General features: G+C 72.9%; 193 protein-coding genes, 2 tRNA genes and 1 pseudogene (2 of these 196 only partly in view). 119 read left to right on the top strand and 77 right to left on the bottom strand.

Translation table 11 applies throughout. The features are described from left to right. The 3 genes from EDD28_RS06395 to EDD28_RS06385 form a co-directional block, all read left to right on the top strand. On the top strand, window positions 1-889 hold the 3' portion of the coding sequence (locus tag EDD28_RS06395; RefSeq protein ID WP_123738842.1) for an ABC transporter substrate-binding protein. 401 nt of this gene lie to the left of the window's left edge; the window shows 889 of its 1,290 coding nt (coding positions 402-1,290); its start codon lies beyond the left edge, outside the window; its stop codon occupies window positions 887-889. 119 nt (window positions 890-1,008) lie between these two features. After that, window positions 1,009-2,067 carry a glycoside hydrolase family 76 protein gene (locus EDD28_RS06390; RefSeq protein WP_170169375.1) on the top strand — a complete coding sequence of 353 codons (1,059 nt, stop codon included), beginning with the start codon at window positions 1,009-1,011 and terminating at the stop codon, window positions 2,065-2,067. A 29-nt stretch (window positions 2,068-2,096) separates the two neighbouring features. Then, entirely contained in the window at window positions 2,097-3,209 is a 1,113-nt protein-coding gene (locus EDD28_RS06385; RefSeq protein ID WP_123738840.1) for a GntR family transcriptional regulator, read from the top strand. A 47-nt stretch (window positions 3,210-3,256) separates the two neighbouring features. Here the strand turns inward: EDD28_RS06385 and EDD28_RS06380 are convergent, their stop codons facing one another. Further along, window positions 3,257-4,207, bottom strand: a complete 951-nt coding sequence (locus EDD28_RS06380; protein WP_123738839.1) for a HalX domain-containing protein — start codon at window positions 4,205-4,207, stop codon at window positions 3,257-3,259. Window positions 4,208-4,486: 279 nt separating this feature from the next. Between EDD28_RS06380 and EDD28_RS06375 the strand changes: the two genes are divergently transcribed. Genes EDD28_RS06375 through pknB form a run of 7 tightly spaced genes read left to right on the top strand, consistent with a single transcriptional unit; the run spans window position 4,487 to window position 13,419 of the window. After that, complete coding sequence (locus EDD28_RS06375) at window positions 4,487-5,218, top strand: FHA domain-containing protein (RefSeq protein ID WP_123738838.1); 732 nt, start codon at window positions 4,487-4,489, stop codon at window positions 5,216-5,218. Beyond that, entirely contained in the window at window positions 5,215-5,700 is a 486-nt protein-coding gene (locus EDD28_RS06370) for an FHA domain-containing protein FhaB/FipA (protein WP_123738837.1), read from the top strand. The genes EDD28_RS06375 and EDD28_RS06370 overlap by 4 nt, the downstream gene beginning before the upstream one ends. A 1-nt stretch (window position 5,701) precedes the next feature. Further along, window positions 5,702-7,117, top strand: a complete 1,416-nt coding sequence (locus EDD28_RS06365) for a PP2C family protein-serine/threonine phosphatase (RefSeq protein ID WP_123738836.1) — start codon at window positions 5,702-5,704, stop codon at window positions 7,115-7,117. After that, window positions 7,117-8,592 carry an FtsW/RodA/SpoVE family cell cycle protein gene (locus EDD28_RS06360; RefSeq protein WP_123738835.1) on the top strand — a complete coding sequence of 492 codons (1,476 nt, stop codon included), beginning with the start codon at window positions 7,117-7,119 and terminating at the stop codon, window positions 8,590-8,592. The genes EDD28_RS06365 and EDD28_RS06360 overlap by 1 nt, the downstream gene beginning before the upstream one ends. After that, on the top strand, window positions 8,589-10,088 hold the full coding sequence (locus tag EDD28_RS06355; protein WP_123738834.1) for a peptidoglycan D,D-transpeptidase FtsI family protein: 1,500 nt from the start codon (window positions 8,589-8,591) through the stop codon (window positions 10,086-10,088). Before EDD28_RS06360 ends, EDD28_RS06355 begins: the two co-directional genes overlap by 4 nt. After that, window positions 10,085-11,584, top strand: coding sequence for a serine/threonine-protein kinase (locus EDD28_RS06350; RefSeq protein ID WP_123738833.1), 1,500 nt, complete (start codon window positions 10,085-10,087; stop codon window positions 11,582-11,584). The genes EDD28_RS06355 and EDD28_RS06350 overlap by 4 nt, the downstream gene beginning before the upstream one ends. After that, window positions 11,584-13,419 (top strand): Stk1 family PASTA domain-containing Ser/Thr kinase, encoded by a 1,836-nt coding sequence (gene pknB / locus EDD28_RS06345; protein ID WP_123738832.1) that lies wholly within the window; start codon window positions 11,584-11,586, stop codon window positions 13,417-13,419. The genes EDD28_RS06350 and pknB overlap by 1 nt, the downstream gene beginning before the upstream one ends. 79 nt (window positions 13,420-13,498) lie before the next feature. Here pknB and EDD28_RS06340 read toward each other — a convergent pair whose 3' ends face one another. From EDD28_RS06340 to EDD28_RS06330, 4 genes are read right to left on the bottom strand one after another with little or no spacing between them, the layout of a single operon-like run. Next, window positions 13,499-14,155, bottom strand: a complete 657-nt coding sequence (locus EDD28_RS06340) for an anthranilate synthase component II (protein WP_123738831.1) — start codon at window positions 14,153-14,155, stop codon at window positions 13,499-13,501. Window positions 14,156-14,158: 3 nt separating this feature from the next. Then, on the bottom strand, window positions 14,159-14,314 hold the full coding sequence (locus EDD28_RS17290) for a hypothetical protein (protein WP_170169374.1): 156 nt from the start codon (window positions 14,312-14,314) through the stop codon (window positions 14,159-14,161). A gap of 46 nt (window positions 14,315-14,360) precedes the next feature. Further along, window positions 14,361-15,140 carry a class E sortase gene (locus tag EDD28_RS06335; protein WP_123738830.1) on the bottom strand — a complete coding sequence of 260 codons (780 nt, stop codon included), beginning with the start codon at window positions 15,138-15,140 and terminating at the stop codon, window positions 14,361-14,363. After that, window positions 15,137-15,844 carry a DUF881 domain-containing protein gene (locus EDD28_RS06330; RefSeq protein WP_211339126.1) on the bottom strand — a complete coding sequence of 236 codons (708 nt, stop codon included), beginning with the start codon at window positions 15,842-15,844 and terminating at the stop codon, window positions 15,137-15,139. The genes EDD28_RS06335 and EDD28_RS06330 overlap by 4 nt, the downstream gene beginning before the upstream one ends. A gap of 133 nt (window positions 15,845-15,977) precedes the next feature. Here EDD28_RS06330 and EDD28_RS06325 point away from each other — a divergent pair, with 133 nt between their 5' ends. After that, the gene (locus EDD28_RS06325; RefSeq protein WP_123738828.1) at window positions 15,978-16,229 is read left to right on the top strand and encodes a cell division protein CrgA; all 252 of its coding nucleotides are present in this window, start codon (window positions 15,978-15,980) and stop codon (window positions 16,227-16,229) included. Between the two features lie 156 nt (window positions 16,230-16,385). Here EDD28_RS06325 and EDD28_RS06320 read toward each other — a convergent pair whose 3' ends face one another. Further along, window positions 16,386-17,069, bottom strand: coding sequence for a rhomboid family intramembrane serine protease (locus EDD28_RS06320; protein WP_170169373.1), 684 nt, complete (start codon window positions 17,067-17,069; stop codon window positions 16,386-16,388). Here EDD28_RS06320 and EDD28_RS17285 point away from each other — a divergent pair. Beyond that, a complete protein-coding gene (locus EDD28_RS17285) occupies window positions 17,068-17,244 on the top strand; it encodes a hypothetical protein (protein ID WP_170169372.1) in 177 nt (58 codons plus the stop codon). The genes EDD28_RS06320 and EDD28_RS17285 overlap by 2 nt on opposite strands. 83 nt (window positions 17,245-17,327) lie before the next feature. On the opposite strand, the gene EDD28_RS06315 is transcribed toward EDD28_RS17285, so the two are convergent. Beyond that, the gene (locus tag EDD28_RS06315) at window positions 17,328-17,861 is read right to left on the bottom strand and encodes a peptidylprolyl isomerase (protein WP_123738826.1); all 534 of its coding nucleotides are present in this window, start codon (window positions 17,859-17,861) and stop codon (window positions 17,328-17,330) included. A gap of 149 nt (window positions 17,862-18,010) precedes the next feature. Between EDD28_RS06315 and EDD28_RS17885 the strand changes: the two genes are divergently transcribed. Next, the gene (locus EDD28_RS17885) at window positions 18,011-18,976 is read left to right on the top strand and encodes a hypothetical protein (RefSeq protein ID WP_123738825.1); all 966 of its coding nucleotides are present in this window, start codon (window positions 18,011-18,013) and stop codon (window positions 18,974-18,976) included. Between the two features lie 73 nt (window positions 18,977-19,049). Here EDD28_RS17885 and EDD28_RS18065 read toward each other — a convergent pair whose 3' ends face one another. Beyond that, on the bottom strand, window positions 19,050-21,347 hold the full coding sequence (locus tag EDD28_RS18065) for an excinuclease ABC subunit UvrA (protein ID WP_123738824.1): 2,298 nt from the start codon (window positions 21,345-21,347) through the stop codon (window positions 19,050-19,052). A gap of 277 nt (window positions 21,348-21,624) precedes the next feature. On the opposite strand from EDD28_RS18065, the gene EDD28_RS06300 reads away from it, so the two are divergent. Next, on the top strand, window positions 21,625-23,883 hold the full coding sequence (locus tag EDD28_RS06300; protein WP_123739974.1) for a glycosyltransferase family 2 protein: 2,259 nt from the start codon (window positions 21,625-21,627) through the stop codon (window positions 23,881-23,883). A 26-nt stretch (window positions 23,884-23,909) separates the two neighbouring features. Continuing rightward, the gene (locus EDD28_RS06295; protein WP_123738823.1) at window positions 23,910-25,451 is read left to right on the top strand and encodes a chitinase; all 1,542 of its coding nucleotides are present in this window, start codon (window positions 23,910-23,912) and stop codon (window positions 25,449-25,451) included. 37 nt (window positions 25,452-25,488) lie between these two features. Here the strand turns inward: EDD28_RS06295 and EDD28_RS18060 are convergent, their stop codons facing one another. Then, window positions 25,489-26,028, bottom strand: a complete 540-nt coding sequence (locus EDD28_RS18060) for an EAL domain-containing protein (protein ID WP_170169475.1) — start codon at window positions 26,026-26,028, stop codon at window positions 25,489-25,491. A gap of 346 nt (window positions 26,029-26,374) precedes the next feature. On the opposite strand from EDD28_RS18060, the gene EDD28_RS06285 reads away from it, so the two are divergent. After that, window positions 26,375-27,235 carry a MerR family transcriptional regulator gene (locus tag EDD28_RS06285; RefSeq protein WP_245967944.1) on the top strand — a complete coding sequence of 287 codons (861 nt, stop codon included), beginning with the start codon at window positions 26,375-26,377 and terminating at the stop codon, window positions 27,233-27,235. A gap of 75 nt (window positions 27,236-27,310) precedes the next feature. Further along, complete coding sequence (locus EDD28_RS06280) at window positions 27,311-28,138, top strand: TrmH family RNA methyltransferase (RefSeq protein ID WP_123738821.1); 828 nt, start codon at window positions 27,311-27,313, stop codon at window positions 28,136-28,138. 99 nt (window positions 28,139-28,237) lie between these two features. Here the strand turns inward: EDD28_RS06280 and EDD28_RS06275 are convergent. From EDD28_RS06275 to dnaA, 10 genes are all read right to left on the bottom strand, one after another. Continuing rightward, window positions 28,238-28,313: transfer RNA gene (locus EDD28_RS06275), tRNA-Ala, on the bottom strand. Between the two features lie 51 nt (window positions 28,314-28,364). Continuing rightward, a complete protein-coding gene (locus EDD28_RS17670) occupies window positions 28,365-28,484 on the bottom strand; it encodes a DLW-39 family protein (protein ID WP_211339125.1) in 120 nt (39 codons plus the stop codon). A 27-nt stretch (window positions 28,485-28,511) separates the two neighbouring features. Further along, a tRNA-Ile gene (locus EDD28_RS06270) sits at window positions 28,512-28,585 on the bottom strand. Window positions 28,586-28,691: 106 nt separating this feature from the next. Next, on the bottom strand, window positions 28,692-29,291 hold the full coding sequence (locus EDD28_RS06265; protein WP_123738820.1) for a DUF3566 domain-containing protein: 600 nt from the start codon (window positions 29,289-29,291) through the stop codon (window positions 28,692-28,694). Next, window positions 29,288-31,921, bottom strand: a complete 2,634-nt coding sequence (gene gyrA / locus EDD28_RS06260; RefSeq protein ID WP_123739972.1) for a DNA gyrase subunit A — start codon at window positions 31,919-31,921, stop codon at window positions 29,288-29,290. The genes EDD28_RS06265 and gyrA overlap by 4 nt, the downstream gene beginning before the upstream one ends. A gap of 169 nt (window positions 31,922-32,090) precedes the next feature. Further along, window positions 32,091-34,172, bottom strand: coding sequence for a DNA topoisomerase (ATP-hydrolyzing) subunit B (gene gyrB / locus EDD28_RS06255; RefSeq protein ID WP_123739971.1), 2,082 nt, complete (start codon window positions 34,170-34,172; stop codon window positions 32,091-32,093). 395 nt (window positions 34,173-34,567) lie between these two features. Beyond that, window positions 34,568-35,194, bottom strand: a complete 627-nt coding sequence (locus EDD28_RS06250; RefSeq protein ID WP_245967943.1) for a DciA family protein — start codon at window positions 35,192-35,194, stop codon at window positions 34,568-34,570. Further along, complete coding sequence (gene recF, locus EDD28_RS06245) at window positions 35,184-36,425, bottom strand: DNA replication/repair protein RecF (protein ID WP_123738819.1); 1,242 nt, start codon at window positions 36,423-36,425, stop codon at window positions 35,184-35,186. The genes EDD28_RS06250 and recF overlap by 11 nt, the downstream gene beginning before the upstream one ends. 85 nt (window positions 36,426-36,510) lie before the next feature. Beyond that, complete coding sequence (gene dnaN / locus EDD28_RS06240; protein ID WP_123738818.1) at window positions 36,511-37,641, bottom strand: DNA polymerase III subunit beta; 1,131 nt, start codon at window positions 37,639-37,641, stop codon at window positions 36,511-36,513. Window positions 37,642-38,161: 520 nt separating this feature from the next. Continuing rightward, window positions 38,162-39,709: a chromosomal replication initiator protein DnaA gene (gene dnaA / locus EDD28_RS06235; protein ID WP_123738817.1), complete on the bottom strand. Its 1,548-nt coding sequence runs from the start codon at window positions 39,707-39,709 to the stop codon at window positions 38,162-38,164. A 466-nt stretch (window positions 39,710-40,175) separates the two neighbouring features. Between dnaA and rpmH the strand changes: the two genes are divergently transcribed. From rpmH to EDD28_RS06195, 8 genes are all read left to right on the top strand, one after another. Further along, complete coding sequence (rpmH, locus tag EDD28_RS06230) at window positions 40,176-40,313, top strand: 50S ribosomal protein L34 (RefSeq protein WP_199224450.1); 138 nt, start codon at window positions 40,176-40,178, stop codon at window positions 40,311-40,313. A 14-nt stretch (window positions 40,314-40,327) separates the two neighbouring features. Further along, window positions 40,328-40,750: a ribonuclease P protein component gene (rnpA, locus tag EDD28_RS06225; RefSeq protein WP_123738815.1), complete on the top strand. Its 423-nt coding sequence runs from the start codon at window positions 40,328-40,330 to the stop codon at window positions 40,748-40,750. After that, window positions 40,747-41,118, top strand: coding sequence for a membrane protein insertion efficiency factor YidD (yidD, locus tag EDD28_RS06220; protein WP_123738814.1), 372 nt, complete (start codon window positions 40,747-40,749; stop codon window positions 41,116-41,118). Before rnpA ends, yidD begins: the two co-directional genes overlap by 4 nt. Window positions 41,119-41,223: 105 nt before the next feature. Continuing rightward, on the top strand, window positions 41,224-42,468 hold the full coding sequence (gene yidC, locus EDD28_RS06215) for a membrane protein insertase YidC (RefSeq protein ID WP_123738813.1): 1,245 nt from the start codon (window positions 41,224-41,226) through the stop codon (window positions 42,466-42,468). Between the two features lie 48 nt (window positions 42,469-42,516). Then, a complete protein-coding gene (locus tag EDD28_RS06210; protein ID WP_123738812.1) occupies window positions 42,517-43,089 on the top strand; it encodes a Jag family protein in 573 nt (190 codons plus the stop codon). A gap of 123 nt (window positions 43,090-43,212) precedes the next feature. Continuing rightward, window positions 43,213-43,956, top strand: coding sequence for a 16S rRNA (guanine(527)-N(7))-methyltransferase RsmG (rsmG, locus tag EDD28_RS06205; RefSeq protein ID WP_245967942.1), 744 nt, complete (start codon window positions 43,213-43,215; stop codon window positions 43,954-43,956). Window positions 43,957-46,107: 2,151 nt separating this feature from the next. After that, window positions 46,108-47,085 (top strand): ParA family protein, encoded by a 978-nt coding sequence (locus EDD28_RS06200; protein ID WP_281272546.1) that lies wholly within the window; start codon window positions 46,108-46,110, stop codon window positions 47,083-47,085. Beyond that, window positions 47,082-48,164, top strand: coding sequence for a ParB/RepB/Spo0J family partition protein (locus EDD28_RS06195; protein ID WP_123738810.1), 1,083 nt, complete (start codon window positions 47,082-47,084; stop codon window positions 48,162-48,164). Before EDD28_RS06200 ends, EDD28_RS06195 begins: the two co-directional genes overlap by 4 nt. A gap of 201 nt (window positions 48,165-48,365) precedes the next feature. On the opposite strand, the gene EDD28_RS06190 is transcribed toward EDD28_RS06195, so the two are convergent. From EDD28_RS06190 to EDD28_RS06155, 8 genes are all read right to left on the bottom strand, one after another. Next, window positions 48,366-48,659, bottom strand: a complete 294-nt coding sequence (locus tag EDD28_RS06190) for a hypothetical protein (protein WP_170169371.1) — start codon at window positions 48,657-48,659, stop codon at window positions 48,366-48,368. Between the two features lie 44 nt (window positions 48,660-48,703). After that, window positions 48,704-49,678: a D-alanine--D-alanine ligase family protein gene (locus EDD28_RS06185; protein ID WP_170169370.1), complete on the bottom strand. Its 975-nt coding sequence runs from the start codon at window positions 49,676-49,678 to the stop codon at window positions 48,704-48,706. Window positions 49,679-49,724: 46 nt separating this feature from the next. After that, entirely contained in the window at window positions 49,725-51,083 is a 1,359-nt protein-coding gene (locus EDD28_RS06180) for an aminotransferase-like domain-containing protein (RefSeq protein ID WP_245967941.1), read from the bottom strand. 100 nt (window positions 51,084-51,183) lie between these two features. After that, a complete protein-coding gene (locus EDD28_RS06175; RefSeq protein ID WP_123738808.1) occupies window positions 51,184-51,513 on the bottom strand; it encodes a thioredoxin family protein in 330 nt (109 codons plus the stop codon). Between the two features lie 182 nt (window positions 51,514-51,695). Then, window positions 51,696-52,700 (bottom strand): thioredoxin-disulfide reductase, encoded by a 1,005-nt coding sequence (gene trxB, locus EDD28_RS06170; RefSeq protein ID WP_123738807.1) that lies wholly within the window; start codon window positions 52,698-52,700, stop codon window positions 51,696-51,698. Window positions 52,701-52,764: 64 nt separating this feature from the next. Then, entirely contained in the window at window positions 52,765-56,760 is a 3,996-nt protein-coding gene (locus EDD28_RS06165) for a lipid II flippase MurJ (RefSeq protein ID WP_123738806.1), read from the bottom strand. After that, complete coding sequence (locus EDD28_RS17280; protein ID WP_170169369.1) at window positions 56,757-58,997, bottom strand: DUF6049 family protein; 2,241 nt, start codon at window positions 58,995-58,997, stop codon at window positions 56,757-56,759. Before EDD28_RS17280 ends, EDD28_RS06165 begins: the two co-directional genes overlap by 4 nt. Beyond that, window positions 58,994-59,512: an NUDIX hydrolase gene (locus EDD28_RS06155; protein ID WP_123738805.1), complete on the bottom strand. Its 519-nt coding sequence runs from the start codon at window positions 59,510-59,512 to the stop codon at window positions 58,994-58,996. Before EDD28_RS06155 ends, EDD28_RS17280 begins: the two co-directional genes overlap by 4 nt. A 94-nt stretch (window positions 59,513-59,606) precedes the next feature. Between EDD28_RS06155 and EDD28_RS06150 the strand changes: the two genes are divergently transcribed. After that, entirely contained in the window at window positions 59,607-61,091 is a 1,485-nt protein-coding gene (locus EDD28_RS06150; RefSeq protein WP_123738804.1) for a CCA tRNA nucleotidyltransferase, read from the top strand. A gap of 91 nt (window positions 61,092-61,182) precedes the next feature. Here the strand turns inward: EDD28_RS06150 and EDD28_RS06145 are convergent, their stop codons facing one another. Further along, window positions 61,183-62,178 carry a LacI family DNA-binding transcriptional regulator gene (locus EDD28_RS06145; RefSeq protein WP_123738803.1) on the bottom strand — a complete coding sequence of 332 codons (996 nt, stop codon included), beginning with the start codon at window positions 62,176-62,178 and terminating at the stop codon, window positions 61,183-61,185. Between the two features lie 166 nt (window positions 62,179-62,344). On the opposite strand from EDD28_RS06145, the gene EDD28_RS06135 reads away from it, so the two are divergent. From EDD28_RS06135 to EDD28_RS06115, 5 genes are all read left to right on the top strand, one after another. Further along, window positions 62,345-63,667 (top strand): ABC transporter substrate-binding protein, encoded by a 1,323-nt coding sequence (locus tag EDD28_RS06135; RefSeq protein WP_170169368.1) that lies wholly within the window; start codon window positions 62,345-62,347, stop codon window positions 63,665-63,667. A 4-nt stretch (window positions 63,668-63,671) separates the two neighbouring features. Continuing rightward, a complete protein-coding gene (locus EDD28_RS06130) occupies window positions 63,672-64,619 on the top strand; it encodes a carbohydrate ABC transporter permease (protein WP_123738800.1) in 948 nt (315 codons plus the stop codon). Then, window positions 64,616-65,494, top strand: a complete 879-nt coding sequence (locus tag EDD28_RS06125) for a carbohydrate ABC transporter permease (RefSeq protein WP_123738799.1) — start codon at window positions 64,616-64,618, stop codon at window positions 65,492-65,494. Before EDD28_RS06130 ends, EDD28_RS06125 begins: the two co-directional genes overlap by 4 nt. Then, window positions 65,491-67,452, top strand: coding sequence for a beta-L-arabinofuranosidase domain-containing protein (locus EDD28_RS06120; protein WP_148059563.1), 1,962 nt, complete (start codon window positions 65,491-65,493; stop codon window positions 67,450-67,452). Before EDD28_RS06125 ends, EDD28_RS06120 begins: the two co-directional genes overlap by 4 nt. Before the next feature lie 62 nt (window positions 67,453-67,514). Then, the gene (locus EDD28_RS06115; RefSeq protein ID WP_123738797.1) at window positions 67,515-68,822 is read left to right on the top strand and encodes an MFS transporter; all 1,308 of its coding nucleotides are present in this window, start codon (window positions 67,515-67,517) and stop codon (window positions 68,820-68,822) included. 91 nt (window positions 68,823-68,913) lie between these two features. Here the strand turns inward: EDD28_RS06115 and EDD28_RS06110 are convergent, their stop codons facing one another. Further along, complete coding sequence (locus tag EDD28_RS06110; RefSeq protein ID WP_123738796.1) at window positions 68,914-69,999, bottom strand: inositol-3-phosphate synthase; 1,086 nt, start codon at window positions 69,997-69,999, stop codon at window positions 68,914-68,916. A gap of 41 nt (window positions 70,000-70,040) precedes the next feature. Continuing rightward, window positions 70,041-70,757, bottom strand: coding sequence for a PadR family transcriptional regulator (locus EDD28_RS06105; protein ID WP_123738795.1), 717 nt, complete (start codon window positions 70,755-70,757; stop codon window positions 70,041-70,043). A 1,115-nt stretch (window positions 70,758-71,872) separates the two neighbouring features. Here EDD28_RS06105 and EDD28_RS06100 point away from each other — a divergent pair. From EDD28_RS06100 to EDD28_RS06075, 6 genes are all read left to right on the top strand, one after another. After that, on the top strand, window positions 71,873-74,095 hold the full coding sequence (locus tag EDD28_RS06100; RefSeq protein WP_245967940.1) for a transglycosylase domain-containing protein: 2,223 nt from the start codon (window positions 71,873-71,875) through the stop codon (window positions 74,093-74,095). 176 nt (window positions 74,096-74,271) lie between these two features. Next, entirely contained in the window at window positions 74,272-74,559 is a 288-nt protein-coding gene (rpsF, locus tag EDD28_RS06095; RefSeq protein WP_123738793.1) for a 30S ribosomal protein S6, read from the top strand. A gap of 226 nt (window positions 74,560-74,785) precedes the next feature. After that, window positions 74,786-75,340, top strand: a complete 555-nt coding sequence (locus EDD28_RS06090; RefSeq protein WP_123738792.1) for a single-stranded DNA-binding protein — start codon at window positions 74,786-74,788, stop codon at window positions 75,338-75,340. Window positions 75,341-75,399: 59 nt separating this feature from the next. After that, on the top strand, window positions 75,400-75,639 hold the full coding sequence (gene rpsR, locus EDD28_RS06085) for a 30S ribosomal protein S18 (RefSeq protein WP_123738791.1): 240 nt from the start codon (window positions 75,400-75,402) through the stop codon (window positions 75,637-75,639). An 18-nt stretch (window positions 75,640-75,657) separates the two neighbouring features. Then, window positions 75,658-76,110 (top strand): 50S ribosomal protein L9, encoded by a 453-nt coding sequence (gene rplI, locus EDD28_RS06080; protein ID WP_123738790.1) that lies wholly within the window; start codon window positions 75,658-75,660, stop codon window positions 76,108-76,110. 272 nt (window positions 76,111-76,382) lie between these two features. Then, window positions 76,383-76,943 (top strand): ribonuclease domain-containing protein, encoded by a 561-nt coding sequence (locus EDD28_RS06075; protein WP_211339124.1) that lies wholly within the window; start codon window positions 76,383-76,385, stop codon window positions 76,941-76,943. Between the two features lie 78 nt (window positions 76,944-77,021). On the opposite strand, the gene EDD28_RS06070 is transcribed toward EDD28_RS06075, so the two are convergent. The 3 genes from EDD28_RS06070 to EDD28_RS06060 form a co-directional block, all read right to left on the bottom strand. After that, a complete protein-coding gene (locus EDD28_RS06070) occupies window positions 77,022-79,562 on the bottom strand; it encodes an ABC transporter permease (RefSeq protein ID WP_123738789.1) in 2,541 nt (846 codons plus the stop codon). Then, the gene (locus EDD28_RS06065) at window positions 79,562-80,440 is read right to left on the bottom strand and encodes an ABC transporter ATP-binding protein (RefSeq protein WP_123738788.1); all 879 of its coding nucleotides are present in this window, start codon (window positions 80,438-80,440) and stop codon (window positions 79,562-79,564) included. Before EDD28_RS06065 ends, EDD28_RS06070 begins: the two co-directional genes overlap by 1 nt. Window positions 80,441-80,752: 312 nt before the next feature. Further along, a complete protein-coding gene (locus tag EDD28_RS06060) occupies window positions 80,753-82,105 on the bottom strand; it encodes an MATE family efflux transporter (protein WP_123738787.1) in 1,353 nt (450 codons plus the stop codon). 466 nt (window positions 82,106-82,571) lie between these two features. On the opposite strand from EDD28_RS06060, the gene dnaB reads away from it, so the two are divergent. Then, a complete protein-coding gene (dnaB, locus tag EDD28_RS06055; RefSeq protein ID WP_123738786.1) occupies window positions 82,572-83,966 on the top strand; it encodes a replicative DNA helicase in 1,395 nt (464 codons plus the stop codon). A 415-nt stretch (window positions 83,967-84,381) separates the two neighbouring features. Here the strand turns inward: dnaB and EDD28_RS06050 are convergent, their stop codons facing one another. The 5 genes from EDD28_RS06050 to EDD28_RS17135 all read right to left on the bottom strand — a co-directional run bounded on the left by EDD28_RS06050 (window position 84,382) and on the right by EDD28_RS17135 (window position 89,505). Further along, window positions 84,382-84,588 carry a hypothetical protein gene (locus tag EDD28_RS06050; RefSeq protein ID WP_123738785.1) on the bottom strand — a complete coding sequence of 69 codons (207 nt, stop codon included), beginning with the start codon at window positions 84,586-84,588 and terminating at the stop codon, window positions 84,382-84,384. Window positions 84,589-84,814: 226 nt separating this feature from the next. Beyond that, window positions 84,815-85,387 (bottom strand): metallophosphoesterase family protein, encoded by a 573-nt coding sequence (locus tag EDD28_RS17665; RefSeq protein ID WP_211339123.1) that lies wholly within the window; start codon window positions 85,385-85,387, stop codon window positions 84,815-84,817. 385 nt (window positions 85,388-85,772) lie between these two features. Then, on the bottom strand, window positions 85,773-87,644 hold the full coding sequence (locus EDD28_RS06040; protein ID WP_148059562.1) for an ATP-binding protein: 1,872 nt from the start codon (window positions 87,642-87,644) through the stop codon (window positions 85,773-85,775). Then, window positions 87,641-88,117, bottom strand: a complete 477-nt coding sequence (locus tag EDD28_RS17140; RefSeq protein WP_148059561.1) for an ABC-three component system middle component 2 — start codon at window positions 88,115-88,117, stop codon at window positions 87,641-87,643. The genes EDD28_RS06040 and EDD28_RS17140 overlap by 4 nt, the downstream gene beginning before the upstream one ends. Further along, window positions 88,114-89,505 carry an ABC-three component system protein gene (locus EDD28_RS17135; protein ID WP_148059560.1) on the bottom strand — a complete coding sequence of 464 codons (1,392 nt, stop codon included), beginning with the start codon at window positions 89,503-89,505 and terminating at the stop codon, window positions 88,114-88,116. Before EDD28_RS17135 ends, EDD28_RS17140 begins: the two co-directional genes overlap by 4 nt. Window positions 89,506-89,923: 418 nt before the next feature. Here EDD28_RS17135 and EDD28_RS06025 point away from each other — a divergent pair, with 418 nt between their 5' ends. Both EDD28_RS06025 and EDD28_RS17275 read left to right on the top strand, forming a co-directional pair. Further along, on the top strand, window positions 89,924-90,370 hold the full coding sequence (locus EDD28_RS06025) for a hypothetical protein (RefSeq protein ID WP_123738781.1): 447 nt from the start codon (window positions 89,924-89,926) through the stop codon (window positions 90,368-90,370). 53 nt (window positions 90,371-90,423) lie between these two features. After that, window positions 90,424-90,663 (top strand): hypothetical protein, encoded by a 240-nt coding sequence (locus EDD28_RS17275; RefSeq protein WP_170169293.1) that lies wholly within the window; start codon window positions 90,424-90,426, stop codon window positions 90,661-90,663. A gap of 98 nt (window positions 90,664-90,761) precedes the next feature. Here the strand turns inward: EDD28_RS17275 and EDD28_RS06020 are convergent, their stop codons facing one another. The 3 genes from EDD28_RS06020 to EDD28_RS06010 all read right to left on the bottom strand — a co-directional run bounded on the left by EDD28_RS06020 (window position 90,762) and on the right by EDD28_RS06010 (window position 93,191). After that, on the bottom strand, window positions 90,762-91,397 hold the full coding sequence (locus EDD28_RS06020; RefSeq protein WP_211339122.1) for a rhomboid family intramembrane serine protease: 636 nt from the start codon (window positions 91,395-91,397) through the stop codon (window positions 90,762-90,764). A gap of 652 nt (window positions 91,398-92,049) precedes the next feature. Next, on the bottom strand, window positions 92,050-92,604 hold the full coding sequence (locus tag EDD28_RS06015; protein ID WP_123738780.1) for a TetR/AcrR family transcriptional regulator: 555 nt from the start codon (window positions 92,602-92,604) through the stop codon (window positions 92,050-92,052). Between the two features lie 5 nt (window positions 92,605-92,609). Continuing rightward, window positions 92,610-93,191: a sugar O-acetyltransferase gene (locus EDD28_RS06010; RefSeq protein WP_211339121.1), complete on the bottom strand. Its 582-nt coding sequence runs from the start codon at window positions 93,189-93,191 to the stop codon at window positions 92,610-92,612. A 40-nt stretch (window positions 93,192-93,231) separates the two neighbouring features. Here EDD28_RS06010 and EDD28_RS06005 point away from each other — a divergent pair, with 40 nt between their 5' ends. The 8 genes from EDD28_RS06005 to EDD28_RS05975 all read left to right on the top strand — a co-directional run bounded on the left by EDD28_RS06005 (window position 93,232) and on the right by EDD28_RS05975 (window position 101,084). Next, window positions 93,232-94,578: an MFS transporter gene (locus EDD28_RS06005; protein ID WP_123738779.1), complete on the top strand. Its 1,347-nt coding sequence runs from the start codon at window positions 93,232-93,234 to the stop codon at window positions 94,576-94,578. Next, complete coding sequence (locus EDD28_RS18055; RefSeq protein ID WP_281272545.1) at window positions 94,575-94,706, top strand: hypothetical protein; 132 nt, start codon at window positions 94,575-94,577, stop codon at window positions 94,704-94,706. Before EDD28_RS06005 ends, EDD28_RS18055 begins: the two co-directional genes overlap by 4 nt. Window positions 94,707-95,117: 411 nt before the next feature. Then, a complete protein-coding gene (locus tag EDD28_RS06000) occupies window positions 95,118-96,149 on the top strand; it encodes a LacI family DNA-binding transcriptional regulator (RefSeq protein ID WP_123738778.1) in 1,032 nt (343 codons plus the stop codon). Between the two features lie 11 nt (window positions 96,150-96,160). Further along, window positions 96,161-97,453 (top strand): extracellular solute-binding protein, encoded by a 1,293-nt coding sequence (locus EDD28_RS05995; protein WP_123738777.1) that lies wholly within the window; start codon window positions 96,161-96,163, stop codon window positions 97,451-97,453. A 3-nt stretch (window positions 97,454-97,456) separates the two neighbouring features. Next, window positions 97,457-98,365 carry a carbohydrate ABC transporter permease gene (locus EDD28_RS05990; RefSeq protein ID WP_123738776.1) on the top strand — a complete coding sequence of 303 codons (909 nt, stop codon included), beginning with the start codon at window positions 97,457-97,459 and terminating at the stop codon, window positions 98,363-98,365. Then, window positions 98,366-99,202, top strand: coding sequence for a carbohydrate ABC transporter permease (locus EDD28_RS05985; RefSeq protein ID WP_123738775.1), 837 nt, complete (start codon window positions 98,366-98,368; stop codon window positions 99,200-99,202). 4 nt (window positions 99,203-99,206) lie between these two features. Then, window positions 99,207-100,187, top strand: coding sequence for a glycoside hydrolase family 130 protein (locus EDD28_RS05980; protein WP_123738774.1), 981 nt, complete (start codon window positions 99,207-99,209; stop codon window positions 100,185-100,187). Window positions 100,188-100,322: 135 nt separating this feature from the next. Continuing rightward, complete coding sequence (locus tag EDD28_RS05975; protein ID WP_123738773.1) at window positions 100,323-101,084, top strand: class I SAM-dependent methyltransferase; 762 nt, start codon at window positions 100,323-100,325, stop codon at window positions 101,082-101,084. A gap of 22 nt (window positions 101,085-101,106) precedes the next feature. On the opposite strand, the gene EDD28_RS05970 is transcribed toward EDD28_RS05975, so the two are convergent. After that, the gene (locus EDD28_RS05970) at window positions 101,107-102,201 is read right to left on the bottom strand and encodes a fatty acid desaturase family protein (protein ID WP_123738772.1); all 1,095 of its coding nucleotides are present in this window, start codon (window positions 102,199-102,201) and stop codon (window positions 101,107-101,109) included. Between the two features lie 372 nt (window positions 102,202-102,573). On the opposite strand from EDD28_RS05970, the gene fdrA reads away from it, so the two are divergent. The 7 genes from fdrA (at window position 102,574) to EDD28_RS05935 (ending at window position 110,149) form a co-directional block, all read left to right on the top strand. Then, complete coding sequence (fdrA, locus tag EDD28_RS05965; protein WP_123738771.1) at window positions 102,574-104,100, top strand: acyl-CoA synthetase FdrA; 1,527 nt, start codon at window positions 102,574-102,576, stop codon at window positions 104,098-104,100. Between the two features lie 16 nt (window positions 104,101-104,116). Then, window positions 104,117-105,538, top strand: a complete 1,422-nt coding sequence (locus EDD28_RS05960) for a YlbE family protein (protein ID WP_123738770.1) — start codon at window positions 104,117-104,119, stop codon at window positions 105,536-105,538. A 17-nt stretch (window positions 105,539-105,555) separates the two neighbouring features. Beyond that, window positions 105,556-106,470: an oxamate carbamoyltransferase subunit AllH family protein gene (locus EDD28_RS05955; RefSeq protein ID WP_123738769.1), complete on the top strand. Its 915-nt coding sequence runs from the start codon at window positions 105,556-105,558 to the stop codon at window positions 106,468-106,470. 13 nt (window positions 106,471-106,483) lie between these two features. Beyond that, the gene (locus tag EDD28_RS05950) at window positions 106,484-107,005 is read left to right on the top strand and encodes a DUF1097 domain-containing protein (protein WP_170169366.1); all 522 of its coding nucleotides are present in this window, start codon (window positions 106,484-106,486) and stop codon (window positions 107,003-107,005) included. Between the two features lie 115 nt (window positions 107,006-107,120). Then, a complete protein-coding gene (locus EDD28_RS05945; RefSeq protein WP_123738767.1) occupies window positions 107,121-108,056 on the top strand; it encodes a carbamate kinase in 936 nt (311 codons plus the stop codon). A gap of 89 nt (window positions 108,057-108,145) precedes the next feature. Further along, window positions 108,146-108,832, top strand: coding sequence for a GntR family transcriptional regulator (locus EDD28_RS05940; protein WP_123738766.1), 687 nt, complete (start codon window positions 108,146-108,148; stop codon window positions 108,830-108,832). A gap of 123 nt (window positions 108,833-108,955) precedes the next feature. Continuing rightward, complete coding sequence (locus EDD28_RS05935) at window positions 108,956-110,149, top strand: amidohydrolase (RefSeq protein WP_123738765.1); 1,194 nt, start codon at window positions 108,956-108,958, stop codon at window positions 110,147-110,149. A gap of 31 nt (window positions 110,150-110,180) precedes the next feature. Here EDD28_RS05935 and EDD28_RS05930 read toward each other — a convergent pair whose 3' ends face one another. The 4 genes from EDD28_RS05930 to EDD28_RS05915 are packed head-to-tail and all read right to left on the bottom strand — an operon-like array spanning window position 110,181 to window position 115,849. Then, on the bottom strand, window positions 110,181-110,810 hold the full coding sequence (locus tag EDD28_RS05930; RefSeq protein ID WP_211339120.1) for a sugar O-acetyltransferase: 630 nt from the start codon (window positions 110,808-110,810) through the stop codon (window positions 110,181-110,183). After that, the gene (gene treZ, locus EDD28_RS05925) at window positions 110,807-112,600 is read right to left on the bottom strand and encodes a malto-oligosyltrehalose trehalohydrolase (protein WP_123739962.1); all 1,794 of its coding nucleotides are present in this window, start codon (window positions 112,598-112,600) and stop codon (window positions 110,807-110,809) included. The genes EDD28_RS05930 and treZ overlap by 4 nt, the downstream gene beginning before the upstream one ends. Then, window positions 112,600-115,113: a malto-oligosyltrehalose synthase gene (gene treY / locus EDD28_RS05920; protein ID WP_123738764.1), complete on the bottom strand. Its 2,514-nt coding sequence runs from the start codon at window positions 115,111-115,113 to the stop codon at window positions 112,600-112,602. The genes treZ and treY overlap by 1 nt, the downstream gene beginning before the upstream one ends. A 43-nt stretch (window positions 115,114-115,156) precedes the next feature. Beyond that, window positions 115,157-115,849: a maleylpyruvate isomerase N-terminal domain-containing protein gene (locus tag EDD28_RS05915; RefSeq protein ID WP_123738763.1), complete on the bottom strand. Its 693-nt coding sequence runs from the start codon at window positions 115,847-115,849 to the stop codon at window positions 115,157-115,159. Window positions 115,850-115,916: 67 nt separating this feature from the next. Here EDD28_RS05915 and EDD28_RS05910 point away from each other — a divergent pair. From EDD28_RS05910 to EDD28_RS05900, 3 genes and pseudogenes are all read left to right on the top strand, one after another. Further along, window positions 115,917-116,069 (top strand): annotated as a pseudogene (locus tag EDD28_RS05910) (DapH/DapD/GlmU-related protein); the annotation flags it as partial. Window positions 116,070-116,129: 60 nt separating this feature from the next. Further along, entirely contained in the window at window positions 116,130-116,978 is an 849-nt protein-coding gene (locus tag EDD28_RS05905) for an aminoglycoside phosphotransferase/kinase family protein (RefSeq protein WP_211339119.1), read from the top strand. Then, window positions 116,971-117,798, top strand: coding sequence for an alpha/beta fold hydrolase (locus tag EDD28_RS05900; RefSeq protein WP_123738762.1), 828 nt, complete (start codon window positions 116,971-116,973; stop codon window positions 117,796-117,798). The genes EDD28_RS05905 and EDD28_RS05900 overlap by 8 nt, the downstream gene beginning before the upstream one ends. 188 nt (window positions 117,799-117,986) lie before the next feature. On the opposite strand, the gene EDD28_RS05895 is transcribed toward EDD28_RS05900, so the two are convergent. Then, the gene (locus tag EDD28_RS05895; protein ID WP_245967938.1) at window positions 117,987-118,697 is read right to left on the bottom strand and encodes a copper homeostasis protein CutC; all 711 of its coding nucleotides are present in this window, start codon (window positions 118,695-118,697) and stop codon (window positions 117,987-117,989) included. A gap of 211 nt (window positions 118,698-118,908) precedes the next feature. Between EDD28_RS05895 and EDD28_RS05890 the strand changes: the two genes are divergently transcribed. Then, entirely contained in the window at window positions 118,909-119,748 is an 840-nt protein-coding gene (locus tag EDD28_RS05890) for a DsbA family protein (protein WP_123738760.1), read from the top strand. A gap of 7 nt (window positions 119,749-119,755) precedes the next feature. After that, the gene (locus tag EDD28_RS05885) at window positions 119,756-120,634 is read left to right on the top strand and encodes a cytochrome c biogenesis CcdA family protein (RefSeq protein ID WP_123738759.1); all 879 of its coding nucleotides are present in this window, start codon (window positions 119,756-119,758) and stop codon (window positions 120,632-120,634) included. Here the strand turns inward: EDD28_RS05885 and EDD28_RS05880 are convergent. Beyond that, on the bottom strand, window positions 120,622-121,041 hold the full coding sequence (locus EDD28_RS05880; protein WP_123738758.1) for an SRPBCC family protein: 420 nt from the start codon (window positions 121,039-121,041) through the stop codon (window positions 120,622-120,624). The two genes, EDD28_RS05885 and EDD28_RS05880, sit on opposite strands and share 13 nt — an antisense overlap. A 138-nt stretch (window positions 121,042-121,179) precedes the next feature. Between EDD28_RS05880 and EDD28_RS05875 the strand changes: the two genes are divergently transcribed. Beyond that, window positions 121,180-121,629 (top strand): DUF4190 domain-containing protein, encoded by a 450-nt coding sequence (locus EDD28_RS05875; RefSeq protein ID WP_123738757.1) that lies wholly within the window; start codon window positions 121,180-121,182, stop codon window positions 121,627-121,629. A gap of 202 nt (window positions 121,630-121,831) precedes the next feature. Here EDD28_RS05875 and EDD28_RS05870 read toward each other — a convergent pair whose 3' ends face one another. From EDD28_RS05870 to EDD28_RS05855, 4 genes are all read right to left on the bottom strand, one after another. Next, window positions 121,832-122,518 carry a hypothetical protein gene (locus EDD28_RS05870; RefSeq protein WP_123738756.1) on the bottom strand — a complete coding sequence of 229 codons (687 nt, stop codon included), beginning with the start codon at window positions 122,516-122,518 and terminating at the stop codon, window positions 121,832-121,834. A gap of 164 nt (window positions 122,519-122,682) precedes the next feature. Further along, window positions 122,683-123,114: a DUF1801 domain-containing protein gene (locus EDD28_RS05865; RefSeq protein WP_123738755.1), complete on the bottom strand. Its 432-nt coding sequence runs from the start codon at window positions 123,112-123,114 to the stop codon at window positions 122,683-122,685. Between the two features lie 34 nt (window positions 123,115-123,148). Continuing rightward, window positions 123,149-123,652 carry a VOC family protein gene (locus EDD28_RS05860; protein ID WP_170169365.1) on the bottom strand — a complete coding sequence of 168 codons (504 nt, stop codon included), beginning with the start codon at window positions 123,650-123,652 and terminating at the stop codon, window positions 123,149-123,151. A gap of 77 nt (window positions 123,653-123,729) precedes the next feature. After that, on the bottom strand, window positions 123,730-124,086 hold the full coding sequence (locus EDD28_RS05855; protein WP_123738754.1) for an iron chaperone: 357 nt from the start codon (window positions 124,084-124,086) through the stop codon (window positions 123,730-123,732). 127 nt (window positions 124,087-124,213) lie between these two features. Between EDD28_RS05855 and EDD28_RS05850 the strand changes: the two genes are divergently transcribed. Next, window positions 124,214-124,690 (top strand): hypothetical protein, encoded by a 477-nt coding sequence (locus EDD28_RS05850; protein ID WP_123738753.1) that lies wholly within the window; start codon window positions 124,214-124,216, stop codon window positions 124,688-124,690. Window positions 124,691-124,778: 88 nt separating this feature from the next. After that, on the top strand, window positions 124,779-126,800 hold the full coding sequence (locus EDD28_RS05845; protein WP_123738752.1) for a heavy metal translocating P-type ATPase: 2,022 nt from the start codon (window positions 124,779-124,781) through the stop codon (window positions 126,798-126,800). 94 nt (window positions 126,801-126,894) lie between these two features. Here EDD28_RS05845 and EDD28_RS05840 read toward each other — a convergent pair whose 3' ends face one another. Next, the gene (locus EDD28_RS05840; protein WP_123738751.1) at window positions 126,895-127,161 is read right to left on the bottom strand and encodes an acylphosphatase; all 267 of its coding nucleotides are present in this window, start codon (window positions 127,159-127,161) and stop codon (window positions 126,895-126,897) included. A gap of 891 nt (window positions 127,162-128,052) precedes the next feature. Between EDD28_RS05840 and nrdH the strand changes: the two genes are divergently transcribed. The 4 genes from nrdH (at window position 128,053) to nrdF (ending at window position 132,170) form a co-directional block, all read left to right on the top strand. Further along, window positions 128,053-128,319 (top strand): glutaredoxin-like protein NrdH, encoded by a 267-nt coding sequence (nrdH, locus tag EDD28_RS05835; RefSeq protein ID WP_123738750.1) that lies wholly within the window; start codon window positions 128,053-128,055, stop codon window positions 128,317-128,319. 157 nt (window positions 128,320-128,476) lie between these two features. Continuing rightward, entirely contained in the window at window positions 128,477-128,893 is a 417-nt protein-coding gene (gene nrdI, locus EDD28_RS05830) for a class Ib ribonucleoside-diphosphate reductase assembly flavoprotein NrdI (protein ID WP_123738749.1), read from the top strand. Window positions 128,894-128,934: 41 nt separating this feature from the next. Next, on the top strand, window positions 128,935-131,040 hold the full coding sequence (gene nrdE / locus EDD28_RS05825) for a class 1b ribonucleoside-diphosphate reductase subunit alpha (protein WP_123738748.1): 2,106 nt from the start codon (window positions 128,935-128,937) through the stop codon (window positions 131,038-131,040). 155 nt (window positions 131,041-131,195) lie between these two features. Next, a complete protein-coding gene (gene nrdF / locus EDD28_RS05820; protein WP_123739960.1) occupies window positions 131,196-132,170 on the top strand; it encodes a class 1b ribonucleoside-diphosphate reductase subunit beta in 975 nt (324 codons plus the stop codon). Between the two features lie 73 nt (window positions 132,171-132,243). On the opposite strand, the gene EDD28_RS05815 is transcribed toward nrdF, so the two are convergent. Further along, the gene (locus EDD28_RS05815) at window positions 132,244-133,044 is read right to left on the bottom strand and encodes a siderophore-interacting protein (protein ID WP_123738747.1); all 801 of its coding nucleotides are present in this window, start codon (window positions 133,042-133,044) and stop codon (window positions 132,244-132,246) included. Between the two features lie 114 nt (window positions 133,045-133,158). On the opposite strand from EDD28_RS05815, the gene EDD28_RS05810 reads away from it, so the two are divergent. The 4 genes from EDD28_RS05810 to EDD28_RS05795 all read left to right on the top strand — a co-directional run bounded on the left by EDD28_RS05810 (window position 133,159) and on the right by EDD28_RS05795 (window position 139,422). Continuing rightward, the gene (locus EDD28_RS05810; RefSeq protein WP_123738746.1) at window positions 133,159-135,027 is read left to right on the top strand and encodes an ABC transporter ATP-binding protein; all 1,869 of its coding nucleotides are present in this window, start codon (window positions 133,159-133,161) and stop codon (window positions 135,025-135,027) included. Then, the gene (locus EDD28_RS05805) at window positions 135,024-136,808 is read left to right on the top strand and encodes an ABC transporter ATP-binding protein (protein WP_123738745.1); all 1,785 of its coding nucleotides are present in this window, start codon (window positions 135,024-135,026) and stop codon (window positions 136,806-136,808) included. Before EDD28_RS05810 ends, EDD28_RS05805 begins: the two co-directional genes overlap by 4 nt. Further along, window positions 136,801-137,538 (top strand): TetR/AcrR family transcriptional regulator, encoded by a 738-nt coding sequence (locus EDD28_RS05800; RefSeq protein WP_123739959.1) that lies wholly within the window; start codon window positions 136,801-136,803, stop codon window positions 137,536-137,538. The genes EDD28_RS05805 and EDD28_RS05800 overlap by 8 nt, the downstream gene beginning before the upstream one ends. A gap of 87 nt (window positions 137,539-137,625) precedes the next feature. Further along, window positions 137,626-139,422: a glycoside hydrolase family 2 protein gene (locus tag EDD28_RS05795; RefSeq protein WP_123738744.1), complete on the top strand. Its 1,797-nt coding sequence runs from the start codon at window positions 137,626-137,628 to the stop codon at window positions 139,420-139,422. Window positions 139,423-139,445: 23 nt separating this feature from the next. Here the strand turns inward: EDD28_RS05795 and EDD28_RS05790 are convergent, their stop codons facing one another. Next, entirely contained in the window at window positions 139,446-140,504 is a 1,059-nt protein-coding gene (locus EDD28_RS05790; protein WP_123738743.1) for a LacI family DNA-binding transcriptional regulator, read from the bottom strand. A gap of 220 nt (window positions 140,505-140,724) precedes the next feature. Between EDD28_RS05790 and EDD28_RS05785 the strand changes: the two genes are divergently transcribed. The 10 genes from EDD28_RS05785 (at window position 140,725) to EDD28_RS05740 (ending at window position 154,667) form a co-directional block, all read left to right on the top strand. Beyond that, complete coding sequence (locus EDD28_RS05785; protein ID WP_123738742.1) at window positions 140,725-142,041, top strand: ABC transporter substrate-binding protein; 1,317 nt, start codon at window positions 140,725-140,727, stop codon at window positions 142,039-142,041. Between the two features lie 5 nt (window positions 142,042-142,046). Next, complete coding sequence (locus tag EDD28_RS05780) at window positions 142,047-143,039, top strand: carbohydrate ABC transporter permease (protein ID WP_123738741.1); 993 nt, start codon at window positions 142,047-142,049, stop codon at window positions 143,037-143,039. Further along, window positions 143,036-143,875, top strand: coding sequence for a carbohydrate ABC transporter permease (locus EDD28_RS05775; protein ID WP_211339118.1), 840 nt, complete (start codon window positions 143,036-143,038; stop codon window positions 143,873-143,875). The genes EDD28_RS05780 and EDD28_RS05775 overlap by 4 nt, the downstream gene beginning before the upstream one ends. Before the next feature lie 149 nt (window positions 143,876-144,024). After that, on the top strand, window positions 144,025-145,845 hold the full coding sequence (locus tag EDD28_RS05770) for a glycoside hydrolase family 2 protein (protein ID WP_123738740.1): 1,821 nt from the start codon (window positions 144,025-144,027) through the stop codon (window positions 145,843-145,845). A gap of 201 nt (window positions 145,846-146,046) precedes the next feature. Continuing rightward, a complete protein-coding gene (locus EDD28_RS05765) occupies window positions 146,047-147,270 on the top strand; it encodes an ROK family protein (RefSeq protein ID WP_170169364.1) in 1,224 nt (407 codons plus the stop codon). A 180-nt stretch (window positions 147,271-147,450) separates the two neighbouring features. Next, window positions 147,451-148,848: an extracellular solute-binding protein gene (locus EDD28_RS05760; protein WP_123738738.1), complete on the top strand. Its 1,398-nt coding sequence runs from the start codon at window positions 147,451-147,453 to the stop codon at window positions 148,846-148,848. 3 nt (window positions 148,849-148,851) lie between these two features. Beyond that, a complete protein-coding gene (locus EDD28_RS05755) occupies window positions 148,852-149,793 on the top strand; it encodes a carbohydrate ABC transporter permease (RefSeq protein WP_123738737.1) in 942 nt (313 codons plus the stop codon). Next, the gene (locus tag EDD28_RS05750) at window positions 149,793-150,644 is read left to right on the top strand and encodes a carbohydrate ABC transporter permease (RefSeq protein ID WP_123738736.1); all 852 of its coding nucleotides are present in this window, start codon (window positions 149,793-149,795) and stop codon (window positions 150,642-150,644) included. Before EDD28_RS05755 ends, EDD28_RS05750 begins: the two co-directional genes overlap by 1 nt. Before the next feature lie 76 nt (window positions 150,645-150,720). Then, entirely contained in the window at window positions 150,721-153,777 is a 3,057-nt protein-coding gene (locus EDD28_RS05745) for an alpha-mannosidase (RefSeq protein WP_123738735.1), read from the top strand. Between the two features lie 188 nt (window positions 153,778-153,965). Beyond that, window positions 153,966-154,667, top strand: a complete 702-nt coding sequence (locus EDD28_RS05740) for a hypothetical protein (RefSeq protein WP_123738734.1) — start codon at window positions 153,966-153,968, stop codon at window positions 154,665-154,667. 48 nt (window positions 154,668-154,715) lie between these two features. Here the strand turns inward: EDD28_RS05740 and EDD28_RS05735 are convergent, their stop codons facing one another. The 5 genes from EDD28_RS05735 to EDD28_RS05710 form a co-directional block, all read right to left on the bottom strand. Continuing rightward, window positions 154,716-155,798: an LLM class F420-dependent oxidoreductase gene (locus EDD28_RS05735; RefSeq protein ID WP_123738733.1), complete on the bottom strand. Its 1,083-nt coding sequence runs from the start codon at window positions 155,796-155,798 to the stop codon at window positions 154,716-154,718. A gap of 116 nt (window positions 155,799-155,914) precedes the next feature. Further along, window positions 155,915-157,567: a fucose isomerase gene (locus tag EDD28_RS05730; RefSeq protein ID WP_123738732.1), complete on the bottom strand. Its 1,653-nt coding sequence runs from the start codon at window positions 157,565-157,567 to the stop codon at window positions 155,915-155,917. After that, the gene (locus tag EDD28_RS05725; protein ID WP_123738731.1) at window positions 157,564-160,131 is read right to left on the bottom strand and encodes a GH116 family glycosyl-hydrolase; all 2,568 of its coding nucleotides are present in this window, start codon (window positions 160,129-160,131) and stop codon (window positions 157,564-157,566) included. The genes EDD28_RS05730 and EDD28_RS05725 overlap by 4 nt, the downstream gene beginning before the upstream one ends. Beyond that, window positions 160,128-161,675, bottom strand: a complete 1,548-nt coding sequence (locus tag EDD28_RS05720; RefSeq protein WP_123738730.1) for an FGGY-family carbohydrate kinase — start codon at window positions 161,673-161,675, stop codon at window positions 160,128-160,130. The genes EDD28_RS05725 and EDD28_RS05720 overlap by 4 nt, the downstream gene beginning before the upstream one ends. A 395-nt stretch (window positions 161,676-162,070) precedes the next feature. Then, entirely contained in the window at window positions 162,071-163,057 is a 987-nt protein-coding gene (locus EDD28_RS05710; protein WP_123738728.1) for a LacI family DNA-binding transcriptional regulator, read from the bottom strand. A 165-nt stretch (window positions 163,058-163,222) separates the two neighbouring features. Between EDD28_RS05710 and EDD28_RS05705 the strand changes: the two genes are divergently transcribed. The 11 genes from EDD28_RS05705 (at window position 163,223) to EDD28_RS05655 (ending at window position 177,846) form a co-directional block, all read left to right on the top strand. Continuing rightward, a complete protein-coding gene (locus EDD28_RS05705) occupies window positions 163,223-164,365 on the top strand; it encodes a glycoside hydrolase family 172 protein (RefSeq protein WP_123738727.1) in 1,143 nt (380 codons plus the stop codon). Window positions 164,366-164,384: 19 nt separating this feature from the next. After that, on the top strand, window positions 164,385-164,984 hold the full coding sequence (locus tag EDD28_RS05700) for a DEAD/DEAH box helicase family protein (protein ID WP_123738726.1): 600 nt from the start codon (window positions 164,385-164,387) through the stop codon (window positions 164,982-164,984). Then, window positions 164,981-166,087 (top strand): DUF4185 domain-containing protein, encoded by a 1,107-nt coding sequence (locus EDD28_RS05695; protein WP_123738725.1) that lies wholly within the window; start codon window positions 164,981-164,983, stop codon window positions 166,085-166,087. The genes EDD28_RS05700 and EDD28_RS05695 overlap by 4 nt, the downstream gene beginning before the upstream one ends. Continuing rightward, on the top strand, window positions 166,084-167,727 hold the full coding sequence (locus EDD28_RS05690; protein WP_123738724.1) for a glycoside hydrolase family 183 protein: 1,644 nt from the start codon (window positions 166,084-166,086) through the stop codon (window positions 167,725-167,727). The genes EDD28_RS05695 and EDD28_RS05690 overlap by 4 nt, the downstream gene beginning before the upstream one ends. Beyond that, on the top strand, window positions 167,724-168,881 hold the full coding sequence (locus EDD28_RS05685) for a glycoside hydrolase family 183 protein (protein ID WP_123738723.1): 1,158 nt from the start codon (window positions 167,724-167,726) through the stop codon (window positions 168,879-168,881). The genes EDD28_RS05690 and EDD28_RS05685 overlap by 4 nt, the downstream gene beginning before the upstream one ends. Window positions 168,882-168,891: 10 nt before the next feature. After that, a complete protein-coding gene (locus tag EDD28_RS05680; RefSeq protein WP_123738722.1) occupies window positions 168,892-170,016 on the top strand; it encodes a Gfo/Idh/MocA family protein in 1,125 nt (374 codons plus the stop codon). Between the two features lie 1,018 nt (window positions 170,017-171,034). Further along, the gene (locus EDD28_RS05675) at window positions 171,035-172,426 is read left to right on the top strand and encodes an ABC transporter substrate-binding protein (protein ID WP_123738721.1); all 1,392 of its coding nucleotides are present in this window, start codon (window positions 171,035-171,037) and stop codon (window positions 172,424-172,426) included. 113 nt (window positions 172,427-172,539) lie between these two features. Next, window positions 172,540-173,478, top strand: coding sequence for a carbohydrate ABC transporter permease (locus tag EDD28_RS05670; protein WP_123738720.1), 939 nt, complete (start codon window positions 172,540-172,542; stop codon window positions 173,476-173,478). Beyond that, on the top strand, window positions 173,478-174,386 hold the full coding sequence (locus EDD28_RS05665; protein ID WP_123738719.1) for a carbohydrate ABC transporter permease: 909 nt from the start codon (window positions 173,478-173,480) through the stop codon (window positions 174,384-174,386). The genes EDD28_RS05670 and EDD28_RS05665 overlap by 1 nt, the downstream gene beginning before the upstream one ends. A 260-nt stretch (window positions 174,387-174,646) precedes the next feature. Beyond that, the gene (locus tag EDD28_RS05660) at window positions 174,647-176,776 is read left to right on the top strand and encodes a glycoside hydrolase family 183 protein (RefSeq protein ID WP_123738718.1); all 2,130 of its coding nucleotides are present in this window, start codon (window positions 174,647-174,649) and stop codon (window positions 176,774-176,776) included. A 125-nt stretch (window positions 176,777-176,901) separates the two neighbouring features. Further along, window positions 176,902-177,846, top strand: a complete 945-nt coding sequence (locus tag EDD28_RS05655) for an aldo/keto reductase (protein WP_123738717.1) — start codon at window positions 176,902-176,904, stop codon at window positions 177,844-177,846. Between the two features lie 116 nt (window positions 177,847-177,962). Here the strand turns inward: EDD28_RS05655 and EDD28_RS05650 are convergent, their stop codons facing one another. Continuing rightward, a complete protein-coding gene (locus EDD28_RS05650; protein WP_123738716.1) occupies window positions 177,963-178,883 on the bottom strand; it encodes an LLM class F420-dependent oxidoreductase in 921 nt (306 codons plus the stop codon). Between the two features lie 212 nt (window positions 178,884-179,095). On the opposite strand from EDD28_RS05650, the gene EDD28_RS05645 reads away from it, so the two are divergent. Beyond that, window positions 179,096-180,406, top strand: a complete 1,311-nt coding sequence (locus EDD28_RS05645; protein ID WP_123738715.1) for a polysaccharide deacetylase family protein — start codon at window positions 179,096-179,098, stop codon at window positions 180,404-180,406. Window positions 180,407-180,449: 43 nt separating this feature from the next. Continuing rightward, window positions 180,450-180,953: a low molecular weight protein-tyrosine-phosphatase gene (locus tag EDD28_RS05640; RefSeq protein ID WP_245967937.1), complete on the top strand. Its 504-nt coding sequence runs from the start codon at window positions 180,450-180,452 to the stop codon at window positions 180,951-180,953. A gap of 37 nt (window positions 180,954-180,990) precedes the next feature. On the opposite strand, the gene EDD28_RS05635 is transcribed toward EDD28_RS05640, so the two are convergent. Further along, window positions 180,991-181,593 carry a DNA-3-methyladenine glycosylase I gene (locus EDD28_RS05635; protein WP_123738714.1) on the bottom strand — a complete coding sequence of 201 codons (603 nt, stop codon included), beginning with the start codon at window positions 181,591-181,593 and terminating at the stop codon, window positions 180,991-180,993. Window positions 181,594-181,670: 77 nt separating this feature from the next. Here EDD28_RS05635 and EDD28_RS05630 point away from each other — a divergent pair, with 77 nt between their 5' ends. Further along, entirely contained in the window at window positions 181,671-182,360 is a 690-nt protein-coding gene (locus EDD28_RS05630; RefSeq protein ID WP_123738713.1) for a pentapeptide repeat-containing protein, read from the top strand. A gap of 100 nt (window positions 182,361-182,460) precedes the next feature. On the opposite strand, the gene EDD28_RS05625 is transcribed toward EDD28_RS05630, so the two are convergent. Further along, on the bottom strand, window positions 182,461-186,735 hold the full coding sequence (locus tag EDD28_RS05625) for an HtaA domain-containing protein (protein ID WP_123738712.1): 4,275 nt from the start codon (window positions 186,733-186,735) through the stop codon (window positions 182,461-182,463). A gap of 214 nt (window positions 186,736-186,949) precedes the next feature. Between EDD28_RS05625 and EDD28_RS05620 the strand changes: the two genes are divergently transcribed. The 5 genes from EDD28_RS05620 to EDD28_RS05600 all read left to right on the top strand — a co-directional run bounded on the left by EDD28_RS05620 (window position 186,950) and on the right by EDD28_RS05600 (window position 191,899). Then, window positions 186,950-188,086, top strand: coding sequence for a heme/hemin ABC transporter substrate-binding protein (locus EDD28_RS05620; protein ID WP_245967936.1), 1,137 nt, complete (start codon window positions 186,950-186,952; stop codon window positions 188,084-188,086). Continuing rightward, on the top strand, window positions 188,083-189,159 hold the full coding sequence (locus EDD28_RS05615) for a FecCD family ABC transporter permease (RefSeq protein ID WP_123738710.1): 1,077 nt from the start codon (window positions 188,083-188,085) through the stop codon (window positions 189,157-189,159). The genes EDD28_RS05620 and EDD28_RS05615 overlap by 4 nt, the downstream gene beginning before the upstream one ends. Further along, window positions 189,156-190,037 (top strand): heme ABC transporter ATP-binding protein, encoded by an 882-nt coding sequence (locus EDD28_RS05610; RefSeq protein WP_123738709.1) that lies wholly within the window; start codon window positions 189,156-189,158, stop codon window positions 190,035-190,037. Before EDD28_RS05615 ends, EDD28_RS05610 begins: the two co-directional genes overlap by 4 nt. Next, on the top strand, window positions 190,034-190,945 hold the full coding sequence (locus EDD28_RS05605) for a hypothetical protein (RefSeq protein WP_123738708.1): 912 nt from the start codon (window positions 190,034-190,036) through the stop codon (window positions 190,943-190,945). Before EDD28_RS05610 ends, EDD28_RS05605 begins: the two co-directional genes overlap by 4 nt. A 243-nt stretch (window positions 190,946-191,188) precedes the next feature. Beyond that, window positions 191,189-191,899, top strand: a complete 711-nt coding sequence (locus EDD28_RS05600; RefSeq protein WP_123739956.1) for a biliverdin-producing heme oxygenase — start codon at window positions 191,189-191,191, stop codon at window positions 191,897-191,899. 39 nt (window positions 191,900-191,938) lie between these two features. Here the strand turns inward: EDD28_RS05600 and EDD28_RS05595 are convergent, their stop codons facing one another. The 7 genes from EDD28_RS05595 to EDD28_RS05565 all read right to left on the bottom strand — a co-directional run bounded on the left by EDD28_RS05595 (window position 191,939) and on the right by EDD28_RS05565 (window position 198,937). Further along, on the bottom strand, window positions 191,939-193,045 hold the full coding sequence (locus tag EDD28_RS05595) for an LLM class flavin-dependent oxidoreductase (protein WP_123738707.1): 1,107 nt from the start codon (window positions 193,043-193,045) through the stop codon (window positions 191,939-191,941). 64 nt (window positions 193,046-193,109) lie between these two features. After that, window positions 193,110-194,135, bottom strand: coding sequence for an LLM class flavin-dependent oxidoreductase (locus EDD28_RS05590; protein ID WP_123738706.1), 1,026 nt, complete (start codon window positions 194,133-194,135; stop codon window positions 193,110-193,112). A gap of 63 nt (window positions 194,136-194,198) precedes the next feature. After that, window positions 194,199-195,347 carry an LLM class flavin-dependent oxidoreductase gene (locus EDD28_RS05585; protein ID WP_123738705.1) on the bottom strand — a complete coding sequence of 383 codons (1,149 nt, stop codon included), beginning with the start codon at window positions 195,345-195,347 and terminating at the stop codon, window positions 194,199-194,201. After that, window positions 195,344-195,880: a flavin reductase family protein gene (locus EDD28_RS05580; RefSeq protein ID WP_123738704.1), complete on the bottom strand. Its 537-nt coding sequence runs from the start codon at window positions 195,878-195,880 to the stop codon at window positions 195,344-195,346. Before EDD28_RS05580 ends, EDD28_RS05585 begins: the two co-directional genes overlap by 4 nt. Next, entirely contained in the window at window positions 195,877-196,410 is a 534-nt protein-coding gene (locus EDD28_RS05575; RefSeq protein WP_123738703.1) for an NADPH-dependent FMN reductase, read from the bottom strand. Before EDD28_RS05575 ends, EDD28_RS05580 begins: the two co-directional genes overlap by 4 nt. After that, window positions 196,407-197,837, bottom strand: a complete 1,431-nt coding sequence (locus EDD28_RS05570; RefSeq protein ID WP_123738702.1) for an NtaA/DmoA family FMN-dependent monooxygenase — start codon at window positions 197,835-197,837, stop codon at window positions 196,407-196,409. The genes EDD28_RS05575 and EDD28_RS05570 overlap by 4 nt, the downstream gene beginning before the upstream one ends. Then, window positions 197,834-198,937, bottom strand: coding sequence for an LLM class flavin-dependent oxidoreductase (locus tag EDD28_RS05565; RefSeq protein WP_123738701.1), 1,104 nt, complete (start codon window positions 198,935-198,937; stop codon window positions 197,834-197,836). The genes EDD28_RS05570 and EDD28_RS05565 overlap by 4 nt, the downstream gene beginning before the upstream one ends. Window positions 198,938-199,189: 252 nt before the next feature. On the opposite strand from EDD28_RS05565, the gene EDD28_RS05560 reads away from it, so the two are divergent. From EDD28_RS05560 to EDD28_RS05540, 5 genes are all read left to right on the top strand, one after another. Then, on the top strand, window positions 199,190-200,239 hold the full coding sequence (locus tag EDD28_RS05560; protein ID WP_245967935.1) for an ABC transporter permease: 1,050 nt from the start codon (window positions 199,190-199,192) through the stop codon (window positions 200,237-200,239). Next, window positions 200,236-201,213, top strand: a complete 978-nt coding sequence (locus EDD28_RS05555; protein WP_123738699.1) for an ABC transporter permease — start codon at window positions 200,236-200,238, stop codon at window positions 201,211-201,213. Before EDD28_RS05560 ends, EDD28_RS05555 begins: the two co-directional genes overlap by 4 nt. Beyond that, a complete protein-coding gene (locus EDD28_RS05550) occupies window positions 201,210-202,841 on the top strand; it encodes a dipeptide ABC transporter ATP-binding protein (RefSeq protein WP_123738698.1) in 1,632 nt (543 codons plus the stop codon). Before EDD28_RS05555 ends, EDD28_RS05550 begins: the two co-directional genes overlap by 4 nt. A gap of 77 nt (window positions 202,842-202,918) precedes the next feature. Then, the gene (locus EDD28_RS05545) at window positions 202,919-204,634 is read left to right on the top strand and encodes an ABC transporter substrate-binding protein (RefSeq protein WP_170169363.1); all 1,716 of its coding nucleotides are present in this window, start codon (window positions 202,919-202,921) and stop codon (window positions 204,632-204,634) included. Between the two features lies 1 nt (window position 204,635). Continuing rightward, a complete protein-coding gene (locus EDD28_RS05540) occupies window positions 204,636-205,595 on the top strand; it encodes a DUF1684 domain-containing protein (protein WP_123738696.1) in 960 nt (319 codons plus the stop codon). 116 nt (window positions 205,596-205,711) lie between these two features. Here the strand turns inward: EDD28_RS05540 and EDD28_RS05535 are convergent, their stop codons facing one another. Together EDD28_RS05535 and EDD28_RS05530 are read right to left on the bottom strand one after the other, a co-directional pair. Further along, the gene (locus EDD28_RS05535) at window positions 205,712-206,788 is read right to left on the bottom strand and encodes an LLM class flavin-dependent oxidoreductase (protein WP_123738695.1); all 1,077 of its coding nucleotides are present in this window, start codon (window positions 206,786-206,788) and stop codon (window positions 205,712-205,714) included. A 135-nt stretch (window positions 206,789-206,923) separates the two neighbouring features. Continuing rightward, complete coding sequence (locus EDD28_RS05530) at window positions 206,924-207,568, bottom strand: TetR/AcrR family transcriptional regulator (RefSeq protein ID WP_123738694.1); 645 nt, start codon at window positions 207,566-207,568, stop codon at window positions 206,924-206,926. 136 nt (window positions 207,569-207,704) lie between these two features. On the opposite strand from EDD28_RS05530, the gene EDD28_RS05525 reads away from it, so the two are divergent. The 5 genes from EDD28_RS05525 (at window position 207,705) to EDD28_RS05505 (ending at window position 213,761) form a co-directional block, all read left to right on the top strand. After that, window positions 207,705-207,959 (top strand): DUF4235 domain-containing protein, encoded by a 255-nt coding sequence (locus EDD28_RS05525; protein WP_123738693.1) that lies wholly within the window; start codon window positions 207,705-207,707, stop codon window positions 207,957-207,959. A gap of 149 nt (window positions 207,960-208,108) precedes the next feature. Beyond that, window positions 208,109-208,471, top strand: coding sequence for an META domain-containing protein (locus tag EDD28_RS05520; RefSeq protein ID WP_123738692.1), 363 nt, complete (start codon window positions 208,109-208,111; stop codon window positions 208,469-208,471). Between the two features lie 9 nt (window positions 208,472-208,480). After that, complete coding sequence (locus tag EDD28_RS05515; protein ID WP_123738691.1) at window positions 208,481-211,240, top strand: HAD-IC family P-type ATPase; 2,760 nt, start codon at window positions 208,481-208,483, stop codon at window positions 211,238-211,240. 259 nt (window positions 211,241-211,499) lie between these two features. Continuing rightward, window positions 211,500-213,158, top strand: coding sequence for a DHA2 family efflux MFS transporter permease subunit (locus tag EDD28_RS05510; RefSeq protein WP_425469978.1), 1,659 nt, complete (start codon window positions 211,500-211,502; stop codon window positions 213,156-213,158). A 6-nt stretch (window positions 213,159-213,164) separates the two neighbouring features. Beyond that, window positions 213,165-213,761 carry a MarR family winged helix-turn-helix transcriptional regulator gene (locus EDD28_RS05505; RefSeq protein WP_123738689.1) on the top strand — a complete coding sequence of 199 codons (597 nt, stop codon included), beginning with the start codon at window positions 213,165-213,167 and terminating at the stop codon, window positions 213,759-213,761. Between the two features lie 140 nt (window positions 213,762-213,901). Here EDD28_RS05505 and EDD28_RS05500 read toward each other — a convergent pair whose 3' ends face one another. The 3 genes from EDD28_RS05500 to EDD28_RS05490 all read right to left on the bottom strand — a co-directional run bounded on the left by EDD28_RS05500 (window position 213,902) and on the right by EDD28_RS05490 (window position 217,567). Next, complete coding sequence (locus EDD28_RS05500; protein ID WP_123738688.1) at window positions 213,902-215,656, bottom strand: class I SAM-dependent methyltransferase; 1,755 nt, start codon at window positions 215,654-215,656, stop codon at window positions 213,902-213,904. Between the two features lie 74 nt (window positions 215,657-215,730). Then, complete coding sequence (locus EDD28_RS05495; RefSeq protein WP_123738687.1) at window positions 215,731-216,567, bottom strand: TrmH family RNA methyltransferase; 837 nt, start codon at window positions 216,565-216,567, stop codon at window positions 215,731-215,733. A gap of 37 nt (window positions 216,568-216,604) precedes the next feature. Further along, window positions 216,605-217,567 carry a hypothetical protein gene (locus tag EDD28_RS05490; protein WP_123738686.1) on the bottom strand — a complete coding sequence of 321 codons (963 nt, stop codon included), beginning with the start codon at window positions 217,565-217,567 and terminating at the stop codon, window positions 216,605-216,607. Between the two features lie 572 nt (window positions 217,568-218,139). On the opposite strand from EDD28_RS05490, the gene EDD28_RS05485 reads away from it, so the two are divergent. Beyond that, window positions 218,140-219,162, top strand: coding sequence for an LLM class flavin-dependent oxidoreductase (locus EDD28_RS05485; RefSeq protein ID WP_123738685.1), 1,023 nt, complete (start codon window positions 218,140-218,142; stop codon window positions 219,160-219,162). An 81-nt stretch (window positions 219,163-219,243) separates the two neighbouring features. Here the strand turns inward: EDD28_RS05485 and EDD28_RS05480 are convergent, their stop codons facing one another. After that, window positions 219,244-219,750, bottom strand: a complete 507-nt coding sequence (locus tag EDD28_RS05480; protein WP_123738684.1) for a GNAT family N-acetyltransferase — start codon at window positions 219,748-219,750, stop codon at window positions 219,244-219,246. A gap of 294 nt (window positions 219,751-220,044) precedes the next feature. On the opposite strand from EDD28_RS05480, the gene EDD28_RS18050 reads away from it, so the two are divergent. The 8 genes from EDD28_RS18050 to deoC all read left to right on the top strand — a co-directional run bounded on the left by EDD28_RS18050 (window position 220,045) and on the right by deoC (window position 230,065). Then, window positions 220,045-221,409: a GNAT family N-acetyltransferase gene (locus tag EDD28_RS18050; protein WP_123738683.1), complete on the top strand. Its 1,365-nt coding sequence runs from the start codon at window positions 220,045-220,047 to the stop codon at window positions 221,407-221,409. Window positions 221,410-221,515: 106 nt separating this feature from the next. Further along, entirely contained in the window at window positions 221,516-222,511 is a 996-nt protein-coding gene (locus EDD28_RS05470; protein WP_123738682.1) for an AAA family ATPase, read from the top strand. A 14-nt stretch (window positions 222,512-222,525) separates the two neighbouring features. Further along, window positions 222,526-223,878, top strand: a complete 1,353-nt coding sequence (locus EDD28_RS05465; protein ID WP_123738681.1) for a DUF58 domain-containing protein — start codon at window positions 222,526-222,528, stop codon at window positions 223,876-223,878. Window positions 223,879-223,928: 50 nt separating this feature from the next. After that, window positions 223,929-226,307 (top strand): transglutaminase-like domain-containing protein, encoded by a 2,379-nt coding sequence (locus tag EDD28_RS05460; protein ID WP_123738680.1) that lies wholly within the window; start codon window positions 223,929-223,931, stop codon window positions 226,305-226,307. Window positions 226,308-226,392: 85 nt separating this feature from the next. Then, window positions 226,393-227,268, top strand: a complete 876-nt coding sequence (locus EDD28_RS05455) for an aldo/keto reductase (RefSeq protein ID WP_123739955.1) — start codon at window positions 226,393-226,395, stop codon at window positions 227,266-227,268. Window positions 227,269-227,333: 65 nt separating this feature from the next. Then, window positions 227,334-227,906, top strand: coding sequence for an HdeD family acid-resistance protein (locus tag EDD28_RS05450; protein WP_123738679.1), 573 nt, complete (start codon window positions 227,334-227,336; stop codon window positions 227,904-227,906). A gap of 57 nt (window positions 227,907-227,963) precedes the next feature. Beyond that, a complete protein-coding gene (locus EDD28_RS05445) occupies window positions 227,964-229,139 on the top strand; it encodes a GTPase family protein (RefSeq protein WP_123738678.1) in 1,176 nt (391 codons plus the stop codon). A 137-nt stretch (window positions 229,140-229,276) separates the two neighbouring features. Continuing rightward, a complete protein-coding gene (gene deoC / locus EDD28_RS05440) occupies window positions 229,277-230,065 on the top strand; it encodes a deoxyribose-phosphate aldolase (protein ID WP_123738677.1) in 789 nt (262 codons plus the stop codon). A 134-nt stretch (window positions 230,066-230,199) separates the two neighbouring features. Here deoC and EDD28_RS05435 read toward each other — a convergent pair whose 3' ends face one another. Then, window positions 230,200-230,686 carry the 3' portion of a hypothetical protein gene (locus tag EDD28_RS05435; RefSeq protein ID WP_148059557.1) on the bottom strand. 479 nt of this gene lie beyond the right edge of the window, so the window shows 487 of its 966 coding nt (coding positions 480-966); its start codon lies beyond the right edge, outside the window — the gene reads right to left on this strand; its stop codon occupies window positions 230,200-230,202.

Genomic DNA, 230,686 nt, shown 5'->3' with positions numbered 1-230,686 from the left:
CGACGTCGACCTCGACCAGTTCTACGAGCAGGCCCTCAGCGAGATGATCGTGGACGGCGAGACCTACGGCCTCCCGCTCCTCGTCGACAACCGCTCCCTGTTCTACGCGACCGACGCGCTGGCCGAGGCCGGCCTCGAGCCGCCGACGACGTGGGACGAGCTGCGCTCGGTCGCCGAGGCGCTCACGATCCGCAGCGGGAACAGGCTGGAGCGCTCGGGCTTCGCGCTCAACGACCCGGGCCTGTTCAACGTCTGGCTGACCCAGGCGGGCGGCTCGATGTACACCGAGGACGGCTCGGCGACCGCCTTCAACGGCCCCGAGGGCCTCGAGGTGCTCGACTTCTGGAGCTCGCTCCTGGACGCCGGGGTGTACGAGGTCGGCTTCGGCGAGGGCGTCGACGCGTTCGCCGAGGGCATCGTGACGATGAAGTACGACGGCCCGTGGGCCCTCGCCGACCTCGACGCGGCCGACGTCGAGTACGGGATCGTCCCGCCGCCCACCGGCCCGGGCGGGCAGGGCGCTGGGATGGGCGGCTTCGGCCTCGTGATCCCCAACGGCGCGAAGAGCGCCGAGGGCGCGTGGGAGTTCATGAAGTGGTGGACCACCCAGCCCGAGAACGGGGTGGAGTTCGCCAAGATCTCCGGCTGGATCCCGGCCAACATCGAGGCGGCGAACGACCCGTACTTCACGGAGAACGAGTCCTACGCGGCCTTCATCGAGACGATGTCCTTCGCCAAGGTCCGCTCCCGCACGCCGGGCGCCTCCGACGTCGAGGGCAAGGCGCTCATCCCCGCCCTCGAGCGGTTCCTCTCCGGGGAGATCGACGCCGAGACCGCGCTCGCCGACGCGCAGCGCCTCGGCGACCAGATCCTCGCCGACAACCGGTGAGTCCGCGGGTGGGGGGCGCGCGTCGCGCGCTCCCCACCCGCAGCACCGACGCCCCGCAGCCCCCACCCGCGGCCGGCCACCCCGGCCGCCACCGAGTCCCCGCCCCCCGAGAGGTACCCGTGTCCCACCCCACCTGGTCGCAGTACGCCGACCTCGCCCAGCACGGCCTTGAGCACTACTTCGGTGCACCGGCCCCGCAGCTCCTCAACAACACCTACCCGGCCGGGGACAACGAGGTCTTCAACTACTGGTGGCTCGCGCACGCGATCGACGCCCGGCTCGACGCGTACGCGCGCACGGGCGACCCCGCCTGGCTGGACTCCGCCCGCGCGATCGAGGCGAACCTCCGCGAGCGCAACGGCGACCAGCTCTTCAACGACTACTTCGACGACATGCTCTGGTATGCCCTCGCGCTCGTCCGCCTCCACGACGCGAGCGGTGAGCAGCGCTACCTCGACGACGCGCGGGCGATCCACGCGCACGTGCACCGCCACGGCTGGAACGACACCCTCGGCTGGAGCCTCGCCTGGCGCACGCAGCAGCTCGACTACAAGAACACGCCGGCCAACGGGCCGTTCGTCATCCTGTCGGCCCGGCTGTTCGAGCTGGCGCCCGACCCCGAGCTGCTCGGCCTCGCGCAGATGTCGTTCGACTGGCTCACGCGCACGATGGTCGGCCCCGACGGCTTCGTCGAGGACGGGATCAACCGTCTCGGCGACGGCGCCGTCGACCGCCAGTGGCGGTTCAGCTACAACCAGGGGCTCTACATCGGCGCGGCCCTCGCCCTGACCAGCGCGACCTCGCTCGACCTGGTGCCGCTCGCCACCCGGACGGCGCTCGCGGCGCTCGACGCGCTCGCCCCCGACGGGGTCATCGCGCGTGAGGGCTCGGGTGGGGACGAGGGCCTGTTCAAGGGGGTCCTCTACCGCTACCTCGGCCTCCTCATCGACCGGCTCGACGCGGCCGACCCGGACCGCGCGCGGCTCGTCGAGTTCGTCCGCGTCAGCACCGACGCGCTCGTCGCCTCCGCGACCGACCCCACCTCCACCACCCCCGTCCCGCTGCTCGCCTCCGACGACTGGCGGGTCCGCGTCGAGCCCCCCGTGTACTACTCGACCCAGCTCTCCGCCATCATGGCTCTGGAGCTTCGCGCGGCGATCGAGAACGACGCCGCATAGCCGGGGCCGACGAACGTGGGAGGACCGGGGTGAGTCGCACGCTGTACCGAGAGGTGTACGAGGCGCTGCGCTCGTCGATCGAGAGCGGTGAGCTCGCCGTCGGCGAGCGCCTCCCCCGCGACTCCGAGCTGATGGAGCGGTTCGACGTCGGCGCGATCACCGTGAAGCGGGCGCTCACGCTCCTGCGGGACGAGGGCTACCTCTCCCGGCGGCCGCGGCACGGGACGTTCGTCGTCAGCCGCGAGGGTGGCGAGGCGCCGCCCCCGGCCCCGCGGCCGGGCGACCAGCTCATCGGCTGCGTGCTGACCGACTTCGACGACACGTTCGGCACGCGGATGCTCGCCGGGCTCATCGACGCCGCCCAGCCCGACACCAGCCTCGTCGTGCGACGCAGCCTCGGTGACGGCGCGCGGGAGGACACGATGGTCCGCGCCCTGGCCGCGGCCGGGGCGCGGGCGATCATCCTGCAGCCGAGCTCGTCCGAGTTCGTCCCGCCGGCCGTGCTGGAGCTCATCACGCGGGGCTTCCCCGTCGTCATCCTCGACCGCGTGTACGACGGCCTCCCGGTGTCCTCCGTCTGCTCCGACAACGTGACGGCCGGCCGCGTCGCGACGGACTACCTGTTCTCGCTCGGCCACGAGCGGCTGGGCCTCATCAGCTCCGACTCCGAGGTGTCGACGGTCCGCGACCGCCGGGCCGGCTTCGTCGCGGCGCACGCGCACCACCACGTGCCGCACGACCCGGCCAACGAGTTCCGCGCGACGCGCTCGACCGTCCCCGGCAGCTACGCGACGCCCGACGACGACGTGCGCGCGCTCACCGGCTATCTCGCCGAGCGGCGCGACCTGCAGGGCGTCGTCGTCACGGAGTACCACCTCGCCGTGCTCGTCCTCGAGGCCGCGCGGGAGCTCGGCATCCGGATGCCCGAGGACCTCTCGATCGTCTGCTTCGACCACCCCGGCCAGTTCTTCGACCGCGGGCGGTTCGAGTTCACGCACATCGAGCAGGACGAGGCGGCGATGGGCCACACCGCGTTCGAGCTCGCGCTCGACCTCACCCGGGACGGCTCGCGGGTGGAGCGCGTGGCGCTGGACACCCGGCTCGTCGTCGGCGAGTCGACCGCGCCGCGCCGACCGGCCTGAGCGGCCCCGGCGGCACGGCGGCCGAGACGCGCGACCGGACGACGCCGTCAGCCGGCCGGCGGCGCGGTGACCTCGGGTGACGGGCTCGGGGTCTCCGTCGGCGTGGGCGTCGGAGACGGCGTGCCGGTCGCCGCGAGCTGGGCCTCGAGCTCGGCGATCCGGTCGGACAGGTCGGCGAGCTGGGCTGCCAGGTCCGACTGCTCCGGGGACGGCGTCCCGTCCAGCGCGTCGACCCTCGTCCTGAGGTCCGTGTACTCCGTCAGCAGGTCGTCCAGCGTGATCGCCGTCCCGTCGTCCGTCTCGCCGACCGGCACGTCCCCGCTCTCGACGGCGCTGCGCGCGCTCGCCACGGCCTCGTCGATGATCTCCTGCTTCTGCTCGTCCGAGAGCTCATAGACGACCGTCGGCTGGACGTAGGTCGTGTCGCCGGTCGCCTGGGCGACGATCCACGAGGCCGTGATGGTCACGATGGCGATGAGCGCGAACAGCGCGAGGTAGACCGAGTTCGACCGGAACACCCGCTGGAGCCGCTGCATCCGCGGGGACGGCCCGGCCTCGGCGTCCGCGTCCTCCGCCTCGCCGGCCGCCCCCGGGTCGACCGTCGCGGCGTCGTCCGCCACGGGGCCGTCCACCGCGGCGTCGGCGTCGTCCACCCCGGCCTGCGCGACGTCGACGGCCACCTCGCCGACCCCCGTGGCCCGCACCGCGCTGGCGGGCACCCGGATGACGCCCGCGGCCACGCCCGCCCGGGCGAGCCGCTTGGCCGAGTCGGCGGTCGCCTCCGTCGCGGAGGAGATGAACGCGTTGACGACGGCCGTCGCGACCGAGATGAGCCCGACCGCGATGAGCGAGCTGGTCAGCCCCGCGATCCGCGGCGCGATGAGGGCCATCGTGATCGCGGCCAGGCCCGTCGCGACCACCTTCGTCGCGTTCAGCCCCGACCGCCGCCAGGCGCGACGGAACCCGCCGACGCGCCCGTCCGTCGTCCGATCCGTCATCGTCGTCCTCCCCACGTCAGCTCGGGTGCGGGCCGACGGCCACCGCCGCGCTCGACCCGACAACGAGTGTCTCCCAGACTCGCCGCGCCCCGACCGCGACCACGAACCCCCCACAACCTGCCCCCACGCCTCGCCCACGCCGTCCCCGCACCTGCCCCCATCGCGAGACTCCGCGCGGTTACGATGGTCGGCAGCGTCCGGGCTGCACGACCGCAGCGTCGCCGAGGGAAGACCGGGCGTCCTGCCAGCACCGTGTGAACCGTCGAGGAGGGGACCGGCATGGGGGTCATCGACCGCTTCGAGAAGAGTGTCGAGCGCGTGGTCAACTCCGCCTTCGCCAAGGCGTTCCGCTCCGAGGTCAAGCCCGTCGAGATCGCCGCGGCCATCCAGAAGGAGATGGACGAGCGCGCGGCGGCCTTCCGCGGGCGCACGGTGGTGCCGAACACCTTCGAGGTCGAGCTCGGCGACGGCGACCACGAGCGCGTCGTCGAGTGGGGCGAGGACGCCCTCGCGGACGAGATCGCCGCCGCGGCCGCCGACCACGCCCGCGAGCAGGGCTACTCCCTGGTCGGCCCGATCTCGGTCAGCTTCGCCGACCAGCCCGACCTGGAGACGGGCCGGTTCCGCGTCCACTCCTCCACGATCCGCGACGAGGGCTACGCCGCCGCCGTGTCGGCCGGCCAGGCCGCATCGGGCGGCGCCGCCGTCCCGGAGCCGCCGCGCCACCCCGTCATCGACATCGACGGCAAGCGCTACCTCCTCACGGCCACCTCCACCGTCCTCGGCCGCGGGTCCGAGGCGGACATCGTCGTCGACGACACCGGCGTCTCCCGCCGTCACCTCGAGCTCTCGCGCACACCGCACGGCGTCGTCGTCACCGATCTCGGCTCGACGAACGGCACGTTCGTCGAGGGCAACCGGATCACGGCGGCCACGCTCGTCGACGGCAACACCGTGACCCTCGGCCGTACGCGGCTCCTCTTCTACACGGGTGAGAGCGACGCCGGGTGAGCGAGCTCGTCATCACCCTGCTGCGCCTGTCCTTCCTGGCGCTGCTGTGGTTGCTGGTCCTCTCGTGCATCGGGGTCCTGCGCCGCGACATCTTCGGCACCCGCGTCTCCTCCCGCGGCCGGGGTCGCGGTCTCCGCGCCAACGTCAACCCCGTCAACGACGACGCGGCCGCCCCCGGGCGCAGCACGCCCGTGACGCTGAGCGTCCTGGAGGGCCCGCTGGCCGGGACGCAGCTCGGCCTGCACACCTCGAGCGTCCTCATCGGCCGCGCCCCCTCGTGCACCCTCGTGGTGGACGACGACACCGCCTCGGGCCGGCACGCCCGGATCTTCCCGCACGACGGCGGCTGGTACGTCGAGGACCTCGGCTCGACGAACGGCACCTGGGTCGGCGACACCCGCGTCACCGATCCCGTCCCCGTCCCCCTCGGCACCCCGGTACGCGTCGGGCAGACCCTCCTGGAGCTGCGGAGGGGGCGGTGACATGACCCTCACGTTCTCCTACGCGGCGCGCTCCGACGTCGGGCTGCTGCGCAGCGTCAACCAGGACTCCGGCTACGCCGGCCCGCACCTGCTCGTCCTGGCGGACGGCATGGGCGGCCCGGCCGGCGGCGACGTCGCGTCGTCGGTCGCGATCGCGCACCTCGCCCCGCTCGACGGCGACTCGCACGGCGGCGACATGCTCGCCCTCCTGCGCGACGCGGTCGCGCAGTCCCACGCCGAGCTGCGCGAGCGGGCGCAGGACGACCCCGAGCTCGCCGGCCTCGGCACCACGCTCATCGCGGCCCTGCGCTCCGGCAAGCGGCTCGCGCTCGCGCACATCGGCGACTCGCGCGCCTACCTCGTGCGCGACGGCGTCGTCAGCCGGCTCACCGTCGACCACACCTACGTCCAGCACCTCGTCGACCTCGGCCAGCTCACCGAGGAGGAGGCCGAGACGCACAGCCACCGCAGCGTCATCCTGCGCGTCCTCGGCGACCACGACTTCGGCGTCGACCTGGACGAGTCGCTGCGCGAGCTGGTCGCCGGCGACCGCTTCCTCCTGTGCTCCGACGGCGTCTCCTCCTACGTGAGCGCCGAGACGATCGCGCAGACGCTGATCGACGTCGCGGACCCCGGCGCGTGCGCCGACCGGCTCGTCGACCTCGCCCTGCGCGCGGGCGGCCCGGACAACATCACGGCCGTCGTCGCGGACGTCGTCGAGCTCGACGACGTGCCCGACGGCGCGGCCCCCTCGACCGTCCCGCAGGTCGCCGGCGCGGCCGCCGCCCACTGGAAGCAGCGCTCCCGCGGCAGCGACTCCCCCGCTGCCCGCGCCGCGGCACTCACGCCGCCGAAGCCCGAGGAGATCGCGGCGCACGCCGAGCGCTCGGCCGACGAGGAGCGGGACGAGCTCGACCAGCGCCGGGGCCGGCGTCGCCGCCGCTGGGCCTGGGTCGCCTCGTCCGCGGCCGTCCTCCTCCTGCTCGCCGGCGCGTGCTGGGCCGGGCTGCGCTGGACGCAGACCCAGTACTACGTCGCGTCGTCGGGCGAGTACGTCGCCGTCTACCAGGGGATCCCGCAGAGCATCGGACCGATCAGGCTCGGCCACCCGCTGGACACCACCGACATCCTCGTGGCGGACCTGCCCGACTACGCGCAGGAGCGCCTCGCCACGGCGATCACGCCCGGCGACGGCTCGCTCGCGGGCGCGCGCGGCATCGTCGAGTCGCTGCGCGAGCAGCTCCCGGCGCCCCGACCGACGCCCACACCGACACCGACATCGACCCCGAGCCCCGGCTCGTCCGCGAGCTCCGGGTCGACGGGCACGGCGTCGCCCACGGGCACGGCGTCGCCCACGGGCACGGCGTCGCCGACGGGCACCGCCTCACCGGCCCCGAGCCCGGGCGGATCGAGCTGATGGCGACCATCACGCAGGTCACGCCGCGGCGCGGCCGGTGGACCGAGCTCGCCCTCCTCGTGCCGGCGCTCGGCCTCGGCGTCTACGCCTACCTCCAGGTCGGCCTCGGCGTCACCGGCTCGCCCCCGGCGGACCTCGCGACGTTCGCCGCGGTGCTCGGCGGCATCGCGCTCGCCGTCCACCTCGTGCTGCGCTGGCGGGCCCCGTATGCCGACCCGGTCATCCTGCCCGTCGTCATCGCGCTCAACGGCATCGGGCTCGCGATGATCGCGCGCGTCCACCTGGCGCTCCAGATGCGGGCGAGGCCACCCGCGTGGGACCAGGACCCGAGCAAGCAGATGATGTGGATCGCGGTCGGCGCCTTCGCCGCGATCGTCGTCATCGTGTGGCTGCGCGACCACCGGACGCTGCGCCGCTACACGTGGACGGCCCTCGTCCTCGGCGTCGTGCTGCTCCTCATGCCGATGCTCCCCGTCATCGGGCGCGAGATCAACGGGTCCCGGCTGTGGGTCGGCGTCGGCGGCTTCACGCTGCAGCCGGCCGAGCTGGCCAAGATCGCGTTCGCCGTGTTCTTCGCCGGCTACCTCGTGACGCACCGCGACCAGCTCACGCTCGCCGGGACGAAGGTGCTCGGCCTCACGCTGCCCCGCGCGCGCGACCTCGGCCCGGTCCTGCTGGCCTGGGGCATCAGCATCGGCGTGCTGCTCATGCAGAAGGAGCTCGGGACGTCGATCCTCCTGTTCGGCCTGTTCATCGCGATGCTCTACGTCGCGACCGAGCGGCTGAGCTGGGTGATCATCGGCGTCCTGCTGACGATCGGCGGCGTGCTCGTCATCGCCACCCAGGTCGGCTACGTCCAGGCCCGGATCGACGTCTGGCTGCACGCCCTCGAGCCCGCGATCTACCACCGCGACCCCGGCGGCTCCGGGCAGATCGTCTCGGGCCTGTTCGGGATGGCGAACGGCGGCCTCATGGGGACCGGCTGGGGTGAGGGCTTCCCGTACCTCACGTACTCCGCCAACGCCGACATGATCGTCCCCTCGCTCGCGGAGGAGCTCGGGCTGACCGGCGTGCTGGCCGTCCTCATGCTCTACGTCATCCTCGTCCAGCGCGGCCTGCGCGCCGGCCTCGGCGTCCGCGACGGCTTCGGCAAGCTCCTCGCCTCCGGCCTCGCGTTCACGGTCGCGCTGCAGTGCTTCGTCGTGGTCGGCGGCGCCACGCGCGTCATCCCGCTGTCCGGCCTCACGATGCCGTTCCTCGCCGCCGGCGGCTCCTCGCTCCTGGCGAACTGGATCATCCTCGCCCTGCTGCTGCGCGTGTCCGACGCCGCCCGGCGGCCCGGACCCGACGCCGCCATCGGTCCCCTCGTCATCGTCGGACCGGCGAGCGACGCGGTCGAGCCGGCCGCCGCGACCGGACGCGGTCGGGGCACGCGGGGCGGCCAGGGCTCCGGAGCCGCGGGAGCCACGACGTGAACGCCCCGATCCGCCGCGTGAGCGCCGTCGTGCTCGCGATGTTCCTCGTCCTCATGGGCGCTCTCACCTGGATCCAGGTCGGACAGGCGTCCTCGCTCAACGCGAACCCCTGGAACGCCCGCGCGACCTACCGCGAGAACGGCCGGGACCGCGGCCCGATCATCGTCGCGGGCGAGCAGATCGCCTACTCCGTCCCGGTCGACACCCCCTACCGGTTCCAGCGCACCTACCCCGACGGCGAGCTCTACTCCGCCGTCACGGGCTTCTCGTCCGTCACGTTCGGGCGCACGGGCATCGAGGCCGCCGAGAACACCGTGCTCAACGGGACGGCACCGGGGCTGTGGCGCCAGCGGCTCGGCACGCTCATCACGGGCCGCCAGCCGCAGGGCGGCAGCGTCGAGCTCACGATCGACCCCGCGGTCCAGCGCGCGGCGTTCGACGCGCTCGACGGGCGCGAGGGCGCCGTCGTCGCGCTCGACCCGCGCTCCGGCGCGATCCTCGGCCTCGTCTCGACGCCCGGGTTCGACCCGAACCTGCTGGCCTCGCACGACACGGGCGCGGTGCAGGACGCGTGGGACACGCTCACGGCCGACGGCTCCGGCGACCCGATGACCAACCGGGCCATCGCCGGCAACCAGTACGCCCCGGGCTCGACGTTCAAGCTCATCGACGTCGCCGCCGCCCTGTCCGACCCGACGCTGGACCTCGCGCCGGACACCCGGATCGCCGCGCCCGACGAGATCGCGCTGCCCGGGTCGACGGCGACCATCCGCAACCCCGCCGGCGAGACGTGCGACGACGGCGAGACCGCGACGCTCCAGCGCGCGTTCGAGAAGTCGTGCAACACCCCGTTCGTCCAGCTCGCGCTCGACCTGGGCGCCGAGTCGATCGCCGACCAGGCCGAGCAGTTCGGCTGGGGCCGCGACCTCGACATCCCCATGACCGTGACGCCGAGCCGGCTCGGCGACCTCGAGAAGCTGGCGGCGGACAAGGCAGCGCTCGGGCAGACCGCGATCGGGCAGCGCGACGTGCGCGTCACGCCGATGCAGATGGCGATGGTCGCGGCGGCCGTGGCCAACGACGGCACGCTCATGCGGCCCTACCTCGTGGAGACCGAGCGCGACGCGAACCTCGGCGTCGTCGCCCGCACGAGCCCGTCCGTGTTCTCCACGCCCATCACGCCCGACGTCGCCGAGACGATGACGCAGCTCATGGTCGGGGTCGTCGAGAACGGCACCGGGACGCGCGCGGGGATCAGCGGCGTCACCGTGGCCGGGAAGACGGGCACGGCCGAGTCGGGCATCGACGACGGCACGTCCGCCTCGAACCCGCACGCCTGGATGGTCGCGTTCGCGCCGGCCGAGGCGCCGACGGTCGCCGTCGCCGTGCTCGTCATCAACGGCGCGGACCCGTCGGAGGGCGACTACACGGGCGGCCGGCTGGCCGCGCCGATCGCGCGGCAGGTCATCGAGGCGGCCCTCGGGAGCGCGTCGTGACACCACGCGCCGGGGTCGTGGTCGACCGCTGGGAGCTGACGCGGCTCATCGCCATCGGCGGGATGGGCCAGGTGTGGGCAGCCCAGGAGAAGCCCGGCGGCCGCGAGGTCGCGCTCAAGGTGCTGCGACCGGAGTTCGCCGGCGAGCGCCTGTTCCTCGACCGCATCGCGGCCGAGGCCCGCAACTCCCTCGACCTGGTCCACCCGGGGATCGCGCGCACGTACGCGCACGGCGAGATCGACGGGCTCGGCTACATCGTCATGGAGCTGGTGCCGGGCGAGCCGCTCTCGACGATCCTGGCCCGTGAGCGCGTGCTGTCCCGCCGGCTCGTGCTCGACGTCGTCGCGCAGACGGCCGACGCGCTCGCGACGGCGCACGAGGCGGGCGTCGTGCACCGTGACATCAAGCCGGCCAACCTCATCCTCGGGCCCGGCGGACGCGTCGTGCTGACCGACTTCGGTATCTCCCTCGCCGCGAACCAGGCGCCGATGACGGCCGCCGGGATGGTCATGGGGACGGCGCAGTACCTCCCGCCGGAGCAGGCGATGGGCCGCCCGGCGACCGGCGCGGGCGACGTCTACGCGCTCGGGATCATCGCCTACGAGTCCCTCGTCGGCAAGCGCCCCTTCACCGGCCAGACCCAGGTCGACATCGCGTTCGCCCACGTCACCGAGCCGGTACCGCCGCTGCCCGAGACGATCGACGCGCCCGTGCGCGAGCTGGTCGAGCAGATGCTCGAGAAGGAGCCGGCGCGCCGCCCGTCCCACGCGAGCGAGGTGGCGACGCGCGCCCGCGAGCTGGGCGCGGCGATCGCGCCCGACGACGGGTGGGACCCGGCCGAGCCGCGCCGCGCGCGCCGCCGGCGGGGCGGCAGCCACGCGGGCGAGTCCGACGCGCCCGCGATCATCACGCGCCGCCCCCGCCCGCCCAAGCCCCGCGTCCCGCGCCCCGCGCAGCCGGCGGTCCCAGCCGCGGCCCCGCCGTCGACGCCGGCCGTCGGGGCTCCGGCCCGCGCCCCGGAGACCACGACCGTCCCGCGGGTCGCCGCCGCGGCCCCCGCGGCCCCGCCGCCCGTGATCCCACCGGCGCACGACCCCCGCGCGAGCGACGCCTCCGTCGTGCCGACGCCGGACTGGCAGCCGGTCAGGGTCCGTACCCGCGGCGACCTCCCGTCGCCCTCACCCGACGCACGGCGAGCGCAGGACGCAGCCGCGCCGGAGGCCCCGCCGACCACCTCCGCCGGGACGCGAGACGACGGCGAGCGGGCGGTCCGCGTCCCGAGCCCGACCCGCGTCCCGAGCGCCGCCCGCGTCCCGAGCCCGACCCGCGCCCGCCCGGACACCAAGGTTCCAAGCAGCTGGATCGTCGCAGCCCTGATCGTCCTCGCCGCGGCGATCGTGACCCTTGCCATCCTCGTGGCCGGGAATCTGGGACAATCAGCGGCAAGTGCTGGCACCAGCGGTGTAGCGAGCACGTCAATCGGAGGGGTTCAGTAGTGGTCGAGTCGAATGCTCGCGTGCTCGCGGGGCGCTACGAGGTCGGTGAGCTCATCGGCCGCGGCGGGATGGCAGAGGTCCGGATCGGACGGGACAACCGCCTGTCGCGCCGGGTCGCCGTCAAGCTGCTGCGCTCCGACCTCGCCCAGGACTCGACGTTCCAGGCCAGGTTCCGCCGCGAGGCCCAGTCAGCGGCCGCGCTGAACCACCCCGCGATCGTGTCGGTCTACGACACGGGCGAGGACAACCAGGAGCTGCCCGACGGCACGCAGCGGCACATCCCCTTCATCGTCATGGAGTACGTCGAGGGCCACACGGTCCGCGAGCTGCTGCGCGACGGCGCCGCCCTGCCGATCGACGAGGCCGTCGAGATCACCGAGGGCGTGCTGTCCGCGCTGGAGTACTCCCACCACGCCGGGATCGTGCACCGCGACATCAAGCCCGCGAACGTCATGATCACCACGGCGGGCGACGTCAAGGTGATGGACTTCGGCATCGCCCGCGCCGTCGCCGACTCCGCGGCGACGATGACGCAGACGCAGGCCGTCGTCGGGACCGCCCAGTACCTCTCGCCCGAGCAGGCCCGCGGCGAGGTCGTCGACGCGCGCTCGGACGTGTACTCGACCGGCGCGCTGCTGTTCGAGCTGCTGACCGGCCGCCCGCCGTTCATGGGCGACTCGCCCGTGGCCGTCGCCTACCAGCACGTGCGCGAGGAGCCGCCGACGCCGTCGTCGATCGCGTCCGACGTGCCCGAGGAGCTCGACCGGATCGTCCTCAAGGCGCTCGCCAAGGACCGGACGCTGCGCTACCAGAGCGCGGCCGAGTTCCGCGCGGACCTCGAGGCGGCGCAGCGCGGCGGCATCGTCGGCGCCCCGGCCGTCGGCGTCATCGCGGCCGCGACGCGCGCGAACCAGCCGTCGCCGGCCGGCCCGACGCAGGTGCTCCCGGGTCTCGCCGCCGGCTCGACCGCGACGCTCCCGACCACCGGCGAGGAGGACGAGGAGGCGGACAAGCGCGGCAAGGCGTGGATCTGGGTGCTGTCCATCGTCGCCGTCCTGCTGCTCGGCGGCATCGCGTGGGCGATCTGGGGCAACCGCGGCGCCGAGCCGGTGGAACCGCCCTCCTCCCCCTCCCCGTCGCCGACCGAGACCACGCCCGAGGCCGTCGAGATCCCCGACGTCTCCGGCAGGACCGTCGACGAGGCGCGGCGCGAGCTCGAGGCCCTCGGCCTCACGGTGCTCTCCGCGACCGAGTCCGAGGCGTCGGACACGGTGGCCAAGGACCTCGTCATCCGAACCAGCCCGGACAAGGGCCAGATGGTCCAGGAGGGCGAGGAGGTCACGCTCGTCGTCTCCTCCGGCCCGTCCGAGCTGACCGTGCCCAACGTCATCGGGAACACCGAGTCCGAGGCGCTGGAGAAGCTCAAGACCGCCGGCTTCACCGGCAGTCCGGTCATCCGGGTCGTGGACAGCCCCGACCAGCAGGCCGGCCGCGTCGTCTCGATCGACCCCGGTGTCGACTCGATGGCCGCGCCCGACCAGACGTTCTCGATCTCGGTCGCGAGCGGCAACGTGCCGGTCCCGGACCTCACGGGGCTGTCCCGGAGCGAGGCCGAGGACACGCTCAAGGCGAACAAGCTGTTCTTCGACTTCCAGCCCGTCCAGAGCACCAACCCCGAGGGCACCGTCGTGGAGTGGGAGCCGACGGGCACGCAGCCCCAGGGCACGACCGTGACCGTGTACATCGCCACGCCGCCGCCGTCGCCCCCGCCGACCCCGACGGAGACGCCGAGCTCCACGCCGACCGAGTCCGGCGACGGCGAGGGCGACGGCTGATCCTCGCTCGTCCCGAACGAGGAAGGGGCTGGTCGCGGTGTCCGCGACCAGCCCCTTCGTCGTCTCGGGGTGGGGTCCGCTAGAGCGCCGCGAGCGGCGCCATGCCCTCGGACCGGGCGACCGCGTCGCCGTCGCCCGTGACGGCGAGCCAGTTGGCGAGGATCCGGTAGCCGCCCTCGGTCAGCACGGACTCCGGGTGGAACTGCACGCCGTGCAGCGGCAGCTCGCGGTGCGCGAGGCCCATGACGATCGGCTCGGCTGACGCGTCGTCGTCGCGGCCGGCGACCCACGCCGTGACGGCCAGCTCCGCCGGCACGGTCCCGGGAACGACGGCGAGCGAGTGGTAGCGGGTCGCGGTGAACGGCCCGCCGAGCCCGGCCAGGACGCCGTCGCCGTGGTGCGCGACGAGCGAGGTCTTGCCGTGCATCAGCTCGGGAGCGTGGGTCACGGTCGCGCCGAACGCCTCGGCCAGCGCCTGGTGGCCGAGGCAGACGCCGAGCATCGGCGTGCCGGTGCGCGCGCACGCCTCGATGATCGGCATCGAGGCACCGGCCTGCGCCGGCGTTCCCGGCCCGGGCGAGACGAGGACGCCGTCGAACCCGTCGAGATCGGCCTCGGTCCCGGCGATCGCGTCGTTGCGGACGACGACGACGTCGGCGCCGAGCCGCTCGAGGTAGCCGACGATCGTGTAGACGAAGCTGTCGTAGTTGTCGACGACGAGGATGCGGGACGGCACGGTCTACTCCACGGTCTGCTGGTCGAACGGCAGGTACGGCGCGACCCACGGGAAGAACCACAGGAACAGCACCGCGACCACGCCCGCGACCAGGATGAGGGCCTCGACGGCCTTGAGCCAGGCGGGGCCGGGAAGCAGTCGCCAGATCGCTCCGTACATGGGGTCCTTCTCTCGGGGCTCGGGCTGCGCGAGGGGTCAGCGAGGGTCAGGCGGGGGCGCCGGTGACGAGCGACGCGGGGCGGCCGGCGTCGCGGGGCATCCACTCGACGAGCTCGCCGTGGACGATGTAGCGCTCCTTCGTCGAGAAGAGCGGGTGGCACGTCGTGAGCGTGATCATCGCCTTGTCGGGCGCCGCGGTCGGGTCGGTCGGGTTGGGCGCGATGACCTCGATGTCGGAGGGCTTCACGATGTCCCAGCTCGTCACGTGGTAGACGTACCAGTTCTCGGCGGTCTCCACGATGAGCTCGTCGCCCTCCTGGAGCTTGTCGATCGAGTAGAACGGCTTGCCGTGGCTCTGCCGGTGGCCGGCGATGGCGAAGTTGCCGATCTGGCCGGGCATCGCGGTCTTCTCGTAGTGGCCGATGCCGAGCGGGTCGAGGACCGTGGCGCGGTCCGTCCCCTCGGTGATCGGGCGGACGTAGAACGTGTCGCCGGAGCTCCACGCCGGCACCCACAGGCGGGCGAACGTCTCGGCCGTCAGCGGGGCGAGCTCCTCGGCGACCGGGGCGCCGAGCTGGGCCTCACCGGCCGTGTTCGGCGACGTCGGGAGCGTCGCCTCGAACTGCTCGGAGATCTCGGCCTGCGCGTGGTCGCCCATGATGTCCGTCCACCAGAGCTGGTAGACGACGTAGAGCCCGAGCAGCAGCCCGACGGTGATGAGGATCTCGCCGATGATGCCGAGCAGCACCGAGAGCGGCGACTGACGCCTGCGCGGACGCACGTGCCGGATCGGCTCGGCGGGCGGCGGGTCGAGAACGGCGGTCATGGGGTCTCCTCGGCGGGGACGGCGTAGTTCAGGGTACGCGCTCCGGTGTAGGCCGGCAGCGTGAGGTCGGCGACCTTCTCGACGTGCCAGCCGAGATCGAACTGCTCGACGTAGTCCAGGTAGAGCCCGACGGAGGCGTCCTCGTCGATCGCGCGCTCGAGGGCGTCGGCGTCACCGATCGCCTCGACGACGTACGGCGGGGAGTAGGTGCGCCCGTGCAGCAGGAGGACGTTCCCGACGCAGCGGACCGCGGTGGTCGAGACGACGCGCTGACCCTGGATGGTCACGGCCTCGGCGCCACCGCTCCACAGCGCGTTGACCACGCCCTGGAGGTCCTGCTGGTGGACGACGAGGTCGTCGTTGTTCTCGGACGTCGCGGTCGCGGGGGCGTCGTCGAGCGTGACGCGCAGGCCGGGACCCGCGACGGCGACGAGGCCGAGCGCGAGCGCCTCCGCGTCCGTCGGGGGGACGATCTCGACGTCGAGCGACGACTGCAGGGCCGTCACCTCGGCCCGCAGCTCCTCGATCTCGGCGTTGCGGTCCTCGAGCCGCTTCGACTCGGCGGCCACGAGGCCGCGCAGGTCGCGCGGGCTGGAGCTCTCCTGGCCGGCGAAGACCGAGGCGCTCGTGGCGAAGAGGATGCCGGCGACGAACGCGACGGCACCGACGGCGATGGAGCCGCGTCGCAGTCCTCTCGTCGGCACGGCTCCCCCTTCCCAACCGGGTCCGCGACCCGCCTGCCCCTGAGTCGTCGAGTCTACGTGGGCGGCGATACCCTAGGGAGTTGGCCCTCCACACTCGGCTGTGGGGGGTTTTCCCAGATCCCGAGGAGACCTCGTGCCCGAGTCACGCGGCCGCAAGAAGGCCCGCCCCACCACCGCTCGTCCCGCCGTCCGGGTGGAGGACAAGCCGAACCCGAGCTGGTACGTGCCGACGTTCGTCACGCTGCTCGTCGTCGGGCTCGTGTGGGTCGTCGTCACGTACATCTCGGACTCGCGGTTCCCGATCCCCGGGATCCAGCAGTGGAACCTCGCGATCGGCTTCGCGTCGATCTTCGCCGGGTTCATCATGACGATGCGCTGGAGGTAGCCGACGCCCGGCGGGTGGCTCGACCGGCGCTGAGCCGGTCGTCCCGCCCGCGGCACTCGGCTCACCGTTGACCACAGGGTTGTCCCCAGCTGGGGAGAACTACACGCGTGTGATTCTCCCCAGCTGTGGACACAGCCTGTGGATAACTAGCGGCCCCTACGCCAGGGCGTAGACGAGCCAGACGATCGCGACCAGCACGAGCGTGATCGCGCCGCACAGGAGCCACTGCAGGGTCGCCCCGGAGAGGCCCCCCGCGACGCCGGGTCGAGGGCCGGACGGGCCGAGCACCGCCGGGCCGCCGGCCGGACCGCGCGCCGCACCGCCCCGCCGCACGGGGACCCGCGCGAAGACGAGCGCGACGAGCGCCCCCACGACGAGCCCGCCGAGGTGGGCCTGCCAGGCGATGTTGCTGATGACGAACCCGAGCACGACGTTGATCCCGATGATCACGAGGATCGGCTTGGGGTCGCGGCCGAGCCGACGCATGAACACGGCGAACGCCCCGAACAGGCCGAACACGCCGCCCGAGGCGCCGACGACGCCCCCCGCCCCGACGCCGGCGATCGCGAGGTAGGCGACCGAGCCGCCGATGGCGGACAGGCAGTACAGCGTGAGGAACCTGGCCCGCCCGAGCAGCAGCTCGAGCTGCTGACCGATGAGCCACAGCGCGTACATGTTGAACGCGAGGTGCCAGATCCCGCTGTGCAGCAGCGTCGAGGTGAGGAACCGGTAGGGCTCCACCAGGCCGAGCTGCGGCACGAAGACGAGCTGGACCGCGATCCGCTGGTAGACGCCGGCTGCGATCCAGCGCAGCGCCTCGAGCGCGATGCAGATCGCCATGATCGTCATGGTGACGACCGGGGTCGAGCCGCGGCTCACGCCCCCGAAGACGGTGCGCACGACGGGCCGCGCCGACGCCGCGCCGCGGGCGCAGTCGACGCAGTGGAACCCGACCGACGCCGGCCGCTGGCACTCGGGGCAAGCCGGCCGGTCACAGCGCTGGCACCGCGTGTAGGCGACCCGGTCGGGGTGCCGGGGACACGTCGGCGCCTCGGCACCCTGGCTGGGGAGATAGCTCACGCCCGGCTCACTCGCTGCTCACTCGCCGTCGACGATCTCGATCGACTCGATGACGACGTCCTGCCGCGGGCGGTCACCGGGACCGGTCGGCACGCCCTGGATGGCGTCGACGACCTTCCTGCTCGCCTCGTCCGTCACCTTGCCGAAGATCGTGTGCTTGCCCTGGAGGTGCGGCGTGGGGACCGTGGTGATGAAGAACTGCGAGCCGTTGGTCCCGCCGCCCGTCATCGGGTTGCGGCCGGCGTTCGCCATCGCGAGCAGGTACGGCTCGCGGAACGTCAGCTCCGGGTGGATCTCGTCGTCGAAGGTGTAGCCGGGACCACCGCGGCCGGAACCGAGCGGGTCGCCGCCCTGGATCATGAAGTCGGGGATGATCCGGTGGAAGATCGTCCCGTCGTAGAGCGGCTTCGTCGCCTTCTGACCCGTGGTCGGGTCGGTCCACTCCTGAGTTCCGGCGGCGAGGCCGGCAAAGTTGCGGACCGTCTTCGGGGCGTGGTTCGGAAGCAGCTCGACCGTGATGTCGCCGGCGCTGGTGTGAAGGATTGCGTGCATGCGTCGATTCTCGCATCCGTCGGGGGACCACGCACGATGTTGACGTAGTCAACCGCGCAGACAGGTGCACCCTGGTCCAGGGGATGCGAGAATGCAGTTCACGCACGCAAGCCGTACGCAAGCCAAGGCAGAAGCCAAGGGAGCCAATGATGGGACGCAAGGTGCAGGTCGACGCGAACGAGATCCGCGAGCAGATCGCCGAGGCGGGCCGCCAGGCCAAGGTTCTCGCCGAGCAGGGCGTCGACTGGGCGTCGCCCCGGGTCGAGGCCGCCTGGGAGTGGGCGGGTCCTCGACTGGAGCAGGCCTGGCGAGAGGCCGTCAAGGCGGCGAGCCCCAAGGTCGAGTCGGCCGCCGGCAAGGCCGCCGAGCTCACGGACGCCGCGGCCGTCAAGGCCAAGTCGGCGACGGACACGGCGCACGACGCGCTGGTCTCCGTCGTCATCCCCAAGATCGTCGCCGCGATGCAGGAGGCGGCCCGCGCCGCCACCGAGGCGACCGACCAGGCGGCGGCTGCCGCCGGCGCCGGCATCGACAACGCCGCGCAGGCGCTGGAGACCGCGGCCGAGAAGGTCGTCGAGAAGGCGAAGCCGGAGGCGGTCGCCCCCAAGAGCCACACCGTCGGCAAGACCCTCGGCTGGGTCGCCGCCGGGGCCGCGGCCGCCGCCGCCGGATACCTCGTCTGGCGCCGCACGCAGCCGATCGACGACCCGTGGGCCGAGGAGTACTGGGAGGACGTCGAGGACTCCGGCGACGACATCACGCCGGACGAGGCCGTCGAGGCCCTCGTCGACGCGGTCGCCGCCGCCGGTGCCGACGACGACGCCGTGATCGCCGAGGCGGAGGCCGTCGTGGCCGGTGCGAAGGACGCTGCGGCCGAGGGCGCCGACAAGGCCAAGGATGCCGTCGCGGACGGGGTCGAGAAGGCCAAGGACGCGGCCGGTGAGATCGCGGACAAGGCCGGCGAGGCCGCGTCGCACGCGTCCGACGACGTCCAGGCCCTCGTCGAGGACCTGGAGGCCGAGGAGGCCGCGGCCGCCGACGCCGCGAAGCCCGCCCGCAAGCCGCGCGCCCCGCGCAAGGCTGACGACGCGAAGGACGCCGGGGGCGACAGCTAGCCCACCGGCCGACGCCCGGCCGGCGACCCGTGAGCCCCGGCTCGCGGGTCGCCGGACTCCGCCGGACGACCAGCTACCGGTTGCGCCGGCTCGCGATGGCGAGCGCCCGGCCCGTCAGCGACTCCGCGCACCCCATCAGCTCCCGCGGCGTTCCCGCGAACACCAGCCGCCCGCCGTCGGACCCGGCGCCGGGCCCGATGTCGACGACGTGGTCGGCGCGCGCGACGACCCGCAGGTTGTGGTCGACGACGACGAGCGTCGCGCCCGCGTCGACGAGGTCGGCGAACAGCGCGTTGATCCGGTCGACGTCGCCGGGGTGCAGGCCCGTCGTCGGCTCGTCGAGCACGATCCGCTCGCGGGCGAGGTCGGGTGAGGCGGCGAGGTGCCGCGCGAGCAGGAGCCGCTGCTTCTCCCCGCCCGACAGCGTGTCGAGCGACTGACCGACCGGCATGTAGCCCAGCCCCACCCGCTCGAGCCAGCCCATCGCGCCGACGATGGCCGGGTGTCCGTCGAACGCCTCCGCGATCTCGCCGGCGCGCAGCACGAGGACGTCGGCGATCGTGTGCCCGGCCACCCGGGCGGCGAGCGCGCGCGGGTTGAACCGCTTCCCGCCGCACACGTCGCAGGGGGTCGCGACGTCGTCGAGGAACGCCAGCTCCGTGGTGATGTAGCCCTTGCCCCGGCACGCGGGGCACGCGCCCTTGGAGTTGAAGCTGAACCACGCCGGCGCGAGATCCGAGACGGCCGCGAACGCGGCGCGCACCTCGTCGGCGATCCCGAGGATGGACAGCGAGGTCGACCGGACCCCGCCGCGCAGCGGGTCCTGGCCGACGACGACGAAGTCGCGCTGCTGACGGGGCAGCTCGCCCGTCGCGAACGAGCTCTTGCCCGAGCCGGCGACGCCGGTCACGGCCGTGAGCACGCCGAGCGGCACGTCGACGTCGAAGCCCGTGAGGTTGTGCAGCCGCGCGTTCTCGACCCGCACCGACCCGGTGGCGGCGCGGACCGTCTCCGTGACGTCGAGCGGGCGCGCCAGCAGCCGGCCGGTGAGCGTGTCGCTGGCGAGCAGGTCGTCGACGCTGCCCTCGAGCTGGACGAGTCCACCGGCAGCCCCGGCGCCCGGCCCCATGTCGATCACGTGGTCGGCCACCCCGATGACCTGGGGGTGGTGCTCGACGACGAGGACGGTGTTGCCGGCGTCGCGAAGCTGCAGGAGCAGCCCGTTGAGCCGCTGCACGTCGGCGGGGTGCAGACCGGTCGACGGCTCGTCGAAGACGTAGGTCGCGTCGGTGAGCGCGCTGCCGAGGTGGCGGACGATCTTGACGCGCTGGGCCTCGCCGCCCGAGAGGGTCGAGGACTCCCGGTCGAGCGAGAGGTAGCCGAGCCCGACGGAGAGCAGCGCGTCGAGCGTGCGGCGGATGCCCGCGAGCGCCGGCGCGACGCGTGCGTCGTCCATCCCGCCCACGAGGTCGCGCAGCTCCCGCACCGACATGGCCGACCAGTCGACGATGCTGCGCCCGTCGACGAGGCTGGCCCGGGCGGCGGCGTTGAGCCGGGCGCCGTGGCACTCGGGGCAGACCCGCCGCGTCGTGAGCCGGTCGAGCTCCTCGCGCACCGACGCGGAGATCGACGTCGGGTGGTTCTTGACGTAGACGTCGCGCATCCGGGTGACGACGCCGTCGAACCGGGCGGTCTTCGGGAACCGCGGGTCCGGGTCGGGCAGCTTGAGCTGGTCGGCGTAGAGGAAGAGGTCCATCTCCTCGGGGGTGTAGTCCTTGAGCGGCTTCTTCCGGTCGAACAGCCCGCAGTAGGCGAACCTCTTCCACCGGTACACCCCCGGTCGGAACTGGCTGAAGCGGACGGGCCCCTCGTCGATCGAGCGCTCCGGGTCGATGAGCTCCTCGACGTCGATGTCCACGACCGTCCCGAGCCCCTCGCACGCCGGGCACATGCCGGTCGGGTCGTTGAACGAGTACGCGGGGGAGTAGCCGGCCGACGGCTCACCGATCCGGGAGAACACGAGCCGCAGGAACGGTGCGACGTCGGAGGCGGTGGCGACGGTCGAGCGCGAGTTGCCGGTGAACCGGCGCTGGTCGATGAGCGCCGTGAAGGTGAGCCCGGACATGGACTGCACCTCGGGCGCAGGGAGCTGGGGCAGCCGGCTGCGGACGAACGTGGAGTAGGACTCGTTGACGATCCGCTGGGCCTCGGCGGCGATGGTGTCGATGACGAGCGAGGACTTCCCCGACCCCGACACCCCCGTCACGACGGTGAGCGTCTTCTTCGGGACGTCGACGTCGACGTGGCGCAGGTTGTTGGTGCACGCGTCGACGACCCGGATCAGTCCCGCGGCCTCACCTCGAGAGCTCATCGCCCCACTCTCGCGCACCCCGGAGCGATCCGGTAGCACCCCGGCGGCCCCACGCCCACGATCACCCCAGCGCGAGATCAGCCACCGTCGGCCATCAATCGACGCCACCGTTTCCCTGACCGGTGCTGACGCTCCGTGGTAGCGTCTTTTGACCGGGTTGCGGGCTCGGGAGGGGACCGAGGGCGTTGCGCCCGGACGAGGGGCTGGGCGAGTGAGGGAACGCGCTGGGACGCGCGCGCCACGGCGTCAGGTGGGTGCCGAGCGCGGGACCGCGCCGATGGCGATCATGCACGACCGGCCCTCGACCAGGAAGATCGTGCTGGGCAGGGTCGCCATCCTCGTCACGGTCGGCGCGTGGTCGATGTACGTCGTCACGACCGTCATGCGCGAGTTCATCGAGGGCGACGCCCGGACGCTCCGGTTCGTGCTCGAGGCCGTGTCCTACCTGCTCGTCGTCACCTTCCTCACGTTCTCGGCGCTCATGTACCTGACCGCGCGCCAGGGCGCCCTCTACCGGTTCCGGGACCACGTGCGCGTGCCCCGCGGACCGCTGGACCAGCACTTCGCCGGCGACTACGCCCACGCGATCACCGTCCTCGTCCCGTCCTACCGCGAGGAGCCGGACGTCCTGACCAAGACGATGTGGTCGGCGGCGCTCCAGGAGTTCCCGGCCAAGCGGATCGTGCTGCTCGTCGACGACCCGCCCGATCCCGGCGACCCGCGCGACCGGGAGCTGCTCCAGTTCGCCCGCGACCTGCCCGCGCGGATCGCCACCGAGCTGGAGGAGCCCCGCGCCCGGCTCGCCGCCGGGGCCGAGCTGCTGCGCGCCGAGCTGGCGCGCGCCGCCGCGGCCGGTGAGGACCGGGTCGACGCCGCGACGCTCGCCCGCGTCGCCGACGACCACGAGTTCGCCGCCGACTGGCTCGAGGCCAAGGCCGACGCGCACCCGATGACGGACCACATGGACGCGTTCTTCGCCGACCGCGTCCTGGTCGGCCTCGCCGGCGACCTGCGGCTGACCCGGATCGCCCTCGACGGCGCGCTCGACCAGGGCGCATCGCCGCCGCCCGAGCGGGTCCAGCAGCTCCAGGACCGCCTCGTGCGGATCTTCACCGCCGAGCTCACCTCGTTCGAGCGCAAGCGGTACGCCTCCCTCTCGCACGAGGCGAACAAGGCGATGAACCTCAACGCCTACATCGGCCTCATGGGGCGGCGGTGGAGCGTCGAGCGGACGGCCGACGGCGACGTCCTGGTCCCGACCCCCGACGGCGAGCCGTGCGACCTCGACGTGCCGGGGACGGAGTACCTGCTCACGCTCGACGCCGACTCGATGCTGCTGCGGGACTACTGCGTCCGGCTCGTCCACCTCCTGGAGGAGCCGGGCAACGAGCGCGTCGCCGTCGCCCAGACGCCGTACTCCGCCTACCGCGGCGCCCCGAGCCGCATCGAGCGGATCGCCGGCGCGACGACCGACGTCCAGCACATCCTCCACCAGGGCCTCACCTACTACGACGCCACGTTCTGGGTCGGGGCGAACGCCGTCATCCGCCGGCGGGCGCTCGAGGACATCGTGGAGCGGCAGACCGTCGGCGGCTTCGAGGTCGCCACCTACATCCAGGACCGCACCGTCATCGAGGACACCGAGTCGAGCATCGACCTCGGCACGCACGGCTGGCGGCTCGTCAACTACCCCGAGCGGCTCAGCTACAGCGCGACCCCGCCCGACTTCGGCTCGCTCATCGTCCAGCGGCGGCGCTGGGCCGACGGCGGCCTTCTCATCCTGCCCAAGCTGTCGCGCCAGCTCCGCGAGCGCCGCTTCCGCCGCGAGCCGGTCCTGCGCCGGGAGGTCATGCTCCGCGTCAACTACATGGCGTCGATCGCGTGGGCCAGCGTCGGGCTCGTCTTCCTGCTCGCGTATCCCTACGACAGCCGGCTGCTCAGCGCGTGGGTCATCGGGGCCGCCGCGCCCTACTTCCTCTGCATGGCCGCCGACCTGCGCGACAGCGGGCACCGCGCGAGCGACGTGCTGCGGATCTACGGGTTCAACCTCGTGCTGCTCGCCGTCAACCTGGCCGGGACGCTGAAGTCCCTCCAGCAGGCGATGACCAACACGAAGATCCCGTTCGCCCGCACGCCGAAGGTCCGCAGCCGCACGGCCGCGCCGGCCATCTACGTGCTCGTGCCCTACGTCATCGTCGCGTTCTCGGCCGTCACCTTCTACCGCGACCTCACCGCCCACAACTGGGGCAACGCCGCGTTCGCCGCGATCAACGCCGTCCTGTGCGCGTGGGCGATCGTCGCCTACATCGGCATCCGCAGCTCCATCGTCGACGTCGCGCTCGGGATCGTCGGCTGGCTCTACGTCCCGGAGCGGCCGGCGAGGCGACCAGCCGCGCCGTCCGGGGACCGCAGCGCCGCGACGGACGGGGCGCCGCGCCCCGTCGACTGGGAGGGCATCCTCTACCACGGCGACCGGCGGCTCGGCCGGGACGTCGCCCGCAAGAACGACCTGCGCCGACGGGTCAGCCCCCGCTGAGCTGGGGCCACCACTCGAGGACCACCATGTCGAAGCGATTCCCGGGACGCCGGCTCTCCCCCGTCCGGCTCACGATCCTCCTCGCGGTCGTCGCCGCGCTCGCGACGGCCGGCGTCCTCGGCATGCGCACGTGGGAGGACACGCAGCAGGCCGAGCGCAGCCAGCCGTGGTTCGGCGCCTACGTCGACGTGACGGCGACGCCGGTGCACGCGTTCGAGAACCCGACCGGTCCGGCCGACCGGAACGTCGTGCTCGGCTTCGTCGTCGCGGCCGACCCCACGACCTGCGAGGCGAGCTGGGGCACCTTCCACTCGCTGGAGGAGGCGCGCGACGACCTCGACCTCGACCGCCGGATCGCCCGGCTGCGGCAGTCCGGCGGCGACGTCGTCGTCTCCTTCGGCGGCGAGGCCAGCACCGAGCTGGCCCTCGCCTGCCCCACCGTCGACGACCTCGCGGCCCAGTACGGCGCCGTCGTCGAGCGCTACCGGCCGGCGGCGATCGACCTCGACGTCGAGGGTCCGGCGCTCGCCGACGCCGCCTCGCGCACCCGGCGCGCCGAGGCCGTCGCGCGGGTCCAGGAGGAGCACGACGGACCGCTGCCCGTCTGGCTCACGCTTCCCGTCGGCGCCGACGGCCTGACCCCGGACGGCGTCGCGACGGTGCGCGCGTTCCTCGATGCCGGCGTCGTCCTCGCCGGTGTCAACGCGATGACGATGAACCTCACCGGCGCGGCGGCCGCCGCCGACCCGGCCGGCACCGCCGTCCAGGCGCTGCGCGCCACGCACCGCCAGCTCATGGCGATCCTCGCCGACCGGGGCGAGCCGGTGATGGACCGGACGGCCTGGCGGATGGTCGGCGCGACCCCCATGATCGGCCAGAACGACACCCCGACCGAGGTGGTGACGCTCGACGACGCGCGTCGCCTCCACGCCTTCGCCACCGAGGTCCAGCTCGGGCGCGTGTCGATGTGGTCGGCGAACCGGGACCGCACGTGCGCACCCGCGTACGACGACCTGTCCGTCGTGTCCGACTCCTGCAGCGGGGTCGAGCAGGGCGACGAGCGGTTCGCCGACGTCCTCGGCGCGGGGTTCACCGGAGCGCCGGACGGCGGGTCGCCGCAGCCGACCTCGACGCCGACGGTGCACCCCGAGGACCTGACCGACGACCCCGCGACCAGCCCGTACCCCGTCTGGACGGCCGAGGCCTCCTACCCGGCCGACACGCGCGTCGTCTGGCGTCGGAACGTCTACGTCGCCGCGTGGTGGACGCAGGGGGCGCAGCCGGACGACCCGAGCCTCGCCCCGGCGGACAACCCGTGGCGGCTCATCGGCCCGGTGCTGCCGGGGGAGACGCCCCGGCCGCAGCTCCGGCTGCCGGCCGACTTCTACCCGACGTGGGACCCGGCCGCGGTCTACCAGGCCGGCGAGCGCGTCCTGCTCGACGACGTGGCCTACGAGGCGCGGTGGTGGACGCAGGGCGACAGCCCGGCCGCCGGCCAGGCCGACCCGGGCGCCTCGCCGTGGCGGGTCCTCACGCAGGAGGAGATCGCCGCGCTGCTGGGCGGGTGACGCGGCGGCCGCCGGGGCAGACGCCGGCGACGCGACGCTAGGGCAGCCGGGCGAGCAGCCCGTGCGTCGTGAGCCGCTCGGCCATCGCCGCGGCCGGCAGCGCCGTCCCGAACCGGTAGCCCTGCATGTAGCGCACCCCGATCGCACGCAGCAGCTCGCACGTCTCGTCGTCCTCCACGCCCTCGGCGACCATCTCGACGTCGAGCCGGTCCGTGAGCAGCGCGATCGACTCGACGACGAGCTGCGGCTTGCGCTCGACCAGGTCGAGGGTCAGCGTCCGGTCGAGCTTGAGCACGTCCAGCGGATAGCGGACGATCGAGACGAGCGTGGAGGAGTCGCGGCCGAAGTCGTCCAGCGCGATCCGGACCCCGGCGTCGCCGCGCAGTCGCTGCAGCTCGCGGTCGGCGGCGGCGGAGGTCCGGTGGCGTAGTCGGTGTCGTTCGCGCGGGTCACGAGCCGGCCGGCGGGCAGGACGAGACGCTCCCCGGGAAACCGCTCGGACAGGCGCTCGCGTCGTCGCGCCGCGGCGGTGGCCGCGGCCGCGTCGCCGGGACCGAGCGGGGCGCGCTCGCCCCAGCCCCGGGCCAGGAACCGGCGCAGCTCGTCCGAGAACGGCGGCTTCATCCGGCCCGGATCGAGCGACGGGCGCTCAGTCATCGGTCGTTCCCCTCGTGGCGCATCGTGCCGGTGGTCGGAGTCGCTGCTGCCCCGCACGGACCGTGCCCGACCCGGCCGACGACACCGGCGGGGCGAGTCGTCGACCGATCAGCAGGGTATCGCCATCGCTGGCGGTCCTCCCGTCGTCGCGAGGTGGCGGTCAGGCGCCGGTGACCGACCTCGCTCCCGGACGCGACGGCCGGCTGGGATAGTGGGGTGATCCTCGAGACCGACATGAGCAGGCGCGGACAGGGAAGGAGCCGGAGGTGGACGTGAACGTGCCCGAGTCGATGACGCCGTGGCTCCACGTCGGCCCCGCCGGTGAACCTGTCGCGCCCGCCGCGGAGGGACTGACCATCGGCGAGGTTGCGTCGCTCGTCGGGATCAGCGTCAGGACACTGCACCACTGGGACTCGGTCGGCCTGGTCCACGCCCAGGAGCGCACGAGCGCCGGGTACCGCGCCTACTCGGCGCGGGACGTCGCCCGCATCCACCGCGTGCTGGTCTACCAGGAGCTCGGCTTCAGCCTCACGACGATCGCCGCTCTCCTGGACGATCCCACCGTCGACGAGACGGGACAGCTCCGCCGGCAGCTGGACCTGCTCGAAGAACGCATCCTGCGGCTCCGCCGGATGGCCGAGGCCGTGGAGCAGGTGCTTGCTTCCCGCACCGCCGGGGCGGTCCTGACCGCGCAGCAGCAGGCGCAGATCTTCGGGCGGGGCTGGCGCGAGGACTGGGCGGACGAAGCACGTGGGCGCTGGGGTGACTCCGACGAGTGGGCCCAGTTCGAGGAGAACGTGGCCGTGCTGTCCGAGGCCGACCGCCATCGAGTGCGGGAGGACGGCGAGACCCTCTACACCGAGCTGGCCGACGCGAAGCGCACCGGTGTCGCGCCGGGCAGCGAGGCGGCGAACCAGCTCGCCGAGCGGCATCGCGCGATGGTCGGCCAGCTCTTCGCTTGCACCCACTCGATGCAGGTCTGCCTGGGACGCCTCTACGTCCAGGACGAGCGCTTCGCCGCGACCCTCGATGCCCGGGAACCGGGCCTCGCCGACTGGTTGGCCGAGATCATCGACGCGAACGCGCGGCTCCACGGCGTCGATCCCGACGGCGCTGTCTGGGCGTGACGGGGGACCGGCCTGGAGTGACCACACCAGCAGCGACTTGACCCTGACGTCGCGTCAGGCCGCACGCTGGCGTGGATGGTGGCAACGGCGATCGAGGTGGCGGAGCCTGCACGGGAGACGGTGCACGCGATCGATGACACGCGCCACCCGGCCGTGCGACGCGTCGCCGACGTCCTGCGCGCTCGCTCCGGACGACCGCGCGTCTTCCTGATCGACGACACCGAGAACATCGAGCAGGCACTCGCGTGCGGGATCGCGCTGGACAGCCTGTACGTCACCGGAGCGGCGATCGACGGTGGACTCCCGGCGCCCGTCGGCGTCGGCCCGGACGTGCCGCTCCATGTCCTCGACGAGACCGTGACCCGCACGCTGTTCGGTGAGCGGAGGAGCGCCCGCGTGTTCGCCCTCGCGCACGCTCCGCGACCGCCGAGGCTGCGCGACCTCGCCGGCGCCGCGGGCGACGTCGTCGTGCTGGACGGGGTGCGGATCGTCGGCAACATCGGCGCGATCACGCGCACGGCCTGCGCGCTCGGCGCGGCGGGCGTCGTCCTGCTGGACAGCGGGCTCCGCACGACGCTCGACCGTCGTCTCGTCCGTGCCAGCCGCGGCCTGGTGTTCGCGACGCCGGTCGTTCTCGCTCGCCGCGCGGAGTGCATCGACTTCATCCGGCAGGAACGGCTCACGGTTGCGGCTCTCTCGGCCGACGCCGCCGCGCCGCTCAGCACCATCCGTCGGGTCGAGGAACGCCTCGCGCTCGTCCTGGGAGGCGAACGTGACGGGGTGTCACCCGACCTGGCGGCCGTCGCGACCCGTCACTACGCCATCCCGATGACGCCACGGGCGGAGTCGCTCAACGTCTCCGTCGCGGCTGGGATCGCCCTCTACGAACGCGGGCTCGGGTAGCGCGGCTCGGGTGGCGCGGGCTGGCCGACCGCGTCGAGGTCACGGGCACGGAACGAGGCCGCCTCCCTCGTCGGGAAACGGCCTCTGACCTGGGGCTGGTGGTGGAGCCAACGGGACTCGAACCCGTAACCCCCTGCTTGCAAAGCAGGTGCGCTACCAATTGCGCCATGGCCCCCGGTGCCGGTCCGTCGACCTCGACGATCCAGCGGTTCGACCGGACGTCCCGTCAGGAGATCGGGTCGGTCACCTCGCGCCAGAGCTCCCGCTCGGCCTTCTCGGCTGAGAGCTCACGCCACACGAGGTAGCCAAGCCCCGCAACGACGGCGAGTACGAGCAGCTTCTTCATCTCTGCTACCTCCTCGGGGGCGGGGAGTGGGCCTACCGCGACTCGAACGCGGGACCTCTTCCTTATCAGGGAAGCGCTCTAACCGACTGAGCTATAGGCCCGATGCCGTCGGAACTGGTCCTCAGGCGCCGATCGAGGTTACCCCATCCGGGGCCTCGATCCCAACTCGATCCCAAACCACCGCCAGCAGCGGTGACGGGGTGACGCTCAGTCGTCCGTGAGCGTCAGGTGCAGGCCGCCGACGAGCGCGGCCGTGATGTTGTAGAGGAAGGCACCGAGCGTCGCGAGCGCCGTGATGAGCGCGACGTTGACGATCGACACGACCACGGCCATCGACATGATGTTCTTCAGCCGCAGGTACTCCATGATGACGCGGAACTGCTCGATCGCGCCGAGGTCGCTGAGCAGCGACTCGAGGTCCGTGAAGACCCCCATCGAGTCGACGACGTTCCACGCGACGGCCGCGGCGACCACCGTCATGATGCCGAGCGCGACGGAGAGCAGGAAGCCGAGCTTCATGACCGACCACGGGTCGACCCGCGAGACCGACAGTCGCACGCGACGCGGACCGATCGCGGCCGAGGGCTTCGCGGCGGGCCGCGGAGCGGTCCTCGCCTTGCCGGGCTGGCCGGAGCCGCTCGTCGCGGTCGCGCCCGAGGCGGCACCCGTCGCGCCGACCGTCCCGGCCGAGGACCGGACGGCCTCCGACGTCGTGTCGGGAGCGGTCTCGATCACGCCCTCGGCGACGGGAGCCTTCTTCGCGGACAGCCGCACCGGGGTGGTCTTCGCGGACGTCGGGTCGGTCATCGCGTCTCTTCCTCGTGGTCCTCAGCGTGGTCCCGCACGTCGACGATCTCGGCCGGCGGCGCGGACTCGTCAGACGCTACGCCATCGACCTCCGCCACTGCCCCGGCAGCCGCCTCGACGTCGCCACCCTCCACGGAATCCACACCCTCCCCGTCGTCGACGACCTTCTCGCCGAGCGCGACGGAGATGATCCGGTCGTTCTTGTCGGGCTTCGCGAACGTGACGCCCTGGGTGTTGCGCCCGGTCAGGTTCACCTCGTTCACCGCGGCGCGCACCACCTTGCCGCGCTCCATGATGACGAGCACCTGGTCGTCGTCGTCGGTCACGAGCGCGCCGACCAGCCGGCCGCGCGCCTCGACGACGTTCGCCACCTTGATCCCGAGCCCGCCGCGGCCCTGGACGCGGTACTCCTCCAGGAGCGTCCGCTTGGCGAACCCGCCCTCGGTGACGGTGAACAGCGCGGCCCCCGGACGGACGACGTCGAGCGCGAGCAGCTCGTCGTCCTCGCGGAACTTCATGCCGGTGACGCCGGACGTCGCCCGGCCCATCGGCCGCAGCGCGTCGTCGTCGGCCGTGAACCGGATCGACTGGCCGAGCGCGGAGACCAGCAGCACGTCGTCGTCGGCGTTGGCGAGCCGTGCGGCGACCACCTCGTCGACGTCGCCCTCCCCGTCCGTGCGCAGGTTGATGGCGATGAGGCCGCCCGTGCGCGGCGAGTCGTACTCGCCGAGGCGCGTCTTCTTCACCAGGCCGCGCCGGGTGGCGAGCACCAGGTAGTCGGCCGCGTCGTACCCGGAGATCGCGAGCACCTGGGCGATCTCCTCGCCCGGCTGGAACGCGAGCAGGTTCGCGACGTGCTGACCCTTGGCGTCGCGGCCGCCCTCGGGCAGCTCGTACCCCTTCGCCCGGTACACGCGGCCGAGGTTGGTGAAGAACAGGAGCCACGAGTGCGTCGTCGTGACGAAGAAGTGGTCCACGACGTCGTCCCCGCGCAGCTGCGCCCCGCGCACACCCTTGCCGCCGCGGCGCTGGGCCCGGTAGGCGTCGGTCCGCGTGCGCTTGGTGTACCCGCCGCGGGTGATGGTGACGACGATGTCCTCGACCGGGATGAGGTCCTCGATGTTCATCTCGCCGTCGAACGGGAGGATCGTCGTGCGCCGCTCGTCGCCGTACTTGTCGACGATCGACGCGAGCTCCTCGGAGATGACCGTGCGCTGACGCTCGGGCGAGGCGAGGATGTCGTTGAGGTCGGCGATCTCCGTCTCGATCGCCTGGAAGTCGGCGAGGATCTTCGCGCGCTCCAGGGCCGCGAGCCGGCGCAGCTGCATGTCGAGGATCGCCGTGGCCTGGACCTCGTCGATGTCGAGCAGCTCCATGAGGCCGGTCCGCGCGTCCTCGGCCGACGGCGAGTTGCGGATGAGCGTGATGACGTCGTCGAGCGCGTCGAGCGCCTTGAGCAGCCCGCGCAGGATGTGGATCCGCTTCTCGGCCGCCTCGAGCAGGTACCGCGTGCGCCGGACGATGACGTCGACCTGGTGGTCGACCCAGTGCCGGATGAACGCGTCGAGGCTGAGCGTGCGCGGCACGCCGTCGACGAGCGCGAGCATGTTCGCGCCGAACGTCTCCTGGAGCTGCGTGTGCTTGTAGAGGTTGTTGAGCACGACCTTCGCGACGGCGTCGCGCTTGAGGACGATGACGAGGCGCTGGCCCGTGCGGCCGGAGGACTCGTCGCGCAGGTCGGCGATGCCCTGGAGCCGGCCGTCGCGCACGAGCTCGCCGATCTTCGCCGCGAGCCGGTCCGGGTTGACCTGGTAGGGCAGCTCCGTGACGACGAGGCACTGGCGCCCCTGGAGCTCCTCGACCTCGACGACCGCGCGCATCGTGATCGAGCCGCGCCCGGTGCGGTAGGCGTCCTCGATCCCGCGGGTGCCGAGGATGAGCGCCCCGGTCGGGAAGTCCGGCCCCTTGACCCGCTGCATCGACGCGGCCAGCAGCTCGGTGCCGGTCGCGTCCGGGTGCTCGAGGAACCACTGGGCGGCCGAGGCGACCTCGCGCAGGTTGTGCGGCGGGATGTTCGTCGCCATGCCGACCGCGATGCCCGCCGAGCCGTTGACGAGCAGGTTCGGGAACCGCGCGGGCAGGATGAGCGGCTCCTGCGTGCGACCGTCGTAGTTCGGCCCGAACGGCACCGTGTCCTTGTCGATGTCGCGGACCATCTCCAGGGCCAGCGGCGCCATCCGGCACTCGGTGTAGCGCGGCGCCGCCGCGGCGTCGTCGCCGGCCGAGCCGAAGTTGCCCTGCCCCGCGACGAGCGGGTAGCGCAGGGTCCACGGCTGGACGAGGCGGACGAGGGTGTCGTAGATCGCCGAGTCGCCGTGCGGGTGGTAGTTCCCCATGACGTCGCCGACGACGCGCGCGCACTTGGAGAACGCCGAGTCGGGGCGGTACCCGCCGTCGAACATCGCGTAGAGCACGCGACGGTGGACGGGCTTGAGGCCGTCCCGCACGTCCGGCAGCGCCCGACCCACGATGACGGACATCGCGTAGTCGAGGTAGGAGCGCTGCATCTCCTTCTGCAGGTCGACCTGCTCGATGCGGCCGTGGTTGTGCAGGCCGGAGATGTCCTGCATGTCGGGCTGCTCCGGGGTCTGGTCCTCGGGAGGCTGGGTCACTGGTCCACTTCCGATTCTTCGTGGGTGATCGACGACGACGGGGCCGCTGTCCGGTCCGGGCGCCCGGATGGTTCCGGGTCCGGGGGCCTCCTCCGGCGCTGCTGCGCTCGAGGAGGCCGGGCGACGGCTAGATGTCGAGGAACCTCACGTCGCGGGCGTTCTGCTGGATGAAGGTGCGGCGGGACTCGACGTCCTCGCCCATGAGGATGGAGAAGATCTCGTCCGCGGCCGCGGCCTCGCTGATCGTCACCTGCTTGAGGACCCGGGTGTCGGGGTCCATCGTGGTCTCCCACAGCTCGGTGTAGTTCATCTCGCCGAGACCCTTGTACCGCTGGATGCCGCCCTCCTTGGGCAGGCGCAGGCCGGCGGCGCGGCCGGCCTCGAGCATGGCGTCCCGCTCGCGGTCGGAGTACGCGTAGCCGTGCGGCGCGTTCGTCCACTTGAGCTTGTACAGCGGCGGGGCCGCCAGGTAGACGTACCCGTGCTCGACGAGCGGGCGCATGTACCGGAACAGCAGCGTGAGCAGGAGCGTGCAGATGTGCTGGCCGTCGACGTCCGCGTCGGCCATGAGCACGATCTTGTGATAGCGCAGCCGGCCCAGGTCGAAGTCCTCGCCGATCCCCGTCCCGAAGGCGGAGATGAGGGCCTGGACCTCCTGGTTGGCGAGCGCCTTGTCGAGTCGCGCCTTCTCGACGTTGAGGATCTTGCCGCGGATCGGCATGATCGCCTGCGTCTCGGGGTTGCGGCCCTGGCTGGCCGACCCGCCGGCGGAGTCGCCCTCGACGATGAAGATCTCCGAGATCGACGCGTCCTTGCTCGTGCAGTCGCGCAGCTTGCCCGGCATGCCGATGCCCTCGAGGACGCCCTTGCGGCGCGTCGCCTCGCGGGCCTTGCGCGCGGCGATCCGGGCGACCGAGGCCTGGATCGCCTTGCGGACGACCTCCTTGGCCTCGTTCGGGTGCGAGTCGAGCCAGTCGCCGAGCTGCTCGTAGACGACCTTCTGCGTGAAGGTGCGGGCCTCGGTGTTGCCGAGCTTCGTCTTGGTCTGGCCCTCGAACTGGGGCTCCCCGAGCTTGATCGAGATGACCGCCGTGAGGCCCTCGCGGATGTCCTCGCCCGTGAGGTTGTCGTCCTTCTCCTTGAGCAGGCCCTTCTCGCGGGCGTACTTGTTGATGAGGGTGGTGAGCGCCGCGCGGAAGCCCTCCTCGTGCGTGCCGCCCTCGGTCGTGGAGATGGTGTTCGCGTAGGTGTAGATCGACTCCGTGTAGGCCGTCGTCCACTGCATCGCGATCTCGAGCGAGATCAGCTTCGACACGTCCTCGGCCTCGAAGTCGATGACCTCGGGGTTGACCTGCTCGGCCTTCTTGAGCGAGTTGATGTGGTGGACGTAGTCGACCAGGCCGCCGTCGTACTGGAACGTGACCGAGCGGTACCGCGGCCGCGCGGCGTCGGCCGCGTCGCCGCCGGCCGCGTCGGTGTCGCCGACCTCGCCCACGACCTCGTCGCGCTCCTCCTCGGCGCGCTCGTCCGTGAGCGTGATCCGCAGCCCCTTGTTGAGGAACGCGTACTGCTGGAACCGGACGCGCAGCGTCTCGAAGTCGAAGTCCGTCGTCTCGAAGATCGTCGGGTCGGGCCAGAACGTCTGCGACGTGCCCGTCTCCGCCGTCGCCTCGCCGCGCTCGATGCCGCCGAGCGGCTTGCCGCCGTCGGTGAACGTCATCCGCCACGTGTAGCCGTCGCGCTTGACGACCGACTCCACGCGCGAGGAGAGCGCGTTGACGACCGAGATGCCGACGCCGTGCAGGCCGCCCGAGACCGCGTACCCACCGCCGCCGAACTTGCCGCCGGCGTGCAGGATCGTCATGACGACCTCGATGGTCGGCTTGCCCTCGGTCGGGTGGATGGCGACCGGGATCCCACGCCCGTTGTCGACGACGCGGACGCCGCCGTCCGCCAGCAGCGTCACCTCGATGTGGTCGCAGTAGCCGGCGAGCGCCTCGTCGACCGAGTTGTCGACCACCTCGTAGACGAGGTGGTGCAGACCGCGCTCGCCCGTCGAGCCGATGTACATGCCGGGGCGCTTGCGCACGGCCTCGAGTCCCTCGAGGACGGTGATGTTCTGGGCGTCGTAGCCACCGTTCGTCGGCGCCGCGTCGCGCGCCGCAGCTGCGGCCTCGGGGGCGGTCTCGACGGAGGCGTCGGTGGGCACGGCGGTCCCGGGGTCGAGCGTGGGGTCGGTCACGTAGGGTCCTTCCGAACCATCGCGGGCACACGCCGTTGGGCACCGCTGGGTGGCTGAGCCGGACGCATGCGGGGTCCGGCGCTCGCGCGGCCGGCGGGCTCGACCGTCGATCGCCTCAGCGAACACCCGATCGGAACCCCCGTGACACGCCGCATTTCGGCGCCCGGACTCCTACCCTGGATTCTACCCCGGAAACGTCAAAAACAGGCCCTCTGACGCGCGACTGTGGACAACTGTGGGTCCGGAGGTGGGTGGGGTCGATCCAGGCCAGCGCGGGCTGCCCGACGTCCCTCGGCCTCGTGGTCCGTGTCGGCCGGGCTGCGGCCGCTGCGAGGTACGCGTGACGGCCAGATCGGCGCGGGTCAGCCGTAGGTGTCCCGTGGGCCGCGCCCGCGGACCACGCGCAGGCCCTTGACCCAGGAGGGCGCGCCGGGTCCGAGCACGACCACCTCGGCGACGACGCCCTCGCCGACCTCCTCGGCCAGCCGCCGCTCGAGCTGCGGCAGGAGCAGCCGAAGCTGGGTCGCCCACGCCGTCGACGTCGTCCGGACGACGAGCCGGCCGTCCGTGAACGTCTCCGGCGTCGCGTGGTCGGCCACCTCGTCGCCCACGACCTCGCGCCAGCGGCCGATGACCGAGCCGACGGCGACGGGGGCGGTCCAGCCGCGCTCCGCCAGGAGCTTGTCCAGGGTCCCGCCGATCAGCTCGGGGTCACGCCCCCGGGTGCGCGGGAAGCCCGGTCCGGTGCCCGGGACCGAGCGCCGCCGCCGGGCCGGCGTCCCCGGGACCAGCCCCTTGGCCTTCGCCGCGGCGCGCGCGCGGCCGAGCGCCGCCGCCGCCGCGTCGACCTCGCCCGTCGTCGGGTCCGTCGGGAGGGTCGGGGTGGTAGGAGCGCCTGCTCCGTCCGGCGAGCCGGGGCTCCGCCGGGTCGTCGACCGGGTCGGGTCCGTCGGCGTGGCCGCGGCGCCGTCGGGCAGCTCACCGGACACGGGTCACCTCGCCGCCCATGACGTCGAACCGCGCGCCGTCCAGCTCCTCGGGCACGTCCTCGACGACGGCTGCGGTCAGCAGCACCTGCTCCGCGCCGGCGACGAGCGCCGACAGCTTGCGACGACGGCGGGCGTCCAGCTCGGCGAACACGTCGTCGAGCACGAGGATCGGGTCCCCGCCCTCCCAGTCGGGATCGTCGCGGAGCAGGCCGAAGCTCGCGAGGCGCAGCGCGAGCGCGACCGACCACGACTCACCGTGCGACGCGTACCCCTTGACCGGCAGCCCGGCGAGGGTGAGCGTGAGGTCGTCCCGGTGCGGGCCGACCAGGCACAGCCCGCGCTCCAGCTCGCGCGGCCGCAGCCGGATCATCGCCTCGAGCATCCGCGCCTCGACGAGCTCGGGTCGCAGCAGCTCCTCCTCCTCGGCGAGCGCCGACGCGTCGTCCCCGTCCGCGTCGTCGATCGCGTCCTCCGGGCGGACCCGCGACAGGCTCGCCCGGTAGGCGAGCCGCAGCTCGCCCTGCGCGGAGCTGACCTCCTCGTACGCGTCGCCGACCCGGCCCCGCAGCTCACGGACGAGAGCGACACGGGCCGCGACGAGCTGGGAGCCGGCCTCGGCGAGCTGGGCGTCCCAGACGTCGAGGGTCCGCAGCGACGAGCTCGTCTCGCCGGTGTCCGTCGCGTCGGGGTCGGACGAGCCGCGCCGACGGCCGCCGCGGAACGCACCGGCGGACTTCAGGAGCTGGGTGCGCTGACGCAGCACACGCTCGTAGTCCGACCGGACCGCCGCGAGCCGCGGGGAACGCTGGACGACGAGGTCGTCGAGGAACCGGCGGCGGACGTCCGGGTCGCCCTTGACGAGCGCGAGGTCCTCGGGTGCGAAGACGACGCAGCGGACGATGCCGGCCGCGTCACGGATCCGCTGGACGGGCGCCCGGTCGACGCGCGCCTTGTTCGCGCGGCCCGCATTGATCTCGACCTCGACGATCCGCGGCCGGTCGCCGTGGTGAACCCGCGCCCGGACGAGCGCCTTGGTCGCGCCCTGGCGCAGGAGCGGCGCGTCCGACGCCACGCGGTGGCTCGTGAACGACGCGAGGTAGGAGACGGCCTCGACCAGGTTCGTCTTGCCCTGCCCGTTGGGTCCGACGAACGCCGTGATGCCGGGCGGCATCGAGACCACGACCTCCGGGTAGGACCGGAAGTCCGTGAGCGCCAGGTCGGAGACGTACATCGCTGCTGCCAGTGCTGGGTGCGGTCCGGGATCGGGGCGTCAGCCGGGCCGGGCGGTCAGGGGACGGACCCGGCCACGGACGGCCTCAGCCCGCGAACCGGATCGGCTGGATGAGGTAGCGGAACGCGTCGTCCTCGGGAGCCTCGAGCGAGCTCTGGCCCGTGATGACCGACGGCTTCGTGCCGTGCGTGAACGACAGGCGGGTGAACTCCTTGCCCACCACGCCGAGCGCGTCGGTGAGGTAGCCCGGGTTGTACGCGGTGGTCACGGACTCGCCCTCGAGCAGCGCCTCGATGGCCTCCGACGCCTGCGCGTCCTCGCCCTGGCCGGCCTCGAGCACGACCTGGCCCTCGGAGAACTCGAGCCGGATCGGGGTGTTGCGCTCGGCGACGAGCGAGACGCGGCGCGCCGCCTCGACGAGCGCCGAGGTCGCGACGACGGCGTGCGTCGTCGTCGACTCCGGGAAGAGCCGGCGGACGGGCGGGTAGTCGCCGTCCACCAGCAGCGACGTGGTGCGGCGGCCGCCGGCCTCGAAGCCCACGATGTCGGCGCCGGCACCGGTCGGCAGCGAGACGCTGATCGTGCCGGCGCTCGTCAGCGACTTCGCGACCTCGGACAGCGTGCGGGCGCGGACCAGGGCGGTGGCCTGGAGGCCGGGCGTCGCAGGGTTCCACGTGACCTCGCGGACGGCGAGGCGGTAGCGGTCCGTCGCAAGGAACGTGATGGTCTCGCCGTCGACCTCGACGCGGACGCCGGTGAGCAGCGGGAGGGTCTCGTCGCGGCTCGCGGCGACCGTCACCTGGGCGACGGCCTCGGCGAACGCGTGCGCGTCGATCGTGCCGGACGCCGGGGGCATCGCCGGCAGGGCCGGGTAGTCCTCAAGGGGCATCGTCAGGAGCGTGAACCGGCTGGACCCACAGGTGAGCACGGCGCGCGAGCCCTCGACGACGACCTCGACCGGCTTCGACGGGAGCGAGCGGGAGATCTCGGCGAGGAGACGGCCGGAGACGAGCAGCGACCCGGCCTCGCTGACGTCGGCCGCGACCTGGGAGACGGCGGACGTCTCGTAGTCGAAGCTCGACAGCGCGAGCGTGCCCTCGGCGGACGCCTCGATCCGGACGCCGGCGAGCACGGGGATGCTCGGGCGGTTCGGGAGCGTCCGAGCGGTCCACGTCACGGCATCGGCGAGCACGTCGCGGTCGACGGTGAACTTCACGTCTCCACACACCTTTCGTCGGGCTGGTTCCAGGTCGGCGTCCGCACGGCGGTGCCGCCGCCCTGGACCTGCCGGAGCTGATAGCTGGCTCACACACTAGTGCCCGAGCGGCGCGCGCGGGTCGGGGGCGGGCGTCCATGTGGATTGTCGTTCGACTCGTCCCCCGCAGGTCGTCGTCGCGTCGTCCACCGGTGTCGAGGACACGGCGAGACAGCCGGGTCGGGGCGGCGTTGGTGTCCCCAAGAGCATCGAATGACAAGGGTTAGTCGTCGTCATAGGGCGTGTGGATCCTGGGGATGGCCGACGTCGTCGCAGGTGGGGAGGCGTGCCGGGGTGTGGATCATGGGTGGGGAGCGACCGGGGACGACGCCGGGGCGGTCGTGGATCGTCGCGAATTACACGACGTGGAGTCCACGGCGACCCTGTCGTCTGTCCACGGCGAGGGTGACGTTGTCCACGTTTGTCCCCAGGCTTGTCCACACCTGGGGACATCCTCAACGTCTACCTGAGACTTCTCGACTCAGGCTCGACCCTGCTGGCGGATCCGGCTCGTCAGCTCCGTGACCTGGGTGAAGGTCGAGCGGTTCTTCGCCATGAGCTCGCGGATCTTGCGGTCGGCGTGCATGACGGTCGTGTGGTCGCGTCCGCCGAACACCTTCCCGATCGCGGGCAGGGAGAGGTCGGTGAGCTCGCGGCACAGGTACATCGCGATCTGCCGGGCGTTGACGAGGACGCGGGTGCGGTCCGCGCTGCAGAGCGCCTCGAGCGTGACGCCGAAGTAGCCAGCGGTCTGCGCCATGATGACGGCCGGCGTGATCTCGGGGTCGTCGCCCTCGGTGATGAGGTCCTTGAGGACCATCTCGGCGAGCGACAGGTCGACCGGCTGACCGTTGAGGTTGGCGAAGGCCGTGACGCGGATGAGCGCACCCTCGAGCTCACGGATGTTGGTCGAGATCCGCGACGCGATGTAGCTCAGCACGTCGTCGGGGGCGGAGAGCTGCTCGCGGCCGGCCTTCTTGCGCAGGATCGCGATGCGCGTCTCGAGGTCCGGCGGCTGGATGTCCGTGATGAGACCCCACTCGAACCGGCTGCGCATCCGGTCGGCGAACCCGTCGAGGTACTTGGGCGCGACGTCCGACGTGATGACGACCTGCTTCATCGCGTTGTGCAGGGCGTTGAAGGTGTGGAAGAACTCCTCCATCGTCTCCTTCTTGCCCTGCAGGAACTGGATGTCGTCGATGAGGAGAACGTCGACGCTGCGGTAGCGCCGCTGGAACGACTCGGCCTTGTCGTCGCGGATCGAGTTGATGAAGTCGTTGGTGAACTCCTCCGAGTTCACGTAGCGCACCCGGACGCCCGGGTAGAGGCGCTGCGCGTAGTGGCCGATCGCGTGGAGCAGGTGGGTCTTGCCCAGCCCCGAGTCCCCGTAGATGAAGAGCGGGTTGTACGCCTTGGCCGGAGCCTCGGCGACGGCGAACGCCGCGGCGTTCGCGAACCGGTTGCTCGCGCCCGTGACGAAGGTGTCGAACGTGTAGGCGGGGTTGAGCCGCGCCGAGTCGTGGCCGTTCTCCTCCTCCCGGTCCCGGTCGCGGTCGCGGTCCCGCAGGTCGCGCGCGTCCCGTCCGGACCCCCGCCGGTCGCCGCGGTCCCCGCGCACGCCCGACCCGCGGGTGTCGTCGATGCGGTACCGCTCGGTGGCGGCCCGGCGGTGGAGCGGCTCGTGCGGCTCCTCCTCCGGCTGGAGGTCAGCCGACGGCACGTCCTCGACGGCGACGCCGACGGCGGGGTCGTTCTCCTGCAGCGTCGGGTCGACGGTGACGGCGAAGCCCATCGGCCGGCCGAAGGCGGCGGCTAGCGCCGTGCGGATCTCCTCCCGGGCGCGCGTCTCCAGGAAGTCCTTCGTGAAGTCGCTCGGGACGGCGAGGAGCAGCGTGTCGTTGAGCACACCCAGCGGCACCGTGAGGCGCACGAAGGCGAACTGGGAGGGCGAGAGCACCGAGCGGAGCTGCTCGGCGGTCGCGCTCCAGCTCGCGTGGAGGTCGGTCTCGGTCGCGTCGTCGGCCGTCATTGCTCCATTCTCGCCCGACGGTCACGTCCCGTGCACGCCGCCACCCACAGGCTGTGGACAATCGTGTGTATAGGACCTTCGTCCCCTGTCGTTCGGGAGGCCGGATCCGGCCGCGCCTCGGCCCGTGTCGTGTGCCGCGTCGGGTCGACGTGCCGCGGTGGCTCGGGTGTCGTCCGGCGGGTGGGTGCACGGCGGACGACGGCGTGCTCACCCGGCTTCTCGTGGCGGCCGACGCGGTCTGTCACGGGCCTGCGTCGCGGATGGACGTCGGTGCCGTCGAGCACCGAACTTGACCCCGACGGCGGGGGCGCGTACCGTTTCCAGGTCACGCGCCACGCGTCCTTGGACGCTGCCCGGACGCCCCACGCGCTCAGCCGTCGACACGGCCTGCGTCGTGTGCGGTCGCCGGGCTCGATCGAGGCGGCACGTGCCACGAGCAGATCGAATGACCGACCAGGGAGTCACCGTGACCAAGCGGACCTTTCAGCCGAACAACCGGCGTCGTGCCAAGGTGCACGGTTTCCGTCTGCGCATGCGGACCCGCGCCGGCCGCGCCATCCTCGCCGCGCGTCGCCGCAAGGGCCGCACTGAGCTCTCCGCCTGAGCGGCGCTGAGCCGGTGCTGAGCGCTGCGCACCGCATGCGGGAGTCGAGCGACTTCCGCATCGCGATGCGTCACGGACGGCGAGCGGGCACGCCCCACCTCGTGGTTCACCTGGCGCCAGCACCCGGCTCGGACGGTGAGGCGATGGCGACTCCGCCGCCTCGAGCGGCGGACCCGGCAGCAGCGAACCCACCAGTGGCAGCGCCACTGGTGGGTTTTGCCGTCTCCAAGCAGGTTGGGACGGCGGTGACGCGCAACCGGGTGAAGCGTCGTCTGCGGCACCTGGTCCGGGACCGCCTAGACCGGCTTCCCGACGGCACGCGGCTCGTGGTGCGAGCGCTCCCGCCGAGCGCCGGGGCCAGCTCGGCCGAGCTCGCGGTCTCGCTCGACTCCGCGCTCGCGCGCGCGGGACGCCAACGGCCCCGGGGTTCCCGTTGACCGGCGACGAGCGGCGTCCGAGCCCCGCCGCCGCCGCGCTCCTCGGTCTCGTCCGCGGCTACCAGCGCACGATCTCGCCGCTGTTCCCGCCCCGCTGCCGGTTCTACCCGAGCTGCTCGCACTACGCTGTCGACGCCCTGCGCGAGCGGGGTGCCGCGACCGGCACCGTCCTGGCGGCCTACCGACTGCTGCGCTGCAACCCGTTCGCGCGGGGCGGCGTCGACCACGTTCCGTTCCGCGGGGAGCGCTGGGCGAGCTGGGACGGCGTCGTCGACCATCGCAGTCCGCAGGAGAAGGCTGAGACGCGAGCGGCCGCGTCGTCGTTCATCAAGGAGGAGGCGGCGCGCGCAGGACGCACGCGCCACTGACCACCACCCGCGGGCACGCGTCGATTCGAGCGCCGAGACCGCGACCCCGTACCCTCGATCCGGGCCTGGCGCCCGGAATGCCACCGACAAGGAGCCGTGACACCGATGGACTGGTTCGATCCGATTCTCGCCCCCATCATGTGGGTGGTTGCGTGGATCATGGTCCTCGCGCACAACTTCTTCGTGTGGCTCGGGATGCGTCCCGACGGATGGTCGTGGATCCTCTCGATCATCGCGCTCGTGGTGGTCATCCGTGTCATCCTCATCCCGCTGTTCGTCAAGCAGATCAAGGCCTCGCGCGGTCTGCAGATCGTCCAGCCGCAGCTCCAGGCCCTGCAGAAGAAGTACAAGGGCAAGACGGACCCTGCCTCGCGCCAGGCGCAGCAGCAGGAGATGATGGCGATCTACCGGGAGAACGGCACGAACCCGTTCGCCTCGTGCTTGCCGATCCTCGCGCAGTCGCCGATCTTCTTTGCGCTGTTCCGGGTGCTCTACCGGCTGCCGCAGATCGCGAGCGGCGAGGTTCCAGCGATCGGGCCGCTCAACTCCGACCTCGCCGCCGAGGCGGAGAAGTCGCAGCTCTTCGGGGCTCCGCTGTCGTCGTGGTTCCTCATGTCGCCGGACGTGCTTCCGGAGGACGTGAGCCTGCTGACCGTCCGGATCGTGACGGCGATCCTCATCGTGGCGATGTCGCTCACCACCTTCACGACGCAGCGCCAGCTCACGATGAAGAACATGCCGGCGGCGGCGCTCGACAACCCGATGGCGCGCCAGCAGAAGATGATGATGTACATCTTCCCGCTGATCTTCGCGTTCTCCGGCGTGAACTTCCCGATCGGTGTGCTCATCTACTGGACCACGACGAACCTGTGGTCGATGGGGCAGCAGTTCTACGTCATCCGGAACATGCCAGCGCCGGGGTCCGAGGCCGAGAAGAAGTACAACGAGCGGATGGAGCGCAAGGCCGCGCGCCGAGCCGCGCGGGGCGGGATCCTGCCGGGCACGTCGATGGAGGACGCCGGCGTCGAGACGATCACCACCGGTGATGCGACGTCGACGCTCGAGGACTCGGTGGCCGGCGGGCAGCGTCAGCAGCCAACCAGCAAGAAGCGCGCGAAGAAGAAGGGGCTGCCCAAGGCGACGCCGGGAGGCCTCGAGGACACCGCAGCGCGTGCGTCTGGCTCCGAAGCCGGAGACGTCACGGACCTTCCGCACGACGAGGTCGACGTGGTCGAGGTCGTCGATGAGGTCCAGGACGCACCGCCGACTGGTGGCTCGTCCGGTGGCTCGGGCACGCGTCCCGGCTCCAGCTCGAAGCGTTCGAAGAAGTCCCGCGGCCCCAAGGGCTGAGGCGCCAGACCGTTCCCCCAGCAGAGACCTGATCGAGACGGGATAGCCATGAGTGACGAGAACAAGGACGAGACACTCGACGTGACGAGCGACGAGGCGGCAGCGACGCCGTCCGAGCAGTCCGCCGAGAGCACCTCCGACAAGCCGACGCGGCTCGAGGAGGAGGGCGAGATCGCGGCGGACTACCTGGAGGAGCTCCTCGACATCGCGGATCTGGACGGCGACATCGAGCTCGGTGTCGAACACGGCCGTGCCGCGGTGGAGATCGTCTCCGACGATGAGTCGCCGCGCGCACTCCAGGGCCTGGTCGGCCGGGATGGCGAGGTGCTCGACGCGCTGCAGGAGCTGACGCGGCTTGCCGTGCAGGCGCGGACGGGTGAGCGGAGCCGGCTGATGCTCGACGTCGGCGGGTTCCGCGCGACCCAGCGCCGTGAGCTCGTCGCCCTGGCGAACGAGACGGTCGCGCGCGTGCGCTCGACCGGGGAGTCCGTGGCGCTTGCGCCGATGAACCCGTACCAGCGCAAGGTCGTTCACGACGCCGTCGCGGACGCCGGGCTCGTGAGCGACTCCGAGGGCGTGGAGCCGAACCGCCGGGTCGTGGTGCGGCCCGCGCAGGACTGAGCCGTGTCCGAGAGCGTGCCGGAGGCGGGACCCGAAGCGGGTGCTGCTGGCTCCGGAGGTTCCGGAGAGCCGGGTGAGCTCGTCGAGTCGGCGTCTGGTGAGGTGACGGTCGGCTCGGGGTCAGTGGGCGTTGGGTCGACGGACGCCGAGTCGACGGGCGTTGGGTCGACGGACGCCGAGTCGCTCGTCGGTGTGGACCCGTCGGTCGTCCTGACCGATGGGTTGACCGATGGGCTGCCGTCGTTCGTCACGGACGTCGAGCGGAGCCGGGAGGCCCTCGGGGTCGGCTTCCCGCAGTGCGTCCGGTTCGGCGAGCTGCTGGTGGCGCACGGCGAGGAGCGCGGGCTCATCGGGCCGCGGGAGCTGCCTCGGCTGTGGACGCGACACATCGTGAACTCGGCGGCGGTTGCGAGGTACCTGCCCGCGACGGGGCTCGTCGCGGACGTGGGCTCGGGTGCCGGCCTGCCGGGGATCGTGCTCGCGAGCATGCGGCCCGGGCTTGGTTTCCACCTGATCGAGCCGATGGAGCGGCGGTGCGCGTGGCTGCGTGAGGTCGTCGACGCACTGGGCCTCGACAACGTCGAGGTGTATCAGCGTCAGGCTCAGGAGCTGCACGGCTCGCAGCAGTACGTCGCGGTGACGGCGCGGGCCGTGGCCGCGCTCGACAAGCTCCTCCGCTGGACCTGGCCGCTGGTCGAGCCGGGCGGCGCGCTGCTGGCGATGAAGGGCCAGCGTGCGGCCGAGGAGGTGGATGCGGCGTCGGCCGTGCTTCGGAAGCTCAAGGCCGGTTCTGTCGAGGTGCACGAGGTCGACGTGCTGGGCGACGGCGATCTGACCCGCGTGGTCGAGGTTCACAAGAAGGGTTGACATCGCTCACGCGGGTCAAGTTGTTCTTGAAGTGTCCAAATAGGCAACTTCGTTCTCAAAATCACTTTGTGACGGGGTGTGTCTCGACTTGTCATCGGCCGCCGTTTGCCGGTTGGTCCTGACGGGGCCGGCTTCGGACGCGTCTAGGTTTCACGTGAAACAGTAGGCCGGTGCGACTCTAGTTCGCCCTGACGCGCCGGCGGGTCGAGACCACAAGGGCTGGCGTGTGGCCCTCTCGCGTTCAGCGCGAGGTGTTCGCGCCCATGGACTTTGCGTTTCTGGGCGCCGATGAAGCCTGGGTTGAGGAGCCGACGAGCCTCAATCGTTCGCTCCTGCCGCCCTTTCCTTGAGGACCGCCGAACGAGGACGGAACCTCCGCGCCCATGGGCGCCTCCTTACGGCGGCAGTTGTGGACGCCAGACGCGCCTCGCAGCGCGTCCTCGACGTTGAGCAACGGCCAAGTCAGAGCGCATGGCTCACCGGCGTTGCCAAGAGCGTTTCACGTGAAACAGAACGGCCCTCCCCCCGCGTCGGCGCGCAACCGCTACAGATCAGTTCCATGCGCAGGTCGACGTTGACCTGCGGCGGCTCGCGGCGGACTCGGGCTCGAGCTGCGCGGAGGAGCTGAGGTGGCTCGGAGGGCTGGACTACGATTGGCCGCCCCTCCGCCCTACTCGCTTCCCCGCTGCCTGCGGCTACGAGCGGTCATGCCTGCCGGATACTGGTCCATCGGGCTGACATGCGGTGGAGACACCCCAAGGACGGCTCTGTTCGATCTGGGTGTCCACGTTCGACATTCCGATCCTCGGATACTCGAGGTCGGGTCGACGTTGGAGCTCTAGTCCCGTCCAGCGCGATCTCGCGCCGACTCGGTCAGTTCAGCGGAGCCCATGTGTTTCACGTGAAACACTCGACCCCGACCCGCGGTGGCCGATCGGCCACACTCCATGTCCCGTCCCGTCGTCAGGGGAGTCTGCGGGCAGCCGCAGCGTCGGTACGGCGGTCATCGGAGATCGTGGCCATCGCGACTGGATCGGCCGGGAGAGCCAGACTCGTAGGCATCCCCGCCGCTTCGTCGGACGATTCACGAGCGCGAGCGACCGCAGACGAAGCGTCGTCATCACGCGTTGTCGTCACGAGCCGAGAGCCGGCCAAGTCGTCGCGTGACAATCGTCGACGTCCGCTTGCTAGGGCGCACACGTGGCGCAGTGCCCGAAGCAAGTGCGTAAGGGAGGCTCTGGCCCCGCGCCGTCGAGCCCGAGCCGTCGGCACGATTCGGACGAGCAGTCGGCATGAAGGCCTGCGTCGGTCCAGCCTCTCGACTACGCGAAGCGTCGGCCGGTACCTAGCCGTGGCTCCGTCGCTGTTTCACGTGAAACAGCAAGTGCGCCGGATACGACCGGAGGGCGAGCTGGCGTGCTGGCGTGCTGGGAGAAGGCCAACGTTCCGTGCGTGTCATCTGCGGCGACGAGAGCTCTCCCGAGCTGGTCTCCAACGTCTCCGATCCACATGCTCAGCTTTGGGCAGGTATCGAACGGTGCCACGGGTCCTAGACGTGCCTACGTCTTGGCGCAGTCGCCCTGGCGGGGGCCCGTGGACCATACGAGACCGCGAAGGGACCGTCCGGAGCGCGGGGCGAGACCTGGCCGCACGCGCTTCGCTGAACGCAAGGAGCCGGCGAGAGACCGAGAAGTTCGGGTGTTTCACGTGAAACACCCCGCCACGGCAGAGCAGGGTGGTCGGTGGAGCGGCCCGAGGTCGCGCAGGTCGGGGGTCTCTGGACCGGAGGCAGGTGTGGCCACGGCCGCGCTGGCAACTTCGTGCGAGAGGCCGCGAGGCTGCGGCGGTCGGCTCCGAGTCAAGAGCGAGCCGACGTGGCGAAGGCCGGCAGAGAGAAGCCGACGCGCGGCATGGTGGAAGCGTCTGATCGTGAGCCGTGAGCCGTGAGCCGTGAGCCGTGAGCCGTGAGCCGGCGACCAGCGACCAGCGACCAGCGACGACGTACGGCGAACTGCGGCGCGAGCGCGCGGCTGCTATCCACAGTGCGCCGAGATGTCGCGCTATCCACTGTTTCACGTGAAACGGGCGTTGGCGCGCCCGAAGTGTCGGAGCGACAACGTAGGCTTGGCACGACACTCTGGAGGACTCTTCGTGCCGATCTCTGACTCCCTCTCCGACGAGGAACGCAAGGCCGCACAGCTCGGAGCAGTGCCCGACTTCGGCGCGGATACTCCCCTTGCGGCACAGCTAGCGCTCGACACCAAGCGAACCATCACGCTTGCGAACGCAGCATTCGATCGGCCGTTGCAGACCCGCGTCCTGACGGTGGCCAACCAGAAGGGTGGCGTCGGGAAGACCACGACGGCAGTCAACATCGCCGCCGCGATGGCTCGAGGCGGGCTTCACGTGCTCGTGATCGACAACGATCCGCAGGGCAACGCGTCCACGGCCCTTGGCGTCGAGCACGGTGCTGGTGCTCCCTCGACGTACGACGTCTTGATCGGAGCCTCCACGTTCGCCGAGGTCGTTCAGCCCTCCGCGTTCGATCCGAAGCTGATCTGCGCGCCGGCCACGATCGATCTGTCGGGCGCCGAGATCGAGCTCGTGTCGATTGATTCACGTGAAACACGACTTCGGCACGCGCTGCGCGACTACCTGGTCCATCGGGGCCAGCAGGGTCTTCCGCGTCTGGACTACGTCCTGATCGACTGCCCGCCGAGCCTCGGCCTTCTCACCGTCAATGCCTTCACCGCTGCCGGCGAGGTCCTCATCCCGATCCAGTGCGAGTACTACGCACTTGAAGGTCTGAGCCAGCTCCTCAAGAACATCGAGCTGATCCAGGCGCACCTCAACCCCCGCCTCGCGGTGTCGACGATCCTGCTCACCATGAGCGACACCCGCACCAACCTGGCGCGAGAGGTCGCCCAGGAAGTCCGGGACCACTTCCCGGAGCAGACGCTCCGAACGGTCATTCCGCGGTCGATCCGCATCTCCGAGGCACCCAGCTACGGCCAGACCGTCATCGAGTACGACCCCGCGTCCTCCGGGGCCCTCGCGTACGCCGAGGCCGCACGAGAGATCGCCAAGCGGGGAGCGGCAACCACGTCGAACGAGGGAGAGCAGCAGTGAGCGAGAAGCGACGGACCGGGCTGGGCAAGGGGCTTGCCGCCCTCATCCCGCAGACGCCTGGTGCCAGCCGTCCCGTCGACGTGTTCTTCCCCGAGGGCGACACCGTGGCGGACGAGCGGCCGGCCGCGGAGCTCCGCGAGGCCGTCGACACCGAGGACGGTCGGCTCGCCGACACTCATCGCGAGCACCTGGACCCCCACGACGGGGGTGCGTCTTCCCAGGTCAACAGCCGTGACGGGAACGCCAGTACGGACCTGGTCGCTGTTCCGGCGCGGTACGAGGAGGTCCCGCTCGATACCGTCGTCCCGAACCCGAACCAGCCGCGGACCGTCTTCGACGAGGACGACCTCGCCGAGCTGGCCGCCTCGATCCGCGAGGTCGGCGTGCTCCAGCCGATCGTCGTTCGACCCGTGGGCGAGACGTACGAGATCGTCATGGGCGAGCGACGCTGGCGCGCATCTCAGCTCGCCGGCCAGGCCACCGTGCCAGCGATCATCCGGGAGACAGCCGACACGGACCTCCTGCGTGACGCGCTCCTCGAGAACCTGCACCGAGCCCAGCTCAACCCGCTGGAGGAGGCCTCCGCATACCAGCAGCTCCTCGACGACTTCGGCTGCACGCACGAGGAGCTGGCCGCCCGCATCGCCCGCTCTCGGCCGCAGATCTCCAACACCCTGCGGCTGCTCCGCCTACCCGCCGGCGTGCAGCGGCGGGTCGCGGCCGGCGTGCTCTCCGCCGGGCACGCCCGGGCCCTGCTCGGTCTCAGCGACCAGGCCTCGATGGAGCGACTCGCCCAGCGGATCGTTGCCGAGGGCCTCTCGGTCCGGGCCACCGAGGAGATCGTCGCCCTGGGTGATGACGAGCCTCTCCGACCGGAGCTCCGCCGACGCCGCCGCACCGGCGAGAACGACGCCGCGATGCAGGACCTCGGACGTCGACTCTCCGACCGCTGGGACACCCAGGTCAAGGTGGCGCTCGGCCAGCGCAAGGGCCGGATCCAGATCGACTTCGCCAACCTCGAGGACCTCGACCGCATCCTCGACGCCCTGGCTCCCGGGGAGCACGCCGCCGAATCCTAGAGCGAGGACCGGGTCCGGGTCAGCGGACCCGGACCCAGCTCGCGGTCGGACGGCAGGTCGGTCGGCGCGCGGGCAGGACGGACGGTGAGGCGGCCGGCGGTCGGGCAGCCGACGCTCGGACGTCGGCCGCCCGGGTCCGGGCGACCTCGGCTCAGCTCTCAGCCGTCCGCGCGACCCGGCTCGCGCCGGACAGGGCGCGAGCTACGCCCAGACGATCGCGCCCGGCACGCGGCTCTCCGCCGCGCGCCGGGCCTCCTCGACGGTCGGGTAGCCGGCGGAGTCCGGCCAGGTCGGGGTCGACGTCTCGCCCGCGTGGCGGAAGCGGACGTAGTAGAGAAGGCCCGGGGCGTCAGGCTGCCGCGGACGGTCGTCCGGCCCGGCCACGCCGTCGGCGCGATCCAGCTCGAACCAGAAGTCGTGATCCAGGCCGACGATGTCGACGGGGAGCTCCCGGACACCGTCGTACGTCCAGCGGCCTCGCGCGACGATCAGCACCAGAGGACCTCGCCCACGACCCACCACGACCCGCCACAGCCCGCCTACGACTCGCGGGCCGCCGCGTGCTCCGCCAGCGTCCGGTACAGCTCCGGCAGGTCCCAGCCCGCGGCCTCGGCCGCCAGCGGGAACAGCGACGTCTCCGTCATCCCGGGCACCGAGTCCGTCTCGAGGTACCAGCACGTGCCATCGGCGTCGACGATGAGGTCCGTCCGCGACAGGTCGCGCAGCCCGAGCACCCGGTGCGCCGTCACGGCCACCGCCTGCGCCGCCTCCGTCACCTCGGCCGACACGCGCGCCGGCACGAAGAACTCCGTCCGGCCGGTGTTGTAGCGCGCGTCGTAGTCGTAGGCGCCGTCGTCGACGACGATCTCGACGGGCGGCAGCGCCCGCGGCCCGTCCCCGAGGTCGACGACGGACACGGCCAGCTCGACGCCGGTCACGGCCTGCTCGATGAGCGCGACCTCGCCGTAGGAGAAGCACGACACCATCGCCTGGGGCAGCGCGTCGGCCGACTGCACGACGGTGACGCCGAGCGCCGACCCGCCCTTCGCCGGCTTGACCACGAGCGGGAGCCCGAGCCGCGCCACGACACGCTCCAGCACCGCGCGGGCGCCCACCTCGCGGAAGACGGCCTGCGGCAGCGTCGCCGATGCGGGCGTCGCGACCCCGGCCCGGCCGAGGATCGTCTTCGACGTCGGCTTGCTCCACGTGATGCGCGCGCCCGCGGACGTGGTCCCGACGGCGGGCACGCCGAGCAGCTCCAGCAGGTCGCGGATCGAGCCGTCCTCGCCCGTGGAGCCGTGCAGCAGCGGCCAGACCACGTCGGGCCGAAGCTCGTCGATGACGGTGAGCAGCTCGCTGTCGACGTCGTGCACGTGCGCGCCGACCCCGGCGTCCCGCAGCGCGTCGGCGACGCGGGCTCCGGAGCGCAGCGACACGTCCCGCTCGTGCGAGAGGCCGCCGGCCAGGACGAGGACGTCGAGCGAGGGGCGAGCCTCGGCGATAGGGGCGTTCACAGCAGCTCTCCTTGAGCGACGATCGTCATGTCGGACGGTAACCGGCTCAGACCGTGGCCGGTCCGGGACCCTCGGCGCGCGCGCCCACGTCGGCGCTACCACCGCTCGGTCGTCCCGTCCCGAACAGCCCGACCAGCTCGGCCTCGGCGTTGACGACGCCGGCGAGCCGCCGGACGCCCTCGACGATCCGCGATGGCGTCGGGTAGCAGTACGACAGGCGCAGGTACTCCGACCCCGACCCGTCGGCGTAGAACGCGGTCCCGGGCACGTAGGCCACGAGCGCCGTCACCGCGCGGGGCAGCATCTCGCGGGCGTCGAGCCCCTCGGGAAGCCTCACCCAGACGTAGAACCCGCCGTCCGGCACGGTCCAGGTGCACGACGGCAGGTACTCCGTGAGCGCGCCGATCATCGCGTCGCGCCGCTCGGCGTACATCCGCCGGTACTCCTTGACCTGCGCCTGCCAGTCGAACTGGGACAGGTACGTCGAGATCGCGAGCTGCGCCGCGTTCGACGGGCACAGGATCGCCGACTCCGACGCGAGCACGAGCTTCTCCCGCACCGCGTGCGGCGCGAGCGCCCAGCCGATCCGGTACCCCGGCGCGAACGTCTTCGAGAACGACCCGAGGTACACGACGTCGTCGGGGGCCATCGAGGCCATCGCCGGCAGCGGCTCGCCGTCGAAGCCGAGCAGCCCGTACGGGTTGTCCTCGAGGATGAGGACGCCGTGGCGTCGCGCGATCTCGATGATCCGCGGACGCCGCTCCAGCGTCAGCGTGACGCCGCCCGGGTTGTGGAAGTTGGGCACCGTGTAGAGGAACTTCGCCCGGCGCCCCTGCTCGGCGAGCGACGTCAGCACGCGGTCGAGCTCCTCGGGCACGAGACCGTGCTCGTCCATCGCCACGTGCACGACCTCGGCCTCGTAGGCGCGGAAGACGCCGAGCGCGCCGACGTAGGAGGGCGCCTCGGCCACGACGATGTCGCCGGGGTCGAGGAAGATCCGCGAGACGAGGTCGAGCGCCTGCTGCGAGCCGGTCGTCACGACGACGTCGTCCGGGTGCGCGTTGATCCCCTCCATCGCCATCACCTGCGTGATCTGGTCGCGCAGCTCCGGCTCACCCTGCCCGGACCCGTACTGGAGGGCGCGCGTCCCGCGCTCGCGCAGCAGGTCGGCCACGGCATCGGCGTAGTCCGCCATCGGGAGGTCGGCGATGTTGGGCATCCCCCCGGCGAGCGAGACCACCTCGGGCCGGTTCGCGACCGCGAACAGCGCACGGATCTCCGAGGCCTTCATCCCGCGCGTGCGGGCCGAGTACGACCCGAACCAGGGGTCGAGGCGCGTGCCGGCAGCAGCCGCACCCGTGCCGGTCGACTCGGTCTCGGTGGGTGTGGGGTGCTCGGTGCTCACGGAAGGCTCCCGGTGGGTGGTCGGATGGAGGGTTCGGACGCGGGGGTCCGGGACGGAGATCGACGACGGCGACGGCGCGGTGCCGCCGGGGTCGTCGATCTCAGGCGGCGGCGTGGGCCAGCAGGGCGGCGCGGATGTCGGCCTTGGGACGCGGCCCGATCATCTCGGCGACGATCTCGCCGTCGCGCACGATGAGGAGGGTCGGGACCGAGGTGATCTCGAGGTCGTCGGCGATGCCCGGGGCGTCCTCGGCGTTCACCCGGACCACCTTGACGGCGTCCCCGAGCTCCGCGGCCAGCTCGGCCACGATCGTGTCGACGCCGCGGCACTGGCGTGCAAAGGGTGCCCAGACGTCGACGAGGACGATGCCCTCCGCGCGGAGGACCTCCTCCTCGAAGGACTCGTCCGTCACGTCACAGATCGTGCTCACATCCGGCTCCGTAGGTCGCGTTCCTGGGAAGCTCCGGCTCGGCTAGGAGTCCCACGCCGGGCAAGACTACGCCTCTCGGGTGGGGACGACGGTCCGGGCGGCTCGGCTCGGCGTGCCGCCCGGCCTCGACGGAGGCCGGGCGGAAGCTGCGTGATCGCCGCGCGAGGGGGTCGCACGCGGGGCTACAGGACGGCCTCGACCTCGCGGACCTCCTCGGCGGCGGCCTCCGGGTGACCCTGGGTCGCGGCGTCGTCGAGCGCCGCGAGGTACCGCTCGGCGTCCAGCGCGGCGGCGCAGCCCGTGCCGGCGGCCGTGATGGCCTGGCGGTACAGGTGGTCAACGACGTCGCCGGCCGCGAACACGCCCGGCAGGTTCGTCGCCGTCGTGGGGTGCTCGACGATGACGTAGCCGGCGTCGTCGAGGTCGATCTGGCCCTTGAGGAGCTCGGTGCGCGGCAGGTGGCCGATCGCGACGAACAGCCCCGTCGCCGGCAGCTCGCGCTCCTCGCCGGTCCGGACGTCCCGCAGCGTGACGCCGGTGACCTTGTCCTCGCCGTGGATCGCGGCGACCTCGCTGTACCAGGCGAAGGAGATCTTCGGGTCGGCGGTCGCGCGGTCGACCATGATCTTCGACGCGCGCAGCTCGCCGCGGCGGTGCACGACGGTGACCGAGCGCGCGAACCGGGTGAGGAAGGTCGCCTCCTCCATGGCCGAGTCGCCGCCGCCGACCACGACGATGTCCTGGTCGCGGAAGAAGAACCCGTCGCACGTGGCGCACCACGAGACCCCGCGGCCCGACAGGCGCTTCTCGTCGGGCAGCCCGAGCTCCTTGTACGCGGAGCCGGTGGCCAGGATGACGGAGCGCGCCTGGACGGTCTCGCCCTCGGCCGTCGTGATCGTCTTGACGGGGCCGTGCAGCTCGACGCTCTCGACGTCCTCGTACCGGATGTCGGCACCGAACCGGCCGGCCTGCTCCGCCATGTGCTCCATGAGGTCGGGGCCCATGACGCCCGTCGGGAAGCCCGGGAAGTTCTCGACCTCGGTGGTGTTCATGAGCGCGCCGCCGGCCGTGATCGAGCCAGCGAACACGACGGGGGCGAGCCCGGCGCGCGCCGCGTAGATCGCGGCGGTGTAGCCCGAGGGTCCCGAACCGACGATGACGACGTCCTGGACGGTTGGCTCTGCCATGGGGCTCTCCTGGGTGAGGGAAGGTCGGGGACCTGTCGAAGTGGTCTAGTGGCGAGAACGAGGGTCAGACCGGGAACATTCCCGGGCCACCGAGCGGGTCGGCCAGGAGGCCGGCGACGTCCGCCGGACCGGGCAGCGCCGCGGCGTCCGCCGGCTGCTCGCCCTCGGCGGGCTGCTCTCCCTCGGTGCCGTCGCCGGCGCCGTCACCCGTGCCGTCGCCGGTGTCGCCGGAGCCGTCGCCCGTCTCGGTGGTCGCGGGAGTCGGCGTCGACGACGGGGTCGACGCCGGGTCGTCGTCCCCGCGCAGCGGCGCGAGGAGCGAGTTGATCGCGAGGTAGGCGACGTACAGGACGCCGGCCAGCACGAGGACGAGGACGATCGGCGTCGCGTTGATGGTGCCCCAGGTCCGCGTCCGGCCCGTCGGGACCTCGTACGCCTCGGCGTCGCGGCCGGTCTGCGGCCGCGCGGGACGCGCCGGGCCGGCGGGACGCGCGGCGGTCGCTCGCGCCGGGACGGGGCGGGTGCCCGTCGGCGCCCACGTCGGTGACGCCGAGGCGCGCGGCTCCGGCTCCGCGTCGTAGGCCTCCAGGTCGTAGCCGTCCGACTCGTCGAGGTACTCCGGCTCGCCCGGGTAGGGCTCCTGGGCCGCCAGCGCCGCGGCCTCCGCCTCGGCCGCCTCGCGCTCGGCTCGCGCGGCCTCCGCCTCGGCGAGCCGGGCCTCGGCCAGCTCGGCCTGGGCGGCCGCGCGCTCGGCGTCGGCGATCCGACGCCGTTCCGCCTGCTCGGCCGCCTCGACCCGACGCGCCTCGCGGGCGGCGTCGAACAGCTCGCGGCGGCCGGCCCACCACGCGGCCAGGGCCGCGATGCCGGCCTCGGACCGGTGACGGGCGAGACCCGCGCCGTCGGGCGGGCTGGCCGACACGCTCGGGTCGTCGGCCTCGGTGTACGGGCCGTGCTGCTCCGGGTCGACGACGACGCCGAAGTCCGGCGCCTCCTCGAACGACTCCGGGACGGGCAGGCGCCACGACGAGGAGTCGCGGACGGGCGCCGGTGGTCCCTCGAGCTCGACCGGCGGGGAGACCTGCTCCGCGGGGACGATCGCGTCGAGCCGGCGCAGGAACCCGCGCACCCCGGCGACCGCCCCGGCGAGGGACGTCGCGGAGGTGGTCCCCGCGTCGTCGGCCCCGGCCTCGGCCTCGTCGCCAGTTCCGCCGGTCGTCGCGCTCGCACCGGCCTCGGCCTCGTCGGGCAGGCTCACGGGCGGCAGCGCGAGGTCGGTCGACGCGACGGCCTCGCCACCCGTCAGGGCGGCTGCCTCGACGAGCTCGGCCTCGATCGCCCGGTCCTCGGCCAGCTCGTCCTCGGCCAGCTCGTCGGCCCCGGCCGCCTCGTCGTGCTCGGCCGCCTCGTCGTCGGTGTCGAACCGGTCCTGCGCCGCGTCCTCGTCGGTCACCCCGTCCGCGGTCACCCCGTCGTCGTCCGCGTCGTGATCCGCCGCGGCACCGGTGGCGTCCCCGGCCGTCCGCTCGATCGGCGCGAGCAGCGCCGGGTCCGGGGTGACGCGCAGCGCGCCCGGCGCGGGCGGGACGGGGGTCCGCGTGTCGGAGGTGAGGTGGTCGAGCACGTGCTCGAGCGGGGGGACCGCGTGCCACGGGGCGAACGCCACGACGACGTTCGACGACGTGCGCAGGTCGCGCTCGGCCTCGGGTGGCACGGGCTCGCCGGACATGAGCGGGTAGAGCGCGACGACGGCGTCCGCGTCGGCCTGGCTCGCGGCGGAGGAGGACATCGACGTGCCGGACGCCGCAGCCGCGATGCCGACGCCGGTGACGCGGATGCCGCCGTCGTCGGCCAGCGCGATGAACTCGGGGGCGAGCGCGAGGTGGTGGACGCCGCGGCGGCGAGCCGCCTCGAGCGCGCTCGCGACCTCGCCGACGATCGAGCGGGCGACGGGCTCGCTCAGCTCGCCGGCCGCGAGGACGTCGGCGAGCGTCGTGGTCGGGGCGGGCTCGAGCACGACGTACCCGGCGCCCGCGTGCTCGCCGACGCGCAGCACCCGCGGGATGCGCGGGTCGGAGACGAGAGCCGTGCGGCGCGCGCCGTCGAGGATGTCCTCGCCGAGGGGGCCGCCGACGGACAGGATGTCGACGTCGCGCTCGAGGATGGTGTCGCGGCCGCGCCAGGCGCGCACGCCGGACATCGAGCTGGGCAGGGGGTCCTCGACGAGGAACCTGTCGGCCAGCAGCATGCCGCTGGTCACGGTGTCATCGAGCACCCAGGTCTCTCCCGTCAGGTTCTGCGCCGCGCCCCCGCGACCAGCCTCCATCGTACGCAGCCGACCCGTCACGGGTCGCAGGAGACGTGTGAGGATCCCGCGAAGACGGTTGGTCGCAACGGTGATCTCGTTGACCTTGAGCCAGTGCGCGAGGCCGAGGTAGACCGCGGCAACGAGACCGCCTCCGACGACGGTCTCCACCAGCGCCATGAGCAGACCGCCGGGCAGGAAGCCGCGCAGCAGCGTCGTGACGATGAACCCGACGAGGAGGGCGGGGACGGCCGCGACCCCGAGCCGGAAGTAGGTGCTGAAGACGCGGCTGCCGTCGAGATGGACGAGCCGGCGGCGCAGCCCGAGGTACCCGACCAAACCGCCGATCGTGTACGACGCGGCCATCGCGAGGCAGGCCCCGAACACCCAGCCGTTCGGGCGGGTGCCGAACCGGGCCACGAGCGCGCCGACCACGACGATCGCCGCCATCGGCACCTGGATCCAGAACGGCGTCCGCGCGTCCTGGTAGGCGAAGTAGACCCGCTGGACGACGCTCCACAGCGCGAGACCGGGAATGCCGAGCGCCAGCGCCATGACGAGGCCGGCGATCTGGTCGACCGCGGCCGGCTTCTGGTGGCCGAGGGTGACGATCTCGGCGACGGGGTAGGCGAGCGCGAGCAGCGCCGTCGTCGCGAGCACCGTGAAGACGCCGACGGAGCGCACCGAGAGCGACATGGTCGCGCGCACGGCGGCGCGGTCGCGGCTCGCGGCGTGCTCGGACAGTCGGGTGAACATGGCCGTGACCAGGGAGACCACGACGAGCGACTGCGGCAGCATGAAGATCGTGAACGCCAGCCCGTAGGCGTAGACGCCCGCATACGGGATCTTGTCCAGGTCGGACTGGGCGCTCGCGGCCGCCGCGACGTTCGTGATGGCGAGCACGCCGACCTGGCCGACGAGCAGGGCCCCGAAGGTCCAGCCACCCATCGTCCCGGCGCTGCGCAGCCCCTTGAGCCCCCACGCCGGGCGGTAGCGGAAGCCCGAGCGCCACAGCGGGACGAGCAGGATGAGCGCCTGGAGGGCGACGCCGAGCGTGGCCGTGACCCCGAGCAGGAGGATCCGGTCGCGGCCGAAGTCCGCCGGGCTGAGGATCGGCGTCGGCATCGCGCCGAAGATCCGCAGGTAGACGAACAGGCCGGCGAGCGCGACGACGTTGTTGAGGACCGGCGCCCACATGTACGGACCGAACACGTTCTTCGCGTTGAGCACCTGCCCGAGCAGCGTGTACAGCCCGTAGAAGAACACCTGGGGGATGCACCAGTACGCGAAGGCGTAGGCGATCGGCAGCCAGCCGGCGCCGAGCCGGCTCCCGTACATGAGGATGAGCAGCGGCGCCGCGACCGTGAGGACCACCGTGATCGCGAGCAGGCCCGAGCCGCCGACGGTGAGCAGGCGGTTGGTGTAGTCGCGTCCGCCGTCCTTCTCCTTCGCCGCGCGGACGAGCTGCGGCACGAGCACGGCGTTGATGACGCCGCCGGCGATGAGCATGTAGATCGTGTTGGGCAGGTTGTTCGCGAGCGCGAACGAGTCGGTCGCGCCACCCGCGACGCCGAGCGCGACGCCGATGACGGCGGCCCGGACGAAGCCGAGCAGGCGCGAGACGAGCGTCCCGGAGAACATGACGGCGACGGCGCCGCCGAGGCCGCGTCTCGCGGGCGTGGCCGGGTTCGACGTCGCCGACGCCGATGCTGTCGGCGCCGAGGCGTCGGGCGTGGGTCCGGTGGGTGAGCTCACGGGGTTCCCTCCAGCTCCGGGGCCAGCTCGGGATCGGCCGGGTCGGGCGCGTCCGGGGCCACGCCGTCGGCGTTGCGCCGCCCGCGCCGCACGGCGCGGACGAGCCCGACGACGAGCAGGATCCCGAGCGCCGCCGCCGCCGTCCCGACGAAGGCGCCCTCCCACTCGGCGCGCACCTGGACGTCGAACGCGGCGGCGGAGCCGAGCACCGCGCCGCCCGGGCTGCTGACGGTGACGTCCACCCGCGTGCTGCCGTTCGCGATCGCCTCGACGGGGATGCGCACCGACTGGGACATGCCGGGCTCGAGCTGGACGTCCTCGATCGGGTCGACGCGCAGCAGGAGCTGCTCCGGCCGGACCTCGATCCGGGCCGTCACGGGCACCGCGAGGGCGTTGGTCACGGTGACGGGGATGGCGCCGTCGTTCGCGGCGAGGTTGACCCCGCTCGGCACGGTGACGGTCACGGCGTTCGCGACGGAGGCGAGCTCGCCGGCCACGGCCTCCGTCACGGCCGAGCCGTCCTGACCGGCCAGCCGCCAGGCCGTGGAGCCGGTGAGCGTGAGCACGGGGCCGAGCCCCTCCAACCCGGTCCCGTCGGGGAAGGCGCTCGCGAGCGACGCCGCCTCGGCCGCCAGCGCGTCGGCCGCCGCGAGGACGTCCTCGCGGCGGTGCGAGACGGGGTCGTCGTCGGAGAGCACGCCGGACGTCACGAGGCTCGCGGCGTCGACGGTCGCGGTCGCCGGCTGCGCGAGCAGGGCGGGCACGTCGGTGAGCGTCACCCACGGCGCGGAGCCGAGCGCCGCGAGGTGCTGGGTGAGGGCCGTGAGGGCGTCGTGGTCGAGCCGCGTCGCCTCCGCGCGCGAGACGACGGCGAGCAGGTCGACGGGCTCGGACTGCTCGCGCGCGACGACCGCCGTGTAGCCGAGCGTGAGCTGGCGGGCGAGCACGCGGGGCGCGACGCCGTCGACCAGCGCGCCCGAGACGCCGGCGCCGGCGAGGTCGCCGAGGAGGAGGTCGCCGAGCGTGTCGTCGCCGACGATGGCCGGGACGACGGTGCCGTCGGCGGTGTCCGGTGCCCGGCCGCGGGGCTCGTCGTCGGAGCGGTCCGGGACGAGGACGTCGACGCGCGCGGACGTCGCCGGCTCGAGCAGGCCGTCCATCTCCCGCGGGGCGCCCTCGAGCAGGACGCCGGCCGATCCGATCCCCGAGCCCGTCGCGTCGATCGCCGCCAGGGCCTCGGGTGTGACGTTCGGGCCGGCGGGCCAGGCGAGCACGGTCGTCGCGGCGAGCGGCGCGGCGGCGAAGTCGGCCGTCGTGCGTCCGAGGGCCTGCTCCAGCAGCGATCGACCGGCGTCGCCGGCGAGCGGCAGGACCGCGAGGTCCGCGTCGGCCCAGGGCAGGGCGAGCACCGTGCCGGCCGCCGTGGCGTCCGCCGGCGGCAGCACGCGCGCGAGCAGGGGGTCGAGGGCGACGTCGGCGCCCGTGCCGAGGAGCTCGGTCGCCCGCTCGACGGCGCTCGCGGGTGCCAGCTCCTCCGGCGTCGGGGCCCGCTCGGCGACCACCCCGACGGCGTCGTCCAGCACGCCGGCCAGCTCGGTCGCGTCCGGGGTCGCGGGGACGACGGCCGCGAGCTCGAGCGGGGTCGCCGTGAAGTCGTCGGGGTAGAAGACGCCGGTGGTGCGCGCGAGGCCGCTGACGCCGCCGCTGCTCACCGCGACCTCCAGCCCGCGTGCCCCCCAGTTGTCGAACCGGACGGGGAAGTCGAGGTCGGACATCGGGATCTCGAGGACGAGGGTCGTCGTCGCGCCCGGCGCGAGCGTCGCGGTGACGTTCGAGCGCCACTCGGTGCGCGCCCGCGGCGGCGCGTCGGCGTCGAACCAGCGCAGCAGCGCGGCGCGCGTGCGGGGGACCTCCTGCTGGACGCCGATCGTGACACGCGGGTCGACGATCTCGGCCCCCGTGCGGTTGGTGACGTGGAGGGTCAGCCGGAGGGTGTCCGTCGGCAGCACGATCGCGGGCGACTGGTCGGCGATGACGACCTCGAGCTCCGGGGCGGTGCTGGGGGTCGCCGGGGACGACGCGGAGGCGGACGACGACGGCGTCGGGGACGCGGACGGCGACCCCGTCGTCGCGGTGGTCGACGGGGACGCGGATCCGGCTGCGGCGACCTGCGTCGTCGTCAGTCCGATGAGGAGGCCGGCGATCGCGACGACGAGCCCCGCGCGGCGACCGTTCACGAGGGCCCGACGAGCACGTCCCGGGCCATGGCGACGACGCGGCGCTCGTTGGGGTAGGCCAGGCGGCCGGGCAGGACGTCGAGCGGGATCCACGCCACGTCCTCGGCCTCGTGGTCCGGATCGTTCTCGATGGTGAGCTCACCCCCGACCGCGGCGAGCAGGTAGTGGTGGACGACCTTGTGGACGCGGCGGTCGTGGCCGGCGAACCAGTAGTCGATGGTGGCGAGGTGCCGGATCACCTGGCTGTGGATGCCCGTCTCCTCCGCGACCTCGCGCACCGCCGCCTGCTCCGGCGTCTCGCCGTACTCGAGGTGTCCCTTGGGCAGGCACCACTCGAGGCGGCCGGCGCGGTTGCGCCGGGCGATGACCGCGCACAGCGCGATCCCGTCCACGACGTCGACGACGAGGCCGCCGGCGGAGGTCTCGTCGACGACGGGCAGCATCGACCGCGCGGGGCGCTCCGGAGGGGGCGCCGGGCGTGCCGGGAAGCGACGCCGCGGGGTCGGACGGGACATGGGACCACCATAGGCGAGGGGGGTTCGCCCGCCGGTACGCGCCGCGTTGACGGCGCTGGACTCGTCGCGGGGCCCGTCGTGGGAACCTGGTGACATGCCGAGCACCTCCCGTGACGACCTCGCGCGCGCCCGCGCGGCCTCCGAGCGCACCCCGGCGCACCTCATGCGCACGGCGCTGGACGTGTTCGCCGAGGTGGCCGGTGAGCTGGCGGGTCTCGGCGACGCGTTCGTCGCGGCCGGCCACGAGATCGCGCTCGTCGGCGGGCCCGTCCGCGACGCCTTCCTCGGCCGCGCGATCACCGACCTCGACCTCACGACGTCGGCGCGGCCCGAGGAGAGCGAGCGGATCCTCGCCCGCTGGGGCGACGCCACCTGGGACATCGGCCGCGCCTTCGGGACGATCGGCGCGCGCCGCGGCGACGTCGTCGTCGAGGTCACGACGTACCGCAGCGAGACGTACGACCCCGCCTCGCGCAAGCCCGAGGTGGCCTACGGGGACACGCTCGAGGGCGACCTCGTCCGGCGCGACTTCCGCGTCAACGCCATGGCCGTCCGGCTGCCCGACCTCACGTTCGTCGACCCGTGCGGCGGCCTCGCCGACCTCGCGGAGGGGGTGCTGCGGACGCCGTCGACGCCGGAGCGCTCCTTCACCGACGACCCGCTGCGGATGATGCGGGCGGCGCGGTTCTCGGCGCAGCTCGGGTTCGACGTCGCGCCCGAGGTCATGACGGCGATGAGCGCGCTCGCGGACCGGCTCGCGATCGTCTCGGCCGAGCGGGTCCAGGCCGAGCTGGTCAAGACGCTGCTCGCGCCGAACCCCCGCCGCGGGATCGAGCTGCTGGTGGAGACGGGGCTCGCCGCCGTCGTGCTGCCGGAGCTGCCGGCGATGCAGCTCGAGATCGACGAGCACCACCGGCACAAGGACGTCTACGCGCACTCGCTCACCGTGCTCGACCAGGCGATCGACCTCGAGACGGGTCCGGACGGTCCCGTCCCCGGCCCGGACCTCGTGCTGCGGCTCGCGGCGCTGCTGCACGACATCGGCAAGCCGGCGACGCGGCGCAACGAGCCGGGCGGCCGCGTGTCGTTCCACCACCACGAGATCGTCGGCGCGAAGCTCGCGCGCAAGCGGCTCAAGGCGCTCGCGTTCGACAAGGCGACGGTCTCCGACGTGTCCGAGCTCATCGCGCTGCACCTGCGGTTCCACGGGTACGGCGACGCGGGGTGGACCGACTCGGCCGTGCGTCGCTACGTCACCGACGCGGGACCGCTGCTCGAGCGGCTGCACCGCCTCACCCGCGCCGACTGCACGACGCGCAACCGGCGCAAGGCCGACCGCCTCTCGCACGCCTACGACGACCTGGAGGAGCGGATCGCCGCGCTGGCCGAGGCGGAGTCGCTCGCCGCGCTGCGACCAGCGCTCGACGGCCGGGAGATCATGGCCGTCCTCGGCCTCCGGCCGGGGCCGGAGGTCGGCGAGGCCTACCGCTACCTCATGGAGCTGCGGCTGGACGAGGGCGAGCTGTCCCGGGAGGACGCCGAGGCGCGGCTGCGCGCGTGGTGGGCCGAGCGGGGCTGACCCCGGCTGGGGGCTGGCCGGTCACGGCGAGCTGGTCGGGTCGAGCGGGTCGCGCCGAGCGGGTCGCGCCGAGCGGGTCGCGCCGAGCGGGTCACGCCGACTGGCGCGCCACCAGCGAGCAGTCGACGTACTCGATGCCGCCCGGCACGTCGTCGCCCATGATCGTGCGGACGAGCAGCTCGGCGGCTCGGCGACCGACGGCGCGCAGGTTGAGATCGACGGACGTGATCGAGGGGCGCGCGGCCTCGGCGATGACGGTCCAGTTGTCCATCCCGACGACCCCGACCTGGGCCGGCACCGACACCGAGTGGTCGCGCAGGCACTCCAGGACGCCGCGCGCGATCTGGTCGCTCGCGCAGAACACGCCGTCGAACGGTCCGGCGGCCAGGAGCCGCCCGGCTGCCTCGTAGCCCCACCGCTCCGACCACTCCCCGTAGAGCGCATGCCCTCCGGCGAGCCGTGCGCCGGACCCCTCGAGGGCGGCGAGCGCCCCGGCCACGCGGTGCGCGCTGGCCAGGTGGCGGCTCGGCCCCACGACGACGGCGATCGAGCTGCGCCCCGTGCTCACCAGGTGCTCGACGGCCCGGGTGGCTCCCCCGGCGTCGTCCGGCACGACGGAGATGTCGTTCGGGTCGGTCGACGGTGAGAGCGCGTAGACGGTCGGGACGTCGATGAGCGACGTGAGCGAGGCCCTGGCGTCGCTGGAGCGTCCCGTCACGATGATCCCGTCGACCTTGCGGCTGCGCAGCGTCTGGACGTAGTGGCGCTCGCGGATGGGGTCGCCGCGGCTCTCCGCCAGCAGCATCGCGATCTCACCCGCCCCGAAGGTGTCCTCCGCCCCGGTGAGGATCGGGATGGTGAAGCGTCCGTAGGAGTCCGTCGAGAGCACCCCGACGATGAGCGACCGACCGCCGGTCAGCGACTCGCTCGTCCCCTGGTCGAACCCGAGGGCGCGCGCGGCGTCCCGGACGCGCTTGCGGGTGGCGGGGCTGAGCTGGCCCCGGCCGTTGAGCGCCTTCGATGCGGTCCCGACCGAGACCCCGGCCGCCTCGGCGACCTGCGTGAGCGTGACTCGACCACGGAGCATGCGTCGTCCCTCCTCTCGCGAGCGATCCCGCGCTGTCGCGTGATCTTGCCGCATTGCGGCAACGAATGTCCAGCGAAGGACTGTTGACCGGCCCGACTTGGTCGGCTAGCCTCCGGAAATGATCCGGCAAAGTTGCCGTGTCATTTTCCGATCGGAAGGAACGACCATGGCGTCACCCACATCCCGGCGGGTCATCGCAGCTCTCGCGGCTGGACTGCTCCTCTCGGGTCCGCTCGCGGCCTGCTCGAGCGGATCCGACGGCTCGAGCGGATCGACCGGCTCGGGCACCTCGGACGGCGGATCGGGCGGGGAGGTCACCCTGACGGTCTGGGCGCGGGACGGTGACAACTCGATGGAGGACCAGCTCGACGCGTTCGAGAAGGCGCACCCGGGGATCAAGGTTGAGCTGTCGCTCGTGAGCAACGACCAGTACCTGACGAAGTTCGCCAACTCGATCCGGGCCGGCAGCGTGCCCGACCTCATCAACTTCGACATCATCAACGCGCCCCTCCTGGCCACCCAGGGCCAGCTCATGGACATCACGGAGCAGAGCAGGGCGCTGGCGAACTTCGACCAGCTCGCTCCGGCGGGGATCGAGGTCGGCACGATCGACGACGCGATCTACTCCCTGCCCGTCGCGCTGACGGGGTCGCAGATGTTCTGGAACAAGGCGCTGTTCGAGGCGGCCGGTCTCGACCCCGAGACGCCGCCGACGACGCTCGCGGAGGTGAAGGAGTTCGCCGAGAAGATCCAGGCGACGGGCGACGACGTCACCGGCTTCTCCACGATCGGGGGCACCGGCCAGGCCTTCACCGGCTTCCCCTCCGGCTGGGCCGACGGCGCGACGCTCTTCACGGAGCCGGGACCCGACCAGGTCGCGACGTTCGCCGACCCCGCGATGGTCGCCATGGTCGCCTGGTACCAGGACATGTGGAGCTCCGGTCTCATGCAGGTCACGGACGAGCCGAACCAGGACCCCGGCAACGTCGGGTCGCAGAACGCCCTCGCCGGCAAGGTCGGCATCATGTTCACCGGCGCCAACGTCTTCGCCGGCGCCGAGGACCAGTTCGGCTCGGCCCCCGGCATCCCGGGCCACGACGGCACCCTCGCGTCGTTCCTCGGCGGCAACCAGGCGGCCATCCCGCTCGGCTCGAAGCACCCGGAGGAGGCCTGGACGCTCCTCGAGTGGCTCGTCTCCGACGAGGAGGCCGCCCGGATCAACGGCGAGGCCGGCTGGATCGCGCCCGACCTCGCGCTGGCGCAGGAGCTGGCGCAGGACGAGTGGGCCAGCAACCGGGTCGGCTCGCTCGCGGTCGGTGAGCTGCCGGTCTCCATCGCCTACTTCGCCACGATCAACGACCCGAACGGTCCGTGGGCCCAGAACTCCCAGGCCGTGATCTTCCAGGGCGCCGACCCGGAGACCTCGATGACGCAGGCGCAGGAGCAGGCCAACCAGCTGATCCGCGACGCCTACAGCCAGCTGGGCTGACCCGATGGCGATCACCGTTCCGTCGCGGGTCGGCCCGCCGGGCGGGGCGACCGCGCGTGCTCGGAGGGGCGCCCGCCGGCGCTCCTCCGTGCTCGGCTACGCGATGGTCGCGCCCGCCCTGCTCCTGTCGGTCGTCTTCTTCGTCGTGCCGATGGTGCTGCTGGCGGTCATGTCCTTCTACAACTGGCCGCTGCTCGGCGTCGCGCGCCCGATCGGCATCGACAACTACACGCGGGCGTTCCAGGACGAGACCTTCTTCCGCGCCCTGGGGTTCTCCGCGCTGTTCACCGTCGTGCTGGTCCCGCTGTCGATGGCCGTCTCCTACGCGGCAGCCGTCATGGTCCGCGGGACCGGCGCCTTCGTGTCGTTCGTCCGCACGGCGTTCTTCATGCCCGTCGTCATCGGGTTCACGGCGGCCGCGTACATGGCCTCGGTCATGCTCATGTCCGGGACGGGCATCATCAACGTGCTCCTGCGCGCGCTCGGCCTGACGGACGGGCAGACGGCCTGGTTCACCGATGCCGACCGGGCGTTCTGGGCCATCGTCGTCCTGACGATCTGGAAGAGCATGGGCGTGGCGATGATCCTGCTCATGGCCGGGATGCAGGCGGTGCCCGGCGAGGTGACCGACGCGGCGAAGATCGACGGCGCGGGGTGGTGGCGTCGCGAGGGGTCGATCGTCTTCCCGCTCATCCGGCGGCAGTTCGCGCTGTGCCTCGTCCTCGCCCTCTCGGGGACGCTGCTGGTGTTCGACCAGTTCTTCGTCCTCACCAAGGGCGGCCCGAGCGGGGCGACGACCACCGCGGTCATGTACACCTACTCGCAGTCGTTCGTCCGCTACAACCTCGGCTACGGCGCGGCCCTCTCGCTCATCGTGACGGCGATCATCCTCGTCATCGCCCTCGTCCAGCTCCGCGTGCTGCGCGCCGACCGCGCGGAGGAGGCCCGATGACCGCGACGGCCGCCCCGGCCCTGCGCGGCGCGCGGCGTCAGCTCTCCACCGCGACGTACCTCGTCGTCGGGACGGTCCTCGCCCTGCTGTTCCTCGCGCCGGTCCTCTACATCGCCCTGCGCTCGTTCCTGCCGGCCTCGGCCGACGCCGACGGGGTGGGCTGGGCCTCGCTGCAGTCGCTCACCGCGACGAACTACGAGCGCATCTTCGACCCGTCCGTCGGCATCTCGACGTACGTCCGCAACTCCTTCGTCGTCGCGATCAGCGTCGCCCTGCTCGCCGGGCTGGTGTCGGTGCTGGCCGGATACGCGCTCTCGCGCATCCGGTTCCGGTTCTCCGGCGCGATCTTCGTCCTGCTGCTGTGCCCGCTCGTCGTCCCCTACCAGGGCCTGCTGACGCCGCTGTCGATCGTGCTCGGCAGGCTCGGCCTGCTCGACTCCCTCCTCGGCGTCGTGCTCGTGCTCGTGACGCTCCAGCTCCCGTTCTCCGTGTTCGTCATGCGCAACACGCTCGACGGGATCCCGCCGGAGCTGGAGGAGGCCGCGGCCCTCGACGGTGCGGGGACGGCGCGCATGCTCCGGGCGATCATGGTCCCGCTCGCGTGGCCCGGCGTCGTCACCGTCTGCCTGTTCGGCTTCATGGCGGGCTGGAACGACCTCCTCAGCTCGGTCGTGTTCCTGTCCAGCGACGGCAGCTACACGCTCCCGCTCGCGCTCACCAACATCACCACGTCGTTCAAGATCCCGGGCGTCCAGATCGTCGATCCCGGGCTGCTCACCGCCACCGCGTGCGTGGCGACCGTCCCCGTCGTGCTCATCTTCCTCGCGCTCCAGCGCTACTACACCAAGGGCCTCATCGGAGGCTCGATCAAGTGAGGGTCATCATGGACAACACCGATCAGCTGCCAACCCCGGCCGAGCCCGCGGCCGGCGCACCGGTCAGCCGCGCCCCGGCGGCGAGCCTGCTCCCGCTCGGCTCGATCACGCCGACCGGCTGGCTGCTGGACCAGCTCCGCCTCCAGGCCGCCGGCCAGACCGGCCGGCTCGAGGAGATCTGGCCCGACGTCGGCCCGACGAACGCGTGGCGCGGGGGCGTCGGCGGTGAGGACTGGGAGCGGGGACCGTACTACCTCGACGGCCTGGTCCCGCTGGCGCACGTGCTCGGCGACGAGGACCTGATCGAGCGCACCCGACCGTGGGTCGAGTGGATCCTGTCCTCCCAGCGCGAGGACGGCTTCTTCGGGCCGCAGACCAACGACGACTGGTGGCCGCGGATGGTGGCGCTCAAGGTGCTCACGCAGCACGCCGAGGCGACCGGCGACGAGCGCGTCGTGCCCTTCCTGCAGCGGTACTTCCGCCACCAGCTCGAGCACCTGCCGGGACGGCCCCTGCGGTCGTGGGGTCGTGCCCGCGGGGCGGACAACACGCTGTCGGTGTGGTGGCTGCACCACCGGACGGGGGAGGCGTGGCTGCTCGACCTCGTCTCGCTCATCGACTCCCAGACCATCGCGTGGGACGACTACCTCGGTGGCGACCTCATCACCGGGGCCGCGCGGGTGTTCTCCCACCGCACGCACGGCCCGAACGTCGCGATGGGCCTGAAGAAGGGCGCGGTCGACTGGATCCTCGACGGCGACGACGCCCACCGCGGGCGGACCGAGCGCTCCTTCGCCAACCTCGATCGCTGGCACGGCCAGGCGCACGGCTGGTTCTCGGGCGACGAGTGGCTCGGCGGACGGGAGGCGACGGCGGGCATTGAGACCTGCCAGGTCGTCGAGATGATGTTCACCTGCGAGGTCATGGCGGCCACGTACGCCGACGGGGTCCACGGCGACCGGCTGGAGTCGCTCGCCTACAACCTGCTCCCCGCGTCGAACGACCCCCGGATGCTCGGTCACCAGTACCACCAGCAGGCGACCCAGCTCGAGGTGTCGGTCGCGCGGCGGGACTGGACGTTCTCCTCCGACGACGCCGGCATCTTCGGGCTCGAGCCGCACTTCGGCTGCTGCACGGCGAACCTCCACCAGGGGTGGCCCAAGCTCGTCAGCTCGCTGTGGATGCGCTCGCCCCGGGGGCTGCGGGCGGTCGCCTACGCACCCTCGCGGGTCCGCGCCGAGGTGGGCGGGGCCGAGGTGACGCTCGACGTGCGGACGGCCTACCCGTTCGAGGAGACGATCGAGATCGGGGTCGAGGCTCCCGCCGGCCACGAGTTCGACCTCCTGCTCCGCATCCCGGCGTGGGCCGCCGAGTGGGACCTCAGCGTCGACGGCGAGACCGTGGCGGAGGAGCCGGTCGACGGGTACGTCACGTTGCGCCGCGCCTGGGGCCCGTCGTCGACCGTGCGGCTCGTGCTGCCGATGCGACCGCGCGTCGTGCGACGGGAGCGCCAGGCCGCCGCCGTGCACCTCGGGCCGCTGACGATGGTGCACCCCCTCGGCGAGAACTGGATTCCCGTCCCTGGCGCCCCGGGGCTCGGGGAGTGGGAGATCCACCGCCGCTCGTCCTGGAACGTCGCGCTCGACGACGTCGCGGGCGCCGCCGACTGGCCGGTGCACCGGGCGACGGTCCAGGACGTGCCGTGGGGCCTGACCGGACCTCGGCCGGGCCAGGGGTCGCCCGTCGTCGTCGAGGGCCGCTCGGTGCGGGCGACGGAGTGGCGGGCCACGGGGGTGACGCCCGATCCGCCGCCGCCCAGCCCGCTGCTCGAGCGCGGCGCCGACGGCGATCTGCTGCTCGTCCCCTACGGCGTGGCCCGCCTGCGGGTGACCGAGTTCCCCGTCTGCGGGAGCTGGGCCGATCGCGACGACCCCGACGATCCGCAGTACGCCGACTGACGGCGGCGGGACGGTCCACGCGACCGGTCGAATCGTTTCGACCGGTCGCGTAGACTCCGGCCGTGACAGCGCCCGTCCCCACGCGCTCCCGGCCCGGTCCGCCGACCGCGGCCGCCTGGCCGCCCTCGCGCACGCGCCGCCTGCTGCCGCTCGTCCTGGTCAGTCTCCAGCTCCAGATCCCGACCGTCGCGCTCGGCCCCGTGCTCGTCGTCATCGCCTCGCAGGCCGGGCTCAGCCAGGCGCAGGCCGGGGCGCTGACCAGCATCCCGGTGTTCTGCTTCGCCCTGCTCACGCCGGTGGCGCCGGCCCTCATCGGGCGGATCGGGCTCGACCGCAGCCTCGTCATCGCCTCGCTCGCGATCGGGGTCGGCGTCCTCGTCCGCTCCCAGGGCTCGGTGGCCGCGCTCTACGCCGGCTCGGTGCTGCTCGGGGCCGCGATCGCGATCGTCAACATCTCGATCCCGACCTTCGTCACGCGCCACTTCCGCCACCGCGCGCTCCAGCTCACCGGGATCAACACCGCCGCGACCAACATCGGCTCCGCGACGGCCGCGGCCGTCTCCGCGCCGGTGGTCGCGCTGCTCGGCTGGCAGCTCGGCCTCGCCGTGTGGTCGCTGGCGTCGTTCGTCGCCGCCGGGGCCTGGTGGCTCGGCTCGCGCGGCGGTGCCGGTGCGGGAGCCGACCCGCGACCCGTGACGGGAACGGCGGGGGAGCCGGCCGCCGCCCCCTCGCGCTCGGCGTCGTCGGCGCTGCGGATCCCCATGGCGTGGGTGCTCGGTCTCACGTTCGCGATGCACGGCATGTGCTACTTCGCGGTGTCGTCGTGGTTGCCGAGCCTCCTCGGGGAGCGGTCGGGGCTGAGCCCCGGCCTGGCCGGCGCCTGCGTCGCGGTCTTCATGGCGCTCGGGATTCTCGGCCCGCTCGTGCTGCCCGGGCTGCTCCGCCTCCCGGGCGTGAGGCTGTGGATGCTCATGACGGCGACGACGGTCGGCTGGCTCTCGTGCATCGTCGTCCTGGCCGCCCTGCCCGGCTGGTGGGCGGCCGCGGTGCTGCTCGGTGGGCTGGCGCAGGGTGCCTGCTTCACGGTCATCGTGACCTTCGGTGTGCACGTCGCCCGCGACGAGGCGCAGTCCCGCGGGATCCAGGCCGTGCTGCAGACCGTCGGCTTCGCCGGTGCGGCGCTCGGGCCGACGCTCATCGGCGCGGTGCTCGACCGCACGGGTGCCTGGGAACCGGTCCTCGTCCTGCTCGTCGGCGTGGCGAGCGCGCTCGTGGTGTTCGGCGGGGTGGCGAGCCGCCTCCTCGTGCGCTTCGAGACACGCGCGGCCCAGGGGGCCGACGGACCGGTCGCGGGCGGGACCGGCGCGTAGACGACGAACGGCGCCCGCCCGATGACCGTGAGGTCACCGAGCGGGCGCCGTTCGTTCGCCGCGGGCGTCTGCCGTCCGCGGCGTCAGCGACTCACTCGCCGCGGATGAAGGCCTCGACCTTGGCGCGGGCCGTCTCGTCGTCGTACTGCTCCGGCGGCGACTTCATGAAGTAGGAGGACGCCGAGAGGATCGGGCCGCCGATGCCCCGGTCGAGCGCGATCTTGGCAGCGCGGACGGCGTCGATGATGATGCCGGCCGAGTTCGGGGAGTCCCACACCTCGAGCTTGTACTCCAGGTTGAGCGGCACCTCGCCGAACGCGCGACCCTCGAGGCGGACGTAGGCCCACTTGCGGTCGTCCAGCCAGGCGACGTAGTCCGACGGGCCGATGTGGACGTTGCGGTCGTCCTTCTTGCCGGCGAGCGGGCCGTCCTTGATGTTGGACGTCACGGCCTGGGTCTTGGAGACCTTCTTCGACTCGAGGCGGTCGCGCTCGAGCATGTTCTTGAAGTCCATGTTGCCGCCGACGTTGAGCTGGTACGTGCGGTCGAGCACGACGCCACGCTCCTCGAACAGCCGGGCCAGCACGCGGTGCGTGATCGTGGCGCCGACCTGCGACTTGATGTCGTCGCCGACGATCGGCACACCGGCGGCCTCGAACTTGTCGGCCCACTCCTTGGTGCCGGCGATGAAGACCGGGAGGGCGTTGACGAAGCCGACGCCCGCGTCGATCGCGGCCTGCGCGTAGAACTTCGCGGCCTCCTCCGAACCGACGGGCAGGTAGCAGACGAGCACGTCCACCTCGGCGTCACGCAGCACCTGGGCGACGTCGACGGGCTCCGCGTCCGACTCCTCGATCGTCTCGCGGTAGTACTTGCCGAGGCCGTCGAGGGTCGGGCCGCGCTGCACCGTCACACCGAGCGGCGGGACGTCGGCGATCTTGATCGTGTTGTTCTCGCTCGACACGATGGCGGCCGAGATGTCCTGGCCGACCTTCTTGGCGTCGACGTCGAACGCGGCGACGAACTCGAGGTCGCCCACGTGGTACTCGCCGAACTGGACGTGCATGAGACCGGGGACGGAGCCGTTCGGGTCGGCGTCCTTGTAGAACTCGACGCCCTGGACGAGCGAGCTCGCGCAGTTGCCGACGCCCGCGATCGCGACGCGGATGGAACTCATGGGTTCTCCTTCGGAGGGGTGCTGCCGCCGGGTGGCGGCGGTCAACGGTCGGTGCCGCTGGGATCGGTGGATGGGCTGGACGCCGCCGGGCGGACGTCCGTGGTGTCGCGAGCGCCGTGCTGGGCCGCAAAGCCCTGCTGGGCGGGAAGGCCGTGCTGGCCCGGAGGGCCGTGCTGGGCGGGGTGGCCGGGGCCGGCCCCCGTCCGCTCGGCGGCGATGAGGCCGTCGAGCCAGCCGAGCTCGCGCTCGAGGAGGTCGAGCCCGTGTCGCTGCAGCTCGAGCGTGTAGGCGTCCCGGCGCTCGCGGTTCTTCGCCTGCGCCGCCCGGGACGCCTCGCGGCGCTCCAGGACCCGAGCGCGCCGACCCTCGAGGATGCGCAGGCGCGTCGTGTGGTCGGTGACGGCGAACATCGAGAACCGGACGTCGAAGGCGTCGTCGTCCCACGCGGTCGGGTCCCACGCGGCGAGGGACTCCGCGAGGTGCTCCTTCCCCGTCGCCGTCAGCTCGTAGACGATCCGCGAGCGGCGGCCGGCGAGGGCGTGCGGGAGCGCGCCCGGGTCCCCGGCCGAGGTCGACGACGACGTCAGGAGCCCCCGCTCCTCCAGCGCCCGCAGGCGCGGGTAGAGCGAGCCGAAGGACAGCGTGCGGAAGACCCCGAGGGTCGTCATGAGGCTCTTGCGGAGCTCGTACCCGTGCTGCGGCCCGTCCGCGAGCCGTCCGAGGACGGCAAGGTCGAGCACGTCGGCGCGGTTGCGCATGGCACTGCTCCTCTGGCTCGACACGTCGGGAAGATGTATCAAATTGATATATCCGCGGAGCGGGTCCCGTCAAGCGGTTCGGGCGCGGAGTGTGCGAACCCACACGCCGGGTTCGGTGCGCCATGCCCGGCTGAGCGTGGCCTCCGGGGCCACGGCGACGCGGCCATGGTCCCGTGGTGGCCACGGTCGAACCGGGCCGCGCAGGCGTCCCGACGTGGGCGTGGCCACGGCGACCGCGGTCAGACCGCCTGGCACGCTTCACCCGGCGGGGGCACTGGCCGCGGCCTGGTGGCCGGGGCCGACCTCTTGTCCGGGGCCACGGCGCTGGCTGTGGCCACCGTCTAGCCGGGTCGCGCAGGGGTTCCGACCTGGGCGTGGCCACGGCGTCCGCGGTGGCCACGGTCGGACTGTCCGGCGCGCTGCACCCGGTTCGGGTGTGGCCACGGCCGGTGGCCGGGGCCGACCCCTAGTCCGGGGCCACTGCGCTGGCTGTGGCCACCGTCCAGCCGGGTCGAGCGGGGGTTCCGACGTGGGCGTGGCCACGGCGACCGCGGTGGCCACAGCCAGACCGCCTGGCACGCTGCACCCGGTTCGGGTGTGGCCACGGCCGGTGGCCGGGGCCGACCCCTAGTCCGGGTCCACCGCGCTGGCTGTGGCCACCGTCTAGCCGGGTCGAGCGGGGGTTCCGACGTGGGCGTGGCCACGGCGACCGCGGTCAGACCGCCTGGCACGCTTCACCCGGCGGGGGCACTGGCCGCGGCCTGGTGGCCGGTGCCGACCTCTTGTCCGGGGCCACGGCGCTGGCTGTGGCCACCGTCTGGCCGGGTCGAGCGGGGGTTCCGACGTGGGCGTGGCCGCAGCGTCCGCGGCGGCCACCGTCAGACCGTCAATGGTGCTGCACCCGGCTCGGGCGTGGCCACGGCGCCGGAGACGCGGCGCCCCGGCCACCCCCGACCACGGGCAGGCAGCAGCCGTGCGTGAACCGTGTGCCGATTCGGTGAATCCGCCCGCTCGGACCCTCCCGCCGCGTCGCACCGGCCGCGATACTGGGGAGTCTGTGCGCAACGGGGCGCTCCACCGAGCTCCCGCTGCCCCACCGATCGGAGACCCCCACCGTGAGCAAGACCCCCACGAAGGGAACGCGCACGTCCTCGCGCCGACCGTCGCGCAAGCCTCCGCGCAAGCGCGGCTGGAACTACCCGCGTGCCGGCTACGGCCCCGTCCGTCGGTGGCTGCCGGGCTGGCGCTTCCTGCTCGGGACGTTCGTGGCGGGGCTCGCCGTCGCCATCGGCCTGGTCGGCGCCGCCTACCTCACGACGGAGGTCCCCGAACCGGACGACCTCGCGCTCGCGCAGTCCTCGACCGTCTACTTCTCCGACGGCACCACCCCGATCGGCACGCTGAGCGAGGTCAACCGCACGATCGTCGACGCCGGGACGCTGCCGTCCTACGTCGGCGACGCCGTCGTCGCCTCCGAGGACCGCCGGTTCTACTCCAACTCGGGCATCGACCCGGTCGGCATCGCGCGCGCCCTGTGGAGCAACATCCGCGGCGGCCAGCGCCAGGGCGGGTCGACGCTGACCCAGCAGTACGTCGAGAACTACTACCTCGGCCGGACCACGAGCTACGCGGGCAAGGTCAAGGAGGCGATCCTCGCGGTCAAGGTCGAGCAGGAGATGACCAAGCCGGAGATCCTCGGCGCCTACCTCAACACCATCTACTTCGGCCGCGGTGCCTACGGCATCGAGGCAGCAGCCAAGGCGTACTTCGGCAAGCCGGCGAGCGAGCTGACGCTCTCCGAGTCCGCGATGCTCGCCGGGATCATCCCCGCGCCGAGCGCCTGGGACCCGGCGATCTCGCCCGACAAGGCGGAGCAGCGCTGGGGCCGCACGCTCGACTTCATGCTCGACGAGGGCATGATCACGCAGGAGGAGCGGGACGCCCAGGTGTTCCCCGAGGTCCTCCAGCAGCAGCGCTCCGACCGCTACGCCGGCCCCAACGGGTACCTCCTCAACATGGTGGTGCGCGAGCTGACCCAGGGGGTCGGGGGCGAGGAGGCGCCGTTCACGGAGGACGAGCTCAACCGGCTCGGCGTCAGCGTCGTGTCGACGTTCGACGTCGGCCAGCAGGCCGCCGCCGTCGAGACGATCGAGCAGGACCTGCCAGCCGACCACGCCGAGGGCCTCAAGGCGACGCTCGTCTCCATCGACCCGACGACGGGCGGTGTCACGGCGCTCTACGGCGGGACCGACTTCCTCACCGAGGGGCTCAACCGCGCGACGCAGGCCGTCTACCAGGGCGGCTCGACGTTCAAGCCGTTCGCGCTCGTCGCCGCGCTCGAGCAGGGCATGACGCTCGAGCAGACCTACGACTCGCCCGGCACGCTGGAGATCGGCGACTGGAAGGTGAGCAACTTCGACCTGCGCGACAAGGGTGAGATCGACCTCGCGACGGCGACGGGCGGCTCCGTCAACACCTACTACGCGCAGCTCAACCAGGCGATCTCGGAGGGCGGCGAGCCCGGCCAGGCGCTCGTCGACACGGCCGTCGCGGCCGGGCTGCCGGCCGACACCGTCGGGCTCGTCCCGGTGCTCTCGAACGTCCTCGGCAACGCCTCGCCGCACGCGATCGACATGGCCGGGGTGTTCGCGACGTACGCCGCGCAGGGGATCCGGCACCAGACGCACGTCGTGTCCGAGGTCCTGTCCTCCTCCGGCGACCGCCTGTACGCCGGGCCGACGGCCGGTGAGCGCGCGTTCAGCGCGTCGACCATGGCCGACGCGACGTACGCGATGCAGCAGGTGACCGGCCCGGGCGGGACCGCGAGCCAGATCTCCGACCTCGGCCGGCCGGTCGCTGGCAAGACCGGCTCGTCGCAGGACTACCGCTCGGCGTCGTTCGCCGGGTACGTCCCGCAGCTCGTCACCGTCGTCGCGCTCTACCAGCAGGGTCCGGACGGCACCGAGGAGCCGATCACGCCGTTCGGCGGCTACGACCCCGTCGCGGGCGGCTCCGTCCCCGCCAACCTGTGGCTCTCGTACATGCAGCGCGTCTCGGCCGACTGGCCCGTCATGGACTTCCCGCCGCGCTCGACGCCCGTGGCGCCGAGCCACTCGCCGTCGCAGGAGCCGTCGGAGGAGCCGAGCCCGTCCGAGGAGCCCAGCGAGGAGCCGACGCCGACGGAGGAGCCGCCGACCGAGACCCCGACGCCGACGCCGACCCCCACACCGACGCCGACCCCGACGCCGACCCCCAGCCCGACGCCGTCGCCGACCCCGAGTCCCACGCCGACGCCGACCCCGACGGGCGACGGCGAGGACGCCGGCACCGGCGGGTAGCCGGAACGCACAGCGCGTCGTCGGTCGGCTCGTGTCCGGCCGGGAACTCGGCTACGATGGTGCGGTTGTGTGCTCGGGCGCGGACCATCCTGGACCGTCGGCCGGCACCGCGAACGCATCACCCTCCTGTCACGGAGAGCCCGTGACCGTACAGTCCAGAGGAGGTGGGTAGTCATATGCGTCCGTACGAGCTGATGCTGATCCTCGACCCCGAGGTGGACGAGCGCACCGTCGCTCCGTCGCTCGACAAGTTCCTGTCCGTGATCACCACCGGTGGTGGCTCCGTCGACAAGGTCGACATCTGGGGCAAGCGCCGGCTGGCCTACGAGATCAACAAGCGTTCCGAGGGCATCTACGCCGTCGTCAACATGACGGCGACGCCGGAGCTCGCCAAGGAGCTCGACCGCCAGCTCGGCCTCAACGAGGCCGTCATGCGGACGAAGCTCCTGCGCGCCGACGCCTGAGCACCGCCCCCTCGGGGACGGCAGCACGCTGATCTTCCGGCGTCGTCGATCGTCACGGAGCTGACGACGACGACGTCATCCGCCGGCCACGAGCCGGCAGCCGGCCGGCCAGGCCGGCAACCCGGGACACACGGTCCGCCTCGGCGGTCCGGGTCCGACCACCAGGCGGGGCCGCAGGCCCCGTCCCGCACGGGGCTCACGCCCCGGCCCCGACGATGGAGCAGTCATGGCAGGTGAAACCGTCATCACCGTGATCGGCAACCTCACGGCGGACCCCGAGCTGCGGTTCACGCAGTCCGGTGCCGCGGTCGCTGGATTCACGGTCGCCTCGACCCCGCGCACGTTCGACCGCCAGAGCGGCGAGTGGCGCGACGGCGAAGCGCTGTTCCTGCGCTGCTCGGCGTGGCGGGACCTCGCGACGAACGTCGCCGAGTCCCTCACCAAGGGCATGCGCGTCATCGTGCAGGGCCGTCTCACCCAGCGCTCCTACGAGACCCGCGAGGGCGAGAAGCGCACCGTCGTGGAGCTCGAGGTCGACGAGATCGGCCCGTCGCTCCGCTTCGCCACGGCCAAGGTCCAGCGCGCCGCGCGCGGTGGCGGCGGTGGCGGTGGCTTCGGCGGCGGTCAGAGCGGTGGCGGCTCCGGCAGCTCCGGCGGCCAGGGTGGCTACGGCGGTGGCGGTCAGCGCTCCGGTGGCGGCGGGGGCTACGGCTCCGGCGGCGCCTCGAGCGAGGACCCCTGGTCGGCCGGGGACTCGTTCTCCGACGACCCGCCGTTCTGATCCGACCCTCCCGGGTCCTCCCACATCACTGACATTCACGAACTCACGAGGAGCTCATCATGGCGAAGCCCGCACTTCGCAAGCCCAAGAAGAAGGTCTCGCCCCTCAAGGCCGCCAAGGTCGAGGGCACGATCGACTACAAGGACACCGTCCTGCTGCGCAAGTTCATCTCCGACCGCGGCAAGATCCGCGCGCGCCGCGTGACCGGTGTCTCCGTCCAGGACCAGCGCAAGATCGCTCGCGCGGTCAAGAACGCCCGCGAGATGGCGCTGCTCCCCTACTCGAGCTCCGCTCGCTGACCGGAGAGGACGAGAATCATGACGACGAAGCTCATCCTCACGCACGAGGTCACCGGCCTCGGCACCGCCGGTGACGTGGTCGAGGTCAAGGACGGCTACGCCCGCAACTACCTCGTTCCGCGCGGTCTCGGCCAGGTCTGGAGCCGTGGCGCCGAGAAGCAGATCGAGGGCATGCGCGCCTCGCGCGCCAAGAAGGCCCACGCCTCCGTCGAGGCGGCCTCGGCCGTCCGCGACCAGCTCGAGGCCACGCGCTACACGGTGACCGGCCGCGCCGGCGCCGGTGGCCGCCTCTTCGGCACGGTCACGAGCAAGGAGATCGCCGCCTCGGTCAAGGCTGCCGGCGGTCCCGACCTCGACCGTCGCTCGATCGAGGTCAAGCAGCACATCAAGACGCTGGGCACCCACGCGGTGACCGTGCACCTGCACGACGGCGTGACGGCGAAGCTGACCCTCGAGGTCGTCCCCGCCTGACGCTCCCCGCGACACCGGACGCGGGGTCGCGCACCTGATCGAGGTGCGTGGCCCCGCGTTCGTCGTTCCCGGGGCGGATCGCCGGCCCCGTGGCCGGCCGCCGGGCCCGGCGTTGCGGACGGACGGACGCGTCGTGCCGACCCGTCCGCGTCCTGCCCTGCCCCGCGGCCGGCCCGCGCGCTGCCCGTTCGGCTGCCCCGGAGGGCTTCCCGGTCCGGCGACCCCGTGCTTGCCTCGAACGGAACCCACCGGCCACCGAGAGGACGGGAGCCGTGCGCCGAGAGCCGAGCGACATCGAGGGCCAGGGCCAGAGCCGGAGCATCGGCCGGCCGTCACCCGGGGTCCGCGCGGCCGGCCCGAGGGCGTCCCCCGGCGGTCGCGCCGAGCTGCTGGTGCTCCAGCGGGCCGCCGGCAACCGGGCCGTCGTCCGCGGCCTGGCCGAACCGGCCGCCGCGCCGCCGGTCGTCCAGCTCACCCTGTTCCACGAGGGCGGCAAGGGCGTCGTCGTGACGGAGCGCGTGCGCGGCATCGTCCGCTGGGTCCGCAAGGCGAGCGTGCAGCCCGGCGGCTCCCGCCACATCGCGAACATCCAGAACCGCGGCTTCCCCGGGTTCCGCCGGGGGAAGGCCGAGCACGCCGGAGGTCGGCCCTACGACAACAACCCCCAGCCCGATCGACACCGCCTCCCGCTCGACCAGACGTACCAGGAGTGGGACGTCAACCCCGTCGCGCCCGGTGCGGCGCGCGACGCCGAGCGCGTCGTGACCTCGAACACGGGCGTCGCGTACTACTCCAACGACCACTACCGGAACTTCACCAGGCTCCGGGACTAGGACGCGGGGCCGCGCACCGGACAGGTGCACGACCCCGCGTCCGACCCCTCGGATCGGTTCCGATCGGGACGCGTCGGATCAGGACGCCAGGGCCACCACCGGCGGGACGCGGACCGCGCCGCGGGCCGGGAGCACCGAGGCGAGCACACCCGACACCAGCGCCACGAGCACGACGGCGCCGATGGTCGACCACGGCACGACGAGCGGCACCGACGCTCCGGCGACGCCCAGCAGCAGCGAGCTGCCGATCCAGCCGAACGCGAGCCCGAGCACGATCCCGACCAGTGCGCCGACCAGCGCGAGCAGCACGCCCTCGGTCGCCAGCGCCCAGCGGAGCTGGCTCCGGGTCAGGCCGAGCGCCCGGAGCAGCGCGTTCTCCCGGCGCCGCTCGACCACCGACAGCGCCAGGGTGTTCGCCACCCCGATGAGCGCGATGACGACGGCCACCCCGAGCAGCCCGACGACGACGATGAGCAGCGTGTCGATGATCTGCGTGTACCCGGCGCGCTCGACGGCGCCACCGGCGACGATGGGCGCGGGCGCCCCGGCGTCGACCGTGCGCGAGACCACGTCCTCGATCGCCTGGGACACCGCGACCGGGTTGGCGTCCGGCGCCAGCGCGAGCCAGATCGCCGACGTGTCAGCCGTGAGCCCGGTGTGACCCCAGGCCTCGGAGTCGAGCAGCACCGTGAAGTCCGGCAGGCCGCCGAGCAGCCCGGTCGGGACCTCGCTCGCGTCGCCCAGCGTGATGCTCCCGTCCTTCGGGACCACCCAGCCGTCGGCGAAGGCGGCGTACTCGCGCGGCCAGCCGTCGTCGGCCGTGCGGACGACCGAGCCGAGCGAGCCCGGCTCCGCGACGCGCCACACGGCGGCGGAGATCGTGCCCGAGTCCGACGTCACCTCGGCGTTCGTCCCGTCGAGCACGAGCGAGTCCACGACGCCGTCGACCCCCTGGATCCCCGCGATCGTGTCCGCGGTGAGGGTGGTGCCCGTCGGGGCCGTCACGGTGACGTCGACGGCGAGCTGCTCGTCGAGCATCTGGGTGAGCTGGACCCGGGCGGTCGTCGCCCCCGTCGCCATCATCGTGACGAGCGAGACGCCGACGATGAGGGCGGTCGCCGTCGACGTCGTCCGGCCGGGGTTGCGGACGGAGTTCGTCGCGGCGAGCCGCTGCGCCGGTCCGCCGAGCGCGCCGGCGGCGCGACCGAGCAGGCGGATGGCCGCCGGCACGATCGTGATGGCGGCGAGCACGACGCCGATCAGCGTGACGATGCCGCCGAGGACGCCGAGGAGCAGCGCGAGCTCGAACGCCCCGCCGGGGTTCGCCCTCGACCAGGCCATCGCGCCGACCATCGCAGCGATGCCGCCGATCGTCAGCACCCAGCCGGTCACGACGCGGGGCGTCGCCCGTCGTCCGGTGCGGCCCTCGGCCGCCGGCGCGTCGACGGGCCGCAGGGCGGCGAGCGGCGCGACCCGCGTCGCCAGGCGCGCGGCCCCGGACGCCGAGATCACCGTGACGAGCACGCCCGCGACGAGCGGCACGAGGATCGTCCAGCCGTCGACCGGCACGGCGGCCGGCAGCGGCACGCCGTCGTTGACCGCGCGCAGGATGCTGAGCACCGCCTGGCCGAGGCCGAGACCGAGCAGGATGCCGGCGATCGACGCGATGATCCCGAGGACGAGCGCCTCGAGCCGGACCGAGCGGCGCACCTGCCGGGGCGTCGCGCCGACGCAGCGCAGGAGCGCGAGGGTCCTGGTGCGCTGCGCGACGAGCACGGTGAAGGTGTTCGCGATGACGATGCCGGCGACGGCCAGCGCGACGGCGGCGAACGCGAGGATCAGGCCGCGGAAGACCGAGACGCCACCGGTGAACTGCGCCGCCTGGTTGCGGGCGAAGTCCTCGCCGCTCATGAGGGTGACGTCGGGGACGGCCGCGACGATCGCCGCCTCGACCGTCGCGGGGTCCGCGCCGGGGGCGAGGACGAGCGTGGCGCCCTGCCAGGACGACCAGTCGTCCTCGACCTGCCAGGCCTTGAGCAGGTCGCGGCTCGCGAGACCGAGGGGCATGCCGAAGCCGAGCCCCGAGCCGTCGGACGTGAGGCCGGAGACCACGAGCTGCTGGGAGGGACGGACGGTGTCGGCGTCACCCGTCCACGTGCTGGCGAGGATCGTGACGTCGTCGCCGACCCCGACCCCGAACCGCGACGCGACCGATGCGGGCAGCGCGATCTCACCCGTCCCGGCGGGCGCGGCACCCTCGAGGAGGGTCACCTGGCCGAGCCGCTCGTCGGGCGAGACGGGGCTGAACGCGACGGCCGAGGTGAGTCCGCCGGCCGTGACGTCGCGCCAGCTCGACCCGATGGGCTGGACCGCGGCGACGCCGTCGATCCCCTCGATCGCGGCGATCTGGGTGTCGTCGAGGGTCTCGTACGTGGGCGGCTGGACGACGAGGTCGGGATCACCGACGCCGGCGCGGGCGGCGGCCAGCGCGGTCTGCTCGATCGTGGAGGTCGTGACGAACGTGGCGGTGACGAAGCCCGTCCCGAGCGCGATCGCGATGCCGACCGCGACCAGCCGGGCGATGCTCCGGCGCATCTGGGCGACGGTGAGCCGCCACATCAGCGGACCTGCGCCGTCGTCGGGCTGGTGAGGGCAGCCTCGCGCAGCGCGTCGAGGTGCGCCTGGACGGTCTCCGGGGTGGGGCGCCGCAGGTCGCCGGCGATCCGGCCGTCGGCGACGAGGACGACGCGGTCGGCGTAGGCGGCCGCCGCGGAGTCGTGGGTGACCATGACGACGGTCTGGCCGAGCTCGCGCACGCTCGTGCGGAGCAGGTCGAGGACCTCCGCGCCGGAGCGGGAGTCGAGGTTGCCGGTCGGCTCGTCGGCGAACACGACGTCCGGGCGGGTGAGCAGGGCGCGGGCGATGGCGACGCGCTGCTGCTGGCCGCCGGACAGCTCGCTCGGCAGGTGGGTGAGGCGGTCGCGCAGGCCGAGGATCCCGACGAGCTGGTCGAACCACGCGCGGGTGGCGGCGTCGACGCGGCGGCCGGCGAGCTCGAGCGGCAGGAGGATGTTCTGCTCGGCCGTGAACATCGGAAGCAGGTTGAAGGACTGGAACACGAAGCCGATGCGGGCGCGACGCAGCAGCGTGAGGGCGTCGTCGTCGAGCAGGGTGAGGTCGGTGTCGCCGAGGACGACGCGACCGGTGGTCGGGGAGTCGAGGCCAGCGAGCAGGTGCAGGAGGGTCGACTTGCCCGACCCGGAGGCGCCCATGATCGCGGTGAACTCGCCGGAACCGAAGGCGACGTCGGCGTGGTCGAGCGCGCGGACGGCCGCCTCGCCGGTGCCGTAGACCTTGCTGAGGTCGAGGGCGCGGACGGCGGCGGGCGGGGTGCCGGTCGGGCTGACGCCGGCGGCCGGGGCGGTGGCCGCGGTGCCGGTCGGGGAGGTCGCGGTGGGGAGGGCGCCGGGGCGCGGGGGGACGTGAGCGTCGTTCATACCGCCGACGCTACGGATGCCGCCGCCGCGGTGCCGTCGCGCTCAGGTCGCGTCCGTTCGGGGCGGGTCATCCCGTGGTCTGACGGGGGTGTCCGACCGAGCGGGGGAGCCGGCGGGGGTCGCGGGTCGGTGAGCTGGCCGGCGGGTGTCCGCTCTCCGCGGATCGTCACCGGCTCCTCCCCGGGGTGTCGGCCGCGCGATCCGCGCCGTCGCAGGTCAGCGGGAGGCCGGGCGCGGGTGGCCGGAGGTGGTGGGCGCGCAGTTCCGCAGAGAGCGGACGCCCGGAGGTGCGGCGGGGCTGCGTCGACGCGGTCAGCGCACACCGAGGACGAGCCAACGGCTCCCGCGCGAGCGCAGGTACGTTGCGATCCCGCGCGCGAGCATGAACGCGACGGCGAACGCGAGCCACAGCCAGGCGACCGCCGCGGCCTCCTGCCCGGGGCCGCGCGGCGCGTGGCTCCACACGATCCACAGGAACGGCAGGTAGGCGACGAGGCTGGCGACACCGGCCCAGGCCAGGAAGGTGCCGTCGCCGGCGCCGATGAGCACGCCGTCGAGGACGAAGACGACGCCGGCGAGCGGCATCGCGACCGCGATCACGTACAGGCCGGTGGCAGCGGCCGACCGAGCGACGTCGTCCGGCGTGAACAGCGAGGCGAGCGGGTGCGCGAGCAGCGCGAGGACCGCGCCGATGACGAGCCCGGCCCCCGCACCCCAGGTGAGCGTGCGCCGCAGGACCGAGCGGGCCTCGCCCTCGTCCGCGGCGCCGAGCGCGCGACCGACGAGGGCCTGGGCGGCGATCGCGAGCGCGTCGAGCGCGAAGGCGGCGAAGCCCCAGAGCGAGTTGACGACCTGGTGCGCGGCGAGCGGGATCTCCCCGAGGGTCGCGGCGACCGTCACCGTGAGAAGGATCGCGACGCGCAGGGTCAGCGTGCGCAGGAAGAGCGGGAACCCGTCGCGCAGGCCGCCGCCGACGCCGTCGAGCGAGGGTCGGAGCGAGAAGCCGGGGCCGAGGGTGGCCCGGGTCCCGCGGACGACGACGGCGACGAGCCACGCCCCCATGCCGAGCTGGACCAGGGCCGTGCCGGCGCCCGAGCCGCCGATGCCCCAGCCGAAGCCGTAGATGAACAGCGCGTTGAGGCCCGCGTTGACCACGGCGCCGATGCCGGCGACGACGAGGGGCGTGCGGGTGTCGAGGAGCCCGCGCAGGACGCCGGTGGCCGCGAGGACCGCGAGCATGCCGGGCATGCCCGGCAGGGAGGTGCGCAGGTAGGTCACGGCGTGCGCTGCGACCTCCGGCGAGAGGTCGGGACCGCCGAGGAGGCCGATCGCCCAGGGTGCGACGGCGATCCCGACCGCCGCGACGAGGGCGCCGACGCCGAGCGCGAGCCAGATCCCGTCGACACCGGCGCGCAGGGCACGGTCGGGATGACCGGCGCCGATGAGCCGGCCGACGCTCGCCGTCGTGGTGTAGGCGAGGAAGACGAAGAGGCCGACGGCGGTGACGAGGAGCGTCGAGGCGAGGGTCAGCCCGGCCAGCTCGGCCACCCCGAGGTGCCCGACGAGCGCGGAGTCGACGAGGACGAACAGCGGTTCGGCGATGAGTGCGCCGAGGGCGGGGAGCGCGAGGGCGAGGATGCGGCGATCCAGGCTCGGGGTTGACACCCGACAAGGGTGGCACGGGCGTCCGTCGCGGGTCGTCCGCGGTGCCGCGGCGGGCACGCGCGGGCGTGCGACGCGAGGTCGACGACTTGACGATCGCGTCGTCCTGTGGATCGGCGTGTCGCGGGGGCGAGATTTCCCTGGGCGACGGCTGGGAGAGTTGCCCACAGCCGTGATCGCTGCAATCTCAAAGATCGACGTGAGTTATCCACGGCCTGTCCACAGTGCTGGGGATTACGGCGGTGTGTCTTCCACATGGGCAGGCGCGGACTCTCGATGGCCGTACACAGGTTGTCCACAGCCGTCGGGCGAGGCTGGGGAGCGGCGGCGCCCACGCCGTCGTCCGCGACGTGCCCGGGGCGTCCGCTGGGCCTACGGTGACGTGGCCGGTGCGATGGATGTCAGACCCCCGAGGTGTACTGACTCAGGTGAACGACACGCACGGTGATCGACGGCGGGAGGACGAACGGTGACGGCAACGGACGAGGATCTTCGCGCCTTCGGATCGCTGGAGGAGCGCACCCCGCCGCACGACGTGCCAGCGGAGCAGAGCGTGCTCGGCGGCATGATGCTGAGCAAGGACGCGATCGCGGACGTCATCGAGGCCATCCGCGGGAACGACTTCTACCGGCCGCAGCACGAGATGATCTTCGAGGCGATCGTCGACCTGTACGGGCGCGGTCAGCCGACGGACGTCGTCGCCGTGGCCGATGCGCTCGCCAAGACGGGCGAGCTGGGTCGCGCCGGTGGGCACGACTACCTGCACACGCTCATCTCGTCCGTCCCGACCGCCGCGAACGCCGGCTACTACGCGGGGATCGTGCGGGAGCGGGCGGTGCTGCGCAAGCTCGTCGAGGCGGGGACCCGCATCGTCCAGCTCGGGTACGCCTCGGACGGCGGCGCCGTCGACGAGCTGGTGAACTCGGCCCAGAGCGAGATCTACGCCGTGACCGAGCGGCGCACGAGCGAGGACTACCGGCTGCTGCGCGACATCATCACCGGGACGATGGAGGAGATCGAGATCGCCTCCCAGCCCGGCGGGAACACCGCGGGCATCCCGACGGGGTTCGCCGAGCTCGACCGGCTGACGAACGGGTTCCAGCCCGGGCAGATGATCGTCGTGGCCGCGCGACCGGCGATGGGCAAGTCGACGATGGCGCTCGACGTGGTGCGCTCGGCGTCGATCCACCACAAGAAGACGTCGGCCGTCTTCTCCCTGGAGATGAGCGCGAACGAGATCGTGACGCGTCTGCTCGCGGCGGAGGCCGGGGTGCCGCTGTCGAAGCTGCGCCAGGGTCCGATGGAGGACCGCGACTGGAACAAGCTCGCGAACACGATGAGCAAGGTCTCGGACGCGCCGATGTTCATCGACGACTCGCCGAACATGACGCTCATGGAGATCCGGGCGAAGTGCCGCCGGCTCAAGCAGCGGCACAACCTCCAGCTCGTGGTGATCGACTACCTCCAGCTCATGACGAGCGGGAAGCGCGTGGAGTCGCGCCAGCAGGAGGTCTCGGAGTTCTCCCGCGCGATCAAGCTGCTGGCCAAGGAGCTCGAGGTCCCGGTGATCGCGGTGTCCCAGCTCAACCGTGGCGCCGAGCAGCGAACGGACAAGCGGCCCCAGGTGTCCGACCTTCGTGAGTCGGGCTCGATCGAGCAGGACGCCGACATGGTGATCCTGCTCCACCGCGACGAGGTCTACGACCGGGAGACCGAGCGTCAGGGCGAGGCCGACTTCATCGTGGCCAAGAACCGCTCGGGTCCCACGGCCAACATCGTCGTGGCGTTCCAGGGCCACTACACGCGGTTCGTCGACATGCCGTCGGACGGGTCCGTCGGCGGCGGTGGTGGGGGCGGCTGGTAGCCGGTCCGGCCGGGACGACGGCGGCGGCCGCCCGGCCGTGTCGCCACCCGCGCTGTCGACATGCAGCCGAGTTGACCCATGGGACAGGTAGTTAACCTAAATGATCCAGTCGGCTCTCGAACTTAGTTCGAATTCCGCTCGTGATCAAGTGATATTGCCTATTGTTGGCGTATCGTTAACATGACTTTACCGTGCAACAAGTTGATCCAGCGGAGCAGCCTGCGGGGGGATGTGGGCAGATCCCTCGCCGTTACCCACGATGCTTGCGACGGACGGTCGCTCGAGTTTGCTGGGGTGCCCGGGTGGGATGAGGATGCTGCTTGTAGGGAGGACCCTCGCGCCACGAGTGCGCCTAAACGTCACATGGCTGAACCCTCGGTGACTTCCCCGCGTCGTCGCATCGGACGCTTGACCGTCACGCGCTGGAACCCGAACGCCTTATTCGCAGGACTTTAGCGCGGGGGTTCTTGGGCAGGTCGTCGTAGAGGGTGACGAACTCGTCGATGGTGGCGTCGGGGAGGAACTGGCGCTTGTCGCCGAGGGACTTGCGCATCTTCTGGATCATCTCGCGCCCGTCGACGAAGCCGGACAGCGCGACCCCGACCCGGGAGCCGCGCTTCATCTGGAGATCATGTGCTGCAGGAAGCGACCCGTCACTTACCCGTGGGAGGCCGGCGCGGAAGTGGCTCTCGAACCCCTGGCTGTCGGCTGGACTACTTGACGCCCAGACGATTCGCGGCATGGCGCGGTCTGGATCTGGGTCGACTGTATCCGTGGGGTACTCGCGCCGCCTGGGTGCGGCGCCTTCGAGCCTCCGCCGACGGTATGCGTTTTCGGTACAAGGTCCCCTATGTCGAGTACCAGCTCACCGCCCACCTTCTCCTGGCCAGCTCGGCCTGAAGCGTCCGGCCCTTCGGCGTCGTTGTAGGCGCCTCCTCAAGTGCCGCCCGGATCAGCTCGATCTCCTTGTCAAGGCGTTCGCGTTCGCGACCGAACCGCACCCGGCAATCCCTGCTGTGGAAAGGCTTGGCCGCCCGCGACCACCGTCCCACACCACTTGCTCCGAGCAGCCGGGCAGTGCGCAAGGCATGGAGTCCGGTGGGGGTTGTGCCTCCAGCAGCTGGGCGGCGAGGTCGTGAGGCCGTCCTCTCTTCAGCCAGGCCGAGCGCGCGGAGGCGCGGGGCGCTGAAGGGGGGTCTGCGTGTCGTCTCAAGGTCCCCGAGCGCGAGGTCACCAAGGTGAAGCACCACATCGTCGGCGCCGACGACGTCGTTCCACCGAGCCACGAGCTCGGCGTCCATCTCCGCGACCGACGCGAACGGCCGCTCCGCGAGCTCCCCGATCCGAACATGGCCGAAGTGATGGTCTGCGGCGACGTAGGCGATCTCGTCGAGATCGAGACGGACCTGTTGTGGAGACACGGATGCATCGTGCCAGTCCGACAGAAGTTGATCACTAGATCCTTAGCATCCCGGTGCCCCGCAGAGTGCTCGAGGTCCCGACCTCACCGAACGCCAGGTCACACGGACACCGCAACGTCCTTGCCCCCGCCGAGCGCGCTCCCCGGACACCGCATGCAGGACAGCAACGGACGGAAATAGCCGCGCCAGCTCCACGATCCGCAGGTCTTCTCCGTTGCACTGGCGTGTCTCAGTGTGGTCAGTCGATTCGTGGGTCCAGGTCGGCGGGATTGCCGGTCGGTGAACGACGTGGGGCCCACTTCACCACCGGCCGCTCCAACAAGGGCGGCACCGAAGCCGTGAACGGGATCATCCGGCATGCTCCCGGTCGCGACCGCCGACCGAGCTAATCCTCCATCTTGGCTGCCCTCGCGGAGCCCTTGGGCGGAAGGAAGCCGTAGCGTCCGACTCCGATCTCCTTGGTGAAGACAACATCGACTGCATTCGGGCCGAGCGGCTCGGTCGGGTCCAGGTTCTCCATCACGATCACCTGTCCATCGAAACTCGCCTGGATATCGCGGTAGAAGTCAGCGACGATCCCTACAGGAAGCGACTGATCGAGTTGCACCGGTGAGTTGCGGCCGGGCGGGCGATAGGTGACTAGCGGCGAGTCGAGCACGACGAAACCGGGGTGGGCGATGTCGCGATCCAAGCAGTACTGCGCAAGCCCCACAGTGAACGCCGCGTGGAGGACTGCTCGGACCCCCTTCCCATGTGCGGACCGGTACTGATCGTCCGCCAAGATGTCCTGCTCGGCGCGGTCGTACCGGACAGAGGCCGCATCCGGGTACCCCCAGGCACTAAGGCGCTTCGCCAGTTCGGCGGAGAACTCTCGGAGCGCTGTGAGGTTCAGGCCTGCGGAGACGACGGTCGCATCTGTCTGCGTACTATCGATGAGGGCAGCCTTAAGTTGGGTCAGTTCGGCAGCCTGCGAGTACAGAGCGAGCGACCTCTCGAGATCGCTCTTGACCCCGATCAGTTCGCGCAGCTGGGAGTTCCCAGGGCTCAGCTCATCATCGAGCACCCGGAGTCTGACGCCCAGTGCTTCGACTTGGGCAACTGCCTCGCGTCCGGATGCCCGCGCGTGTCCGCCGCGTCGAACCAGTTCCTCCATGGTGAGCGCAAGGTCTGCGCGAAGCGCCCTGGTCTTGGCGATCTCGGCATCGATTGACTCCTCGAACACGGTGCCGTCGACACCGTGAGCATGGTTGTACTGCTGATCAGCGAGCTCCGCACCGCAGAACTGACACTTTCCGGGCGTGAAGAAGCCAAGGAGTACACCAGCCTCCCGAATCGTCGCCAAACGGTTAAGATCCGAGTCGTACTGGTCACTGAGAAGACCAAACCTGCCCTGGAGTGCTCCAACTTCTGAAAGCTCGGTCCTCGCCTCTTGGACAGCCTCCTGTGAGCGACGAAGTTGCTTTACGAGTCCAGATCGTTCCGTGAGGAGGCCCTCCACCGCGGACGTGTGATCGGCGAGGGAGGCATTGAGCCGCGCCAGTTGATCGCGTAACTCACCTTCGTCGGGAGTCTCGACGAGCTTCGCCTCGACGTCGCGCAGCAACTGATCGATCACCTCAATCTTCGCACCAGTCGTCCGCACACCCTCCCGTGCTCCTTGGGTAGCGACGACCGAGGAGTCGTCCTCCGCCTCCAAGAGCAGCTTGAACGCCGAGATCTCCTTCGTCTTCGTCGTGTATTGCCCCGTGATCGCCGGCGGAACTTCGGATTGCATCTTCGTCTCGCCGATGATGCAGAGATGTACGAGATCCCGGAAGCTGAGCGAAACGGTTGCTCCCTGCGCGTTCTTCCGAATCAGTGAGTTGTCGAGATCAAGCTGCTTCAGCAAGAACATCGAGAGATTCGCGTCGCTCTTCGAGTTGTGCTTCGCCGAGAGAGTCTCACCCGGGACTGAGAACGGTCCGCTGCGGACATCGGAGCGGTGGAGCGTGAGAGCGCCACCTGCAACTCCGCGCGTAAGCGTCACGGTCTCACCAGTGGGTAGCTCAACCCCGAGCAGCACAGTGGAGTAGCCGGTTCGCTCGGGTATCTCCTTAAGTGACTTGCCGCCGAGCATGAAGTCGATTGCTTCCACCATGAAGGACTTGCCGGTGTCTGACGGGCCGCGCACGAGAGTGAGCCCGGGACCGAACTCGACCGTCGACAGCGGTACGTTCGGTCCCCAAAGAGTGATGTGTAACAACCTCAGCCGGCTCACCTTGCTTGCTCCCCACCGAGGAAGTTCTCGAACTCTTCTGCCCATCGTCCGGACACTTCACGGATCGCATCTCGGAGTCCGGCGTCTGAAAGCTCTCCGTAGCGGTCGACCGCCCAGGTCGCTCGATCTGCCAAGGCGCGAGCATGGGGCGTCTCCAGCAAGCTAAGGAAGGGATGTGCCCCTTCAGCAGCCGTGAAGTGGATACCGCCGGCTGCGGCACTCATGTCGGCGAGTCCCACTCTTGTTAGCACCTCAAGTCCGAGCGTGAGTTGGTGACGCTTCACTCCAAGCTCGCTGGAGCGGATCGGAACAGGTGGGTGCAGGCTCGGGGGGCCCCCGAGATCCTCGCTGTGCAGCAGACCGTGGTCAAGTAGAACAAGTTGGTTCAAATCCAGGCTCCTCGGGTACGCCTCGGCGAGGAGCGTCAAGGCGCGGATGGCCGTCTCCAAGGGGCCATTGAGAGGGCTGCTCATGGGTCTGCTCTCATCCAAGTTAGGCGGTCCTCGTTAGCGAGCTGGTGACAGATGCCCTTACGGTCATCGGTCCGCGAGATCGTCGTAAGTGCGTGGGCGCTCAAGTCGATCTGGGTAGACGCCTGCAGCACCTGTGTCAGTCGTGTCATCGAAGTGGCGTGATCCGCTTCCGCGATTTCGATCACACCGGAGTGCACGTCGTCTTGCAGTGCCTCGAAGGTGCCCGGAGGCACGGCGTCCCGAGCGTGGAGACGCAGAGACTCGGCAGCGTAGAACGATTCACGCTGCCGCTGAAAATGCGCTGCAAGACGAGGTTCCGTATGCAGCGTGTCGGGCGCGAGACTGCCAGTTGGATTTGCCTCGCGGTACACGTCCATCAGCTGAGCGACGTAGCGCGCCTCGACTTCGCCGATCTCTCTAGGTGCACTGGTAGCCGGCGGCCGAGGCGGCAACGGGCCTCCGAATCGAGCCACGTGGTAGGCCGTCGTCCGGTGAGCGGCGATCGCATCCACCAGTTCCACCGACCTGAACATTGCGAAGTCCGTTGTTTCGGCAAGTGTTCGCACCTGATCGCGCAGTGACGCATCGAGGCTCGCGGCGACCCCCTTGTCGCTACCGAGTTCCTCCAGGAATTTCTGCCGCAGATCTGTCGGCTTGCTCAAGAGGCGGTTTAGGCCGGTGCCGCATCCCTTCGGGGAGAGGAAGGCGTAAACACTCGGCAGGATGTAGTGGCCGTTTACGGTCCCGACAAAGATCTTCAGTATCTCTGGGAAGGCGTCTGACCACCCAAGCAACTTCGCGTAGTGCTTCGCCTGGAAGCAATCCCACTCGCCCTCAAAGCCTCGATCCGTCTTGAACGCCGCCACGTCGGCGCCCTTGTCGTTCGAACCGCCCAGTCGCTTGATTTGGCTGTATGCCTCGCCAACAGCGACAGCCCACTCGCGGATGAAATCCTCCCACTCGTCCGGCGAATAGAAGGTGATGAGCTGCGCCGGAGTTAAGCGCGGCCCAGTGATAGAGGTTGGCGCGCTCGGTACGGGAGGCGCTTCGAGTTCGGTTACTACAGGAGCCGGGTAATGCTGCACTGTTGGCCTTGCGTTCACTGCGTAAACGCCTCCTCCCCACACGCGCGAGACCGGGCGCCCGACAGTTCCGTTAGGCAGCAGCGCCGCTGCCGATGCCGCCCACACTACTAGGAGACACACACGCCCTCTCAGCGGCTCGCGGTGTCCGGCAGTTCTCAGCACAGGTCGGAAGGCTGCGCCTTGCCGCAGGGGTGGATAGCGCTCGGCGGTAGCCTCGTTCTCATCGAAACGGGTGGTGCCGTGGTCGCACTCTGTCACCTCCAGCAGGGGAGCCTCGAGGTCCAGACTGAGCCGCACGCTCATGTCCAAGCGTTCGAGACTCCTCACCTCGACGGCGTGAGCGCCGTGCCGCTGGCGTTCAAGGGCTCCCTACGCAGTAGCGGAGAGATCGCCGAGTAGTCATCGCCGGCGTCTGATGCACCGATCGGTGACGGGCCGCGTGTGCAACTCAGTTGACTCGCCCTCTCCCCGAGACGTCAGCGTGAGTCATGATGACGGCTGACTGAGGGTCATCTCGGCTGCGTGTCGACATGCGCGACCACGCGACCGTGCGGGTCACGTCGTCGGCGAGGATGTCGGGTTCTCCTAGCGGGAGACGAGGCTCTGGTCGTTCCTCCGGCGCGGTCGGTAGTCTGACGACGCCCGTTCGCTCGGGATGGGCTCGCGCACGGAGTGTCACGGGGGTGTCATGGTGTCTCGCCGACGAGGGGTCACTCCTCTGGTGCTCGGAGCCGTCGCGCTGGTCGCCCTGATCGGTCTGCTCCTGCTGCCCGGCATGAGGGTCGCGACGCCCGTCCCGCTCGGCTCGGAGCTGGTGACCGAGGTCGGGAAGGGCGAGTACGCGCTGTACACCTCGCCCGGGTTCCGGTGGGGCGAGGTCGAGTGCGAGGGCACGCTGCCGGACGGCAGCGAGCTTCGCGTCCGTCCGGACATGACGCAGCAGGGTCTCCTGCTTCCGAGGCGCTGGAGCTCCAGCGGATCCTTCGAGCAGACGACCGCGGGGACGATCCACGTCGTCTGCACCGTCGACGGCGCGGTGGCCGACGGCGCGGTCGGCGAGTTCACCGTCGGCCCGTACGTGGGGTTCCTCCACATCGTGGGCTACGTGGTGCTGGGCGCCGCCGGTGTCGTCCTGGTGCTCGTGGGGGCGTTCCGCGCTCGTAGCTGACGTCGACGCAGGTCAACCCCGAACGGGGCTGATGGCGAGGCTTCGAGATCCAGGTGTCGAACGGTGCATACGACCGCTGGCCCGGCTACGCCGTGCCGTCGTCCGGCGGGTTGCGCCCGCCGGACGACGACCGGCGGCGGCCGTTCTGCTCAGTCGCCGAGCTCCCCGCGGCTCAGGCGGCGACGCTTGCCGAGCTTGCGCAGAACGCTCCAGGGCTCGCGGACGGCGCGGCCGTGACGCCGATTCTTGTGGGGCTTGCAGCGCTGGCAGCCCTTGTGCTGCCGATGGGGTGAATGAGCCATGTGCTCTCCGATCCGTGAACCACACCCGCCACGGTGGGCGGGGTGGGAGATCGGTCGGGCTGGTCATGACGCGACCGTAGCGCGGTTCGCTACGCGGTCGTCCGCCCACGACCCGCGCGCCCCACCTGCACCGCGGCCAGCACACCGCCCGCCGCGCCGAACAGGTGCCCTTGCCAGGACACCGCGCTCGATCCGAACGCCGCCACCGCGATCCCGGTCCAGAACATCCCGCCGAGCGTCACGATGAGCACGACCCCGAGCACGATCTGCCACACGTCCCTCGTCATGAACCCGCGGACCACGAGGTAGGCCAGCCACCCGAACACGAGCATCGACGCGCCGATCGTGACCGAGTGCGGCGGTGCCGTGAGCCAGACGCCCAGCCCGCTGACGAACCAGATCACGGCCGTCACGGCTGCGAACCGGCGCGCCCCGTCCAGGGCGACCAGGAAGCCCAGCACCACCACGAGCAGCAAGTTCGAGAACAGGTGCGTCCACGAGCCGTGCAGCACGGGGGCGAACAGCACCCCCCAGAGCCCGTCCCACGTGCGCGGCCGGATCCCGAGGTGCTGCGTCAGCCAGGACGCGCTGAGCCAGTTCACCACCTGCAGCACGACCATGAGACCCGTGAGGACACCGACGCCGAGAAGAGCTCCGCGCACCATGTCGGTGGTCAGTCGTCGCCGACTCGTGGCACCGAGCTGAGAGCGAGAGGCGTCGGGCATGCGGCCAGCCTTCCACACGCGTCGAACGTGCACGGAGTGGGTGCGTTGCCCTCACGTGGGTGTGTCTTTCACACGCACTGGGTCGGAACACACCCGGTCAGTGGGCTCAGACGAAGAACGAGTCGTCGACCTGGACGACGTCGAGCCGTCGCGCGACGACCACGCCCACCCGGTGCTCGATGAGCAGCCGACCGAGCCGATCCCCGTCGATCAGCATCACCCCGGTGCCACCCAGCTCGCGATCGTGTCAGCGTCCGGCCCGAGCCGCGCGGTCGTCACGAGCACGCCGCTGCTCGCCCGTCCTGCGCGCACCCGCGCGACGAACGCCTCGACCTCGTGACCGTCGATGACGAGGTCCCGTGCCTCGCAGCGCGCCCGCAGGTGCAGGCGGCTGGGGCCGAGGGCGTCCTGGTCGATCGTCGCCTCGAACGCGTCCGACCGGGCCGGTGCCGGAGCGCGGGCGTCGGCTGGCAGGTCGAGGGCGTCGGCCGCGGGCTCGCGCGGGCGCCGGCGGGCCGGTCGATCCGTCGGCGAGGAGCTCGAGGATCGGCACCAGGTACTCGTCCCAGACGGGGGGCCACCGACGATGTCGTCGACAGTGGCGGCGGGCTCGTGACGGCCGGACCGCGCCCGGTGCCCCGCCCCGCCCGCCTCAGCCGCGGGCGAGCCGGCGGACGGCCTCGACCACGTCGGCCGCGTCGACCGGATCGCGGTCGAGCGTGCGGTGCACCGAGAGGCCCTCGATCAGGGCGTCGAGCAGCCGCGCGGTGAGCGGGTCGAGGTGCCGCTCGAGCGCCGCTCGGCTCCGGGCCATCCAGCGCTCGGTGATGTCGCGGAAGGCGGGCTCGCGCGCCGCCAGCGTGTAGAGCTCGTACGCAACGACGGCGTCGCCGCCGTGGTCGGGTCCGGACCGCAGGATGGTCTCCGCCACGACGTCCAGCGCCTCGGCGGGTGTCGTGGCGCGGTCGAGGGCGGCGTCGAACGCGTCGGCCGCACGGTCGGCGTACCGCGTGAACGCCTCCCGGAGCACCTGCTCGATCCCGGTGAAGTAGTACGTCATCGACCCCAGCGGCACCCCCGCGGCGGCCGCGATCCTGCGGTGGGACGCCCCGGCAACGCCGGCGGCGGCGATCACCTCCAGCGTCGCCTCGACGATCCGGTCCCGCCGGCCGGGATCGGCCGGTCCGCGCGGGCTGGTCGCGGCCATCGTCGTCAGATCTCCCGGATGACCCGGGCCGGGTTGCCGACGGCGACGACGTTCGCCGGCACGTCGCGCGTCACGACGGAGCCGGCGCCGATCACCGAGTTGTCCCCGATCGTGACGCCGGGGCAGACGATCACGCCGCCGCCGAGCCACACGTTGTCGCCGATCGTGATCGGCTCCGCCGCCTCGAGCTTGTCCCGGCGCGGACCGGGCTCGATCGGGTGGGTCGGGTTGAGGAGCTGGACGTTCGGCCCGATCTGGCAGTCCTCGCCGATCCGGATGTCCACGACGTCGAGGGCGACGAGGTTGTAGTTCACGAACGTGCGCGCGCCGATGTGGATGTTCTCGCCGTAGTCGACGAAGAGCGGCGGCTTGACGAACGCGCCGTCGCCCAGGCTGCCGAGCAGCTCCTCCAGCAGGCCGCGTGCCGCCGCCTCGTCGGCCACGGACGCGCGGCGGTAGGCGTCGGCGAGATGGACGGCCCGCTGGGCGATGCGGTTGCTCTCGGGGTCGGTGCCGCCGATGTAGAGGTCGCCCGCGAGCATGCGCTCCCGCTGGGATCGGGGGTCGTCGGCGAAGGGATCCGTCATGTGTACGACCGTACCAGTCTCGTGTACGATCGTACATCTCATGACTCGCGAGCTCGCCCGGTGGCGCCTGTCCCTGTTCACGCTCAGCTTCGTCGTCGGCATCGGCATGGCCGCGTGGGTCACCCGCACGCCGGCCGTCCGCGACGGGCTCGGTGCCTCGACGGCGACGATGGGCCTCGTCCTGTTCGGGCTGTCCGTCGGCTCGATGGCCGGGGTGCTCGCCGGCGGTCCCCTCGTGCGCCGGGCGGGAACCCGGCGCGTCATCGTGGCCGGCGCGGGGTTCCTCGCCGCCGGGGTCGCCGTCGTGGCGCTCGGCGCGGCTGCCGGCTCGGCCCCGACGGTGTTCGCCGGCCTGGCGCTGTTCGGGATGGGCAGCGGGTCCGGCGAGATCGCCCTCAACATCGACGGGGCCGAGCTCGAGCGTCGCCTGCGCCGTCCGGTCCTGCCGGCGCAGCACGGGTCGTTCAGTCTCGGGACGCTCGTGGGCGCCCTCGTCGGGATCGTCCTCACGGCCGCATCGGTGCCGGTCCCGTGGCACCTGCTCGGCTGCGCCGCCGTGATGGTCGCGCTCGCCGGCTGGGCCGTGCGCGGGCTGCCCGAGGCCTCCCTCGGCCGACGGGCCGTCGCGGGCGACCCGGTCGTGGGCGTCGCGGTCGTCGACGCGACCGTCGATGCGGTGGTCGGGGACCAGCCACCCGGCGCCGCCCGGGATCGCGCGACGCCCGGCGCCGTGCCGGTCCCGGTTCCCGACGGGCGGCCGGTCTGGCGCGACCCCGCCCTCGTGCTGCTCGGCGTCGCCCTCCTCGCGCTCGCGTTCGCCGAGGGGTCGGCCAACGACTGGCTACCGCTCCTCACCGTCGACGGGCTCGGCCTGTCCGAGGCGGGCGGGTCGATGGTGTTCGCCGCGTTCGCCGCCGTCATGACGATCGGCCGCTTCTCCGGGCAGGTCCTCGTGGCGCGGATGGGCAGCCCGCGCGTGCTCGTCGCGAGCGTCGTGACGTCGGCGGTCGGCGTCCTTCTCGTCTCGTACGCACCCCACCCGGCCGTCCTCGTCGGCGGGGTCGCGCTCTGGGGGCTGGGCGCCTCGCTGGGATTCCCGGTCGCGATCTCCGTCGCCGGCGAGGACCCCGACCGGCCGCACGAGCGCGTCAGCGCGGTCGCGACCGCCGGCTACCTCGCGTTCCTCGTCGGTCCGCCCGTCCTCGGCCTGCTGGGGGAGCAGCACGGGCTGCGCACGGCGATCCTGCTCGTGGTCGCCCTCCTGGCGCTGGCCCTCGCGGCGCTCTCGGTCCGCTCCCGACTGCTCGCCTCGGCGCGCCCGACGCCGGTCCCCGCCTCGCTCGACGACGCCCGTCCCGACACCGCACCCGACGACGCCGTGCGATGACCAGCGACGAGCAGCGTCGGCTCATGCTCGCCGGCCTCTCCGGCGCGAGGCGCGACGACCTCGCCCCCGGGCGCGTCCGGGCGCGGGAGCAGGCGGGCCGCACCGACGACCTCACGCGGCACACCTGAGCGAGGCGGGTGCACCGGCCGGACGGCCGCGACGCCCGCGGCCCCGCGCCGCCCGGGGACCTGACCCGCCGCGCCGCCCGGGGACCTGACCCGCCGCGCCGCCCGCGGACCTGACCCGCCGCGCCGCCCGCGGACTGACCCGCCGGGTCGCCCTCGCGTCGGCCCGGGGCGGACACGCCGCCCGCAGCCGCGCCCTCCCGCGCGGCCGCCGCACCGGACCCGCGCCCGGCCCCGCACGGACCTGCGCCGGACCTCCCACGTCGGCTGCACCGGCCGCCGCACCCGACCCGCGCCGGCTCCGTCGCGGCCCCATCTCCGTCGCAGTCCGTCTCACACCGCTCGAATCCACCTCCAACCAAACTCCGTCAAACCGGTTGACCTCCGTTCGCGGACGAACTTACGTTGACGGACATGACCTCCCAGCGGCGCGCGGCAGCCTCTCCGACGATCAGCGACGTCGCTCGCGTCGCCGGCGTCTCCAAGGCCACCGTCTCGCACGCCTACAGCGGGAAGCGGACGATCTCCACCGCCACGAAGGAGCGGGTCTTCGCCGCGGCGCGCGACCTGCACTGGGTGCCGAGCTCGAGCGCCCGGGCGCTCGCCACCCACCGCGCCAACGCCGTCGGCATCGTCCTGGCCCGCCAGCCCGAGATCCTCGCGTCCGACACGTTCTTCCCGGCGTTCATCGCCGGCGTCGAGTCCGTGCTCGCTGAGCAGGAGATCGCCCTCGTCCTGCAGGTGGTCGCGAACCGCACCGCCGAGGAGCGCGCCTACCGCGCGATGGAGCACGGCCGCGCCGACGGCGTCATCGTCCTCGACCTGCACCGCGACGACTGGCGCGTCGAGCTGCTCACCACGCTCCGCCTGCCGGCCGTGCTCCTCGGCGCGTACCCGCACCGCACCCGGTTCTCCTGCGTCCGCACGGACGACGCCTCCCCGGTGCTTGAGCTGATCGCGCACCTGCGCCGGCAGGGCCACCGCCGGATCGCACACGTCGCCGGCCCGCTCGACTACGTGCACTCGCGCGCCCGCGCGCAGGCCTACCTCGCCGGCTCGGGCACCCCCGAGCTGCTGCGCGAGGGCGACTTCAGCGCCGGCAGCGGCCGTCGCGCGACGGCCGAGCTCCTCGCCCTGCCGAAGCGGCCGACCGCCATCCTGTACGCGAACGACACGATGGCGATCGCCGGCTACTCCTACGCCCGCGCGCAGGGTCTCGCGATCCCCGACGACCTCGCCGTCGCCGGGTTCGACGACGATCACCTGTCGGAGCACCTCAGCCCGGCGCTCACCAGCGTCGCCACCGCCCCACGCCGTCGCGGGGAGGTCGCCGCGCGCCGGCTCCTCGCCGACATCGCCGGCGAGGAGCCGCGGTCGATCACCGTCGACTGCAACCAGCTCGTCCTGCGGGAGAGCACCGACGCGCCCGCACGCACCACCGTCTGAAGGAGACACCCATGAGGTTCACACGCACCACCGCCGCCATCGGGGGCGCAGCGCTGCTCGCCGTCGCCGGGCTCGCCGGCTGCACCGGCGACGGTGGCGGCACGGGAGGCAACGGCGGCGACGCCGGCGGCGGCACCGGGCCGATCGACGTCTGGCTGTCCAACAACGAGCACGAGGTGGCCTGGGGCAAGGCCGTCGTCGAGGCCTGGAACGCCGAGCACCCCGACGAGAAGGTCACCGCCCAGGAGATCCCCGCCGGGTCCTCGTCGGAGGAGGCGATCACGGCGGCGATCACCGCCGGCACCGCACCGTGCCTCGTCTACAACATCGCGACCGCCGCCGTCTCCGGCTGGGTGCGCCAGGGCGGCCTCGTCGACCTGTCGACGTTCAGCGACGGCGAGAGCTACATCACCGAGCGCAGCGGCGAGAACGCCGCGGCCTATGAGACCGACGGCGGCTTCTACCAGCTCCCCTGGAAGTCCAACCCCGTCATGGTCATGTACAACAAGACGCTGTTCGAGGCCGCCGGTCTCGACCCGGAGAACCCCGGCATGGAGACCTACGACTCCTTCCTCGCGGGGTCGAAGGCGCTCGTGGACTCGGGCCTGGTGAGCGCCATCTGGCCCTCGCCGACCAACGAGTTCTACCAGCCGTGGTTCGACTTCTACCCGCTCTACCTCGCCGAGACCGGTGGGACGCAGCTCGTCGTCGACGGCGCCAGCACCTTCGACGACGAGCACGGCAAGGCCGTCGCCGACTTCTGGGCGACCGTCTACGCCGAGGGGCTCGCCCCCAAGGAGGCCTCGACGGACGACGCGATGTCCGTTGGCAGCACCGCGATGCAGCTCGCCGGGCCGTGGGCCATCGCCTCCTACGCCGACTCGGTCGACGTCGGGTTCATGCCGGTCCCGACCTCCGACGGCCGGCAGGACGTCGTCACCTTCGCCGACTCCAAGAACGTCTCCATGTTCACCGCGTGCAAGAACCCCGACACGGCGTGGGAGTTCCTCAAGTTCTCGACCAGCGTCGAGGCCGACGGCCAGCTCCTGGAGGCGACGGGGCAGATGCCGCTGCGCACGGACCTGGCGACCACCTACGCCGACTACTTCGAGCAGAACCCCGACTACAGGGCCTTCGCCGACCAGGCGGAGCGCGTGGCCGACGTGCCGAGCATCCCGAACTCGGTCGAGGTGTGGCAGAAGTTCCGCGACCAGTACTCCTCCGGCGTCATCTTCGCGACGCAGTCGGTCGACGACTTCCTGGCGACCGCCGCCTCCGAGATCGACGCGCTCGTCAAGGACTGACCGATGTCCTCCGGTTCGACCCGGCTGCGCGCCTCACGCCCGAGGTGGTGGGGTGCGCAGCCGATCGGGTCGCTCTTCGCCCTGCCGTACCTCGTGTTCGTCGTCGCGATCTTCGCCTACCCGCTCGGGTTCGCCATCTACATCGCGTTCCACGACTACTTCTTCACCGCGCCCGGGGTCGAGGTGGACAAGCCGTTCGTCGGGCTGGCCAACTTCGCCAAGGTGCTCGGCGACCCCCAGGTGCTGGAGTCGTTCAAGAACATCGGCGTCTTCCTCGTCATCAACGTCCCGCTGACCGTCGTCGCCTCGCTCGTCCTCGCGACGGCGCTCGACGCCGGCGTGCGGTGGGCCGCGGCGTTCCGGGTCGCCTTCTACGTCCCGTACCTGACGGCGAGCGTCTCGCTCGTCGGCGTGTGGATGCTCCTGTTCTCCTCGCGCGGCCTCGTCAACACGATCCTCGGGCCGCTCGCGCCCGACCCGTCGTGGCTCATCAACTCGGCCCTCGCGATGCCGACCATCGCCCTGTACGTGACGTGGAAACAGCTCGGCTTCTACATCCTGCTGTACCTCGCGGCGCTGCAGAACGTGCCGCGGGAGCGGCACGAGTCGGCGATGACGGACGGCGCGAACGCTTGGCAGCGGTTCCGGCACATCACCGTGCCCGGGGTGCGGACCGCGACGGCGCTCGTCCTCGTGCTGGCGATCATCACCGGCGCCAACCTGTTCACCGAGCCCTACCTGCTGACGAACGGCGGTGGCCCCGACGGCGCGTCGGTCACCCCCGTCCTGCTGATCTACCAGCAGGGCATCCAGCAGCAGAACCCGGACACGGCCTCGGCGATCGGGCTGCTGCTCGTCATCGTCGTCGGGATGCTGTCGCTCGCCGCCAACCGCGTGTCGAAGGAGAGCTGAATGTCCAGAGGCTCCCGGTTCGGCTGGGTCCGGTACGTCCTGCTCGGCGCGGCCGCGCTCGTGTTCGCGTTCCCGTTCTACTTCATGCTCGTCGGCGCCTTCCAGGAGAACCCGACGAACAGCCCCGACCGGCTGCTGCCGACGTCGGGCTGGACGACGCAGAACTTCACGAACATCGACTCGCGGATCGACCTCGTCGGCTCGCTGCTCAACTCGCTGGTGTTCACGCTCGGTGTGCTGCTCGGCACGGTGGTGTTCGGCCTCCTCGCCGGGTACGCGCTGGCCCGGCTGGACTTCCGCGGTCGCGGCGTCGTCTGGGTGCTCATGCTCCTGGTCCAGATGGTGCCGTTCCAGCTCCTGATGATCCCGCTGTACGTCCAGATCACCCGCGGCTACGGCCTGGGGGACACCTACCTCGGGATGATCCTGCCGTTCGCGATCAACACCACCGCCGTCTTCATCTTCACCCAGTTCTTCCGCGCGCTCCCGCGGGAGATGTTCGAGGCGGCCCGGATCGACGGCGCCGGCGAGCTGGGCATCCTCACCCGGATCGCCGTCCCGCTCGTGCGGCCGGCGCTCGTCACGGTGATCCTCGTGACGTTCATCGGGCCCTGGAACGAGTTCCTCTGGCCCTTCCTCATCACCAAGGACGCCTCGATGCAGCCGCTGGCCGTGTCGCTGGCGAACTACATCTCGAACGTCGCCCAGTCGACAGCCAACCCCAACGGGGCGATCCTCGCGGGCGCGACGACGCTGGCCTTCCCGGTCGTCGTTCTGTTCTGTGTCTTCCAACGCTATTTCAAGGCCGCCGACATCGGTGCCGCCGTGAAGGGATGATCCGATGCACACCATGTTCTCCGGGGCGACGTTCCCGCTGGGTCCGTTCGTTCCGTACGAGGGGAACCCGATCCTGAGGCCCCGCGGCGGGAGCTGGGAGTCGGCGAACCTCTACAACCCGGCGGCGCTGGTCGACGGTGACGAGGTGATCCTGCTCTACCGGGCGCACGCCGACGACATCGTGTCGCACGTCGGGCTCGCGCGGAGCCGGGACGGCCTGCACTTCGAGCGCGAGGAGGAGCCGATCCTCTCCCCGAGCGAGGACTACGAGCTGTTCGGCGTCGAGGACCCGCGGATCGCCCTCATCGACGGCACGTACTACCTCACGTACACCGGGTGGGACCGGCGCAGCGCGCAGCTGTGCCTTGCGACGTCGACGGACCTGCGCACGTGGACCAAGCACGGCCCGCTGTTCGAGGACTTCGACACCTTTGCGACGGTCGACCCACGCGGGTTCAACTGGTCGAAGGCCGGGGTCATCGTCCCGGTCAGGATGCACGGGAAGTGGTGGATGTACTTCGGCGAGGGGGCGATCTACTGGGCCACCAGCGACGACCTCGTCCACTGGACGCCCGGCACGCCGGACACGGAGCCGATGTACTCCCCGACACCGGGCTCGTTCGACGAGGACCTGGTCGAGATCGGGACGTCTCCCGTGCTGACGGACAACGGCCTGCTGCTCATGCTCACCAACGGCGCGACCCGGACCGTCAACCCCGACGGGACGGTCGACGTCGACTACCGCTGCGGCCAGGTGGTCATCGACCCCGACGACCCGACGACCGTGCTCGCCCGGATGCAGGTGCCGTGGCTGGCGCCCCAGACGTTCGAGGACCTCAACGGGCTCGTCTCCAACGTCACGTTCGTCGAGGGCCTGGTGAAGTTCAAGGGGACGTGGTTCGCGTACTACGGCCAGTCGGACACGACGCTCGCCGTCGCGGTCCACGACCCGGCGCAGCCCTGGGGGGCGTCGCTGCGCGACTGAGGCCGACCCGGCCCCTCCTGGCTCCGACATCGGGGTGGATCGCATCGTCTCTCGCGGTGCGATCCACCCCGATGTCGGAGGGGGGCCGGTGGAATCCCCTGGCCGCCGCTCGTCCGGCTCTGCTTGGCTGGGCCGATGAGTCAGCCGAGCATCGACCAGCAGCTCCTGTGGGACGTGGAGACGGCGCGCGCCTACGACACGCCGGGCGAGGGCATGTTCGCGCCGGAGGTGATCGGCCCGACGGTCGCGGCGCTCGCTGACCTGGCCGAGGGCGGCCCGGCCGTCGAGCTCGCCGTCGGGACGGGTCGCGTCGCCATCCCGCTGGTCGAGGCCGGCGTCCCCGTCGTCGGCGTCGAGCTGAGCCACGCGATGATCGCGCGGCTGCGCGAGAAGATCGACGACGAGCGGCTCCCCGTCGTCCAGGGCGACATGACGACGACGCGGGTCGGCGAGGGGTTCGCGCTCGTCTACCTCGTGTTCAACACGATCTCGAACCTGCTCACCCAGGACGAGCAGGTGGCCTGCGTCCGCAACGCGGCGCGGCACCTGCGACCTGGCGGCCGGTTCGTGGTGGAGCTGTGGGTGCCGCAGCTGCGCGCCCTGCCGGCGGGGCACGGAGCGACGGTCGAGGTGAGCGAGCCGGGGTACCTGCTCGTGGACACCTACGACGCGCTGCGCCAGCTCGTCGTCTCCCACCACGTCGGGTTCGACCCCGACCTCGGCGGCGGTCGCGAGGCGCGGATCACGAGGTCCCCGCACCGCTACGCCTGGCCGAGCGAGCTCGACCTCATGGCCCGGCTCGCCGGGCTGGAGCTGGAGCACCGCTGGGCGGACTGGGACCGGAGCACGTTCACCGCCGACTCGCGCAGCCACGTCTCGGTGTACCGGCTGCCGTGAGCCGCGCCCGGGCGAACTCCGGCTACACGCGCCGCAGCGTGTTGAACGTGGGGCAGTCGAACGGGTTGCGCTCGCCGAGGCCCACCCGGTTGAGGTACGCCACGACGATCCGGTAGGACTCGACCAGCGAGACCTCGGTGTACGGCATCTTCAGCTCGGCGCAGTGCGCCCGGACGAGCTTGCTCGCCGCGATGAGGTGCGGGCGCGCCATGCTCGGGAACAGGTGGTGCTCCACCTGGAAGTTGAGGCCGCCCATGAGGACGTTCATCACCCGGCCGCCCCGGATGTTGCGCGAGGTGAGCACCTGCTTGGACAGGAAGTCGAGCTTGCTGCCGGCGGGGATGATCGCCATCCCCTTGTGGTTCGGCGCGAACGCCGCCCCCATGTAGACGCCGAACACCGCGAGCTGCACGCCGAGGAAGGCGAACGCCATGCCGAGCGGCAGGGCCCAGAGCACGAGGCCGAGGTAGATCGCGAGCCGGGCGGCGATCGTCGTGAGCTCGATGACGCGGGTGCGGCCGCTCTCGTTCGCCGCGACGGACCGGATCGACGTCACGTGCAGGTTGAGGCCCTCGAGCGTGAGCAGCGGGAAGAACGCGTAGCCCTGGAACCGGGTGAGCCAGCCGAGGAGCCCCGTGCGCTTCGCCGCGTCCTCCTCGAGGAACAGGATGGTGTCCGGCTCGATGTCCGGGTCCTTGCCCACGTGGTTCGGGTTGGCGTGGTGGCGCGTGTGCTTGCTCATCCACCACGTGTAGGAGATGCCGACGAGGGCGTTCGCCATCAACCGGCCCCAGCGGTCGTTCGTGCGCCCGGAGGCGAACACGACGCGGTGGGCCATCTCGTGGGTGACGAACGCGAACTGCGTGAGGACGACGCCGAGCGCCGCCGCCACGAGGAGCTGGAACCAGGAGTGGCCGAGCAGGACGAACCCGGCGACGAGGCCGGCCAGGCACGCCGTGAGGACGGCGACCAGCCACAGGTAGTAGCCGGTCGCGCGGGCCAGGAGGCCGGCGTCGCGCACCTGCTTCGACAGGGCGGTGTAGGTGCTGACGACGGCGTTGCGCGGCTCGCGGACGGCCGTTCCGCCCGGTGCGGCGATGGGGGTAGCGGTCGGCATGGTCTCCCGGCTTCGCTGGTGATCGACTTGCCAGCCGCCACGGTGAGGATGCGGAGCGAACGCTCCGTCCCGTCCACCGTAGCCCATGACCTACGCAAGCGTAGGTAGGCCGTCCGGGGCTCGCTCGTCGCTGGCTCGCCGCCCTCGCGGCCCGACGTCCGCGTCGCCGCACCCCTCCGACGCCGTCGTACCGCGCCTCTCGGCGTCGAACGACGCCTGTACGGCGGCGCGACGACCCGGGACCTTGGACCTATGGCGTTTGGTATACCAAAATCCCTACACTGATCCGGCGAGCAGGTGACCGGTCCGGTCACGCCGAGCGCGCGCAGACCCCCCTGCGCCTGCGGACCCGCGTCGAAGGAGACAAGAACTATGCACATCAAGGCTGTCGTGAAGGCGAACACGTACGCCGACTCGATGTCCCTCATGGCCCTGTCCACCAAGGTGAACCAGCTCGAGATCGTCGACCAGGCCATGATCGGCATGGGCACGAACCTCAACAAGCAGGTCATCGCGGAGGTCGGGCTCTCGACGCCCGAGGTCGAGGCGGCCACGCCGCGGGACCAGATCATCGTCGTCCAGTGCGCCACCGAGGAGCTCTGCGACGAGGCGCTGGTCACGGTCGAGGAGCTGCGCGCGCTCGGTGTCGCAGCTCCGACCGAGACGACGTACCGCACGTCCCGGCAGGCGTACGAGAACGAGGAGAGCGCATCGCTCGCGATCATCTCGGTCCCGGGCGAGTACGCGGCCGACGAGGCGCGCACCGCGCTCGCGGCCGGCCGCAACGTGCTGATCTTCTCCGACAACGTCACGGTGGACGACGAGCTGGACCTCAAGCGCCGCGCGCACGAGCTGGGCCTGCTCGTCATGGGCCCCGACTGCGGGACGGCGATCATCAACGGCACGGGGCTGTGCTTCGCGAACGTCGTGAACCGGGGACCGGTCGGCGTCGTCGGCGCGTCCGGGACGGGCTCGCAGGAGCTCTCCGTCCGGATCGACGCGCTCGGCTCGGGCGTCAGCCAGCTCATCGGCGTCGGCGGTCGTGACCTGTCCGAGGCCATCGGCGGGATCATGATGCTCGACGGCATGCGGATGCTCGACGCCGACCCCGGCACCGAGGTGATCGTCCTGCTGTCGAAGCCCCCGGCGCCCGCGGTCGCCGCGCGCGTCCTCGCGGCTGCGGCCGAGCTCGCCACCCCCGTCGTCGTCTGCTTCATCGGTGCGGCCGAGCCCGAGGAGCTGCCGTCGAACGTCACGTTCGTCGCCACCACGCGCGACGCGGCCCGCGCCGCCGTCTCCGTCGTGACCGGCGGTGGCGAGCTGCCGCCGGTCGGGCACCTCGAGGTGGACGTCGAGGGCATCCGCGCCGCCCGGCTCCCGGAGCAGACCGACCTGCGCGGGCTGTTCTGCGGCGGGACGGTGTGCGACGAGGTGTTCCAGGCCGTCAAGCGCCGCTACCCCGACACGACCCGCTCGAACGTGGCCAAGGACCAGCGGTTCGCGATCACGCCCGAGTCCCGGTCCGGCCACCTGCTCATCGACCTCGGGGCCGACGAGTACACGCAGGGCCGACCGCACCCGATGATCGACCCGACCATCCGCAACGCCGCGATCCTCGAGCAGGCCGCGGACCCGGCGACCGCCGTCCTGGTGCTCGACGTGGAGCTCGGCTACGGCTCGCACCCGGACCCGGTCGGGGCGCTGCTCCCCGCCCTCGAGCAGGCGCAGGCGGCCGCGCGGGCCGCCGACCGGCCGCTCGAGATCGTCGCGTACGTGCTCGGCACGGACCGCGACCCCCAGAACAAGGCGGCTCAGGTGGCCGCGCTCACGGCCCGCGGGGTCCACGTCGTCGACGACGTGATCGACCTCGCGGACGTGGCCCTCGAGATGATCAGCTGAGAGAAGGTACCCACCCATGTCCAACCAACTGTTCGGTCAGCGGCTCGACGTCGTGAACGTCGGGCTGGCCTCCTTCGCCACCGACGTGGAGGCGCAGGGCGCCGGCGCGGTCCAGGTCGAGTGGACCCCGCCGCGCGAGTACTCCCCGCAGGTGCGGGACGCGCTTGCCCGCCTCCAGGCCCCCGAGGTCGCCGCCCGGGTGAAGGCGGCGAACGACGAGGTCGTCCGGCGCATCATCGACGCGCACCCGGTCCTCGTCGGCTTCGGCCGCGCGCTCGACGTCGTGCCCGGCATGACGCCGAACACGATCCTGCACGCCGGTCCGCCCATCGCGTGGGAGGACATGTGCGGCGCGATGCGCGGCGCCGTGACCGGCGCGATCGTGTTCGAGGGCCTCGCCAAGGACATCGCCGAGGCCGAGGAGGTGGCCGCCAGCGGCGGCGTCGTGTTCTCCCCCTGCCACGAGCACGACTGCGTCGGCTCGATGGCCGGCGTCACGTCCGCCTCGATGTACATGCACGTCGTGGAGAACAAGACGCACGGCAACGTCGCCTACACCAACCTCTCGGAGCAGCTCGCCAAGATCCTCCGGATGGGCGCGAACGACCAGTCGGTGATCGACCGGCTCGTCTGGATGCGCGACGTCATGGGCCCGATGCTGGCCCAGGCGATGGAGCTCGCGGGCGAGATCGACCTGCGCTCGATGCTGGCCCAGGCGCTCCACATGGGCGACGAGGACCACAACCGCAACATCGCCGGGACGGTGCTGCTGTTCCAGGCGCTCGCGCCGCACATGCTCATGACCGACTTCCCGATCGAGGAGAAGAAGAAGGTCTTCGAGTTCATCGCGTCGAGCGACTACTTCTCCGGGCCCACCTGGATGGCGGTCGCGAAGTGCGCGATGGACGCGGCCCACGGCGTCGCGGACTCGACGATCGTCACGACCATGTGCCGCAACGGCACCGAGTTCGGCATCCGGGCGTCCAGCTTCCCGGGCTTCGAGTGGTTCACGGGTCCCGCCCAGCAGGTGCTCGGCCCGATGATGGCCGGCTACAAGCCGGAGGACTCCGGGCTCGACATCGGCGACTCGGCGATCACGGAGACCTACGGCATCGGCGGCTTCGCCATGGCGGCGGCGCCGGCGATCGTCCCGCTGGTCGGCGGCACGGTGGACGAGGCGCTCGCCTACTCCAAGGACATGCTGCACATCACCACGACGACGAACCCGAACCTGACCATCCCGATCCTCAACTTCCGCGGGATCTGCACGGGCATCGACGTGGTCAAGGTGATCGAGACGGGCGAGCTGCCCATCATCAACACCGCCATCGCGCACAAGGAGGCCGGCATCGGGATGATCGGGACCGGCCTGGTCAACCCGCCGTTCGAGGTGTTCGAGAAGGCGATCGTCGCGCTCGCCGACTCGATCGCCGGCTGACCGCGGCGCGTCCGGCGATGACCGTCCACCGTGGCCTGCGCGCCGACGAGGTCTGGCAGCGACCGCTCCGGCTCGGGGCGCGGGCCACGGTGGCGTCGAGCTTTGCCCACGCCGTCAACCTCGAGGTCGACGACGACGTGCTGACGCTGCTCGCCGCCACCGGACGCCGCGCCCCCGGCGTCCTGGTGACCGACGTGCCCCGGCTGCAGCTGCTGGCGCCGGGCGCCGAGGTCGAGATCGCGCGGGGCTGGGTCCGGGCGCCCGGGCTCGACGTCGACGCGCGCGGGGCGAGCACGTTCTCGTGCCGGGTCGCGCCCGCCCCGTCCGGCGCGACCCGGGCGGGCGACCCGGTCACCGCGGACCGGCTGCGGGCGGCGCTCGCGGCCTGCGCGCGACCGGGCTCGTTCCGGCCCGGTCCCGATCCGGGCGCGGGGGAGGTCGCGCTGCACCGGCGGCTCCACGCGGGCGCGGCCGATCTGCGGCGGGCCCTGCGCCCGTGCCTCGATGGCCCCGCCGCGCCCGAGACCCTTCGGCCGGCGGTCGCGGGACTCGTCGGCCTCGGCGTCGGGCTCACCCCCTCGGGCGACGACTACCTCGTCGGGGTCGTCGCGGCGCTGCTCCACCTCCCGTCCGACGGGCGGGAGTCGCCGCTCGCCCCCGTCGTCGCCGCGATCCGGTCGGTCCTCGTCGACGACGGCGCCACCACGCCCGTCAGCCGCGCCTTCCTCCTCGCCGCGTGCGACGCACGACTGCACGAGGACCTGGCGGCCGCGGCCGCCGTGGCGACGGGTGCCGCCGCCGGGTCGTCCGGGCTCGCGGCGACCTTCGCCCGCGCCGCGGCCATCGGCTCGACCTCGGGCACCGATGCCCTGGTCGGGCTCGTGGACGCCCTCACCGTCCTCACCCACACCCCCATCCGACAACCGCTGTGACGTAGGAGTCATCGTGAACAAGAAGCTCGTCGCCGCCGCCGTGGTGACCGGTATCCTCTGCGGCGCCTGGGCCGGGCTCGCCGGCTACGCCAACCTGTCCGTCTGGATCGGCTTCGCCGCCTGCACCGCGTACTTCGCCTGCGGCCGCTCGAGGATGAGCGAGGCGCTGCCCATGACGCTGGCGACGGTGCTCGTCGGCGTCCTCACCGCCTTCCTCATGCTCTGGGGCAGCGCCCCGATCGGCGGGAACGTCGGGACCGGGCTGGCGGTCGGCGTCGTCGTCGGCCTCATCGTCCTCATGGGCGCCGTGAAGTGGCTGGCGTTCGTCCCCGGCATCTTCGTCGGCTGCTACTCGACGTTCGGCTACCTGGCCGTGGTCGAGAACGGCGACTGGACCGGCGCCCACCTGTGGACGCTCCTCGGCTCCCTCGTCGCGGGGGCGCTCCTCGGCCTGGCCTGCGCCGAGCTCGGCCGCCTCGCCGGCGAGCGACTCGTCGGCCCCGAGCCGGTCCTCGAGGAGATCACCGTCCCCTGACCCGTCGGCGCGTCACCGGCGCGCCTTACCACCCCCCACCCGGCGCGTCACCGGCGCGCCCGTCCCCGGCGTGCGTCGAACCGTGCCCGGCCCGCCCCACCGAAAGGACCACCTCATGCGCGTCGTCGTCGCCCTCGGCGGAAACGCCCTCTCCCGACGCGGGGAGCCCATGACCGCCGATCGCCTGCGGATCAACGTCAAGGCCACCTGCCAGACCCTCGCGGAGCTCGCCCGGCAGCACGAGGTCGTGCTCACGCACGGCAACGGCCCGCAGGTCGGCCTGCTCGCCCTGCAGAACCTCGCCTACCGCGACGTCGCCGCCTACCCGCTCGACATCCTCGGCGCGGAGACGCAGGGGATGATCGGCTACGTCGTCCAGCAGGAGCTGAAGAACGCCCTCGGCGGGGACCGGGACGTCGTCGCCGTCCTCACGACGACGGTCGTGGACGAGAACGACGCGGCCTTCCAGCACCCGACCAAGCTCATCGGCCCGACCTACTCGGCCCAGGACGCGGCCGAGGCCGCGGCGGAGTACCGCTGGACCATCGCGCGGGACGGCGGCGCCTTCCGCCGGGTCGTGCCGTCCCCGGACCCGGTCCGGATCGCCCAGGTCGACATCGTCCGGGAGATGCTCGACGCCGGCCACCTCGTCGTCTGCGTCGGGGGCGGTGGCGTGCCCGTGAAGATCGACGACCGGGGACGCGAGACCGGCCTTCAGGCCGTCGTGGACAAGGACCTCGCGAGCGCGGCGCTCGCGGTCGAGCTCGGCGCCGACACGCTCGTGATGCTGACGGACGGCGACTACGTGAGCGAGGCGTGGGGGACGCCGGAGCAGCGGGACATCCTCGAGGCGACGCCCGAGGCCATCGGCCAGCTCGCGTTCGCCGAGGGCTCGATGAAGCCGAAGGTCGACGCCGCGATCCGGGTGGCCGAGCACGGCGGTCGCGCGCTCATCGGTCCGCTCGACCGGCTGACGGAGCTGCTGGAGCGCACGGTCGGGACGGAGATCCGCCAGGGGATCCCCGAGGGCATCCGGTACGTCGCCCCGTGACGGGCTGACCCGGCCGCCGGGGTCGGCCCGGTCGATCCCGGCGGCCGGCCCCGGCGGGCCGGGGGTGATGGCGATACGATCGACCCGCCATGAGTGAGTCGAGCGCCGTGCTGACCCCCGGGGGGCCCGCGCCCGACGCCCCCGACCCCCTGCTGTGGGACCGGGTGACGACCGTCCTGCGGGACTGGATCCTCGACGGGCGCCTCCACCCCGGCGACCGGCTGGTGGAGCGCACGATCGCCGAGGAGCTGGGCGTCTCGCGCCTGCCGGTCCGGGACGCGATCAACATCCTCAAGGGCGAGGGGCTGCTCACCAGCAGGCCGCGCCAGGGCGTCACCGTCCGGCGCATCACGCACCGCGAGGTGGTCGAGATCTTCGAGGTGCGGCTCGCGCTGGAGGTCCTGGCCGCGCGCCTCGCCGCCGCCCGCGCGCGCCCCGAGGACGTCGCCGAGCTGCGCGCGCTCGTCGTCAGCGCGCGGACCTCGCTCGAGGCCGGGGAGACCGTCGCGCTCAACCGCGCGAACAACGCGATCCACGACAAGATCGTCGAGATCGCCGACAACGACGTGCTGAGCACCGTCCTCGCGCCGCTCAAGGGGCGGCTCGGCTGGCTGCTGCGGCAGAACGGCCGGCCGGAGCTCATCCACGCCGAGCACGGCGAGATCTGCGAGGCGATCGCGAGCCACGACGTCGAGCTGGCCGGTGAGCTGGCCGTGCGGCACGTCGAGACGAGCCGCGCCGTCGCGATGGCCGTGCTGAGCGACCTGGCCGGCTGAGTCGTCGGGCCGGCTGAGTCGTCGGGCCGGCTGGCTCGTCGGGCCGGCTGGCTCGTCGGAGCCGCGTGGGTCCGCCCGGACCGGCGGGTTCCCGCGCCGGCGGAGGGTCCCTAGACTCTTGGTATGCCAAATCTCCTGATCGCCGACGTCCGCCCCTGGGGCGGCGAGGCCCGTGACCTCCTGATCGCCGACGGCCGCATCCGCGAGGTCCGCCCGACCGGGACGGACCCCGACGGGGTCGAGGCCCGGATCGACGGCCGCGGGCTGCTCGCCGTGCCCGGGTTCGTCAACGCCCACGCCCACGTCGACAAGTCCTGGTGGGGGATGCCGTGGGTCCCGTTCGGCGGCGACCGCGGCAGCACCCAGGGCCGGATCGCCCACGAGCGGGCGGTCCGCGACGGCCTCGGCATCCCGAGCCTCTCCTCGACCGTCGCCGTGCTGCGCGAGTTCCTGCGGCACGGCACGACGGCGGTGCGCAGCCACGTCGACGTCGACCTGGGTGTCGGGCTGCGGGGGATCGAGACCGTGCGCGAGGCGGTCGCCGAGCTCGGCGGTGCGATCGACGTCGAGATCGTCGCCTTCCCGCAGGACGGGGTGGTGCGCCGCCCGGGCGTCCTCGAGCTGCTCGACCGCGCGGCCGCGGCCGGAGCCGAGCACATCGGCGGTCTCGACCCGGCGTCGATCGACCGCGACCCGGTGGCCCAGCTCGACGGCCTGTTCGAGATCGCCGTCCGCCGCGACGTCGGGATCGACATCCACCTCCACGACGGCGCCGAGCTCGGCGCGTTCCAGCTCGAGCTGATCGCCGAGCGCACCGTCGCGGCCGGCCGCCAGGGCCGCGTCAACATCGCGCACGGCTTCGCGCTCGGCGACCTCGGCCCGGGTCGGCGCGCGGAGCTCGTCGCCCGGGCGGCCGAGGCCGGGCTCACCTGGACGACGGTCGCGCCCGTGCGCACCTCGCCCCTGCCGTGGCGGGAGATGCGGGAGAGCGACGTGGCCGTCGGCCTGGGGACGGACGGCATCCGCGACCTGTGGTCGCCCTACGGCGACGGCGACCTGCTGGCGATCGCGCAGACCTTCGCGCGGCTGCACGGGCTGGTCGACGAGGCCGAGCTGACCTACGCGATGGAGCTCGCGACCCGGCGCGCCGGTCGGTTCGTCGGGCGCCGCGAGCACGACCTCGTGCCCGGGGCCAGGGCCGACCTCGTGCTGCTCGACGCCGAGAACGTCCCCGACGCCGTGGTGCGCCGCCCGGTCCGCGAGCTGGTCGTCGCGGGTGGGCGCGTCGTCGCCGAGCGGGGCGAGGTCCTCGTCTGACGGCCGCGGGCGCCGGGCCGCAGGCGCCGGGCTACCGGAGCGCCAGCAGCTCCTCGGGCGTGACGTCGATCCGGCGGTCGCGCCAGTAGACCTCGCGGTCGCGCTCGTCGATCGGGCGCAGCACGCGGCACGGCGTCCCGAGGGCGACCACGTCGGCCGGGATGTCGTGCGTGACGACGCTCCCCGCCCCGATGACGCTGTTGTCGCCGATCGTGACGCCCGGCATGATCTGGACGCCGGCGCCGACCCAGACGTTCCGCCCGATCCGGACGGGGATGTTGAACTGCGCGCCGGTGATCCGCAGCTCGGGCAGCACGGGGTGGCCCGCCGTCGTGACCGTGACGTTCGGGCCGAACATGACGTGGTCGCCGATGTGGATCTCGCCGTCGTCGACGAGCGTGAGGTTGAAGTTCGCGTACACGTGGTGACCGAGGTGGACGTGCTGCCCGCCCCAGTTCGCGTGCAGCGGCGGCTCGATGTAGCAGCCCTCCCCGACCGACGCGAACATCCGCGTCATCAGCTCGGCGCGGCGCTCGCCCTCGGACGGCCGGGTGGCGTTGAAGTCGTAGAGGGTCTCCAGGGCGGCGGTCTGGCGCTCGACCAGCTCGGCCACGCCGGGGTTGTAGAGGAGACCGGTCCGCATGCGCTCGTCGTTGTTCACGGAGACGATCCTTCCCCAGGACCGACGATCGCGACGTCGTGTCCCGCCAGCCGGAGCGTCCCGTCCGGGGGAACGGTCCTGCCGCCGCCGTCGATCGTGTCCCGCGGCTCCCAGCTCGCGAGCACGGTGGCGCCAGCGGCACCCGCGCCGAGCGGGACGACGCCCGGCTCGTCGTCCGCGTTGACGGCGACGGCGAACGGCCCGCGGCGCAGCACGAACCACCCGGCGTCGGCGTCGTAGGCGACGTCGACGCTCGCGGAGGACCCGTCCCGCAGCTCGGGGTGCGCCCGGCGCAGCTCGATCAGCCGGCGGACCCAGGCCAGGTGCCGCGCGTTGCCCGGGCGCTCGGGCTCGGACCAGTCGAGCCGGCTCGCCTCGAACGTCGCGAGGGCCTGCGGATCGGGCACCTCGACCTCGCCGCCGTAGACCGCCTCCCAGCCGTGACCGCCGAACTCCTCCCGGCGCCCCTCCCGGATCGCCTCGCCGAGGGCCGGGTCGTCCATGTCCGTGAAGTACCGGAACGGCGTGCGCGCCGCCCACTCCTCGCCCATGAACAGCATCGGCGTGAACGGTCCCGTGAGCAGCAGGGTCGCCCCGATCGCCACCAGCCCGGGCGTGAGCGTCGCCGTCGGCCGGTCGCCGAGGCCGCGGTTGCCCACCTGGTCGTGCGTCGAGGTCGAGGCGAGGAAGCGGTGCCGGTCGATCTCGGGCGGCACCGGAGCGCCCCACTCCTGGCCGCGGAACGTCGACCACGACCCGTCGTGGACGAACACGTCCCGGAACGCCTTCGCGAGCGTCACCAGCGACCCGAAGTCGCCGTAGTAGCCGTGCCGCTCGCCGGTGAGGAAGGCGTGGATGGCGTGGTGCACGTCGTCGTCCCACTGCGCCGTCATCCCGAGCCCGCCGTCCGCCACGGGCGTCACCGTCGCGACGTCGTTGACGTCGGACTCGGCGATCAGCCCGAGCGGACGGCCCAGCTCGTCGGCGAGGCGCGCGACGGCGCCCGACAGCTCGGCCAGCAGGTGCGTCGGGCTGGAGTCGCGCAGCTCGTGCGTCGCGTCGAGGCGCAGCGCGTCGACGTGGAAGTCCCGCAGCCAGCGCAGCGCGTTGTCGACGACGTAGGCGCGGACCTCGGCCGAGCCCGCCTGGTCGAGGTTGACGGCGGAGCCCCACGGCGTCTCGTAGGCGTCCGTGAAGTACGGCCCGAACCGGCCGAGGTAGTTCCCCGACGGGCCGAGGTGGTTGTAGACGACGTCGAGCGCGACGGCGAGCCCGCGGGCGTGCGCCGCGTCGACGAACCGCTGGAGCGCCGCCGGTCCGCCGTAGGCGTCGTGCACGGCGTAGGGCGCGACGCCGTCGTACCCCCAGCCGCGCCGGCCGGGGAAGGCGGCCAGCGGCATCAGCTCGACGACGTCGATCCCCGTCCGGACCAGGTGGTCCAGCCGCTCGATCGCGGAGTCGAGCGTCCCGCCGGGCGTGAACGTCCCGACGTGCAGCTCGTACACGACGGCCCCGCGGACGTCCCGCCCGCGCCAGTCGGCGTCGCGCCAGGCGTGCGCGCCGGCGTCGAACGTCCGGGACGGGCCGTGGACCCCGTGCGGCTGGTGCGCCGAGCGCGGGTCGGGGAACGGGCCGGCGCCGTCGACGACGAACGCGTAGTCCGTCCCGGGCGGCAGGCCGGGGGCGTGCTCCCACCAGCCGTCGCGGGCCGCTCGGGTCAGGGGCGTGCGCTCGGCGCCGGTGGCCAGCTCGACGCCGCGCGCGTCCGGGGCCCAGACCGCGACCGGGATCACGGGCGAGTCCCGTCGTCGGTGGCGTCGGCCGCGAGCACGACGGCGGGCGAGTCGCCCAGGAGGTCGGCGAGGCGGGTCGCGCCGCCGTCGTGGAGCCGGTCGGAGACGACGTCGCGCCAGCGCCCGTCGGGCAGCACGACGCTCGCCTCCCCCCAGCCGCCGGCGGCGGCGAGCGCGACGGGCAGGCGCGTCACGACGGTGCACACGCGGGAGTCGCCGTCCAGCGTCCGGGCGAACGCGATCGCGTGCCCCGTCGACGTCGGGAGCGGCACGTACCCCGCGCGCTCCCCGACGAACGTCGCGGGCTCGGCCCGCCGCAGCCGGAGGATCGCGGCGACGAGGCGCTGCTTCTCCTCGCCGAGCGTCGTCGGCCGGGCGCCGGAGTCGAGGCGGCGCAGGCCCTCGCGCAGGTGCTGGACGTCGACGGGCCGGCGGTTGTCGGGGTCGACGAGCGCGACGGTCGTCGTCTCGGTTCCCTGGTAGACGTCCGCGACACCGGGCAGCGTGAGCTGGAGCGCCTTCGTCGCGAGCGTCGCGGTGCGGACGGGCTCGGCGGTCCGCGCGACCCACGCCGTCATCAGCTCGGCCACCTCGGGGGAGGCGACGACGTGCTCCGCGTACGCAACGAGGGCCTGTTCGCCGGCGGCGCTCTGCGCCGTCCAGCTCGTCCACTCCTTCGCCTCGCGGCTGGCCTTGACGAGGTAGGCCGTGAACCGGTCGGCGTCCAGCGGGCCGTCGGGGGTCCACGTGCCGGCGAGCGTCTGCCACAGCAGGTTCTCGGTGCGCCCGTGCAGGAGGTAGGGCCGGGCCTCCTCGGTCGCGTCGCGCAGCGCGTGGACGAGATCGGCCCAGGCGTCGGGGAGCTGGGACAGCACACCGATCCGCGCGCGCACGTCCTCGCCGCGCTTGCTGTCGTGCGTCGAGCCGAGCGTCATCGTCGCCGGGTGGCTGCGCTGGACGGCGCTCGCCCAGGAGTGCAGCTCGTCCGGCGCGACCGCGAACTTCTGCGGCGCCCCGCCGACCTCGGTGAGCGAGGTGAGGTGCGTCCACCGGTAGAACGTCGTGTCCTCGACGCCCTTGGCCATGACGGCGCCGCAGACCTGCTGGAAGCGGACGATGATCTCGGCCCGCCGCTTGTCGTGGGTCCGGCCGGCGCTGCCGACCTCGCGGCCGAGGACGAGGTCGACGACGAGCGCGAGCGTCTCGTCCCGGTCGTCGTCGAGACCGCGGGCGGCGTGCTCGGCCCACTCCTCGACGAGCCGGACGGCCGCGGGGCTCGCCTGCTCGCCCGGCACGACGTAGGCGCGGTAGCGGTCGCACGCGACGACGAGCTCCCGCACGCAGTCCCGGATCGCGGTGAGGGTGTGGTCGCGCAGCCGGACGTCCGCGCGGCACTCCTCGGCCACGAGGTGGGCGAGACGCTCGACCTCGGCCGCGAGCGACGTCGTCGCGATCTCGCGCTTGGACTCCTCGGTGAGGGCCGGCAGGTCGCCGACCGCGTCGCCGGTGAGCTCCGTCATCAGCGCGCCGAGCACCGTCGCCCCCGCCGGGTCGATCTGCGCCTGGCCGACGCGCCAGGCGGCGTCGTACCCGGTCGTCCCGGCGGTGGGCCAGTCGCGCGGCAGCGTCTCGTCCGGCTCGAGGATCTTCTCGACGACGGTCCACGCCCCGCCGGTCGCCTCCTCCAGGTGGCGCAGGTAGCCGCGCGGGTCGGCGAGGCCGTCCGGGTGGTCGATCCGCAGCCCGTCGACGAGGCCCAGCTCCAGCAGCTCGAGCACGAGCGCGTGCGTCGCGCGGAAGACCTCGGGGTCCTCCACGCGCAGCGCCACCAGCGTCCCGACGTCGAAGAAACGCCGGTAGTTCAGCTCCTCGTCGGCGACCTTCCAGTAGGCGAGCCGGTAGTGCTGGCGGTCGAGCAGCTCGGTCAGCGGCAGGTTCTCGGTGCCCTCGCGGATGGGCAGGACGTGGTCGTAGTAGCGCAGCACCTTGCCGGGGGAGGGGGTGTCGGCGGTGGCGCCGGCCGCGTCCGTCGTCACGGCCTCGGGCGGGGCGTCCTCGATCGTCAGCTCGCCGGCGGCCAGCACGGCCCCGATCCGGGTGCCGAGGATCGGCATGAGGACCTGGCCGGCGGAGAAGTCGACGTCGAACCAGGAGGCGTAGGGGGAGTCCTTGCCGAGGCTGAGCCCCGACCACAGCGCCCGGTTGAGGTAGGCGGGGGTCGGCACCGCCATGTGGTTGGGCACGATGTCGAGGACGATGCCGAGGTCGCGCGCCCTGGCCGCGGCGACGAGCCGTTCGAAGCCCTCGCGCCCGCCCATGGCCTCGCTGATCCGGGAGTGGTCGACGACGTCGTAGCCGTGGGTCGAGCCGGGGGCCGCCTGGAGGATCGGCGAGAGGTAGAGGTCGGTGACGCCGAGGTCGGCCAGGTAGTCGACGCGGGCGGCGGCCTCGTCGAACGTCAGGTCCGGGCCGAGCTGGAGGCGGTAGGTGGACACGGGGGTGCGAGCCATGGCACCAGCCTGTCATCCCCCGCCACCGGCTGGTCCCGATCGCTCACGGCCGGGGCTGGTCGTCCTCGCGCGGGCCGAAGACGGCGAGCGCGTCGAGCTCGTCGTCGCTCGGGGTCGGACCGGCCCACTCCCGGACCTGCCGGCGCGAGCGACGCGAGAACAGCGCGCGGACCAGCTCGTAGGCGTCGACCGTGACCTCCGGGCCGCCCGCCCCGTACGTCCGGCCGGCGCAGGCGACGCTCAGGGGGAGGCCGGCGAGCAGGCCGGGGGCCGCCGAGGCGAGCACCGGGCGCCACGTCGGGTCCGGTGGCACCCCGAGACCGAGGGCCTCGTGCAGGTCGGCGAGATGGACCGAGCGGTCCCAGACGACGGCCGGCCGGTCGGTGCCGGCGGCAACGGCGGCGACCGCCGCGCGGGTCGCCGCCAGCTCCTCGATCAGGTCGGCGACGGTCCGGTCGGCCCGCTCGGCCACGTGCCGCGCGGTCCAGGCGGGCCCGGGCGCACCGTCCATCCGCCCCGCGACGACATCGCTCGCGACCCCGGCCGCGTGCGCGAGCACGTCGTGGACGCTCCACCGCGGGGTCGCGGGGACGGCGCTCGCGAGCTGCTCGGGCGTGAGCGACGCGGCGAGGGCGATCGTGGCGTCGAGGCAGGCGTCGTGCACGGCGGCCCAGTCGGGCGCGCCGGAGTGGTCGTCGGCTCGCCCGTCGGGCTGTCGGTCCACCGGCTCGTCCATGCCCCGAGGCTAGGCCCTGCCTCGCCCGCCGTCTCGCGGGGCTCGTCGGCGGGCGTCGGTACGGTGCAGGGTCTGGATCGGCGCCAACGCCACGATCCTGCCGGGCGTGACGATCGGTGACGGCGCCGTCGTGGCGGCCGGGGCCGTCGTCACCCGGGACGTCCCGCCGGACACGGTGGTGGGCGGGGTCCCGGCGCGGGTGCTCCGGCGGGTGCGGTAGCCGGCGGCCTCCCGCCACGAGGGCTCCCGCCCGCGGCGGACCCGCCCGTAGGCTCGTGAGGTGCCAGCGCTTCCCTCCCCGACCGTGCTCGACCGGTTCGCCGTTCCCGACGACGTCGAACGGCTCGACGGTGGGCAGGGCGGTTCCGTCCGCGCCGGCGACCTGGCGCTGAGCCCCGATCGCGATCCCGGGCTGCAGGCGTGGCTCAGCCCGGTCCAGGCGCGGCTGGCCTACGAGATCGACGTCGCGCCCGGGCGGCGACCCCTCCGGCTCGCGATGCCGGTGCCGGCCCGCGACGGCGAGTGGGTGGTCGAGGGCTGGGCCGCGACGCGCTTCGAGCCCGGCGTCGTGGCGTGCCACGACCTCGACGTCCTGCTCGCGACCGGCCGGCTGCTCCACGCGCACCTCGCGTCCGCGGTCCGCGAGCGCCCGCCACTGCCGTCCTCGAGCCGCTGGGACCGCGCGGAGGCGATCGCGTTCGGCGACCCAGCGGGCCTGTCCGCCGCGGTGTCGGCGGCGCGGCCGGGGGCGTCGGCGTCGTTCCTCGCGTCGATCGCCGCGATCGGTGAGCTGCTCGAGCCGGTGGACGCGGGGCGACTCGGCCCGGACCAGCTCGTCCACCGCGACCTCGCCTCGAACGTGCTGCGCGACCCGCGCGGCGTGGCCCTCGTCATCGACCTCAGTCCCGCCTGGCGACCCGTGCTGTGGGCCGAGGCGATCTGCGTGCTCGACTGCGTGCTCTGGCACGGCGCGCCGGACTCGGCGCTCGAGGCGTGGCGGACCGGCCGCGCGCGCCAGGCCATGCTGCGGGCCCTGCTGTTCCGGATGCTCAGCGACGAGCCGCTGCGGGAGGCGCCGTATCAAGGACTCCTCGGCCTTCTGGGCGGTAGCGTCGGACGGGATGGATGACGACGACGCCGCTGGCCTGCCGCTGACGATCCACCCCTTCGGCCGGACCGACGCGGGGGCACCGACGATGGTCCTCCTGCACGGCCTGACGGAGGCCGGGACGACCTGGCCCGACCTGGTCGAGCGCTGGGGCGAGCGATACCGGATGCTCGCCGTCGACCTGCGCGGGCACGGGTCCTCGCCCCGGTTCGCGCGCGCCGAGCTGGCGCGGACGCCGGAGGTCATGCTGGCGGACGTGCTCGGGATCCTTGACGCGCAGCCAGAGCCCGTCGTGCTGGTCGGCCACTCCCTCGGCGGGAACCTCGCCCTGCACGCCGCGCTCGCGCGACCGGACCGGGTCGGCGCCCTGGTGCTGGAGGACCCGGCGTCGCCGTGGCCCGAGGACGCGGACCCGGACTCGGCCCCCGACGTCGTGGCCGAGAACGAGGCGTTCCTCGACTCGATGCTGACGCCGGCGCAGCGCGCCGGGCACGTCGAGCGGATGCTGCGCGAGTCGTCGTGGAGCCGGGCGGAGATCGAGGCGTGGGCGGCCTGCAAGCCGCTGGTCGACCGCCGGTACGTCCGGGAGGGGCTGCGGCTCGTCGCCGGGCCGTGGGAGGCGGCCTTCCAGGCGCTCGCGGTGCCGACGCTGCTCGTGCTGCCCGACCCGGCACCGATGGCGCCGCGCGCCGAGGCGGTGACGAACCACCTGGTCCGCCGGGCCGTCGTCGCGGACGCGGGTCACTGCGTCCGGCGCGACCAGCCCGAGGCGTACGCCGCGGCGGTCGAGGAGTTCCTCGGCGCCCTGCCGGCCCAGCGGCCGGCCGCTCAGCCCCGGTAGATCTCGAGAGGACCCGGCGGGACCGCGCGCCGAGGGCTGAGGCGTCCGCTCTCTGCGGATCGGTACCCGCCGCACGCTTGGCTCCTGGGAGCGGTCGGGCGCTGACCTGCGCCGATGGTGCGGCCCGGACGAGCTGGGCGCGGTGGGATCGCGGTCGATCCGCGGAGAGCGGACGGCCTCCGGGTCGCTCAGCCGGGTGACGCGAGCGCGTCGTTGATCAGGTCGCGCCAGCCGCGCACGAGCGCGGCATCGACCGGGGCGGCGAACGAGCCGTCCGGCCGAGCCGCGCTGCCGATGTGGAACGCCGTGATCCCGGACTGCGCGAGGACCGGCACGTGCTCGGGCCGCAGGCCGCCGCCGGCCAGGATCCGGGAGCGGGCCGGCTCGTCCGTCTCGGCGCGGCGCAGCAGGGCGGTGAGCCCGTCCCCGACGCCACGCGTCGACCCGGCGGTCAGCACCTGGTCGAGCCGCGGCAGGCCGTGCAGCACCGCCCAGGCGCGATCGGGCTCGGGACAGGCGTCGATCGCCCGGTGGAACGTCCACGGCCCGTCGGTCGCCCCGACGATCTCGGTGACGGCGTCGACGTCGACCGCTCCGGTCGCGTCGAGGAAGCCGAGGACGAGGCCGTCGGCGCCCGCCCCGCGGTAGGCGACGGCCAGCCCCCGCAGCCGGGCCAGCTCCTCGCCGTCGGTCCCGAAGCCGGCCCGCGCCCGCACCATGACGCGCAGCGGCAGCCCCGTCGCGGCGGCGATCTCGGCGACCAGCGACGGGTCGGGCGACAGCCCGTCGTCGTCCATCGTGCCGACGACCTCGAGCCGGTCGGCTCCGCCGCGCTCCGCCCGCTCGGCGTCGAGCGCGCTCAGCGCGATGACCTCCAGAAGCCCACGTCCACCCGTCACCGTCCCATCGTGGCGCATCCGGCCCGCGTGCGCCGGGTGTCCGGCCGCGTCGTGGGGGCCGGGGCGTGAGGCACGGCTCCCTCGTTCCGCGGGAGCCGCCGGCGGTGACCGGGCAGAATGGACGGCGACGGCCCCCGACGACACCTCGCGTCGTCATGCCCGCCGTCAGGGCGTCGCGGGACGTCCCCGACCCACGACCCTGGAGCACCGCATGTCGAGCGCACCCGCCCCGAGGCGGACGAGCAGCACCGCGACCTGGCTCGTGCCGGCCGTCGTCGTCCTGGTGGCGGCCATCCTCATCGCGATCGTCGTCGCGCTCCAGGACGGGAAGCCCGACGCCGGCGCGGACTCGGCCGGGCAGTCGGCGCCCGACGCCGCGGCGACCGAGCCCGGCGCCGGTGACCCCGCGGCGGGTGCGCCGACGCCGGACGCCGACGGGGTGAGCCTCGCGGAGGTCGAGCGGCGCGACGAGAACGACGTGCTCGCGCTCGGCCCGGTCGACGCCCCCGTCGTGCTCACGGTCTTCTCCGACTACCAGTGCGGCTACTGCGCGCGGTGGAGCGAGGAGACCTTCCCCGTGGTGCTGCGGTACGTCAACGCCGGCGACCTGCGCATCGAGTGGCGCGACGTCAACATCTTCGGCGCGAACTCCGAGCGCGCGGCCCGCGCGACCTATGCCGCGGCGCTCCAGGGTGCGCTGGTCGAGTACCACGACGCGCTGTTCCCCGGCGGTCACACGCGCTCCGAGGCGGAGCTGAGCGACACCGCGCTCGTGGCGCTCGCGAGCGAGCTCGGCCTCGACGCCGACCGGTTCGCCATCGATCTCAGCTCGCCCGCCGCCGCGACGGAGATCGCGCGCAACGCCGACCTCGGCCTGCGGCTCGGGGCGTACTCGACGCCGACGTTCGTGCTCGCCGGCCAGCCCATCGTCGGGGCCCAGCCGACCGACGTGTTCGTCGCCGCGGTCGAGTCGGCGATCACGGGCGCCACGGGGCGGGCGGCTCAGCAGGCCGACCCGACCGGTCCCGCCGACTCCCTGACCGAGGGCTGAGCGCGTCGTGGACGTCGGTCTCGTCAGCGCCTTCCTCGGGGGCACGCTCGCGCTCCTGAGCCCGTGCGCGGCGCTGCTGCTGCCGGCGTTCTTCGCCGCGACGGTCGGCTCGGGTCCGCGGCTGGCCCTCCACGGGCTCGTCTTCTACGCCGGGCTCCTGGCGGTGCTCGTGCCGCTCGGCGCCGGGGTGGGGGCCGTGGGGGCGTTCTTCGTCACCCATCGCACGACGATCGTCGTCGTCTCCTCGGTGGTCCTCGTCGTGCTGGGCGTGCTGCAGATCCTCGGGCTCGGGTTCGACCCCGCCCGCCTGGTCCCGGGCGGCACCGCCCTGCGCGGTCACGCGGACACCGCGACGGGCCTCGGCAAGTCGTTCCTCCTCGGGGCGGCCAGCGCCGTCGCCGGGTTCTGCGCGGGCCCGATCCTCGGCGCCGTGCTCACGCTGGCCGTGACGCGCGGCGGCAGCCTCGAGGCCGCGGTCATGCTCGCCGTCTACGGGGCAGGCATGGTCCTCCCGCTCCTGCTCATCGCCGCCCTGTGGCGGCGGCTCGGCCCCCGCGGCCAGCGGCTGCTGCGCGGCCGGAGCGTCACGCTGCTGGGTCGCGAGACGCACACCACCTCGATCGTGACGGGCGTGCTCATCGTGGCGGTCGGCGTGCTGTTCTGGACGACCAACGGGCTGGTCGGCGCGCCCGAGCTCCTGCCGCTCGAGACGCAGTACTGGCTGCAGACCGTCGTCGCGCGAGCGTCCGGACCGGTCGTCGACGTCGTCGCCATCCTGGTCGTCGTCGCGGTCGTGCTCGTCCTGTGGGAGCTGCGGCGGCGTCGCCTCGCGCGGGATGCGGCGCGGGACGACGCGGCGCGGGACGACGCGGGTCAGCCGGGGTAGACCGCCTCGAGGCGCTGGATCGAGTCGGCCCAGCGGCGGCTCGCGGCCTGGACGGACTCGCGCGTCGAGCTCTGGACGACGGTGACCCGGGTGGCCTCGCCGCCCTCCAGCGGGGCGAAGGCGACGGTGACGTGCTCGCCGTCGAGCTCCTCGCCCTCGTCGATCCACACCCAGGAGAAGGCGAGGAAGTCCTCCGAGACGTCGAGGAACTCCCCGCGGACCGCCTGGCCGCCCCGCTCGGTGGCGAGGCGGAAGGTGCGGCCGACCTCGGGCTCGAAGTCGTAGGTCGCGTCGGGGTGGTGCGGCCACCACCAGGCGGCGAGGCCCGTGCTCGTCCAGGCGGAGGCGGCGACTGCTGGGTTCGCGGCGAGATCCACGGCGATCTCGGCGATGGCTGCGGTGCTCATGAACCGACGCTAGCCGGGGCGCCGCGGGCTTGTCCCGGGGTTGGCTCGGCAGTTCGGGGCCGGCGCCGTCGCCGATCTGCGACAGGACTGCGACGCGGTCGAGGTCCGTGGCGCGGACCCGATCCGTAGCCTTGTCGCATGACGACGCACCCCGACCCCCAGGACCCGACCACCCGGCTGCCCGTCCCGACCCGGGTGGTGCCCGTCCAGCCGACGCAGGCCTCGACGCCGGCGGCCCCGACGCAGGCCCCCGCGCCCGGTGCGTACGGCACCCCGACGCCCGGCGCGTACGGCACCCCGACAGGCCCGGCCGCCTACCAGGCGCCCGCCTACGCCCCGTACCCCGCCGTCCCGATGGTCCCCCGGACGAACGGCCTCGCCATCGCCTCGCTCATCACGGGCCTCTGCGGCCTGGCGATCGTCCCGGTCATCCTCGGTCACATGGGGCTCGGACAGATCCGCCGCACCGGCGAGAGCGGCACGGCGCTCGCGGTCATCGGTCTCGTCCTCGGCTACGGGATGCTCGCGCTCTACGCGATCCTCGTCGCGGCAGCCGTCGGTGGGGGCATCTGGCTGTTCAGCTCCTGACCCGCGGCACCGTCCACGCCGGGTCGACCGCGCCGGTCGGCCCGGCACAGCCGCGCCCGGCGGCGCGCACCGGGTGGCCCGGTGCAGCCGTGCCGGTCGGCGCGCGGGGTGAGCCCGTGTCGGTCAGCGCCGGGCGAGCACGACGAGCCGGGCCGCACGACGTCGAGTCGTGCGGCCCGGCTCGTTCCGCCGGGGGCTCCGGCTACCGGGTGAGGTAGCTGTCGACGAAGACCAGGTAGGGCACGGCGTCCGTCTGGCACTCGCCCTCGACGGCCGTCGTCTGCACCTCGAGGACGTCGACGCCGTCCGCGAGGATCCGGAACGGCACGCCGTCGTCCGTGGCGTCGACCCGGTAGGCCGAGACCGCTTCGCCGTCGGTCAGGATCACGACCTCGGCGACGAGGCCGTCCGGGACGCCGTCGCGCATCGCGAGCCGCCCGTCGAACGTCGCGTACGCGCCGCCGAGGTCGTACTGGACCACGTCGGTCGTGCCGTCGCAGCCGAGGAACTGGCCGGTGGCGTGGGTCGGCGCGACGCCGCGGACGGTCACGTCGACGACGGCACCGGACTCGCGGCCCGACACCGACGGCACGTCGGAGAGCCAGGTCGCGCCGTCGGGGAGCGTGACGGTGTCGCCGGTGTCGCCGGTGTCGCCGACGGCACCGGCCGTCGAGGACTCCTCCGGCGTGGCGCTCGGCGTCTCGGCGGCGTCGGTCGGTGTCGCGGCGTCGCTCGAGGGGGACGAGGCGGGGTCCGGGGCGGCCGAGGTCTCGCTCGGCGACTGGTCCCCGCCCTCGACCGCAGCGCTGCAGGAGGTCAGCGCGAGCGCGGCGGCGAGCGGAAGGGAGAGGAGGGCGAGGTGGCGGGAAGTCCGGTTCGTCAGGCGCATTCCCCGACGTTAACGAGGGTTCGGCCCGCGGTGAGGAGTTGTCGCAGGATCGAGACGGAGCTTCGCGGGACTGCGGCGGCGCCCGCCCGTCCACAGCTCCGGACCGCCCGACGCCGGACCCCCCACGCCCGCCGTCCCGACCGCTCACCGCGTCGTCCCACCGGCTACTCGGTGCCGCCCTCCCGCGCCCGCTTCGTGTACGTGCCACCGGTGAGACGAGCGAAGGACTCGGCGAGCACGTCCCGCAGGACGTCGAGGTCGAGCGTCGTCAGGTCGGTGAGGTAGAGGCACCCGACGCCGCTCCTGTGCGGGCCGAGCCGATCGAGCCGGTCCGCGTAGTAGCCGAGCCCGTCCGGGAGGTACAGGACGGTCGAGGCCTTGCGCGGGGCGAAGCCGGCGGCGCCGGCGTCCCCCTCCCGCCCGGACTCGTAGCGGTAGTGGTAGTCACCGAACCCGATGATCCCCGCGTTCCACATCTCCGGCTCGAGACCGGTGATCTCGCGCAGCATCGCGAGGAGCGTCTCGGCGTCGCGCCGACGCTTCGCCGGGGCGACGCCGGCGACGAACTCGGCGACGTCCTGACCCGTCTTGTGCATCCGGCTCCCTCTCGTGGTGTGCGGGGTCGACGGCTCAGCCGGCGACGCTGACGCAGAACTCGTTGCCCTCGGGGTCGGCGAGCACGACCCAGCCGTGCGGACCCTGGCGTCCCCGGCTCAGCTCGCGCGCCCCGAGGGCGAGGAGCCGGTCGAGCTCGGCCGGGTCCGGCGGCGTCGCGGGCTCGCCCGCCGCGCGCAGGTCGAGGTGCACCCGGTTCTTCACGGTCTTCGGCTCCGGCACGGGCTGGAACAGGAGGCGCGGCGCGACGTCGAGCCCGTCCGGGTGCCGGATGGCCGCGCCCGCGCGCCACACCAGCGCGCCGTTGTGGACGATCGTGTCCTCCTCGGTCGCGTAGCCCTGCGCGATCATGCTCCGGATGAACGACTCGTCCTGGGGCTCGACCACCCAGCCGAGAGCCTCGGCCCACCAGTCGGCGAGGGCGTGGGGATCGGTCGTGTCGATCGCGACCTGGACGGTGTACGGCGCGGCCGGCCCGCGGTCGCCGGGACGGGGTTCGGGAGAGGTCTCGTTGCTCATGGGCCGATGCTGCCACCGAGCACCGACATCCAACAGGGTGCGAGCCGGGCGGCCGACGGACCGGTCGCTGGGCCCGGTCAGGAACCGCGGATCTGCGCGATCCGCGTGCGCACGATGAGCCGGACGACGTCGTCCGGCAGCGGGTGTCCCGGCTGGAACCGGATCGTCCCCTTGGCGAGCGACGTCTCCGGCACCGCCTCGACCTCCGGGGCCACCTCGCTCACCACCGCCGCCGAGTAGGGGTAGACCCCGACGTGCGCGCGGGCGCGCATGACCGACAGCAGCCCCTTCCCGTCGAGCACGAGCGCCGGCATGCCGTAGCTCGTGCCCTGCGTCGCCTCCGGTGCCGCCTCGCGGGCGACGTCGTACACGTGCCCCACCACGGCCGCGTCGGCGGGGTTCAGCTCGGCCAGGTAGTCGTCGACGGTGCCCATGCGCCGATCATGGCACCGGCCGTCCGTCCCGTCGACGACCGCGCGGCGGCGGGATCCTCCGACGTCCCCGTCGAGCGCCCCTCCGTCACCCTTCCGCTTCACCGCGGTGCGGGCGGAGGATGGGCGCATGGCTGAGAGGAAGGCCGAGAAGGCCGAGAAGACCCCGACGTTCAGCGCGGCCGAGAGGGCGGCGATGAAGGAGTACGCGGCCGAGAAGCGCCGGGCCGCGTCGCGCGAGAAGAAGGAGGCCAAGCTGGCCGCCGACGCGCAGGCGTTCGCTGACGCGGTCGCCGCGCTCCCGGAGCCCGACCGGACGATCGCCGAGCGGTTCGACGCGATCGTGCGGGCCGCGGCCCCCGACCTCCTGCCGCGCACGATGTACGGGATGCCGGCGTTCTCCGACGGGCAGAAGGTGCTGGTCTTCCTGCAGCCGGCCAGCAAGTTCGGCGTGCGCTACGCCACCGTCGGCTTCCAGGACAACGCTGCGCTCGACGACGGGCCGATGTGGGCCACGTCGTACGCCGTCCTCGACATCGACGACGCCGTCGCCGCGCGCCTGGACGAGCTGGTCCGCCGCGCCGTCGCGGGAGCCACCGAAGGCTGACCAACCCTCGGCGCAGGGTCGCCTCAAGTGGGCTCAAGCACGCCTATCCTTCCTGGCGGAGCGTCGAAGAACGAGTGATGCTCATGGCATGACCAGGCTCGTGAACGGGGTTCGTCGCTATCCCCTGCTCGTCGCGACGCTCGCGGTCGGGCTGGTCGTGCTCGCGCTCGCCGTCGCCGACGCGGGGCCGGCGTCGCGCTGGGTCGCGACCGCCTGGGTGGTGGCGATGATCGCGTGGAACGGCGTCGACATGGTGCGCCAGCTGCTGGCCCGTCACGTCGGCCTCGACGTCCTCGCGCTCGTGGCGATGATCGCGACGCTCGCCGTCGGTGAGCACGTCGCCGCGCTCCTCATCGTCCTCATGCTGACCGGAGGCGAGGCCCTGGAGGACTACGCCGAGCGCCGCGCCGCGCGCGAGCTGACCTCGCTGCTGGACCGCTCGCCGCAGGTCGCCCACGTCGTCGTCGATCCCGAGGCGGGCGACGACGGGACGCGCGACGTCCCCGTGGCGGAGGTGGCCGTCGGCGACGTCCTGCTCGTGCGCCCGGCCGAGGTGGTGCCGGTGGACTGCGACCTGCTCTCGCCGGCGGGCGAGCTCGACGAGTCCTCCTTGACGGGCGAGCCGCTCCCGGTGCCGGTGACGGCGGGGGCGGCCGTGCTGTCGGGCTCGGTCAACGGCACGCAGGCGGTGCGCGTGCGTGCGACGCGTGTGGCAGCCGACAGCCAGTACCAGCAGATCGTCGCGCTCGTCGCGCAGGCGCAGTCGTCCAGGGCGCCCGTCGTGCGGCTGGCCGACCGGTTCGCCGTGCCGTTCACCGCGGTCTCGCTCCTCATCGCCGGCGTCGCGTGGTGGGTCTCCGGCGAGCCGACCCGGTTCGCCGAGGTGCTCGTGCTCGCGACGCCCTGCCCGCTGCTCATCGCCGCGCCGGTCGCGTTCCTCGGCGGGCTGTCCCGCAGCGCGCGGCAGGGCGTCATCGTCAAGGGCGGTGCCGTCCTCGAGCGGCTGGCGCGGGTGCGCGCCGTCGCGTTCGACAAGACCGGGACGCTCACGTACGGGCGGCCGGCGCTGGAGGCGGTGGTCCCGGCCGCGCCGCTGGGCGATGACGAGCTGCTGCGGCTCGCGGCCTCGGCCGAGCAGTACTCGACCCACGTGCTCGCGGCGGGCATCCGCGAGGCCGCCGCGCACCGCGGACTGTCGCTCCTCGCGGCCACGGAGGCGCGGGAGGTCGCGACGAACGGCGTGTCGGCGAGGATCGACGGGCGCACCGTCGTCGTCGGCAAGCGCGGGTTCGTCGCCGGCGTCGTGACGGGCGACGTCGAGCCCCCCGTGCTGGCGCCGGGGCAGGTGGCGGCCTACGTGGCCGTCGACGGGCGGTTCGCCGGGGTGCTCGTGCTCGCCGACGACGTGCGGGCCGAGTCCGCCCCCGTCGTCTCCTGGCTGCGCGGGCACGGCGTGGCGAAGGTCGCGATGCTGACGGGTGACGCCGGGGCGACGGCGCGTGCGATCGCCGAGCGCGTCGGGATCACGCAGGTCCACGCCGACCTGCTGCCGGCCGACAAGGTCCGGCTGTGCGCCGAGCTGTCCCCGCGGCCGGTCATGATGGTCGGCGACGGGGTCAACGACGCACCCGTGCTCGCGGCGGCCGACGTCGGCGTCGCGATGGGTGCGCGCGGGGCGACGGCCGCGGGCGAGGCGGCCGACGCCGTCGTCCTCCAGGACGATCTCGGGAAGGTGCCGGTCGCCGTGGCGATCGGTCAGCAGACCGTGCGCGTGGCGCTGACGGCGATCTGGATCGGGATCGGGCTGAGCCTCGGGCTCATGCTCGTGGCCACGACGGGCGCGATCCCGGCGGTGGCCGGGGCGCTCACGCAGGAGCTCGTCGACCTCGCGGCGATCCTCTACGCGCTGCGGGCGCTCGGCGGCGCGCTGCCGGCGTTCCCGCGCGTCGGGGCTGGTGCTGGGGGCTTGGCCGGAGAGGCCGGAGACCCGGCCGGCAGGGCCGGGGGCCGCGTCGGCGGGGCGCCGGGATCGGCTGACGTGCCGGTCGCCGGGGCGCCGGTCGGCTCCGTCGTGGGGACGGGGGCCCGGCCCGGGATGCCGGTGGCGTGAGGCGGCGCTCCGCGCGAGCGGCAGGAGCGACCGGTGGCGGGACCTCCGGGAGGTCGGCCTCGGGGCCCGGGGTCTCGTTCGTGAGACGGGACCGTCAGCGCAGCGCGAACCCGGTGTCGCCGGCCGGCTCGACCTCCTGGACCGCGACGTCGGTGACCCGCGAGAAGCGCGGGCCGACCCGCAGCCAGGCGAGCAGGTCCTCGACGGCGCCGGGCGGTCCCTCGGCCTCGGCCTCGACGGAGCCGTCGTCGAGATTGCAGACCCAGCCGGTCAACCCGAGGGACAGGGCCTCCTGCCGGGTGCCCCAGCGGAAGCCGACACCCTGGACGTGGCCCGTGATGATGACGTGGACGCGTCGCATCACTCCACGATGCCCCATGTCGGGGCGGTCCACCACGGCTTTGGCGGGCGAGGAGGCCCGGTGATCCGGGCAGTCGCTGTGGGCCGGTGGCCGCGGCCGGCCGACCTCCGATACCGGGGTGGACCCGGTCGCGTATGGCGATCGAGTCCACCCCGATGTCGGAGCTCGGCCCGGCAGGGCGACGGTCAGCCCCCGGAGGCCCGGCGATCGGGGCGCTCCCATCGTCGATGTCGGACCTCGGTGGCAGGGTCGTGTCATGAGGACGCAGCGCATCGATCGTGCGGTCGACCACCCGGCCGGCCGCGGGGCGGTCGACCGCGGAACGGGTGACGCCACCGGCGCGACGCGGTGTGCCCGGGCCGGGCGACGCCACCGCCGCGGTGCACCCGCGGTGCACCCGCCGCACGCCCGCTCCGGGGTCGGCCCGGTCGTCGCGACGTGCTCGTCCCGACACCCCCGCGGTGGCGCGACACGCCGGGACGAGATGTCGCCACGCCCGAGCTGCGGACTCGCGAGGAGGCGTCAGCCCGCGTCCGGCGCCGGGGGCGTCCGGAGGCCGTGCACAGGGCATCCCCAGCCCTGTCCACAGCCCGTGGACAAGGCTCCCGCGTCGTCGTCGTTGGGACCGTGCGGATCGCGCGATCGGCCTCCCCGAGCGTCCACATCGGGGGACGACGGGGCGTGCACACCGGTGGACGGAGCCGGCGGAGGCGATTCGGCCGACACGACACGCGACACGACATCTGGGGGTACTGCTACGACTCGACCACTAGGTGTAGTGTTCACAGCCCGGGCCGCTTCACACCCGGACATGAACGACAGCCGTGTAACTACACGGGTGGGGCAGAACTGGTGCGAGGCCGAGGGGCCGAGCGTGACAAGGGGATTCGAGTGAGCATCACCGTCTTCAGCAAGCCGAACTGCGTCCAGTGCTCGGCTACCTACCGGGCGCTGGACAAGCACGGGCTCGAGTACACCGTCGTCGACCTCTCGGAGGACGCCGAGGCGCTCGACACGGTCAAGGCGCTCGGCTACCAGCAGGCACCCGTCGTGTTCGCCGGCGGCGACCACTGGGCCGGTTTCCGCCCGGACAAGATCAAGGCGCTCGTGGCGGCGCAGGCCGAGACCTCCGTGGTCGAGGCGGCCGTCAGCGCCTGACGGGCCCACGGTCGTGCCGGGCGGCGGTCGCAGCCCCCGGCGCGGCTCGGAGCCCGACCGCCCGGGGTCGCACCCCGTCCACCCGGGCGAGCGTGTGTTCAACGGACGACGGAGGGTGCCGGCGCAGGCGCACCGGCTGGGTCGAGGAGGAGGACCGATGGCGCGACTGGTCTACTTCTCCTCGGTCTCCGAGAACACCCACCGCTTCGTGTCCAGGCTCGGACTGCCCGCGCACCGGATCCCGCTGCGCAGGTCCGAGCCCCACCTGAGGGCGGACGAGGAGTTCGTCCTCGTCCTCCCGACCTACGGGTACGGCGCCGAGGGCGGCGCGGTCCCCAAGCAGGTCATCAGCTTCCTCAACGACCCCCACAACCGCGGTCTGCTGCGCGGGGTCATCGCCGCCGGCAACACGAACTTCGGCGAGGCGTTCTGCCTGGCCGGGGACATCGTCGCCGCCAAGTGCGGGGTCCCCTACCTCTACCGCTTCGAGCTTCTCGGAACCGACCAGGACGTCACTCGCGTCCGCGAAGGATTGGCACAGTTTTGGCTACAACGCTCGCAGATCCCGGCCTGACCCCGCACTACGCCGAGCACCACGACCCGCGGTTCGAGGGCATGGACTACCACGCCCTCAACGCGATGCTCAACCTGTACGGGCCGGACGGACGGCTCCAGCTCGACGCCGACCGGGCAGCCGCGCGGCAGTACTTCCTGCAGCACGTGAACCAGAACACCGTGTTCTTCCACAACCTCGACGAGAAGCTGACCTACCTCCAGGAGGAGGGCTACTACGAGCCCGAGGTCCTCGCGCAGTACTCGACCGAGTTCCTCCACCACATCTGGGACTTCGCGTACGGCAAGCGGTTCCGCTTCTCCACGTTCCTCGGCGCGTTCAAGTACTACACGTCGTACACGCTCAAGACGTTCGACGGGAAGCGCTACCTCGAGCGGTTCGAGGACCGCGTCGTCATGGTCGCCCTCACGCTCGCGGCCGGCGAGGAGCAGCTCGCGCTCGACATCGTCGACGAGGTCATCTCCGGCCGGTTCCAGCCGGCGACGCCCACCTTCCTCAACGCCGGCAAGCAGCAGCGCGGCGAGCTCGTCTCGTGCTTCCTCCTGCGCATCGAGGACAACATGGAGTCGATCGCGCGCGGCATCAACTCGGCGCTGCAGCTGTCCAAGCGCGGCGGCGGCGTCGCGCTGCTCCTGTCGAACCTGCGCGAGCACGGCGCCCCGATCAAGAAGATCGAGAACCAGTCCTCCGGCGTCATCCCCGTGATGAAGCTCCTCGAGGACTCCTTCTCCTACGCCAACCAGCTCGGCGCCCGCCAGGGTGCCGGCGCGGTGTACCTCAACGCGCACCACCCGGACATCCTCCGCTTCCTCGACACCAAGCGGGAGAACGCGGACGAGAAGATCCGCATCAAGACGCTGTCCCTCGGCGTCGTCATCCCGGACATCACGTTCGAGCTGGCCAAGAACAACGAGGACATGTACCTGTTCTCGCCGTACGACGTCGAGCGGATCTACGGCGTCCCGTTCTCCGAGATCTCCGTGACGGAGAAGTACCGCGAGATGGTCGACGACGGCCGCATCCACAAGACCAAGATCAAGGCGCGCGAGTTCTTCCAGATCCTCGCCGAGATCCAGTTCGAGTCGGGCTACCCGTACATCGTGTTCGAGGACACGGTGAACGCGGCCAACCCCATCGCCGGCCGCGTCACCATGTCCAACCTGTGCTCGGAGATCCTCCAGGTCTCGACCGCGTCGACCTACAAGGACGACCTCAGCTACGAGCACATCGGGCGGGACATCTCCTGCAACCTCGGCTCGCTCAACATCGCCAAGGCCATGGAGTCGCCGGACTTCGGCCGCACGATCGCGACGTCGATCCGCTCGCTCACCTCCGTGTCCGACCAGACGCACATCACGTCGGTGCCGTCGGTCGAGCGCGGGAACGAGGCGTCCCACTCGATCGGCCTCGGCCAGATGAACCTGCACGGCTACCTCGCCAAGGAGCGCATCCACTACGGCAGCGAGGAGGGCATCGACTTCACGAACATGTACTTCTACACCGTGGCGTTCCACGCCCTGAAGGCCTCCAACGAGCTGGCCATCGAGCGCGGCACGACCTTCGAGGGGTTCGAGGACTCCGACTACGCCAGCGGCGTGTACTTCGACAAGTACACCGAGCGGGCGTGGGAGCCGGCGACCGAGCGCGTGCGCGACCTGTTCGCCGCGGCCGGCATCGCGATCCCGACGCAGGAGGACTGGCGCGAGCTCAAGGCGTCCGTCATGGCCAGCGGCATCTACAACGCCTACCTCCAGGCCGTCCCGCCGACCGGCTCGATCTCCTACATCAACCACTCGACGAGCTCGATCCACCCGATCGTCGCGCCGATCGAGATCCGTAAGGAGGGCAAGATCGGCCGGGTCTACTACCCGGCGCCCTACCTGTCGGACGACAACATGGAGTACTACAAGGACGCGTACGAGATCGGGTTCGAGAAGATCATCGACACCTACGCGGCGGCGACCCAGCACGTCGACCAGGGGCTGTCGCTGACGCTGTTCTTCAAGGACACGGCGACGACGCGCGACGTCAACAAGGCCCAGATCTACGCCTGGCGCAAGGGCATCAAGACGCTGTACTACATCCGCCTGCGCCAGGCGGCCCTCGAGGGGACCGAGGTCGAGGGCTGCGTGTCCTGCACGCTGTAGTGCTGTTCGGGGGAGGGGCGTGGTGGCGACCCTCTGCCCCGCCGCTCGTTCCTCGCGGCTACGCCCACCGCACCGGAGGGTCGCCACCACGCCCCTCCCGTGGGTCGCGTTGCGTGCAGGGCACGGAGCGCTCGATGAGAAAGTTGTGAGTTGTGATCAGTGAGAAGCTCAAGCTGGTGAGCCGGGTTCAGGCCATCAACTGGAACCGGATCGAGGACGAGAAGGACCTCGAGGTCTGGGACCGTCTCGTGGGGAACTTCTGGCTCCCCGAGAAGGTGCCGGTGTCGAACGACATCCCGTCCTGGGGGACCCTCACCGAGGAGGAGAAGGTCCTCACGATGCGGGTGTTCACCGGGCTGACGCTCCTGGACACGATCCAGGGGACGGTCGGCGCGGTCAGCCTCATCCCGGACGCGCTCACGCCGCACGAGGAGGCCGTCTACACGAACATCGCGTTCATGGAGTCGGTCCACGCGAAGAGCTACTCCTCGATCTTCTCGACGCTGTGCTCCACGCGGGAGATCGACGAGGCGTTCCGCTGGTCGGAGGAGAACCCGAACCTCCAGCGCAAGGCCGAGATCGTCATGAGGTACTACCGGGGCGACGAGCCGCTCAAGCGCAAGGTCGCCTCGACGCTGCTGGAGTCGTTCCTGTTCTACTCGGGCTTCTACCTGCCCATGTGGTGGTCCTCGCGGGCGAAGCTCACGAACACGGCCGACGTCATCCGCCTCATCATCCGCGACGAGGCCGTGCACGGGTACTACATCGGCTACAAGTTCCAGAAGGGGCTGGCCCAGGTCTCGCAGGAGAAGCGCGACGAGATCAAGGAGTACACGTACGAGCTGCTCATGGAGCTCTACGAGAACGAGGAGCAGTACACGGAGGACCTCTACGACGGCGTCGGGCTGACCGAGGACGTCAAGATGTTCCTGCGCTACAACGCCAACAAGGCGCTGATGAACCTCGGCTACGACCCGCTGTTCCCCAAGGAGGCGACGCAGGTCAACCCGGCGATCCTCTCGGCGCTCGCGCCGAACGCCGACGAGAACCACGACTTCTTCTCGGGCTCGGGCTCGTCCTACGTCATCGGCAAGGCCGTCTCCACCGAGGACGACGACTGGGACTTCTGAGGTCCCGACCGAGGTCCTGACCCCGCCGGCGGCGTCAGGACCCCGGGACGGCTGAGGCGGCCGCGCGGGCGGGTCAGCCGGCGCGGCCGACCCGCCAGTAGCCGGTGAATGCGATGCGTGCCTTCGGCACGCCGGCCGCGACGAGGTGCCGGCGGCTCTCCGCGACGAGCTGCTGCTCGCCGGCGAGATAGGCGTGCAGCGTCGCCGGGTGCTCCGGCGTCCACGCGCGCACCGCGTCGAGCGCCAGCAGGCCCGGCCGGTCGTGCGGGTCGGCCCGCGCCAGCCAGCGCACCTCGACACCGTCCGGTGCCGCCACGTCCTGCCGGTCCGCCGGGTCGGGGATCTCGATGATCGCCAGTCCGGCGGCCTCGCGCGGCAGGTCCCGCAGGATGCCCGCGACGGCGGGCAGGGCCGACTCGTCTCCGACCAGCAGCACCATGTCGGCGTCCTCGACGGGGTCGAAGCCGCGCCCCTGGTCGATGAGGGCGATCCGCTCGCCCGGCTGGGCGCGCTGGGCCCACGGCCCGGCGATCCCCTCGTCCCCGTGGGCGACGAAGTCGACGTCCAGCTCGCCGACCTCGGGACGATGTGCGCGGACCGTGTAGTTGCGGACCGGTGGTCGCGTCCCCGACCTGGCCGTGAGGTACCGCAGGTACCCGCCGACGCCGAACCCTTCCGGGACCGCCGCGAAGTCGGTCCTCCCGTCGCTGCGGGGCAGGAACAGGCGGAACCAGTGGTCGTAGCCGCGCTGCGGCAGCCGCGCGAGGTCGTCGCCGCTGAAGGTCACCCGCACCATGTGCGGGGTGATCCGCTCGGTGCGCAGGACCGTCGCCGTGTACATGCCGGTGGTCCTGCGGCCGTCGTCGAAACCCATCTCGTGATCCTCCCGGGCGCGGTCGCGGTGCGACCTTATTTCTGAATGACGTTCATCTATGGGTATGGTAAGCCTCGCCTAACGTACCCTTCGACGAGCTGACGGGGAAGATCCATGACCACGACCGATGTCCCCAGGCCCTCGGCACCCGCGGGGGAGCCTCCGGCGGAGCCGGCGAGCGATGCGGCTCCCGGTGCCGACGCCCGAGCCCAGCAGCGCGCCGACGCCCGAGCCCTCAAGGACCTCATGCGTCCCGTGGCGGGGAGCCTGGCCGTCGGCCGGGCGCTCGCCGTGGTGTCGGGGATCCTCGCCGTCGTGCCGTACGTCGCGCTCGTGCGGATCGGCGTCGTCCTGCTCGATGCCGCCCGGGACGAGGTCGCCGTCGACGGCGACGAGGTCGGTCGCTGGCTGGGCATCCTGCTCGGCGCCTTCGTGCTCCGACTGGTCGTCTACTTCGCCGCGCTGCTCGTGACCCACCTGGCGGACATCCGGCTGGGTGACCTCATCCGTCGGCGGATGATCGCCCGGTTCGCCAGGACGCCGCTCGTCTGGTTCACCTCGACCGCGTCCGGACGCGTCCGCAAGGCCCTGCAGGACGACATCGGGACGATCCACCACCTCATCGCGCACCAACCGGTCGACGGGACGATCGCGGTCGTCATGCCCCTGGCCCTGACGGCCTACGCCTTCACCATCGACTGGCGCCTCGGGCTCCTCACGGTGGCGACCGTCCCGCTGTACGCGGCGGCGATGAGCATGAGCATGCGCGGGATGGGCGAGAAGACGGTCCAGATGGACCGCAGGCTGTCGGTCGTCTCGGCGCGGATGGTCGAGTTCGTCACCGGCATCACCGTCGTGAAGGCCTTCGGCCGGGTCGGTCGGGCCCACCGGGCCTACCGGGAGTCGGCGGAGGAGTTCCAGGAGTTCTACTACGACTGGGTGCGCCCGCTCATCCGGGTCAGCTCGCTCGGCACCTCGCTGCTCGCGGTCCCGCTCGTCCTGCTCGTCAACATCGGCGGTGGCGCGGCGCTCGTCCGCCTCGGCGAGGTGACGGCCGCCGACGTGCTCGCCACCTCGCTGATCGCGCTTCTCGTGCCGTACGGGCTCGAGGTGGCGATGAGCTCGATGTGGTCCTCGCAGCTCGCCGGCGCGGCGGCGAGCAGGCTCACCGACCTGGTCGAGACGCCGACCCTGGCCGACAGCGGCCGGCGGGCCCACCCGACGGGCCACGACGTGGTCTTCGACCGCGTCAGCTACTCCTACCGCGAGGGCCCGCGCGGCCAGCTCGCGCTGGAGGACGTCTCGTTCGAGCTGCGGGAGGGCACGGTCACCGCGCTCGTCGGACCGTCGGGCTCCGGCAAGTCGACGGTCGCGACGCTGCTCGCCCGGTTCGACGACCCGGCGTCCGGCGAGGTCCGGCTCGGCGGCGTCCCGGTCGCCGAGATCGACGACCTCTACCGCCACGTCGGCTTCGTCCTGCAGGACCCCCAGCTCCCCTCGATCTCGCTCCGCGCCACCATCGCGCTCGGTCGGCCGGACGCCACCGACGAGGAGATCCGGGAGGCGGCTCGCGTGGCGCGCGTGCTGGAGGAGATCGAGGCGCTGCCGAAGGGGTTCGACACCGTCTACGGCGCCGACAGCGGTCTGTCCGGCGGGCAGGCGCAGCGCATCGCGATCGCGCGCGCCGTCCTCGTCGACGCCCCCGTCCTCGTCCTCGACGAGGCCACCGCCCTCACGGACCCCGAGTCGCAGCACCAGATCCAGCAGGCACTCTCCGACCTGGCGCGCGGCAGGACCGTCCTCCTCATCGCGCACCGGCCGGAGGTGATCGCGGGCGTCGACCAGATCGTCCTGATGGAGCGCGGCCGGGTGCTCGCCGCCGGGACCCACGACGAGCTGCTGTCCGAGCCGGGGTACGCCCGCCTGTGGGCGCGAGCCGCGGCGAACCCCACCACCACCGCCACCGGAGAGGACGAGCGATGAACCTCCCACTGATCGACATCGTGCCGCGGATGAGGCGCATGGTGTCCCGGCCCGAGGCGATCCGGCCCGTCATGGCGATCGCCGCCCTGTGCGGCGTCGTCGAGGGTCTCGCCCTGGCAGCCATGCTCCCCGCGATCAGCTCGCTCGCCTCCGGCGAGCCCGTCTGGGGTCTGGGGGTCGACGGCTGGCTGTGGGTGTTCGCGGCCCTCGCCGTCGTCAGCTTCGCGGTCAACTACTGGCAGAGCCAGCGCGCCTACGGCGTCGCCCTCGACTTCCTCCGCAGCATCCACCGGCTGATCGGCGACCAGGTCGCGCGGCAGCCGCTCGGCTGGTTCGCGCGCCCGCTGGCCGGGCGCCTGTCCCGGATGGTCTCGACGGAGCTGATGCAGGCCGGCGAGATCTACGCCCACATGTTCGGGCCGATGATCTCGCACCTCTCGGCCGCCGTCGTCGTCGTGGTCGCGGCCTGGCTCTGGAGCCCGCTGCTCGGGCTGATCCTGACGCTGGCCGCCCCCGTCTTCGTCGTCATCACGCTGATCTCCACCGCGTTCATGCGCCGCGGCCGGGCCGGTCACGAGCCGGAGGAGGTCAACCTGGCCAACCGCATCGTCGAGTACGCGCAGTGCCAGGGCGCCCTGCGCTCGTGCGGGCGCAGCGACGACTTCGTCCCGCTGCACGACGCCCTCGGGCGCACGCTGCGGGCACAGCGGCGGGCGCAGTGGATCGAGTCGGTCGGCATGCTGCTCAGCGGCATGGTGACCCAGGGCGTGATCGTCGCGCTCATCGCGGTCACGGGGACGCTGGCGGTCACCGGCTCGCTCCAGCCGATCCCGGCGCTCGCCTTCATCGGCCTGGCGCTGCGGTTCACCTCCACCCTCTCGACCATCACCGAGAGCGCGATGAGCCTCGAGTCGCGCCGCCCCCTCCTCGACGCGATCGACGAGGTCCTCACGGCCGCCCCGCTACCCGAGCCCGCGTCGCCCGGCACGCTCAGCGAGCCCGGTTCCATCGCGCTCGACCGCGTCACCTTCGCCTACGCCCCGGGCGGCGAGCCGGTGCTGCGCGACGTGTCGCTGTCCGTGCCCGCCGGGTCGATGGTGGCCCTCGTCGGCCCGTCCGGCAGCGGCAAGACCACGATCGCCCGGCTCGTCAGCCGCTTCTACGACGCCGACGGCGGCACCGTCCGCGTCGGCGGTCTGCCCGTGACGGAGCAGACGGGCGAGCAGCTCATGGCGCAGCTCTCGATGGTCTTCCAGGACGTGTACCTCTTCGACGACAGCCTGGAGGCGAACGTCGCCGTCGGGCGCGAGGACGCGAGCCCCGGGGAGGTCCGCGAGGCCGCCGACCTCGCCGGCGTCACCGAGATCGCCGAGCGGCTGCCGGACGGCTGGGCCTCGCGCGTCGGTGAGGGCGGCCGGGCGCTGTCCGGCGGCGAGCGGCAGCGCGTCGCGATCGCCCGCGCGCTGCTCAAGCGGTCGCCGATCGTGCTGCTCGACGAGGCCACGTCGGCGCTCGACGTCGAGAACGAGGCGAACGTCATCGCGGCCATCGAGCGCCTGCGCGCGCAGGCCACGATCCTCGTCATCGCGCACCGGCTCGACACCATCGCCGCCGCGGACCGGATCGTCGCGCTCGACGACGACGGAACGGTGGAGGCGCAGGGGACGCACGAGGAGCTGCTGGCCGCCGGCGGCACGTACGCGCGATTCTGGGACCGGCTGCACCGGGCGCAGGGGTGGCGCCTCGAGGCGTCGGGGACCAGGATCGACGGTGATGCCTGAGACGACCCCGGACCGCGCGCTGCCGCCGGTGAGCCCGCCGCCGCCCGGCACCGTGCGGCGCTCCCAGCCGACGACGCAGCTCGTGCCGCGCCGGGGGTCCCCGCCCGGCGGCCGGAAGGTCGGCCGGAAGCCGGCGTTCACCGCGGCCGACGTCGTCGCCGCGGCGATCGCCGAGGGCGTCGACCGCTTCACGCTCGCCGCGGTCGCCGACCGGCTCGGCGTCGTCACCCCGGCGATCTACCGGCTCTTCCCCTCCCGGGACGACCTCGTGATCGCGTGCCTCGACGCCGCCGGGGCGACGCTCGCGCTCCCGGAGCCGGGCGCGTCGTGGCGCGAGGTGCTCCGCCTCTGGGCCGACGAGTGCTGGCGTCTGTGCGAGCAGTTCCCGGGCCTGAGCCGGCTCGTCTACTCCTACCCGGCGGCGCCCACCCGGATCGAGCCGGCCCTGCGCGCCTACGCCGAGCACCTCGGCGCGCAGGGGAGGACGCCGGGACAGGTCATGTTCGCGCTCGACTTCATCGGCGACACGGTGTTCGCCTCCCACCTCGGCGTCGAGTCCATGCGCACGGTGCGCGAGGACGGCCGGACCGGGCTGGCGACGGTCCGGGACGCGGTCGGCGACGCCGACGTGATCCTGCGCCCGGAGGAGTCGTGGACCGGGCGTCGCGTCATGGACGCGAAGGTCGAGTTCATCCTCCGCGGGCTCGCGGACGACTGGCCGGAGTTCTGACCGCGCATCGCGGTCCGCGGCATCCTCGGTCGGGATCATTCGCTGCGTCCGCTTTACAGCGCTGAAAGAGTTGACTACGGTCGCCGCATGACCACTGTCGATCATGCCGACGTCCGCGCCAGCCTCCAGGACGGCACGTACCCCCGCCCCCAGCTCCTGCGCGAGAGCTGGGCCGACCTCAGCGGACCGTGGACGTTCGCCTTCGACGACGAGGACGCCGGCCGCGCGGCCGGCTGGCACACCAGCCGCGGCTTCGACCGGACGATCCAGGTGCCGTTCCCGCCCGAGTCGGCCGCGTCCGGCATCGGCGACCCGACCCCCCGCAGCGTCTTCTGGTACCAGCGCGAGGTGACGGCGGACGAGCTGGCCGCCGCGGGCCACGCGCCCGGCCGCCGGCTGCGGCTCAACTTCGGCGCCGTCGACTACCGGTGCGAGGTCTGGGTCGACGGCACGTGCGTCGGCGGGCACGTCGGCGGCCAGACGCCGTTCTCGTTCGACGTCACCGACGCCCTGGCCGACACGGCGACCCACTCGGTCGTCGTGCGGGCGTACGACGACCCGCGCGACGCCGCCCAGCCCCGCGGGAAGCAGGACTGGCAGGACGAGCCGCACGCCATCTGGTACCACCGGACCTCCGGCATCTGGCAGCCCGTGTGGCTCGAGTCGGTCCCGCCCGTCGCCGTCGGCGTCCTGCACTGGACGGTCGACGTGCCGCGGGCGAGCGTCGTCGCGCGGATCGTGCTCGGCGAGCGGCCGAGCGGCGAGACGCCGGTCGAGGTCGAGCTGTCCTTCGACGGCCGACGGATCGCGCGGGTGGCGACCCAGACCACCGAGCCCGAGCTCGAGGTGACCCTCCAGCTCCCGGACGTCGTCAACGGCCAGGGCTACCACGCGATGGTGTGGCACCCGGACCGGCCGAGGCTCGTCGACGCCGTCGTGCGGGTGGGCGACGACGTCGTCGCGTCCTACCTGGGCCTGCGGACGGCCGGCGTCGAGGGCGGCCGGTTCGCGCTCAACGGCGAGCCGTACTACCTGCGCTCGGTGCTCAGCCAGGGCTACTGGCCCGACAGCCACCTGGCGGCGCCCAGCGCGGAGGCGCTGCGCCGCGAGGTCGAGCTGATCAAGGAGCTCGGCTTCAACGCGGCCCGGCTGCACCAGAAGTACGAGGACCCCCGGCTGCTGTTCTGGGCCGACCGCCTGGGCCTGCTGCTCTGGGGCGAGGCGCCGGCCGCGCTCGCGTTCGGACCGACGGCCGTCGAGCGCACGATCGCCGAGTGGCTCCGCGTCGTCGAGCGGGACTACTCCCACCCGTCGATCGTCGCGTGGGTGCCGCTGAACGAGAGCTGGGGCGTCCAGTACATCCGCTACGACCACCGGATGGTCGAGTTCGCCCGCGCCATCACGGCGCTCACGCGCGCGGTCGACGCGACCCGGCCGGTGGTCTGCAACGACGGCTGGGAGCAGGTGGACACCGACGTCGTCGCGATCCACGACTACGAGTGGGACGGCGGCGTCATCGCCGAGCGGTACCGCGACCAGGTCGCGATCGACCACATGCTCGACACCGTCGGGCCGGCGGGCCGGCCGCTCGTGCTCGCGGGCGACGTCACCGGCAAGCCGGTCATGCTCACCGAGTTCGGCGGCGTCTCCTTCGACACCTCGCAGCGGCGGGACGCCTGGGGCTACTCCGTCGCGACCTCGCCCGAGGACTTCGCGACGCGCGTCGGCGCGATCCTGGACGGGGTGCGCGCCAGCCGGGTGCTGGCCGGCTACTGCTACACCCAGCTCACCGACACGCTGCAGGAGACGAACGGGCTGCTCAACGCCGACCGGACGCCGAAGCTGCCCGTCGAGCAGCTCCGCGGCATCATCACCGGGCGGTAGGCGGTCGCGGGGTGGCTGCCGCCCTAGGCCGTGCCCGTGGCGGCACTCGTGCCCGCACCGGCACCCGTGCCGCCACCCCCGCCGGCCGGCGCGCTCTCGCGCGCGACCAGCTCGTACGGCACCACGACGTGCCGCCCGGGCTGGTCGAGGCCGTCGATGCGCTCGGTCAGGAACCCGAGCGCCGTGCCGACCAGCTCGTCGAGGTTCGGTGAGATGGTCGTGAGGCTGGGGTAGGACACCTCCGTCATGAAGATGTCGTCCCAGCCGGTGATCATGATGTCGTCGGGCACCCGCAGGCCGTGCCGCTGGGCCGCGCGCAGCGCCCCGAGCGCCGCCAGGTCGTCGCGGCACGCGATCGCGTCGATCTCGAGGCCGGCGGCGAGCGCGGCGCCGACCTCGCGGACGGCGCCCTCGGCGCCGCCGCCGGTGGCGATGAGCAGCTCCGGGTCCACGGCGATGCCGTGCGCCGCGAGGGCGCGCTCGTAGCCGGCGATCCGCAGCATCGACGTGTCGGAGAGCTCCTCGACCTCGTGGCCGACGAACGCGATGCGGCGCCGGCCGGCCGCGATGAGGTGCTCGGTCACGTCGTGGGCGGCGGCGACGTTGTCGATGCAGACCCGGTCCATCGACGCCGGCGGGGTGCTCTCGCCCAGCAGCACCATCGGGAGGTCGTCGCGCCCCGCGAGCTCCTCCGTCGTCATCCGGCTCGGCTGGAACAGGACGCCGTCGGCGAACCCGGCGTCGAGACGCTGCGCGAGCGCGCGCTCGGCGTCGAGCTGGCTGTTGGTCTCGACGATGAGCACGCGGTACCCGAGCTCCCGCGCGCGGTCGGAGACCAGGCTGGCGAGCCGTGCGAAGTAGGGCTGGGCGAGCCGCGGGATGCCAAGGGCGATGGAGCCCGTCCGTCCCGTCGCGAGCTGACGTCCGACGAGGTTGGGCCGGTAGCCGAGGGCGTCGATCGAGCGCTGGACGCGGGCGCGCATCGCCTCGGAGACGTAGGGCTGGTCGCGCACGACGTTGGAGACGGTCTTCATGGAGACGCCCGCGTGATCGGCGACGTCCTGCAGTCGGACCCGCGCCACCTGTCTCCCTCCTCCGATGACCCGCACACCAGTCTGTCAGACCTCGTCAGGGCGCCGGCGTCGTGAAACAAACAGTGTACTGCAGCGCTAGAACACGGTCCGAGACGACGGAATCTAGCGCTGGAAACATCGTTGACACTCTCTTCCAGCGCTGTAATACTGAATCGCACGTCCGGCTCCGGGGTGGTCCCGCCGCCGGGACGACTTCAAGGGAGAAGGCATGAAGAACCGATTCACGACCGTGGCGGGGATCGCCACGGCCTCAGCGCTCACGATCGCGCTCGCCGCCTGCGGCGGAGGCTCCGGCGGCGGCGGGGCGGCGACGCCCGGCGCCAACCTCGAGGTGTCCGGGGACTCCTACGACGGGCCGAAGGTCGAGCTCCAGCTCTGGAACCCGTTCACCGGCGGCGACGGCCCGTACTTCAACAGCATCGTCGACGAGTTCAACGCCGCCAACGAGAACGTCCAGATCAAGGTCACGTCGATGGACGCCGCCGACATGTACGGCAAGGCGCCGGCCGCCATCCGCTCCAACAAGGGCCCGGACCTCGCGGTCTTCCACGTCCAGAGCATCCCGACCCAGGCGGTCCAGGGCACGCTGCTCGGGCTCGACGCGATCGTGGCGGACCTCGGCCTGACCGAGGACGACTTCGCCCAGGTGGTGTGGCGGGCAGGCGAGGTCAACGGCGTGCGGTACTCGATCCCGTTCGACCAGCACATGCTCGGCCTGTTCTACAACAAGGACCTGTTCGAGAAGGCCGGCCTCGACCCCGAGAAGCCGCCGCACACCCGCGAGGAGTACGACGCGGCGCTCGACGCGCTCAAGGCCGCCGGGATCCAGGGCCACTGGCAGCAGCCGAACGCCGAGTGGCAGTTCCGCGGCCTCATCGCGCAGTTCGGCGGCTCCGAGTTCAACGAGGACGGGACCGAGGCGACCTTCAACTCCCCGGCCGGCGTGGAGGCCCTCACCTGGCTGCGCTCGCTCGTCGAGGACGGCCACAGCCCGGCGAACGTCGACGACGCCGAGAAGGCGTTCATCGCCGGTACCAACGCGATGGGCTTCTTCGGCGAGTGGTTCGCCGGCAACGAGGCGCTCGACGAGCTGAACTGGGGCACCGCCGAGTTCCCCGTCATCGGCGACCAGCCGGCCGTGTGGGGCAGCTCGCACCAGCTCGTCATCACGACGCAGGTCGAGGGCGACACCGACCGCCAGGCGGCTGCGGCCTACGCCGTCAACCAGCTCTCGCAGATGTCGGCGACCTGGGCCAACGCCTACCAGGTGCCGGCCCGCAAGACGGTCCGCGAGAGCGCCGAGGTCCAGGCGGTCACCAACCTCCAGCCGTTCATCGCGCAGCTCGACACGGTGGTGTTCAACCCGAGCGTCCCCGGTCTGGAGAACTCGCTCGACCCGCTCAACCAGGCGATCGTCAAGGTGATCGGCTCGGGTGCCGACCCGCAGCAGGCCCTCGACGAGGCCGTCGAGCTGACGAACAACATCCTCAAGGACAACGCGGCGAAGTACGGCTCCGGGTCCTGACCGCCATGTCCACCGCAACGTCCAACGTCGGCGGCCCCGAGGCTCGACTCGGGGCCGCCCGCCCGGGAGGGCAGGCGAGGCCGGACCACGTCGACCGCCCGGTCCGGCGGTTCGGCTGGTACACGCCGTGGCTGTTCCTCGGGCCGTTCCTCGTCTTCTTCGTCACGTTCGTCATCTACCCGGCGATCAACGGCGTGTGGATCAGCCTCCACAACTACGACTACAACTTCGACTACCGCCCCTGGGTCGGGCTGCAGAACTACATCGACCTGTTCACCCCGGGCTCGCGCGACTTCTCGCTGTGGTGGCAGTCGCTTGGCAACACGGGCGTCTTCGTGCTCATCTCGGTGGTTCCGCTCATCGTGATCCCGATGACGATGGCGCTCGCGCTCAACCGACGGTTCCCCGGTCGGACGGTGTTCCGGGCGATCTTCTTCATGCCCTACGTGCTGTCCGTCTCGGTCATCGGTCTGCTGTGGCGCTACCTGCTCGACGCCCAGGCCGGCCCGGTCAACGCCATCCTCAAGGGGATCGGCCTCGCGCCGATCTCGTGGCTGCAGACGCAGCCGGCGGCGTGGGTCTCGATCCTCGTGGCGACGGTCTGGTGGACGATCGGCTTCAACACGATCGTGTTCCTCGCCGGCCTGCAGAACGTGCCGTCCGAGCACTACGAGGCGGCGTCGCTCGACGGGGCCGACCGCTGGCAGCAGTTCTGGCACATCACGGTGCCCGGCCTGCGGCCCGTCATCATCTTCATCGTCATCACGACGGTGCTCGCGTCGGCGAACCTGTTCGGCCAGCCGTACATCATGACGACGGGCGGCCCGGCGAACAGCACCAGGACGGCGATCATGTACATCGCCGAGTCCGGCCTCAAGCAGTCCCGGATGGGGATGGCGGCCGCGATGGGCTACCTGCTCGGACTCATCCTCGTCATCGTGAGCATCGTCAACTTCTGGCTCACCAGCGGTGGCTGGAAGAGGAAGGGGTCCCGGTGAACGCGCTCAAGGGATCGCTCGGGAGCAGGACCTTCTTCTACGCTGGCATGACCCTGCTCGCGCTCGTGTTCGTCCTGCCCCTGCTGTCGATGGTGTCGACGTCGTTCAAGACGGTCTACGAGTCGCAGACCAGCGCCTCGCTCCTGCCGGAGAACCCGACGCTGGAGAACTACCTCCCGCTGTTCACGTGGACGGGCTCCAGCCCGGTCATGCGGTGGTTCTTCAACAGCGTCGTCGTGTCGACGACGGCGACGGCGCTGGGGGTCTCGTTCGCGGCGATGGCGGCGTTCGCGCTGGCCCGGTTCAGCTTCCCGGGCCGCAAGATCGTCTTCGGCTGCCTGGTGGCGACGCTGTTCGTCCCCGGGTTCGTCTTCCTCATCCCGAACTACATCACCGTCGACAGCCTGGGGCTGCTCGACACCCTGTTCGCCCTCATCCTGCCGGGTCTCGGCGGCGCGTTCGGGGTGTTCTTCCTCGCCGGCTTCTTCCTCGGGCTGCCGAGGGAGCTGGAGGAGGCGGCGTCGATCGACGGCGCCAACCAGTGGCGGATCTTCGCCTCGGTGATGCTCCCCCAGGCGCAGGGCGCGATCTCGACGCTCTGCGTGCTGACCTTCCTGGGGGCCTGGAACGATCTGCTGTGGCCGACGTACGTGCTGTTCAGCCAGGAGAACCTCACGCTGACGGCCGGGCTCCCGCTGCTGCAGAGCGCCAACGCGTCGAACCTGCCGCTGGCGATGGCCGGCTCGGTCATCTCGGCGGTGCCGACGCTCGTCGTGTTCGTCCTCGCGCAGCGCAAGATCGTCGAGAGCGTCGCGAACGTGGGCCTCAAGGGCTGAGCCGCACCGGACGGGGGGCAGCGCGGCATGGGCGCGCCCTCCGCTCCGGCGAATCCACCCGAGACACCGCTCGACCCCGGCGTCCTGCCGCGCCCGGCCACCTCAGCCCTCAGCTCCTCGACCCCTCGACCCCTCGACCGGAGGACACCATGACCCCCACCCCCGACGTCCCGCGCCCCGAGCACCCGCGTCCCCAGCTCGTCCGACCCGACTGGCTGACCCTCAACGGCACCTGGCAGTTCGAGGTCGACCCGGGCGACTCGGGCCTCGAGCGCGGCCTGCGCGACCGCGACCTGACGGGCGAGATCCTCGTCCCGTTCGCGCCCGAGTCGGAGGCGTCCGGCATCGGCACCGTCGACTTCCTGCACGCCGTCTGGTACCGCCGCACCGTCCGCGTCCCCGCCGACTGGGCCGGCCGGACCGTCCTGCTGCACCTCGGTGCCGTCGACCACGACGCGACCGTGTGGGCCAACGGCGTCGAGGTCGCCCGGCACCGGGGAGGGTTCACGCCGTTCACGGCGAACCTCGACGGCGTCGCGCGGCCCGGTGAGGACGTCACGATCGTCGTCCGCGCCCGGGACACCCCGCGGGAGCCGCAGGCGCGCGGGAAGCAGGCGATCGCGTACGGCAACAGCGCCTGCTTCTACACCCGGACGACCGGCATCTGGCAGACGGTGTGGCTCGAGGCCGTCCCGGCCGCTCACATCGCGTCGATCAACGTGGTCCCGCAGCTCGCCGACGCGAGCCTCTCCGTCACCGCCGAGCTCTCGACGCACACCCGGGGGCTCGTCCTCGAGGCCGTCCTGAGCGACGACGCGGGCGAGGTGTCGCGCTCCAGCATCGCGGCGGACGACCTCGGCCCCCGGCTCCGCCTCGCGATCCCCGCGGACCGGGTGCGGACCTGGTCGCCGGACGACCCGCACCTGTACGACCTCGTGCTCCGGCTGGTCGACGGGGACGGCACCGTCGTCGACGAGGTGACGTCCTACGCCGGGCTGCGCTCCGTCGCCATCGACGGCCACCGGATCCTCCTCAACGGCGAGCCGGTGTTCCAGCGCCTCGTCCTCGACCAGGGCTACTGGCCCGACACGCTCATGACGGCGCCGAGCGACGCGGACCTGCGACGGGACATCGAGCTCGCCATGGCGGCGGGCTTCAACGGCGCCCGGCTGCACCAGAAGGTGTTCGAGGAGCGCTACCTCTACCACGCGGACCGGCTCGGCTTCCTCGTCTGGGGCGAGTTCGGCGACTGGGGCTCGGGCGGCGGTCCCCAGGGCGACAACCAGCAGCCGACGGCGTCGTACGTGACGCAGTGGGTCGAGGCGGTGCGGCGCGACCGCTCGCACCCGTCGATCATCGGCTGGTGCCCGCTCAACGAGACCTACCAGTGGCTGCACGACCGGATCACCCAGCTCGACGACGTCACGACCGGCATGTACCTGGCGACGAAGGCGGCCGACCCGACGCGGCCCGTCGTCGACGCCTCGGGGTACTCCCACCGGGTGCGCGGGGCCGACGTCTACGACAGCCACTCCTACGAGCAGGACCCCGCGGCGTTCCGGCGCGAGCAGGCGGGCCTCGCGCAGGGGCGGCCGTTCGTCAACGAGCACGACGGCCACCCGATCTCGGTGCCCTACGGGCGCCAGCCCTACTTCGTCTCGGAGTACGGCGGCATCTGGTGGAACGCCGAGCTCGCGGGGCAGCCGCAGCGCGAGTCCTCGGACGACCCGGAGCGGTCGGAGTCCTGGGGCTACGGCGAGCGGGTCGCGACGCTGGAGGAGTGGCACGCGCGGTTCGAGGGGCTGACCCGCGTCCTGCTCGAGGACCCCCTCATGTTCGGCTACTGCTACACCCAGCTCACGGACACGTTCCAGGAGGAGAACGGCCTGTACGACTTCCACCGCCGGCCGAAGGTCGACATCGAGCTGGTCCGCGCCGTGCAGCGCTCGCGGGCGGCCTACGAGGGCTGAGGCGCAGCCGCCGGGCGGGACCCGGGGAAGGTCGGCGGGCGTCGCGCCGGCCGGCCTTCCCCCGGGTCGAGCTGCGGAGACCGAGCCGCCGGGACCGCGCCGCCGCGTGCTGGACGGGGCTGCCGGGTGCTGCCGGACCGCCAGCACCGCCGCGGCTCGGTCCAGGGGCGGGGCCGCGGGGCCGCGGCTAGGATGACGAGCGTGTCGGGCCGACGGGGGACCAATCTGCCCCGGATGGGCGACTACAACCTCCGGGTCGTCCTCGACCAGATCCGCCGCTCCCGCACCGGCGTCAGCCGGATCGAGCTGTCCGAGCTGACCGGCCTGTCGGCCCAGACGATCACCAACCTCGTGACGCGGCTGATCGCCGACCGGCGCGTCGTCGAGGGGGCCCGGCACGTCTCCGGGCCCGGCAAGCCGCGCACCATGCTGCACGTGCGGCCCGAGTCCGGCCACGCGATCGGCGTCCACATCGATCCGCTCGCGCTCACCGTCGCCCTCGTCGACCTGTCGGGCGCGGTGGTGGACCGCCGCGTCCAGCCCCTGCCCCCGACCGCCGCCGAGACCGTCGACCTCATCGCCGCCGAGGTGCGGCACGTGCGGGAGTCGCACGAGCTCGAGCACCTCCACGGCCTCGGCGTCGCCGCCCCTGGCCCGATCGACCTCGACGCCGGCCGGATGGTCCGACCACCGCTCCTGGCCTGGGGCGACGTGCCCCTGCGCGACCTCATCCGGAGCGCCACCGGCCTCGCCACGGTCCTGGAGAAGGACGTCACCGCCGCGATGGCCGCCGAGATCTGGCAGCGCCACCACACCCTGCGCGGCACGACGCTGTTCACCTACCTCGGCTACGGCATCGGCTTCGCCTTCGCCCGCGACGGCGAGCTGCTCACCGGCGCGTCCGGCAACGCGGGGGAGACCGGCCACATCATCGTCGACGCGGACGGGCCGCCCTGCTGGTGCGGCAACCGCGGCTGCATCGGGATCGCGTCGTCCATGGACTACCTCGTCGAGCAGGGCGGCGACCTCGGCCTCCTCGAGCCGTGGGACCCGAGCCTCCCGCCGTGGCGGATCGAGGTCCGCATGGAGCGGCTCGCGGCGCTGGCCGCCGACGGCGACGCGCGCGCCCGTGACCTGCTCGAGGTGTGCGGGCGCCGGATCGCCCACGGGATCGTCCTCGTCGCCGACCTGCTCGACGCCGACCGGGTCGTCGTCGGCGGCGCCAACTGGGAGCGGATGCGTCCGTACGTCGTCCCCGCCGCCACCGAGGAGCTCGGCCGGTTCGGCACGATGCGGGACCTGCACGCGGTCGAGGTCGAGGGGACGGACCTCGGCATCTGGGTCGGCGCCGTCGGCGCCGCGAGTCTCGTCCTCGACCGCGCCCTGTCGCCCCACGCGACGGCGCTGCTGTCCGCGGCCGAGTGACACCGTCGGCCGGCGCCGACCCCTGCGACGACGCCCGGCCGGCGGCCCGATCGCCCCTCGGGCGCCAGCCGGTCACGATCGGGTAACGATGCGGTCGCCCTCATTGCGCTAGTTACTCAAATCGATAGAGTAACGATCGCCCTCATCGCGGAGGGCGTCGATTGGGCAAAGGAGCACTTCATGCGCAAGACCCTCACCACCCTCGCCGCAGGCGCCGCCCTCGCGCTGGTGCTGACCGCCTGCGGAGGTGGGAACGACTCCGGCTCGTCCGGCGCGGACGGCGAGTCGACGGGCTCGGACGCCGGGTCCGGCTCGGCCACGATCAAGGTCGCCTACCAGAAGACGGATGCGTTCACGCAGCTCGACGACCTCCTGCAGAAGTGCGTCGGCGAGTTCGAGGCGGCCAACGACGGCGTGACCGTCCAGCTCGAGCCGATCGCCGCGCAGGAGACCGAGTACTTCACCAAGCTCGCCCTCATGCACGGCTCGGCGGCCACGGCCCCCGACGTCATCTACGAGGACACGTTCCAGGTCCGCTCGGACGCCGCGGCCGGCTACCTCGCCCCGATGGACGACTACCTCGCCGACTGGGACGGCTGGGACCAGTTCTCGGACGCCGCCAAGCAGGCCGGCGCGGGCGACGACGGCTCGACCTACGGCGTCTCGATGGGCACCGACACCCGCGGGATCTACTTCAACAAGCAGATCTTCGAGCAGGCGGGCCTGCCGGCCGACTGGCAGCCCGAGAGCTGGGACGACATCCTCGACGCGGCCCGGACCATCAAGGAGAAGGTGCCGGACGTCATCCCGTTCAACCTCTACTCCTCCAAGTCCCAGGGCGAGGCCGCGTCGATGCAGGGCTTCGAGATGCTCCTGTACGGGACGGGCGACGAGCTCTACGACTACGACACGCAGAAGTGGAACGTCGGCGCCCCCGGCTTCGTCGAGGCCCTCACGTTCATCCAGACGGCGCAGCAGGACGGCCTCCTGCCGGGTCTCGAGGACGCGCTCGACACCAACCTGCCCAACCGGATCTCGGGCGAGCTCTTCCCGCAGGGCAAGGTCGCGATCATCGTCGACGGCTCCTGGGTCCCGGGCGGCTGGATGAGCGACGGCTCCAACTCCTGGCCGGAGTGGCAGGAGGTCGCCGGCATGGCGAAGATGCCGACGTCGACGGGGCAGGAGCCGGGCGCGGTCTCGATGTCGGGCGGCTGGCTGTTCAGCATCGGCTCGCAGAGCAAGAACCCGGAGCTGGCGTTCGACCTCATCGCCGGCTGCCTCTCCCAGGAGAACAGCCTCAAGTACGACACCGAGAACAGCCAGATCGCCGTCCGCGACGACGTCGCGAGCGACCCGGTCTACCTCGACTACAACCCGAGCTTCGAGTTCTTCTCCTCGCTCGTCCCGGTGACGCACTTCCGTCCCGCCACCCCGGACTACTCGCAGATCTCGAGCCAGATCCAGGTCGCGGCGGAGTCCGTCCTCACGGGCCAGGCCTCGCCCGAGGCGGCCGCCAAGGCGTACGACGACGCGGTGACCGCCCTCGTCGGCGCCGACAAGACGCAGAACGCCGGCTAGTCCATGACGTCGCTCGCCACGGCGGGTGAGCGCGTCGCGCCGGCCCCGGGGTCACCCCGGGGCCGGCGCGCCCGGGAGGTGCGGCTGGGGCTCGTCCGCTCGGTGCCGCTCCTGCCGTCGCTCGCCCTGCTCGCCCTGTTCCTGCTCGGGCCGATCGTCTACGCGATCTACGGGTCGCTGACGAACCGGACGCTCACCGGGCCGAACGCCGCGAACCCCAGCTTCGTCGGGTTCGACAACTACACGCGGCTGTTCGCCAGCAGCGACTTCTGGACCTCGGTCGTCCTCACCGTCGTCTTCCTCGTCGCCTCGGCGATCATCGGCCAGAACGTCCTCGGCCTCCTGCTCGCCGTCCTGATGAAGAACGGCACGCCGACGCTGTCGCGCACGATCGCCGCCCTCGTCGTCGTCGCGTGGGTGCTGCCGGAGATCGTCGCGGCGTTCGCGCTGTACGCGTTCTTCGCCTCCGAGGGCACGCTCAACCTCATGCTCGACGCGATCGGGCTCACCGGTCCGGCGTGGCTCATCGCGTTCCCGATGCTCGCGGTGATCCTCGCGAACGTCTGGCGCGGGACGGCGTTCTCGATGATGGTCTACTCGGCCGCGCTGTCCGAGGTGCCGCCGGAGATCAACGAGGCCGCGGAGATCGACGGCGCGAGCGCCGCCCAGCGGTTCTTCCGGATCACGCTGCCGATGATCCGTCGCTCGATCTCGACGAACCTCATGCTCACGACGCTGCAGACCCTCGGCGTGTTCACCCTCATCTGGGTGATGACGGGCGGCGGTCCCGGGTTCAAGAGCGCGACGCTGCCGATCCTCGCCTACCAGCAGGCGTTCAACTTCGCCCAGATCGGGTACGGGACGGCGATCGCCGTCATCACCCTCCTGATCGGCGCCATCTTCGCGATGGTCTACATCAAGGTCCTCAAGCCGGAGGTGGACTGATGACCGCACCCGCCGTCCAGCTCGCCTCGCCCCGCCGTCGGCCGAGCCGCGTCATCTCCAACGTCATCCTCGTGCTCGTCGGCCTGGCGTTCGTCATCCCCCTCGCGTGGATCGTGCTCGGCTCGTTCAACACGGAGGCGAAGGTCTCGATCACCTGGCCGTCCTCGTGGACGCTGGACAACTTCATCACGATCAGCACGTGGGACACGACGTTCCGGCCGCTGGTCAACTCGGCGATCCTGTCCTTCGGCTGCGCCGTCATCACGGTCGTCTGCTCGGTGCTCGCCGCGTACCCGCTGTCCCGCTACCAGATGCGGTTCAACCGGTCGCTCATGTACGTCATCCTGTTCGGGACCTGCCTCCCGATCACCGCGATGATGGTCCCCGTCTACGCCCTGTTCGTCTCGCTCAACCTGCTCAACACCCTGTGGGGGACGGTCCTGTTCCTCGCGGCCACGAGCCTGCCGATGGCGATCTGGATGACGAAGAACTTCATGGACTCGATCCCGGTGTCCCTGGAGGAGGCGGCCTGGGTCGACGGCGCCAGCGCCATGACGGCGCTGCGGCGGATCGTCGTGCCGCTCATGCGCAACGGCATCTCCGTCGTCTTCATCTTCGTGTTCACGATGGCGTGGGGGAACTTCTTCGTCCCGTTCGTCCTCCTGTTCTCGCGGGAGAACATGCCGGCCGCCGTCGCCATCTTCGGGTTCTTCGGGACCTACGGGACGGTCGCGTACGGACAGCTCGCCGCCTTCTCGATCATGTACGCGATGCCCGTCCTCGTCCTCTACCTGGTGACGCAGAAGGTCTCGGGCGGCTCGTTCGCGATGTCCGGCGCCGTCAAGGGCTGACCGGCCGACCGTCCTCTCACCTGCTCCTTCCCGGGTGCCCGGCTCCCGGGCCGCCGACCTGCCAGAAAGGCCAGCCATGCACGACACCACCCCCCTCAGCCTCCTGCGCATCGACCGGTACCTGGCCGAGTGGATCGAGCCCGCCGTCGTGCGGGCGCGCCACCGGCTGGCCGTCGAGAGCTGGGAGGTGCCGGACGAGCCGGTGCCGTTCGCGCACGCGCGCGGCGCGCAGTACGCGCCGTTCGCCGTCGGCACCCCGTGGGGGCTGCCGTGGGGGACGGTGTGGTTCCACGTCACGGGCGCCGTTCCGGCGGACTGGCCGCAGGACGGCACCCGGGTGGAGCTGGCCGTCGACCTCGGCTGGATGGCCCAGCAGCCCGGGTTCCAGGCCGAGGGGGCCGCGTGGTCCCCGGACGGCGTGCTGGTCAAGGGCATCTCCCCGCGCAACGCCTGGGTGCCGCTGCCGCAGGAGGGCGGCGCCGCCGTCGACCTCTACATCGAGGCGGCCGCCAACCCGGACGTGCCGCAGGACGCCTGGACCAAGCCGACGCCGATGGGCGACCGGGCGACGGCGCCGAAGGACCCGCAGTACACGCTGCGGGCGATCGACGTCGTCCTGATCGACGAGACCGTCGCGGAGCTCGTGGCCGACGCGCGCGCCCTGCGCGGTCTCGTCGACGTCCTGCCGGCCGGCTCGACCCGCCGGGCCCAGGTGGTCGCGGTGCTCGAGGAGCTGTGCGACGTCGTCGACCCCGAGGACGTCGCGGGGACCGCGGCGCGCGGTCGCGAGGTCGTCGCGGCGGCGCTCGCGGCCCCCGCTCCCGCTGGCGCCCACACGGTGCACGCCGTCGGGCACGCGCACATCGACTCGGCCTGGCTGTGGCCGGTGCGCGAGACGGTGCGCAAGGTCAGCCGGACCGTCGCGAACGTCCTCGCGCTCATGGACGCCGACCCGGACGTCACGTTCGCGATGTCGTCGGCGCAGCAGTACGCGTGGCTCGAGGAGCACTACCCCGAGCTGTTCGAGCGGCTGCGGGCCCGGGTCGCGGAGGGCCGGATCGTCCCGGTCGGCGGGATGTGGGTCGAGTCCGACACCAACATGGTCGGCTCGGAGGCGCTGGTCCGCCAGTTCCTCGAGGGCAAGGGCTACTTCGAGCGGGCGTTCGGCGTCGAGCCGACGAGCGTCTGGCTGCCCGACTCCTTCGGCTACACCGGCGCGTTCCCGCAGGTGGCGCGCCTCGCGGGCTGCCCGGACTTCCTCACCCAGAAGCTGTCGTGGAACGACACCAACCGCATCCCGCACCACACGTTCTGGTGGGAGGGGATCGACGGGACCCGCGTGTTCACGCACTTCCCGCCCGTCGACACCTACAACTCCGACCTCTCGGCGCGCGAGCTCGTGCACGCCGAGGTGGAGTTCCGGGAGAAGGCGCACGCCACGCACTCGCTCGCGCCGTTCGGCTACGGCGACGGCGGCGGCGGCCCGACGCGCGAGATGGTCGCCCAGGGTCACCGGTCGGCGTCGCTCGAGGGCTCGCCCCGCGTCGTGATCGACTCGCCCGACGACTTCTTCGCCGCCGCCAAGGCCGAGTACGGGGAGCTCGCCCCGTCGTGGGTCGGCGAGCTGTACCTGGAGTACCACCGCGGAACGTACACCTCGCAGTCGCGCACCAAGCGCGGCAACCGGCGCAGCGAGCACCTCCTGCGCGAGGCCGAGCTGTGGGCCGCGACCGCCGCCGTGCGCGCGGGGGCCGACTACCCGTACGAGGAGCTGCAGCGGCTGTGGCGGGTCGTGCTGCTCAACCAGTTCCACGACATCCTGCCGGGCAGCTCGATCGCCTGGGTGCACCGCGAGGCGGAGCGCTCCTACGAGGAGGTCGCCGAGGCGCTCGTCGGTCCAGCCGGTCTCGTCCCGGCGGCCCTCCGGGCCCTCGGCGTCGCCCCGGGCGCCGTCGCGAACGCCGCCCCGTTCGAGCGCGACGGCGTCGCCCCGCTCGCCATCGCCGCGCCCTCGCCGGCGACGCCGGCCGAGCTGACCCGGGACGGCGACGACTGGGTGCTGACGAACGCGGGGGTGACCGTGCGGCTCGACGCGCGCGGCCTCGTGGTCTCCGCCGTCGTCGGACGACCCGACGGGTCCCGGCGCGAGGCGATCCCCGCCGGCCACGTCGGGAACCTGCTGCAGTTCCACCAGGACATCCCCAACACGTGGGAGGCGTGGGACATCGACCGGCACTACCGCAGGCTCGTCACCGACCTCGACGTCGCGGACGTCCTCGAGCCGGCGGCGGCGCCGGACGGCGGCCCGGCCCTGCGGATCGTCCGCACCTTCTCCGGCAGCTCCGTCGAGCAGCTCCTCTGGCTCGCCGGCGGCGACGACCCGACCCTGCACGTGCGCACGCACGTCGACTGGCACGAGAGGCAGAAGCTGCTCAAGCTCGCCTTCCCGGTCGACGTCCACTCCCACGAGGCGACCTCGGAGATCCAGTTCGGTCACGTGACGCGGCCGACGCACGCGAATACCTCGTGGGACGCGGCACGGTTCGAGACCGTCGCGCACCGGTGGGTGCACGTCGGCGAGCCGGGGTTCGGCGTCGCCGTCGCGAACGACGCGAGCTACGGGCACGACATCACGCGGGCGCCGGACGCTGACGGGCGGTCCGTGTCGGTGGTCCGCGTGACGCTGCTGCGGGCACCCCTGTTCCCCGACCCGGTCGCCGACCAGGGGGAGCACACGTTCCACAACGCCGTGACGTTCGGTGCCGGCGTGGCGGACGCGATCCGGAGCGGGTACGGGCTCAACCTGCCGCTGCGGACCGTGGCCGGTGGCGCCGGCGGCACCGACGCCGGTGGCACCGGGGAGGTGGCGCCGCTCGTCACGGTGTCCTCGCCGGCCGTCGTGGTCGAGGCGGTCAAGCTCGCCCAGGACCGCTCGGGCGACGTCGTCGTCCGGCTGTACGAGTCCCACGGCGCGCGCGCCGCCGTGCGGGTGGGCCTCGGCTTCGCGCACACCGGCGTCGTGCTCACCGACCTGCTCGAGCGGCCGCTGGGCGAGGCCGCCGAGGGGGAGGACGGCGTCGAGCTGGAGCTGCGTCCGTTCCAGGTGGTCACGCTGCGGGTCCGCCGCTCCTGAGCCGTGCGGGTCGGGCCGGTCAGGGGGCGGCCCGACCCGCACGTTCGCCCGCGTGGGCGGGGATCCCGTCGGCGGGAGCCACCACCGGCCGAGGCCCGGCGAGTCCCCCCGGGAAACTCGTCTCGGCTCCCAGCGAACACGGACCCGATTCTGGGAGTGCTCCCAGGATCGCTTCGTAAAGTGGCGGTATGACCTCGACCAAGGACGCTCCCGGTTCACGACCCGGTTCCTGGCTCACCCGACCGGGCTCGCTGCTCGACGTCAACGCCGTCGCCCGGCTCCTGCGCTCAGCCATGCAGCCCCTCGACATCGACGGCGACGGGATCCCCGACGGCCCCGCCGACACGAACGCGGCCGACGTCGCCGCCCGGCTGCTCCTGCTCCACTCGGTGCTGGAGCACGGTCGGCTGTGGGTGGCCGAGCGCGACGGCCGCCCCGTCGCCGCGGCGATCTGGGTACCGGGGGAGACGGGCGTCGGCCCCGGCTCCGACGACCTCGGCGGGATCCTGCGCCGCGAGCTCCAGGTCGACTCGGTGAGCGATGTCGCGGCCCTGGTCGGACCGGACGAGCGCGTGCGGCCGTTCCTGGAGGACGCGATGGCGGCGGCGTTCGGCGCCGTCGAGAGCGCGCGGCTCGTCCTGTACGGCGTCGTGGTCGACCCGGCGGTCGTCGACGACGTCGACGTGGTCGCGCTCGCCCGCGAGCTGGTCGCCCCCGTCGTGGCGGAGCTGGACGACGCGGGCGAGTCGGCCTACGCCCTCGCGCTCGACCCGGCCCGGGCCTCCCTGCTCGAGGCCGCCGGCTTCCGCCGCGTCGACGCCGTGCCGTTCGGCGTCGGCCACACGGTGTGGGTCGGTCGCGCCCACCACCGGGCTCCGCTCCCCGCCTGACCACGGCTCCCGGGGTCGCTCACACCCCGGTCGGCCAGCGCGGCGGCCTCAGCGCGGCGCCGCGAGCACCGGCTCCAGCAGCGGGACGACGCGGGGGTCGGTCTGGAGCACGAGCGTCGTGACGCACGTGTCCCGCCAGCGATCGAGCTGCGCGACGACGTCGGCCGGCGTCCCGACGAGCGCGATCTCGCGCACGAGGTCCGCCGGCACCGCGGCGGCGGCTCCCGCGCGGTCCCCCGAGCGGTAGCGCTCCGCCACCTCCGCCAGCGCGTCGTCGACACCCGGGCCCACCCGCGCGCCGACGCGGCGCAGCGCCTCGTGGTGGAAGTTGGTCGTCGCCGATCCCATGCCGCCGGCGTAGAGCGCGACGTGTCCGCGCAGCAGGTCGATGCCGGCCTCGACGGACTCGGCGAGCGCGAGCGGGACGGTCGCGCACACCTCGAACTTCTCGGCCGGCCGCAGCCGTTCGGAGCGGCGGGCGAACCCCGCGGCGAGGAGTCCCCGCGCCTCGTCGTCGAGCGCGGGGGAGAGGAACGCCGGCAGCCAGCCGTCGGCGATCTCGGCGGCCAGCTCCGTGTTGCGCGGGCCCTGCGCCGCGAGGTGGATCGGCAGGTCGGCGCGCAGCGGGTGCACGGTGGAACGCAGCGCGCGCCCCTCGCCCGTCGCCCCCGGTGACGACGCCGGCAGCGGCAGCCGGTAGGCCGGGCCCGGAGCCGTCACGGGCGCCTCGCGGCGCAGGACGTCGCGCACGATCGCGACGTACTCGCGCGTGCGGGCCAGCGGCCGGGCGTACGGCTGGCCGTACCAGCCCTCGACGACCTGCGGCCCGGACGCCCCGAGGCCGAGGACGAACCGCCCCCCGGACAGGTGGTCGAGCGTGAGCGCGGCCATCGCCGTGGCCGTCGGCGTGCGGGCCGAGAGCTGCGCGACGCCCGTGGCCAGACGCACCCGCGTCGTGCCCGATCCCCACCACGCGAGCGGCGTGAACGCGTCCGACCCGTACGCCTCGGCCGTCCAGACGGAGTCGAGCCCGTGCGCGTCGGCCCAGCGCACCGCGTCGGCGGCGCCGGCCGGCGGGCCCGAGCTCCAGTAGCCGGTGTGAAGCCCGAGGCGAAGCTTCTGGCTCGTCATGGCCGCACGCTACCGCCCGCGCCCACCGACCGCACCGGCGTCACGCTCCCGCACCGGAGCGGGGTCCGGCGCACGGTGGACGTGCGCCGGACCCCGCGACCGACGGGTCGGTCGGCTCAGGCCGGGACGGACGGGACGTCGCCGACCAGGTTGATCCGGATGCCCATCCGCGCGAACATCGCGGCCTTCGCGACGAGCGCGCGGTCGGCGGTCTCCGCGTCGGGCGCGTAGACGAGCTGCGCGTGGTTGGCCTTGTGCCGCGCCATGAACTGGTCGCGGGTCTGGCCGTGCAGCACGACGTTGGCGATCGGCCACTCGGGGTTCGTCGCGTCCTTGCGTCGCCGCGTCTCCTCCTCGGGCAGCTCGACGACGCTCGCGCGGAACAGGTCGGCCTGCAGGACGCCGTCGGCGATGTAGACGCGGGAGAGCACGACCTCCCCCGGCCGGCTCACGCCGTTGATCGTCGCGCCGCCCGCGGGGAAGAACACGTGACCCTGGCGCCAGCCCTCGGCCTTGTCCCACCCGCCGAGGTGCGAGGCCGGGACCGAGCCGGAGATCTCGTAGACCCAGACGAACTCGCCGTCGTAGTCCTCGCCCCACCGCACGTCGTGCAGCGTGTTGTCGGGCACGAGGCCCATGGCGCGGAACACCCGGTCGGTCACGAGCGCGTCGACCGCGACGCCCTCGTCCGCCTCGTTGAAGTGCGGGAAGGCGTGGCCCTCGTGCAGGACGCGCGAGCCGTCGCGCGAGCGCACCGGCGGGCGCTGCGTCGAGTTGAGGATGCCCTCGGCCAGGTCGGAGGCCGGGACGAGGTCCTTGAGGCCCTGCTGGTACTGGATGCCGACGGCGTCCAGCCCGAAGTCGTCGGCGATGCGCAGCGCGGCGATGTACATCTTCATCTGCCACTGGACCTGCTCGCGGGTGAGCTCGGTCGTGGCGTCCTCGCCGTACCGGAAGGTCATGCCGTGATCGACGAGCCAGTCGTACGCCTCGTTCGCCTCCTCCTCCGACACCCGGAGCATCTCGGCGTAGAGCGCGGACTGCGACAGGCGCTCCTTGTAGATGCCGGTCGGGTTGAGCAGCTCGTCGTCGAAGATCGCGTTGTACATGCCCATGCAGCCCTCGTCGAACACGCCGATGATGGCCTTGTCCGTGAGCAGCTCATCGGCGAGCGCGACGCCGAGCTCCTTCTCCGGGCCGTCCGGCAGCGCGTCGAGCCCGGACAGCTCGCGCACGTGCGAGGCGTCGTGCGTGATGCGGCCCGTCTCGGTCCACTCGCGCAGACCGGCCTTGAACCAGTCGTCGGTGAAGTCGACCGACCAGATGGTCGCGTAGTCCTTGCCCATCTTCGTCAGGCCCGCGTTGAGGCCGAGCAGGCCGACGAGCCCCGGCCAGTCGCCCGCGAAGTTCGCGACCGTGAGGATCGGGCCGCGGTGCGTGCGCAGCCCGGCCAGGAGGTGGTGGGAGTACTGCCAGTTCGCGATCGCGACGACCAGCGGTGCGTCGGACGGGACGTTCTTGAACACCTCGAGACCCATCCGCTGGCTGGAGACGAAGCCGTGCCCCGTCTCCGGGTCGACGTCGTGCGCGCGGACCACGTCCCAGCCGAGCTCGCCGAGGGCGGCGGTGACGTCCGCCTCCATCGCGGCCTGCGTCGGCCACCCCGCGACGTTGGCGGACTCGCGAAGGTCGCCGCTGGCGACGAGGTAGGCGGTGCGGGGGGTCGCCTGCGGCCGCTCGGCGACCGTCGGCAGGTGATAGGTGCTCATGCTGACTCCTGGGTGGTGGCCGCCTGGTCGGCGGTGTGGTTCCGGGCGGTCCAGAGCTGGCTCCGACCCGCCGGAAGGGTGATCGAGCGGGCGACCTCGCGGCCTCCCACGACGAGACGGTCGACGTCGAGGACGCCCCCGTGCACCCGGATCCGGGTGGTGGTGTCGTCGACCTCGACGACGCCCCAGGCGGACCCGGTGGTGAAGAGCCCCCGGAACGGGAGCTCGATCGGGGCGAACGCGAGCGTCCCGGTCGGTGCGTCCCACTGCGCGCCCGAGAACGCGAGCAGCAGCCCCCACGACGCGAGCGAGCGCGCGTAGTGGTTGCCGCACTCGATCTCGTTCCACGGGTTGCGGACGACGCCGTCGTACCGCGACCGCAGCAGCCGCTCGACGCGCAGCGCCTCCCGCGGCAGCCCGGCGTACGCGAGCGTCGTCGCGACCTGGTGCTCGATGCCGGTCCAGACCTCGTCGCTGTAGACGAACGGGATCGCGGGGCGCCCGCCGCGCGGCCAGGACGCGAGCAGCAGTCCGCCCTCGTCGCCGATCGCGTAGACGCGCTGGGTGCTCTCGTGCCGCGTGAGGTCCTCGCGCAGGTTGTGCTCGACGACGGCGTGCAGCGCGCTGCGCACGTGCTCGCGCGGGAGCAGGTCGCCGAGGCCCGCGAGGTAGGCGTGGAACTGGCCGAGGAGCTGGTCGGACAGGACCCCGTCGCCGTACTGGTAGCGGTAGGCGTCCGCGTCCTCGATGACCTGGCGGTAGAACTCCCCGTTCCACAGCACGTCGTCCATCCCGCGCGCCACCGTGTCGGCCAGCCCGCGCCACCGCACCGCGGTCTCGGGCTCGCCGAGGTGCTCGGCCATGACGACGCCCGCCCGCAGCGCCGCGAGGTACATCGAGTTGGCGAGCGGCTCGATGCCGTGGAACTCGATGTCGTAGGTGTTGTGCAGCTCGCCGTCGAGGAGGCCGTCGCCGTCGCGGTCCCAGTGGGTGGCGGCGTGGTCGAGGGTGCTCCGGGCCGCCGGCCACAGCTCGCGCAGGAACGCGTCGTCGCCGCTGAACCGCCACTCGCGGTGCAGTCGCAGGAACGTGCCGAGCTGGCCGTCGACGGCCGGCGTCATGAACCAGGCCGGGCCGCCGAACACGCGGTTGGAGCGGAACTTCTGCGCGCCCTCCTCGTCCGTCTCGAGCAGGTACTCGACGCGGCGCGCGCTGCGCTCGAGGCTCGGGAAGAGCCAGGCGAGCGTCTGGGCGTAGGACCACACGTGCGTGCACGTCCCCTCGCACGAGCCGCCGTGGTCGAAGGAGCCCTCCCACGCCGTGAGCACGGGGCCCTCGCCCAGGTCGGGGTTGGGGGTCTCGACGACGAAGGCCGTCGTCGAGCGCGCCGCCGCGATGTTGGCGCCGACCGCGTCGGCGACCACCGGGTCGAGCGTCCCGCCGTACAGCGCCTCGACGAACGCGTCCGTCGCGGCCTCGAGCCGCGGGAGCTCGGCGTGCAGGTGGCGGGCGGCGTCCCACGCGGTGGGCCAGAGCGTCGCGTAGTGGTTGCGCACGACGTCGCCCCAGTTCGGGTCGCGGAACACGATGTGCCCGCCCCAGCCGCGGTGGCGGTTCGGGAAGCTCCAGGCGAGCACGAACTCGAACGAGCGCGTCTCGCCCGGCGCGAGCGTGTGCACGATGCCGAGCGAGCCGGTCCGCACCCGCGGCAGCAGCTCGAGCAGCTCCTCCTCGGTGAAGCTCTCCCGGCCGTCGTCACCCTCCGCGAACACGCCGCGCGGGCGGTCCTCGAGGGTGGCGCGGGCCTCCGGCTCCAGCAGGCCGTCGGAGGCGAAGTCGTTCCAGAACAGGCGCGAGCCGTCGGGCCAGAAGCCGACCGACCACTGCGGCTTGACCGTGACGCTCGGGTCCGTCGTGGTGAGGCTGAGCGTCCCGTGACCGGGGTCGTCCTCGGGCAGCTCGACGCCGAAGTCGAGCCCGCGCACGCCGCCGTCCTCGCGCCACGCGACGCTCTGCCGCGCGCGCATGCCGTAGGGGCCCTCGCCGCGCCCGGCCGTGTGGCTCATGCTGCCGGCGACCGTCACGCGGACGGGGTCCGGCCCCGGGTTGGTGACGTCGTAGCGCAGGACGGCGCCGGGGATCCCCGACGCGTCGGCGTCCAGCGGGACGAGCGGGGTGAACGCGTGGAGGCTGACCTCGACCGGCAGATCGTCGTCGGTGAACTCGATGTCGACGACGGGGTAGCGCCCCGTCATCGTCGCGCCGGCGAGCCGCGGCAGGCCGGCGAGCCGGTCGAACGCGTAGCCGGCGTCGAGGTCGTGCCGGCCGGTCAGGGGCGCCTCGACGATGCGCGTGACGGCCGGGCGGGACGCCGCGTCGGGCCGGGCGAGGGGCGCGGCGTGGATCGCGAAGAACGAGTAGGGGTTGACGCGACCCTTGTCGGGGCCGTTCTCCAGCTCCCAGTCGCGCAGCTCGCCGCGGGCGCCGAGCGACACGTTGCCCGTGCCGATGCCGCCGAGCGGGAAGGCGGCGCGCTCGGCGGTGTGGGGGAGGCGGCGCGTCATGAGGTCTCCGTGATCGTGATGCTGGTGTCGCGCTGGTGGCGAGCGAGGTCGTGGACGATGTCGCGGGTCGCGGCGTACAGCTCGAGGTACCGGCCGAACAGCCAGTCGTAGGTCGCCGCGGTGGTCTCGTCGGGAGTGATCCGGGTGGCGACGGGGTTCCAGTCCTCGATCCGGGGCGCGGCGGTCGCGCCGTCACCGGTCGCGTCGGCGTCGTCCGCGTCAACCGTCGGTGCGGCGCAGGCGGCGAGGAACGCGGCGCCGTAGCTCGCGCCGATCGTCGTGCGCGGGACCTCCTGGACCAGCCCCGTCACGTCGGAGACGATCTGCAGCCACAGCGCGCCCTGCGTCCCGCCGCCGACCGCGACGATCCGGCGCACGTCGGCGCCGGCGGCGCGCATCGTCTCGACGTTGTGCCGCACGCCCATCGCCGTTGCCTCGAGGGCCGCGCGGTACAGGTCGCCGCGGGTGTGCGAGAGCGTGAGCCCAGCGACGACGCCGCGGGCGTCCGGGTCGAGGATCGGGGTGCGCTCGCCGGCGAAGTAGGGGAGCACGACGAGGCCGTTCGCGCCGGGCGGGGAGGACTCGGCGTCGGCGAGCAGGTTCGGGTAGTCGCTCCCGGTGAGGTCGCGCAGCCACGCCGTGAGCGCGCCCGACGTCGCGAGGCCGCCCGCGAGGTTGCGGGTGCCGGGGAAGGCGCCGACCGTCGTCCACATCGACGGCGTGCGCAGGGTCTGCGTCCCGGTGGCGACGAGGAACATCGTCGTGCCGTACATGAGCATGAGGTCGCCGTCGTTCTGCGCGCCGACGCTCACCGCCTCCGTCCAGGCGTCGATCGTGCCGGTGATGACCGGGATGCCGACCGGGAGGTTGGTGAGGGCGGCGGCCTCGGGCGTCACGTGGCCGGCGACGTCGCCGGGCCAGCGCAGCTCCGGCCGTTCGAGGCCGGGGGCGTAGCGCTCCCACCACGGCGTGTGCCACGACCCGTCCTGGATGTCGTAGAGCGGGGAGAGCTGGCTGGCGGACTGGTGGTCGAGCACGTAGGCGCCGGTGAGCTGGTGGGCGAGCCACGACGCGGGCATGAACAGCCGCCGGGCGCGCGCGTACGCCTCGGGCTCGTGGCGGTGGACCCAGTGGATCTTCGGCCCGCCGGCCTGGGAGGTGAGGCGCGAGCCGCCGACGGCGGTGATGGCGTCGACGCCGAGCTCGTCGGTCATCTCCGCGATCTCCTCGACGGCGCGCGTGTCGACGCCGTAGAGGATCGCGGGGCGCACCGGGACGCCGTGGTCGTCGACGAGCAGGACGCAGGGGCCCATCCCGCTCACCCCGACCGCGACGACGTCGACGTCCTCGACGAGCAGCTCGCGGCTCAGCGCGACGAGCTCGTCCCACCAGACGCGACCGTCCATCTCGACCCAGCCGGGGTGGGGGCGGGCGACGTCGTGGGCGATGGTCGCGGTCCGCAGGACGGTGCCGGACTCGTCGACGAGGACGCCCTTGGAGCTGGAGGTGCCGATATCGACCCCGAGCGTGCAGCGTGTGCGCATGGCATCCTCCTCGATCGCGCCACAGAACCTCAGCCGAGCATAGGCGAAATCGATTTCACCCACAACCGGGACGGGTGGCGACGGGCGGGAGCCGGGGCGGGAACGCCGAGGTCGACCCGTTCGGGTGCCGTGCCCGACCCGACGGCGCCTCGGGCTCGACCCGGCCGGAGCCGAGCCTGGTCCGTCCGGTCGGCGACGGCGACCCCGTTGCGGGGTGCGGCGGGGTCTACGGCGGGGCTGGGGCCGGTGGGTGCTAGGGCCGGCGGGTGCCCGGGTCGGGCGCCGGTGCGCGGGAAGGCGAGCCGGGTGCGCCGCGGGCGCGGCGGCGGAGCGCCGCGCAGGCGAGACCGGGTCGTGGTGTGCGGCGAGACGGCCAGCGGCTGGCCGACGGCGGGTCAGGCGCGCAGCAGCGTCGCGGCCTGGACCGCGCCCGGCAGCACGACGGTGCGCGCCGGCTCGTCGTCGCCGGCGATCCGCTCGAGCAGCATCTCCGCCGCCTGGACGCCCATCTCGCGCGCCGGCAGCCGCACGATCGTGACCGCCTGCGGGCTCAGCGTGGTGAACGGCAGCGAGCCGACGACGGACACGCCGACCTCCGGCGGGGTGAGGCCGCGCTCGGTGAGCACCTGGAGGGCGCCGACGCCGAGGAGGTTGTTCCCGGCGACGATGGCGTCGGGGGGCTCGGGGAGCGCGAGCAGCTCCGTCATGCCGTCGCGGCCGCCGCCGACGCGGAACGTCGAGTAGCGCAGCAGGGAGTCGAGCTCGGCGTCGGGCAGGTGGGTCGCCATGGCGGCGCGCCAGCCGAGCGCGCGCTCGTGCGCCGTCTCGATCTCCCGCGGCCCCGTGAGGCAGGCGACCCGGCGGTATCCGGCGGCGAGCAGCGCCTCGGTCGCGGCGCGGCCGGCCTGCAGGTTCGCCATGACGACGCGGTCGATCCGGTCGTGGGTCCCGCGGTCGACGGCGACGACGGGTCGGCCCATCGCGAGCGTCGGACCGAGGTCGGTGTCGGCGGAGGCCGGCGCGACGATGACGCCCGCCATGTTCGCCGACAGGGCGATCTCGAGGTAGGTGGCCTCCTTCTCGGTCTCCGAGTCGCTGTTGCACAGGACGACGGAGAACCCGGCGCGCTGGGCGACGTCCTCGACGCCGCGTGCGAGCTCCGTGAAGTAGGGGTTCTCGATGTCGGGGATGATGAGGGCGATGACCTCGGCGCTCTGCTTGCGCAGCGTCCGCGCCGCGCGGCTGGGGGTGTAGCGCAGCTCGTCGGCGGCGTCGCGGACGGCCTGCGTCTTCTGCGGCGACACGCCGACGCCGTTGAAGACACGCGAGACCGTGGCGGGGGACACCCCGGCCAGTCGCGCGACGTCGTAGATGGTGGCCACATCGCTCCCCTCGGGGTGTCGGCTGGACGTATCGATGGTCGGTGATCGCGTCACCGACCGTCTCGACGGCGTTGACATCCGTCGGGGGCCACCCTACGATGACGAAATCGATTTCAGACTACACGGTCGATCGCTCGATACCCCCGACGACGAGGAAGTGCCGCCATGAGCGCCCCCGCCCACCCACACTCCGAGCTGGCCGGGATCTCCCGGCTGCGCGCCTCTCGCACGCGCTCGATCTCCCCGGAGAACTTCGACGGTGCCGTCGGTGGTGGCGGGCGCGCGACCGAGGGCACGGGTGCCTGGAACGCGCGCGACCTCGGCCCCGGCTGGAAGATCTCCCCGAGCGTCGACATCAAGGCCGGCGAGACGCTCGACCTGGCCCGGATCGACGGCGCCGGTCGGATCACGCACATCTGGATCACGACGCACACCGACAACTGGCGCACCCTCCTGCTGCGCGCCTACTGGGACGGCGCGCAGGAGCCGGCGGTCGAGGTCCCCTACGGCGACTTCTTCTGCAACGGCTGGGGCGTCTTCTCGCAGGTCAGCTCGCAGATGATCGCGGCCAACCCGCACGGCGGCTTCAACTCCTACTGGCCGATGCCGTTCCGCACCGGCGCCCACCTCACGCTCGAGAACACCTCGACCGTCGACGTCCGCGTCTACTACCAGGTGACGTACGAGGTCGGCGAGGACGTCGGCGGGGAGGGCTACTTCCACGCCCAGTGGCACCGCTCGAACCCGCTGGAGGACCGCGTGCCCCACGTCCTGGTCGAGGACGTCGAGGGCCAGGGTCACTACGTCGGCACCTACATCGCCTGGGGCGTCAACTCCAACGGCTGGTGGGGCGAGGGGGAGATCAAGTTCTACCTCGACGACGACACCGACTACCCGACCATCTGCGGGACGGGCACCGAGGACTACTTCGGCGGCGCGTGGAACTTCGACATCCCGGGTCAGGGGTACACCGAGTTCTCGACGCCCTACCTCGGCATGCCGCAGGTGATCCGGCCGGACGGCCTCTACGTCAGCCAGCAGCGGTTCGGGATGTACCGCTGGCACGTCGCCGACCCGATCCGGTTCGAGCGCGGCCTGCGCCGCGTCGACATCCAGGCGCTCGGCTGGCGCAGCGGGTGGCGCTACCTGCCGCTGCGGGACGACATCGCGTCGACGGCGATCTTCTACCTCGACCGACCGACGGCCCGTCGACCCCGGACGCCCAGCGCCGACGACCTGGAGGTTCACCTAGGGACCGCCCCGGTTCCCGACATCGGCGCGACGCCCCCGCGGGCCCCGCTGGCCTGACCCGCGCGGCACCCGAGCCATGCTGCTGTCCCTGACCGGCGCGAGCTGCGCCGGCAAGTCGACCGTGCTCCCGGCGCTCTCGGCGGCGGACTGGGCTCCGTGGGACGTGCGGTGCGCCGAGTTCGACTCCATCGGCGTGCCGCTCGACGCGGACACGGCCTGGCGCCACGGCGCGGTCGAGCGCTGGGTCCGGCACGCCCTTGACCTCCAGGCCGACGGCGTCCACCTGCTGCTCTGCGGCCAGGTGCCGATCGGCGAGCTGCTCGCCGCGCCGTCGGCCGACCGGCTCGACGGCGTCGCCGCCTGCGTCCTGCACTGCTCGCCGCAGGAGCGCGCCGCGCGGCTGCGCGCCCGCGGCGAGCCGGAGGAGAGCATCGCCCACCACGACCGGTTCGGCGCGTGGTTCCTCGACCACGCGCGCGACCCGCGCCACCGGCCCGAGGTGATCCGCGTCCCCGGGACGATGCGCTGGGAGCGGTGGGACGGGGCGAGCGCGTGGCCGGTCCCGGTCGCGATCCTCGAGACCACCGGGGTGGCGCCGGCGGACACAGCTCGACGCGTGTGGGCCTGGGCGCGCGAGACCCTGCAGCGCACCGAGGGCGCGCGGGTGGACGCATGAGGGTCCGTCGACGCGCCGCATCGAGCCTCGCCGCGCTGACCGCCGGCGTCCTGCTGCTCCCCGCGTGCGGCGCCGGCGGCTCGTCGCCGATCACCGCCGTGAGCATCGCGGACACCCCGACCGCGATCGGGGTGTCCGACGGCGACCTGTGGCCGAGCTGCTGGTCCGACGACGACGCGCTGTACGCGGCGAACGGCGACGGGGCCGGGTTCGGCTCCGTCACGAGCGACATCGTCATGAACCGGATCACCGGGTCGCCCGCGTCCGACGACCTGGCCGGGGAGGCGCTCGGCGTCGGCGACGACCTCGGGCAGGTGTGGACGACGGAGGCCGGCTACACCCGCAAGCCGACCGGCATGCTCTGCGTCGACGGCGTCCTCTACCTGGCCGTCCAGGATCTCGCGCCGGACTTCGACCGGGCCCCGAACGCGACGATCGCGCGGAGCGACGACCACGGCGCGACCTGGACGTGGGACCGGAGCGCCCCGATGTTCGACGACGGCGTCCTCACGACGATCTGGTTCGCCGACTACGGCCGCGACGCCGAGCGGCGACCGGACGCGGAGCACGTCTACGCCTACGGGCTCGACGGAAGCTGGCGCGACTCGTTCACCGACGCGGTGGCCGACCCGACCGAGCTCTTCCTCGCCCGGGTGCCCGTGGCGTCGGTGCAGGACGCGTCGAGCTGGGAGTTCTACGCCGGCGAGCCCGGCGACGACGAGCCGACGTGGACGAGCGACGTCGCGGCGAAGCGCCCCGTCCTCGTGGACGAGCGGCGCGTGCACGGCATGACCGTGCTGTCGCAGGGCGGGGTGACCTACCTGCCGCGGCACGAGCGCTACCTGTACTCCTCGTGGACCGAGTACACGGTCGAGCTGTACGAGGCGCCCGAGCCCTGGGGTCCGTGGACGTCGGTCCTGTCCGAGGACTTCGGGGAGTACCCGTGGACCGCGGACCGGATCGGCGGCTACGCCACGACCGTGCCGTCGAAGTTCGTCTCCGATGACGAGAGGACGATGTGGATGCAGTCGAACGTCTGCCCGTGCGCGCCGGCCGGCGTGACCTCCTACTGGTTCGGGCTGCGCGAGGTGAGGCTCGGATGACCCCCGACGTCTCCGTCGTCGACGGCGTCCCCGTCGCGCGCGACCGCTCGCCGCTGCTGCTGCGCGTCGCGCACGTCGACCAGGCCGCGAGCGTCCTGACCGAGAGCGACGGCGACCTGTGGCCGGCCGCCTGGGCCGACGACGACGCGCTCTACACGGCGTGCGGCGACGGCACCGGGTTCGCGCGGCACGACTGGCGCGACATCGTCGTCAACCGGGTGACCGGCACGCCTCGGGAGGGGCTGCGCGGCGAACGGCTGTCGGCGGGCGACGCGGTCGCGCCGGCCTGGGACCCGGAGCGGTTCAACCGCAAGCCGACCGGGATGGTGGCGGTCGACGGCGACGGCGACGGCCGCGACGAGCTCTACCTCGCCGTGCAGGACCTGCGCTGCGGCGCCGGCCCCGACACGTTCAACGAGGCCCCGACCGCGACCGTGTGCCGCAGCGACGACCGCGGGCTCACGTGGACCTGGCCGGCGCAGCCGCTGTTCACCGACCACGTCTTCACGACCGTCATGTTCCTCGACCTCGGCCGCTCCAACGGCGGCTCCGAGTGGGTCTACGCCTACGGGATCGACGGCAACTGGCGCACGTCGTTCTCCCACGTCGTGCCCGACCCGACGCAGCTCTTCCTCGCGCGTGTGCGCGCCGACGCGATCCAGGACCGGGCGGCCTGGGAGTTCGTCGCGGGGACCGAGCCTGACGGCGCGGACGGTGGGCTCCGTCCGGTCTGGTCGTCGGACGTCGCGCGCAGGGTGCCCGTGCTGGAGGACACCCGGCGGTTCTACCCGACGCCCGCGCTCGGCTTCTCCGCCTGCGACTTCACCTGCATCGCGCAGGGCGGCGTGGTGTGGAACGCCGGGCTCGGGCGCTACCTCTACTCCACCTGGAGCGAGTACACCTTCGAGTTCTTCGAGGCCCCAGCTCCCTGGGGGCCGTGGCGGCTGCTGCACTCCCACGACTTCGGCCACTTCCCGTGGCACGGCCCGCGCTCGCCGCTGGCCAAGCACGGCGGCTACGCGCCGACGATGCCCTCGCGGTTCATCTCCGACGACGGGCGCGAGATGTGGCTGCAGAGCAACTGGTTCGTCCCGGCGTCCTCGCGTGGCGGGCGCGCCTACTGCTTCGGCCTGCGCCGCGTGCGGTTCGACCCGGGGACGGGGCAGGAGCCGCCGCGGCCGACCGCGCCGTCGGAGAACCTGGCCCGCTCCGCCGACGCGTCCGTCCTCGTCCCGCGCGTCCGCGAGGGCGGCGAGCACGTGCTCAACGACGGCCGGCGCGACGTCGCGGAGGACTCCGCCTACGGGCCGGGCTCCGGCGAGGACGTCTGGGGCATCGAGTGGCCATCGCCCCGCTGGTTCGACCGGGTCGTCTACGTCCCGGGGCCGCAGGACTCCCTCGGCGGCTGGTTCGCGTCGAGCCCGCGCGTCGAGGTCCGGCGGGACGGCGTCTGGCACGAGGTGGCGGCGACGGTGACGCCGCCCTACCCGACCGACTGGACCGCGCTGGAGGAGGACGAGTACGTGTTCGACCTCGACGCCCAGTGCGCCGACGCGGTGCGGATCGCCGGGGAGCCCGGGGGCGGGATGCGCTACACGTCGATCCGCGAGCTCGAGGTCTGGTTCCGGGGGGCGTCATGACCCGGGTGACCCGCGGCGTGGCCGCGGCGCTCGCGCTGCTCCTCACCACCACGGCGACGCTCGCGGCCTGCGGCGGCGCCCCAGCACCGGAGGGACCCGTCGTCGTGGACCACGACACCGACCGCCCGTTCGTCCTGCGCGGCGTGAGCAACCTGACCGAGATCGCCCAGCTCACCGGTCCGGGGGCGATCAACGACACCGAGTCGGTCGCCGTCGCCGGCACCGACCTGGGCTCGATGGTCACCGTGGGGGACCGGACGTACCTCCTGTTCGGGGACACGTTCGGTGTCCGGGACCCGGACTCCTACGGCGGCCAGGGCGAGTTCTGGCGCTCGAACGTGGTGGCGTGGACGACCGACGACGACCCCAGCGACGGCCTCACGTTCGACGGCTGGCTCGTCGACGACGTCGGGCTGGCCGCGCCGATCGTCGAGGGCGACCACGATCCCGGCGGGATCGGTGCCGAGGTGACGAAGATCCCGACCTACGGGTTCGCCGTCGAGGACGCGATCTACGTCCTGTTCATGTCCGTCGAGAGCTGGAACGAGCCCGGCGCCTGGGACGCGAACTACGCCGCGCTCGCCCGGTCGACCGACGACGGGGCGACGTGGGAGACGCTGGACGCGCCGCGCTGGCCCGGTGACTCCGGCGTGATCCAGGTCGCCACCGCCCACGTCGTCGAGGACGGCGAGGAGTACGTCTACTTCTGGACCATCCCGGCCGGCCGGTTCGGCGGGGTCTCGCTCATGCGGGTGCCAGCCACGCGGGCCGCGGTCGAGGACGAGGCCGCCTACTCCTACTTCGTCGGCACCGACGACGACGGGTCACCGCGGTGGAGCAGCGACCTGACGGACGCCGTGCTCGTCGTCGACCCGACGGTCGGCGAGCTCTCCGTCATGTGGTCGACCTACCTCGAGCGGTGGGTCATGACCTACTCCGACCTCGGCAACGCCTACATCCGCGAGGGGCTCACGCCGTGGGGGCCGTGGGGCGAGCCGATCGAGCTGGTCTCGGGCGCGGACTACCCGGGCCTCTACTCGCCCTACCTCAGTCCGCGCTACACCTCGGCCGACGGACGGACGCTGTACTTCACGCTCTCGCTGTGGGGGCCGTACAACGTCTTCTGGTTCTCGGTCGACCTCGACCGTCTCTGAAGGGAGTCCCGTGATCGACGTCCTCGTCGTGGGCGGCGGCTTCGGCCGCGACTTCCTCTACCTCTACCAGCTCCACCCGGACGTCGGCCGGGTCGCGCTCGCCGAGCCCGACGCCGCGGTGCGCGGGGAGCTGGGGGACCGGCTCGGCCTCGACGCCACCTACGCGTCGCTCGACGACGCGCTGGCCTCCGGCGGCTGGGACGCCGTCCACCTCTGCTCGCCGGTCCGGTTCCACGTGGACCAGACGCTCCAGGTGCTCGCCAGCGGGCGCGCGTGCGCGAGCGCCGTGCCGATGGCGACGACGCTGGACGACATCGACCGGGTGCTGCAGGCCACCGCGGCCGCCTCCGGGCGGTACATGATGATGGAGACCTCGCTCTACCAGCGCGAGTACCTGCACGCGCTGCACCTGCGCGACACCGGCGCCCTGGGCCGGATCGGGTACCTGTCCGGCGCCCACATGCAGGACCTCGACGGCTTCCCCTGGTACTGGATGGGCTATCCGCCGATGTGCTACGCGACGCACGTGGTCGCACCGCTGCTGGGACTGGCCGGGCGGCGGGCCGAGTCCGTCGTCTGCGTCGGCAGTGGCACGCACCTGCCCGCGCACACCGGTGACGGGAGCAACCCGTTCCCGATCGAGTCGGCGCTCCTGACGCTCGCGGGGGAGGAGCCGCTGGTCGCCCAGGTGACGCTGTCGTTCTTCGAGAACGCCCGCGCGTACACGGAGGGCTTCAACGTCTACGGCGACCAGGGCGCGCTCGAGTGGCCATCGCAGGAGGGTGGCGCCGCCGTCGTGTACGCGGCCGGCCCGCCCGACGGTGCGCGGCGCGGCCGCCCGATCGAGCGCGTGGAGCTCGACGTCCCGGACCGCGTCGAGACGTTGCCGCGGGAGCTGCGCCCGTTCACCCGGCCCGGGCGGTACCAGCCGCCCGGTGACCGGCCGGCGATCGAGACCCACGCCTGGCACGGCGGCTCCCACCCGCACCTGGTGCACGAGCTCGTCGACGCCGTGGTCTCCGGCCGGGAGTCGGCGATCGGTCCGGCCGTCGCCGCGACGATCACGGCGCCCGGCATCGTCGCGCACGCCTCCGCGCTGCGGGGCGGCGAGCGGCTCGAGGTCCCGGCGTACTAGTCGTGCTAGTACGCGTGGGCACCCGGGTGTGTGTTCCCGGGTGTGCCGCGGGTGCTCGGACGTGGTTGCGGGCGGCGCTCATCCACGCGTTGCTCGTCCCGGTGCGCTGGGGGTGGGCGCCCGGACGTGGAGGAGTGCTCGTCGTGGACGTGCTTCGCGGCCGCGCGGCCGCCGTGGCCACGGTGGAGCCGGGAGGGCGGTCGGACCCGGTGCCTGGAGGGTCGGCGCAGTGGCGGTTGCCACGGTGGAGCCGGGACGTCGGTCGGACCCGGCGCGACGGTGGCCATGGCGAGACACCGGGCGCTCCGGCTCGGCGGGGAGGCGGGGAGGGTGGAGCTGGCGTGGATGAACCCGGCGCCGTGGGGTCGGCGCGGTGGCCGTGGCCACCATGGCCCCGGGGCGTCGGTCGAACCCGGTGCCTGGAGGGTCAGCGCGGCGGCCGTGGCCACCACGGCCTCGGGACGTCGGCCGAACCCGGCGCAACGGTGGCCACGGCGAGGCACAGGGCGCAGCGGTGCGACGAGGTGTATCGGGGCGGAGCTCGCGTCGGCGGACCCGGTGCTGGGTGGGTCGGCGCGGTGGCGGTGGCGGTGGCCACGGCGAGGTGCAGAGCGCTCCGGCTCGGCGGGGAGGCGGGGAGGGAGCTGGTGTGGATGAACCCGGCGCCGGGCGGGTCGGCGCGGCGGCCGTGGCCCCCACGGAGTCGGGACGGCGGCCGGACCCGGCGCCACGGTGGCCACGGCGAGGCACAGGGCGCTCCGGTGCGGCTGGGCGGCAGGGCGGCGCCCGCGTCCAGGGGACGACGACGGGCAGCTCGGCCGTCCGGCCGGAATCGATATCAGATCGGTAACGATGCGGCATCGACGCGTCTCGGGGTTGCGCATGAAATCGATTTCGCCTACTCTCGACGTGAGGCGATCACCGGTGGTTCACGAGGCCGTGGGCACCGAACACCGCGACCGGGGCAGACCGGTCACGTTCACGGCTCGCAGATGAGTCGGTTCCTGAAGGAGGGACAATGAAGAGCAGCACCCGCATGAGGCGAGCCCCGCTCGTCGCGCTCGGGCTGGCCGGCGCTCTGGCACTCGGAGCCTGCGGCTCCAGCACGCCGGGTGAGTCGGCCGGGGAGACCACGGGCGACGGAGGATCGTCGTCGGACGCCGGCAGCGGCGACGCCGTGACGATCGAGTTCTGGCACCGCACGTTCACCCCGGTGGAGAACGAGTGGTACGCGAACGTCGTCAAGGAGTTCAACGCGGCGCAGGACAAGGTCGTCGTCAAGGACACCGAGGTCCCCGCCGACGCGTGGGACCAGAAGATGAAGGCCGCGCAGGCGGCTGGCAAGGCCCCGGACATCTACACGTTCGCCGGCGACGTCGACGAGGCGGCCCAGGCCGGGCAGTTCCACGAGCTCGACAGCCTCCTGTCGTCCGACGCCCTCGACCAGCTCATCGACGCGGCCGTCCCGATGGCCGAGTACGACGGCACCTTCTACGCCTACCCGCTCCTGCTCGAGCCCCAGACCGTGCTGTTCTGGAACACGGACATGCTCGAGAAGGCCGGCGTCGACACGGAGAACGCGCCCGCGACGTGGGACGACCTCATGGCGGCCTGCGAGAAGATCCAGCCGACGCTGTCGGACGGCCAGTTCTGCATCTCCCCCGCGGCCGACGCGGTCACGATGGCCTGGTCGACGGTCGGCCAGCAGTACAACGCGTCCGGCCACACGGCGCTCACGGACGACTGGTCCGCGCCGAACATCCAGAACGACGCCTACCGCTCGCTCATCCAGTTCTACAAGGACCTGTACGACAAGGGCTACATGCCCAAGCAGGACCTCGGCGGCTACCTCACGGCCAAGGACTACGGCGAGGGCAAGGTCGCGTACAAGGTCTCCGGCTCCTGGATGATGTCCGAGGTCGGCTCCGACTACTCCGACCTGCTGCACACGACCGGCATCGGCAAGTTCCCGAGCTCGCCCGACGGCGACGGTCGCACGACGACCACGCTCGGCAACTTCCAGTGGGTCATCGACGGCAAGGCCAAGAACCCCGAGGCCGCGGCCGCGTTCATGGAGTGGGTCCTCGCGGGTGACCCCGAGGTGCTCGTCCCGTTCTTCGTCGACACGCAGTTCACGAAGGTCCCGGTCCGTCAGGCCGTGCAGGACGCCGTCGCCGCCGACCAGGCGGCCGCCGACGCCCCGTGGTCGGGCATCATCATGAACGACATCGCTCCCGACGCCCACCCCGGCGTCACCTACCCGTGGGACGTCTCCCTCGCGGTCGGCACCGCGATGGAGAGCGGCATGAAGGGCGCCGAGTCCATCGACGGCGCGCTCGACACCGCCGCGAAGGCGATCCAGACGATCATCGAGAAGGACGACCTGCCCTCGAAGGCGCCGGCGAGCTGACCGGAGCGCCGGTGGGGACCTGGTGTCCCCACCGGCCCGGCCGGGTCCGCCGCTCGTCGCGGCGGCCCGGCCGCCCGGTCGAGCGGTGGCGTCGGAAGGCAGCGGAGGAAGCGATGAGTACAGAGGTGAGACGCGGCGCGAAGGCGTCGGGCGCGGTGCGGGGGAGGGACCGGGCGCGGTACGAGTACCGCGACAACAAGGTCGCCTACCTGATGCTGCTGCCCGCGGTGGCGCTGCTGGGGGTGTTCGTGGTCTGGCCCGCGGTGTGGGCCGGCGTCCTGTCCTTCCAGGACTGGAGCTTCTACCAGCCGGCCGAGTGGGTCGGCTGGCGCAACTACTACTACGTGCTCACGGACCCGCTGTTCGGGCAGGCGATCGTGCGCGGCCTCAAGTTCGTCGCGATGACCGTCCCGGCGATCCTGCTGCTCGCGTTCTTCTTCGCCAGCCTCGTGGTGAGCGTCGGGCGCAAGGCGGCCGACGTCCTCAAGGTCAGCATCTACATCCCGACGATCATCTCGGGCGTCATCGCCTCGATCCTGTTCGTCATGATCTACGACTACTCCGGCGGTCTGCTCAACTGGGTCCTCGGGTGGTTCGGCGTCGACGCCATCGCCTGGCTCGGTGACCCGTCGACGGCGCTGCCGGCGATCGCGGTCCCCGCCATCTGGCTGGGGCTCGGCATCCCGTCGCTCATCATGGTCGCGGCCATGCTCGACGTCCCGAACGAGTACTACGAGGCGGCCGCGATGGAGGGCGCCAACTGGTGGCAGAAGACGTTCTTCATCACGCTGCCGCAGATGAAGAACGTCTCGCTCTACCTCATCGTGACGGGGATCGTCGGGGCGATCCAGCAGTTCGAGCTCCCGCTCGTCATGACCGGTGGCGGCCCGCTCAACTCCACGACGCTGCCGAACCTGTTCATCTTCAACCACTTCCGCAACGACCTCAACGTCGGCTACTCGATCGCGGCGGCGCTCCTGCTCTTCCTCGTCCTCGGGTCGATCTCGGCGCTGGTCTTCCGGTTCATCAACTCCGAGAGGCTGGTCGACTGATGACGGTCCTCACCGACTCCGACGCGCCGGCGCAGCCCGGCCGCCCGACGGCGCCGGGCGTCCACGAGGAGCGACGCCGCACGCGGTCCGCGTCCTGGTACTGGTACGCGGCGGGCAAGATCGCGGTGGGACTGCTGTTCCTCCTCGCGGCGCTGTTCCCCCTCGCGTGGCTGGTCGTGGCGGGCTTCAAGTCCCGCACCGAGGTGGTGGCCACGCCGTTCCAGTTCTTCCCCGAGGTCTGGCAGATCGAGAACTACACGAAGATCCTCGCCGACCCGACCTTCCTGCGGACGCTGGGCTGGACCTTCCTCGGCGCCGTCCTGTTCACGGTGCTCGGCCTGGCCGTCAACTCGATGGCCGCCTACGCCTTCGCGCGGCTGAACTTCCGGTTCAAGACCGCGATCTGGGTCATGGTCATCACGACGATGTTCATCCCCGGCATGACGATCCTCCTCACGAGCTTCATCGTCGTGACCAACCTCGCGATGCTCGACACGCTCGCGGTCCTCGTGGTCCCGGGCGCCGCCGCCGCCGGCGCGATCTTCTTCATCCGGCAGTACTACCTGAGCGTGCCGAGCAGCCTCGAGGAGGCGGCCCAGCTCGACGGGTGCGGGCGGCTGAAGATCTTCGTCCAGCTCTTCCTCCCGCTGTCGAAGCCGCCGTTCGTCGTCATGGGGATCGGCGCGTTCCTCGCCTACTGGAACTCCTACGTCTGGCCGATCATGACGATCACGACGCCGGAGCGGTTCGTGGTCCAGCAGTACCTCGCGACGTTCCGGTCGGAGCGGTCGAGCGAGCTCGGCCTGCTCATGGCGGGCTCGGTGCTCGCCGCCGCGCCGGTCATCGTGCTGTTCCTCATCTTCCAGCGCCAGATCATCGGCAACATCAAGCTCGCCGGGCTGAAGTAGCCCGTCGCGCCGGCCACCCCGTCCTCGCGCCGCCGAGGACGACCCGTGGGCCGCGAGCCAGACCTCCCGCAGGTCCGGCTCGCGGCCCACGGTCGTTTCTCCGTGACGGGTCCGTCCCTCGTGTCCGACGGGCCCGCGCGTCTCTATCTGAAATCGATTGCAGATTTGTCTGAAATCGATTACGCTCCCGCGGAGGGGGTATCCCGGGCGCGCACCGATGCGTGCCGACGACGTGTCACGCTCGACGAGGAGAACGCCGTATGACGATCCGACGCACCCACACGACCGGCCGATGGCGGCGACTGCTCGCCGCCGGCCTCGGCTCCGGGCTCGTGCTGAGCGGGGCGGCTCTGGCTGCCGGCCCCGCCACCGCCGAACCCGTGTCCGACCCCGCGGCCGCCCCGGCCGACCTGGGGTCCTACTACTCCGAGGGGTACGAGCACCCGAGCGCCGTGCGGCTGGTCAGCCAGCTCACGGGTGCGAAGGGCCTGACCCCGACGGTCACCCCATACCGCATCGGCGGCACCGACCTCGGCACCATGTGGGACAACGGCGCCGGCGAGGTCCTGTTCGCGGTCGGCGACACCTTCGGCAACTGGAGCGGCAGCGGCGGCGGTGGGTCCGACTGGCGCTCGAACGCCCTCCTGCGCTCCTCCAACGCCGACTGGCAGGACACGGGGATGACGTTCTCCTCCGCGGCCAGCCTCCCCGACGGCAAGGCGAAGGAGATCATCCCGTCGCTCAAGCAGCCCGGCGTCGAGCACACGACCATCCCGACCGGCGGCATCGCCGTCGACGGCGTGCAGTACCTCTCGTTCATGTCGGTCAACCGCTGGGGCGACCCGGGTCAGTGGTTCACGAACTACTCGCGGATCGCGTACTCCTCCGACAACGGCGAGACGTGGAACTCGGTCGACGGCCCGCAGTGGGACAACGACGCCGAGTGGAAGAACAAGTTCCAGATGGTCGCGTTCACGCACGGGCAGGGCGACGGCTTCGTCTACATGTTCGGCACGGAGAACGGCCGGTTCGGACCGGTCCACGTTGGCCGCGTCCCGGAGGGGCAGATCCTCGAGAAGGACGCCTACACCTACTGGGACGGCGCGGCGTGGGTCGAGGACGACGCCGACGCGGCGCCGCTCGCGCCCGCCCCGGTGACGGAGCTGTCGGTGCAGTACAACGACTACATCGGCAAGTGGATGATGATGTACACGACCGACTCCGAGGACGAGGGCATCTTCGACCTGGTCTTCCGCACGGCCGACCGGCCGGAGGGTCCGTGGTCCGACGTCACCGTCGTCGGAACGTCGCTCGACCTGCCGGGGCTCTACGCCCCGTTCCTCCACCCGTGGAACGAGGGCCCGGAGGTCCACTTCACGCTCTCGCTGTGGGGCCCGTACAACGTCTTCCAGTACGCGTTCACGCTGGACGAGGACGGCAACCTCATCAACCCCAACCTCATCGAGGACCCGACGTTCTCGCGCTCCGCTCCGGGCGCCATGTCCCCGGCCTGGTCCTGCACCGGCCAGTGCGGCATCGACCACAACCCCTCGTGGGGATACGGCTCGGAGAAGCAGGCGTGGATGCGGTGGAACGCCGGGTGGATCGACGTCCACCAGGAGGTCACGGTCGAGCCGAACACGAGGTACCTGCTGACGTCGTTCGTCACGACCGGTCCGGCGAACCCGCCCGTCACCGTCACGGGTGAGCTCGGGGTCCGCCCGACCGGACCGGGCGCGAGCCCGCTCGGCACGGCGGAGTTCACCAACGTCAACGGCTACAAGCGCTTCCAGGTCGAGTTCGACTCCGGCCCGTACACCTCCGTCGAGGCCTACGTCGGGACGAACCTCCAGGGCGACCGCTGGGTCCAGACCACGAGCTTCTCCCTCGTCAAGGTCGGCGAGGGAGAGCAGCCGCCGGTCGCGGTCGTGCCGCCGGCACCGCAGCTCGTGGTCTCGGACGAGTGCGGGGTCGAGGCCACCGTCGTCCTGCCCGAGGACGTCGAGGGCGTCGCGTACGCGACGTCGCGGGAGGGGACGGTCGTCACGGTGACGGCCACCGCCGCCGAGGGGTACGTCATCGCCGACGGGGCGACGTCGACCTGGACGTTCGACGTGGCGGCCGCGGTCTGCCCGTCTCCGACGCCCAGCGACGACCCGACGGACGAGCCGACCGGTGGCCCGACCGACCCCGACCCCACCGGGTCGACGGGCGGGCCGACCGGGACGACCACGTCCCCCGGCTCCACCCCGAGCCGGAGCGGCGGGTCCGGCGGGTCCGGTGGCGGGCTGGCCGGGACCGGCGCGGCCGGCGTCTCGGTGGTCGCGGTCCTCGCGCTCGCCGCGGCCGGGACCGGCCTCTGGCTGCGCCGGCGGTCGATGACGGCCTGACCGGCCGACCGTTCCGGTCTCCAGCGCGGGGTCGGGTGCACGAGCCGTGCGCCCGACCCCGCGTTCGGCGTCCCGGGTCCGGCAGGATGGGGGATGGACGTCACCACCACCCCTGAGGAGCCCCCATGACGACCGTCACGACCGTCCCCCTCGGCACCACCGGCATCCGGGTGCCCAACGTGGTGCTCGGGCTCATGCGCATCGAGTCGATGAGCGACGAGGCCGTGCGCGAGCTCGTCGAGACCGGCCTGGAGGCCGGCATCGACATGGTCGACCACGCCGACATCTACGGCAGCGAGCTGCACGCCTGCGAGGCGAGGTTCGCCGAGGCCATGCAGCTCACCCCGGCGCAGCGCGAGGAGCTGACCATCCAGAGCAAGGCCGGCATCGTCAAGGACGGGCCGTACTTCGACTTCTCCTACGACCACCTCGTGTCATCGGTCGAGGCGTCGCTGCGCGCGCTGCGGACCGACTACCTCGACGTCCTGCTCCTGCACCGCCCGGACGCCCTCGTCGAGCCCGACGAGGTGGCGCGGGCGTTCGACCACCTGGAGTCGACGGGCAAGGTCCGCGCGTTCGGCGTCTCCAACCACACGCCGGGCCAGATCGAGCTGCTGCGCCGCTCGGTCCGTCAGCCGATCGTGGCCAACCAGGTGCAGCTCTCGATCACCCACTCGCCGCTCATCGCGCAGGGGGTCGCCGCCAACATGGCGGGCGAGGACCAGTCGATCGTGCGCGACGGCGGCGGGCTCGTCGACTACTGCCGGCTGCACGACATCACGCTGCAGGCGTGGTCGCCGTTCCAGGCGGGCTTCTTCAACGGCGTGTTCCTCGGCAACCCCGACTACGCGGAGCTCAACGCCGTCGTCGACCGGCTGGCCGGTGCCTACGGGGTCGACCCGATCGCCATCGCGACCGCGTGGATCACGCGTCACCCCGCCGGCATCCAGGTGATCCTCGGCACGACCAACCCGGACCGGGTGCGCGCCGCCGCCGACGGGTCGGACATCCCGCTCACTCGCGCCGAGTGGTACGAGCTGTTCCGCGCGGCCGGGCACATCGTGCCCTGACCGGCGTTCCGCCGTCTCGACACCGACGACGTCCGGCCGCACCCCGCGCGGGGTGCGGCCGGATCTCGTCCCGGCGGGCACCGCTCGGGTGCCGGCCGCACCGGGGGCCGGCCGCCTCAGACGTGCGGCATGACCTCGGCGGCGACCAGCTCGAGGTGGTCGAGGTCGGACAGGTCGAGCACCTGGAGGTAGACCCGCGAGGCGCCCCACCCCTTGAGTCGCTGGAGCAGCTCGACCGCCTCGGCCGGCGTGCCGGCCACCCCGTGCTCGCGCAGCTCCGACGCCTCGCGTCCGATCGCCGCCGCGCGGCGTGCGAGCTCGGCCTCGTCCGCGCCGACGCACAGGACGAGCGCGGCCGAGTAGACGAGCGAGTCGGGGTCGCGGTCGATGGCCTCGCACGCCTCGCGGACGCGGGCGAACCGCTCGGGGATGTCGGCGATCTCGGGGAAGCTCGTGTTGTACTCGGCCGCGAACCGGGCCGCGAGAGCCGGCGTCCTGGCCGGGCCGTTGCCGCCGACGATGACGGGGAGCGGCGACTGGACCGGCTTCGGCAGCGCGGGGGAGTCGGTGAGCGTGTAGTGCTCGCCCTCGAAGGAGTAGGTCTCGCCGGCGGGCGTCGACCACAGGCCCGTGATGATCTCGAGCTGCTCGGTGAGCAGGCCGAACCGCTTCGGCGGGAACGGGAAGCCGTACGCCGCGTGCTCGCGCTCGAACCAGCCCGCGCCGAGGCCGAGCTCGACGCGCGCGTTCGACATGTCGTCGACCTGCGCCACCTGGATCGCGAGCAGGCCGGGCTGCCGGAACGTCGCCGACGTGACGAGGGTGCCGAGCCGGATCGTCGAGGTCTCCCGGGCGATGGCGCCGAGGGTGACCCAGGAGTCGGTCGGGCCGGGCAGCGGCGAGCCGTCGCCCATCCGCAGGAAGTGGTCGGAGCGGAAGAACGCGTCGTAGCCGAGGCGTTCCGCCGCCTGGGCGACGCGGAGCTGGTCGGCGTAGGAGGCGCCCTGCTGGGGCTCGGTGAAGATGCGAAGGTCCATGACCCCAGCCTGCCACCCGCGCGGGACGGGAGGACGCGGGCATGACGCCGGGGGAGTCGCCCCCGGCGAGCGCGGACCGGCGGTTCGGTCCGGTTTCCTGTGCGCCGTATGTGACGATGGAGCGGATCGTGGCCGAGACGGCCGGGACCAGCGGGTCGATGAGGCCGGGCGCCAGCGCGCGAGGAGCGCACCGCCCGAGATGAGGACGAGTGATGACGGTACGGACCAGGCGCACGTGGCTGACGCGAGCACTGGCGCTCGCCGCTGGCTCGGCGCTCCTCCTCGTCGGCTGCTCGTCGCCCAGCGGGTCGGGCGACGACGAGGTCGAACCCGTCGACGTGACCTCGGCGACCGCGCCGGCCCTCGTCGATCCGGCCTCGCTCGGCTGGGAGAGCGCCGACGCGTCGGCGCTCGCGGCCTACCCCGCGCTCGCGGAGCTGGCGGGCGACTGCGGCGTCGAGGTCGTCGCGGCGGCGCGCCAGGTGCTCGGCGTGCGGTGCAGCTCCGACGCGGGTGCCAGCGTCCTGTACTCCGACACCACGTCCGACCAGGTGTGGTCGGCCGCCGATCTCGTCGTCGAGGACGGGCGGACCCGGCTCGCGGACTCCCTCGTCGCGGCGGGCGCCGCGGCGTCGGCCGACGCCCCCGGCCTGCTCGACGACCTTCGCTTCGACGCCGCGGGTAACCTCCTCGTCGTGATGGGCGACGGGACGACGTGGCAGGTGCCGGCGACCGAGGCCGGGGAGCTGCTCTCCGACGGCGGGCGCGTCGTGCGCGGAGCCGTGCGGGCGGGCGGCGACTTCACCGGGTCCTCGGCCCAGGCGCCGGCCGGTGCTCCCGTGGTCGCCGCGGCGAGCCTCCAGCTCCCGCCCCCGGCCGCCAAGCCGAGGGGGACCGGCGGCGGTGGCGGCGACGTCGACTGCTCGGTGCTCAAGTGCCTCGCCATCACGTTCGACGACGGCCCCGGCCCCTACACCGAGAAGCTGCTCGACATCCTCGCCGCGCGCGACGCCAAGGCGACGTTCTTCATGCTCGGCTCGCTCGTCGGCGGACGCCCGGACACGGTCAAGCGCATGGTCGACGAGGGGCACGAGGTCGCGAACCACTCCTGGAACCACCCCGACCTGCGCACGCTCGACGCCGCCGGCGTCGCGAGCCAGATGAGCCGGACGCAGGACGCGATCGAGGCGGCCTCCGGCGTGCGGCCCGACCTCATGCGCCCGCCCTACGGCGCCACGAACGACACCGTGCTGTCCGTCCTGCGGGACCAGGGGCTCGCGGTCATCAACTGGGACGTCGACACCGAGGACTGGAAGAACCGGAACGTCGCCGAGACGACGTCGCGGGCGCTGTCCGGGGCGCACCAGGGCGCGATCATCCTGTTCCACGACATCCACCCCTCGACGGTGGACGCGGCGCCCGGGATCATCGACGCGCTCCAGTCGCAGGGCTACACGCTCGTCACGGTGGGCAACCTGCTCGGCGAGACGACGCCGGGCACCAAGTACTTCAGCGCCAAGTGAGCCGCCGGGGCTCCGCCCCCGGTCCCGCATCGAAGGAGCAGCCGTGACGTTCACCGTCATGACCGTGTGCACCGGGAACATCTGCCGCTCGCCGATGGCCGAGGTCGTCCTGCGGGACGCCTTCGAGCGCGCCGGGCTGGGCGACCGCGTGACCGTCCGGTCGACGGCCGTGACGAGCGAGGAGATCGGCAACCCGATCGACTCCCGGGCCCAGCGCGTGCTGCGCGAGGCGGGCTACGACGTCCCGCGTCGGGAGGCGGTCCGCGTCCGGTCCGACGACGCCGCGCGCACGGACCTCACCCTCGCCATGACCCGCCACCACGCGCGGGAGCTGCGCCGGCTCGGCTTCCCCGCGGACGAGGTCGTGCTGTTCCGCGCGTTCGAGGACGGCGCGCCCGACGGCGACCCCGCGGCGATCGACGCCGCGGACACCCCCGACCCCTGGTACGGCGGCCCCGAGGACTTCGCGGAGTGCCTGGAGACCGTCGAGGCGTGCGCGCCGGGCGTGGTCGAGTACGTCCGCCGCCGGCTCGACGCCGCCTCCTGACCGGGCGCCGCGCCGCGAGCGACGGCGGCCCCGGCGGTCACGACCGGGCGGTGACGACCGGGCAGCCCGCGAGGTGGTCGTCGACGAGACCGAGCGCCTGCATCGTCGCGTACACGGTCGTCGGGCCGAGGAACCGGAACCCGAGACCCTTGAGCTCCTTCGCGAGGGCGGCCGACCCCGGGGTCGACGCCGGGACCTCCGCGATCGTCGCCCGTCGCGGCGTCCCCGGGGCCTCCCGGTACGCCTCGAGCACGTCCGTGAGGCGTCGGCCCTGCGCGTGCAGCGCGAGGAGCGCCCGCGCGTTCCCGATCGCCGCCAGCACCTTGGCCCGGTTGCGCACGATCCCGGGATCCGCCAGGAGGCGGGCGACGTCCTCGTCGTCGAACTCCGCGACGACGGCGGGCGCGAAGTCGGCGAACGCGCGTCGGAACGACTCCCGCTTGCGCAGCACCGTGATCCACGACAGCCCGGACTGGAAGGCCTCGAGGCTCAGCCGCTCGAGCAGCTCCCGCTCGTCCTCGCTGGGGACGGGTGGGACGCCCCACTCCTCGTCGTGGTAGGTCTCGTAGAGCCGGTCGCCGTCGCCGAAGCACCGCCGGCCCGTCGTCGTGTCCGTGGTGTCCGTCGCGCTCGTCGTCATCGCGTCTCCTTCGCGTCCCTGGTGACGCTAGTCGCGCGGACCGACATCTCGGTCCGGGGTGTGGATAGCGTGGGCGGATGCGTCGAACGCCCGCCGGACCACCGGCCCCGCAGCCGCCGGACCTCGCCCTCCCGACCGGTCCGAGCGATCCTCGGGCCCCCTCGGGCCTGACGCCCGCGACCCCGCGGGACGTGACGCCGGGAGATCTGCTGGAGGACGTCGAGCTGGCCGGTGACGGCCCGGTCGACCTGTCCGGCTGCCGCGTGCTCGGCTCCCGGCTCGCGCTCGCGGGTCAGGAGGAGGCGGTCCTCCGGGCGGCGCGGCTGTCCGAGGTGGTGCTGACGGCACCCGACGTCGCCGTCCTGCGCGCCCCGTACGGGCAGTGGCGCGACGTCGTCGTCCAGGGCGGACGCCTGGGGACGGCCGAGGCCTACGACGTGGAGTGGACCCGCGTCGCGCTGCGCGGCGTCAGGATCCGCTACCTCAACCTGCGCTCGGCCCGCGTGACCGACCTCGTGCTCGAGGACTGCGTCGTCGACGAGCTCGACCTCGGTGGAGCCGAGCTGACCCGCGTCGCGCTGCCCGGCACGCGGGTGGGGCGGCTCGAGGCGACCGGCGTGCGGCTCGATGCGTTCGACCTGCGGGGCTGCACGCTCGGCGTCATCGTCGGCGCGCGCGACCTCGCGGGCGCCGTCGTCGACGCGATCCAGGTGGTCGAGCTGGCACCGCTGCTGGCGGCCGCGCTCGGCCTCAGCGTCGTCGAGTAGCCCGCCGGCCAACCGAGCGCCGACCCGCCCGCCGGCGCGCACGCGAACGGCCCGCCCTCCCGAGGGAGAGCGGGCCGTTCGCGTGCCGGTCGGTGACCGATCAGCCGCCGATCAGGCTCCGGCGACGCGTGGCCACGAGCACCACGCCGAGCGCGAGGAGCGCGACGGCCGCGAGGCCGAGGCCGTCCGTCGAGCCCGCACCCGTCGAGGCGAGGTCGTCGCAGTACACGGCGCCGTCGGCCAGGGCCGGGAGACCGGCCGTGTCGATCGAGCCCGCCACCGCCGGCGTCACCGTCAGGGTGAGCGAGTCCATCGACTCGCCAGCGGAGTAGAACCCGCCGAACGCCTTCGCGCCCTCGGCCGTGAGCGTGACGCCCGCTCCGCGCCAGGTGATCGAGTCACCGGAGGCGGACGGCGACGGCAGCGACACGGTCGCCAGGACGACGGTGCCGTTGAGCCCGCCCGAGCCGTTGTAGCCCTTGGAGCTGACCGACGCCACGAGCTGCGCCGACGTGGCCGAGGTGATCTTGACGCTCGGGTTGGAGATGTGGAGCGAGAGCGCGCCGTCGTGGCCGCTGAACGAGACCGACCCGCCGAAGGAGGCGGTGCCGGTGCGGTTCGTCGTCGTGATCGATCCCGGCGACCCGTAGAACGTCGTGCTGCCGGAGATGCTGCCGTTCGCGATCGGCCCCGTCACGTAGTTGCGGAACGAGGTCTTGACGCCCCACGACAGCGACGCGGTGCCGGGCGCGCCGGCCTTGACCGCCGATGCCGGGACCGGGACGCACTGCGCCGGGGTCGCCGGCGTCGTGGGTGCCGGGGTGTCCTCCGTCGGCGTCGGCGTCGGCTCGTTGCCGCCCGGCGTGCCGGGGTTCGGCGTCTCACCGCACTCGTTCGTCAGCGGCACCACGAGGGCGAACGCGTCGAGCTCCTCGCCGGCGGTGTAGAAGCCGCCGAACGCCTCGGCGCCCGAGGCGGCCAGCGTCGCCGGGCCGGTGATCGTGACGGCCTCGGCCGTCGAGCTCTTCTCGAACGTGACGTCGGCGAGGACGATGCCCGTGCCCGAGATCTCCGACCCGAGGTCGCCCGGGTTCATGCCGACGAACTCGCGACCGGTGTAGTCGACGACGATCTGCGCCGTGGTCGGCGAGGTGAGCCGGAACGTCACGTTGGTGAAGGTGAGGTCGAGCGCCCCCTCGTGACCGGTGAAGCGGACGGAGCCCGGGAAGGTCACCGAGCCGGTGCCCGCGTCGAGGTCGAGGTCGCCGGCCTGGGCCGACCAGTCGAAGATCCCGTTGTCGGCCCGCTGCGTGACGCCGCCGGAGGTCGTGATGCTGCCGTTGACGAAGTCCCGCGCGAGGTAGGTGCGGAACGAGGACTTGATGCCCCACGCGAACGTGGCGTCGCAGACGGCGGGCTCCTGGGGCTCACCTGACGCCTCGGTGACCGTGAGCGACCCCTCGACGGAGCCGCTCGTGGCGCCCGTGAGCGTCACGGTGTGCGCGGTCGCCTCGAAGTCGGCGGGGACGGTCCACTCGAAGGTGACCGTCCCGTTCGCGTCGGCCGTCCGCTCCCCGAGGGCGACCGGGTCGGAGGTGACGACGGCGGAGACCTGCTCGCCCGCGGCGAAGCCGGTGCCCGTGATGGACACCGTGCTGCCCTGGACCACCGACGTGACGGGCGCGCCGTCCTGGGTGATCGCGAGGGCGAGGTCCGGCGTCTCGACGGGCGTCCCGTGCACGACGAGGCTCGTGAACGTGTCGAGCGAGCGGTTCGTGGCGGACAGGGCGTGCGCGGCCGACGTCGCGACCTGGTAGGCCTTCGTCGGGTCGAGCTTCCCGGCGGGAACGGTGAGCGTGACGCTGAACGCGCCGTCGGTGATCTGCGTCGGCATGACCCAGGCGAGCACGTCCCAGCCGGCGCCCGGGAGCGGGCCGTTGCCGGACCAGAGGGAGGTCTCGCCGAGGACGACGTAGGCACCGTTGGCCGCACCCGGGCCGGTGAACCCGGTGCCCGAGACGGTCACGACGTTCTCGACGGTGACGTCGAGCGTGCGCGGCGTCACCGTGACCCTCGGGCCGGGCTGGGGCTCGGGGTCCGTGCTGCCGGCCGGCTCGTAGGTCACCGGGACGGACAGCTCCTGGGCCGGGTTGGCCGGGGTGCCGACGCCGCCGGGGTAGGTGTAGATGCCCCAGGCGCCGTCGGTCGCGAGCGTGGTCGGGTTCTGCAGCGTGACGGTCGCGGTGAACGAGCCGTCCTCGGCGATGTCGGCCCACGAGGCGCGAATGGCCGGCTGGAACGCGGTCGGGACCTGGTCGAGGACGCTCTCGGCGAGCGCCCACACCCGGGAGGCGGTGGTCGACTGGCGCGCGGACGACGCCGCGCTCTCGGACGGCTTCCAGGTCGGGGAGAAGTTGCCGAAGACGACGAACGTGCCCTGGGGGAGGTTCGCCGGGATGGGCTGACCCATGCCGCCGACGTTCGCCGCCGGGTCGAACCCGGTGCCCTTGACGACGAGCGTGTCGCCGGGCTCCATCGACTGACCGGTGTACGGCGTGGTGCCGTCCGCCAGGAAGACCTGGATGGCCGGCTCGAAGACGGGCTCGGTCGGGCGCTCGCCGCGGTAGTCGACGGGGACCGTCAGCTCCTGGACCGCGTTGGTTGGCCCACCCGCCGGGTAGGTGTAGACGCCCCAGACGCCGCCCGCGAGGCCGGTGGAGAAGCTCTTCGCCTCGAGGGTGGCGCTGAACGTGCCGTCCGTGCCGAGCACGACGCGCTGTCCGCGAACGGCGTTGACGTAGGCCGAGCTGAGGTTGTCGAAGGTCGCGTCGGTCATCGCCCAGCGCTGGTCGACGATCTTGCGGGCGGTGCTCTGCGCGCCCTCCGACGGCTTCCAGGCCGGCAGGAACGAGCCGAGGACGACGTAGTTCCCGGCGGCGTCGCCGACCGTGACCGGCGGACGCGTGGAGATGTTGACGCTCGGGTCGAAGCCGGTGCCCTTGACGACGAGCTTGTCACCGTCGTAGACGGGCTCCCCTGTGTACGGCGTGGTGCCGTCCTCGAGGAAGACCTGGATGGCCGGCTCGAAGACGGGCTCGGTCGGACGCTCGCCGCGGTAGTCGACGGGGACCGTCAGCTCCTGCGACGCGTTGTTCACGCCACCGGCGCCGTACGTGTAGACGCCCCAGACGCCGCCCGCGAGGCCGCTGGAGAAGCTCTTCGCCTCGAGGGTCGTGGTGAAGGTGCCGTCGGCGCCGAGGACGGCCCGCTGCGCCGCCACGGTGCCCTGGTACTGGGGCGGGATCCCCGCGAACGTCGCGTCGGTCACGGCCCACTTCGTGTCGACGGTCTTGCGGGCGGTGCCGGCCACGCCCTCGGACGGCTTCCAGGTCGGGAGGAACGAGCCGAGGACGACGTAGTCGCCCTGGGGGAGGGTGTTGGGGATCGGGATCCCGCGTCCGCCGACGTTGGCGTTCGGGTCGAACCCGGTGCCCTTGACCGTGAGGACGTCACCGTCGTAGACCGGCTCACCCGCGTAGGGCGTCGTCGAGTCGTTCAGGAACACCTCGATCGCCGGCTCCCAGACGGGCTCCTCCGGCTCGGTCGGCTTCGCGGTCACGACGACGGACCTCGGCTCGGCGCTCGAGCCCGCGTAGGCGTCGGGGTCGGCCGGGACGAAGGAGGCCTCGACCGTCGTGGTGCCGACCGGGAGGTCGGAGAGCGTGACGGAGGCGACGCCCTCGCTGACGGTGGCGGAGCCGCCCGGCGTGAAGGTCACCGTGCCGGCGGCGGCGGGCGAGACCGTCGCCGTCGCCGTGACGTCGGTTCCCTCGACCACCGTGGCCTCGGACAGGGAGAGCGCGGTCGTCGTGGTCGTCGGGGGCACGACCGGCGGGGCCGCGTAGACCACTGGTCGGTTCACGACCTGCGTCGCGTCGCCGCCGCCGTGCGCCTGCCGCGTGGCGATCACGTAGTCCGTGCCGTCGAAGGCTGGGACGGGCATCGTGATGGAGAACGAGCCGTCCGGGTTCATCGGCGCCGTGCCGCCGAGGCCGGGGATCGAGCCGACGTCGTTGGTCACCGCGATCCAGAACGTCGTGTTGGCGACATCGGAGCCGGTGCCGGCCACCCGGAGGCCGAGGTAGATGCCGTTGGCGGCGGGGTCGGCGTTGAACCCGGTCCCGCTCACGGTGACGTTCCCGCCGTCGCGCGGCGCCTCCGTCACGGTGATCTCGGGGCCGGCGGCGCTGGCCGGGACCGCGATCCCGACGATCGCGCCGAGCGCGACGAGGGCGGAGGTCACCAGGGCGGCGAGCCAGCGGGTCGCCGCACCCGCCTTGCCGTCTGGTCGTAGGCGTGGGGCGGGGTGGAGCATTCGGGACACGACTCAGGTCCTCCGGTACGGTGCGTTGGTGGGTGTTTTGGCAACACCGCTCTCGTGTATATCGTAGTGAGGGCGGACTTACCTAGTGGTAGTCCAGCCTGTGGAAGAGTTAGCGGGACCTAACACCGTGTCAGAAAACCGGCGCCCTCAGGGGGCTCAGGACCTTGGTCCTCGCTCGCGCCTGCCCCACGACGTATCCTCCCGCGTGGCTTCGTTGCGATCCCCGGCCTCGCGGAGCCTCGCCCGGACCCGTGCCCGGCTCGTCGCCTCCGCCCTCCTCGGGGCCGTCCTCGCGCTCGCCGGCTGTGCCACCCACGGCGGCTCCTCGACCGATGTGACCGATGCCACACCCGGCGTCGCGCTCGCCGACGCCACCGTCGTCTCCGACGCGCGGGCCTACGAGGGCCCGTCGACGGCGCTCCTCACGGCCCCGGGTCTGCACCCCGTCGCCGAGGACCCGCAGCCCCGGCTCCCGGTCACCGTCACCGACGCCCAGGGCACCGAGGTCACCGTCACCGACGTCAGCCGGATCATCGCGCTCGACATCTACGGGACGAACGCCCGCACGGTCGCCGAGCTCGGTCTGCTCGGCAACCTCGTCGGCCGTGACACCTCGACGGCCTTCCCCGAGGCGATCGACCTGCCCAACGTCACGCCCGGCGGGCACGAGCTCAACGCGGAGGCGATCCTCGCGCTCGAGCCGACCGTCGTCGTCGCGGACACGACGCAGGGCCCGTGGGACGTCATCCTCCAGCTCCGGGAGGCGGGCATCCCCGTCGTCATCACCTCCTCCGAGCGCTCCCTCGACACGGCCGCCGACGACATCCGCTTCCTCGCCGACGCGCTCGGCGTGCCCGAGGAGGGCGAGCGGCTCGCGGAGCGCACCGAGACCGCCATCGACTCGATCACCGAGCAGATCGCCACGGTCGCGGACGAGGCGACGGGCGGCGACCCCCTGCGGATGGCCTTCCTCTACGTGCGCGGCGGCACGGGCATCTACTACCTGTTCGGCGACGGGTCCGGTGCTGGCTCGCTCATCACCGCGCTCGGGGGGGTCGACATCGCGACCGAGGTCGGGCTCACCGGCATGAAGCCCGTGACGGACGAGGGACTCATCGCCATGCAGCCCGACGTCCTCCTCGTCATGACGAAGGGCCTGGAGTCGGCGGGCGGCGTCGACGGGCTGCTCAACGCCGTCCCGGCGATCGCGCAGACGCCGGCGGGCGAGCACCGCCGGATCGTCGACATGGACGACGCGACGATCCTCAGCTTCGGTCCGACCAGCGCCGACGTCCTCGAGGCGCTCGCCGTCGCGATCTACGCGCCCGGGCCGGGCGCATGACGCAGGTCCAGCTGCCCCCGGTCGAGCGACGACGCCACTCCGCCGGCGGCGTCACGATGCTGTTCCTCGTGCTCGCGCTCGCCCTCGTGGTGCTGCTCGTCGTCTCCGCCGGCACGGGGCAGCTCGCCATCCCGGCGAACGAGGTCCTCAGCTCGGTGCTGCGCCGGATCGGGATCGAGACCGGGGTGCCGGTGACCGCGCCGAACGGCGAGATCGCGCTGTGGAACGTGCGGTTCCCGCGGGTCGTCCTCGTCGCCGTCGTCGGGGCGGGGCTCGCCGTTGGCGGCGTCCTCATGCAGGGCGTCTTCGGCAACCCGCTCGCGGACCCCTCCGTCGTCGGCGTCTCCTCGGGCGCCGCGGCCGGGGCCGTCCTCGTCATCGTGCTCGGCTGGCAGGCGCTCGGCGAGTGGGGCATCGCGACCGGCGCCTTCGTGGGCGGACTCGTCGCGACGATCATCGCCTACACGACGGCGCGCTCCGCCGGCCGGACCGAGGTGGTGACGCTCGTGCTCACGGGCATCGCGGTCAACGCCGTCGCCGGGGCGATCGTCGCGTTCATGTCCTTCCTCGGCGACACCGCGGCGCGCGAGCAGATCGTCTTCTGGCAGCTCGGCTCGTTCAACGGCACGCGGTGGGCCCAGGTGTGGGTCGCGCTGCCGCTCATCGTCCTCGGGATCGTCGGCGCCCTCGTCGTCGCCCGCCAGCTCGACCTGCTCGCGCTCGGCGAGCGCTCGGCCCGGCACGTCGGCGTCGACGTCGAGAGCCTGCGCCTCGTGGTCATCGTCCTCGTCGCCGTCACGACGTCCGCCGCGGTCGCGTTCTGCGGGATCATCGGGTTCGTCGGGCTCGTCGTCCCGCACGTCGTGCGGATGCTCGTCGGGCCGGGTCACCGGGTGCTCGTGCCGGCGTCGGTGCTGGCCGGCTCCGTCGTGCTGCTCGCCGCCGACCTCGCGGCCCGGACGCTGGTCCCGTACGCGGAGCTGCCGATCGGCATGCTCACCGCGCTCATCGGCGGCCCGTTCTTCTTCTGGCTCCTGCGCTCGACGCGCAACCGGAGCGGGGGCTGGTCGTGAGCCTCCCGCACGACGCCGGCGCCGGGCCGGGGCTCGGCGCCGCCGTGCAGGACGCGGCCGCCGTCCGGGTCGAGCACGTGTCGGTCTCCTACGGTCCGGCCCAGATCCTCGCCGACGTCTCGCTGCGCGTCGCGGCCGGCGAGGTCGTGGCGCTCGTCGGCCCCAACGGCGCCGGCAAGTCGACGCTGCTGGCCGCCGTCGCCGGCGACGTCCGCCCGAGCGCTGGCCGCGTCGTCGTCGGCGAGCTCGACGCGATGGCGGCGCCCGCCCGCGCCCTCGCGCGGGTCCGCGCCGTGCAGCTCCAGGAGGCCACGCTCTCCTTCGCGTTCACGGCGCGCGCCGTCGTGGAGATGGGCCGCGCACCATGGCAGGGCGGCGGTGCCCCCGGCGGTCCGGGTTCGTTCGGCCCGGTCGACGACGACGCGCTCGTCGTCGCCGCGATGGGCCGCTCGGAGGTGCTCCACCTCGCCGAGCGCCGGTTCCCGACGCTGTCGGGCGGCGAGAAGGCCCGGGTGTCGTTCGCGCGCGTGCTCGCCCAGACGACGCCCGTGCTGCTGCTGGACGAGCCGACGGCCGCGCTCGACATCCGGCACCAGGAGGCCCTGCTCGAGGAGGTGCGGGTGTGCGCCGACGTCGGGTGCGCCGTCGTCGTCGTCCTGCACGACCTGTCGCTGGCCGGTGCGTACGCCGACCGGATCGCCCTGCTCTCCCACGGGCGCGTCCGGGCCGACGGCCCGCCGCGCAGCGTCCTGACGCCGCAGCTCCTCACCGAGGTCTACGGCCACCCGGTCGACGTCGTCGACCACCCGAACTCACCGGGTCCGGTCGTGCTGCCCGTGCGGCGGCGCCGGACGGCACAGAAGAAGGAGTACCCATGAGGAGCACGCGGATCCTGACGACGGCGGCGACCGGGCTCGCCCTGGCGCTCGGCCTGCTCGGCGCGGCGGCGCCGGCGACGGCGGGGACCGGCCCGACCGGCGCCCAGGTCACGTCGACGTCCCCGGCTGGCGACGCGGCGGCGAGCGACGCCGGCCCGACGACGCTGGAGATCTCCGGCACCGGGTTCCAGTCCGTGCAGGGCGGCTTCGGCGGCATCTACGTCGCGTTCGGCTGGGTGTCCGGCGACGGCTGGCAGCCGAGCGCCGGCGGTCAGAGCGGCGTCGACTACCTGTACGTCGCCGACGGCATGACGGCCGAGTCCAACACGGGAGCCCTGCGGTTCATCGCGTTCCCGGGTTCCTCGACCGCCGAGGAGGCGCAGGGGACGATGGGCGAGGACGGCTCGTGGTCGACGACGCTCGAGGTCGCCGGCCCCGTGCTCACCCTGTCGGACTCCGGCGGCAGCACGCGCGAGGTCGACTGCCGGGTCGAGCAGTGCGGCGTCATGACGTTCGGGGCGCACGGCGTCAAGAACGCCAACAACGAGACCTTCCTGCCGATCACGTTCGTCGAGCCGGGCGCCGGGGGCGGGGACGCCTCGCCGGAGCCGTCCGACGAGGCGTCGGCGGAGGCGAGCGAGTCGGCCGCCCCGAGCGAGGAGCCGAGCGCGTCCGACGCGACCGAGGCGCCCGACGCGACCGAGCAGGCCAGCGACGACGCGAGCGCCTCGGGCGCGGCCGTCGAGGGGGAGGGCGGCAGCTCGGCGGTCCCGTGGCTCATCGGTGGCGCGGTCGCGCTCCTCGCAGTCGCCGCCGCGGTGGCGGGTGCCCTGCGCAAGCCCAAGGACGGCTCCGGTGGCTCCGCCGGTTCCGCGGGGTCGGACGGTTCCGGCGGTTCGGCCGGCTGACGCAGCCGGCTGGCCGTCCGCTCCGCGCGGATCGAGCGCAGCTCCTCCCGCTCGCTCGACGCGTTCGCGCAGGTCGGAGCGCCGCCCGACGCGATCCGGTCCGTGACCGCGCCGTCGATCCGCGGAGAGCGGACCCCCGCGCCGTCCCATTAACGTGATGATGGGGTTGCATTAATCGCGCGCCCCGGGCAAGATGACGCCGTGTCATGACACCGCGTCATGACGATCCGCCCGGAGGAACCGATGACCCTGCTCGACGCGCCGAGCCAGCCCGAGACCCAGCCGCACTCCCAGGACGTGCCCGAGAGCGCCGCGCAGCCGCTCTCGCTCCAGCTCCGCTCCTCGACGCGGTCCCAGCACGAGCACGCCGAGACCCGCTCGTTCGTCACGGCGCTCATGGGCGGCGGCCTCGGCGAGCGCGGCCGGGAGGCGTACATCGACCTGGCGCGCCAGCACTATGCGATCTACCGCGCCCTGGAGGCGGCGGGTGAGCGGCTGGCGGCCGACCCCGTCGTCGCCGACTTCCTCATCGCCGACCTGCTGCGCGAGGCCTCGCTGGTCGCCGACCTCGAGCTGCTCGCTGGCGCCGACTGGCGCGACCTGCCCGTGCACGAGACGACCGCGGCGTACGTCGCGCGGCTCGACGGGATTGAGGACGCGGAGAGCTACGTCGCGCACGCCTACACCCGCTACCTCGGCGACCTCTCGGGCGGCCAGGCGATCGCCGTCATGCTCCAGCGGCACTACGGCCTGGCGCCGGAGGAGCTGACGTTCTACCGCTTCGACGGCATCCCGAAGCCGAAGGTCTTCAAGGACACCTACCGCGAGCTGCTCGACGCCGCCGACCTCTCGCCCGAGCGGCAGGCCCGCGCGGTCGCCGAGGCCCAGGTGGCGTTCGACCTCAACGCGGCGCTGTTCGTGACGCTCGGCGAGCGGCACGGCCTCGGCGACTGAGGCACCGGCGCCGCGGCGGCCGCGCCGCGCCGCCGCCCGTCACGCCACGAGCTGCTCGCGGCGCAGGGACGCGGGTCGGCGTGAGTCCTGCGGACCCCACAGCGTCGTGCTGACCTCCCGGCGCACGAGCGGGACGACCTCCTCCGCGAACTGACGCAGGAGGTCCTGCTGCTGGGCGTGCTCCAGCGCGGGGTTGAGCGAGATCGACTGGACGTCGTGGCCGTAGGTCGCGTGGTAGTCGAGGATCTTCTCCGCCACCCGCTCGCTCGAACCGACGAGGGCCGGGCCGCGCTCGACGGCCTCCTCGATCGACCGGAACGACGTGCCCTTGCCGAGCACGTCCTTGTGACCGCGCGCGTCCGACTGGGCGATCTGGCCCTCGTAGAGGGGGCGGTACTGCTCGACGGCCCGCTCGGTCGTCGCGGCGAGGAACAGGCCGCCCGAGCCGGAGCCGAGGTAGGTGCGGCCGGGGTCCCACCCGTGCCGGGCGTACTCCTCGCGGTAGTGCTCGATGTGCCGCAGGTAGTTCTCGCGTGGCTGCAGCGCGTTCGCCGTGAAGATCGGGTCGCCCCAGCGGGCCGCGAGCTCCACCGCGGTGCTCGAGCTCGCGGTGCCGTGCCAGATCCGGAAGGGCCCGTCGTAGGGACGGGGCAGTGTCGTCGCGCCCTCGAGCGGTGCTCGGAACCGGCCCTCCCAGGTGACCTCCTCCTCGGCCAGCAGGCGCCGCAGCAGCTCGTAGTTCTCGGTGAGGTACTCGTACTGCAGCGCGAGGTCCTTGCCGAACAGCGGGTACTGGGCGACCTCGTTCCCCTTGCCGATGGTGATCTCCAGGCGGCCCCGGCTGAGCTGGTCGATCGTCGCGAGGTCCTCGGCCACCCGGACGGGGTCGAGCAGCGAGAGCACGGTGACGCCCGTGTTGAGCAGGATGCGCTCGGTCGCCTGCGCGACCGCGGCGAGGATCACGGTCGGGGCGGAGGACAGCACCGGACCGGCGTGACGCTCGCCGATCGCGTAGGCGTCGATGCCCAGCTCCTCGGCCAGCACGGCGTTCTCGACGACGCGGGCGAGGCGTTCGTCGGCGGGCAGCGTCTCGCCGGTCAGCGGGTGGGGCGGGTTGAAGACGATGTCGAGGACCTGGAACCTCACGGTGGATCTCCTTGGGGGGTGGCGAACGGGGTCGGGCAGGGCTGGGGTGCCGGCCGGGCGGCGATCAGGCCGCGACGTGCTCGGCGTCGCCTCGCCAGCCGAGGGCCGGGGCGAGGTGGTCGGCGACGTCGGTGAGGATCTGCTCGTAGTCCTCATAGGTGAGCTCGTACGGCAGCTCGAGCCGAAGGTGCGACACGGAGCCGACGGCGGTGTCCGCCGCGAGCTGCTCGGCGATCTGCTGGCTCGTGCCCAGCAGGTCGGGTGCGAAGAGCGTGCGGTCGGGCCCCTGGGGGCCGTGCGTGCGGGCGTCCCGCTCGGCCTTGTACTCGCGGTAGCGCCGTCGCGTCGCCTCGCTCGCCGAGTCGGTCGGCAGGATGACGCGACCGACGGCGACCTGCGGCTCGCCGGCGCCGCTCCACAGCCGTCGGTACTCCTCGATGCGCAGCGTCTGCTGAAGGACGAAGTCGTCGGACTCCTCGGCGCGGCCGATGTTCCCGGTCAGCAGGTGGAAGGCGTGCTCGGCCGCCCACCGCAGCGAGCGTCCGGAGGAGCCGCCGTACCAGAGGCGCTCCCGCAGTCCGGCCGCGACCGGCTGCAGCCGTGGGCGCTGGACGTTGCCGGGAGAGCTGATGACCGTGCCCGCCGCGCCGAGGTACCCCGAGGCGAGGTTCGTCGCGAGGGCCTCGGCCCGCGCGTACCCGAAGTCCTGGGACGCCCACCCCGGTCCGTGGACCAGCTCGCCGATGAGCTCAGCGTGCGGCGGCCGCCCGACGCTGACCCCCACCTGGAGGCGTCCGCCCGAGAGCACGTCGACGGTCGCAAGGTCCTCCGCGAGCCGGAACGGGCTCTCGTAGCCGAGCGGGACCACGGCGGTGCCCAGGGCGATCCGACGCGTGCGCTGCGTCGCGGCCGCGAGCACCGTCGCGGCGGAGGAGATGCCGTGCTCTAGGTGGCGCTGGCGGACCCAGGCGCCCTGGTAGCCCAGGCGCTCGCCCGCCTCGACGAGGCGCAGGGTGTCCTCGAGGCCGGCCCCGGGGTCGTCGTCGTGGAAGTTGCCGGGGGTCAGGAAGGACAGGGACGTGAGGGTCACGACGGGCTCCGATCGGATGACGGGTGGTGGTGCCGGGACGGGCGCGGGGCCCGGCCGGGTTGGTCAGGGTGTCGCCCAGGCGGCGGCGAGCAGCCGGAAGGAGTCGAGCCTCGCCTCCGGGTCGTGGGCGATCGTCGTCACCAGGACCTCGTCGGCCGCGGTGGCGAGCCGGAGGGCGTCGAGGCCGGCAACGACCGACGGGCCGTCCCCGACGAACCGGGTCCGGCTGCGGTCGGCCACCAGGGCCAGCTCGGCATCGGACCAGGTCTGCCGAGCCCGGTCGGGGCGCGGGTAGGCGACCGCCCCGTCGGCCGAGCGGACCCCGAGCACCCAGTCTTCGAACCCGCGGGCGAGAGCGCGGGCGCGGTCCTGCGTCGTCGCGACGAGCACGTCGGCCGAGACGATGACGTACGGCCGGTCCAGCACGCCGGGACGGAACGCCGCGCGGTAGGCGGCGACCGTCTCCAGCACCGAGGAGGGCGCGACGTGGTAGTTCGCGGCGAGCGGGAGGCCGAGCTCGCCGGCCGCGCGCGCACTCTCACCCGGGCTGCTCGCGAGCGCCCACACCTCCACCCCGCTCCCGGAGCCGACGCCGCTTCGCACGACCTCGGACCCGAGGCGGTGCCCGGGGCCGAGCAGGTCGAGCGCGAGCCGGAGCTCGGCGCGGTAGTCGGGCACGTCGGTGCGCAGACCGACGACAGCCGCGCCGTCCGCGAAGCGGCGTCGGACGCGGGCGTCGGAGAACGAGAACGGCGGCGGTGCCGGGACGAGCAGGCCGTCGACGACGCGGTCGGCGGCCGGCGCGCCGCCGGACGATCCCGGCGTCGGCTCCCGTGCCGCGTCGGAGCCGGCGGGCGGGGTCCCCGACCTGCCGAGGCCGAGGTCGACCCGCCCGGGATGGAGCCGAGCGATCGTCGCGAACTGCTCGACGGCCAGCGCGGGGGAGGTGTGCGCCAGCAGGACGGCGCCGGAGCCGACCCGGATCCTCCCGGTCCGCGCGGCCGCGAGCGCCGCCAGCACCGCGGGCGCGGCCGAGACGACGCCGGTGCTCACGTGGTGCTCGGCGAACCAGATGCGTCGGTAGCCGGCCTCGTCCGCGAGCTCGGCGACGGCCAGAGCCGTCGCGAGCGCCTCGCCGGCGGTCCCGCCGTCGCTGACCGGGGCGAGCTCGAGGACGGACAGGGGGACGCGGTGCGCGGTCAGGGAGCTCATCGCCCGGCCGTCCGGTCGGTCGCGGGCTGCACGGACCTCAGGCGGTGGTAGCCGCGGTCGTAGAACACGAGCGGTTCCTCCCCGCCGACCGCGCCGTGGTCGATCCGGGCCACGACGAGCGCCGAGTCGGCGGTGGGGTGGCGGTCGACGATCGTCGCCCGAACCCACGACGACGCTCGGCCCAGCACGGGTTCCCCGCCGTCCAGCTCCGTCCAGTCGACCCCGGCGAACCGGTCGATGCCGTGCGTCGCGAACCGGCTCGACAGCTCGTGGGCCGAGTGGTCGAGGAAGTTGACGACGACGCTCGCGACCGCGGCGAGCGCCGGCCAGGACGAGGAGCCGCGGGAGATGGAGAACGCCAGCGTCGGGGGGTCGGCCGAGACCGAGATGACCGACGTCGCGGTGAAGCCGACGGGGTGGCCGAGGACCGGGTCGCGCAGGGTGACGACGGCGACGCCCGCCGGGTGGCGCCGGAAGATCCCGAGGAACACCTCCGTCTCGGGCCGGACCGGGCTCACCGCCTGCGCGCTCACGGGGCGACCCCCGGTGTCGCGTCGGGCGAGGCGTCATCGAGCGCCCCGCGCAGCGAGGCGAGGTTGCGCCGGGCCCAGCTCGCGAGCACCGGCCCGCGCTCGGCGACGTCGCGCTGCGCCAGCGCGACGGCGGGCGCGGGAACGCGCGCGCCGAGCTCCAGCAGCACCGGCCGCAGGTGGCTCTCGCCGGCGTGCAGGTGCCCGTCCTGGCCCGCGACCACGACCCCGACGGCGGTCACGCCGGACAGCTCGCCGCCGTCGAAGGTGTCGAGGAACGACTTGAGCAGCCCGGTGTAGGACCCCTTGTAGACGGGGGTGGCGACGACCACGAGCCGGGCCGCCAGCACCCGAGCGCGGGCGGCCGCCAGGCCCGCGCCGCCCACGAGGACCTCGGCGGCGATGTCGGCCAGCTCGACGACGTCGATCTCCCCGAGGCCGAGCGGGCCGGCGAGCTCGCGGGCGAGGTCGGTCGCGACGGCGCTCGTGCGCGAGGCCGGGCGGGGGTTTCCGGACAGGACGAGGATGCTCATGCGCCGACCACCGTGCGCTGGATGGCGTCCCGCGCCCCGTGCACGTCGCGGGAGCTGCGCAGGCCGAGGTGCTCGCGCAGGGTCGTCCCGACGTACTCGGTGGGGTAGGCCGCGCGCTCCTGGAGCTCGGGCACGAGCCGGTCGACGACCTCGTCGAGGCCGTCCGGGACGAGCCACGGGGAGACGTTGAAGCCGTCGACGGCCCCGGTGCGGACGAACCGGACCAGCCGGTCGGCCACGGAGCTCGGCGTCCCGACGAAGGCCGGACGGCGGTCGGTGGCGATGACGGCCTCGCGGATCGACAGGCCCAGCTCCTCCGCGTGCGAGCGCAGCCGCCGCGCGAGACCTGCCGGGTCGCCCTGCGCGGCGCCCGTCCCGCGGGTGCGGGACAGCTCGCGCGGCGCCGGGTCGTGGTCGGGGAGCGGCCCGTCCGGGTCGAGCTGGGAGAGGTCCTCGCCCCAGATGTGGCTGAGGATCGACAGCGCGGTGGCGCCGCTGATCTGCTCCCGGACCAGCCAGGTCGCCAGCTCCCGGGCCTCCGCCTCGGTGTCCCCGAGGACGAACGACGTCCCGGGCAGGATCTTCACGTCGTCGCGTGGGCGACCGGCCGCCGCGACGCGCCGACGGACGTCGCGGGCGAACGCCAGCGCGTCGTCGAGGTCGCTGCCGTGGGACGAGAAGATGACGTCCGCGTGCTCGGCGGCGAACGTCCGACCGGCCGGCGAGTCGCCCGCCTGGAAGATCACGGGGTGTCCCTGGGGCGAGCGCGGGACGGTCGGCGTCACGTGGGTGCTGACGGTGGCGCCGGAGAAGGCGACGGGCGTGATGGCGCCGGGCCGGGACCAGGACGGCTCCCGGGTCGTGGTGGCGATCGCGTCGTCGGCGAAGGAGTCCCAGATCGCACGCGCGGCGCGGACGAACTCGGCGGCGCGGACGTAGCGGTCGGCGTGGTCGAGGTAGCCGCCGCGGCGGAAGTTGGCGCCGGTCCATGCGTTGTCGGTGGTGACGACGTTCCACGCGGCGCGTCCGCCGGACAGGACGTCGAGGCTCGCCAGGCGGCGCGCGAGGTCGGCCGGGTCGTTGTAGGTGGTGTTCTGGGTGGCGACGAGACCGATCCGCGAGGTGACGGCCGCGAGGGCGCTCAGCTGGGTGATCGCGTCCGGACGGCCGACGACGTCGAGGTCGTGCAGGGCCCCGTTGGTCTCCCGCAGCCGGAGCCCCTCGCCGAGGAAGAACGCGTCGAACAGGCCGCGTTCTGCCGTCTCGGCCAGCCGCCGGAACGAGCTGAAGTCGGTCTGCGAGCCGGACCGGGGATCGGACCAGACCGTGTGGTGGTTGACGCCCTGGAAGAAGACTCCGAGGTGCACGGTCGCGGTCGGGCGCGTGATCGGGTGGTCGCGGTCGGGTGGTCGGGCCGAGGCGCTCATGCGGCTTCCTCCTGGGTGAAGACGTTCTCGGGACGGGGCAGGTCGAGCGCGCCGCGCAGGGTCTGCGCCAGCCGGGGGGCGCGGGCGATCCGGGTGGCGAACAGCCGCGGCAGGACGAACCGGGTCAGCACGGGCAGGTCGGTGCCGACGACGGCCGGGTGCAGGCGGATCCCGTCGACGGCCTCGGCGAGCTGCTCCGCGAGCAGGAGCAGCCCGAACGGGGAGCCGACGAAGCGCAGCGCGTCGGTCGGCGTCCACTCGGCGTCGGCGTCCAGCGCCGCGAGACGTGCGGCGCAGGAGGTGTCGGCGTCGAGCAGGACCTCGACGTCGGCCAGCACGCGGGGCGCGCCCGCGCCGCGCGCCGCGACGGCCCGCTCGACGACCTCCGCGACGTCGGCGCCGCCGACGAGGCTCACGTCGGCGGTCGCCGGGTCGAGCACGGTGTCCGGGGCGATGACGACGACGTGACCCTGCGGGGGACGCGGGGTGATGGAGGCGCCGGCGACGGCGAACGTCGGCGTCGTCACCGCCACGTCGTGGATGCGGTCCCGATCGACGTACCGCCCGGTCGCCACGTCCTTGATGACGGCGTCGTCCTCCCAGGAGTCCCAGAGCCGGCGCACCGTCCGCACGACGTCGGCGACCTCCAGCTCCCGGTCGGCCGGCAGCTCGGGCACGACGCGGTCGATGGCGTCGGCCAGGCCGGGCTGGTCCGCGTCCCCCACGACCCAGCCGGCCCGGCCGAGCGAGGCGATGTCGAGCGACGCGAGCTGCGCGGCGAGATGGAACGGCTCGGCCCCGCGGGGGTCGACGCGGGGGGCCAGCCCGACCCGTGTCGTGAGCTGGGAGACGAAGGCGGCGCGCACGACGCCGTCGAGGCGGGCGGCGACGGCGCCGGACGACACGGTCGCCTGTGTCGTGGTGAGCGCGTCGTCGAGCGTGACGAGCGTGAACCCGCCGTTCTCAGCGGCGAGCACGCGTCGTCGCAGCACCGCGGGGTCGAGCACGGCGTCGGGGGCGTCCGACCCGGCACGCCATGCGGCGGGATGGGCTCCGCTGCCGTCGAGATCGACGGCGAGGACCAGGGGTCGAGAGGACATCGGGGGCTCCGGGATTCGGGGGGAGGGGTCGAGCTGGGCTTGCCGGGGACGAAACCACGCGTCCGCCGGACCCGGCCCGGGGCTCCAGGCGGTCTCAGAGTCCGAGACGGGTGGGTGGGCTCCGGAGCATCTCCGGCCGCCGCCTCGCGAGACGCGTCTCACTCCTCGGGACGCACGCGGGGCCTCTCGGAGGTCGTCCGAGCCCTCCGTAGCGTCCCCGCCCATCCCCCACCAACGAAAGGAGGTTCCGCCGTGCTCCGACTCGTGCTCACGCGTCTGTCGACCTCGGCGATCGTGCTGCTCGCGGCCGTGACCGCGACGTTCCTCGCCGTCTACGCCTCGCCCGGCCACACCGTCGACCTGCTGCTCGGGGAGGACCGCGGCAACGAACGGCTCCGGGCCGAGGTCACGGCCCTCTGGGGCCTGGACCGCCCGCTCCTCGTGCAGTACGCGGCCTACGTGCTCGGCCTGCTGCGGGGCGACCTCGGCACGTCCTACCAGCTGCGTCGTCCGGTGGTCGACGTCCTCGGCGAACAGCTCGGCTCGACCGTGCTGCTCACCTTCACCGCCTTCGGGCTCGCGGTCGCCATCGCCCTGACGGTCGCCGTCCTGACCTCCGGCCGCGGCGGCATCGTGCGCCGCATCGCCTCGGGCGCCGAGCTGGTCCTCCTGTCCATCCCGTCGTTCTGGATCGGGATCGTGCTGCTGGCCGTCTTCGCCTTCCAGCTCGGCTGGTTCTCGGTCTCGGGCGGCAACGGCTGGCGCTCGCTCGCGCTCCCGGCGCTCGCCCTCGCCATCCCCATCGCTGGCCTGCTCTCCCAGGTGCTGCGGGAGGGGCTGGACCGCGCGCTGCACGAACCGTTCGCGCTCACCGCCCGGTCGCGCGGGCTGTCCCAGCTCCAGGTCCGCTCCCGCCACGCCCTCCGGCACGCCAGCCTGCCCGGGCTGCAGATCGCCGGGATCGTCGTCGGCTCGCTCCTGGGCGGCGCCGTCATCGTCGAGCAGGTCTTCGGCCGACCCGGTCTCGGCGGCATCACGGTCGAGGCCGTCTACGCCAAGGACCTGCCCGTGGTGCTCGGCGTCGGTCTCGTCGCGGCCGCGACCTTCGTGATCGTCTCCACCGCGGTCGACCTGCTCAGCCTCGTCCTCGACCCGCGGCTCAGGGTCGCCTCCGGCCGGAGCCGTCGGGCGGCTCGGCCCGCCGCGACGGCGACGACGGCCGTGGTCGTCGCTGGCTCGGCCCCCTCCTCCTCCGTCCCGGGCCTCGAGCCCGACCCCCTCCCGGAAGGCGCGTCCCGATGACGACCCTCGTCCGACCCTCCGCCGACTCCCCGTCGGTCCCCTCCGCGAGCCCGGCCGACGGCGCGACCGACCCGGCGCCCCGGGCGGCCGAGGCCGCCACCGCATCCCGGTCGGGAGCGTCCGGCCGGTGGCGCCGGTCCGTCCGAGCCGTCGGCTCCGTCCGGATCCCCGTCCTCGGCTGGGGCGGCCTCGCCGCGGCGCTCGTGCTCGCGTTCGTCCTCCTCGCCGCGCTCGCGCCGCGGCTGCTGACCGCTGTCGACCCGCTCGCGGCCGATCCGCTCGCCACGCTCCAGCCCCCCGGCGGGGAGCACCCGGCCGGGACCGACTCGCTCGGGCGGGACGTCCTGGCGCGGATCATCCACGGCACCCGCTACTCGCTCACCATCGGGGTGGCGGCCACCGCGCTCGCGGCGGCCGGCGGCGTGCTGCTCGGCCTCGTCGCCGGGAGCGGCAACCGCGCCGTCGACACCGTCGTCGCGCGCGCCGTCGACGTCCTCGCCGCCTTCCCGGAGATCCTGCTCGCTCTCGTCCTCATCGCCTTCACCGGCCCCGGCGTCGGCAACCTCATCGTCGCGATCGGGGTGGCCGGCATCCCGCGGTTCGCCCGCGTCGTGCGTGCCCAGACCCAGCTCGTGCGCACGTCCGGCTACGTCGAGCAGGCCCGCACCTTCGGGCTGAGCGGCCTCCGGCTCGCCACCCGCCACGTGCTGCCGAACGCGCTCACCGCGGTGCCCGTGCTCGCCACGATCGGTCTCGGCGGCGCGATCATCGGCGCCGCCGGCCTGAGCTTCCTCGGTCTCGGCCCGCAACCACCGACGCCCGAGTGGGGCGCCATGCTGGCGGAGAACCGCAACTACCTGCGCGTGGCCTGGTGGGGTGCGGTCTTCCCCGGCCTCGCCGTCGTCGCCACCGTCGTCTCCGCGACGGTGCTCGGCCGCGCGATCCAGCGCCACCTCGAGCGGGTGGCGGCATGAGCGCGCTGGTCCGCGTCCGCGGGCTCACGGTGTCGTTCCCGGGGACGGCCCGGCCGGCGGTCGACGGACTGGACCTCGACATCGAGCCGGGCGAGATCGTCGCCATCGTCGGCGAGTCCGGCTCCGGCAAGTCCGTCACGGCCCGCTCGCTCGTCGGTCTCGCCGGTGAGCACGCGACCGTGCGCGCGACGGAGCTGACGATCGACGGCGTCGACGCCCGGAACCTGTCCGACCGGGCCTGGCGACGCCTGCGCGGGCGCTCGGTCGGCCTCGTCCTGCAGGACGCGCTCGTGAGCCTCGACCCGCTGCGCCGTGTCGGCGCCGAGATCGGCGAGTCGCTGCGCCGGGTGCTTCCGGGGCTGCTCGCGCGCGGCAGGCGGCGGGAGCGGGCGATCGCGCTGCTCGGCGACGTCGGCGTCCCGAACCCGGCCGAGCGCATCGACGCCTACCCGCACGAGCTGTCCGGCGGGCTGCGCCAGCGCGCGCTCATCGCCTCGGCGCTCGCGGCCTCGCCGGCCCTGCTGGTGGCCGACGAGCCGACGACGGCGCTCGACGTCACCGTGCAGGCCCAGATCCTCCAGCTCCTGGCGCGGCTGCGCGACTCCGGGACGGCGCTCCTGCTCATCTCGCACGACCTCGCCGTCGTCTCGGCGGTCGCCGACCGGATCCTGGTGATGAAGGACGGGCTGGTGGTCGAGCGGGGCTCGACGGCCCGGGTGCTCGCCCACCCTGAGCACCCCTACACCAGGAGGCTGCTCGCGGCCGTCCCCTCCTCCGCCTCGCGGGGCGTCCGGCTGTCCAGCCCCGACCGCCTCCCCGCGCCGGAGCGTCGCCCCGGCGACCGCGTGGTCGTCGCCGGTCGCGGCCTCGTCGTCACCTACCCGATCCCCGGTGGCGGCACGCGGCACGCGCTCGCCGGCGTCGACGTCGAGCTGCGCGAGGGTGAGGTGCTCGGCGTCGTCGGGGAGTCCGGCTCCGGCAAGTCGACGCTCGCCCGTGTCCTGCTCGGCCTGCACCGCCCCGAGGAGGGCGAGGTGCGGCGACCGGCGGAACGGCTCGAGATGCAGCTCGTCGCCCAGGACCCGCTGTCCTCCTTCGACCCGCGCTACACGGTGCGCGAGGTGATCGCCGAGCCGCTGCGCGAGCGCGGCCGGCTCGACCGCGCCGGGCGCCGGGAGGGCATCGACGACCTGCTCCGACGGGTCGGGCTCGCACCCGAGCACGCCGACCGGCACCCCCGGACGCTCTCGGGTGGCCAGCGTCAGCGGGTCGCGATCGCCCGGGCCCTCGCGGCGGACCCGAGCGTCATCGTCGCCGACGAGCCGGTCTCGGCGCTCGACGTCAGCATCCAGGCGCAGGTGCTCGACCTGCTGACCGACCTGGCGGCCGAGCGCGGGCTGGCGATCCTGTTCATCTCCCACGACCTGGGCGTCGTGCACCACCTCGCGGACCGGATCGTCGTGATGAAGGACGGGCACGTCGTCGAGAGCGGCGACGTCGAGGACGTGTTCCACCGGCCGAGCCACCCCTACACCCGCCGGCTGCTCGTGGCGCTCCCCGACGTCCGGGCCGCCGAGCGCGCCGAGCCCGATCCGTCCGGCCACCCCCTGGCGGCCGCGACGTCCTGAGCACCTCGACCGAACCCCTCGACCCGAACGACCCCTCGATCCCGATGTACCCCACCACTCGTCACCAAGGAGATCCCATGTCCCGTTCCACCCGACCACTCCTCCCCGGGCGATCGCTCGGCGGCCTCGCCCTGCTCACGGCCGCCACCCTCGTGCTCGGAGCCTGCGGCAGCGGCACCGGCTCCGCGGGCGCCGGCGCCTCTGACGACCCGTCGGCCGCCACCTCCTCCAGCGCGGGGAGCGAGAGCCCGTCCGCCGGAACGCCCGTCGAGGGCGGCGACCTCGTGTGGGCGCTCGAGACCGAGCCGCTCACGCTCAACGCCCAGACCTCCGGGCAGAACAAGGCGAAGGTGCTGCTGCGCAACCTGTTCGACTCCTACCTCTACAAGAACGCCGACGGAACCTACGACCCGTGGCTGGCGGAGTCCTACGCCTACGACGCGGACCAGACGGAGCTCACCCTCGTCCTGCGCGACGGGGTGACCTTCTCCGACGGGGACCAGCTCGACGCGGCCGCGGTGGTGGCGAACCTGACCCACGCCAGGGAGACCGAGGGGTACTCCTCGGCCGCCGTCTTCGCGCTCCGCAACGTCACCGGCATCTCGGCGTCGGACGAGCGCACGGTGGTGATCGAGCTGGGCGAGCCGGACGCGTTCCTGCTCGACTACCTCGCCTCGCTCAACGGCGCGCCGGTCTCCCCGACGAGCCTCGAGACGGCCGGCAACCTCGCGGCCGGCGGCCTCGACGTCGCGGGCGCCGGGCCGTTCGTGCTCGAGTCCTACACGCCGGGCCAGGACGTCGTGCTGACGAGCCGGGCCGACTACGACTGGGCGCCGGAGGCCGCCGACCACAGCGGGCCGGCCTACCTCGACACGGTGACGTTCCGCTTCCTCGGTGAGGCCGCCACGAGGACCGGTGCCCTGACGGCCGGCCAGGTCGACCTCATCGACGGGGTGCAGTCGGTCGACGTGCCGCTGTTCGAGGACTCGGCCGACTTCACCTACCAGCGCGTGCTCAACAACGGCCTTCCCTTCGGCTACTACTTCAACGTGTCGCAGCCGCCGCTCGACGACATCCGCGTCCGGCAGGCGTTCATCGCCGGCGTCGACCTCGACGCGGTCCTCCAGGGAGTCCACCACGGTCAGGTCGAGCGGGCCCTCGCGCCGGTCTCGTCGGTCTCCCCGTTCGTCGACCCGACCGTCGCCGACGCCTACGCGACCGACGTCGATGCGGCCAACGCGCTGCTGGACGAGGCCGGCTGGACGGAGCGCGACGCCGATGGCTACCGCGTCAAGGACGGCCAGCGCCTCACGATCATCGACTACGCCGCCGCGCCCTACCTGCGCGACAACCGCGAGCTGCTCGGCCAGGCCATCTCGGCCAACCTCAAGGACAACGTCGGGATCGACTTCCAGTTCCTCCCGGTCGACGCGGGGACGGCGTCCGAGAAGGCGGACGCCAACGAGTACGGCATCTTCGACAACTCGCGCGGGGACGCGGACTCCGGGCAGCCGCTGATCTTCCTCTACGGGACGGACGCGACGCTGGCCCGCGGGAAGTACAACGACGCCGCGCTGGACGAGCTGCTGGCCCGGGGGGCCGCGACGAACGACGTCGCCGAGCGGACGGAGATCTACCACGAGGCCCAGCAGCACATCGCGACGAACGCGTACTCGCTGCCGATCTACGTCCCGCAGGACAGCGTGGCCACGCTCGTCGGCGTCCACGGCGTGAGGATCGACGAGGCCGGCGGTGTGCTCGGGAGCGCCTACGACATCTGGAAGGAGAGCTGACATGGCGATCGACACGGAGACCGGGGACGTGACCGGGGCACCGGGCGCGCGGGAGGAGCCCGAGGAGCTGGCGGCCGCGTGGCGCGAGTTCCGCGCCGCGCGGGAGACGGCCCTCGCCCGGCCGCACGACTGGCTCAGTGTCGCGGGCCTGGAGTGGGTCGGCGAGGAGCCGGCCCGGCTCGGCCGGGTGCCCGGGACGTGGTGGGAGGTCGACGGCGTTCTGCACATGCGGGCCGCGTCCGAGGACGGGCTGCGGCTCCTCGGCTCCGGCTCCGGCTCGGGGCCGGGCGACGGGCCGTCGGACGACTCCGTCCTCCTCGACGGTGAGCTGACGCTCGTCGTCGAGGAGGGCGGTGCCCAGCCGTTCGCGCTGTTCGGCGACCGGGTCCGCGTCGACGTGCTGCGCCGCGGCGGCTACTACGGGCTGCGGCTGCGCGATCCAGCGGCGCCGGCGCTGCGCGACTTCACCGGCGTGCCGACCTGGGACTACGACCCGGACTGGCGCCTGCCGGTCCGCCTCGAGCCGTACCCGGCGCCGCGCGTGGTGGTCGTGGGGTCGGCGGCGCCCGGCCTCACGCAGCGGGCCAGCGCCGTCGGCGAGGTCGTCCTGGTCCTGCGGGGGGTGGAGCACCGCCTCGTCGCGACGGGCCGGCACGGCTCGTGGTCGGTCTCGTTCTCGGACGCGACCTCGGGGACCGAGAGCGCCGCGTGGCGCGCGGTCGCCGTCGAGGGCGACCCGGACACCGGGCACGGCGTCCTCGACCTCAACCGCGCGGTCAACTACCCGTACGCCTTCTCCGACTACGGCACCTGTCCAGCGCCCGTGCCGGGGAACGCGCTGCCCATCCCGGTCACCGCGGGGGAGCGGGCGCCGTCCGGACGAACCGGCGTGCCGCCCGCGTCGGGCGGCCCCGCGGCGCTGCCGGGGCCGCAGCTCCTGGGTGGTGCCGTGCCGGACTGACGGCCGGCGACCGACGGCGGGCGGACCGACGGTGCCCGACCGACGCCCGAGGGCCGGTGCGGCGAGCTGGACTCGCTGCACCGGCCCTCGGGCGTCTCGCGCGTCGGCGCGTCGGCTCAGCCTCCCGCCGGCGTCCAGCCCAGGCGCGGGGCCACCCGCGTGGCGAGGGTCTCGACGAGGCGCTCGGTGAGGTCGAGGCCGAGCTGGGAGGGCAGGTTGGCGAGCAGGGTCGTCGGCAACAGCTCGCGCGCGCGTGTCAGTGCGGCGTCCTGCTCGAGCTGGGCGACCACCTCGTCGACGGTGCCGACCTTCCACCCCTCGCCGAACCGCTCCGTGACCCCGGGGATGTGTCGCTCGGCCGCCGCCAGGAGCGCCTCGCGCTCGGCGTCGGACGTCCACACCAGCACGTACCGGCTGATCGAGACCTCGCGCGGACGGGGGTCCGGCACGCCGAGCGCCGCCGGGTCGAGCGCGTCGTGATAGGCGTCGAGGATCTCCGCCTGCTGGCGGGCGACGCCCTCGGCGTGGGTGGCCGTGTTGATGGTCGAGAGCTGGAGGTTGAGGCCGAGCTGGGCGGCCCGCACGGCGCTCTCCGCGCGACCGGAGCCGTACCAGATCCGCTCGGGCAGCCGCGGCGAGCTGGGGTAGATCCGCAGGCCCTCGCCCTCGTGCGTGAACTGCAGGCGCAGGTCGTCGGGCACCTTCGCGAGCTCGGCCCCGGAGATCCCGAGCAGGAAGCGGCGCAGCACCCAGGCGGCTCGCGGCTCCTCCCCCTGGAGGTCCCCGTGGCCGTAGGCCTCCTCGAATGCGGCGGCGAGACCCGGGACGTGGGAGAGGATTCCGTGGCTCACGCCGAGCTCGAGCCGGCCCCGCGCGAGCAGGTCGACCGTGGCGGCGTCCTCGGCCAGGCGGACGGGGCTCTCGCCGGCGATGGGCACGACGGCCGTGCCGAGGCGCAGCGTGCGGGTCTCCCGGGCCAGGGCCGCGAGGTAGGGGAACGCGCCGGTCAGCGCGCGCTCGAAGTGGCGCACCCGCAGCCAGCCGCCGTCGACGCCGAGGGCCTCGGCGTGCTGGAAGAGGGTGATCCCGTCCTCGAGGGACCGAGCGGCGCTGACGCCGGCCTCGAGGTAGGAGGTGAAGGACAGGATGCCGAGCGACAGGTCGCCCGCGCCGGGGGTGCTGGTGGTGGCCATGCCGCGGACACTACGAGCGGGTGCGGTCGGCGTCGGCGCGGTCGTCGGCCGTCTCGGGGACCGAGACGGCGGTGCCCGAGAGGGCGTCCGACGGTCCGCCGGCCGGCCCGGTCCCGGCCCCGGTTCGATCCGTGACTAGGCGGTGCGCCGGCCCGCCGACTCGGCCGGCCGGCGCACGACCGCGCGGTCCGGGTCGACGCCGACCGCGCGCATGACGAACGCGACGGTCTCCTCGATCGCCCGGTCGCGCTGGGGCCCGTCCTCGGGCACGTTGCGGGCGGCGAGGCAGGAGTTGATGAGCGGCACGACGGCGTCGAGGTCCTGACGCGGGAAGCGTCCCGTCGCGATCCCCAGGGTGAGGATCCGGCGCAGCGGCACCTCGACCACCATGATGTGGTCGCGCAGTCGCATCATCGTGGCGCGGGAGACGACGGTCCGCAGGTCCGGCCCGGGGGCCAGGTGGTAGACCCGCTTGAGGTGGATCTGCTGCTGCACGTACGTCCGGAGCTGCTCGACCGGGTCCTCGACTCCCTCGAGGGAGGCCTCGAGGGCGCCCATGTAGGCGGAGGTCTCGCTCTCGATGAACCCGAGGAGGAGCGACTCCTTGTCCGGGAAGTGGTTGTAGACCGCCGTGCGCCCGACCCCGGCCTCCGCCGCGATGTCGGCCAGCGTGATCGCGTCGAAGCCCTCACGCTCCATGAGCGCCGACAGCGCCCCGAACAGGCGCAGCCGAACCTGCTCGCGGTGCTCGGCCAGGGAGGCTCCGATGATCTTGGGCATGCTCCCACTATGGCATGGATCTGACGAGAGACCACGCGCTGTCAGAATGTGGGCACGTCGGGCGACGGGCCGGGACGCCGCTGCTCGCGGGACGGGGCGCGGGTAGGGTCGGGAGCACGAGCGAAGGGCATCTCCAATGAACCAGCAGAAGATCATCCAGACCATCGCGGTCATGGCGGCCGGGTTCGCGGCGACCAAGCTGCTCGACCTCACCTGGAAGGCGGTGACCGGTCACCGCCCGCCCGTCAACGGCGAGGAGGACGGCAGCTCGCTGCGCGAGGTCGTCATGTTCGCCGCCGTCTCGGGGGCCATCGCCGCCCTCGCCCGCGCGTTCGCCGGGCGGGCCGCGAAGCGGTTCGTCGCCAAGGGCAGCGTCCACCCCGAGCACTGACGCGGGCGCCCGACGGGGCCGCGCCGCCGCCCGGGACGTTCGTCGGGCGGCCCGCCGACCCCGTCACTACGCTGGACGCGAGGCCCGGTCCCGGGCCAGGGAGAGCCGAGGGCGTGACGGCCTCGGACCGGTCCAGGAGGTAGGACGCCATGAGGATTCGTCGTTCGTTCGCCGTCCCGCTGGCGCTGGCCGCCGGCGCGCTCGCGCTCGGCGCGTGCTCCGCGGCCGCCGAGCAGGGCGCCGCCGGCACCTGGGCGTCGACCGGGCCCGGCGCTCCGACCGTGACGCTCGTCGACGACGGCACCTTCTCCGGGACCGACGGCTGCAACCGGATCAGCGGCTCCTGGGAGCAGGAGGGGTCCGAGGTGACCTTCTCCGACGCGATCACCACGCTCATGGCGTGCGACGGGATCCCCGGCTGGTCCGGCCTCGCCGCCGGGACGATCGCCGGCACCGCGATGACGCTCACCGCCGAGGACGGCACCGAGCTCGACGTCCTCACGCGCCAGTAGCTGGCCCCGGTGACGACTCCAGCTCCCTCGGCCGGCTCCGTCCCGACCGTCGCGCGTCCGTCGACGCCCGCCGCGGTCCGACTCGACGAGCTCGACCCGCCCGTCTGGGCGGCGACCGTCCACGACGTCCTCGCCGCGACCGGTACCCCCGGGGGTGGCCTGAGCGGTGACGACGCGGCGACCCGGCTCGCCGCCGACGGCCCCAACCGGCTGCCCGAGCCCGCGGGCCGGCCGGCGTGGCTGCGCTTCCTCGCCCACTTCGACGACGTCCTCGTCTACGTCCTCGTCGCCGCTGCGGTGCTCAAGATCATCGCGGGCGACTGGGTCGACTTCGGCGTCATCGCCGTCGTCATCGTCGCGAACGCGGTCATCGGCTACGTGCAGGAGGGTCGCGCCGCGAGCGCGCTGGCGAGCCTGTCCACGATGGTCTCGCTCGACGCCCAGGTGGAGCGCGACGGCACCTGGGGCGTCGTCGACGCGGCCGACCTCGTCGTCGGCGACCTCGTCCGCGTCCGCAGCGGCGACCGCATCCCGGCCGACCTGCGCCTCGTGCGGACCTCGAACCTGCAGATCGACGAGGCCGCGCTCACCGGAGAGTCCGTCTCCGCGGAGAAGGACGCCGAGCCGGTCGGTGTCGACGCCGGCGTCGGCGACCGCTCCTCGATGGCGTTCTCCGGCACGATCGTGACGGCCGGGACGGGGGAGGGCGTCGTCGTCGCGACCGGCGCTGGGACGGAGATCGGGCGGATCAGCCAGCTCGTCGCCGACCAGGAGGAGATCGAGACCCCGCTGACCAAGCAGATCGCGAAGCTGGGCAAGCAGATCTCGCTGCTCATCCTCGTGCTCGCCGTCGCGATGCTCATCATCGGCCGGCTGGTCCACGACTTCGACCGGGAGGACCTGCTCTCGGCGGCCATCGCGTTCGCGGTCGCCGCGGTCCCGGAGGGGCTGCCGGCGCTCATCACGATCACGCTCGCTCTGGGCGTGCAGCAGATGGCCCGACGCAACGCGATCACGCGCCGGATGGCCTCCGTCGAGACGCTCGGCTCGGTCACGTCGATCTGCTCGGACAAGACGGGCACCCTGACGCAGAACGAGATGACCGTCCGCACGGTCGTCACGGGGGCCGCGACGTACGACGTCGAGGGGACGGGGTACGACCCGGCCGGCCGCGTGGTCCTCGCGGGGACGACGACGACCGCTGGCCTCGCCGACCGGCCCGACCTCGCCGCGTTCGTCCGCGCCGCCGGATCGGCCAACGACGCGCGTGTCGAGCGGGTCGACGGACTCTGGCGGGTGGTCGGCGCCCCGACCGAGGGCGCGCTCGACGTGCTGGCCGCCAAGGCCGGCCTCGACGTCGAGGCCGTCACCCGTCTCGCGCAGGTGCCGTTCGAGTCGGCCCACAAGTTCTCGGCGACGCTCGACGACCTGCCGGACGGCACCCGCGTCGTGCACGTGCTCGGGGCGCCGGACCGGCTGCTCGACCGTGCCGAGTGGCAGCGCGGCCCCACCGGCGAGCGCGAGCCGCTCGACCGCGCCGCGTGGGAGGAGCGGATCGAGGAGCTGTCCGACCAGGGGCTGCGCGTGCTCGCCGCCGCGACGCTGGCGGGCCGGGGGCGCGAGACGATCGAGCTCGCCGACCTCGACGAGGGGCTGGAGTTCCTCGGGGTCGCCGGCATCGTCGACCCGCCGCGGCCCGAGGCGACCGCCGCCATCGCCGAGGCCCACGGCGCCGGCATCCGGGTCAAGATGATCACCGGCGACCACCGCGGCACCGCGATCGCGATCTCCCGCGAGCTCGGGATCGCGCCGCCCGACGGCGAGGTCGCCGCACTCACCGGCGCCGACCTGCAGCGGATGAGCCAGGACGAGCTGCGCCGGGTGGTCCAGGACGTCGACGTCTACGCGCGCACCTCGCCCGAGCACAAGCTGCGGATCGTCCGGGCGCTGCAGTCGCGGGGCGAGGTCGTCGCCATGACGGGTGACGGCGTCAACGACGCCCCGTCGATCACGCGCGCCGATGTCGGCGTCGCCATGGGCATCAAGGGGACCGAGGCGACGAAGGAGGCGGCCGACATCGTCCTGGCCGACGACAACTTCGCCACCATCGAGCGGGCCATCGAGGAGGGGCGGCGGATCTACGACAACATCCGCAAGTCCGTCGTCTTCCTGCTCCCGACGAACGGCGCGCAGTCGCTCGTCATCCTGGTCGCCGTGCTCGCGGGGGTCGCCCTCCCGCTCTCGCCCGTCCAGATCCTCTGGGTCAACCTCGTGACGGCCGTGACGCTGTCGCTCGCGCTGGCGGGCGAGCCGGCCGAGCCGGACATCATGAAGCGTCCCCCGCGCGACCCGCGCGAGCAGGTGCTCAACCCCCGCACGTTCGGGCTCGTCCTGGCCGCGTCGGTGCTCATCGGCGGCGCGACGCTGGCCGTCTACCTCATCGAGCGCGAGCGGGGGTACGACATCCAGACGGCGCAGACGACCGCCGTCACGATGCTGGCGCTCGCGCAGCTCGCGTTCCTGCTCAACTGCCGGTTCCTCGGCTCCTCGAGCCTGACCCCGCGCGCGTTCACCGGCAACCCCACCGTGTGGATCTCGGCGGGGGCGCTCCTGCTCCTCCAGCTCGTCTTCGTGTACGCGCCGTTCATGCACTCGTGGTTCGGCTCCGCGGCGCTCGGGCTCGACGGGTGGGGGCTGACGCTCGGGTTCGCCGTCGGGGTGTTCCTGCTGGTCGAGGTGGTCAAGGTCGCGGTGCGCCGGCGCCGGTAGGCAGCGCCGCCGTCCCGGCGGTGTGTGGATCGTCACGCGAGCGATCGTTGACTGAAGTCAACGATCGGCGGATAGTTGACCCCGGTCAATTTCCTGTTCCCTAGGAGTCCGTGTGTCGACAGCTCTCACGACCACCCACGAGCGGCCCGCGTCGCCCGTCGGCGCGTCCGCCACCACCCCCGCCGCGTCCGGCGTCCCGGCGCCCGGCGCCGGCCCCGACGCGGCCGGCGCGCGCCACGACCGGGACGTGCTGCCCGTCATGACGGCGCTCGTCGTCAGCATGTTCGTCTCGATGCTCGCGACGACGGTCGTCAGCTCCTCGCTGCCCGTCATCGTCGCCGACCTCGGCGGCAGCCAGTCCGCGTTCACCTGGGTCGTGACGGCGACGCTGCTCGCGACCACCGTGAGCACCCCGATCTGGGGCAAGGTCGCCGACCTGGTGAACCGCAAGGCGCTCCTCCTCGTCGTGCTCGGCATCTTCGTCGTCGCCACCTGCCTGGCCGGGCTCTCGCGGTCCGTCGAGGTGCTCATCGCGATGCGCGTCCTGCAGGGCCTCGGCGGTGGCGGCCTCGCGGCGCTGTCGCAGATCGTCATGGCCGACGTCGTCTCGCCGCGCGAGCGGGGGCGCTACGCCGGGCTGTTCGGCGCCTCGATGGCCGTCGGCACCGTCGGCGGCCCGCTGCTCGGCGGGTTCCTCACGGACGCGTTCTCCTGGCGGTGGAACTTCTACGTCGCGCTGCCGTTCGCCGCGCTCGCGATCGTGCTCATCGTCCGCAACCTGCACCTGCCGCAGCGCGTGCGCAGCTCGGCGCGGGTCGACTACCTCGGCATCGTCCTGCTCTCCACCGGCATCTCCCTGCTCCTGCTGTGGGTGACGTTCGCCGACTCGAGCTTCGCGTGGGTCTCCTGGCAGTCGGCCGCCATGCTCGGCGGGTCGCTGGCGCTGCTCGGACTCGCCGTGTGGTGGGAGCTGCGCGCCGAGGACCCGCTGCTGCCGCTCTCGCTGTTCCGCGGCCGGACCTTCACGCTCGCGGTCGTCGCGTCGCTCTCCACGGGCATCGCGATGTTCGGCGCGTCGGTCTTCCTCGCCCAGTACATGCAGCTCGCACGCGGCGCGACGCCGATGATGTCCGGCGTCCTGACCATCCCGATGATGGCCGGCCTCCTGCTCGCCTCGACGATCGTCGGCCAGCTCGTCTCGCGTCGCGGGGCGTGGAAGGGCTACGTCGTCACCGGGTCGGTGCTCATGATCGTCGGCAACGTCATGCTCTCCCGCCTGCACTACGACACGACGTACTGGTACGTCGCGCTCGGCATGGGCGTGCTCGGCGCCGGCGTCGGCATGGTGATGCAGAACCTCGTCATCGTGACGCAGAACGAGGTGCCGATCTCGCAGCTCGGCGTCGCGACGTCCGCCGTCACGTTCTTCCGCTCGCTCGGCGGCACCGTCGGCGTCTCGGTCATGGGGTCGGTGCTCGGCGGCGTCGTCGCGAGCCAGCTCCAGCAGTCCGTCGCCGCGCTGCCGCCGGACGCCAGGGCGCAGGCCGCCGAGGTGCTGGGCAGCGGGACGCTGCCCAAGATCGCCGACCTGCCCGTCGCCCTGCGCGAGCTGGTCGAGTCCGCGTACGGGCTCGGCGTCGGCCGCGTGTTCGTCGCCGCGCTGCCGATGGCGGTCGTGACGCTCCTCGCCGTGCTCGCGCTGCCGAACCAGCGGCTCGGGACGCAGTCCGGCATCGAGCGGCACCGAGCCGAGGGCGGCGCCGTCGTCGGCGAGCCGTCGCCCGACGCCGTGGAGACGGTCGCCGAGGAGGTCGAGGACACGGCGATCGAGGTCGCGGCCGCGGTGGCGGCCCTGCCGCCCGTCGGGTCGACGCGTCCCGGCGATGGTCCCGACCCGCGCGGCCGCGCGGGAGAATGACGTGTGATGAGCGACGCCGACCGCCGGCCGCACCCGGCTGAGCCCGCGCCCGAGGTGCCCGACGTGCCGGGGGGCACCGCGTCCGGTGACGGTGGGTCCGGCTCCCGGGCGGCCGGCCCGCGGGGCTCCGGTGCGCCGGCGTCCGGTGCGCCGGGCGAGGCCTCGGCGGGCACCAGCGAGGCCGTCATGGTGCTGGAGGAGCAGATCGTCGTACTCCTCGGGCGGGCCAAGGCCCTGTGGCGCGAGGCCGCGGCCTCCGTGCACCCGGACCTGCAGCCGCTCGGCTATCGCATGCTCTCCACGCTCGTGAAGCACGGGCCCTCCCGGCCCGGACACCTCGCGTGCGTGCTCGAGACCGACAAGTCGGTGGTGAGCCGCCAGGCGCGCGAGCTGGAGTCGCTCGGACTGCTCGAGGTGCTGCCCGACCCCGACGACGGCCGCGGCCGGCTCCTCCAGGCCAGCCCGGTCGCCCGGTCGAACGTCGCCGAGATGCGGCGCCGGGCGCTCGCGGGCCTCGCGGCGAGCCTCGACGCGCTCGGCGAGGGCGAGGCGGAGCGGCTCGCCGACCTGCTCGCCCGCGTCAACGCCGCGCTGGCCCCCTGAGCCCAGCCCGCTCGACCGGCTCGTCCCGGGCCGACCTCGCGGCGTGTCGGTGACGGCGGTGTCCACCGTCTGGCCGGGGCCGTGGCTTCACCCGGTCCCCAGGTGGCCAGCGACCCGGCCGTGTCCCCCTCGACGCCGGGTCAGAGCCGGCGCACCCAGGTCGTCCAGAGCGGCCGGTACCCGCGTCGGTGCCAGAACGGCGCCGACAGCGGACTGAGCGTCGCGTGGTCGAGCAGGACGGCGCTCGCGCCCTCGGCGGCCGCCCGGCGATGGGCCGCGTCGACGAGTCGTCGTCCGATGCCTCGCCGGCGCACGCCCTCGGCCACCACCGTCATCCCGAGATAGACGACGGGCGCGAGCGACGTGCTCGGCGCCGCCCACGCGCTCTCCCGCGGCGGGGCGAGCGAGATCGCCCCGACGACCCCGGACTCGTCGGCCGCCACGTACCCCCACCCGTCGGGGCGGGCGAGCAGCTCGTCGACGTAGTGCGCCACGAGCGTGCGCGCGTCGGGCCGCGGCCACGCCGAGCCGGCCGCGACGTCGCTCGCGACCATCTCCTCCGCCAGGTCGAGCAGCCGCTCGCGGTCCGACGGCAGCGGCGCGCGCAGCCCGGGCTCGGCCGGGTCGGGACCGGACGCCTCCTCCGGGCGGACCGCCCGGATCGCCGTCGTGGTCTGCGGTGTGAACCCCGCCTCCAGCAGCGGCAGGGTCAGCGCGCGCTCGGCGTCGGGCACGCGGACGATCGCGCCGCGGTCGCCCGTTCCCGCCTCGCCCTCGGCGCGCAGTCGGAGCAGCCAGCGGTCGAGCAGGCCGGCGAACGCGACGGAGCTCGGCCGGTGCGCCGAGCGGAGCTGGAGGATCTCCCGCGTCGCCGGCCCCCAGAGGCTCACCGGGTCGCCCGGCGCCGTGACCGACCGCCGCAGGACCCCCCACACGGGGCCGTCGTCGTCCTGGACGCGCAGCACGTCGAGCCGTTCGTCGCCGCCGGGGGCGGCGACGGCGCCGAGCGCCGGGTCGAGCGCCCGCAGGCGCTCGGTGTGCGCGCGGGCGACGTCGTCCCAGTCCGGCAGCCACGACGTGAGGTCGGGCGCGACGCTCCCGCGGTCCTCGGTCACCCCGTCCACCGGCGCGTCCTCGCGCCGCAGCACGAGCGCGCCCGGCCAGCCGAGGTCGCTGGGAACGAGGCCGGCGGCCGCCGCGGCCGCGACCAGCTCCTCCTCCCCGGCCGGCTCGCGAGCCGGACCGCTCCTCACCACCGACCGCAGCGGCGTCCCGGCGCCGTCGAGCTGCTCGTAGCCGACCCGGAACCCCGCGGGCGTGCGCTCGTAGACGCCGCGCACGCGGTGGTGTCCCACCGCGACCTCCTCGACGTGCCGGACCACGGCGTCGGCCGGCTCCGCGTCGACGTCCCCGCCGTGCGGCGTGGAGAAGGTGACGACGGCGACGCCGCCGGGCGCGAGGGTCCCGGCCGTCACCTCCATGAGCGCGCGCAGCTCGATCGGCTCGAGCAGCCCGGCCATGTGGGCGAGGACGACGAGGTCGGCGCCCGACGGAGCCGCGGCGGTGATCCGTTCGCGCAGGGTGTGGGTGGTGCCGGGCGCCACCGGCAGGCTCAGGACGGTGGTCCGTCCGCGCAGCCCGGCGTCCGCGGCCAGGCGGCCCAGGAGCATCGCGCGCATCGTGGCGTCGGGCTCGACGGCGACCAGCTCGGCGCCGGGCCACAGGCCGGCCAGCCCGACCGTGCCCATCCCCGAGCCGGCGCCGATCTCCAGCACGCACCGCGGCGCGCCGTCCGCCGTCCGGTCGGCGAGCTCGCGCAGCCGCGGCAGCAGTCGCGACCACGGTTCCGCCATCCCCAGCTCGTGGAACTCCGCCGTCAGCTCGAAACCCGTCACGTCGACCCCGTCCCTCGACCCTCGGTGCGAGGGTCGACGGGTTGATGATAACGGTTCTCAATAAGAGGTTGGGCTCACGGGGTGGTCGTGCTGGTCCGGGAGCGCTGCCGGGCGGCCTCGTAGAGGGTCACGGTCGCGGCGCTCGCGGCGTTGAGCGAGCTCGCCGCGCCGCCGATCGGGATGCGGGCCATGACGTCGCAGGCCTCGCGCCAGCCCGAGCTCAGCCCCGCGGTCTCGTTGCCGATGACGAGGAGCGTCGGACCTGTCAGGTCGACGTCGTCGATCGTCGCGGTGCCGTGCTCGTCGGTCCCGACGACGGTGATCGGGTGGCCGGCCGCGCGCAGCCGTGTCACCCAGGCGAGCACCTCCCGGTGCGAGGGGGCGCGGACGACCGGCACGGCGAACAGCGAGCCGGTCGAGGCGCGGACGGTCTTGGGGTCGTAGGGATCGGCGCCGTGGCCCGTCACGACGAGGCCGGAGCCGCCGAACGCGTCGAGCGAGCGGACCATCGTGCCGACGTTGCCCGGCTGCGTCGGCCGGTCGAAGACCGCCCCGAGGAAGGACGGGCCGACCGGGATCCGGGCCAGGTCGTCCTCGGGCATCGCGACGACCGCGATCAGCTCGGGGACGTCCTCGTCCTTGTCGCTGAGCTGGCGCAGCAGGTCGGGCGCCATCGCGACGCGCAGCCCGCGCGCCCGCTCGAGCAGATCCTCGGCCCAGCGCGACAGCGGCCGCTCGTCGTCGTAGAGGACGGCGCGCACGCGCCAGCCGTGCTCCAGCGCGAGCGTGATCGGCCGGACGCCCTGGACGACCAGCTCGCCCGCGCGCAGCCGCTTGGTCCGGTTGCGCAGGAGGGCCTCCCACTGCTGGAACTGCGCGTTCGGCCGGGTGACATGGAGCGTGCGGGGCATGGGGACACGGTATCCGCGGGCCGTCGCTGGTGCGGGGTCAGGGTGCGTCGTCGGCGAGAGCGAGCATGACGGCGTCCTTGAAGGCGTCGATGTCCTCCCGGTAGGCGTCGAGGAACTGCTGCTGGTCGTCCGCCAGGGCTCGCCGGTACTCCTCCCGGTAGCCGACCTCCTCCTGGCACAGGTGGTCGGCCGTCGCGGTCGCGATCTCGAGTTCTCGGATCGCACCGAGCTCGTCCGGGCTCAGATCCCGGGGGCTCCAGAGCCCGTCGGTGTCCTCGTAGGCCAGCTCGGTGATCGAGCCCTGGGCCTCCTCGGTGCTGGCGAGGTCGGGGAACCCGGAGTCCGCCATGCACTGGCTCCACTCACCGGTGACGGTCGCGAGTCGGGAATCGTCCGGGTCCAGGGTCAGGACGCCGACCATCGCGGCCGTGAGCTCGGCGTACGTCGGGTCCGCGTATACCGCCTCCAGGGCGGCGTTCTGGGTCTCGACCTGCTGGCGGGCCCGCGCGTCGCAGCCCTCCAGATTCTCGCCGGGGCCCTGGTCGCCCTCCGGCCACCCGTTGAGCGCGTGCCAGTAGGCGTCGCGCTCCTCCTCGCTCATCGCCTCGACCCTGGCGGCGTTCGGGTCCACCCATGCGTCGTTGCTCGCGTCGTCGTTTGCGTCGTCCTGTGTCGCCGACGACGTCGTGATGCCGTAGCCGTACTGGCGCGCGAACTCCTCGGGGCTCAGCGTCTCCTGGGCCCTGACCATCGCGTCGCCCGCGTCGCCGGGTCCGCTCGTCCCGCCGACGGCGTCCGGAGGGACCGCGGGGGTGTAGTCGAACCCCTGCTGCTTCATGCAGCCCGCGATCACGTCCTGCACTCGGCTCTCGGTGCCGTCCGTCGCGTCGGCGTCGCCCTGCGTCAGCGCCCGGATCTCGGCGAGCTCGCGCTCCAGCGGCAGGTCGTCCGGGATCGGTGCCGGGCCTCCGGCCGAGCAGCCGACGAGTCCGAGCGTCAACACGCAACCCAGCCCGAGTGCCAAGCGACGATGGGCCGCGGTTTGCGTACACGATTCCGATGATGTGGTGATCAGCAGGAACTCCAGTACGCGACGGAAGCCCAGTATGTCTGCCACCACGCTGTGCCGTACGGCGTCACCGTCTGGCACGCGCCCCAGAAGTAGCCGTTGGCGTTCTGCCACCGGGGCTTCACGCGGGTGCTCGTCGAGGAGCAGTTGTACCAGGAGGCGGTAGCCAGCCCGTCGCCGCGGAGTGTGTAGGACTCACCACAGCCCGATGCCATCGGCGTCAACCCGGGTGGTGGGGCAATCGCTGCTCCGGCGACCCCTCCCCCTGCCAAGAGCGCCAGGGTCGCGACCCCAGCGGCCAACGTCTTCCTTAACCGGGGCATCCTGCGTTGCGTCACGCGAATCCTCCTTGATTCGGTCTGTGTCTCTCTATCAGGCGCGAGAACCTTCGAATTTACTCAATCAGGCTTCGACGAAATCAGCAAGTTGACCGCTTTGATCTAGTCCGGATCCGTCGATGCCTAGCCGGGAATGGATCCATGCATCTGCATGTTTCACCCGGCATGAAGAACATCGGATTCCTCTCGTTCGGACACTGGTCCCCGAGCCCGCACAGCAAGACCCGCAGCGCCGCCGACGTGCTGCACCAGTCCATCGAGCTGGCCGAGGCCGTCGAGGAGCTGGGCGGCGACGGCGCATACTTCCGCGTCCACCACTACGCCAACCAGCTCGGCTCGCCATTCCCGCTGCTGGCCGCCATCGGGGCACGGACGGACCGGATCGAGATCGGCACCGGCGTCATCGACATGCGCTACGAGAACCCGCTCTACATGGCGGAGGACTCCGGCGCCGCGGACCTCATCTCCGGCGGCCGGCTGCAGCTCGGCATCTCGCGGGGGTCACCCGAGCAGGTCGTCGACGGCTGGCGCTACTTCGGCTACGGAGCGCCCGAGGGTCAGACGATGGCCGACGTCGCGCGCGCCAACACCGAGGTCTACCTCCAGGTGATCGACGGGGCGCGGTTCGCCGAGCCCAACCCCAACCCGATGTTCCCGAACCCGCACCCGGGGCCGCTGGGCATCCAGCCGCAGTCGCCGGGCCTGCGCCGGCGCATCTGGTGGGGGTCGGCGTCGAACGCGACCGGCGAGTGGGCGGCGAAGCTCGGGATGAACCTCATGAGCTCGACGCTCAAGGAGGACGAGTCCGGCAAGCCGTTCCACGTCCAGCAGGCCGAGCAGATCGAGCACTTCCGCGCCGCCTGGCGCGAGGCCGGCCACGACTGGGAGCCGCGCGTCTCGGTGTCGCGGTCGATCTTCGCGCTGGTGAGCGACGCCGACCGCGCCTACTTCGGGCACGGTCGTCCCGAGGACGACTCGTTCGGTGCCATCGACGGGTTCCGCGGCGTGTTCGGCCGCTCCTACGCCGCCGAGCCGGACCGGCTGATCGAGCAGCTGCGCGAGGACGAGGCGATCGCCGCCGCGGACACGCTCCTGCTCACTGTCCCCAACCAGCTCGGGGTGGACTACAACGCGCACGTGGTCGAGTCGATCCTCACCCACGTGGCGCCGGCGCTCGGCTGGCGCTGACGCTCGCGCTCACTCCGACATCGGGGCGGGCTTCCGGGTCCCCGCCCGCGAGGTCACCCCGATGTCGGAGGAGCCGGCGCGTCAGAGCGCCAGCGTCGTGAAGATCGAGTCGCCGTGCACGGCGTCGGGCTCGACGCGCCCGCTCTCGGCGAAGCCGAGCTTCGCGAGCACGCCACGGGAGGCCGTGTTCCAGTCCCGGACGCTCGCCCACAGGCGCGGGTACCCCGCGGCGCGGGCCCGCTCGACGATCGCGCGGGCCGCCTCCGTCGCATACCCGCGGCCCCAGTGCCGACGCAGCAGCTCGTACGCCAGCTCCGGCTCGCCCTCGGGCACGGCCGGGTTGTGGACCAGCCCGCAGTAGCCGATCATCTCGCCGCTCTCGCGCAGCTCGACGACGAGGAGGCGCGGCTCCTCCTCGCGCGGCGCGCCGCGGATCCAGGCCTCCAGCTCCTCGATGCTCGGGTGCCCGTCGGCGCTGATCCGCCGGGGCGGCGGGACCCGAGGATCGCGCTCGGTCCACAGCTCGCGGTGGACGACCGCGTCGGCGGGTCGCCATCCCCGCAGTCTCAACCGCTCCGTCTCGACCATGGGCCGACGGTAGCGGCGTCGCCCCGGCACCGACAGTGCGGTCCGCGCGCTCGGCGACCGAGCCGCAGCGACCGCCCCCCGGCGCCCGGGTCCACCGCTGCACCGGACGGCGACCGCGACCCGGTCCACGGGTGGCCACGGCGCCACCCGTGTCCACCGCTGCGCCGGCCGGCGACCGCGACCCGGTCCAGGGGTGGCCACGGCGCCACCCGTGTCCGCCACCGGATCGGCACCACCCCGGAGGCCTCCGGAATTGCGTGGCGTCCGGCCGGCGGCCGCGGTTAGCGTGGCGGGATGAGCACGCCCATCGTGAGCACCTCCGACCTCGCCACGTTCGACTCCGCCGCCGTCCCGCTCGACGAGACCTCCCGCGCGGCGCTCGCCGAGCGCGGCCTCGGCTACGTCACCGTCGATCCCTCCGAGGAGGGCGGCGAGTCGTTCGCGCGCTGGAGCGAGGCCGTCAACCGCGGCTTCCTCGGCGAGCGGTCGACCCCGGAGCAGATCGAGTCGTGGCGGACGCGGGCGGTCGGCAGCCGGGTGGTCGGGGTCACGGACCCCGCCGGCGCGCTGCCCGAGCAGCCCGTCGCCACGGTCCAGAGCTGGGCCGCCGAGCTGACGGTCGACGACGGCCGCACCATCCCCTCCTGGGGCATCAGCGCGGTCACGGTCTCCTCGACCCACCGTCGCCGCGGCATCGCCCGCGCCCTTCTCGGCGGCGAGCTGCGCGCCGCGCGCGACGCCGGCCTCCCGATCGCCGGCCTCACCGTCTCCGAGGCGACGATCTACGGTCGCTACGGCTTCGGCCCGGCCGCCGGGGCGACGCGCTGGCGGATCGACGCGCGCCGCGCCGGCTGGGTCGGGCCGCAGCCCGTGCGCGACGGCCGCGGCCGCCTCGACCCCGTCGAGCGCGAGGCCGTCCAGTCCGACCTGCGCGAGCTGTTCGGCCGCATCCGCGTCACCCGGCCCGGCGAGTTCGAGCCCGAGGAGGCCTTCTTCGTCGGCTTCTCCGGCCTCAACCCCGCCAAGCCCGACCTCAAGCTCCGCGGTGTCCGCTACACCGACGCCGCCGGCGTCACGCGCGGCGTCATCACGTACCGGATGTCCGAGAACATGGAGGACTACCGCTCGAGCACGATGGACGTCGACCTGCTCCTCGCGGAGACGACGGACGCCTACGCCGCCCTGTGGCACTACGCCCTCACGCACGACCTGGTCGGCACCGTCAACGCCGGCGAGCTCTCGACCGACGAGCCGCTGCGGTGGATGGTCGAGGACCAGCGGGCGCTCAGGGTCACCGAGTCCGACCACCACTGGCTGCGCATCCTCGACGTCCCGCACGCGCTCGCCGCGCGCGGCTACCGGACGTCCGGCGCGTTCGTGCTCGACGTCGTCGACCCCCTCGGGATCGCCGGCGGGACGTTCCGTCTCGAGATCGACGACGACGGGAACGGCGTCGTGACGCCGGTCGACGCCACCGCGACGCCGGGTGAGGGCGTCGTGCGGCTGGGCATCTCGGAGCTGAGCTCGCTGTACCTCGGCGGTGTCAGCTCGCGCACCCTGCTGGCCGCCGGCCGGATCGAGACCGACGACGCGACGGCCGCGCGGTTCGATGCGGCGTTCGCCGCCGTCCGTCCGCCGCTGCTCTCGTACTGGTACTGACCGCCGCGGGGCGACGGGGCCGTCACCCACGACGGCCCCCGTCGGCCCCGTCGGTCGCCGCCCGGAGGCCGGGCGCCGGGACCCCGGTCGTTTGAGAGACTGGGGCATGGACTCGATGGCGACCCGTCCCGCTCCCGCTCGCACGAGCGGACCACCGGCGACGATCGACGACGTCCACCGCGTCGGCGCCCAGCTCCAGCAGGCGGTCGGCGAGGTGCTGGTCGGCAAGCCGGACGTCGTGCGGCTCGCCGTCGTCTGCCTCCTGGCGGAGGGCCACCTCCTCGTCGAGGACGTGCCCGGCACGGGCAAGACGAACCTCGCCAAGGCTCTCGCCCGCGCCATCGACGCCAGCGTCGCCCGCATCCAGTTCACGCCCGACCTCATGCCGAGCGACGTCACGGGCGTCAGCATCTTCGACCGGGCCTCCTCGACGTTCGAGTTCCGGCCCGGTCCCGTCTTCTCGAACCTGCTCGTCGCCGACGAGATCAACCGCGCCTCGCCCAAGACGCAGTCGGCGCTGCTCGAGGCGATGGAGGAGCGTCAGGTCAGCGTCGACGGGGCGACCTACCCGCTCGCGCGCCCGTTCCTCGTGCTCGCGACGCAGAACCCCGTCGAGCTGGAGGGCACCTACCCGCTGCCCGAGGCGCAGCGCGACCGGTTCCTCGCCATGACGACCATCGGCTACCCGAGCGCGGCCGACGAGCTGGACATGCTGGTCGACCGCGACCGGGTCGACCCGCTCGAGGCGATGGAGCCCGTGACCGACTCGACGACGCTGCTCCGCCTGGTCGACACCGTCACCGAGGTCTACGTCGCGCCGCAGGTGCGCGAGTACCTGCTCGCCCTCGTTCGCGCCACGCGGGCGCTGCCTGGCGTCCGCCTCGGCGCCTCGCCGCGGGCCGGCCTGCACCTCGTCCGCGCGGCCAAGGCCACCGCGGCGCTCGCCGGACGCGACTTCGTCGTCCCGGACGACGTCAGCGGCATGGCGGTCCCCGTCCTCTCCCACCGCCTGCTGCTCTCGCCCGGCGCGCACCTCGACGCCGGCCAGCTCCTCACCGGCCTCGTCGGCCGTCTGCCCGTGCCGCGGGCGGCGCGGCCCTGACGATCGACACCGCCGTGGCCGGAACCGTCCTCGTCAGCGGCGCGACCGACGCGCGCCCGACGGTGGACGCGCGCCGTCCGGTGGTCGGGACCGTCCGTCGGCGGCTCACGCCGCGCGGCTGGTCCCTGCTCGGGGTGGGCGCGCTCGCGGCCGTCGCGGCCCTCGTCGCTCAGGAGCTGGAGCTGCTCGTCGTCGCGGGCGTGTGCCTGACGGTCCCGCTGCTCGCTGCGCTGTGGGTGAGCGGACGCCGGACCCGGCTCGGCGGCGAGCTGCTGGCGCGGCCGCACGCCCTCGACGTCGGCGACACGGGCGACCTCGTCCTCACGCTGCGCCGCGAGTCCGGTCTGCCGGCGGCGACGGCCCAGATCGTCGTCGACGGCCCGGTCGGCCGCTCGCCCGACTCCCCGGTCGAGGTCCTGGGGCGCGACCGGCTCGAGGCGACGCCGCGCCGTGACCGGCCCGTGACCGTCGAGCTGGCCTTCCGGGCGCGGCGCCGGGGGCTCGCCAACGTCGCCGGCCCCCTCGTCCGGTTCACCGACCCGTTCGGCCTGTGGGTCGAGGAGCACGCACCGGTCGCCCCCGCGCCCGTGCTCGTCCTGCCGCCGGTCGTCGAGCTCGAGGGGCTGCCCCCGGGCCTCGCCCGCGGTCGCTCCGGACGGCTGGCGGACGGGAGCGGGGAGCCGGACGTCGTCGTGCGTCCCTACGTCCCGGGCGACGACATCCGGACGATCCACTGGCGCGCGTCGGCGCGGCTGGACGGCGACCTCGTCGTGCGGCTGCGCGAGACGGGGGCAGCGCGCTCGGTGGCGCTCCTGCTCGACGACCGGCCGGGCGCCTACTCGGGCCCCGGCCTGGAGACGGCGGTGTCGCTCGCGGCGTCCGTCGGGGCGCGGATCCGCCGGGCGGGGCTGCCGCTCACGGTCTCCGACGCCGCGGGTCACGTGCTGATCGACGGCGAGGAGGACCCCGAGCGGCTGCTCGTCGCTCTGGCCATGGTGGGCGCCGAGCAGATCGACGCCCGGGCGTTCACGCCCGAGGTCACCGGTCGGCCGGAGCTCGTCGTCGCGGTGCTCGGCGGCGCGGCGACCGACGCCGACGCCGCGTGGCTGCACCGGCTCGCGCCCGGGGTGACGGGCCTGGCGTTCCGCGTGGTTGACGACGTCACCTCCGTGCGGCGGGCGGACGCGACGTCCCGCCGTGACTCGGGCCGCGGCGGGTCCGGCAGCGGTGAGTCCGGCCCCGGCGCCGCGGCGGGACTGCCCGCGGGGTGGCGCGTCGTGCACGTCGCGGCCCCGCCGACCCTCGACGGGCTCGTGCCGGCCGTGACGCACGCCTGGGACGCGGCCGTCCGCGGGGGTGGCTCGTGAGCGCGCCGGCGACGCGGCGGCGGACGGCGCCCGGGCGGCCGGGCGGCGGAGTGAGCGTCGACCGCGCGCGACGGGTGGACGCGCGACGGGCGGGCGCGCGTGCCGGCGGTCGCCGGCCCGGGGCGCCGACCGGCGGCCCGACGGGGCTGGCGGGCTCGGCGGGCAGGCGGGCCACGACGGGTCCGACGGGCTCGACCGGTGCGGTCGGGCTCTGGCGCCGGATGCTCGCCCAGGTCGCCGGTGCCGCCGCCGTCCTCGCGGGAGCCGGCGGCCTCGAGGACCTCGTCCTCGACGGCGCCTGGTGGCGGCCCGTCCTCGTCCCCGTGTCCGTCGTGCTGCTGATCGGTCTGCTGGGCAGCCTCGCGCGCGTCTGGTGGTGGCTGACCGCCCTCGCCCAGCTCGTCGCCCTCCCGCTCGCCGTCTCCGGCGCGACCGGCTCCGCCCCGACCGAGCTGATCGGTCAGGCGCTCGACACGTTCCCGACGATCTCCGTCGCCGTCCCGCCGGTGGCCGCCACGCCGTCCCTGCTCGTGCTGCTCGGCCTGGCGTTCGGCCTCGTCGGCATCGCGGTCGACGCGTGCGTCCGGACGCTCCCGGCGCTCGCCGGGGCGCCGATCCTCGCGGTCGTCGTGACGACGATGACGATCGCCGAGTCGGCCCTGCCGCGCTCCGCGATCCTCGCGCCGGCCGCCGCCTACCTCCTGGTCCTCCTGCTCACGGTCCCCCTGCCGCGCGCGGCCGGGGGAGCGACCGCCGCCCGCGCCGGTGCGACGACGCTGCTGGCCGGCGTCGTGGTGGGCGCCGCCGCGCTCGGTGCCGGCGGGCTCGCCCCCCGCGTGGCGCCGGACGTCTCCACCGGCGGCCTGCTGACCCGGCCGGAGGTCTCGACCGGCCGGATCGGCTCCGCCCCGATGACCGGTCTGACGGGCGAGCTGCTGCGCGACGAGCCGGTCCCGATCCTCGAGCTGACGCCCGGCGAGGGTCCGGAGACCTGGCAGCCGGACTACCTGCGGGGCGCGGTGCTGACGGAGTACGTCCCTGGCGCCGGCTGGGAGGGCGGGACGCTGGGCAGCACGGATCCGTCCGACGCCGGGTACACGTCGGTCGTCTACGTGGACTCGGTCGGGTACGCGGGCTGGTACCTGCCGGTGCCCGACGGCACCGTGCGCCTGCTCGACCCGGCCGGCGTGTGGGCCTACGACGCCGATCTCGAGGTGTGGCACACCGAGCGGGCGCGCGACCCCGGTCACTACCTGCTCGGGGTCGACCAGTCCCGGCCGACGACCGACGAGCTTGCGGGTGACACCGTCAACCCGTCGTCGGAGGAGACCGCCATCGCCGCCCTCCCGAGCGGTGTCGCGGAGCTCGCGCAGGAGCTCGTCGCCGGTGCCGAGACGCCGTTCGCCCGGGCGCAGGCGCTGCAGCAGTTCTTCCTCGACCGGGAGAACGGGTTCACCTACTCCCTCACCGTCCCGGACGGCAGCACCGGCGACCCGCTGCTGGACTTCCTCGAGGTGCGCACCGGCTACTGCGAGCAGTACGCCTCGACCATGGCGGTGCTCGCACGCGCCGTCGGGCTGCCAGCGCGCGTCGTGGTCGGCTACGGGCCGGGCTCGACGTCCGGCGGGATCACGACGATCACGACGCACGACGCGCACGCCTGGGTGGAGATCCGGTTCGAGGAGGCCGGCTGGGTGCGGTTCGACCCGACGCCGCCCGACGGGTCGCACCGGCGGATCCAGGGGTACACGGTGCCGGCGGTCGAGCCCGAGCCGACCAGCGGCGCGACCTCGACGGCGGCCCCGGCGCCCTCCTCGTCGCCGGTCAAGGTCGAGATCGACGACCCGCAGCCGTCGCCGAGCGCGTCCTCCGGCGCGGCCCCGGGTGCGAGCACGGGCTCGGCCGACCGGTGGTGGTGGCTGGTCGCCGGCGCGCTCGTCGGCGGGTCCGTCGTCGGTGTCGGGCCCAGCGCGGAGCGGGCGCGTCGCCGTCGCCGCCGGCTGGCCCGCGTGCGCGACGCGGACGCGGGGGCGGCCTGGGAGGAGGTCGAGGCGCTCGCCGTCGACCACGGCGTGCCGCTCGCCGAGGGCGCGAGCCTCCGGCGCGGTGCCCACGACCTGAGCCAGGCCGTCCGGCTGGACGAGCGGGTCCGCTCGTCGCTCACCGTGCTCGTCCGCGGGGCCGAGCGCTCCTGGTACGCCGACGGGGTCGACCCGTCGGCCACCGTCGGTCGGGGCGGTGCGCGGAGCGCCGCGCGGGAGAGCGCCGAGCGGCAGGTGGCGGCCGTCGGGGCGGTCCACGCCGCGCTCGCCAGCTCCCACCCGCGACGCGGACGGGCCAGGTGGTTCCCCCGCTCGCTCCTGCCGCGGTCCTTCGGCGCGCGACGTCGCGAGCCGGGGCGGGCGGGCCAGGCGGACGCGGACGACTGACGGCCGAGCGCCGGCGGCCGACCGCGCCGGCCCTCCGTCCCCAGCCCCGCCGTCCGTGTCGGAGGTCGGGGTTAGCGTGGACGACATGACCAGCGCGAACCCGACCGTCCCCACGATCGACCTCACCCACGGCGTCGCCGACGCCGCTCACCCCGTCCGCATCCCGCAGCTCGGCTTCGGCACGTGGCAGATCGAGCCGGACGAGGCCCAGGGCGTCGTCGAGCGAGCCATCGAGACCGGCTACCGCCACATCGACACGGCCGCCGGCTACTACAACGAGCGCGAGGTCGGCGCGGGCCTGCGGGCCAGCGGCGTCCCGCGGGACGACCTCTTCGTGACGACCAAGCTCCGCAACGGCGACCAGGGGTTCGAGAACGCCCTGCGCGCCTTCGAGGACTCCCGTCGCGCGCTCGGCGTCGACGTCGTTGACCTCTACCTCATCCACTGGCCCGTCCCGAGCGAGGACCGGTACGTCGAGACGTGGCGCGCGTTCGAGAAGCTGCTCGCCGAGGGAGCCGTGCGCGCGATCGGCGTCTCGAACTTCCTTCCCGAGCACCTCGACCGGCTCGTGGCGGAGACGGACGTCGTCCCAGCCGTCGACCAGATCGAGCTGCACCCGACGCTCCAGCAGCCCGACGTGGTCGCGGCCTGCCGGCGGCACGGCGTCGTGGTCGAGGCGTACTCCCCGCTCGGGCAGGGGCGCGACCTCGCCCTGCCGGTCGTCACGGAGATCGCGGACGGCCTCGGCGTCGGCCCGGGGCAGGTGGTGCTGCGCTGGCACCTGCAGCGCGGGCACGTCGTCATCCCCAAGACGGTGACGCCGGAGCGGATGCGAGCCAACCTCGACGTGTTCTCGTTCGAGCTGACCCCCGACCAGCTCGCCGCGATCGACGGACTGGAGGACGGGACGGTCCTCACCGCCGACCCCGCCACGGCGTCGTTCACGCAGTTCCGCTCCTGAGCGCATCGCGGCGACTAGGCTGCCGAACGAGGGCACGACCCGCGCCCCGGACCCGGGAGGACCCCATGACCGAAGTCACCACCCCCAAGGATCTCAACGACGGCGTCACCGGCGCGTTCCGGATCGCTTTCGGTCTCGCGGGGCTCATCACGCTCATCGTCGGCATCCTCGTGCTGATCTGGCCGGGCAAGACGGCCGTCGTCGTCACCGCCCTGCTCGCGGTCTACGCGATCGTGCTCGGCATCGTCTACGCCGCCGTCGGCGTCTTCGGCAGCGGCAAGACGGGCTGGTCGCGGATCGGTCACATCGTGGCCGGGCTCGTGTTCGTCGTCGCCGGCATCGTCGCGTTCGGCAACCTGAGGGCGGTCACCGCCGGTCTCGCCGTCATCGTGACGATCTTCATCGGCGCCGCCTGGCTGGTCGAGGGCATCGCTGCCCTGGCGACGCTCGGCCGCTCGCAGAGCAAGGGCTGGACCGTGTTCTACGCGATCGTCAGCGTCCTCGCCGGCATCACGCTCATGTTCTCGCCGCTGTTCAGCGCCGTCGTGCTCTGGTGGTTCGTCGGGATCTCGCTCGTGGTGCTCGGCGCGATCCAGATCGGCCGCGCGTTCTCCTTCGGCCGGGGGCTCGGCGCCTGACCGGCGTCGAGCGCGTCACCGTCCGGACCGTCTGACCTGGATCGCGAGGAGCTGCGGATGGGGCTGGGAGCCGCGTTCAACGAGGAGGTGTTCCGGCGGTCGTTCCGCGAGGAGTACCACAAGCAGGACCTCGAGATCGGGCGGTTCAACCTCGCGATCTTCGGCAAGACAGGCGTAGGCAAGTCGACGCTCCTCAACGCGATCTTCGGGGAGGACGTCGCCGCGACCGGCATCGGTGAGCCGGTGACCAAGGGGTCGCGGCTCTACCTCGACCGGGTCGGCGGCCACCTCGGCATCCTCGACACGCAGGGGCTCGAGGTCGGCAAGGACACCAAGGAGCTCATCACCGAGCTCGACACGGTGCTCAAGCAGACCCGCAAGCAGCCGCTGTCGGAGCAGCTCCACGTCGCCTGGTACTGCGTCCGCGGCATGGACCGGCGGTTCGAGGACTCCGAGGCGGACTTCATCCGCCGCCTCGCGGCCCTCGGGCTGCCGGTGGTCATGGTGTTCACGCAGGTCCCGATGCGCGACGGCCAGTACCACCCGGACGCCCTCGCGCTCGCGGACCAGGTGCTGGCGCGCGGGCTGCCGATCGTCGACAACCGCGTCTTCTTCACGTTCGCGCAGCCGGACCCCTTCACGGGTCAGGGCACGCACGGCCTGCACGACCTCCTCGATGCCACCTTTCGGGTCGTTCCGCAGGGAGCTTTCGCGGCGCTCGTCGCGGCGCAGGCCATCGATTCGGGTGCCAAGGCTCGGTCGGCGCGAACGACGATCGCCTCGGCGGTGACCGCTGCCGCTGCGGCGGCGGCCATCCCCATCCCGTTCGCCGACGCGACGCTGCTCGTCCCGATCCAGCTCGGGATGATGGCGAGGATCGGGCAGATCTACCAGATCTCCTTCGACCGCGCCGCCATCCTCTCGACGCTGGCGACGACCGCGGCGACCCAGGGCGGGCGCGCCGCCTTCACGGGACTGATCAAGATGGTGCCGGGCGCCGGCTCGGTGGTCGGCGGCCTGATCGGCGCGGGCGTCGCGTCGACGTTCACCTACGCGATGGGCCAAGCCTGGGTCGTGGTGTGCCAGCGCGCCGCGGCGGGCCAGCTCGACACCGTGACCGGCGCCCTCGACGACGCCCGCGTGCGCTCGGTGTTCCTCGAGCAGTTCGGCCGGTGGGTCAAGCTCGACGCGAAGGGCCGCAAGGAGCTGGAGCGAGACCTGGGCGAGCGCTGACGCGCCCCGCCCCACGCGCCCGCTCCCGCCGCTGGCCCCGAGAGCGACCCGGGGCGGCGAGGCAGAGCCCCGGGCGATCTTCACCGGCGTTCACAGGTGCGCCTCGCGCGCGAGGCGCACCGAGTAGCCTCGGGACCATGACTGACGCAGCCCACCGCACCGACCGCGAGATCGCCGAGCTGGCGCTCGCCTGCCTCGACCTCACCGACCTCGGCGAGTCCACGACGCTCGAGGCCAACCTCGCGCTCGCGGAGCGGGCGGCCCGGCACGGGACGGCGGCCGTCTGCGTGTGGCCGCGGTTCGTGCGCCCCGTCGCCGAGGTGCTGGCGCAGTCGCCGGTCCGGGTGGCCACCGTCGTCAACTTCCCGAGCGGCGACGAGCCGGTCGGGGAGGTCGTGGCGATGACGGAGCAGGCGATCGCGGACGGCGCCGACGAGATCGACGTCGTCCTGCCGTACCGCGCGTTGCTCGCCGGCGACCGGGAGGCGGCGGCCGCCGTGCTCGACGCGGTCCGGGACGCCGCCGACGACAACGACGTCAAGGTCATCATCGAGTCGGGCGAGCTCGTCGACGCCGACGTCATCCGCGACGCCGCGGAGCTCGCCGTCGCGCACGGCGCCCAGTTCGTCAAGACCTCGACCGGCAAGACGCCGGTCTCCGCGACGCCCGAGGCGGCGGCCGCCATCCTCGGCGTGCTCGCCTCGCTGGGCGACGCGGTCGAGCCGGTCGGGTTCAAGGCCTCCGGCGGGATCCGCACGGTCGCCGACGCGCGCACCTACATCGAGCTGGCCGAGGACACGATGGGCGAGGGCTGGGTCTCCCCGACGACCTTCCGCTTCGGCGCCTCGGGCCTCCTCGACGACATCCTCCGAGTCCTGGAGATCGAGGACACCGACGAGAGCGCTCCCAGCACCTCCGCCTACTGACGCGACGGGTCCTGACACCCGGGCGACCGCGCACCGGTCACAGCCCCCGGACCCAACCGAGCCACGTCCCTACCGAGCCGCGGCCAGCACCCACACCGGACTGAGGCGGGGTGCGGTGGCCGGCGCCAGGACGCCTACCAGCCCTGCTGGCCGCCGCCTCCGCCGCCCTCTTCCTGCTGCTCCCGCTCGCGCTGCTCCTGGGCGTCCTGGTTGCGCTGCTCGAGCTCCTGCTGCTGCTCGGACGTGGTCGACGTCTCGGACGGCTCGCCGTCCTCGCCCTCGCCGCCCTGCTGGTCGCCGTCACCGTCGGTGGGCGTCGGCGTGGGCTCCTCGCCCTGCTGGCCGCCGTTGTCGCCCTCGTCCTCACCGGTGTCGCCGTCCTGCTGGTCGCCCTCGCCGCCCTGCTCGCCCTCGTCCGGCTCCTGGCCGCCCTGACCGTCGGAGTCGCCCTCGCCGCCCTGCTGCTCCTGCTGCTGCTCGGACTGCTTCTCCTCCTGGCGCTCCTCGGCCTGGTCGGCGGCCTCCTGCTCCTGCTCGGAGCCGCCGCCACCGCCGCCCGAGCCGCAGCCGGCGACGGTGTCCAGCGCCTGCTGGTAGTACGAGATCGCCATGGCGGCGTCC

This window comes from Salana multivorans (assembly GCF_003751805.1).
Lineage (GTDB): Bacteria > Actinomycetota > Actinomycetes > Actinomycetales > Beutenbergiaceae > Salana > Salana multivorans.
Note: the sequence above shows the minus strand (reverse complement) of the source record. Positions and strands in the feature narration are given on the sequence as shown.

Bases quoted from the DNA above. Each gene is read 5' to 3' on its own strand.
- EDD28_RS06380 (WP_123738839.1), bottom strand. From the start codon at position 4,207: ATGACGGATCGGACGACGGACGGGCGCGTCGGCGGGTTCCGTCGCGCC.
- EDD28_RS06375 (WP_123738838.1), top strand. From the start codon at position 4,487: ATGGGGGTCATCGACCGCTTCGAGAAGAGTGTCGAGCGCGTGGTCAAC.
- EDD28_RS06365 (WP_123738836.1), top strand. From the start codon at position 5,702: ATGACCCTCACGTTCTCCTACGCGGCGCGCTCCGACGTCGGGCTGCTG.
- EDD28_RS06360 (WP_123738835.1), top strand. From the start codon at position 7,117: ATGGCGACCATCACGCAGGTCACGCCGCGGCGCGGCCGGTGGACCGAG.
- EDD28_RS17290 (WP_170169374.1), bottom strand. From the start codon at position 14,314: ATGTACGGAGCGATCTGGCGACTGCTTCCCGGCCCCGCCTGGCTCAAG.
- EDD28_RS06335 (WP_123738830.1), bottom strand. From the start codon at position 15,140: ATGACCGCCGTTCTCGACCCGCCGCCCGCCGAGCCGATCCGGCACGTG.
- EDD28_RS17285 (WP_170169372.1), top strand. From the start codon at position 17,068: ATGATCGTCATGGTGACGACCGGGGTCGAGCCGCGGCTCACGCCCCCG.
- EDD28_RS06320 (WP_170169373.1), bottom strand. From the start codon at position 17,069: ATGGCGATCTGCATCGCGCTCGAGGCGCTGCGCTGGATCGCAGCCGGC.
- EDD28_RS06315 (WP_123738826.1), bottom strand. From the start codon at position 17,861: ATGCACGCAATCCTTCACACCAGCGCCGGCGACATCACGGTCGAGCTG.
- EDD28_RS17885 (WP_123738825.1), top strand. From the start codon at position 18,011: ATGGGACGCAAGGTGCAGGTCGACGCGAACGAGATCCGCGAGCAGATC.
- EDD28_RS18065 (WP_123738824.1), bottom strand. From the start codon at position 21,347: ATGAGCTCTCGAGGTGAGGCCGCGGGACTGATCCGGGTCGTCGACGCG.
- EDD28_RS06300 (WP_123739974.1), top strand. From the start codon at position 21,625: ATGGCGATCATGCACGACCGGCCCTCGACCAGGAAGATCGTGCTGGGC.
- EDD28_RS06295 (WP_123738823.1), top strand. From the start codon at position 23,910: ATGTCGAAGCGATTCCCGGGACGCCGGCTCTCCCCCGTCCGGCTCACG.
- EDD28_RS06280 (WP_123738821.1), top strand. From the start codon at position 27,311: ATGGTGGCAACGGCGATCGAGGTGGCGGAGCCTGCACGGGAGACGGTG.
- EDD28_RS17670 (WP_211339125.1), bottom strand. From the start codon at position 28,484: ATGAAGAAGCTGCTCGTACTCGCCGTCGTTGCGGGGCTTGGCTACCTC.
- EDD28_RS06265 (WP_123738820.1), bottom strand. From the start codon at position 29,291: ATGACCGACCCGACGTCCGCGAAGACCACCCCGGTGCGGCTGTCCGCG.
- gyrA (WP_123739972.1), bottom strand. From the start codon at position 31,921: ATGCAGGACATCTCCGGCCTGCACAACCACGGCCGCATCGAGCAGGTC.
- recF (WP_123738819.1), bottom strand. From the start codon at position 36,425: ATGTACGTCTCCGACCTGGCGCTCACGGACTTCCGGTCCTACCCGGAG.
- dnaA (WP_123738817.1), bottom strand. From the start codon at position 39,709: ATGACGGCCGACGACGCGACCGAGACCGACCTCCACGCGAGCTGGAGC.
- yidC (WP_123738813.1), top strand. From the start codon at position 41,224: ATGGACTGGTTCGATCCGATTCTCGCCCCCATCATGTGGGTGGTTGCG.
- EDD28_RS06210 (WP_123738812.1), top strand. From the start codon at position 42,517: ATGAGTGACGAGAACAAGGACGAGACACTCGACGTGACGAGCGACGAG.
- trxB (WP_123738807.1), bottom strand. From the start codon at position 52,700: ATGGCAGAGCCAACCGTCCAGGACGTCGTCATCGTCGGTTCGGGACCC.
- EDD28_RS06155 (WP_123738805.1), bottom strand. From the start codon at position 59,512: ATGTCCCGTCCGACCCCGCGGCGTCGCTTCCCGGCACGCCCGGCGCCC.
- EDD28_RS06150 (WP_123738804.1), top strand. From the start codon at position 59,607: ATGCCGAGCACCTCCCGTGACGACCTCGCGCGCGCCCGCGCGGCCTCC.
- EDD28_RS06145 (WP_123738803.1), bottom strand. From the start codon at position 62,178: ATGCTCCGTGGTCGAGTCACGCTCACGCAGGTCGCCGAGGCGGCCGGG.
- EDD28_RS06135 (WP_170169368.1), top strand. From the start codon at position 62,345: ATGGCGTCACCCACATCCCGGCGGGTCATCGCAGCTCTCGCGGCTGGA.
- EDD28_RS06130 (WP_123738800.1), top strand. From the start codon at position 63,672: ATGGCGATCACCGTTCCGTCGCGGGTCGGCCCGCCGGGCGGGGCGACC.
- EDD28_RS06125 (WP_123738799.1), top strand. From the start codon at position 64,616: ATGACCGCGACGGCCGCCCCGGCCCTGCGCGGCGCGCGGCGTCAGCTC.
- EDD28_RS06110 (WP_123738796.1), bottom strand. From the start codon at position 69,999: ATGAGTTCCATCCGCGTCGCGATCGCGGGCGTCGGCAACTGCGCGAGC.
- EDD28_RS06105 (WP_123738795.1), bottom strand. From the start codon at position 70,757: ATGCGCAACCGCGCCGACGTGCTCGACCTTGCCGTCCTCGGACGGCTC.
- rpsF (WP_123738793.1), top strand. From the start codon at position 74,272: ATGCGTCCGTACGAGCTGATGCTGATCCTCGACCCCGAGGTGGACGAG.
- EDD28_RS06090 (WP_123738792.1), top strand. From the start codon at position 74,786: ATGGCAGGTGAAACCGTCATCACCGTGATCGGCAACCTCACGGCGGAC.
- rpsR (WP_123738791.1), top strand. From the start codon at position 75,400: ATGGCGAAGCCCGCACTTCGCAAGCCCAAGAAGAAGGTCTCGCCCCTC.
- rplI (WP_123738790.1), top strand. From the start codon at position 75,658: ATGACGACGAAGCTCATCCTCACGCACGAGGTCACCGGCCTCGGCACC.
- EDD28_RS06070 (WP_123738789.1), bottom strand. From the start codon at position 79,562: ATGTGGCGGCTCACCGTCGCCCAGATGCGCCGGAGCATCGCCCGGCTG.
- EDD28_RS06065 (WP_123738788.1), bottom strand. From the start codon at position 80,440: ATGAACGACGCTCACGTCCCCCCGCGCCCCGGCGCCCTCCCCACCGCG.
- EDD28_RS06050 (WP_123738785.1), bottom strand. From the start codon at position 84,588: ATGAAGCGCGGCTCCCGGGTCGGGGTCGCGCTGTCCGGCTTCGTCGAC.
- EDD28_RS17140 (WP_148059561.1), bottom strand. From the start codon at position 88,117: ATGAGCAGCCCTCTCAATGGCCCCTTGGAGACGGCCATCCGCGCCTTG.
- EDD28_RS17135 (WP_148059560.1), bottom strand. From the start codon at position 89,505: ATGAGCGTGCGGCTCAGTCTGGACCTCGAGGCTCCCCTGCTGGAGGTG.
- EDD28_RS06020 (WP_211339122.1), bottom strand. From the start codon at position 91,397: ATGCCCGACGCCTCTCGCTCTCAGCTCGGTGCCACGAGTCGGCGACGA.
- EDD28_RS06015 (WP_123738780.1), bottom strand. From the start codon at position 92,604: ATGGCCGCGACCAGCCCGCGCGGACCGGCCGATCCCGGCCGGCGGGAC.
- EDD28_RS06010 (WP_211339121.1), bottom strand. From the start codon at position 93,191: ATGACGGATCCCTTCGCCGACGACCCCCGATCCCAGCGGGAGCGCATG.
- EDD28_RS06005 (WP_123738779.1), top strand. From the start codon at position 93,232: ATGACTCGCGAGCTCGCCCGGTGGCGCCTGTCCCTGTTCACGCTCAGC.
- EDD28_RS18055 (WP_281272545.1), top strand. From the start codon at position 94,575: ATGACCAGCGACGAGCAGCGTCGGCTCATGCTCGCCGGCCTCTCCGGC.
- EDD28_RS06000 (WP_123738778.1), top strand. From the start codon at position 95,118: ATGACCTCCCAGCGGCGCGCGGCAGCCTCTCCGACGATCAGCGACGTC.
- EDD28_RS05995 (WP_123738777.1), top strand. From the start codon at position 96,161: ATGAGGTTCACACGCACCACCGCCGCCATCGGGGGCGCAGCGCTGCTC.
- EDD28_RS05990 (WP_123738776.1), top strand. From the start codon at position 97,457: ATGTCCTCCGGTTCGACCCGGCTGCGCGCCTCACGCCCGAGGTGGTGG.
- EDD28_RS05985 (WP_123738775.1), top strand. From the start codon at position 98,366: ATGTCCAGAGGCTCCCGGTTCGGCTGGGTCCGGTACGTCCTGCTCGGC.
- EDD28_RS05980 (WP_123738774.1), top strand. From the start codon at position 99,207: ATGCACACCATGTTCTCCGGGGCGACGTTCCCGCTGGGTCCGTTCGTT.
- EDD28_RS05975 (WP_123738773.1), top strand. From the start codon at position 100,323: ATGAGTCAGCCGAGCATCGACCAGCAGCTCCTGTGGGACGTGGAGACG.
- EDD28_RS05970 (WP_123738772.1), bottom strand. From the start codon at position 102,201: ATGCCGACCGCTACCCCCATCGCCGCACCGGGCGGAACGGCCGTCCGC.
- fdrA (WP_123738771.1), top strand. From the start codon at position 102,574: ATGCACATCAAGGCTGTCGTGAAGGCGAACACGTACGCCGACTCGATG.
- EDD28_RS05960 (WP_123738770.1), top strand. From the start codon at position 104,117: ATGTCCAACCAACTGTTCGGTCAGCGGCTCGACGTCGTGAACGTCGGG.
- EDD28_RS05955 (WP_123738769.1), top strand. From the start codon at position 105,556: ATGACCGTCCACCGTGGCCTGCGCGCCGACGAGGTCTGGCAGCGACCG.
- EDD28_RS05945 (WP_123738767.1), top strand. From the start codon at position 107,121: ATGCGCGTCGTCGTCGCCCTCGGCGGAAACGCCCTCTCCCGACGCGGG.
- EDD28_RS05940 (WP_123738766.1), top strand. From the start codon at position 108,146: ATGAGTGAGTCGAGCGCCGTGCTGACCCCCGGGGGGCCCGCGCCCGAC.
- EDD28_RS05935 (WP_123738765.1), top strand. From the start codon at position 108,956: ATGCCAAATCTCCTGATCGCCGACGTCCGCCCCTGGGGCGGCGAGGCC.
- treY (WP_123738764.1), bottom strand. From the start codon at position 115,113: ATGGCTCGCACCCCCGTGTCCACCTACCGCCTCCAGCTCGGCCCGGAC.
- EDD28_RS05915 (WP_123738763.1), bottom strand. From the start codon at position 115,849: ATGGACGAGCCGGTGGACCGACAGCCCGACGGGCGAGCCGACGACCAC.
- EDD28_RS05900 (WP_123738762.1), top strand. From the start codon at position 116,971: ATGGATGACGACGACGCCGCTGGCCTGCCGCTGACGATCCACCCCTTC.
- EDD28_RS05890 (WP_123738760.1), top strand. From the start codon at position 118,909: ATGTCGAGCGCACCCGCCCCGAGGCGGACGAGCAGCACCGCGACCTGG.
- EDD28_RS05880 (WP_123738758.1), bottom strand. From the start codon at position 121,041: ATGAGCACCGCAGCCATCGCCGAGATCGCCGTGGATCTCGCCGCGAAC.
- EDD28_RS05875 (WP_123738757.1), top strand. From the start codon at position 121,180: ATGACGACGCACCCCGACCCCCAGGACCCGACCACCCGGCTGCCCGTC.
- EDD28_RS05870 (WP_123738756.1), bottom strand. From the start codon at position 122,518: ATGCGCCTGACGAACCGGACTTCCCGCCACCTCGCCCTCCTCTCCCTT.
- EDD28_RS05865 (WP_123738755.1), bottom strand. From the start codon at position 123,114: ATGCACAAGACGGGTCAGGACGTCGCCGAGTTCGTCGCCGGCGTCGCC.
- EDD28_RS05860 (WP_170169365.1), bottom strand. From the start codon at position 123,652: ATGAGCAACGAGACCTCTCCCGAACCCCGTCCCGGCGACCGCGGGCCG.
- EDD28_RS05855 (WP_123738754.1), bottom strand. From the start codon at position 124,086: ATGGGCACCGTCGACGACTACCTGGCCGAGCTGAACCCCGCCGACGCG.
- EDD28_RS05850 (WP_123738753.1), top strand. From the start codon at position 124,214: ATGGCTGAGAGGAAGGCCGAGAAGGCCGAGAAGACCCCGACGTTCAGC.
- EDD28_RS05845 (WP_123738752.1), top strand. From the start codon at position 124,779: ATGACCAGGCTCGTGAACGGGGTTCGTCGCTATCCCCTGCTCGTCGCG.
- EDD28_RS05840 (WP_123738751.1), bottom strand. From the start codon at position 127,161: ATGCGACGCGTCCACGTCATCATCACGGGCCACGTCCAGGGTGTCGGC.
- nrdI (WP_123738749.1), top strand. From the start codon at position 128,477: ATGGCGCGACTGGTCTACTTCTCCTCGGTCTCCGAGAACACCCACCGC.
- nrdE (WP_123738748.1), top strand. From the start codon at position 128,935: ATGGACTACCACGCCCTCAACGCGATGCTCAACCTGTACGGGCCGGAC.
- EDD28_RS05815 (WP_123738747.1), bottom strand. From the start codon at position 133,044: ATGGGTTTCGACGACGGCCGCAGGACCACCGGCATGTACACGGCGACG.
- EDD28_RS05810 (WP_123738746.1), top strand. From the start codon at position 133,159: ATGACCACGACCGATGTCCCCAGGCCCTCGGCACCCGCGGGGGAGCCT.
- EDD28_RS05805 (WP_123738745.1), top strand. From the start codon at position 135,024: ATGAACCTCCCACTGATCGACATCGTGCCGCGGATGAGGCGCATGGTG.
- EDD28_RS05800 (WP_123739959.1), top strand. From the start codon at position 136,801: ATGCCTGAGACGACCCCGGACCGCGCGCTGCCGCCGGTGAGCCCGCCG.
- EDD28_RS05795 (WP_123738744.1), top strand. From the start codon at position 137,626: ATGACCACTGTCGATCATGCCGACGTCCGCGCCAGCCTCCAGGACGGC.
- EDD28_RS05785 (WP_123738742.1), top strand. From the start codon at position 140,725: ATGAAGAACCGATTCACGACCGTGGCGGGGATCGCCACGGCCTCAGCG.
- EDD28_RS05780 (WP_123738741.1), top strand. From the start codon at position 142,047: ATGTCCACCGCAACGTCCAACGTCGGCGGCCCCGAGGCTCGACTCGGG.
- EDD28_RS05770 (WP_123738740.1), top strand. From the start codon at position 144,025: ATGACCCCCACCCCCGACGTCCCGCGCCCCGAGCACCCGCGTCCCCAG.
- EDD28_RS05760 (WP_123738738.1), top strand. From the start codon at position 147,451: ATGCGCAAGACCCTCACCACCCTCGCCGCAGGCGCCGCCCTCGCGCTG.
- EDD28_RS05755 (WP_123738737.1), top strand. From the start codon at position 148,852: ATGACGTCGCTCGCCACGGCGGGTGAGCGCGTCGCGCCGGCCCCGGGG.
- EDD28_RS05750 (WP_123738736.1), top strand. From the start codon at position 149,793: ATGACCGCACCCGCCGTCCAGCTCGCCTCGCCCCGCCGTCGGCCGAGC.
- EDD28_RS05745 (WP_123738735.1), top strand. From the start codon at position 150,721: ATGCACGACACCACCCCCCTCAGCCTCCTGCGCATCGACCGGTACCTG.
- EDD28_RS05740 (WP_123738734.1), top strand. From the start codon at position 153,966: ATGACCTCGACCAAGGACGCTCCCGGTTCACGACCCGGTTCCTGGCTC.
- EDD28_RS05735 (WP_123738733.1), bottom strand. From the start codon at position 155,798: ATGACGAGCCAGAAGCTTCGCCTCGGGCTTCACACCGGCTACTGGAGC.
- EDD28_RS05730 (WP_123738732.1), bottom strand. From the start codon at position 157,567: ATGAGCACCTATCACCTGCCGACGGTCGCCGAGCGGCCGCAGGCGACC.
- EDD28_RS05725 (WP_123738731.1), bottom strand. From the start codon at position 160,131: ATGACGCGCCGCCTCCCCCACACCGCCGAGCGCGCCGCCTTCCCGCTC.
- EDD28_RS05720 (WP_123738730.1), bottom strand. From the start codon at position 161,675: ATGCGCACACGCTGCACGCTCGGGGTCGATATCGGCACCTCCAGCTCC.
- EDD28_RS05705 (WP_123738727.1), top strand. From the start codon at position 163,223: ATGAGCGCCCCCGCCCACCCACACTCCGAGCTGGCCGGGATCTCCCGG.
- EDD28_RS05700 (WP_123738726.1), top strand. From the start codon at position 164,385: ATGCTGCTGTCCCTGACCGGCGCGAGCTGCGCCGGCAAGTCGACCGTG.
- EDD28_RS05695 (WP_123738725.1), top strand. From the start codon at position 164,981: ATGAGGGTCCGTCGACGCGCCGCATCGAGCCTCGCCGCGCTGACCGCC.
- EDD28_RS05690 (WP_123738724.1), top strand. From the start codon at position 166,084: ATGACCCCCGACGTCTCCGTCGTCGACGGCGTCCCCGTCGCGCGCGAC.
- EDD28_RS05685 (WP_123738723.1), top strand. From the start codon at position 167,724: ATGACCCGGGTGACCCGCGGCGTGGCCGCGGCGCTCGCGCTGCTCCTC.
- EDD28_RS05675 (WP_123738721.1), top strand. From the start codon at position 171,035: ATGAAGAGCAGCACCCGCATGAGGCGAGCCCCGCTCGTCGCGCTCGGG.
- EDD28_RS05670 (WP_123738720.1), top strand. From the start codon at position 172,540: ATGAGTACAGAGGTGAGACGCGGCGCGAAGGCGTCGGGCGCGGTGCGG.
- EDD28_RS05665 (WP_123738719.1), top strand. From the start codon at position 173,478: ATGACGGTCCTCACCGACTCCGACGCGCCGGCGCAGCCCGGCCGCCCG.
- EDD28_RS05660 (WP_123738718.1), top strand. From the start codon at position 174,647: ATGACGATCCGACGCACCCACACGACCGGCCGATGGCGGCGACTGCTC.
- EDD28_RS05655 (WP_123738717.1), top strand. From the start codon at position 176,902: ATGACGACCGTCACGACCGTCCCCCTCGGCACCACCGGCATCCGGGTG.
- EDD28_RS05650 (WP_123738716.1), bottom strand. From the start codon at position 178,883: ATGGACCTTCGCATCTTCACCGAGCCCCAGCAGGGCGCCTCCTACGCC.
- EDD28_RS05645 (WP_123738715.1), top strand. From the start codon at position 179,096: ATGACGGTACGGACCAGGCGCACGTGGCTGACGCGAGCACTGGCGCTC.
- EDD28_RS05635 (WP_123738714.1), bottom strand. From the start codon at position 181,593: ATGACGACGAGCGCGACGGACACCACGGACACGACGACGGGCCGGCGG.
- EDD28_RS05630 (WP_123738713.1), top strand. From the start codon at position 181,671: ATGCGTCGAACGCCCGCCGGACCACCGGCCCCGCAGCCGCCGGACCTC.
- EDD28_RS05625 (WP_123738712.1), bottom strand. From the start codon at position 186,735: ATGCTCCACCCCGCCCCACGCCTACGACCAGACGGCAAGGCGGGTGCG.
- EDD28_RS05615 (WP_123738710.1), top strand. From the start codon at position 188,083: ATGACGCAGGTCCAGCTGCCCCCGGTCGAGCGACGACGCCACTCCGCC.
- EDD28_RS05605 (WP_123738708.1), top strand. From the start codon at position 190,034: ATGAGGAGCACGCGGATCCTGACGACGGCGGCGACCGGGCTCGCCCTG.
- EDD28_RS05600 (WP_123739956.1), top strand. From the start codon at position 191,189: ATGACCCTGCTCGACGCGCCGAGCCAGCCCGAGACCCAGCCGCACTCC.
- EDD28_RS05585 (WP_123738705.1), bottom strand. From the start codon at position 195,347: ATGAGCTCCCTGACCGCGCACCGCGTCCCCCTGTCCGTCCTCGAGCTC.
- EDD28_RS05575 (WP_123738703.1), bottom strand. From the start codon at position 196,410: ATGAGCATCCTCGTCCTGTCCGGAAACCCCCGCCCGGCCTCGCGCACG.
- EDD28_RS05570 (WP_123738702.1), bottom strand. From the start codon at position 197,837: ATGAGCGCCTCGGCCCGACCACCCGACCGCGACCACCCGATCACGCGC.
- EDD28_RS05565 (WP_123738701.1), bottom strand. From the start codon at position 198,937: ATGTCCTCTCGACCCCTGGTCCTCGCCGTCGATCTCGACGGCAGCGGA.
- EDD28_RS05555 (WP_123738699.1), top strand. From the start codon at position 200,236: ATGACGACCCTCGTCCGACCCTCCGCCGACTCCCCGTCGGTCCCCTCC.
- EDD28_RS05550 (WP_123738698.1), top strand. From the start codon at position 201,210: ATGAGCGCGCTGGTCCGCGTCCGCGGGCTCACGGTGTCGTTCCCGGGG.
- EDD28_RS05545 (WP_170169363.1), top strand. From the start codon at position 202,919: ATGTCCCGTTCCACCCGACCACTCCTCCCCGGGCGATCGCTCGGCGGC.
- EDD28_RS05540 (WP_123738696.1), top strand. From the start codon at position 204,636: ATGGCGATCGACACGGAGACCGGGGACGTGACCGGGGCACCGGGCGCG.
- EDD28_RS05535 (WP_123738695.1), bottom strand. From the start codon at position 206,788: ATGGCCACCACCAGCACCCCCGGCGCGGGCGACCTGTCGCTCGGCATC.
- EDD28_RS05530 (WP_123738694.1), bottom strand. From the start codon at position 207,568: ATGCCCAAGATCATCGGAGCCTCCCTGGCCGAGCACCGCGAGCAGGTT.
- EDD28_RS05525 (WP_123738693.1), top strand. From the start codon at position 207,705: ATGAACCAGCAGAAGATCATCCAGACCATCGCGGTCATGGCGGCCGGG.
- EDD28_RS05520 (WP_123738692.1), top strand. From the start codon at position 208,109: ATGAGGATTCGTCGTTCGTTCGCCGTCCCGCTGGCGCTGGCCGCCGGC.
- EDD28_RS05510 (WP_425469978.1), top strand. From the start codon at position 211,500: ATGACGGCGCTCGTCGTCAGCATGTTCGTCTCGATGCTCGCGACGACG.
- EDD28_RS05505 (WP_123738689.1), top strand. From the start codon at position 213,165: ATGAGCGACGCCGACCGCCGGCCGCACCCGGCTGAGCCCGCGCCCGAG.
- EDD28_RS05495 (WP_123738687.1), bottom strand. From the start codon at position 216,567: ATGCCCCGCACGCTCCATGTCACCCGGCCGAACGCGCAGTTCCAGCAG.
- EDD28_RS05485 (WP_123738685.1), top strand. From the start codon at position 218,140: ATGAAGAACATCGGATTCCTCTCGTTCGGACACTGGTCCCCGAGCCCG.
- EDD28_RS05480 (WP_123738684.1), bottom strand. From the start codon at position 219,750: ATGGTCGAGACGGAGCGGTTGAGACTGCGGGGATGGCGACCCGCCGAC.
- EDD28_RS18050 (WP_123738683.1), top strand. From the start codon at position 220,045: ATGAGCACGCCCATCGTGAGCACCTCCGACCTCGCCACGTTCGACTCC.
- EDD28_RS05470 (WP_123738682.1), top strand. From the start codon at position 221,516: ATGGACTCGATGGCGACCCGTCCCGCTCCCGCTCGCACGAGCGGACCA.
- EDD28_RS05455 (WP_123739955.1), top strand. From the start codon at position 226,393: ATGACCAGCGCGAACCCGACCGTCCCCACGATCGACCTCACCCACGGC.
- EDD28_RS05450 (WP_123738679.1), top strand. From the start codon at position 227,334: ATGACCGAAGTCACCACCCCCAAGGATCTCAACGACGGCGTCACCGGC.
- EDD28_RS05445 (WP_123738678.1), top strand. From the start codon at position 227,964: ATGGGGCTGGGAGCCGCGTTCAACGAGGAGGTGTTCCGGCGGTCGTTC.
- deoC (WP_123738677.1), top strand. From the start codon at position 229,277: ATGACTGACGCAGCCCACCGCACCGACCGCGAGATCGCCGAGCTGGCG.